General features: G+C 71.6%; 202 protein-coding genes, 2 tRNA genes and 4 pseudogenes (1 of these 208 only partly in view). 92 read left to right on the plus strand and 116 right to left on the minus strand.

Features of this window, described 5'->3' with window-relative positions:
• Nucleotides 1-201: hypothetical protein (locus tag ACIQ5Y_RS03295; protein WP_403874503.1), on the plus strand; the 201-nt coding region annotated here is incomplete at its 5' end.
• A 540-nt stretch (nt 202-741) separates the two neighbouring features.
• A complete protein-coding gene (gene trpS, locus ACIQ5Y_RS03300; protein WP_403874505.1) occupies nt 742-1,740 on the plus strand; it encodes a tryptophan--tRNA ligase in 999 nt (332 codons plus the stop codon).
• Between the two features lie 63 nt (nt 1,741-1,803).
• On the opposite strand, the gene proC is transcribed toward trpS, so the two are convergent.
• The 6 genes from proC to ACIQ5Y_RS03330 form a co-directional block, all read right to left on the minus strand.
• Nucleotides 1,804-2,613, minus strand: a complete 810-nt coding sequence (proC, locus tag ACIQ5Y_RS03305) for a pyrroline-5-carboxylate reductase (RefSeq protein ID WP_403874507.1) — start codon at nt 2,611-2,613, stop codon at nt 1,804-1,806.
• Between the two features lie 88 nt (nt 2,614-2,701).
• Nucleotides 2,702-3,439 (minus strand): ABC transporter permease, encoded by a 738-nt coding sequence (locus tag ACIQ5Y_RS03310; protein WP_403874509.1) that lies wholly within the window; start codon nt 3,437-3,439, stop codon nt 2,702-2,704.
• Nucleotides 3,436-4,281, minus strand: a complete 846-nt coding sequence (locus ACIQ5Y_RS03315; protein ID WP_403874511.1) for an ABC transporter ATP-binding protein — start codon at nt 4,279-4,281, stop codon at nt 3,436-3,438. Before ACIQ5Y_RS03315 ends, ACIQ5Y_RS03310 begins: the two co-directional genes overlap by 4 nt.
• 108 nt (nt 4,282-4,389) lie before the next feature.
• Nucleotides 4,390-4,950: a hypothetical protein gene (locus ACIQ5Y_RS03320; protein ID WP_403874513.1), complete on the minus strand. Its 561-nt coding sequence runs from the start codon at nt 4,948-4,950 to the stop codon at nt 4,390-4,392.
• 216 nt (nt 4,951-5,166) lie between these two features.
• Entirely contained in the window at nt 5,167-5,457 is a 291-nt protein-coding gene (locus ACIQ5Y_RS03325) for a peptidase (RefSeq protein ID WP_403874515.1), read from the minus strand.
• 35 nt (nt 5,458-5,492) lie between these two features.
• The gene (locus tag ACIQ5Y_RS03330) at nt 5,493-5,804 is read right to left on the minus strand and encodes a peptidase (protein ID WP_403874517.1); all 312 of its coding nucleotides are present in this window, start codon (nt 5,802-5,804) and stop codon (nt 5,493-5,495) included.
• 105 nt (nt 5,805-5,909) lie between these two features.
• Here ACIQ5Y_RS03330 and ACIQ5Y_RS03335 point away from each other — a divergent pair, with 105 nt between their 5' ends.
• The gene (locus tag ACIQ5Y_RS03335) at nt 5,910-8,075 is read left to right on the plus strand and encodes a serine/threonine-protein kinase (protein ID WP_403874519.1); all 2,166 of its coding nucleotides are present in this window, start codon (nt 5,910-5,912) and stop codon (nt 8,073-8,075) included.
• A gap of 34 nt (nt 8,076-8,109) precedes the next feature.
• Here ACIQ5Y_RS03335 and ilvD read toward each other — a convergent pair whose 3' ends face one another.
• From ilvD to ACIQ5Y_RS03350, 3 genes are all read right to left on the minus strand, one after another.
• Nucleotides 8,110-9,960: a dihydroxy-acid dehydratase gene (ilvD, locus tag ACIQ5Y_RS03340; RefSeq protein ID WP_403874521.1), complete on the minus strand. Its 1,851-nt coding sequence runs from the start codon at nt 9,958-9,960 to the stop codon at nt 8,110-8,112.
• 136 nt (nt 9,961-10,096) lie between these two features.
• Nucleotides 10,097-10,714, minus strand: coding sequence for a TetR family transcriptional regulator (locus ACIQ5Y_RS03345; RefSeq protein ID WP_384756668.1), 618 nt, complete (start codon nt 10,712-10,714; stop codon nt 10,097-10,099).
• Nucleotides 10,711-11,574: a sugar phosphate isomerase/epimerase family protein gene (locus ACIQ5Y_RS03350; protein WP_403874523.1), complete on the minus strand. Its 864-nt coding sequence runs from the start codon at nt 11,572-11,574 to the stop codon at nt 10,711-10,713. The genes ACIQ5Y_RS03345 and ACIQ5Y_RS03350 overlap by 4 nt, the downstream gene beginning before the upstream one ends.
• Nucleotides 11,575-11,763: 189 nt before the next feature.
• On the opposite strand from ACIQ5Y_RS03350, the gene ACIQ5Y_RS03355 reads away from it, so the two are divergent.
• A complete protein-coding gene (locus ACIQ5Y_RS03355) occupies nt 11,764-12,498 on the plus strand; it encodes a DUF899 domain-containing protein (RefSeq protein ID WP_403874525.1) in 735 nt (244 codons plus the stop codon).
• A 360-nt stretch (nt 12,499-12,858) separates the two neighbouring features.
• Here the strand turns inward: ACIQ5Y_RS03355 and ACIQ5Y_RS03360 are convergent, their stop codons facing one another.
• Nucleotides 12,859-13,806: a Ppx/GppA family phosphatase gene (locus ACIQ5Y_RS03360; protein WP_403874527.1), complete on the minus strand. Its 948-nt coding sequence runs from the start codon at nt 13,804-13,806 to the stop codon at nt 12,859-12,861.
• Between the two features lie 63 nt (nt 13,807-13,869).
• Between ACIQ5Y_RS03360 and ACIQ5Y_RS03365 the strand changes: the two genes are divergently transcribed.
• A complete protein-coding gene (locus tag ACIQ5Y_RS03365; protein ID WP_403874529.1) occupies nt 13,870-14,712 on the plus strand; it encodes a hypothetical protein in 843 nt (280 codons plus the stop codon).
• A gap of 22 nt (nt 14,713-14,734) precedes the next feature.
• Here the strand turns inward: ACIQ5Y_RS03365 and ACIQ5Y_RS03370 are convergent, their stop codons facing one another.
• Nucleotides 14,735-16,537: a hypothetical protein gene (locus ACIQ5Y_RS03370; RefSeq protein ID WP_403874531.1), complete on the minus strand. Its 1,803-nt coding sequence runs from the start codon at nt 16,535-16,537 to the stop codon at nt 14,735-14,737.
• A gap of 240 nt (nt 16,538-16,777) precedes the next feature.
• Here ACIQ5Y_RS03370 and radA point away from each other — a divergent pair, with 240 nt between their 5' ends.
• Nucleotides 16,778-18,190 carry a DNA repair protein RadA gene (radA, locus tag ACIQ5Y_RS03375; protein ID WP_384756101.1) on the plus strand — a complete coding sequence of 471 codons (1,413 nt, stop codon included), beginning with the start codon at nt 16,778-16,780 and terminating at the stop codon, nt 18,188-18,190.
• 181 nt (nt 18,191-18,371) lie between these two features.
• On the plus strand, nt 18,372-19,496 hold the full coding sequence (disA, locus tag ACIQ5Y_RS03380) for a DNA integrity scanning diadenylate cyclase DisA (RefSeq protein ID WP_403874533.1): 1,125 nt from the start codon (nt 18,372-18,374) through the stop codon (nt 19,494-19,496).
• A 573-nt stretch (nt 19,497-20,069) separates the two neighbouring features.
• Here disA and ACIQ5Y_RS03385 read toward each other — a convergent pair.
• The gene (locus ACIQ5Y_RS03385; RefSeq protein ID WP_403874535.1) at nt 20,070-20,867 is read right to left on the minus strand and encodes a hypothetical protein; all 798 of its coding nucleotides are present in this window, start codon (nt 20,865-20,867) and stop codon (nt 20,070-20,072) included.
• Nucleotides 20,868-21,037: 170 nt separating this feature from the next.
• On the opposite strand from ACIQ5Y_RS03385, the gene ACIQ5Y_RS03390 reads away from it, so the two are divergent.
• From ACIQ5Y_RS03390 to ACIQ5Y_RS03420, 7 genes are all read left to right on the plus strand, one after another.
• The gene (locus ACIQ5Y_RS03390) at nt 21,038-21,646 is read left to right on the plus strand and encodes a phosphatase PAP2 family protein (RefSeq protein ID WP_403874538.1); all 609 of its coding nucleotides are present in this window, start codon (nt 21,038-21,040) and stop codon (nt 21,644-21,646) included.
• A gap of 31 nt (nt 21,647-21,677) precedes the next feature.
• Nucleotides 21,678-22,601: an A/G-specific adenine glycosylase gene (locus tag ACIQ5Y_RS03395; RefSeq protein WP_403874540.1), complete on the plus strand. Its 924-nt coding sequence runs from the start codon at nt 21,678-21,680 to the stop codon at nt 22,599-22,601.
• A 261-nt stretch (nt 22,602-22,862) separates the two neighbouring features.
• The gene (locus ACIQ5Y_RS03400; RefSeq protein WP_403874541.1) at nt 22,863-23,423 is read left to right on the plus strand and encodes a SigE family RNA polymerase sigma factor; all 561 of its coding nucleotides are present in this window, start codon (nt 22,863-22,865) and stop codon (nt 23,421-23,423) included.
• 50 nt (nt 23,424-23,473) lie between these two features.
• Complete coding sequence (locus ACIQ5Y_RS03405) at nt 23,474-24,163, plus strand: hypothetical protein (protein ID WP_403874543.1); 690 nt, start codon at nt 23,474-23,476, stop codon at nt 24,161-24,163.
• Nucleotides 24,164-24,177: 14 nt separating this feature from the next.
• A complete protein-coding gene (cseB, locus tag ACIQ5Y_RS03410) occupies nt 24,178-24,891 on the plus strand; it encodes a two-component system response regulator CseB (RefSeq protein WP_403874545.1) in 714 nt (237 codons plus the stop codon).
• Complete coding sequence (gene cseC, locus ACIQ5Y_RS03415) at nt 24,888-26,198, plus strand: two-component system sensor histidine kinase CseC (RefSeq protein WP_403874546.1); 1,311 nt, start codon at nt 24,888-24,890, stop codon at nt 26,196-26,198. The genes cseB and cseC overlap by 4 nt, the downstream gene beginning before the upstream one ends.
• 417 nt (nt 26,199-26,615) lie before the next feature.
• Nucleotides 26,616-27,725, plus strand: a complete 1,110-nt coding sequence (locus ACIQ5Y_RS03420; protein WP_403874548.1) for a LamG-like jellyroll fold domain-containing protein — start codon at nt 26,616-26,618, stop codon at nt 27,723-27,725.
• A 1-nt stretch (nt 27,726) separates the two neighbouring features.
• Here ACIQ5Y_RS03420 and ACIQ5Y_RS03425 read toward each other — a convergent pair whose 3' ends face one another.
• The gene (locus ACIQ5Y_RS03425) at nt 27,727-28,272 is read right to left on the minus strand and encodes a M23 family metallopeptidase (protein WP_403874550.1); all 546 of its coding nucleotides are present in this window, start codon (nt 28,270-28,272) and stop codon (nt 27,727-27,729) included.
• A gap of 429 nt (nt 28,273-28,701) precedes the next feature.
• Nucleotides 28,702-31,227 carry an ATP-dependent Clp protease ATP-binding subunit gene (locus tag ACIQ5Y_RS03430; protein WP_384751098.1) on the minus strand — a complete coding sequence of 842 codons (2,526 nt, stop codon included), beginning with the start codon at nt 31,225-31,227 and terminating at the stop codon, nt 28,702-28,704.
• Between the two features lie 463 nt (nt 31,228-31,690).
• Here ACIQ5Y_RS03430 and ACIQ5Y_RS03435 point away from each other — a divergent pair, with 463 nt between their 5' ends.
• Nucleotides 31,691-32,338 carry an SCO3374 family protein gene (locus ACIQ5Y_RS03435; RefSeq protein ID WP_403874552.1) on the plus strand — a complete coding sequence of 216 codons (648 nt, stop codon included), beginning with the start codon at nt 31,691-31,693 and terminating at the stop codon, nt 32,336-32,338.
• Here ACIQ5Y_RS03435 and ACIQ5Y_RS03440 read toward each other — a convergent pair.
• The 7 genes from ACIQ5Y_RS03440 to ACIQ5Y_RS03470 all read right to left on the minus strand — a co-directional run bounded on the left by ACIQ5Y_RS03440 (nt 32,317) and on the right by ACIQ5Y_RS03470 (nt 36,632).
• The gene (locus ACIQ5Y_RS03440) at nt 32,317-32,658 is read right to left on the minus strand and encodes an Lsr2 family protein (RefSeq protein ID WP_403874554.1); all 342 of its coding nucleotides are present in this window, start codon (nt 32,656-32,658) and stop codon (nt 32,317-32,319) included. The two genes, ACIQ5Y_RS03435 and ACIQ5Y_RS03440, sit on opposite strands and share 22 nt — an antisense overlap.
• A gap of 165 nt (nt 32,659-32,823) precedes the next feature.
• On the minus strand, nt 32,824-33,363 hold the full coding sequence (locus ACIQ5Y_RS03445) for an amino-acid N-acetyltransferase (protein WP_403874556.1): 540 nt from the start codon (nt 33,361-33,363) through the stop codon (nt 32,824-32,826).
• An 11-nt stretch (nt 33,364-33,374) separates the two neighbouring features.
• Nucleotides 33,375-33,806 (minus strand): BlaI/MecI/CopY family transcriptional regulator, encoded by a 432-nt coding sequence (locus tag ACIQ5Y_RS03450; protein ID WP_403874557.1) that lies wholly within the window; start codon nt 33,804-33,806, stop codon nt 33,375-33,377.
• 136 nt (nt 33,807-33,942) lie between these two features.
• Entirely contained in the window at nt 33,943-34,107 is a 165-nt protein-coding gene (locus ACIQ5Y_RS03455; protein ID WP_403874558.1) for a hypothetical protein, read from the minus strand.
• Between the two features lie 13 nt (nt 34,108-34,120).
• Nucleotides 34,121-34,705 (minus strand): hypothetical protein, encoded by a 585-nt coding sequence (locus ACIQ5Y_RS03460; RefSeq protein WP_403874560.1) that lies wholly within the window; start codon nt 34,703-34,705, stop codon nt 34,121-34,123.
• A 66-nt stretch (nt 34,706-34,771) separates the two neighbouring features.
• The gene (locus ACIQ5Y_RS03465; RefSeq protein ID WP_403874562.1) at nt 34,772-34,966 is read right to left on the minus strand and encodes a DUF397 domain-containing protein; all 195 of its coding nucleotides are present in this window, start codon (nt 34,964-34,966) and stop codon (nt 34,772-34,774) included.
• Between the two features lie 535 nt (nt 34,967-35,501).
• On the minus strand, nt 35,502-36,632 hold the full coding sequence (locus ACIQ5Y_RS03470; RefSeq protein WP_403874564.1) for a threonine aldolase family protein: 1,131 nt from the start codon (nt 36,630-36,632) through the stop codon (nt 35,502-35,504).
• A 145-nt stretch (nt 36,633-36,777) separates the two neighbouring features.
• On the opposite strand from ACIQ5Y_RS03470, the gene ACIQ5Y_RS03475 reads away from it, so the two are divergent.
• The 5 genes from ACIQ5Y_RS03475 to ACIQ5Y_RS03495 are packed head-to-tail and all read left to right on the plus strand — an operon-like array spanning nt 36,778 to nt 42,225.
• Nucleotides 36,778-37,692 (plus strand): Rossmann-like and DUF2520 domain-containing protein, encoded by a 915-nt coding sequence (locus tag ACIQ5Y_RS03475; protein WP_403874566.1) that lies wholly within the window; start codon nt 36,778-36,780, stop codon nt 37,690-37,692.
• Nucleotides 37,689-38,681 carry a pantoate--beta-alanine ligase gene (panC, locus tag ACIQ5Y_RS03480; protein ID WP_403874568.1) on the plus strand — a complete coding sequence of 331 codons (993 nt, stop codon included), beginning with the start codon at nt 37,689-37,691 and terminating at the stop codon, nt 38,679-38,681. Before ACIQ5Y_RS03475 ends, panC begins: the two co-directional genes overlap by 4 nt.
• On the plus strand, nt 38,678-40,441 hold the full coding sequence (locus tag ACIQ5Y_RS03485; protein WP_403874570.1) for an L-aspartate oxidase: 1,764 nt from the start codon (nt 38,678-38,680) through the stop codon (nt 40,439-40,441). The genes panC and ACIQ5Y_RS03485 overlap by 4 nt, the downstream gene beginning before the upstream one ends.
• 2 nt (nt 40,442-40,443) lie before the next feature.
• A complete protein-coding gene (gene nadC / locus ACIQ5Y_RS03490; protein WP_403874572.1) occupies nt 40,444-41,412 on the plus strand; it encodes a carboxylating nicotinate-nucleotide diphosphorylase in 969 nt (322 codons plus the stop codon).
• Between the two features lie 3 nt (nt 41,413-41,415).
• A complete protein-coding gene (locus tag ACIQ5Y_RS03495) occupies nt 41,416-42,225 on the plus strand; it encodes a type III pantothenate kinase (RefSeq protein WP_403874574.1) in 810 nt (269 codons plus the stop codon).
• Nucleotides 42,226-42,263: 38 nt separating this feature from the next.
• Here the strand turns inward: ACIQ5Y_RS03495 and ACIQ5Y_RS03500 are convergent, their stop codons facing one another.
• The gene (locus tag ACIQ5Y_RS03500; protein ID WP_403874575.1) at nt 42,264-42,476 is read right to left on the minus strand and encodes a hypothetical protein; all 213 of its coding nucleotides are present in this window, start codon (nt 42,474-42,476) and stop codon (nt 42,264-42,266) included.
• Nucleotides 42,477-42,818: 342 nt separating this feature from the next.
• Here ACIQ5Y_RS03500 and ACIQ5Y_RS03505 point away from each other — a divergent pair, with 342 nt between their 5' ends.
• Together ACIQ5Y_RS03505 and ACIQ5Y_RS03510 are read left to right on the plus strand one after the other, a co-directional pair.
• Nucleotides 42,819-43,940: a DUF5937 family protein gene (locus ACIQ5Y_RS03505; protein ID WP_403874577.1), complete on the plus strand. Its 1,122-nt coding sequence runs from the start codon at nt 42,819-42,821 to the stop codon at nt 43,938-43,940.
• 170 nt (nt 43,941-44,110) lie between these two features.
• On the plus strand, nt 44,111-45,658 hold the full coding sequence (locus ACIQ5Y_RS03510; RefSeq protein ID WP_403874579.1) for a M28 family metallopeptidase: 1,548 nt from the start codon (nt 44,111-44,113) through the stop codon (nt 45,656-45,658).
• Nucleotides 45,659-45,719: 61 nt separating this feature from the next.
• Here ACIQ5Y_RS03510 and ACIQ5Y_RS03515 read toward each other — a convergent pair whose 3' ends face one another.
• Nucleotides 45,720-46,706, minus strand: coding sequence for an SAM-dependent methyltransferase (locus ACIQ5Y_RS03515; protein WP_403874581.1), 987 nt, complete (start codon nt 46,704-46,706; stop codon nt 45,720-45,722).
• Nucleotides 46,707-46,813: 107 nt separating this feature from the next.
• Between ACIQ5Y_RS03515 and ACIQ5Y_RS03520 the strand changes: the two genes are divergently transcribed.
• The gene (locus ACIQ5Y_RS03520; RefSeq protein WP_403874583.1) at nt 46,814-48,016 is read left to right on the plus strand and encodes a sensor histidine kinase; all 1,203 of its coding nucleotides are present in this window, start codon (nt 46,814-46,816) and stop codon (nt 48,014-48,016) included.
• A gap of 23 nt (nt 48,017-48,039) precedes the next feature.
• Nucleotides 48,040-48,717: a response regulator gene (locus tag ACIQ5Y_RS03525; RefSeq protein WP_403874585.1), complete on the plus strand. Its 678-nt coding sequence runs from the start codon at nt 48,040-48,042 to the stop codon at nt 48,715-48,717.
• Between the two features lie 28 nt (nt 48,718-48,745).
• Here ACIQ5Y_RS03525 and ACIQ5Y_RS03530 read toward each other — a convergent pair whose 3' ends face one another.
• The 3 genes from ACIQ5Y_RS03530 to ACIQ5Y_RS03540 all read right to left on the minus strand — a co-directional run bounded on the left by ACIQ5Y_RS03530 (nt 48,746) and on the right by ACIQ5Y_RS03540 (nt 51,333).
• Nucleotides 48,746-49,375 (minus strand): hypothetical protein, encoded by a 630-nt coding sequence (locus ACIQ5Y_RS03530; protein WP_403874586.1) that lies wholly within the window; start codon nt 49,373-49,375, stop codon nt 48,746-48,748.
• A gap of 135 nt (nt 49,376-49,510) precedes the next feature.
• On the minus strand, nt 49,511-50,845 hold the full coding sequence (locus ACIQ5Y_RS03535) for a PH domain-containing protein (protein ID WP_403874588.1): 1,335 nt from the start codon (nt 50,843-50,845) through the stop codon (nt 49,511-49,513).
• Entirely contained in the window at nt 50,842-51,333 is a 492-nt protein-coding gene (locus ACIQ5Y_RS03540; RefSeq protein WP_403874590.1) for a PH domain-containing protein, read from the minus strand. The genes ACIQ5Y_RS03535 and ACIQ5Y_RS03540 overlap by 4 nt, the downstream gene beginning before the upstream one ends.
• Before the next feature lie 31 nt (nt 51,334-51,364).
• Here ACIQ5Y_RS03540 and ACIQ5Y_RS03545 point away from each other — a divergent pair, with 31 nt between their 5' ends.
• The 4 genes from ACIQ5Y_RS03545 (at nt 51,365) to ACIQ5Y_RS03560 (ending at nt 55,068) form a co-directional block, all read left to right on the plus strand.
• On the plus strand, nt 51,365-52,507 hold the full coding sequence (locus tag ACIQ5Y_RS03545) for an NADH-quinone oxidoreductase subunit D (protein WP_403874592.1): 1,143 nt from the start codon (nt 51,365-51,367) through the stop codon (nt 52,505-52,507).
• A gap of 62 nt (nt 52,508-52,569) precedes the next feature.
• Nucleotides 52,570-53,418: an arylamine N-acetyltransferase gene (locus ACIQ5Y_RS03550; RefSeq protein ID WP_403874594.1), complete on the plus strand. Its 849-nt coding sequence runs from the start codon at nt 52,570-52,572 to the stop codon at nt 53,416-53,418.
• A 30-nt stretch (nt 53,419-53,448) separates the two neighbouring features.
• A complete protein-coding gene (locus ACIQ5Y_RS03555; RefSeq protein WP_403874596.1) occupies nt 53,449-53,664 on the plus strand; it encodes a hypothetical protein in 216 nt (71 codons plus the stop codon).
• Between the two features lie 165 nt (nt 53,665-53,829).
• A complete protein-coding gene (locus ACIQ5Y_RS03560) occupies nt 53,830-55,068 on the plus strand; it encodes an alpha/beta hydrolase family protein (protein ID WP_403874598.1) in 1,239 nt (412 codons plus the stop codon).
• A gap of 3 nt (nt 55,069-55,071) precedes the next feature.
• Here ACIQ5Y_RS03560 and ACIQ5Y_RS03565 read toward each other — a convergent pair whose 3' ends face one another.
• From ACIQ5Y_RS03565 to ACIQ5Y_RS03580, 4 genes are all read right to left on the minus strand, one after another.
• Nucleotides 55,072-56,070: a hypothetical protein gene (locus ACIQ5Y_RS03565; RefSeq protein WP_403874600.1), complete on the minus strand. Its 999-nt coding sequence runs from the start codon at nt 56,068-56,070 to the stop codon at nt 55,072-55,074.
• Between the two features lie 111 nt (nt 56,071-56,181).
• The gene (locus ACIQ5Y_RS03570) at nt 56,182-57,165 is read right to left on the minus strand and encodes an ABC transporter substrate-binding protein (protein WP_403874602.1); all 984 of its coding nucleotides are present in this window, start codon (nt 57,163-57,165) and stop codon (nt 56,182-56,184) included.
• Nucleotides 57,166-57,228: 63 nt separating this feature from the next.
• Nucleotides 57,229-57,894 carry an ABC transporter permease gene (locus tag ACIQ5Y_RS03575; RefSeq protein WP_403875645.1) on the minus strand — a complete coding sequence of 222 codons (666 nt, stop codon included), beginning with the start codon at nt 57,892-57,894 and terminating at the stop codon, nt 57,229-57,231.
• Between the two features lie 4 nt (nt 57,895-57,898).
• Nucleotides 57,899-58,591, minus strand: coding sequence for an ABC transporter permease (locus ACIQ5Y_RS03580; RefSeq protein WP_384582257.1), 693 nt, complete (start codon nt 58,589-58,591; stop codon nt 57,899-57,901).
• A 133-nt stretch (nt 58,592-58,724) separates the two neighbouring features.
• On the opposite strand from ACIQ5Y_RS03580, the gene ACIQ5Y_RS03585 reads away from it, so the two are divergent.
• Nucleotides 58,725-59,699, plus strand: coding sequence for an ABC transporter ATP-binding protein (locus ACIQ5Y_RS03585; protein WP_403874604.1), 975 nt, complete (start codon nt 58,725-58,727; stop codon nt 59,697-59,699).
• A gap of 106 nt (nt 59,700-59,805) precedes the next feature.
• Here ACIQ5Y_RS03585 and ACIQ5Y_RS03590 read toward each other — a convergent pair whose 3' ends face one another.
• Nucleotides 59,806-60,915, minus strand: coding sequence for an alpha/beta hydrolase (locus ACIQ5Y_RS03590; RefSeq protein WP_403874606.1), 1,110 nt, complete (start codon nt 60,913-60,915; stop codon nt 59,806-59,808).
• A 152-nt stretch (nt 60,916-61,067) separates the two neighbouring features.
• On the opposite strand from ACIQ5Y_RS03590, the gene ACIQ5Y_RS03595 reads away from it, so the two are divergent.
• From ACIQ5Y_RS03595 to ACIQ5Y_RS03620, 6 genes are all read left to right on the plus strand, one after another.
• Nucleotides 61,068-62,915 carry a phosphatidylglycerol lysyltransferase domain-containing protein gene (locus tag ACIQ5Y_RS03595; RefSeq protein WP_403874608.1) on the plus strand — a complete coding sequence of 616 codons (1,848 nt, stop codon included), beginning with the start codon at nt 61,068-61,070 and terminating at the stop codon, nt 62,913-62,915.
• Between the two features lie 509 nt (nt 62,916-63,424).
• A complete protein-coding gene (gene folP, locus ACIQ5Y_RS03600; RefSeq protein ID WP_403874610.1) occupies nt 63,425-64,294 on the plus strand; it encodes a dihydropteroate synthase in 870 nt (289 codons plus the stop codon).
• Nucleotides 64,295-64,319: 25 nt separating this feature from the next.
• Complete coding sequence (locus ACIQ5Y_RS03605) at nt 64,320-64,763, plus strand: nuclear transport factor 2 family protein (RefSeq protein WP_403874612.1); 444 nt, start codon at nt 64,320-64,322, stop codon at nt 64,761-64,763.
• A gap of 131 nt (nt 64,764-64,894) precedes the next feature.
• A complete protein-coding gene (gene folB / locus ACIQ5Y_RS03610; protein WP_030010912.1) occupies nt 64,895-65,254 on the plus strand; it encodes a dihydroneopterin aldolase in 360 nt (119 codons plus the stop codon).
• Nucleotides 65,251-65,859, plus strand: coding sequence for a 2-amino-4-hydroxy-6-hydroxymethyldihydropteridine diphosphokinase (gene folK, locus ACIQ5Y_RS03615; RefSeq protein WP_403874614.1), 609 nt, complete (start codon nt 65,251-65,253; stop codon nt 65,857-65,859). Before folB ends, folK begins: the two co-directional genes overlap by 4 nt.
• Nucleotides 65,860-65,905: 46 nt before the next feature.
• Nucleotides 65,906-66,394, plus strand: coding sequence for a DUF3180 domain-containing protein (locus ACIQ5Y_RS03620; RefSeq protein WP_403874616.1), 489 nt, complete (start codon nt 65,906-65,908; stop codon nt 66,392-66,394).
• A gap of 14 nt (nt 66,395-66,408) precedes the next feature.
• On the opposite strand, the gene ACIQ5Y_RS03625 is transcribed toward ACIQ5Y_RS03620, so the two are convergent.
• The 7 genes from ACIQ5Y_RS03625 to dacB all read right to left on the minus strand — a co-directional run bounded on the left by ACIQ5Y_RS03625 (nt 66,409) and on the right by dacB (nt 74,256).
• Nucleotides 66,409-66,801 (minus strand): hypothetical protein, encoded by a 393-nt coding sequence (locus ACIQ5Y_RS03625; protein ID WP_403874618.1) that lies wholly within the window; start codon nt 66,799-66,801, stop codon nt 66,409-66,411.
• 4 nt (nt 66,802-66,805) lie between these two features.
• Nucleotides 66,806-67,414 (minus strand): GTP cyclohydrolase I FolE, encoded by a 609-nt coding sequence (gene folE, locus ACIQ5Y_RS03630; protein ID WP_384596422.1) that lies wholly within the window; start codon nt 67,412-67,414, stop codon nt 66,806-66,808.
• Between the two features lie 98 nt (nt 67,415-67,512).
• Nucleotides 67,513-69,549, minus strand: coding sequence for an ATP-dependent zinc metalloprotease FtsH (gene ftsH / locus ACIQ5Y_RS03635; protein ID WP_403875649.1), 2,037 nt, complete (start codon nt 69,547-69,549; stop codon nt 67,513-67,515).
• 207 nt (nt 69,550-69,756) lie between these two features.
• Nucleotides 69,757-70,317, minus strand: a complete 561-nt coding sequence (gene hpt / locus ACIQ5Y_RS03640; protein ID WP_243339812.1) for a hypoxanthine phosphoribosyltransferase — start codon at nt 70,315-70,317, stop codon at nt 69,757-69,759.
• A 65-nt stretch (nt 70,318-70,382) separates the two neighbouring features.
• Nucleotides 70,383-71,408, minus strand: coding sequence for a tRNA lysidine(34) synthetase TilS (tilS, locus tag ACIQ5Y_RS03645; RefSeq protein WP_403874620.1), 1,026 nt, complete (start codon nt 71,406-71,408; stop codon nt 70,383-70,385).
• A gap of 234 nt (nt 71,409-71,642) precedes the next feature.
• Nucleotides 71,643-72,794, minus strand: coding sequence for a zinc-dependent metalloprotease (locus ACIQ5Y_RS03650; RefSeq protein ID WP_403874622.1), 1,152 nt, complete (start codon nt 72,792-72,794; stop codon nt 71,643-71,645).
• A gap of 37 nt (nt 72,795-72,831) precedes the next feature.
• Nucleotides 72,832-74,256: a D-alanyl-D-alanine carboxypeptidase/D-alanyl-D-alanine-endopeptidase gene (gene dacB / locus ACIQ5Y_RS03655; RefSeq protein ID WP_403874624.1), complete on the minus strand. Its 1,425-nt coding sequence runs from the start codon at nt 74,254-74,256 to the stop codon at nt 72,832-72,834.
• A gap of 174 nt (nt 74,257-74,430) precedes the next feature.
• Here dacB and ACIQ5Y_RS03660 point away from each other — a divergent pair, with 174 nt between their 5' ends.
• Together ACIQ5Y_RS03660 and ACIQ5Y_RS03665 are read left to right on the plus strand one after the other, a co-directional pair.
• Nucleotides 74,431-74,925 carry an inorganic diphosphatase gene (locus tag ACIQ5Y_RS03660; RefSeq protein ID WP_243629059.1) on the plus strand — a complete coding sequence of 165 codons (495 nt, stop codon included), beginning with the start codon at nt 74,431-74,433 and terminating at the stop codon, nt 74,923-74,925.
• Nucleotides 74,926-75,311: 386 nt separating this feature from the next.
• Nucleotides 75,312-76,955 (plus strand): threonine/serine exporter ThrE family protein, encoded by a 1,644-nt coding sequence (locus tag ACIQ5Y_RS03665; protein WP_403874626.1) that lies wholly within the window; start codon nt 75,312-75,314, stop codon nt 76,953-76,955.
• A 218-nt stretch (nt 76,956-77,173) separates the two neighbouring features.
• On the opposite strand, the pseudogene ACIQ5Y_RS03670 reads toward ACIQ5Y_RS03665, so the two are convergent.
• The 6 genes and pseudogenes from ACIQ5Y_RS03670 to ACIQ5Y_RS03695 all read right to left on the minus strand — a co-directional run.
• Nucleotides 77,174-77,845 (minus strand): annotated as a pseudogene (locus ACIQ5Y_RS03670) (DedA family protein); the annotation flags it as partial.
• A 121-nt stretch (nt 77,846-77,966) separates the two neighbouring features.
• Nucleotides 77,967-78,725 (minus strand): MerR family transcriptional regulator, encoded by a 759-nt coding sequence (locus ACIQ5Y_RS03675; protein WP_403874628.1) that lies wholly within the window; start codon nt 78,723-78,725, stop codon nt 77,967-77,969.
• 80 nt (nt 78,726-78,805) lie between these two features.
• Nucleotides 78,806-79,318 carry a DinB family protein gene (locus ACIQ5Y_RS03680; RefSeq protein ID WP_403874630.1) on the minus strand — a complete coding sequence of 171 codons (513 nt, stop codon included), beginning with the start codon at nt 79,316-79,318 and terminating at the stop codon, nt 78,806-78,808.
• A 125-nt stretch (nt 79,319-79,443) separates the two neighbouring features.
• A pseudogene (mrdA, locus tag ACIQ5Y_RS03685) lies at nt 79,444-81,519 on the minus strand (penicillin-binding protein 2); the annotation flags it as partial.
• A gap of 58 nt (nt 81,520-81,577) precedes the next feature.
• Nucleotides 81,578-83,035: an aldehyde dehydrogenase family protein gene (locus tag ACIQ5Y_RS03690; protein WP_403874632.1), complete on the minus strand. Its 1,458-nt coding sequence runs from the start codon at nt 83,033-83,035 to the stop codon at nt 81,578-81,580.
• A gap of 89 nt (nt 83,036-83,124) precedes the next feature.
• Nucleotides 83,125-84,003 (minus strand): helix-turn-helix domain-containing protein, encoded by an 879-nt coding sequence (locus ACIQ5Y_RS03695; protein WP_376656348.1) that lies wholly within the window; start codon nt 84,001-84,003, stop codon nt 83,125-83,127.
• Between the two features lie 351 nt (nt 84,004-84,354).
• On the opposite strand from ACIQ5Y_RS03695, the gene ACIQ5Y_RS03700 reads away from it, so the two are divergent.
• Nucleotides 84,355-84,843, plus strand: coding sequence for an ATP-binding protein (locus ACIQ5Y_RS03700; RefSeq protein WP_403874633.1), 489 nt, complete (start codon nt 84,355-84,357; stop codon nt 84,841-84,843).
• Between the two features lie 140 nt (nt 84,844-84,983).
• Here ACIQ5Y_RS03700 and ACIQ5Y_RS03705 read toward each other — a convergent pair whose 3' ends face one another.
• The 3 genes from ACIQ5Y_RS03705 to ACIQ5Y_RS03715 form a co-directional block, all read right to left on the minus strand.
• A complete protein-coding gene (locus ACIQ5Y_RS03705) occupies nt 84,984-85,229 on the minus strand; it encodes a DUF397 domain-containing protein (protein WP_403874635.1) in 246 nt (81 codons plus the stop codon).
• A gap of 120 nt (nt 85,230-85,349) precedes the next feature.
• The gene (locus ACIQ5Y_RS03710) at nt 85,350-87,395 is read right to left on the minus strand and encodes an FUSC family protein (RefSeq protein ID WP_403874637.1); all 2,046 of its coding nucleotides are present in this window, start codon (nt 87,393-87,395) and stop codon (nt 85,350-85,352) included.
• A gap of 352 nt (nt 87,396-87,747) precedes the next feature.
• Entirely contained in the window at nt 87,748-88,932 is a 1,185-nt protein-coding gene (locus ACIQ5Y_RS03715; RefSeq protein ID WP_403875652.1) for a DUF2786 domain-containing protein, read from the minus strand.
• 194 nt (nt 88,933-89,126) lie between these two features.
• Here ACIQ5Y_RS03715 and ACIQ5Y_RS03720 point away from each other — a divergent pair, with 194 nt between their 5' ends.
• On the plus strand, nt 89,127-90,794 hold the full coding sequence (locus ACIQ5Y_RS03720; protein ID WP_403874639.1) for a bifunctional 3'-5' exonuclease/DNA polymerase: 1,668 nt from the start codon (nt 89,127-89,129) through the stop codon (nt 90,792-90,794).
• Between the two features lie 12 nt (nt 90,795-90,806).
• Here the strand turns inward: ACIQ5Y_RS03720 and ACIQ5Y_RS03725 are convergent, their stop codons facing one another.
• The 4 genes from ACIQ5Y_RS03725 to ACIQ5Y_RS03740 all read right to left on the minus strand — a co-directional run bounded on the left by ACIQ5Y_RS03725 (nt 90,807) and on the right by ACIQ5Y_RS03740 (nt 94,100).
• Nucleotides 90,807-91,637: a hypothetical protein gene (locus ACIQ5Y_RS03725; RefSeq protein WP_403874640.1), complete on the minus strand. Its 831-nt coding sequence runs from the start codon at nt 91,635-91,637 to the stop codon at nt 90,807-90,809.
• Between the two features lie 53 nt (nt 91,638-91,690).
• Nucleotides 91,691-92,224 (minus strand): SigE family RNA polymerase sigma factor, encoded by a 534-nt coding sequence (locus tag ACIQ5Y_RS03730; protein WP_403874642.1) that lies wholly within the window; start codon nt 92,222-92,224, stop codon nt 91,691-91,693.
• Nucleotides 92,225-92,279: 55 nt separating this feature from the next.
• Nucleotides 92,280-92,798: a GNAT family N-acetyltransferase gene (locus ACIQ5Y_RS03735; protein ID WP_403874644.1), complete on the minus strand. Its 519-nt coding sequence runs from the start codon at nt 92,796-92,798 to the stop codon at nt 92,280-92,282.
• A gap of 84 nt (nt 92,799-92,882) precedes the next feature.
• Nucleotides 92,883-94,100: a serine hydrolase domain-containing protein gene (locus ACIQ5Y_RS03740; RefSeq protein ID WP_403874646.1), complete on the minus strand. Its 1,218-nt coding sequence runs from the start codon at nt 94,098-94,100 to the stop codon at nt 92,883-92,885.
• 265 nt (nt 94,101-94,365) lie between these two features.
• Between ACIQ5Y_RS03740 and ACIQ5Y_RS03745 the strand changes: the two are divergent.
• The 5 genes and pseudogenes from ACIQ5Y_RS03745 to ACIQ5Y_RS03765 form a co-directional block, all read left to right on the plus strand.
• Nucleotides 94,366-94,581, plus strand: a pseudogene (locus tag ACIQ5Y_RS03745) (Imm49 family immunity protein); the annotation flags it as partial.
• A gap of 366 nt (nt 94,582-94,947) precedes the next feature.
• Nucleotides 94,948-95,493 (plus strand): hypothetical protein, encoded by a 546-nt coding sequence (locus tag ACIQ5Y_RS03750; RefSeq protein ID WP_403874648.1) that lies wholly within the window; start codon nt 94,948-94,950, stop codon nt 95,491-95,493.
• 305 nt (nt 95,494-95,798) lie between these two features.
• A complete protein-coding gene (locus tag ACIQ5Y_RS03755; RefSeq protein ID WP_403874650.1) occupies nt 95,799-95,891 on the plus strand; it encodes a hypothetical protein in 93 nt (30 codons plus the stop codon).
• A 351-nt stretch (nt 95,892-96,242) separates the two neighbouring features.
• On the plus strand, nt 96,243-96,563 hold the full coding sequence (locus tag ACIQ5Y_RS03760; protein ID WP_403874652.1) for a hypothetical protein: 321 nt from the start codon (nt 96,243-96,245) through the stop codon (nt 96,561-96,563).
• Nucleotides 96,564-96,570: 7 nt separating this feature from the next.
• Nucleotides 96,571-96,801, plus strand: coding sequence for a hypothetical protein (locus tag ACIQ5Y_RS03765; RefSeq protein WP_403874654.1), 231 nt, complete (start codon nt 96,571-96,573; stop codon nt 96,799-96,801).
• Nucleotides 96,802-96,872: 71 nt separating this feature from the next.
• On the opposite strand, the gene ACIQ5Y_RS03770 is transcribed toward ACIQ5Y_RS03765, so the two are convergent.
• From ACIQ5Y_RS03770 to bldG, 11 genes are all read right to left on the minus strand, one after another.
• Nucleotides 96,873-96,949 (minus strand) — tRNA-Thr (locus ACIQ5Y_RS03770).
• Between the two features lie 112 nt (nt 96,950-97,061).
• The gene (locus tag ACIQ5Y_RS03775) at nt 97,062-98,621 is read right to left on the minus strand and encodes an alpha/beta hydrolase (protein WP_403874655.1); all 1,560 of its coding nucleotides are present in this window, start codon (nt 98,619-98,621) and stop codon (nt 97,062-97,064) included.
• Between the two features lie 174 nt (nt 98,622-98,795).
• A complete protein-coding gene (locus ACIQ5Y_RS03780; protein WP_403874657.1) occupies nt 98,796-100,007 on the minus strand; it encodes a DNA polymerase III subunit delta' in 1,212 nt (403 codons plus the stop codon).
• Nucleotides 100,008-100,084: 77 nt separating this feature from the next.
• The gene (gene tmk, locus ACIQ5Y_RS03785) at nt 100,085-103,327 is read right to left on the minus strand and encodes a dTMP kinase (protein WP_403874659.1); all 3,243 of its coding nucleotides are present in this window, start codon (nt 103,325-103,327) and stop codon (nt 100,085-100,087) included.
• A gap of 269 nt (nt 103,328-103,596) precedes the next feature.
• Nucleotides 103,597-106,416: a type I DNA topoisomerase gene (gene topA, locus ACIQ5Y_RS03790; RefSeq protein WP_403874661.1), complete on the minus strand. Its 2,820-nt coding sequence runs from the start codon at nt 106,414-106,416 to the stop codon at nt 103,597-103,599.
• Between the two features lie 302 nt (nt 106,417-106,718).
• Nucleotides 106,719-106,916 (minus strand): hypothetical protein, encoded by a 198-nt coding sequence (locus ACIQ5Y_RS03795; protein ID WP_403874663.1) that lies wholly within the window; start codon nt 106,914-106,916, stop codon nt 106,719-106,721.
• Nucleotides 106,917-107,042: 126 nt separating this feature from the next.
• Complete coding sequence (locus ACIQ5Y_RS03800; RefSeq protein WP_403874666.1) at nt 107,043-108,572, minus strand: methyltransferase; 1,530 nt, start codon at nt 108,570-108,572, stop codon at nt 107,043-107,045.
• A gap of 235 nt (nt 108,573-108,807) precedes the next feature.
• A complete protein-coding gene (locus ACIQ5Y_RS03805) occupies nt 108,808-109,368 on the minus strand; it encodes a small secreted protein (protein WP_403874668.1) in 561 nt (186 codons plus the stop codon).
• A 162-nt stretch (nt 109,369-109,530) separates the two neighbouring features.
• Nucleotides 109,531-111,933 carry a sodium-translocating pyrophosphatase gene (locus tag ACIQ5Y_RS03810; protein WP_403874670.1) on the minus strand — a complete coding sequence of 801 codons (2,403 nt, stop codon included), beginning with the start codon at nt 111,931-111,933 and terminating at the stop codon, nt 109,531-109,533.
• Nucleotides 111,934-112,195: 262 nt separating this feature from the next.
• A complete protein-coding gene (locus tag ACIQ5Y_RS03815) occupies nt 112,196-112,636 on the minus strand; it encodes an ATP-binding protein (protein WP_403874672.1) in 441 nt (146 codons plus the stop codon).
• Between the two features lie 133 nt (nt 112,637-112,769).
• Complete coding sequence (gene bldG, locus ACIQ5Y_RS03820) at nt 112,770-113,111, minus strand: anti-sigma factor antagonist BldG (protein WP_030199598.1); 342 nt, start codon at nt 113,109-113,111, stop codon at nt 112,770-112,772.
• An 81-nt stretch (nt 113,112-113,192) separates the two neighbouring features.
• Between bldG and ACIQ5Y_RS03825 the strand changes: the two genes are divergently transcribed.
• Nucleotides 113,193-115,688 (plus strand): DEAD/DEAH box helicase, encoded by a 2,496-nt coding sequence (locus ACIQ5Y_RS03825; RefSeq protein ID WP_403874674.1) that lies wholly within the window; start codon nt 113,193-113,195, stop codon nt 115,686-115,688.
• 250 nt (nt 115,689-115,938) lie between these two features.
• Here ACIQ5Y_RS03825 and ACIQ5Y_RS03830 read toward each other — a convergent pair whose 3' ends face one another.
• From ACIQ5Y_RS03830 to ssd, 7 genes are read right to left on the minus strand one after another with little or no spacing between them, the layout of a single operon-like run.
• Nucleotides 115,939-116,292 carry an Rv3654c family TadE-like protein gene (locus ACIQ5Y_RS03830; protein WP_403874676.1) on the minus strand — a complete coding sequence of 118 codons (354 nt, stop codon included), beginning with the start codon at nt 116,290-116,292 and terminating at the stop codon, nt 115,939-115,941.
• The gene (locus ACIQ5Y_RS03835; RefSeq protein ID WP_403874678.1) at nt 116,289-116,636 is read right to left on the minus strand and encodes a TadE family type IV pilus minor pilin; all 348 of its coding nucleotides are present in this window, start codon (nt 116,634-116,636) and stop codon (nt 116,289-116,291) included. The genes ACIQ5Y_RS03830 and ACIQ5Y_RS03835 overlap by 4 nt, the downstream gene beginning before the upstream one ends.
• A 25-nt stretch (nt 116,637-116,661) precedes the next feature.
• On the minus strand, nt 116,662-116,859 hold the full coding sequence (locus ACIQ5Y_RS03840; RefSeq protein ID WP_403874679.1) for a DUF4244 domain-containing protein: 198 nt from the start codon (nt 116,857-116,859) through the stop codon (nt 116,662-116,664).
• A 49-nt stretch (nt 116,860-116,908) separates the two neighbouring features.
• Nucleotides 116,909-117,682, minus strand: coding sequence for a type II secretion system F family protein (locus tag ACIQ5Y_RS03845; RefSeq protein ID WP_403874681.1), 774 nt, complete (start codon nt 117,680-117,682; stop codon nt 116,909-116,911).
• Entirely contained in the window at nt 117,682-118,578 is an 897-nt protein-coding gene (locus tag ACIQ5Y_RS03850) for a type II secretion system F family protein (protein WP_403874682.1), read from the minus strand. Before ACIQ5Y_RS03850 ends, ACIQ5Y_RS03845 begins: the two co-directional genes overlap by 1 nt.
• Nucleotides 118,575-119,723: a TadA family conjugal transfer-associated ATPase gene (locus tag ACIQ5Y_RS03855; protein ID WP_403874684.1), complete on the minus strand. Its 1,149-nt coding sequence runs from the start codon at nt 119,721-119,723 to the stop codon at nt 118,575-118,577. The genes ACIQ5Y_RS03850 and ACIQ5Y_RS03855 overlap by 4 nt, the downstream gene beginning before the upstream one ends.
• Complete coding sequence (gene ssd / locus ACIQ5Y_RS03860) at nt 119,720-120,877, minus strand: septum site-determining protein Ssd (protein WP_403874686.1); 1,158 nt, start codon at nt 120,875-120,877, stop codon at nt 119,720-119,722. Before ssd ends, ACIQ5Y_RS03855 begins: the two co-directional genes overlap by 4 nt.
• Nucleotides 120,878-121,330: 453 nt before the next feature.
• Here ssd and ACIQ5Y_RS03865 point away from each other — a divergent pair, with 453 nt between their 5' ends.
• Nucleotides 121,331-122,215: an HAD family hydrolase gene (locus ACIQ5Y_RS03865; RefSeq protein WP_403874688.1), complete on the plus strand. Its 885-nt coding sequence runs from the start codon at nt 121,331-121,333 to the stop codon at nt 122,213-122,215.
• 385 nt (nt 122,216-122,600) lie between these two features.
• On the opposite strand, the gene ACIQ5Y_RS03870 is transcribed toward ACIQ5Y_RS03865, so the two are convergent.
• A complete protein-coding gene (locus tag ACIQ5Y_RS03870; RefSeq protein WP_403874689.1) occupies nt 122,601-123,422 on the minus strand; it encodes an oxidoreductase in 822 nt (273 codons plus the stop codon).
• 109 nt (nt 123,423-123,531) lie between these two features.
• Here ACIQ5Y_RS03870 and ACIQ5Y_RS03875 point away from each other — a divergent pair, with 109 nt between their 5' ends.
• Entirely contained in the window at nt 123,532-124,563 is a 1,032-nt protein-coding gene (locus tag ACIQ5Y_RS03875; protein ID WP_403874691.1) for an ATP-binding protein, read from the plus strand.
• Here ACIQ5Y_RS03875 and ACIQ5Y_RS03880 read toward each other — a convergent pair.
• Nucleotides 124,517-125,824, minus strand: a complete 1,308-nt coding sequence (locus ACIQ5Y_RS03880; RefSeq protein WP_403875654.1) for a hypothetical protein — start codon at nt 125,822-125,824, stop codon at nt 124,517-124,519. The two genes, ACIQ5Y_RS03875 and ACIQ5Y_RS03880, sit on opposite strands and share 47 nt — an antisense overlap.
• Before the next feature lie 292 nt (nt 125,825-126,116).
• On the opposite strand from ACIQ5Y_RS03880, the gene ACIQ5Y_RS03885 reads away from it, so the two are divergent.
• The 5 genes from ACIQ5Y_RS03885 to ACIQ5Y_RS03905 all read left to right on the plus strand — a co-directional run bounded on the left by ACIQ5Y_RS03885 (nt 126,117) and on the right by ACIQ5Y_RS03905 (nt 133,835).
• A complete protein-coding gene (locus tag ACIQ5Y_RS03885; RefSeq protein WP_403874693.1) occupies nt 126,117-128,459 on the plus strand; it encodes a SulP family inorganic anion transporter in 2,343 nt (780 codons plus the stop codon).
• 245 nt (nt 128,460-128,704) lie between these two features.
• Complete coding sequence (gene acs, locus ACIQ5Y_RS03890; RefSeq protein ID WP_403874695.1) at nt 128,705-130,702, plus strand: acetate--CoA ligase; 1,998 nt, start codon at nt 128,705-128,707, stop codon at nt 130,700-130,702.
• A 215-nt stretch (nt 130,703-130,917) separates the two neighbouring features.
• Nucleotides 130,918-132,339, plus strand: coding sequence for a Na+/H+ antiporter NhaA (gene nhaA / locus ACIQ5Y_RS03895; RefSeq protein ID WP_403874697.1), 1,422 nt, complete (start codon nt 130,918-130,920; stop codon nt 132,337-132,339).
• A 72-nt stretch (nt 132,340-132,411) separates the two neighbouring features.
• The gene (locus tag ACIQ5Y_RS03900) at nt 132,412-132,870 is read left to right on the plus strand and encodes a phage holin family protein (protein WP_403874699.1); all 459 of its coding nucleotides are present in this window, start codon (nt 132,412-132,414) and stop codon (nt 132,868-132,870) included.
• Nucleotides 132,867-133,835, plus strand: coding sequence for an alpha/beta fold hydrolase (locus tag ACIQ5Y_RS03905; RefSeq protein WP_403874701.1), 969 nt, complete (start codon nt 132,867-132,869; stop codon nt 133,833-133,835). The genes ACIQ5Y_RS03900 and ACIQ5Y_RS03905 overlap by 4 nt, the downstream gene beginning before the upstream one ends.
• 325 nt (nt 133,836-134,160) lie before the next feature.
• Here ACIQ5Y_RS03905 and ACIQ5Y_RS03910 read toward each other — a convergent pair whose 3' ends face one another.
• The 3 genes from ACIQ5Y_RS03910 to nth form a co-directional block, all read right to left on the minus strand.
• On the minus strand, nt 134,161-135,363 hold the full coding sequence (locus ACIQ5Y_RS03910) for a MarP family serine protease (protein WP_403874703.1): 1,203 nt from the start codon (nt 135,361-135,363) through the stop codon (nt 134,161-134,163).
• Between the two features lie 13 nt (nt 135,364-135,376).
• Nucleotides 135,377-136,099 (minus strand): NUDIX hydrolase, encoded by a 723-nt coding sequence (locus ACIQ5Y_RS03915; RefSeq protein WP_403874705.1) that lies wholly within the window; start codon nt 136,097-136,099, stop codon nt 135,377-135,379.
• Between the two features lie 103 nt (nt 136,100-136,202).
• The gene (gene nth, locus ACIQ5Y_RS03920) at nt 136,203-137,087 is read right to left on the minus strand and encodes an endonuclease III (RefSeq protein WP_403874706.1); all 885 of its coding nucleotides are present in this window, start codon (nt 137,085-137,087) and stop codon (nt 136,203-136,205) included.
• Between the two features lie 254 nt (nt 137,088-137,341).
• Here nth and ACIQ5Y_RS03925 point away from each other — a divergent pair, with 254 nt between their 5' ends.
• Together ACIQ5Y_RS03925 and ACIQ5Y_RS03930 are read left to right on the plus strand one after the other, a co-directional pair.
• Nucleotides 137,342-138,016 carry a Crp/Fnr family transcriptional regulator gene (locus ACIQ5Y_RS03925; protein ID WP_003981529.1) on the plus strand — a complete coding sequence of 225 codons (675 nt, stop codon included), beginning with the start codon at nt 137,342-137,344 and terminating at the stop codon, nt 138,014-138,016.
• Nucleotides 138,017-138,177: 161 nt separating this feature from the next.
• Nucleotides 138,178-138,984 carry a nucleotidyltransferase gene (locus ACIQ5Y_RS03930; RefSeq protein ID WP_403874708.1) on the plus strand — a complete coding sequence of 269 codons (807 nt, stop codon included), beginning with the start codon at nt 138,178-138,180 and terminating at the stop codon, nt 138,982-138,984.
• A 10-nt stretch (nt 138,985-138,994) separates the two neighbouring features.
• Here ACIQ5Y_RS03930 and ACIQ5Y_RS03935 read toward each other — a convergent pair whose 3' ends face one another.
• From ACIQ5Y_RS03935 to ACIQ5Y_RS03950, 4 genes are all read right to left on the minus strand, one after another.
• Nucleotides 138,995-139,843, minus strand: a complete 849-nt coding sequence (locus ACIQ5Y_RS03935) for an MBL fold metallo-hydrolase (RefSeq protein ID WP_403874710.1) — start codon at nt 139,841-139,843, stop codon at nt 138,995-138,997.
• Complete coding sequence (locus ACIQ5Y_RS03940; protein WP_403874712.1) at nt 139,840-140,772, minus strand: NUDIX hydrolase; 933 nt, start codon at nt 140,770-140,772, stop codon at nt 139,840-139,842. The genes ACIQ5Y_RS03935 and ACIQ5Y_RS03940 overlap by 4 nt, the downstream gene beginning before the upstream one ends.
• A 315-nt stretch (nt 140,773-141,087) precedes the next feature.
• Nucleotides 141,088-141,564 (minus strand): RidA family protein, encoded by a 477-nt coding sequence (locus ACIQ5Y_RS03945; protein ID WP_403874714.1) that lies wholly within the window; start codon nt 141,562-141,564, stop codon nt 141,088-141,090.
• On the minus strand, nt 141,561-141,722 hold the full coding sequence (locus tag ACIQ5Y_RS03950; protein ID WP_007264966.1) for a DUF4177 domain-containing protein: 162 nt from the start codon (nt 141,720-141,722) through the stop codon (nt 141,561-141,563). Before ACIQ5Y_RS03950 ends, ACIQ5Y_RS03945 begins: the two co-directional genes overlap by 4 nt.
• 53 nt (nt 141,723-141,775) lie before the next feature.
• Between ACIQ5Y_RS03950 and ACIQ5Y_RS03955 the strand changes: the two genes are divergently transcribed.
• Both ACIQ5Y_RS03955 and ACIQ5Y_RS03960 read left to right on the plus strand, forming a co-directional pair.
• Nucleotides 141,776-142,759, plus strand: a complete 984-nt coding sequence (locus ACIQ5Y_RS03955) for an ArsA family ATPase (RefSeq protein ID WP_403874715.1) — start codon at nt 141,776-141,778, stop codon at nt 142,757-142,759.
• Nucleotides 142,756-144,036 carry an ArsA family ATPase gene (locus ACIQ5Y_RS03960; protein WP_403874717.1) on the plus strand — a complete coding sequence of 427 codons (1,281 nt, stop codon included), beginning with the start codon at nt 142,756-142,758 and terminating at the stop codon, nt 144,034-144,036. Before ACIQ5Y_RS03955 ends, ACIQ5Y_RS03960 begins: the two co-directional genes overlap by 4 nt.
• A 29-nt stretch (nt 144,037-144,065) precedes the next feature.
• Here the strand turns inward: ACIQ5Y_RS03960 and ACIQ5Y_RS03965 are convergent, their stop codons facing one another.
• On the minus strand, nt 144,066-144,416 hold the full coding sequence (locus tag ACIQ5Y_RS03965; protein ID WP_030648100.1) for a WhiB family transcriptional regulator: 351 nt from the start codon (nt 144,414-144,416) through the stop codon (nt 144,066-144,068).
• 397 nt (nt 144,417-144,813) lie between these two features.
• On the opposite strand from ACIQ5Y_RS03965, the gene ACIQ5Y_RS03970 reads away from it, so the two are divergent.
• A complete protein-coding gene (locus tag ACIQ5Y_RS03970; RefSeq protein WP_403874718.1) occupies nt 144,814-147,093 on the plus strand; it encodes a transglycosylase domain-containing protein in 2,280 nt (759 codons plus the stop codon).
• Between the two features lie 81 nt (nt 147,094-147,174).
• Here ACIQ5Y_RS03970 and ACIQ5Y_RS03975 read toward each other — a convergent pair whose 3' ends face one another.
• A complete protein-coding gene (locus tag ACIQ5Y_RS03975) occupies nt 147,175-147,636 on the minus strand; it encodes a GatB/YqeY domain-containing protein (protein ID WP_384596514.1) in 462 nt (153 codons plus the stop codon).
• Between the two features lie 67 nt (nt 147,637-147,703).
• On the opposite strand from ACIQ5Y_RS03975, the gene ACIQ5Y_RS03980 reads away from it, so the two are divergent.
• From ACIQ5Y_RS03980 to ACIQ5Y_RS03990, 3 genes are all read left to right on the plus strand, one after another.
• Nucleotides 147,704-148,642 carry a metallophosphoesterase gene (locus ACIQ5Y_RS03980; RefSeq protein WP_403874720.1) on the plus strand — a complete coding sequence of 313 codons (939 nt, stop codon included), beginning with the start codon at nt 147,704-147,706 and terminating at the stop codon, nt 148,640-148,642.
• A gap of 34 nt (nt 148,643-148,676) precedes the next feature.
• Nucleotides 148,677-149,384: a Pr6Pr family membrane protein gene (locus tag ACIQ5Y_RS03985; RefSeq protein ID WP_403874722.1), complete on the plus strand. Its 708-nt coding sequence runs from the start codon at nt 148,677-148,679 to the stop codon at nt 149,382-149,384.
• Between the two features lie 39 nt (nt 149,385-149,423).
• Nucleotides 149,424-149,497, plus strand: a tRNA-Pro gene (locus ACIQ5Y_RS03990).
• A 425-nt stretch (nt 149,498-149,922) separates the two neighbouring features.
• Here ACIQ5Y_RS03990 and ACIQ5Y_RS03995 read toward each other — a convergent pair.
• Nucleotides 149,923-152,526, minus strand: a complete 2,604-nt coding sequence (locus ACIQ5Y_RS03995; protein ID WP_403874724.1) for a hypothetical protein — start codon at nt 152,524-152,526, stop codon at nt 149,923-149,925.
• 117 nt (nt 152,527-152,643) lie between these two features.
• On the opposite strand from ACIQ5Y_RS03995, the gene ACIQ5Y_RS04000 reads away from it, so the two are divergent.
• The 10 genes and pseudogenes from ACIQ5Y_RS04000 (at nt 152,644) to ACIQ5Y_RS04045 (ending at nt 168,065) form a co-directional block, all read left to right on the plus strand.
• Nucleotides 152,644-152,844, plus strand: a complete 201-nt coding sequence (locus ACIQ5Y_RS04000) for a hypothetical protein (RefSeq protein WP_403874726.1) — start codon at nt 152,644-152,646, stop codon at nt 152,842-152,844.
• 665 nt (nt 152,845-153,509) lie between these two features.
• A complete protein-coding gene (locus tag ACIQ5Y_RS04005) occupies nt 153,510-154,154 on the plus strand; it encodes a hypothetical protein (RefSeq protein WP_403874728.1) in 645 nt (214 codons plus the stop codon).
• A 255-nt stretch (nt 154,155-154,409) separates the two neighbouring features.
• Nucleotides 154,410-155,573: pseudogene (locus ACIQ5Y_RS04010) on the plus strand (IS3 family transposase).
• 74 nt (nt 155,574-155,647) lie between these two features.
• Complete coding sequence (locus tag ACIQ5Y_RS04015) at nt 155,648-156,256, plus strand: nucleotidyltransferase domain-containing protein (RefSeq protein WP_403874730.1); 609 nt, start codon at nt 155,648-155,650, stop codon at nt 156,254-156,256.
• Nucleotides 156,257-156,433: 177 nt separating this feature from the next.
• A complete protein-coding gene (locus ACIQ5Y_RS04020) occupies nt 156,434-160,498 on the plus strand; it encodes a UvrD-helicase domain-containing protein (protein WP_403874732.1) in 4,065 nt (1,354 codons plus the stop codon).
• 445 nt (nt 160,499-160,943) lie between these two features.
• Nucleotides 160,944-162,275, plus strand: a complete 1,332-nt coding sequence (locus ACIQ5Y_RS04025; RefSeq protein ID WP_403874734.1) for a DNA cytosine methyltransferase — start codon at nt 160,944-160,946, stop codon at nt 162,273-162,275.
• A gap of 258 nt (nt 162,276-162,533) precedes the next feature.
• Nucleotides 162,534-163,097 carry a very short patch repair endonuclease gene (locus ACIQ5Y_RS04030; protein WP_403874736.1) on the plus strand — a complete coding sequence of 188 codons (564 nt, stop codon included), beginning with the start codon at nt 162,534-162,536 and terminating at the stop codon, nt 163,095-163,097.
• 342 nt (nt 163,098-163,439) lie between these two features.
• Nucleotides 163,440-165,767 carry an ATP-binding protein gene (locus ACIQ5Y_RS04035; protein ID WP_403874738.1) on the plus strand — a complete coding sequence of 776 codons (2,328 nt, stop codon included), beginning with the start codon at nt 163,440-163,442 and terminating at the stop codon, nt 165,765-165,767.
• 13 nt (nt 165,768-165,780) lie between these two features.
• The gene (locus tag ACIQ5Y_RS04040) at nt 165,781-167,442 is read left to right on the plus strand and encodes a DEAD/DEAH box helicase (RefSeq protein WP_403874740.1); all 1,662 of its coding nucleotides are present in this window, start codon (nt 165,781-165,783) and stop codon (nt 167,440-167,442) included.
• Nucleotides 167,443-167,498: 56 nt separating this feature from the next.
• Nucleotides 167,499-168,065: a hypothetical protein gene (locus tag ACIQ5Y_RS04045; protein WP_403874742.1), complete on the plus strand. Its 567-nt coding sequence runs from the start codon at nt 167,499-167,501 to the stop codon at nt 168,063-168,065.
• 16 nt (nt 168,066-168,081) lie between these two features.
• On the opposite strand, the gene ACIQ5Y_RS04050 is transcribed toward ACIQ5Y_RS04045, so the two are convergent.
• The 3 genes from ACIQ5Y_RS04050 to ACIQ5Y_RS04060 form a co-directional block, all read right to left on the minus strand.
• On the minus strand, nt 168,082-168,270 hold the full coding sequence (locus ACIQ5Y_RS04050) for a hypothetical protein (RefSeq protein ID WP_403874744.1): 189 nt from the start codon (nt 168,268-168,270) through the stop codon (nt 168,082-168,084).
• 331 nt (nt 168,271-168,601) lie between these two features.
• Nucleotides 168,602-170,173 carry a M4 family metallopeptidase gene (locus tag ACIQ5Y_RS04055; protein ID WP_403874746.1) on the minus strand — a complete coding sequence of 524 codons (1,572 nt, stop codon included), beginning with the start codon at nt 170,171-170,173 and terminating at the stop codon, nt 168,602-168,604.
• Between the two features lie 211 nt (nt 170,174-170,384).
• On the minus strand, nt 170,385-171,425 hold the full coding sequence (locus tag ACIQ5Y_RS04060) for a M4 family metallopeptidase (protein WP_403874748.1): 1,041 nt from the start codon (nt 171,423-171,425) through the stop codon (nt 170,385-170,387).
• 243 nt (nt 171,426-171,668) lie between these two features.
• Between ACIQ5Y_RS04060 and ACIQ5Y_RS04065 the strand changes: the two genes are divergently transcribed.
• Genes ACIQ5Y_RS04065 through ACIQ5Y_RS04080 form a run of 4 tightly spaced genes read left to right on the plus strand, consistent with a single transcriptional unit; the run spans nt 171,669 to nt 176,013 of the window.
• A complete protein-coding gene (locus tag ACIQ5Y_RS04065; protein WP_403875656.1) occupies nt 171,669-172,298 on the plus strand; it encodes an RNA polymerase sigma factor in 630 nt (209 codons plus the stop codon).
• Entirely contained in the window at nt 172,295-173,155 is an 861-nt protein-coding gene (locus tag ACIQ5Y_RS04070) for a hypothetical protein (protein WP_403874750.1), read from the plus strand. The genes ACIQ5Y_RS04065 and ACIQ5Y_RS04070 overlap by 4 nt, the downstream gene beginning before the upstream one ends.
• 15 nt (nt 173,156-173,170) lie before the next feature.
• Complete coding sequence (locus ACIQ5Y_RS04075; RefSeq protein WP_403874752.1) at nt 173,171-173,704, plus strand: hypothetical protein; 534 nt, start codon at nt 173,171-173,173, stop codon at nt 173,702-173,704.
• Between the two features lie 41 nt (nt 173,705-173,745).
• Entirely contained in the window at nt 173,746-176,013 is a 2,268-nt protein-coding gene (locus ACIQ5Y_RS04080; protein WP_403874754.1) for a bifunctional polysaccharide deacetylase/glycosyltransferase family 2 protein, read from the plus strand.
• On the opposite strand, the gene ACIQ5Y_RS04085 is transcribed toward ACIQ5Y_RS04080, so the two are convergent.
• From ACIQ5Y_RS04085 to ACIQ5Y_RS04100, 4 genes are read right to left on the minus strand one after another with little or no spacing between them, the layout of a single operon-like run.
• Nucleotides 176,010-176,522, minus strand: coding sequence for a DUF5956 family protein (locus tag ACIQ5Y_RS04085; RefSeq protein WP_403874756.1), 513 nt, complete (start codon nt 176,520-176,522; stop codon nt 176,010-176,012). The two genes, ACIQ5Y_RS04080 and ACIQ5Y_RS04085, sit on opposite strands and share 4 nt — an antisense overlap.
• Nucleotides 176,523-176,531: 9 nt before the next feature.
• Nucleotides 176,532-177,122, minus strand: coding sequence for an HD domain-containing protein (locus ACIQ5Y_RS04090; RefSeq protein WP_403874758.1), 591 nt, complete (start codon nt 177,120-177,122; stop codon nt 176,532-176,534).
• Between the two features lie 6 nt (nt 177,123-177,128).
• The gene (gene codA / locus ACIQ5Y_RS04095; RefSeq protein WP_403874759.1) at nt 177,129-178,430 is read right to left on the minus strand and encodes a cytosine deaminase; all 1,302 of its coding nucleotides are present in this window, start codon (nt 178,428-178,430) and stop codon (nt 177,129-177,131) included.
• Between the two features lie 17 nt (nt 178,431-178,447).
• Nucleotides 178,448-178,615 (minus strand): hypothetical protein, encoded by a 168-nt coding sequence (locus ACIQ5Y_RS04100; protein WP_403874761.1) that lies wholly within the window; start codon nt 178,613-178,615, stop codon nt 178,448-178,450.
• A gap of 87 nt (nt 178,616-178,702) precedes the next feature.
• Here ACIQ5Y_RS04100 and ACIQ5Y_RS04105 point away from each other — a divergent pair, with 87 nt between their 5' ends.
• Together ACIQ5Y_RS04105 and ACIQ5Y_RS04110 are read left to right on the plus strand one after the other, a co-directional pair.
• Nucleotides 178,703-180,508, plus strand: a complete 1,806-nt coding sequence (locus ACIQ5Y_RS04105; protein WP_403874763.1) for a prolyl oligopeptidase family serine peptidase — start codon at nt 178,703-178,705, stop codon at nt 180,506-180,508.
• Nucleotides 180,509-180,552: 44 nt separating this feature from the next.
• Nucleotides 180,553-181,368 (plus strand): SURF1 family protein, encoded by an 816-nt coding sequence (locus tag ACIQ5Y_RS04110; RefSeq protein WP_403874764.1) that lies wholly within the window; start codon nt 180,553-180,555, stop codon nt 181,366-181,368.
• A gap of 90 nt (nt 181,369-181,458) precedes the next feature.
• Here ACIQ5Y_RS04110 and ACIQ5Y_RS04115 read toward each other — a convergent pair whose 3' ends face one another.
• The 7 genes from ACIQ5Y_RS04115 to ACIQ5Y_RS04145 all read right to left on the minus strand — a co-directional run bounded on the left by ACIQ5Y_RS04115 (nt 181,459) and on the right by ACIQ5Y_RS04145 (nt 187,690).
• The gene (locus ACIQ5Y_RS04115) at nt 181,459-182,550 is read right to left on the minus strand and encodes a hypothetical protein (RefSeq protein WP_403874766.1); all 1,092 of its coding nucleotides are present in this window, start codon (nt 182,548-182,550) and stop codon (nt 181,459-181,461) included.
• Complete coding sequence (locus ACIQ5Y_RS04120) at nt 182,547-183,260, minus strand: SigE family RNA polymerase sigma factor (RefSeq protein WP_403875659.1); 714 nt, start codon at nt 183,258-183,260, stop codon at nt 182,547-182,549. The genes ACIQ5Y_RS04115 and ACIQ5Y_RS04120 overlap by 4 nt, the downstream gene beginning before the upstream one ends.
• 218 nt (nt 183,261-183,478) lie before the next feature.
• Nucleotides 183,479-184,552, minus strand: coding sequence for an aspartate-semialdehyde dehydrogenase (locus ACIQ5Y_RS04125; RefSeq protein ID WP_403874768.1), 1,074 nt, complete (start codon nt 184,550-184,552; stop codon nt 183,479-183,481).
• On the minus strand, nt 184,549-185,823 hold the full coding sequence (locus ACIQ5Y_RS04130) for an aspartate kinase (protein WP_384753205.1): 1,275 nt from the start codon (nt 185,821-185,823) through the stop codon (nt 184,549-184,551). Before ACIQ5Y_RS04130 ends, ACIQ5Y_RS04125 begins: the two co-directional genes overlap by 4 nt.
• 197 nt (nt 185,824-186,020) lie before the next feature.
• On the minus strand, nt 186,021-186,668 hold the full coding sequence (locus ACIQ5Y_RS04135) for a DUF5063 domain-containing protein (protein ID WP_403874770.1): 648 nt from the start codon (nt 186,666-186,668) through the stop codon (nt 186,021-186,023).
• A complete protein-coding gene (recR, locus tag ACIQ5Y_RS04140; RefSeq protein WP_403874772.1) occupies nt 186,661-187,260 on the minus strand; it encodes a recombination mediator RecR in 600 nt (199 codons plus the stop codon). The genes ACIQ5Y_RS04135 and recR overlap by 8 nt, the downstream gene beginning before the upstream one ends.
• A gap of 88 nt (nt 187,261-187,348) precedes the next feature.
• Entirely contained in the window at nt 187,349-187,690 is a 342-nt protein-coding gene (locus ACIQ5Y_RS04145) for a YbaB/EbfC family nucleoid-associated protein (RefSeq protein WP_376656600.1), read from the minus strand.
• 255 nt (nt 187,691-187,945) lie between these two features.
• On the opposite strand from ACIQ5Y_RS04145, the gene ACIQ5Y_RS04150 reads away from it, so the two are divergent.
• Entirely contained in the window at nt 187,946-188,692 is a 747-nt protein-coding gene (locus tag ACIQ5Y_RS04150; RefSeq protein ID WP_385126332.1) for an SLATT domain-containing protein, read from the plus strand.
• A 351-nt stretch (nt 188,693-189,043) separates the two neighbouring features.
• Here the strand turns inward: ACIQ5Y_RS04150 and ACIQ5Y_RS04155 are convergent, their stop codons facing one another.
• From ACIQ5Y_RS04155 to ACIQ5Y_RS04165, 3 genes are all read right to left on the minus strand, one after another.
• The gene (locus tag ACIQ5Y_RS04155) at nt 189,044-189,694 is read right to left on the minus strand and encodes a hypothetical protein (RefSeq protein WP_403874775.1); all 651 of its coding nucleotides are present in this window, start codon (nt 189,692-189,694) and stop codon (nt 189,044-189,046) included.
• A 141-nt stretch (nt 189,695-189,835) separates the two neighbouring features.
• Nucleotides 189,836-190,522, minus strand: a complete 687-nt coding sequence (locus ACIQ5Y_RS04160) for a GntR family transcriptional regulator (RefSeq protein ID WP_403874777.1) — start codon at nt 190,520-190,522, stop codon at nt 189,836-189,838.
• Between the two features lie 107 nt (nt 190,523-190,629).
• Nucleotides 190,630-192,000: an aspartate aminotransferase family protein gene (locus tag ACIQ5Y_RS04165; protein WP_403874778.1), complete on the minus strand. Its 1,371-nt coding sequence runs from the start codon at nt 191,998-192,000 to the stop codon at nt 190,630-190,632.
• Nucleotides 192,001-192,205: 205 nt separating this feature from the next.
• Between ACIQ5Y_RS04165 and ACIQ5Y_RS04170 the strand changes: the two genes are divergently transcribed.
• The 9 genes from ACIQ5Y_RS04170 (at nt 192,206) to ACIQ5Y_RS04210 (ending at nt 201,416) form a co-directional block, all read left to right on the plus strand.
• The gene (locus ACIQ5Y_RS04170) at nt 192,206-192,931 is read left to right on the plus strand and encodes a DJ-1/PfpI family protein (RefSeq protein WP_403874780.1); all 726 of its coding nucleotides are present in this window, start codon (nt 192,206-192,208) and stop codon (nt 192,929-192,931) included.
• A gap of 136 nt (nt 192,932-193,067) precedes the next feature.
• Nucleotides 193,068-193,547, plus strand: coding sequence for a MarR family winged helix-turn-helix transcriptional regulator (locus tag ACIQ5Y_RS04175; protein WP_403875662.1), 480 nt, complete (start codon nt 193,068-193,070; stop codon nt 193,545-193,547).
• 176 nt (nt 193,548-193,723) lie between these two features.
• Nucleotides 193,724-194,761, plus strand: coding sequence for an alpha/beta hydrolase (locus ACIQ5Y_RS04180; RefSeq protein WP_403874782.1), 1,038 nt, complete (start codon nt 193,724-193,726; stop codon nt 194,759-194,761).
• On the plus strand, nt 194,754-196,043 hold the full coding sequence (locus ACIQ5Y_RS04185) for an acyltransferase (protein ID WP_403874783.1): 1,290 nt from the start codon (nt 194,754-194,756) through the stop codon (nt 196,041-196,043). The genes ACIQ5Y_RS04180 and ACIQ5Y_RS04185 overlap by 8 nt, the downstream gene beginning before the upstream one ends.
• The gene (locus tag ACIQ5Y_RS04190; protein WP_403874785.1) at nt 196,036-197,421 is read left to right on the plus strand and encodes a sensor histidine kinase; all 1,386 of its coding nucleotides are present in this window, start codon (nt 196,036-196,038) and stop codon (nt 197,419-197,421) included. Before ACIQ5Y_RS04185 ends, ACIQ5Y_RS04190 begins: the two co-directional genes overlap by 8 nt.
• Nucleotides 197,418-198,089: a response regulator gene (locus ACIQ5Y_RS04195; protein WP_403874787.1), complete on the plus strand. Its 672-nt coding sequence runs from the start codon at nt 197,418-197,420 to the stop codon at nt 198,087-198,089. Before ACIQ5Y_RS04190 ends, ACIQ5Y_RS04195 begins: the two co-directional genes overlap by 4 nt.
• Before the next feature lie 88 nt (nt 198,090-198,177).
• A complete protein-coding gene (locus ACIQ5Y_RS04200) occupies nt 198,178-199,533 on the plus strand; it encodes a sensor histidine kinase (RefSeq protein ID WP_403874789.1) in 1,356 nt (451 codons plus the stop codon).
• Nucleotides 199,530-200,204 carry a response regulator gene (locus ACIQ5Y_RS04205; RefSeq protein ID WP_403874791.1) on the plus strand — a complete coding sequence of 225 codons (675 nt, stop codon included), beginning with the start codon at nt 199,530-199,532 and terminating at the stop codon, nt 200,202-200,204. The genes ACIQ5Y_RS04200 and ACIQ5Y_RS04205 overlap by 4 nt, the downstream gene beginning before the upstream one ends.
• Nucleotides 200,205-200,213: 9 nt before the next feature.
• The gene (locus ACIQ5Y_RS04210) at nt 200,214-201,416 is read left to right on the plus strand and encodes a cytochrome P450 (protein WP_403874793.1); all 1,203 of its coding nucleotides are present in this window, start codon (nt 200,214-200,216) and stop codon (nt 201,414-201,416) included.
• A gap of 16 nt (nt 201,417-201,432) precedes the next feature.
• Here ACIQ5Y_RS04210 and ACIQ5Y_RS04215 read toward each other — a convergent pair whose 3' ends face one another.
• Together ACIQ5Y_RS04215 and ACIQ5Y_RS04220 are read right to left on the minus strand one after the other, a co-directional pair.
• A complete protein-coding gene (locus ACIQ5Y_RS04215; protein ID WP_403874795.1) occupies nt 201,433-203,010 on the minus strand; it encodes an ABC transporter permease in 1,578 nt (525 codons plus the stop codon).
• A complete protein-coding gene (locus ACIQ5Y_RS04220) occupies nt 203,007-203,909 on the minus strand; it encodes an ATP-binding cassette domain-containing protein (protein WP_403874797.1) in 903 nt (300 codons plus the stop codon). The genes ACIQ5Y_RS04215 and ACIQ5Y_RS04220 overlap by 4 nt, the downstream gene beginning before the upstream one ends.
• Before the next feature lie 75 nt (nt 203,910-203,984).
• Between ACIQ5Y_RS04220 and ACIQ5Y_RS04225 the strand changes: the two genes are divergently transcribed.
• Nucleotides 203,985-204,488, plus strand: a complete 504-nt coding sequence (locus ACIQ5Y_RS04225; RefSeq protein WP_403875665.1) for a GbsR/MarR family transcriptional regulator — start codon at nt 203,985-203,987, stop codon at nt 204,486-204,488.
• 103 nt (nt 204,489-204,591) lie between these two features.
• Here ACIQ5Y_RS04225 and ACIQ5Y_RS04230 read toward each other — a convergent pair whose 3' ends face one another.
• A complete protein-coding gene (locus ACIQ5Y_RS04230) occupies nt 204,592-205,419 on the minus strand; it encodes a diacylglycerol kinase (protein ID WP_403875668.1) in 828 nt (275 codons plus the stop codon).
• 184 nt (nt 205,420-205,603) lie between these two features.
• On the opposite strand from ACIQ5Y_RS04230, the gene ACIQ5Y_RS04235 reads away from it, so the two are divergent.
• Nucleotides 205,604-206,887 carry an adenylosuccinate synthase gene (locus ACIQ5Y_RS04235; protein WP_403874799.1) on the plus strand — a complete coding sequence of 428 codons (1,284 nt, stop codon included), beginning with the start codon at nt 205,604-205,606 and terminating at the stop codon, nt 206,885-206,887.
• Between the two features lie 79 nt (nt 206,888-206,966).
• Here the strand turns inward: ACIQ5Y_RS04235 and ACIQ5Y_RS04240 are convergent, their stop codons facing one another.
• A complete protein-coding gene (locus ACIQ5Y_RS04240; RefSeq protein ID WP_403874801.1) occupies nt 206,967-207,659 on the minus strand; it encodes a hypothetical protein in 693 nt (230 codons plus the stop codon).
• A gap of 255 nt (nt 207,660-207,914) precedes the next feature.
• On the opposite strand from ACIQ5Y_RS04240, the gene ACIQ5Y_RS04245 reads away from it, so the two are divergent.
• Complete coding sequence (locus ACIQ5Y_RS04245) at nt 207,915-208,403, plus strand: carboxymuconolactone decarboxylase family protein (protein ID WP_403874803.1); 489 nt, start codon at nt 207,915-207,917, stop codon at nt 208,401-208,403.
• 61 nt (nt 208,404-208,464) lie between these two features.
• Here the strand turns inward: ACIQ5Y_RS04245 and ACIQ5Y_RS04250 are convergent, their stop codons facing one another.
• From ACIQ5Y_RS04250 to ACIQ5Y_RS04305, 12 genes are all read right to left on the minus strand, one after another.
• Nucleotides 208,465-209,343 (minus strand): alpha/beta hydrolase family protein, encoded by an 879-nt coding sequence (locus ACIQ5Y_RS04250; protein ID WP_403874805.1) that lies wholly within the window; start codon nt 209,341-209,343, stop codon nt 208,465-208,467.
• A 171-nt stretch (nt 209,344-209,514) separates the two neighbouring features.
• Nucleotides 209,515-210,738 carry a kynureninase gene (gene kynU / locus ACIQ5Y_RS04255; RefSeq protein ID WP_403874807.1) on the minus strand — a complete coding sequence of 408 codons (1,224 nt, stop codon included), beginning with the start codon at nt 210,736-210,738 and terminating at the stop codon, nt 209,515-209,517.
• Entirely contained in the window at nt 210,731-211,576 is an 846-nt protein-coding gene (locus tag ACIQ5Y_RS04260; RefSeq protein WP_403874809.1) for a tryptophan 2,3-dioxygenase family protein, read from the minus strand. Before ACIQ5Y_RS04260 ends, kynU begins: the two co-directional genes overlap by 8 nt.
• A gap of 162 nt (nt 211,577-211,738) precedes the next feature.
• The gene (locus ACIQ5Y_RS04265) at nt 211,739-212,152 is read right to left on the minus strand and encodes a DUF3151 domain-containing protein (RefSeq protein WP_384589816.1); all 414 of its coding nucleotides are present in this window, start codon (nt 212,150-212,152) and stop codon (nt 211,739-211,741) included.
• A gap of 59 nt (nt 212,153-212,211) precedes the next feature.
• A complete protein-coding gene (locus ACIQ5Y_RS04270) occupies nt 212,212-213,048 on the minus strand; it encodes a BTAD domain-containing putative transcriptional regulator (protein WP_403874811.1) in 837 nt (278 codons plus the stop codon).
• Nucleotides 213,049-213,186: 138 nt separating this feature from the next.
• Complete coding sequence (locus ACIQ5Y_RS04275) at nt 213,187-213,903, minus strand: ScbR family autoregulator-binding transcription factor (protein ID WP_403874813.1); 717 nt, start codon at nt 213,901-213,903, stop codon at nt 213,187-213,189.
• A gap of 175 nt (nt 213,904-214,078) precedes the next feature.
• On the minus strand, nt 214,079-215,101 hold the full coding sequence (fbaA, locus tag ACIQ5Y_RS04280; protein WP_385131031.1) for a class II fructose-bisphosphate aldolase: 1,023 nt from the start codon (nt 215,099-215,101) through the stop codon (nt 214,079-214,081).
• A 305-nt stretch (nt 215,102-215,406) separates the two neighbouring features.
• A complete protein-coding gene (gene pyrE / locus ACIQ5Y_RS04285; protein WP_385395493.1) occupies nt 215,407-215,946 on the minus strand; it encodes an orotate phosphoribosyltransferase in 540 nt (179 codons plus the stop codon).
• Nucleotides 215,947-215,967: 21 nt separating this feature from the next.
• Nucleotides 215,968-216,756, minus strand: coding sequence for an aldose 1-epimerase (locus tag ACIQ5Y_RS04290; RefSeq protein ID WP_403874816.1), 789 nt, complete (start codon nt 216,754-216,756; stop codon nt 215,968-215,970).
• Nucleotides 216,757-216,793: 37 nt separating this feature from the next.
• Entirely contained in the window at nt 216,794-217,924 is a 1,131-nt protein-coding gene (locus ACIQ5Y_RS04295; RefSeq protein ID WP_403874818.1) for an SRPBCC family protein, read from the minus strand.
• A gap of 33 nt (nt 217,925-217,957) precedes the next feature.
• Nucleotides 217,958-219,601 carry a polyamine aminopropyltransferase gene (locus ACIQ5Y_RS04300; protein WP_403874820.1) on the minus strand — a complete coding sequence of 548 codons (1,644 nt, stop codon included), beginning with the start codon at nt 219,599-219,601 and terminating at the stop codon, nt 217,958-217,960.
• Between the two features lie 119 nt (nt 219,602-219,720).
• The gene (locus tag ACIQ5Y_RS04305) at nt 219,721-220,269 is read right to left on the minus strand and encodes a DUF2617 family protein (RefSeq protein ID WP_403874822.1); all 549 of its coding nucleotides are present in this window, start codon (nt 220,267-220,269) and stop codon (nt 219,721-219,723) included.
• Nucleotides 220,270-220,540: 271 nt separating this feature from the next.
• On the opposite strand from ACIQ5Y_RS04305, the gene ACIQ5Y_RS04310 reads away from it, so the two are divergent.
• The 3 genes from ACIQ5Y_RS04310 to ACIQ5Y_RS04320 all read left to right on the plus strand — a co-directional run bounded on the left by ACIQ5Y_RS04310 (nt 220,541) and on the right by ACIQ5Y_RS04320 (nt 223,472).
• Nucleotides 220,541-220,768, plus strand: a complete 228-nt coding sequence (locus tag ACIQ5Y_RS04310) for a hypothetical protein (protein ID WP_403874824.1) — start codon at nt 220,541-220,543, stop codon at nt 220,766-220,768.
• 201 nt (nt 220,769-220,969) lie between these two features.
• Nucleotides 220,970-222,160 carry a pyridoxal phosphate-dependent aminotransferase gene (locus ACIQ5Y_RS04315; RefSeq protein WP_403874826.1) on the plus strand — a complete coding sequence of 397 codons (1,191 nt, stop codon included), beginning with the start codon at nt 220,970-220,972 and terminating at the stop codon, nt 222,158-222,160.
• A gap of 118 nt (nt 222,161-222,278) precedes the next feature.
• Complete coding sequence (locus ACIQ5Y_RS04320; RefSeq protein WP_403874827.1) at nt 222,279-223,472, plus strand: hypothetical protein; 1,194 nt, start codon at nt 222,279-222,281, stop codon at nt 223,470-223,472.
• A 4-nt stretch (nt 223,473-223,476) separates the two neighbouring features.
• Here ACIQ5Y_RS04320 and ACIQ5Y_RS04325 read toward each other — a convergent pair whose 3' ends face one another.
• Both ACIQ5Y_RS04325 and clpB read right to left on the minus strand, forming a co-directional pair.
• Nucleotides 223,477-224,016, minus strand: coding sequence for a YbjN domain-containing protein (locus ACIQ5Y_RS04325; protein WP_385131055.1), 540 nt, complete (start codon nt 224,014-224,016; stop codon nt 223,477-223,479).
• Nucleotides 224,017-224,171: 155 nt separating this feature from the next.
• On the minus strand, nt 224,172-224,424 hold the end of the coding sequence (gene clpB, locus ACIQ5Y_RS04330; protein WP_403874829.1) for an ATP-dependent chaperone ClpB. The gene runs 2,348 nt beyond the window's last position; 253 of the gene's 2,601 nt are visible here — the last part of the coding sequence; the start codon falls outside the window, past its right edge; its stop codon occupies nt 224,172-224,174.

Here is a 224,424-nt window from a genome sequence, read left to right on the forward strand (position 1 = left end):
TTGATTTTTGGCACGCTGTTGAGTTCTCAAGGAACGGACGCTTCCTTTGTACTCACCCTCTCGGGCTTTCCTCCGGGCTTTCGTTCTGCTGTCTTACGTTCCAGACTCTATCAGAGTCTTTCTCGCTCGCTTTCCAGGTTCTTCGCTTTCGCGTTTTCCCTTTCCGGCGTTTCCGACTCTATCAGATCCTTTCGGGCCTGACTCCCAGTCAGCGGGCTTTGCCTTCGAGGCTGTTGGGCCCTTCCGGCGAGTGAGACAGTAGCGGATTCCTTGCCCCCGACCTAATCGGCGGCTGCGCCCTCGGACGCGGATTCCTCATTCGCAAATACGCATGAAAACGAGACGACGAAGTGCGTCGTTTCGTTCGAATGTGTAGTGCGGGATGGCTGTCCGGGGACCGACCGGAGTCGGCGCTCACGTCGGACAACTCGAAGAACCTTACGGACCTGGGACACCTGTGTCAACCCCCGGCTGACCGGCCCGGCGGGGAGGGCCGCGCGGGGTGGCGAAACCTCACGACGTCTTCACCTCGTGCCCTCTACCCTCGGTGCATGACTACGCATGCGCTCACGCTCAGCCTTCGCTGGTGGGCCGCCTGACGGCGGCCGACCTTCCACGCGAGCACGCATGCGCTCACGGCCGCCGCTTCGGCGGCCGTTTCTGTTTCTCCCCTCCCGGGAGTGGCTCGGTCGCCCGACGCGGCGGCTTGGACACCACCACTCACACAAGGGAGAGCAGGACATGACGAGGGTCTTCAGCGGGATCACGCCGTCGGGGCATCTGACGCTGGGCAACTACCTGGGGGCCATCCGGCAGTGGGTCGCGACCGAGCAGCCGGCCGGGGACGCGCTGTTCTGCGTCGTGGATCTGCACGCGCTGACCACCGAGCACGATCCGGCGCGGGTGGGCCGGCTCAGCAGGCAGGCCGCGACGCTGTTCCTCGCCGCCGGGCTGGATCCGCGGCGGTGCACCCTCTTCGTACAGAGCCATGTCGACGAGCACACCCGACTGTCGTACCTGCTGGAGTGCACCGCCACCGACGGGGAGCTGCGGCGGATGATCCAGTACCGGGAGAAGGCGGCGAAGGCCGAGGCCTCGGGGCAGGGGGTACGGCTGTCACTGCTGACGTATCCCGTGCTGATGGCGGCCGACATCCTGGCGTACGGGGCGGACGAGGTACCGGTGGGTGAGGACCAGCGGCAGCACGTGGAGCTGACCCGGGATCTGGCGGTGCGGTTCAACCAGCGGTACGGACGTGCCTTCACCGTGCCCAAGGCCAGGGTTCCGGCGGTCGCCGCGCGGGTCATGGACCTCCAGCAGCCCACCTCGAAGATGGGGAAGTCCGCCGAGAACGGCGCCGGGATCGTCTACCTGCTCGATGAACCGGCGGTGATCACCAAGAAGGTGATGCGGGCCGTGACGGACAGCGGGGACAGCGGGGTGGTCTACGACCGGGCCGCCCGGCCGGGGGTGGCGAACCTGCTGGACATCCTGGCCGCCTGTACCGGTGGGGAACCGGAGAAGCTCGCCTCGCGGTACGGCCAGTACGGGCCGCTGAAGCGGGATGTCGCCGAGGCGGTGGTGGAGCTGCTGCGGCCCCTGCGGGAACGGCACGCGGAGCTGGCTGCCGATCCGGGCGAGGTGGAGCGGGTGCTGCGGGAGGGAGCCGGGCGGGCCCGGGCCATCGCGCGACCGGTGGTGGACCGGGCGTACCGGGCCATCGGGCTGCTGGCGCCCTGAAGGAGTGGGCGGGAATGCGGCAGGGCCCGGCGGTGCCGGGCCCTGCCGTCGGGTCGTCTCCGGTCAGCTGCTGCCGCCGGCGAGTTCGCGGCTGCGGTCCCGGGCGGCTTCGAGGGCTGCGATCAGGGCGGCGCGTACCCCGTGCTTCTCCAGCTCGACGATGGCGTTGATGGTCGTACCGGCCGGGGAGGTGACGGCCTCGCGGAGCTTGACCGGGTGCTCGCCGCTGTCGCGGAGCATGACGGCGGCGCCGATCGCGGCCTGGACGATCAGGTCGTGGGCCTGGGCGCGGGGCAGGCCGAGGAGGATGCCGGCGTCGGTCATCGCCTCGACGAGGTAGTAGAAGTACGCGGGCCCGGAGCCGGAGAGCGCGGTGGCCGCGTCCTGCTGGGACTCGGGGACGCGCAGGGTCTTGCCGACCCCGCCGAAGATCTCCTCGGTGTGGGCGAGGTGCTCGGCGGTGGCGTGGCTGCCGGCCGAGATGACGGACATCGCCTCGTCGACGAGGGCGGGGGTGTTCGTCATGACGCGGACGACGGGAGTGCCGGGGGCGAGCCGTTCCTCGAAGAAGGAGGTGGGGATGCCCGCGGCGCCGCTGATGACCAGGCGGTCGGCGGGGACGTGCGGGGCGAGCTCTTCGAGGAGCTTGCCCATGTCCTGCGGCTTGACGGTGAGGATGAGGGTGTCGGCGCGCTTGGCGGCCTCGGCGTTGGAGACCGCCTCGACGCCGTAGCGGCTGCTGAGCTCCTCGGCGCGTTCGGCGCGGCGAGCGGTGACGAGGAGCTTCGAGGCGGGCCGGCCGCCGCGGATCATTCCGCTGAGCAGGGCCTCGCCGATCTTGCCGGTACCGAGGACTGCCACTGTCTGGGTCATGCCCGATTCACCTCGCCGAACTGTTCTTGACTGTGTCACACATCCTTGCACCCGGGCCGGGGAGCGGGCGGGAGTGTCCGGAGTGCGGTCAAGGCGTGCGGCGGCGGAGGGTGGCCGCGCCGAGGGCGAGTACGAGCAGGGCGCAGGCGGCGACGATCACGGCGTCGCGGACGAAGTCGGCGGTCATGTCGGTGTGGGTGAGGACCTGGGTCATGCCGTCGACGGCGTACGACATGGGCAGGACGTCCGAGATGCCTTCGAGGACCGGGTGCATGGTGCTGCGGGCCGCGAACAGGCCGCACAGCAGCAGCTGGGGGAAGATCACCGCCGGCATGAACTGGACGGCCTGGAACTCCGAGGCGGCGAAGGCGGAGACGAAGAGGCCGAGGGCCGTGCCGAGCAGGGCGTCGAGGAGGGCGACGAGCAGGAGCAGCCAGGGCGAGCCGATGACGTCGAGGCCGAGCAGCCAGAGGGCGAGGCCGGTGGCGAGGAGGGACTGGACCACGGCGACGGCGCCGAAGGCGAGGGCGTAGCCGGCGATGAGGTCGCCCTTGCCCAGCGGCATGGCGAGGAGGCGTTCGAGGGTGCCGGAGGTGCGCTCGCGGAGGGTAGCGATGGAGGTCACCAGGAACATGGTGATGAGGGGGAAGATCCCGAGGAGTGACGCGCCGATGCCGTCGAAGGTGCGGGGGCTGCCGTCGAAGACGAAGCGCAGCAGGGTCAGCATCAGGACGGGGACCAGCAGCATCAGCGCGATGGAGCGCGGGTCGTGGCGGAGCTGGCGCAGGACGCGGCCTGCGGTGGCGAGGGTGCGGGCGCCGTTCATCGCTGGGTCTCCTTGGCGAGGGCGTTGGCTCGTGCGTTCGCTTCGTCCACGAGGCGGAGGAAGCCCTCTTCGACGGTGTCGGAGCCGGTACGGCTGCGGAGTGCGTCGGGGGTGTCCTGCGCGAGGATGCGGCCCTCGCGCATGAGGAGCAGGTCGTGGCAGCGCTCGGCTTCGTCCATGACGTGGGAGGAGACCAGGATCGTGGCGCCTCGGGTGGCGGCGATGTCGTGGAAGAGGTTCCACAGGTCGCGGCGCAGGACGGGGTCGAGGCCGACGGTGGGTTCGTCGAGGACGAGCAGCTCGGGGGTGCCGAGCAGGGCGACGGCGAGGGAGACGCGGCTGCGCTGGCCGCCGGAGAGGTTTCCGGCGAGGGCGTCGGCGCGGGTGGTGAGGTCGACGTCGGTGATGGCCCGCTGTACGGCGGCGGCGCGGCGTTCCGCCGCCGACCGGCCGGGGTCGAGGATCGCGGCGAAGTAGTCGAGGTTCTGCCGGACGGTGAGGTCGTCGTAGACGGAGGGCGCCTGGGTGACGTAGCCGATGCGGGAGCGCAGCTCGGGGTGGCCGGCGGGGCGGCCGAGGACGTCGAGGGTGCCGGTGACGTGGGCCTGGGTGCCGACGACGGCGCGCATGAGGGTGGATTTGCCGCAGCCGGAGGGGCCGAGGAGGCCGGTGATGCGGCCGCGGGGGACGTCGAAGGCGATGTCGTCGAGGACGGTGCGCGGGGCGCGGCCGGTGCCGCGGCGGACGGTGAGGGCGTGGGCGTGGACGGCGTGGAGTGCGTGGACGGCATGGACGGCTGGGTCCGGGGGCGCCCCGGCCCCGTCGCGCGGGTTATTCATCATGTGATGAATAATGCTCCTGGCTGTGCCAGGGCGTCAATCGGCCGGGGGGTGCGGGCTTGGCGGGCTTGGCGGGAGCGCGCTTCGGGTGCGCTTCGGGTGCGCTTTGCGCTACTTCTTGCGCTTGGGGCGGCGCGCGGCGGGGTTGCCCGTGCGAGAGCTGCGGCGGCGCTCGAACTCGGTCTTGGCCCGCTCGTACTCGGTGCGGCGGAGCTTCTCGCCGGGGGCTTCGGTGAGGGAGCGCAGGAAGTACGCGATGAGGGAGCCGATGAAACCGATCGCCTTGAGGCCCTTGAGGGCGGCCTCGTCGGAGGACGGGGCGGGGCGGCGGCCGAAGGATTCCCAGGTCTTGGCGAAGGCGATGGCGCTGGCGATCGCGAAGAGGACGACGACGGAGATGCTGAGGAACGGGCCGACGTCGCCGATCTCCAGGCCCTCGTAGGCGAGGCGGAGCAGGTACGCGGCGGCGGCCGCGGCGAGGAGCGAGCCGATGGCCAGGCCGGCGCGGCGCAGGGCGTAGCCGCCGTCGTGGTTCACCCAGGTGGTGCCGAAGAAGCGGATCGCCTCGGGCTCGGGGCCGGTGGGCGCGGTGGGCGCCGCGGGCGCCGGGGCCGGGGCCTGCGCGGCCGGCTCGGCGGGGGTGCTCTGGTCTCGCTGGTCGTCGTCGCTCACACCAGCGATTATCCCTCGCCGGGCCGGTCGGGCGGGGTGTGTCTCACGTGTCAGACGGGGGCCGGGTGGGGCCTGGGCCGTCTCCTTCGGAGCTTGCCGGTCGAGCCCGCGTCGCCGGTGTCGGGGCGGCGCGGGTCGGGCAGGGTCGGGAAGAGACGGCCGGGAGCCCGGTCCCTCAGCCGCAGCGGTTGGCCACGTAGCCGTCGCTGCCCGTCTTCACGTAGCGTCCGAGATGAACCGGCCGTTGCCGGTGCAGTCCCCGAGGTCGGTGGTGCCGTACGGGCCCGAGACCCACGTGCCGGGGCCCTGGCAGCGGATCGTGACGTACCCGCCCTCCGGCAGCACGTCGACGATCGAGCAGTTGGTGCCCGGGCCGCTGCGGACGTTGACCCGGTAGCCGGGCGCGAGCGGGTACGTCGTCAGCCCCGCGTCGGCGATGGCCTCGCCGGCCGAAGCCAGCGCGATGGCCGGGGCCATGGCCACGACGGCGCCGCCGAGGCCGAGCATGCGTCGTCTGGTGATCGTTACGTTCGCCCTGGAAATCAGCCGCAGTGGGCGGCGACGTAGCCTGAGCTGCCCGTCTTGACGTACGCGTCGGAGACGAACTGGCCGTTGCCGATGCAGTCCCAGAGGTTCGTGGTGCCGTACGGGCCCGAGATCGTGGTGCCCTCGCACTGGCAGCGGATCGTGACCCACGCTCCGAGCGTCAGGACCCTGACCACCGAGTAATTCGTGCCGGGTCCGCTGCGCACCTTCAGTTGGACGCCGGGTGCGACCGGATAGGAGTCGTAGCCCGAGTCTCCGGCAAGGCTCTGGACCTCGTCCAGGCCATTCAGTTCGTTCTCAACCGACATACGAAATCTCCCCCTTGAGCGTGACGCTCCGCAACTCGCGCAGGGTAGCAGGACCTTCCCGATTCATATGAGCCATCGACTAGGCTCCGGCGGGGGTGGTCGGCGGTGCACTCACTGCGTGCGGAACGGGCCGGGTTTCCGGAATACGCCGGGCAGTACCGGCTGGAATCGGTGCTGGGTTCCGGCGGCATGGGCGTGGTGCATTTGGCCACCTCCGACTCCGGGCTGCGGCTCGCGGTCAAGGTCGTACACGCCGAGCACGCGGTGGATCCGGAGTTCAGGGCCCGCTTCCGGCAGGAGGTCGCGGCCGCGCGACGGGTGAGCGGGGCCTTCACCGCGCCCGTCGTGGACGCGGACCCGGATGCCGAACGGCCCTGGATGGCCACCCTGTTCATCGACGCCCCGACCCTCGCCGACCGGGTACGGGAACGGCCACTCGACGCCGCCGAGGCGGCCCGGCTCGGTGCCGGGCTGGCGGAGGCACTGCGGGACATTCACCGGGTGGGGGTCGTGCACCGCGATCTGAAGCCCAGCAACGTCCTGATGGCACCCGACGGGGTCCGGGTCATCGACTTCGGGATCTCGCGGCCCGCCGACAGCGATCTGCGGACCGAGACCGGAAAGCTGATCGGGACACCGCCCTTCATGGCCCCCGAGCAGTTCCAGCGGCCGAAGGAGGTGGGGCCGGCCGCGGACGTGTTCGCGATGGGCTCCGTACTGGTGCACGCGCTGACCGGGCACGGGCCGTTCGACTCCGACAGCCACTACCTGGTCGCGTACCAGGTGGTCCACAACGAACCCGACCTCACCGGTGTGCCGCCCTCGCTCGCGCCGATCGTCGCCCGGTGCCTCGCGAAGGATCCGGCCGACCGGCCCACGCCCGGCGCGCTGCTCCTCGAACTGCGGGCCGCCGCGTATCCGACGGGCGAGCAAACGCGCGCGTTCATCCCCCAGCCGCGACGGCCGCTGGTCGACGAGTCGAAGCCGAGTAGTGCCGAGGAGGACACCCACCGACGGGTACGCCTTCCCTCCACCGGAACCAACCCGGCCCGCAGGACCCGGCGTCTTGCCACTGCGACGGCTGTCACGGTGCTGCTGACGGGTGGGGCCGCCGGGGCCTACGCACAATTCGGGTCGACCGGGGGCGACAAGGAACGGGCGGTCTCCCGTCACGAGGCGCCCGCGCGGGGAGCGGACCTGGCGGCGCGCACGCCGTGGTCCGCCGTGGTCGGGGGCTCCGGGCAGGGGAACGCGGTAGCGGCCTGTTCGTGGGCACCCGGCGCCCTCTACTGTTCCGCACCCGGCGTCCTTGCGGCCCGACTGAACCCTGCCGACGGGACTGCGAGCTGGACGGTACCGACGCCGGCCGCGAGTGCCCGTACCCCAGGGGCCACCTCCACCGCACCCGTCGCGAGCGGAGACCTACTGCTCTCCGTGGCCACGGGAAGTGGAGTACTCCAGGCAATGGATCCGGTGACTGGTGCGCTGCGGTGGCACAAGGATCTACCGCAGGGCACGCGGACGGTGCCGTGCGGCCAGAAAGTTCTTCTCGTCACCGATTCCGGGAACGCCACGGCAGTCGACTCGGCTACCGGAAAGACGGCCTGGTCCAAGCGTCTCGGAGGAACGGGGGCCCTGTGGGCCGTCGGTCCGGAGCAGCCGAACGGCGGTCGCCACCTGTACGTCTCGACGCGCTCCCCTGACGGTGCCTCGTCGCAGGTCTCGGCGTTCGACCCGGTGAGCGGCACCCTGCAGTGGCAAGTCCATGCATCGGGAACACTCAATCCCCTCGGTACGGCGCAAGGCGGGCTGTATCTGACGTCGATCGACGCTCACGACAAGACGGGCGAAGTCGTGCGCATCGATCTGGGTACGCACGCGGTGCGGCGTACCGCGCTCTCGGTCCCGCAATCGCAGGCCGAGGCCACCGTCGGACCGAACGGGGTGGTCTACGTCATCGCGATCTCGGGCGCTCTGACAGCCATCGGCCCCGACAAGGAGCTCTGGCGGCTGGAGACCGCCGTGAGCGCAGCCTCCCGCCCCGTCGCCGACAACGGGCGCGTGTACGCGATGGCGGCCGACGGGCGGCTGCTCGGCATCGATGCCGCGAACGGACGGCTGGTCGGGCAGACGAACCCGCGCATGGGCAACGGCAAGGGCACCTACACCGCCACGATCCCCGCCCCCGTCGTCGCCGACGGCCGGGTGTTCGGGGCCGCGCCCGACGGGACCGTGTTCGCCGTGGACGCGGCGAACCCCGCCGGGTGGTGATGCGCCCGGCGGGGTTCGGAGGCAGTGCGGCGGGTCAGCCCAGGCGGGACACGTCGCGGACCGCGCCCTTGTCGGCGCTGGTGGCCATCGCGGCGTACGCGCGCAGGGCCGCCGAGACCGTGCGGTCGCGGTCCTTCGGGGCGTAGACGCCGCCCAGGGCCTCGTGGCGGGCCGCCAGCGTGGCCTCGTCCACCAGGAGCTCGATCGTGCGGTTCGGGATGTCGATGCGGATCCGGTCGCCGTCCTCCACGACCGCGATGTTGCCGCCCGAGGCCGCCTCCGGGGAGGCGTGGCCGATGGAGAGGCCCGAGGTGCCGCCGGAGAACCGGCCGTCCGTCACCAGGGCGCAGACCTTGCCGAGGCCGCGGCCCTTGAGGAAGGAGGTCGGGTAGAGCATCTCCTGCATGCCGGGGCCGCCGCGCGGGCCCTCGTAGCGGATGACGACGACGTCGCCCGCCTTGATCTCCTTGCGGAGGATCTTGTCGACGGCCTCGTCCTGCGACTCGCAGACGACCGCCGGGCCCTCGAACGTCCAGATCGACTCGTCGACGCCGGCCGTCTTGACGACGCAGCCGTCGACGGCGAGGTTGCCCTTGAGGACGGCCAGGCCGCCGTCCTTGGAGTACGCGTGCTGGACGGAGCGGATGCAGCCGCCCTCGGCGTCGAGGTCGAGGCTCTCCCAGCGCTCGGACTGGGAGAAGGCGGTGGCGGAGCGGACGCAGCCGGGGGCCGCGTGCCACAGCTCCATGGCCACCTCGGAGGCGGTGCCGGAGCGGGCGTCCCACTTCGCCAGCCAGTCCTCCAGGTTGGTGGAGTGGACGGAGGTGACGTCCTTGTTCAGGAGGCCGCCGCGGTGCAGCTCGCCCAGGATGGCGGGGATGCCGCCGGCCCGGTGGATGTCCTCCATGTAGTAGGTGCCGCCGGGCGCCACGTTCGGCGCGACCTTCGCCAGGCACGGGACACGGCGCGAGACGGCGTCGATGTCCTTGAGGTCGTAGTCCAGACCCGCTTCCTGGGCCGCGGCCAGCAGGTGCAGGATCGTGTTGGTGGAGCCGCCCATGGCGATGTCGAGGGCCATGGCGTTCTCGAAGGCCTCACGGGAGGCGATGGAGCGCGGCAGGACGGAGTAGTCGTCCTGCTCGTAGTGGCGCTTGGTGATCTCGACGATCGTGCGGCCGGCGTCCTCGTACAGGGCGCGGCGGGCGGTGTGCGTGGCGAGGACCGAGCCGTTGCCCGGCAGGGCCAGGCCGATGGCCTCGGCGAGGCAGTTCATCGAGTTGGCGGTGAACATGCCGGAACAGCTGCCACAGGTGGGACAGGCGTTCTCCTCGATGCGCAGCACGTCCTCGTCGGAGACGTTCTCGTTCGCCGCGTCGACCATGGCGTCGATCAGGTCGAGCTTGCGGACGGTGCCGTCCACCAGCGTCGCCTGGCCGGCCTCCATCGGGCCGCCGGACACGAACACGACCGGGATGTTGAGGCGCATGGCGGCCATCAGCATGCCGGGGGTGATCTTGTCGCAGTTGGAGATGCAGATCAGGGCGTCGGCGCAGTGCGCCTCGACCATGTACTCCACGCTGTCCGCGATCAGGTCGCGGGAGGGCAGGGAGTAGAGCATGCCGGCGTGGCCCATGGCGATGCCGTCGTCGACGGCGATCGTGTTGAACTCGCGCGGGATGGCACCGGCGGCGCGGATCGCGTCGGAGACGATGCGGCCGACCGGCGCCAGGTGCGTGTGCCCGGGGACGAACTCGGTGAACGAGTTGGCGACCGCGATGATCGGCTTGCCGATGTCCTCGCTCGCTACGCCCGAGGCACGCATTAGGGCGCGTGCGCCCGCCATGTTGCGGCCGTGGGTGACGGTGCGGGACCTCAGCTCGGGCATGGTTCACTCCCCATGAGTGCGGCTGTACGGTCAGCCGCGACTGCGGATATGGCTCAGCTACGAGGCTACGCCCACCGCTCGGGATCCGGACAGCTCGTCCGGATCTCGGGACGAGAGGGTCACTCTTCGGGCAGGTTCACGCCTCGGTCAGGTACCGCTGCAGGGTGGGGGCCACGAGGGTCACGATGGCCTCCGGGTCCGCCGAGGCCAGCGGCTCGACCCGGACCACGTACCGCAGGATCGCGATGCCGACCATGTGCGAGGCGGCCAGCTCCGCCCGGAACGTCGGATCGGGCACGTCGAGCTCGACGGCCACCCGCTCCAGCACCCGGCGCAGCACCAGCCCCCGCAGCACCTTCGCCGCGGCTTCGTGGGTGAGCGCGGAACGGATGACCGCGAGCAGCGGGACCCGGGTGACCGGGTTCTCCCACACCCCCAGGAAATAGCGGGCGAGCCGCTCCCCGATGCCCTCCGGCCCCTCACCGAGGATCGCCGGAACCACCAGGGCGGGCTCCATGCTCACCTCGATGGCGGCGGCGAAGAGGTCTTCCTTGCTGCCGAAGTAGTGGTGCACCAGGGCCGGGTCCACGCCGGCCACCTTCGCGATGCCGCGCACGGACGTCTTGTCGTACCCGCGTTCCGCGAACACCTCCCGGGCTGCGAGCCGGATGCGCTCCTGGGTGCCGGGGCCGTCGTCGGCCTCGTCCTGGCGCGGCCGGCCGGGACCCCGGCGCCGCTTCACGGGTTCGCTCATGGGCGCCGGGCCTCGTGCCGGCGGGCCGTCGCGGTCGTCGCGGTCGTCGCGGTCGTCGCGGTCGTCGCCAGGTGCAGGCGTGTGAAGGCCAGCGCTTCGGCGAGATCGGCCTCCCGCTCCGCCGAGGACATGGCCCGCCGCGTGTTCACCTCGATCACCACGTGCCCGTCGAAGGAGGACCGGGCGAGGCGTTCCAGCAGCTCCGCGCACGGCTGCGTACCGCGCCCGGGGACCAGGTGCTCGTCCTTCGCCGAACCGTTTCCGTCGGCGAGGTGCACGTGGGCCAGCCGGTCGCCCATCCGGTCGATCATCGCGGTGGCGTCGGTCCGCGCCGTCGCCGTGTGGGAGAGGTCGACGGTGAAGTGCCGGTAGTCGTCCTTGGTGACGTCCCACTCGGGCGCGTAGGCGAGCATCTCGCGGTCCCGGTACCGCCACGGATACATGTTCTCGACGGCGAACCGCACATCGGTCTCGTCGGCCATCCGCCAGATCCCGGCCACGAACTCCCGCGCGTACTGCCGCTGCCATCGAAAGGGCGGATGCACGACCACGGTGCTCGCCCCCAGCCGCTCGGCGGCGGCCTGCGCCCGCTGCAGCTTCGTCCAGGGATCCGTCGACCACACCCTCTGGGTGATCAGCAGGCAGGGCGCGTGCACGGCGAGGATCGGCACCTGGTGCTGCTCCGACAGCCGCCGCAGGGCGTCCACGTCCTGGCTGACCGGGTCCGTCCACACCATGACCTCGACGCCGTCGTAGCCGAGGCGCGCGGCGATCTCGAAGGCGGTCGCCGTCGACTCCGGGTAGACGGAGGCGGTGGAAAGGGCGACTTTCGCGGTCGGGACACGGACTGGTTCTGCCACGGAGACAGCGTACGGGGCTCGGCGGGCCCGGGCGGGATGGCTTTCCTCACCCCGAGGCCCACCCGGTCCCGCGCGCGTACGGTGGAAATGCGGCCGAACGGGCAAGCCCGTACGGGCACTGCCGGCCCTGCGGGCGATCACCCTCGGCGATGCGGTCTTCTGCTCGCTCCAGCACAGGAGGGAAAGGCCATGCCCGAGCACAGCATCGGCACCCGGGAGGAATTCGAGGCAGCCCGCCGGGAACTGCTCGTGGAGGAGAAAGAACTCACCCGCCGCGGCGACGAGCTCGCGCGCAAGCGCCGGGAGCTCCCCTGGGTACCGGTCGAGAAAGAGTACGTCTTCGAGACCGCCCAGGGCACCAAGGGGCTCGCGGACCTCTTCGACGGGCGCTCTCAACTCCTCGTCTACCACTTCATGTTCGGCCCGCCGTACGAGGCCGGCTGCCCGGTCTGTTCCTCGATCGCGGACACCCTCGACCCCAACGCGGTCCACCTCGGGGCCCGCGACGTCACGCTGATCTGCTCCTCGCGTGCGCCCGTCGGCAAGCTCCTCGCCTACCGCGACCGGATGGGCTGGAGCTTCGACTGGGTGTCCTCCGGGGGCAGCGACTTCCACCGCGACCTGGGCTTCCAGTACACGGAGGAGGAACTGGAACCGTTCCTCCGGGGCGAGATCCCCCCGACCGTGACCCAGATGGCGAAGGCGACGGGCACGGACGTGCTCGGTTACGTCACCGAGGGCCCCGGCATGAGCTGCTACGCCCTGTCGGACGGCACCGTCTACCGCACGTACGTCACCACCGCCCGCGGCCTCGAACCCGCGATGGCCTACTACGGCCTCCTCGACCGCACCGCGATGGGCCGCCACGAGGACGGCGAGGACACGCACTGGCTGCGCCGCCACGACGAGTACGGGCCGGCCTGAGCGGTTGCCGCCGGGCGGGTCCGTGCCGGTCCGTGCCGGTCCGTGCCGGTCCGCGCCGGGTGCCGGTCCGGGCCGGGTGCCGGTCCGGGCCGGGGTGCGGGCCGGGCCGGGGTGCGGGCCGGGGTGCCGCTGCGCGTAGCTGGTCCCCGCCCCGCCCTTTCTCCGTTTCCCGGGGCTCCGCCCCAGACCCCGCGCCTCAAACGCCGGCGAGGCTGGAAGTGGGGCCCCGCCCCGGACCCCGGACCCCGGACCTCAAACGCCGGACGGGCTGGAAGGCAGGGCACTCCGCCCGGACTCCGGTCTTCAGTCGCCGAACGGGCTGCGAGCCGGGGCGCAGCCCCCCGGGCGGGGTCGTACCGGCTACCCCACCGGCTCTCCCGGTGTCGGCAGGTGGTCCAGGCGGCGCAGGATCACGCCCTCCCTCAGGGCCCACGGGCAGATTTCCAGCGCGTCCACGCCGAACAGGTCCATAGCGCCCTCCGCGACCAGCGCACCCGCCAGGAGCTGGTTCGCCCGGCCCTCCGAGACGCCCGGGAGGGCCGCCCGCTGGGCCGTGGTCATCGCGGCCAGGCGGGGGACCCACTCCTCCAGGGACTTGCGGGTCAGGTCGCGCTGGACGTACAGGCCCTCCGCCGAGCGCGCCGCACCCGTGATGCGCGCCAGCTGCTTGAAGGTCTTCGAGGTCGCCACGACGTGGTCCGGCGCACCGAAGCGGCTGAACTCTCCGACGGTCCGGGCGATCTCCGCCCGTACGTGCCGGCGCAGGGAGCGGATGTCCAGCGGGTCGGGCGGGTCCCCGGGGAGCCAGCCCGCCGTGAGGCGGCCGGCGCCCAGCGGGAGGGAGACGGCCGCGTCCGGGTCCTCGTCGATGCCGAACGCGATCTCCAGGGAACCGCCGCCGATGTCGAGGACCAGCAGCTTCCCCGCCGACCAGCCGAACCAGCGGCGTGCCGCCAGGAAGGTCAGCCGGGCCTCGTCGTCGCCGCTGAGCACGGGCAGCTCGATGCCGACCTCGGCCTTGACCCGCGCCAGGACCTCGTCCGCGTTGGTGGCCTCGCGCACGGCGCTGGTCGCGAACGGGAGGACGTCCTCGCAGCCCTTGTCCTCGGCGGCCTGCACGGCATCGGCGAGGACGGAGATCAGACGCTCTATGCCCTCGGGGGTGACGGCGCCGCCCTCGTCGAGCAGCTCCGCCAGCCGCATCTCCACCTTGTGCGAATGCGCGGGCAGCGGGCGCGCGCCGGGGTGCGCGTCCACCACCAGCAGGTGGACCGTATTCGAACCCACATCCAGGACACCGAGTCTCATAGGGGGAAACGCTACTGCGGCGAACGCGCAGGGGTCTCGTAAGGGGCGTTTACGCTTGGGTTTGTGCCAAATATGAAGAAGGCCGACAAGACCCGGTCGAAGAAGGACGCGGGCAAGGGCAAGGCCAAGAGCAGCCCTAATACCAACACCGAGCAGGGCGTCGCCGACGAGAAGGGCCTGGACTTCCCCCGGGCCTGGGTGGAGTTCCCCGACCCCGCCGACGCGGAACAGGTCTTCCGCTGCGACCTGACCTGGCTGACCTCCCGCTGGACCTGCATCTTCGGCAGCGGCTGCCAGGGCATCCAGGCGGGCCGGGCCGACGACGGCTGCTGCACGCTGGGCGCGCACTTCTCCGACGAGGACGACGAGAAGCGGGTCGCCGAGCACGTGGCGCGGCTGACGCCGGAGCTGTGGCAGTTCCACGACGTCGGCAGTGAGACCGGCTGGACGCAGTTCGACGACGACGGGGAGAAGCAGACCCGCCGCTGGGACGGCGCCTGCATCTTCCTGAACCGGCCCGGTTTCGCGGCCGGGGCCGGCTGCTCGCTGCACATCCTCGCCCTGCGGGAGGGCAAGGAGCCGCTGGAGACCAAGCCGGACGTGTGCTGGCAGCTGCCGATCCGCCGTACGTACGACTGGATCGACCGGCCCGACGACACCCGCGTGCTCCAGGTGTCGATCGGCGAGTACGACCGCCGCGGCTGGGGCCCCGGGGGCCACGACCTGCACTGGTGGTGCACGTCGGCCACGTCCGCGCACGGCGCCGGCAAGCCGGTGTACGAGTCGTACAAGGCGGAGCTGACCGAGCTGATGGGCAAGGAGGGCTACGCGGCCCTCGTGGAGCTGTGCGAGGCGCGGCTGTCGTCGCTCCTGCCGATGGCTCCGCACCCGGCGGACCCGGCCTAGCCGGCGCCCGCCGCGCCGGTGCTCACGGCGCGGGCGTCGCCCCCGGGGCCGGGGAAACCGTTCCGCCCGGCCCCGGCCCCGGCTCGCTCGCGGCGGGCGTCGGCGCCGGGGACCCGGGCGGGGTCTCGGACGGCGTCGGGGTGGGGGTCGGCGTCGGAGTCGGCGTGGGGGTCGGCCGCGGGCTCTCGGACTGCGCGGAAGTCGGGGTCGCGGTGGGCGTCGGGGTCGGTTGCGGTGCCGGGCGCCCCCGCCCCTGGATGGAGACCACGGTGCCGCCCGGATCGACGCCCACCCGGGCCCTCCAGGCGCCCACGGGCTGGGCCTCCGGGTCCACGGCGATGGTCAGGGTGACCGATTCTCCTGGGGCCAGGGTGCCCGCCGTACGGCTCGCGCGCAGCCAGGGCGCGTCGGACCACAGCCGCCAGTCCACCGGGGCGCCCCCGGAGGCGGTGAGGGTGAGCACGGTGGTGCTTCCGTACGAGGACGCGGCCACGGTGAGCCGGCCGGCGACCCCGGCCCGGTCCGTCACCGGGGGGCCGCTGCTGATCACCTCGACGGAGACGTCGGGGTCCGCGCTGCCCGGGGCGAATCCGGGGGCGCCGGTGGTGGTGGCGGTGTTCCCGGTGTTCTCGTACGCGGCCAGCGGGTGGCCGTCGGTACGGGCCGTCGGGAGCTCCGACTCGCTCGCGGAGATACGGGCGGAGGCGCCGCCGACGGGCTCGCTGGTGCTGGGCGCGCCCCGGTAGGCCGCCCACAGCGCCAGCACCGGGGCCGCGACGACGGTGGCGACGACGGTGGTGGTCACGGCGCGGGCGCGCAGCCGGTCGCGGCGGGCGGCGCGGTCCTTGGGGTCCATCGGGAAGCCGGTGCGGTCGAAGCGCGGGCCGGGGCCGCGGCTCCGGCCGCCGCGGCCGGAGCGGAGCATCGCGGCGTGGACGGCGGTACGGGGTGCCGGGACGAGCGGGAGGCCGACCGGGTCGATACCGCCGGAGCCGGGCCAGGGAGCCGCGGCGCCCACGCGTTCGGCGACGCGGCGGCACCGCGGGCAGTCGTCGACGTGTCGTACGAGCTCGGCGCGCAGGCTGCTGGACAGGAGCACGCCCCCGCCGGCGGCACCACCTCCGAACCCGGCCCCGCCACCGGCCCCGTCGTCGCCGGTGAGCCGGGAGACCGCCGGGCAGTTGCCGGTCTCGACGACGGCGAGGGCGGCGCGGGTGCGCTCCACCTCGCAGGCGGCGCCGGTCAGCAGCTCGCGGGCGGCGGCCGGGGGCGTACCGAGGACGGCTGCGAGTTCGCCGACGCCGAGGCGGTGGCGGACGGCGAGTTCGAGGGCCTCGCGCTGTTCGGGCGTGGTGCCGGCGGCCTCCGGCCAGGCGAGGCGGGCCAGCTCGGTACGGCGGTAGGCGCTGACGTCAAGCGGGCGGTGCGCGGGCGTCGCGGTGTCCGGGGCTCCGTCACCACCCGGCGCACGGCCGTGGCCGGTGTGCTCCGGCGCACGCCGGGCGGAATGCGCGCCCTGCCTCGCGCGCCGTTGCTCCGCGAGCCTGCGCAGGCAGCCCCAACGGGCGAGGGCGTACAGCCAGGCCCGCCGGTCCCCCTCGTGGGGGCAGCGGCCGGGGTGCCGCTCGGCCACGGCCAGGACGTCGCCGAGCACGTCGGTGGCGGTGTCGTGGTCGCACAGCACCGACAGGCAGTACGTGAACAGGCCGTCCAGGTAGGGCTCGTGCCGGAAGGCGGGCGGCTGCTCCGCGTCGAGAGGGGCGCGCCCGTGCGCCCGGTGTGCGCCGGTGCGCGGTGAGGGGTGTGCCTGGTGGCTGCTGTTCACCTGGCGACCGTAGGCGGCACGCCGGTGACGCCTCGGAAGCCTTCAGCACATTTAGCCCTTATGGGTGAACAGATCGGTACGGCACTGACACGGCAACTGACACCGGCACTTACATCGGCGCCGACAGCGGCACTTACACCGGCTCCGACACCGGCGCCGACGCCGTGTCGACGGCTCCGGGCGGCCGCCTGTGCCCCCCGCACGAAGCCCGCTGTCAGAACCGGCGGCTACCGTTGCGGCATGGCTGCCCGTACATCTCGTTCATCCGCCAAGGACCGGCCGTCCTACCGCTGCTCCGAGTGCGGCTGGACGACCGCGAAATGGCTCGGCCGGTGCCCCGAATGCCAGGCGTGGGGCACCGTCGAGGAGATGGGCGCGCCCGCCGTGCGGACCACCGCGGCCGGGCGGGTGTCGGCGGCCGCGCTGCCGATCGCGCAGGTCGACGGTCGGACGGCGACCGCGCGCAGCACCGGCGTGGACGAGTTGGACCGGGTCCTCGGCGGCGGGCTCGTGCCGGGTGCCGTCGTGCTGCTCGCCGGGGAGCCGGGCGTCGGGAAGTCGACGCTGCTGCTGGACGTCGCGGCGAAGGCGGCGAGCGACGAGCACCGCACGCTGTACGTCACGGGCGAGGAGTCCGCGAGCCAGGTCCGGCTGCGCGCCGACCGGATCAACGCGCTGAGCGACCACCTCTACCTGGCCGCCGAGACCGATCTGTCCGCCGTGCTCGGGCACCTGGACGCGGTGAAGCCGTCCCTCCTCATCCTGGACTCCGTACAGACCGTCGCCTCGCCCGAGATCGACGGCGCGCCCGGTGGGATGGCGCAGGTCCGCGAGGTGGCCGGTGCGCTGATCCGGGCCTCCAAGGAGCGCGGCATGTCCACGCTCCTCGTCGGCCACGTGACGAAGGAAGGCGCCATCGCCGGCCCCCGGCTGCTGGAGCACCTGGTCGACGTGGTGCTGAGCTTCGAGGGCGACCGGCACGCCCGGCTCCGGCTCGTGCGCGGGGTCAAGAACCGGTACGGCGCCACCGACGAGGTCGGCTGCTTCGAGCTGCACGACGAGGGGATCACCGGGCTCGCCGACCCGAGCGGGCTGTTCCTGACCCGCCGCGCCGAGGCCGTTCCCGGCACCTGCCTGACCGTGACCCTGGAGGGCAAGCGCCCTCTGGTCGCCGAGGTGCAGGCGCTCACCGTCGACTCGCAGATCCCGTCCCCCCGCCGCACCACCTCCGGTCTGGAGACCTCGCGGGTCTCGATGATGCTGGCGGTGCTGGAGCAGCGCGGCCGGATCACGGCGCTCGGCAAGCGCGACATCTACAGCGCGACCGTGGGCGGGGTGAAGCTCACCGAGCCCGCCGCCGACCTGGCGATCGCGCTCGCCCTGGCCTCCGCCGCCAGTGACGTCCCGCTCCCGAAGAACCTGGTGGCCATCGGGGAGGTCGGGCTGGCGGGCGAGGTGCGGCGCGTGACCGGCGTGCAGCGGCGGCTGGCGGAGGCGCACCGGCTCGGGTTCACGCACGCGCTGGTGCCGGCCGACCCGGGGAAGGTGCCGGCCGGGATGAAGGTCATCGAGGTCGCCGACATGGGCGACGCGCTGCGGGTCCTGCCGCGCGGCCGGTCCCGTACTCCCGCGAAGGAGCGGGCCGCCGACTGACGCCCGCGGCCCGGACCGCCGACTCCACGACCGTACGGACCCCCTGGTCAGGGCGTCCGTACGGGGCTCCGCGGGGCCCCGCCTGGCCAAGCCACGGCGGGCCCGCAGCGCGCGCCGGTAGACTTCGGGATGGTCCGCCCGGCCGGAGGCAGGCGGCGCAACCCGCGACCGGAGGAGTGCAGTGGCAGCCAAGGACGGGGCAGCAGCACCCGGGAAGTCCGGCGCGAGCTCCAAGCACGAGGCGTTGATGCGTGCCTCGCTGAGCGCGGTCGCCCCTGGTCAGCCGTTGCGTGACGGCCTCGAACGGATCGTCCGCGGCAACACCGGCGGGCTCATCGTCCTCGGCATGGACAAGACCGTCGACGCGATGTGCACCGGCGGTTTCGTACTGGACGTGGAGTTCACGGCGACCCGGCTGCGCGAGCTGTGCAAGCTCGACGGCGCGCTCATCCTCGACAAGGACATCACCAAGATCCTGCGGGCCGGTGTGCAGCTGGTGCCGGACGCGTCGATCCCGACGGAGGAGACGGGCACCCGTCACCGCACCGCGGACCGCGTCTCGAAGCAGTGCGGCTTCCCCGTGGTGTCGGTCTCCCAGTCCATGCGGCTGATCGCGCTGTACGTGGACGGCGAGCGGCGCGTGCTGGAGGAGTCCGGGGCGATCCTGTCCCGCGCGAACCAGGCGCTGGCCACGCTGGAGCGGTACAAGCTCCGCCTCGACGAGGTCGCGGGCACGCTGTCGGCGCTGGAGATCGAGGACCTGGTCACGGTGCGCGACGTGACGGCCGTCGCGCAGCGGCTGGAAATGGTCCGCCGGATCGCGACCGAGATCGCCGAGTACGTGGTCGAACTGGGCACGGACGGGCGACTGCTGTCGCTCCAGCTGGACGAGCTGACGGTGGGGATCGAGCAGGAGCGGGAGCTGGTCATCCGGGACTACGTGCCGGAGCCGACGGCGAAGCGTTCCCGCACGGTGGACGAGGCGCTGTCCGAGCTGGACGCGCTGACCCACGCGGAGCTGCTGGAACTGCCGATCGTGGCGCGGGCGCTGGGGTACACCGGTTCGCCGGAGACCCTGGACTCGGCGGTGTCCCCGCGGGGCTACCGCCTGCTGGCGAAGATCCCCCGGCTGCCGGGGGCCATCATCGAGCGGCTGGTCGAGCACTTCGGCGGGCTGCAGAAGCTGCTCGCCGCGAGCGTCGACGACCTGCAGGCGGTGGACGGCGTGGGCGAGGCCCGTGCGCGCAGTGTCCGTGAGGGCCTGTCCCGCCTGGCGGAGTCCTCGATCCTCGAACGGTACGTCTAGCCCGTAGGCTGCGCCGCGGCCCCGAGTCGTTGCCGGGTGCGGCGCCGTTCCGGGGGCGCTGCCCCCGCGCCCCCGCGCCTCAAACGCCGGCGAGGCTGGATGGTGTCCTGGAGCGGGACCGGCAGGGTTGGGGCGGGGGCCCTCCGGAGTGTCTCCTCGTCCTCGCGCCTGCGGCCACCGCGAGACGACTCGGCGTGGTTGCGCGCTCGTCCTGCGGGGACCCTCCTGCGGACCCCCACCCCAACAGCACACTCCCGCCCCGCCCGGGCAGGGCCTTGCCGGACTGTCGGAGCGGGGGCACGGCGGGGCGTCCCCGCAGGACGAGCGCGCAACCACCCTCGGCACTTTCACGACGGCCGCAGGCGCGAGGACGAGGAGACGCCCCGCCGGGACACCGCGCAGGGCCCTCACGATCGGGGCCCCGGCCCGGGAAACTCCAGCCCCTCCGGCGATTGAGGAGCGGGGTCCGGGGCGGAGCCCCGGCAACGGACCCGCACCGGACAGCGGGCACCAGCCAACCTCCAGCCCCGCCGGAGGCGAGAGGCGCGGGGTCTGGGGGCGGAGTCCCCGGGGTCAGTCCTGCCTCAGGACGAACGAGGTTCGGATCAGCGGCATGCCGGGAGCCTTGACCTCGACCACGTACGTGTCCGGCACCGCGGACCCCGCCGGAGGCGACTGGCACTGGTCGGGGGCGCTGAAGCGCCGGTCCCAGTCCAGCGGCTGCTTCGTCTCGCCGCCCGCCGGGATGCGGAAGAACGCGTTGCCCGCGCCCGGCGGGCAGTCCGCCGAGGACCAGACCGCCTTGCCGGTGGTCGCCTGAAGGATGGTCAGGACCGCCTGCTTCGGGCCGAGATCGACCTTGCAGGTGCTGCCGGAGGTGTTGCGGGCGACGAGTTCGAGTCGGGGCTTCTCGTTCGCCTGGTACTCGTTCTTCGCGCTCTTGACCTCCCACTGCAGCGCACTCGGCGCGCACGTGATGAGCGGGGAGTCCGCCGGGACGGCCGCCGAGCCGCCCGAGCCGCCGGAACCGGAGGCTCCGCCGGCGCCCTTGCCGGCGCCCGGGTCTCCGTTCTTGCCCGAACCGCCCGTGCCGCCGTCGGAGCCGGAGGCCGCGCCGCCGCCCGAGGACTCCGCGCGGCCGCCCGGGGCGGTGCCGATCGCGGGTCCCGTGCCGGAGGGTCCGGGGGTGATGGCGGTGACGGCGTCGGGGCCCTTCTGGCCCTTGCCGTTCGTACTGGTCTTCCCCCCGCCGGAACTGACGGTCCATACGGCGAGGAGCGCGAGGAGCGCGACGACGGACGCCAGCACAGCCCTCCGTCGCCAGTAGATGGAGGAGGGGAGCGGCCCGACCGGATTGCGCAGAGATCCCACGAACGGAACCTTACGAGAGTTCTCGGCCCGATCAGTGCCCCACATGCCGCGCAGCGGACTCGATTTGCCGATGATCGGCCTGCGGGCGCGATCCGGCGCGGCCGCGGTGGGCCGAAACCGGCCAGGCCTCTGACGCCCCGCTGACCTCTTCCTCCGTACCGTCGGTCACCATGCACAGTTCGGACCTCTACCGCGACATCACCGACTTCGCCCACTCCACCCCCGCCTGGACGCAGTCGGCGTTCGAGGTCTGGACCGAGTACGGACTCCTCCTCTTCGGCCTGCTCTTCACGGCCGTCTGGTGGCGCTCGCGCGGACGCGCGGACGGCCCCCGCCCGGTGGCGCTCGCCGTTCTCGCGCCGCTCGCCACCGCGGTCGCGTACGTCGCGTCCGAGGCCGTGAAGTCGGCCGTCGACGAGGAGCGGCCCTGCCGCGCCGTCGCCGGGGCCGCGGCCTCGCTCATCACCTGCCCCGCGCCCGGGGACTGGTCCTTCCCGAGCAACCACGCCGCCCTCGCGGGCGCCGCCGCCGTCGCACTGGCCCTCGCCGTGCCCCGGCTGGCGCTGCTGACGGTGCCGCTCGCGCTGCTGATGGCCTTCTCCCGCGTCTACGTCGGCGTGCACTACCCGCACGACGTGGCGGCCGGCCTGCTGCTGGGCGGTTCGCTGGCCGCCGTCCTCGTCCTCGCGCTCACCGGGCCGGCCTGCACGGTCATCGCCGCCATGCGGGCGAGCGGGTTCCGCCCCGCCGTCTGGTTCACCGGCCCGGGCCCGACGTAGGGGCCCGAAACGTGCCAGGATGCCGTCTGCCATGACTGCTTCCGCTTCTGCTTCCGCATCCCACGGTTCCTCCTCCGCCGGCTCCCACGCGCTGCACTCCCCCGTCATCGCGTGGTTCGACGAGCACGCCCGCGACCTGCCCTGGCGCCGCCCCGAGGCCGGCCCCTGGGGGGTCATGGTCAGCGAGTTCATGCTCCAGCAGACCCCCGTCAGCAGGGTCCTGCCGGTCTACGAGCAGTGGATCGCCCGCTGGCCCCGCCCCGCCGACCTGGCCGCCGAGGCGCCCGGCGAGGCCGTACGGGCCTGGGGGCGGCTCGGCTACCCGCGCCGGGCCCTGCGCCTGCACGGCGCGGCCGTCGCGATAACGGAACGGCACGGGGGCGACGTACCGAGCGAGCACGCGCAGCTCCTCGCGCTCCCCGGGATCGGCGAGTACACGGCGGCCGCCGTGGCCTCCTTCGCGTACGGGCAGCGGCACGCCGTGCTCGACACGAACGTGCGGCGGGTCTTCGCGCGCACCGCGACCGGGATCGAGTACCCGCCGAACGCCACCACGGCCGCCGAGCGGCGCCTGGCCCGGGAGCTGCTCCCCGAGGACGAGGAGACCGCCGCCCGCTGGGCGGCGGCCTCGATGGAGCTCGGCGCGCTGGTGTGCACGGCCAAGAGCCCGGACTGCGCCCGCTGCCCGGTGGCCGGGCTGTGCGCCTGGCGGCTCGCCGGGAAGCCGGCGCACGAGGGACCGCCGCGGCGCGGGCAGACGTACGCGGGCACGGACCGGCAGGTGCGCGGCAGGCTGCTGGCCGTGCTCCGGGAGGCGGTGGGACCCGTGCCGCAGTCCGTGCTCGACACGGTCTGGGACGAGCCGGTGCAGCGGGCCCGGGCGCTGGACGGACTGGTCTCGGACGGGCTGGTGGAGCCGCTCGCGGGATCCCTGTACCGGCTTCCGATGACGTGAGGACGACGTGCGGATGACCACCGGGTGACGTGGCGGCGACGGGATCCGAAGGAGCGTCAACAGCCCTCGCCACCACGGTGGTAGCCGACTCAACCATTCCGCTTCCGTCGGGAAACCCCAGCTCACAGCCGCTGTTACACAACCTATGGGTGTCCGTGCGCCCACCGAGGTCTGGACCGCACAGTGCCGTGACAACACCTCCGTACCTTCGGATCCGTAAGACAGCGGATGACCCGGGGGACGGCAGTGGAGGCGGTTGAGATGGCGCACGGCAAGGTGCTCGAATTCGAAGAGTACGTACGCACCCGGCAGGACGCCCTGCTGCGCAGTGCCCGGCGCCTCGTCCCGGACCCCACGGACGCGCAGGACCTCCTGCAGACCGCGCTGGTGCGCACCTACGGCCGCTGGGACGGCATCGCGGACAAGTCCCTGGCCGACGCCTACCTCCGCCGGGTCATGATCAACACCCGCACCGAGTGGTGGCGCGCCCGCAAGCTCGAAGAGGTCCCCACCGAGCAGCTGCCCGACGCCTCCGTCGAGGACGGCTCCGACCAGCGCGCCGACCGGGCGCTGCTCATGGACATCCTCAAGGTCCTCGCCCCCAAGCAGCGCAGCGTGGTCGTGCTGCGACACTGGGAGCAGATGAGCACCGAGGAGACCGCTGCCGCGCTCGGGATGTCTGCGGGTACGGTGAAGAGCACGCTGCATCGCGCGCTGGCCCGTCTCCGTCAGGAACTGGAGAGCCGGGACCTGGACATGCGCGCGCTGGAACGCGGCGACCACACCATCCGGTACGAGGGGCGTGAGCGGTGCGCGGCCTGAACGGCCAAGACAGAGGTTCCACGGGCTGGCCCGGCAGTTCTCTGATCCTTATGTCGGCGGGGGCGATCGTCCTCGTCGGCACTGCCGTGTTCGCGGTCGGCTGCTCCACCGGCGGCACCGGCCTGCGCGACGGCGGCCCCGCCCGCAGCGATGCCGTGGCCAAGGCCGGCACGGCGCCGCCCGCGGTGTCCACCTCGCCCACGACGCCCGGGGCGCCCTCCTCGTCCGCGGACGCGAACGACCCCTCCAAGCCGTCCGCCTCCCCGTCCGGCCCGGCCCTGAAGAAGGTGGACCCGGTCAGGCTCCTCATGGCGGACCCCAAGGTCAGCGCCGCGGTCAAGCGCGACCTGAAGCCCTGCTCGGCCAACGAGTACCCGGTGGACGTGAGCTACGGGAAGGTCACCGGGGGCACGGTCGCCGACATCGTCGTCAACGTCCTGTCCTGCGCGGACGCGCTCGGCCGCGGCTCGTACGTGTACCGCTCGGAGGGCGGGAAGTACGAGAATGTGTTCTCGGACGAGCAGCCACCCCTGTACGCGGAGATCGACCGGGGCGACCTGGTGGTCACCAAGCAGGTCTACGCGAAGAGCGACGCGCTCGCGTATCCGTCGGGGGAGGACGTGATCACGTACCACTGGAACGGGGAGAAGTTCACCGAGCAGGACCGGGTCCACTCGGAGTACAGCAACGTGGTCGACAGCGGGGCCCAGCCCGCCCCGGCCGTGACCCAGAAGAACTGAGGCGAGACTTCCGCATGGCCGAGACCCATGTCCTGTTCGTCGAGGACGACGACGTCATCCGCGAGGCCACGACCCTGGCGCTGGAGCGCGACGGGTTCGTGGTCACCGCCATGCCCGACGGGCTGTCCGGTCTGGAGTCCTTCCGGGCGAACCGTCCCGACATCGCCCTGCTCGACGTGATGGTCCCCGGCATGGACGGCGTGAGCCTGTGCCGCCGCATCCGTGACGAATCCACCGTCCCCGTGATCATGCTGTCGGCGCGCGCCGACTCCATCGACGTGGTGCTGGGCCTGGAGGCGGGCGCCGACGACTACGTCACCAAGCCCTTCGACGGGTCCGTGCTCGTCGCCCGCATCCGCGCCGTGCTGCGCCGCTTCGGCCACGCGGGCGGCCCGCAGAACGGCGGGGCGGGCTCCGACGGCGACGGCCCGGACGGGGAGCGCGGGGTGCTGTCCTTCGGCGACCTGGAGGTCGACACCGAGGGCATGGAGGTACGGAAGGCGGGCGCCCCGGTGGCCCTGACGCCGACCGAGATGCGGCTGCTGCTGGAGTTCTCCTCCGCACCCGGCACCGTACTGTCGCGCGACCGCCTGCTGGAGCGGGTCTGGGACTACGACTGGGGCGGCGACACCCGCGTCGTCGACGTCCACGTGCAGCGGCTGCGCACCAAGATCGGGCAGGACCGGATCGAAACGGTCCGGGGCTTCGGATACAAGCTCAAAGCATGAGACGGTTCACCCTCCGGACGGGGATCCGCTGGAAGATCACCCTCGCCATCGCGGCCGTCGGCGCGCTCACCGCCGTCGCACTGAGCCTCGTGGTGCACAGCGCTGCCCGGGTCTCGATGCTGGAGAGCGCCCGCGAGGTGCAGTTGGACCGCGTCCAGTTCATCTCCCGCAACACCGACTCGGGGCGCAGGCCCATGATGGGCGCCAAGGTCAACGACCCCGAGCTGCCCGCGCAGTTGCGCGAGAAGGCGCGGTCGGGGCGGCGCGGCACCTTCGTGCAGGAGAACCCGCACGGGCTGCCGGAGGTGTGGGCGGCCGTGCCGCTCGGGAACGGGCAGGTGCTTTCTCTGCACACCCAGTTCCGGGAGAGCGCCAACATGGTGCGCGACCTGGACCGTGCCCTCGTCATCGGCTCCCTCGCCGTGGTCATCGGCGGCTCCGCGCTCGGCGTGCTCATCGGCGGGCAGATCTCGCGCCGGCTGCGCAAGGCCGCGGCGGCCGCCCAGCGGGTGGCACACGGGGACCCGGAAGTGCGGGTGCGGGACGCGGTCGGGGGTGTCGTGCGTGACGAGACGGACGATCTCGCGCGGGCCGTCGACGCCATGGCCGACGCGCTCCAGCAGCGACTGGAGGCGGAGCGGCGGGTCACCGCGGACATCGCGCACGAGCTGCGCACCCCGGTGACGGGGCTGCTCACGGCGGCGGAACTGTTGCCACCGGGGCGACCGACCGAGCTGGTGCGGGACCGGGCGCAGGCGCTGCGCGCGCTGGTCGAGGACGTACTGGAGGTGGCCCGGCTGGACAGCGCGTCCGAGCGGGCCGAGCTCCAGGACGTGGCGCTGGGCGAGTTCGTGAGCCGGCGGGTGAAGGCGCTGATGCCGGAGGCCTCGGTACGGGTGGTCGCGGACGAGATCGTCAGCACCGACCCGCGCCGACTGGAGCGGATCCTGGGGAACCTGCTGGCGAACGCCTCGCGGTACGGGCAGCCGCCGATCCAGGTCGACGTGGAGGGGCGGGTCGTGCGGGTCCGCGACCACGGGCCCGGCTTCCCGGAGGCACTGCTGCGGGAAGGGCCGAGCCGCTTCCGTACGGGGTCCACGGACCGGGCCGGTGTGGGGCACGGGCTCGGGCTGACCATCGCGGAGGGTCAGGCACGGGTGCTGGGCGCGCGGCTGACGTTCCGCAACGTGGCGGGCTCGGCCGTGGCCGGCGGAGCCGGCGGGGCGGCGGGTGCGGTGGCGGTCCTGTGGCTCCCGGAACACGCCCCTACGGCCACGGGTAGCTTCCCGGTGATCCAGGTGCCGTAGGGCTGCGCCGCACTTGAGAACCGGGGCCCTGGCAAATCCAGCCTCGCCGGCGCTTGAGGCACGGGGTCCGGGGCGGAGCCCCGGGGAACGGTGGAAGGGCGGGTAGGGGACCGCTCCGCGCAGCGGCACCCCGGGGCGGCCCGCACGCGGCGGCACCCCCGGGGCGGCCCGCACGCGAAGGGCCGTCGGGGCCGGGCGCGCGCCGGGGCACCTCCTCGGGCGTCGAACGGTTCGAGCCGGTGGAGAGGGGAAACGGGGTGCGTTCGACGCCCTGCGGGGGCGCCCCACCGCACACCCGACCCCGCCGGCGCGGAGGTGGCGCTGGGCAGGCCCGCCGGGCACCCGCGTGTGACGCCCCACGGGGCCGGGCGTCCCCGGGCCTACACCGGTACCGGGCAGTGACTTAGCATCCCTGGCATGACCGACGGTACGAATCCTCCCAGCAGCCCGCAGCCCCAGCCCGCCCCGGGGAGCGGCGGTTACGGGTTCCCGCCCCCGCAGGGCAGTGGTTACGGCTACCCGCCGAACCAGCCCGCAGGCGGGGGCTTCGGCCCGCCCACGCCGTTCCTGCCGGGCCCCGACCAGGGGCTGCCGGTCATGCCCTCCGCGGATCAGCCGGACTGGGAGGCCATGGCCGACCGGTCGGCCGCCGAGCGGCGTAGGAAGCGGCTCTGGATGATCGGCGGCGCCGTGACCGTTCTGCTGCTGCTCGCCGGCGGCGGAACGTTCCTGCTGCTCAAGGGGGACAAGTCCGGCGGCGACGACCCGAAGGACGTCGCCGACAACCCGCCCGCTTCGTCCGCGCCCGCCTCGCCCGACCCCGGTGCGAGTTCGTCCAAGGCCTACTCCCCCACGGTCGCCAGCGACCCGTCACTGCTCCGGGACGGCGCCGGCAAGACCCACATTCGAATGGGCCCCGAGGCCACGGTGCCCAAGGTGGGCGAGCGCTACGAGCTCCGTCTCAAGGGCAACGCGAACTCGTACGCCCAGGCCACCGAGGCGGCCGTGGACACGACCAAGAGCTTCTCCCTCTCGGCCCGCGTCAACAACACCTCCCCGGCGCAGGGCGCACACATCGCCTTCAGCCAGGGCACCGGCGAGTCGTTCTCGTTCGAGGTGGGCGCCGACGAGGTGAACGGCAAGCAGGCGTGGGTGTTCCGCGTACGGACCACGGAGAAGGGCACGAAGCCCACCATCGTGACCATCGCCGCCGAGGGAGCCAAGACGGTCAAGACGACGACCGTGCTGACCGCCGTCCACGACGCCGAGAAGAAGGCGATCGCCCTCTATGTGGACGGGAAGAAGGCCGGAGAGGCCCAGATCCCGGGGATCTGGCAGAACGCCGGTCCGTTCCAGCTCGGCCGGGCCCGCCACGACAACACCTGGGTCGGCGCCTGGCAGGGTTCCATGAACTACATCCGGTTCTACGGAACGGCCTTCACCCCGGAGCAGGCCGAGGCCTACCGCAAGGGCGAGCTCGACGCCGCGGCGAAGGCCACCGCGACCCATTTCTGGGTCACCGGCTGAATCAGATCGTGACGCCCGCGGCGCGGAGGAAGGCGACCGGGTTGACGGCCGAGCCGTAGTTCGGCGTGGTGCGGATCTCGAAGTGCAGGTGCGGGCCGCTGGAGTTGCCGGTGTTGCCGGAGAGGGCTATCCGCTGGCCCTTGGCGACCTTCTGGCCGATCTTGACCTGGATCTTCGAGAGGTGCGCGTACTGCGAGTACGTGCCGCTGCCGTGCTTGATCACGATGGCGTTGCCGTAGGCCGGGCCGTCGCCGCCGCCGTTGGGGCCGGCCTTGACGACGGTGCCCGCCGCGGCGGCGTCGACCGGGGTGCCGGACGGGACGGCGAAGTCCTGGCCGGAGTGCTTGTGGGCCCACATGCCGCCGGCCTGGGCGAAGGTCGCGGACAGCGTGTACTTGGCGACGGGCTTCTCCCACGCGGCCTTGGAGGTCTGCGTCGTGTCGGCGAACGCGGCGGTCGTCCCGGCTCCCAGGGCCAGCACGGCGCCGAGAGCGGTGGCGGTGACGGCGGTACGGGTACGACGGGTGCTGACGCGCTTCGCGAACATGAACAGACCTCCGGGGCCGGGAACAGGGGCGGTGCCATGCCCGTCAGGGGCATGAAGTGACCCGGCACGGTGAAGCACGTACCGGGCTGACCGGAACATTGGTAACCCGAGCCCCCGAACTTCCTCAAACCTCCCCATTACTACCCGGCGTCGTAACGGGCGTGAGGGACTCGGACCTGTTGACGGCGTCCCGGCTGGGGTTGAGTAGGGACAAAACGGGCAGGAAAATCTACGAGAATTCCTAGTAGGTCCGATTTGCCCTGTGCGGCTTGTCACCGGAGGGGGACCTTCGACCGGCCGGTCCCGGACCTTCGGAGTGGAACGCGTCACCACGCTCGGACGGCGCGCGAGAAGTCGCGCACGAAAAGGGGCGACCCCGGGACCGAACGGTCCCGGGGTCGCCCCTGGGTACTGCTACCCGCGGAGCGCTTACGCGCCCTTCGACAGGTCCGGGCCGGAGCCCGTGGCCTCGATCGGGGGGAGGTCGGGCAGGGCCGACTTCTCCTCGCCGCGGAAGGTGAACTTGGCTTCCTCGCCGTCACCCTCCTTGCCGACGACCACGATGTGACCGGGGCGCAGCTCGCCGAAGAGGATCTTCTCCGACAGCACGTCCTCGATCTCGCGCTGGATGGTCCGGCGCAGCGGACGGGCACCCAGGATCGGGTCGTAGCCGCGCTTGGCGAGCAGGAGCTTGGCGTCGCCGCTCAGCTCGATGCCCATGTCGCGGTCCTTGAGGCGCTCGTCGACCTTGGCGATCATCAGGTCGACGATCTGGATGATGTCTTCCTCGGTGAGCTGGTGGAAGACGACCGTGTCGTCGACACGGTTCAGGAACTCGGGCCGGAAGTGCTGCTTGAGCTCTTCGTTGACCTTCGCCTTCATCCGCTCGTAGCCGGTCTTGGTGTCGCCCTGGGCCGCGAAGCCCAGGTTGAAGCCCTTCGAGATGTCCCGGGTACCCAGGTTGGTCGTCATGATGATGACCGTGTTCTTGAAGTCCACGACCCGGCCCTGGGAGTCGGTCAGACGACCGTCCTCCAGGATCTGGAGAAGGGAATTGAAGATATCCGGGTGGGCCTTCTCGACCTCGTCGAAGAGGACGACGGAGAACGGCTTCCGGCGCACCTTCTCGGTGAGCTGGCCGCCCTCTTCGTAGCCCACGTAACCGGGGGGCGAACCGAAGAGACGGGAAACCGTGTGCTTCTCGCTGAACTCCGACATGTCGAGGGAGATCAGCGCGTCCTCGTCGCCGAAGAGGAATTCGGCGAGCGTCTTGGAGAGCTCGGTCTTACCGACACCGGACGGACCGGCGAAGATGAACGAGCCACCCGGGCGCTTCGGGTCCTTCAGACCCGCACGGGTACGGCGGATGGCCTGGGAGAGCGCCTTGATGGCGTCCTTCTGGCCGATGACGCGGCGGTGGAGCTCGTCCTCCATGCGGAGCAGTCGCGAGGACTCCTCCTCGGTGAGCTTGAAGACGGGAATGCCGGTCGCGGTCGCGAGGACCTCGGCGATGAGCTCGCCGTCGACCTCGGCGACGACGTCCATGTCGCCGGCCTTCCACTCCTTCTCGCGCTTGGTCTTCGCCGCCAGCAGCTGCTTCTCCTTGTCGCGGAGAGAGGCCGCCTTCTCGAAGTCCTGGGAGTCGATGGCCGACTCCTTGTCGCGGCGCACGGCCGCGATCTTCTCGTCGAACTCGCGGAGGTCCGGCGGCGCGGTCATCCGGCGGATGCGCATCCGGGAGCCGGCCTCGTCGATCAGGTCGATCGCCTTGTCCGGGAGGAAGCGGTCCGAGATGTACCGGTCGGCCAGCGTCGCCGCCTGGACGAGGGCCTCGTCCGTGATGGAGACGCGGTGGTGGGCCTCGTAGCGGTCGCGCAGGCCCTTGAGGATCTCGATCGTGTGGGGGAGGGAAGGCTCCGCCACCTGGATCGGCTGGAAGCGGCGCTCGAGGGCCGCGTCCTTCTCGAGGTGCTTGCGGTACTCGTCGAGCGTCGTGGCACCGATGGTCTGGAGCTCACCACGGGCCAGCATGGGCTTGAGGATGCTGGCGGCGTCGATCGCGCCCTCGGCGGCACCCGCACCCACGAGGGTGTGGAGCTCGTCGATGAACAGGATGATGTCGCCGCGGGTGCGGATCTCCTTGAGCACCTTCTTCAGGCGCTCTTCGAAGTCACCGCGGTAGCGGGAACCGGCGACCAGGGCACCCAGGTCAAGCGTGTAGAGGTGCTTGTCCTTGAGGGTCTCGGGGACCTCGCCCTTGACGATCGCCTGGGCCAGGCCCTCGACGACGGCGGTCTTGCCGACGCCGGGCTCGCCGATGAGGACCGGGTTGTTCTTCGTCCGGCGGGACAGCACCTGCATGACCCGCTCGATCTCCTTCTCGCGCCCGATGACCGGGTCGAGCTTGGATTCGCGGGCAGCCTGGGTGAGGTTGCGGCCGAACTGGTCGAGGACCAGCGAGGTCGAGGGCGTGCCCTCGGCCGGGCCGCCGGCCGTGGCCGACTCCTTGCCGCCCCCGGTGTAACCGGAGAGCAGCTGGATGACCTGCTGCCGGACTCGGTTGAGATCGGCGCCCAGCTTCACGAGGACCTGGGCGGCGACGCCCTCGCCCTCGCGGATCAGGCCGAGCAGGATGTGCTCGGTGCCGATGTAGTTGTGGCCGAGCTGGAGGGCCTCTCGGAGCGACAGCTCCAGGACCTTCTTCGCCCGCGGGGTGAAGGGGATGTGGCCGGACGGGGCCTGCTGGCCCTGACCGATGATCTCCTCGACCTGCTGGCGAACAGCCTCGAGCGAAATCCCGAGGCTCTCCAGGGCCTTAGCGGCGACACCCTCACCCTCGTGGATCAGACCCAGAAGGATGTGCTCGGTGCCGATGTAGTTGTGGTTGAGCATCCGGGCTTCTTCCTGAGCCAGGACGACAACCCGCCGCGCGCGGTCGGTGAACCTCTCGAACATCGTTTATCGCTCCTCAGAGCGGTCGGGCAGTTCGGGGTCGGTCCCCGCCCTGTCCTTCCGCATGCTAGTCCCGCGGGGCGGGACAGCTCATTCCAACTGCCGACATCCGTCCACGGCTCACCCCCACGTCGGTGAGGAAAACCGGCTGTTAGAGCCGACTACTGCTCCAACTCGATGGTGCGAGACGATGTTCCCGCAGGCCAGGCAGATACCCGTCATGCGTGTACGCCGATGGCGAACGGAAGCCGTTCAAATCAGCGTGTCGCCCCGATCCACTAGGAATGTCTTACCCGTAAGGACTGACACTCCATGCCAGTGGCACCGGTTCCCTCAGCTAAGGGCGAACACGGTTCCGTCCCGAATGCGGGACGCCGGCCTCACGGACGTTTACGTTCCGCGTCGGCGTGAGCGCGTTGTGTCACACCGACCGTAACCCAGGGCCGTTTCGGGAGTTGCTCCGGACATGGCCGCAACCTCCCCCGAACTCCGTCCGGGGGGACCCCCTCCACCGCCCTCCGCGCCGACCGCCCCTCAGCCCCCCGCCGGGGCCGTCCCCGGGCCCCGGACACCGCCCGGGCAGGAGACGTACGGGGGCTGGTACGAGCGGGTGCTCGGCTGGACCGTCCTGGGCGCGGCGCCCGGCCGGCTCGCCACGGGGACCCGGTTCGACGTGCTGGAGCTGCCGTCCGACGCGGGTGCGGCGCTGCTGCGCAGGCCGGTGCCCACGGGTCCGGTCGCGCTGGCGGGGCGCCGGATGCAGTTCCTGGTGGCCGCCGGGGGCGCGGAGGAGCTCGACGGGCTCCTCGACTGGCTGGAGTGGGGCGGGGTCGCCCTGGACCTCGCGGCCCTGGGCGCGGGCTGCCGGATCACCGCCCCGGCTCCCCCGGGGACGTCCCTCGGGAAAAGCCCTCGGGGGGCCGCCGTGTGGCTGCGACCCCCCGAGCAGGGGTGTGAGGCACTGCTGCCGGCCCTGCCCGGTCCGGGGCGGGCCGCCGGGCCCGCTCGCGGGCCCGATCTCGTACGTCTGGTGGCTGCGGCGGCGACGGAATGCCACCGGGCGCGCCTGAGGCGACGTACTGTCCCGGCTTCTCAGCCGTTGGCCTTCTCGTAGGCCTCGCGGATCTCGGCCGGGACGCGGCCGCGGTCGTTCACGTTGTAATTGTTCTCCTTCGCCCACGCGCGGATCAGCGCGGTGTCGGGCTGGCCCGTCGTCGCGGACGCGCGGCCCTTGGCGCCACGGGCCGCGGTGGCCCGGCCACCGGTACGGCGGCCGCCCTTGGTGTACGGGTCGAGCAGGCCGCGGAGCTTTTCAGCGTTGGCGGTGGTGAGGTCGATCTCGTAGGTCTTGCCATCCAGAGCGAACGTCACAGTCTCGTCCGCCTCGCCACCGTCGAGGTCGTCGACAAGAAGGACCTGAACCTTCTGTGCCACCGGGATTTCCTTTCATCGAAAAGCAGTACGCGGAAAGGAAACCGCTTTTGCCTGAAAAACACAAACCCCCGGGGAGAGGTTCGAGACCGCAACGAGGCGGGAAACGTGCGCGATTCGGACATAGGCCACAGGCGGGCGACGCACGGGAAAAACCACGGTGATCGATCAGAGGTGCAGAAGCATCCGACTGTTGCCCAAGGTGTTCGGCTTCACTCGTTCGAGACCGAGGAACTCGGCGACACCCTCGTCATAGGAACGCAGCAGCTCCATGTAGACATCCGTCTCGACCGGTGTCTCGCCGATCTCGACGAACCCGTGCTTGCGGAAGAAGTCCACTTCGAAGGTCAGGCAGAAAACCCGGCTCACGCCGACCTCGCGGGCCGTGCGCAACAACTGCTCCAGTACGCGATGGCCGACTCCGGCGCCCTTCAACTCCCGGTCGACGGCGAGAGTGCGCACTTCGGCGAGGTCTTCCCACATCACGTGGAGAGCGCCGCAGCCGACCACCTGGCCGTCCGAGACGCGTTCCGCGACCCAGAACTCCTGGATGTCCTCGTAAAGGACGACCGGTGCTTTGTCGAGCAGGATCCGCTGCTGCACGTACTGGTCGAGCAGACGGCGCACCGCGCGGACATCACCGGTGCGGGCTCGGCGGATCGTCACTGTTTCTGCGGGCGCGGCGGATGCGGCGGAAAACTCTCCCATGCGACGGGACGCTATCGTCCCGGCTCCCCCGGCCGCTCGCCGGAGTCCCCTTCGGCTTCGGGCGCGGCGGTGGCCGTCTCGTCGTCGTGCTGGACGATGCGTACGGCATCCCGGAGGGCTTCGCGCTGTTCCGCCGACATCATGCCGAAGAAGGCCACGAGGGCGGCGGCCGGGTTGTCGCTCGTGGACCACGCTTCGTTCATCAGTGCGGCCGAGTAGGCGGCGCGGGTGGAGACCGCCGTATATCGATAGGCACGGCCTTCGGCTTCCCGGCGGACCCAGCCCTTCTGATGAAGATTGTCCATAACGGTCATGACCGTGGTGTAGGCGATGGACCGTTCCTGCTGGAGGTCTTCCAGTACTTCCCGAACGGTGACCGGGCGGTTCCACTGCCACACCCGCGTCATGACCGCGTCTTCGAGTTCTCCCAAGGGGCGAGGCACAACAGCACGATAGTGCTGGTTGTGTGGAATTGCCCGACTATTCGGGGAGCAACGCGCGAGAAATGTCGAAGGCGCCCCGACCGAAGGTCGCGGGAGTACGGCGGGTGGTGCCGTACTCCCGTCGCCCCTCGGGGGGCTACTTCTGCTGCTGGGCGGCCGCGGCCCGGGAGATCACGGCGTCGACCGCCGCGTCCTCCTTGGCCTTGTTCGCGCCGCCCTGGGTCTTCACGATCGTCCTGACGAGGGCGATGAAGAACGCGGCCATCACGACGGGGGGCAGGAGCGCGGAGACGTAGTCCATGCCGACAGCGTAGCTAGCCGACGGCACGGCCGGCCGCCGGGGGCGGGGTGGGCTTGCGGCGGGGCGGGAAGACCTCGCCGGGCGTCGGGATCGGCTTCTCGGGCCGCGGGGGCTCCTTCGGCCGGGGTTCGGGGGACGGCCGCCGGTCCTGGCCCCCGGCCAGCGCCAGCAGCCGCGTACGGGGCGCGGGGGCCGTGGACAGCCGGCGCCGTACGGAGCGCTCCGCGATGCCCTGGGCCCGCTCCAGCAGTGCGGCGGCGACCGGGTTCGCCCGCAGGGCGCGCAGGGCGGCGAGGTCGTCGGGGACGGGCTCGTAGCCGCCCGCCAGGGCGTCCTGGAGCAGTTCCAGGTACCCGGGGAGGCTGCCGGGCAGGGCGCCCCGGTAGCGGGCGAGGTCCTCCAGGAGGAACGCTCTGAGCCGGCCCGCCTCCTGGACCGCGTCGTCCACCGACTGGGCGAGGCGCAGGCAGTCCTGGACCTCCGGGGCCGTGAGGGGGGCCGTGGAGGACTGGAGGGCGTGGGCGAGCGAGCGCCTGAGCACGAGAAGTTCGGCAGCGCTGAACGCCATGCCGCCGCGGGATCCGTAGGGCGTGGGCATGGGCCGAAGATACGCGCTAATCGGACAAAATCCCCTCAGGGTGAGGGGTGCGGCGCGGCGGTTCCCCTATCCGGATTCCTTGACCGCGCGGAGGAAATCGGCCCAGGCGGCCTGGGTCGTGGCGAGCACGAGGTGGGCCGGATCGGCGCGGTCCGCGACGCGGACGAGGGAGCCGGGGGTGGCGGAGACGTAGACGCAGGTGTCCCCTTCGCCGCAGAACGAGGACTTCTGCCAGGCGCTGGCCGCGGGCTGGACGGTCATGGTGTCTCCTCCGGTCCCAGGAATTCCCATCGGTAGGGACGGTAACCCCGTGGCTGGACTTCGCCGGTCGTTTTCGCGGAATTCGGTCAAGCCGCGTCGGCTCCGCCGGGGTGGGGGGTGCGGGTGCCGCTGCGCGGAGCCGCTCCCCGCCGTGTCGGCTCCGCCGGGGTGGGGGTGCGGGTGCCGCTGCGCGGAGCCGCTCCCCGCCCCGCCGTGTCGGCTCCGCCGGGGTGGGGGTGGGTGCCGCTGCGCGGAGCCGCTCCCCGCCCCGCCCTTCCTCCGTTCCCCGGGCTCCGCCCGGACCCGCTCCTCAAGCGCCGGAGGGGCTGGGTGGGGTCGGGGGGGGCTGGGTGGGGTCGGGGGCTGGGTGAGGTCGGGGGGGCTGGGTGGGGTCGGGGAGGGCTGGGTGAGGTCGGGGGGATGGGTGGGGTCGGGGTGGGGGTGGGTGGGGCCCGGGGGCTGGATGGGGCCCGGGGCTGGATGGGGTCGGCTGGGTGGGGCCTGGGGATGGGTGGGGTTGGAGGGGGTGAGGTCGTTACAGGCGGGCCGTGAAGTCCGCGACCGCCTCGGTCACGTTCGCCTTCGTCCAGGAGAGGCCCGGGGCGGTGATCGAAAGTTCCGTCGCCGAGATGCCCGGGACGGCCGTCGGGGACCACCGGTGGAACAGGACCCGGCCCGTCTCCTCCGCCGTGCGCAGGCCCGCTTCCGTCAGGTGCGCGGCCTCGAAGGGCAGGCAGACCTGGAACTGGTGGGTGTGCGGGACCTCCGGGTGGACCTTGGACCAGGCGATGCCCGAAGCGGCGAGCGCCGCCCGCAGGGCGCCGGCGACCAGGCGGGCGTGTTCCACGTACGCCGGCAGGCGGGGCAGCTCGCGCTCCAGGCCCGTCAGGGCGGAGAGGGCGGCGGGGAACTGGCGGAAGACCCGGCCGCCGTAGCGGTGGCGCCAGACCCTGGTCTCCTCGACGAAGTCGGCCGCTCCCGCCAGGCAGGCCCCGCTCAGCCCGCCGAGGGACTTGTAGAAGGACACGTACACCGAGTCCGCCAGCGCGGCGATCTCCTGGAGCGGGCGGCCGAAGTGGACCGTGGTCTCCCACAGCCGGGCCCCGTCGAAGTGGACCGCCGCCTCCCGCTCGCGGGCGGCCTCCACCACTTCCTCCAGTTCCTCCCAGGTGGGCAGGAGGAAGCCGGCGTCGCGCAGGGGCAGCTCCAGCATCAGCGTGCCGAAGGGCTCGGGGAGGGAGGCGACCTCCGCGGCCGTGGGCTGGCGGGGTTCCGTCGTCGGGTGGACCACCCGCAGACCGGAGACGGCCGACAGCGCCTCCTCCTCCCACCGCTCCGGGTGGCTCATCGGGTGCAGGGCCACGGCCGGGTTCCCGGTGCGGCCCGCCCAGCAGCGCAGGGCGATCTGCTGGGCCATGGTGCCGGAGGGGAAGAACGCGGCGTCCTCGGTGCCGAGCAGCTCCGCCACCCGGCGTTCCAGGGCGCCGACCACCCCGTCGCCGTAGAGGTCGGCCTGTTCGTCCAGGTCGTGGGGGCCGTCCGTCAGCCGCTCCAGCAGCTCGCGCAGGGTGGCCTCGCGCGGGGTGCGGGTCAGGGTGTGCTCCGCCGCGCGCCAGGCGGCCACCAGCCGCCGCTCGTACGCCGTGTCCTCGCTCTGATCGGTCATGACCCCGATCATCGCCGACCGGGCGGCCGCCGCCCCGGGGCCGGTGCCGGGCGCCGTGAGGCGGTGAACCTTTCCGGTCAGGGCACTAGCATGGCGGCGTATCGTCCGGTACCCCCCGCGGACTGGAACGGAAGGCCCTCCCCGCGTGAATCCATCACAGCAGCCGCGCCCCGCACGGCTCGCCGTCGGCGTCGTCGGAGCCGGCCGGGTCGGCCCCGCGCTGGCCCGTGCGCTCCAGCAGGCCGGGCACCGGCCCGTGGCCGTGTCCGGAGTCTCCGACGCGTCCGTGCGCCGGGCCGCCCGGATGCTGCCCGACGTGCCGCTCGTGCCGCCCGCGCAGGTGCTGGAGCTGGCCGACCTGGTGCTGCTCACCGTGCCCGACGACGCGCTGCCGGGCCTCGTACAGGGGCTGGCGGAGACCGGCGCGGTCCGGCCCGGACAGCTCCTCGTGCACACCTCCGGCCGGTACGGGGCCTCCGTGCTCGACCCGGCCCGCCGGGCGGGGGCGCTGCCGCTGGCCCTGCACCCCGCGATGACCTTCACCGGCACCGAGGTCGACGTGCAGCGCCTGGCCGGCTGCTCCTTCGGCGTCACCGCCCCCGAGGAGCTGCGGCTCGCGGCGGAGGCCCTGGTCATCGAGATGGGCGGGGAGCCCGAGTGGATCGCGGAGGAGAACCGTCCGCTCTACCACGCGGCCCTGGCCCTGGGGGCGAACCACCTGGTCACCCTGGTCGCGCAGTCGATGGAGCTGCTGGGCAAGGCCGGGGTCGAGCACCCCGACCGGATGCTCGGCCCGCTGCTCGGCGCGGCCCTGGACAACGCCCTGCGCTCCGGGGACGCCGCCCTGACCGGGCCGGTGGCGCGCGGTGACGCCGGTACGGTCGCCGCGCACGTATCGGAGCTGCGCAGACACGCGCCCGGCACGGTCGCCGGATACCTGGCGATGGCCCGTACGACCGCGGACCGGGCCCTCGCGCACGGTCTGCTCAAGCCCGAACTCGCCGAGGACCTGCTCGGCGTACTCGCCGACGCGGAGCCGGAAGGGGACAGCACCCCATGAGCGAACTGCTGCTCGACACCGCCGAGGAGCTGAGCAAGCTCCCGCGCGACGGCCGCCGGGCCGTGGTGATGACCATGGGGGCCCTGCACGAGGGCCACGCCACCCTGATCCGCTCGGCCCGTGAGCTGGCCGGTCCGGAGGGGCAGGTCGTCGTCACCGTCTTCGTCAATCCCCTGCAGTTCGGGGCGAACGAGGACCTGGACCGCTACCCGCGCACCCTGGACGCGGACCTCGTGATCGCCGAAGGGGCGGGCGCCGACGCGGTGTTCGCGCCGGCCGTCGACGAGGTGTACCCGGGCGGCGACCCGCAGGTGCGGATCAGCGCCGGTCCGATGGGCGGGCGCCTCGAAGGGAGCACGCGTCCCGGGCACTTCGACGGGATGCTGACCGTCGTCGCCAAGCTGCTCCACCTGACCCGTCCCGATCTGGCGCTCTTCGGCCAGAAGGACGCGCAGCAACTGGCCCTGATCCGGCGGATGGTGACGGACCTGAACTTCCCCGTGGAGGTGGTCGGCGTACCGACCGTCCGCGAGGAGGACGGGCTGGCGCTGTCGTCCCGCAACCGCTACCTCTCCCCCGCCGAGCGGCACACCGCCCTGGCCCTGTCGCGCGCCCTGTTCGCCGGGCAGGACCGGCTCGCCGCGCAGGCGGCGCTGCGGGCCCGCGCCGAGGCCGCCCCGGCCAGCGACGAGCGGGCCACGGCGCTGGCCCGGCTGGGCGAGATCCGCGCCTCCGCCGACGCGCACGCCGTCTCGGCGGCGGGCGGCGGGCTGCCGGACGCGGTACGGGCCGCGGCGCGGCACGTCCTGGAGGAGGCGGGCCGGCACGAGCCTCCCCTCGTACTGGACTACCTGGCCCTGGTGGATCCGCGGGACTTCACCGACGTCGGCCCCGAGTTCACCGGGCAGGCCGTGCTGGCCGTCGCGGCGAAGGTGGGCGCGACGAGGCTGATCGACAACATTCCACTGGAATTCGGAGCACACACGTGAGCACCCCAGTCAGAGCCGTTCCGTCGGGCGGCGCAGAAGCGGGCGCGGGTGCCGGAACGGGCACCGGCATACGGCTGCACGCGCCGGCCCCCGGCTGGGCCGTCGACGCCGACGTCGTGGTCGTCGGTTCGGGCGTCGCCGGTCTGACGGCGGCGCTGCGCTGCGCCGCCGCGGGCCGCCGTACGGTCGTGGTCACCAAGGCCCGGCTCGACGACGGTTCCACCCGCTGGGCCCAGGGCGGCATCGCCGCGGCCCTCGGCGAGGGGGACACCCCCGAGCAGCACCTCGACGACACGCTGGTCGCGGGCGCCGGGCTGTGCGACGAGGAGGCCGTACGGCTGCTCGTCACCGAGGGTCCGGACGCGGTGCGCCGGCTGATCGCGGCGGGCGCCGTCTTCGACACCTCCGCGCAGACCGGGGAGATAGAGCTGACCCGGGAGGGCGGCCACCACCGGCGCCGGATCGCGCACGCGGGCGGCGACGCCACCGGCGCGGAGATCTCCCGGGCGCTCGTCGAGGCCGTGCACGCCGCGGGCATAGAGACGGTGGAGAACGCGCTCGTACTGGACCTGCTCCAGGACGCGGAGGGCCGTACGGCCGGTGTGACCCTGCACGTCATGGGCGAGGGCCAACACGACGGCGTCGGCGCCGTCCACGCGCCCGCCGTGATCCTCGCGACCGGCGGCATGGGCCAGGTGTTCTCCGCGACCACCAACCCGTCGGTGTCCACGGGTGACGGGGTGGCGCTCGCCCTGCGGGCCGGGGCCGAGGTCTCCGACCTGGAGTTCGTGCAGTTCCACCCGACGGTGCTGTTCCTCGGCCCGGACGCCGAGGGCCAGCAGCCGCTGGTCTCGGAGGCGGTCCGCGGCGAGGGCGCGTACCTCGTCGACGCGAACGGCGTGCGCTTCATGGTCGGTCAGCACGAGCTGGCCGAGCTGGCGCCCCGCGACATCGTCGCCAAGGGCATCACGCGCCGCATGCTGGAGCAGGGCGCCCAGCACATGTACCTGGACGCCCGGCACTTCGGCGCCGAGATGTGGGAGCAGCGCTTCCCCACCATCCTGGCCGCCTGCCGGTCCCACGGCATCGACCCGGTGACCGAGCCGATCCCGGTCGCGCCCGCCGCGCACTACGCGTCCGGCGGCATCCGGACGGACCTGCACGGCCGGACCACCGTCCCCGGCCTGTACGCCTGCGGTGAGGTCGCCTGCACGGGCGTGCACGGGGCGAACCGGCTGGCCTCCAACTCCCTGCTGGAGGGGCTGGTCTTCGCCGAGCGCATCGCCGAGGACATCGCCGGCAGCGCGCCGTCGGGCAGCGGCCCGGGCGTCCCGGTCCCCGCGACCGGGCCGCTGCAGCCCGCGGAGGCCCGGTACGAGATCCAGCGGATCATGACGGAGGGCGCGGGCGTGCTGCGCTCCGCCGAGTCGCTGCGCACGGCCGCCGAGTCCCTCGAAGCGCTGTACGCGACCGCCCTGGGCGAGCTCGAAGCGCACGGCAAGACCGCCGAGCCGGGTGTGGACACCTGGGAGGCGACGAACCTGCTGTGCGTGGCGCGGGTGCTGGTCGCCGCCGCCGAGCGGCGGGTGGAGACCCGCGGCTGCCACTGGCGCGAGGACCACCCGGACCGGGACGACGCCGCCTGGCGCCGCCACCTCGTGGTGCGGCTGTCCCGGGCCGAGCGGCGGGCCCTGGTCGTCACCCCCACCGACTCCGCGGACTTCCCGTCCGTAACCCACCCCCTGAGCCTGGAGCAGTGACCGTGAGCACCCCCGAACTTCCCCTGATCGACCAGAACGACGGCGGCTGCGGCGACGACTGCGCCTGCGGCGACGGCGAGGAGACCGGGCTGGACCCGGCGCTGGCCCAGCTGCTGGTGGACGCGGGCCTCGACCCGATCGAGGTCGAGGACATCGCCCACATGGCGCTCTCCGAGGACCTGGACGGCGGGGTCGACGTGACCACGGTGGCCACCGTCCCCGAGGACGCCGAGGCCGTCGCCGACTTCGTCGCGCGCGAGAACGGCGTCGTGGCGGGCCTGCGCATCGCCGAGGCCGTGTTCTCCGTGGTCTGCACGGAGGCCTTCGAGGTCGAGCGGCACGCGGAGGACGGCGACACCGTCGAGGCCGGGCAGCTGCTGCTGTCCGTGCGCTCCCGCACCCGCGACCTGCTGACGGCGGAGCGCAGCGCGCTGAACATCCTGTGCCGCCTCTCGGGCATCGCGACCGCCACGCGCCGCTGGGCGGACGTCCTCGACGGCACCTCGGCGAAGGTCCGCGACACCCGCAAGACCACCCCGGGGCTGCGCGCCCTGGAGAAGTACGCGGTGCGCTGCGGCGGCGGCGTCAACCACCGCATGTCGCTGTCGGACGCCGCGCTGGTGAAGGACAACCACGTGGTGGCGGCCGGTGGCGTCGCGCAGGCCTTCAAGGCCGTCCGGGAGGCCTTCCCGGAGGTCCCGATCGAGGTCGAGGTCGACAACCTCGAGCAGATCGGCGAGGTCCTGGAGGCGGGCGCCGACCTGATCCTGCTGGACAACTTCACCGTGGAGCAGACCGCGCGGGCCGTGGCCCTGGTCTCCGGGCGCGCGGTGCTGGAGTCCTCGGGCCGCCTCACGCTGGACACCGCCCGGGCGTACGCCGAGACCGGCGTGGACTACCTGGCCGTCGGCGGGCTGACCCACTCCTCGCCGATCCTGGACATCGGCCTCGACCTGCGCGAGGCGGTGTAACCGATGCTCCTCACCATCGACGTAGGCAACACCCACACGGTCCTGGGCCTGTTCGACGGTGACGAGATCGTCGAGCACTGGCGCATCTCGACCGACCCGCGGCGCACGGCCGACGAGATGGCCGTGCTGATGCAGGGCCTGATGGGCATGCACCCGATGCTCGGCAGCGAGCTGGGCGACGGGATCCACGGCATCGCGATCTGCTCGACGGTGCCGGCGGTCCTGCACGAGCTGCGCGAGGTGACGCGCCGCTACTACGGCGACGTGCCCGCGGTGATCGTGGAGCCCGGCACGAAGACGGGCGTGCCGATCCTGATGGACAACCCGAAGGAGGTCGGCGCGGACCGCATCGTGAACGCGGTCGCGGTGGTCGAGCTCTACGGGGGTCCGGCGATCGTGGTGGACCTCGGTACGGCGACCACGTTCGACGCGGTGTCCGCGAAGGGCGAGTACGTGGGCGGGGTGATCTCCCCGGGCATCGAGATCTCGATGGAGGCGCTCGGCATCCGGGGCGCGCAGCTGCGCAAGATCGAACTGGCCCGGCCGCGGAACGTGGTCGGCAAGTCCACGGTCGAGGCGATGCAGTCGGGCGTGGTCTACGGCTTCGCGGGGCAGGTCGACGGGATCGTGACCCGGATGGCCAGGGAACTGGCCGGGCCGTCGGGCAACCCGGACGACGTGCGGGTGATCGCGACGGGTGGTCTGGCGCCGATCGTCCTCGGGGAGTCCTCGGTGATCGACGACCACGAGCCGTGGCTGACCCTGATCGGGCTCCGCCTGGTGTACGAACGCAACGCGCCGAGCTTCGCCTGACCGGTGCCTTGGCCTCCTCCGTCGGCCCGCTGCCGGGCTCAGGCCGACGGCCGCGGCCGGGTCAGGAGTCTGCGGACCGCCGCCCGCCAGGGGTGCCCTGCCGGGCGGCCGTCCATGACCGCCCGGAACTGCTCGTACGTGCGGGCGGCGCGGAGGGTGGCGATGTCGTCGCGGCCGGGCGGGGGCGGTGGGGGGTCACCGTGCTGTGACGCCCGGTAGGTGTCGATGAGGTACTGCTCGATGGCGGTCATCCCTCCACCCTGCGCCTGTGGTGGCCGGCCCGCACGACGATTGACGGCGCGCGTCAATCGGGGCCGGCCGGGCCGCTGCGCGGGGCATCCTCCCCCGCCCCGCCCCTTCCCGAAACCGGGGCTCTGCCCCGGACCCCGCTCCTCAAACGCCGGAGGGGCTGAGTTTCGGCTGCTGCCGTCCGCGAGGCGCGCCTGGATTGCCCGGAGGGCAATTCCAGCCCCGCCGGCGTTTGAGGCGCGGGGTCCGGGGCGGAACCCCGGCAGCGGCGCCACGGGCGACACACCCGGGCGGACCCCGTCGGGCTGCGGCACGGGCGCCGGGCCGCCGGGGAGAATGGGGCGATGAGCGTCACCATCGACATCGCAGGCCTGCCCGCGGGGCGGATCTCCTTCTCGCCCTCGCCCCTCGCAGAGCTCTGCATGGCGTTGCACGCGCTCTCCCAGCCCGCCCATCACCCCGCGCTCGCCTCCTGGACCACCGCCACCACCGCCGCGCTCGATCCGGGTCTCGCGGACCGGCTGCTGGAGGGGGACTTCATGTGGCGGAGTTCCTTCTCGGACATCTTCATGCCCTTCGCCGGCGTCCCCGGAGGGACTGGGCTGCCGGCCGCGACCCTCGCCGGGGAGCTCGACGTACTCGACCGGCTCGACGACGAGGCGTTCGTGAGGGCCGCCCTGGAGCACTGCTGGCTCGCCCTGTACGACGGGGGCCTGCCCTCCCCGCTCACGGACCCCCGGGCCCGGGCCAAGGCCCTGGAGACGGCGGCCGCGCGCGGCCCCCGCCAGTTGGACTTCTCGCTGCGCCTGCTGGACGACCCGGCCGGGGTCCGGGTGTGGATGCGGCGGCTCCTGGAGGACTGTGACGAGGCCTTCTTCGCCGAGACCTGGCGGCGGGTCGAGCCCGGCCAGAGCGCGGACGCCCGGCACAAGACCGAGGTGCTGCGCCACAAGGGGCTGCCGGCCGCGCTGAAGGAGGTCTCCTCGGCGCTGAGCGTGGACGAGGGCCTCACCACCATCACCGCCGACAAGCTGGTCAACGGCTCGACCACCGCCACCGATCCGCGAATAGGCAGCGGGCTGGTGTTCGTACCGACCAACTTCGGCTGGCCGCATCTGCTCGTGCTGCACGCGCCGGGCTGGCGTCCGGTGGTCCACTATCCGCTCGGCACCCCCGAACCGGTCTCCGCGCCGGGCTCGGTGGAGCTGCTCCAGCGGCGGATGGAGGCCCTCGCCCATCCGATGCGGATGATGCTGTGCCGGAGCCTGGCGCGGGCCCCGTACACGACCAGCGAGTTGGCGGCCGTGTACGGCATCACCGCGCCGGAGGTGTCGCGGCACCTTTCCGTCCTGAAGAAGGCCGGTCTGCTGCACACGCGCCGTCAGGGCCGCTACTCCCAGCACCAGTTGGACCTGGCCGCCGTGGCGCGCATCGGTTCGGACTTCATCGAGGGGATCCTCCGCTAGGGCATGACTCGCGGAGGTGGGCGAAGTTGCCCCCAAGCTGCCGCCGAGTCGCCGATATACGGAATTCACAAACCGGAATCAGTGAAAAGTCTGGCCAGAGTGACCCGTTGCTGCTTAACGTGCGTCCACCGCTCCTCCCTGCTCGCACTTATGCCGTGGAAGGACCTTGCATGCCCTCACGCCGTATAGCCGCAGCAACCGCCGCCCTGGCGGCCGCGGCCCTCGTCTCCCCGCTGATGCTCGCCGGTCCCGCCGGTGCCACGAGTCCCGCGAGCGATGCCGCGAGGGGTGACGCACTGGCCAGGAAACTGGTGAAGGACTCGACGGGCAAGGGTGCCTACAACCACCTGAAGGTGCTCCAGTCGATCGCGGACTACAACAACGGGACCCGGGTCGCCGGTTCCAAGGGCCACGAGCAGTCCGCCAAGTACGTCGAGGCCGTGATGAAGGCGGCCGGCTACAAGGTCACGAAGAACGAGTTCGACTTCGTGTACGTCGAGTCCGTCGCCGAGAAGCTCACGGTGAACGGCGCGAACGCGCACGAGGTCCCGATCCACCTGATGACGTACACCACGAACACCCCGGCGGGCGGTGTCACCGCCCAGGTCGCCGCCGCCCCGGTCGACGCGGACGGGACGAACGGCTGCGAGCCGGGTGACTTCGCCGCGGGCGCCTTCACCGGCAAGATCGCCCTGATCAAGCGCGGCGGCTGCACCTTCGCGGCGAAGCAGGCCAACGCGGCGGCCGCGGGCGCGGTCGGCGCGGTCATATACAACAACACCGAGGGCGCCCTGAACGGCACGCTCGGCGACCCGAACGTGGGCAAGGTCCCGACCGGCGGCATCACCCTGGCCGAGGGTCAGAAGCTCGCCGCCGAGGTCGCGGCCGGGCCCGTCGAGGTCACCCTCGACATCCGGCAGCTGCGCGAGAACCGCAAGACGTACAACGTCATCGCGGAGACCCAGGGCGGCGACGCCGACAACACCGTCTTCCTCGGCGCGCACCTCGACTCGGTCGCGGCGGGCCCGGGCATCAACGACAACGGTTCCGGCTCGGCCGGCATCCTCCAGGTCGCGCAGCGGCTCGCGAGCAGCCAGAACAAGATCAAGAACAAGGTCAAGTTCGGCTGGTGGTCGGCGGAGGAGTTCGGCCTGCTCGGCTCGGAGGCGTACGTCGACGGGCTGACGGAGGAGCAGAAGAAGCAGATCAAGCTCTACCTGAACTTCGACATGATCGCCTCGCCCAACTCCGCGTACTTCGTCTACGACGGCGACGACTCGGACAAGACGGGCGCGGGCCCCGGCCCGGAGGGCTCCGCCCAGCTGGAGAAGGGGATCACCGACTTCCTCGACTCCAACAACGTCCCGCACGAGGGCACGGACTTCTCCGGGCGTTCGGACTACGGCCCGTTCATCGCGGTGGGCATCCCGTCCGGCGGTACCTTCACGGGCGCCGAGGGCATCATGACGGCCGAGCAGGCCGCGAAGTTCGGCGGCCAGGCGGGCGTCGCCTACGACGTGAACTACCACGGCAAGGGCGACACCCTCGCGAACATCGACCAGAAGGCCCTCGACATCAACGTCGACGTCATCGCGAACGCGGTCGGGCACTACGCCTTCGACCTGGCGCCCCTGTCGAAGCCGGTCGTCTCCGCGCCGAGCACCGGCACGGGCAGCGGCGGCGGCCTGCACGCGGGCCACGACGACGTCGTCGAGTAGGGCGGCGGGGCAGTGAGGAGGGGCCGGTATCCCGTGCGGGGTACCGGCCCCTCCCGCCACGTCAGGCCCCGGGCCACGGCGGGATGCCGCCCGCCGGCCGGCAGAGCCAGAGGAAGTCCCCCAGCCCTCCCCGGGCGGTCAGTTCCGCGGCCTCGCCCGCCGAGGCCAGGGCCCGGACGTAGGCGGCCGGGTCCGTGGAGGCGAGGGCCAGCGGGGGGCGGGCTCCCGAGACGCCGAGGTCGGTCAGCGCCGCGCGCTGGGTCAGCAGTACCGCCCCGGGACCCGCGCAGGAGTCCAGGGCCACGTGCGCGGTGACGTCGCAGCTGCCGTCGGGGACGGGCCGCACCTCCCGGCCCGCGCGAAAGCCCGTCAGGGTGCCGTACGGGGGCCTCGCCTCCCGGGTGTGGGCGTAGTCCACCGCCACGGCCAGGCCCCGCTCCACGGTCGCCGCGGCGGCCGCCCAGGCCTCGTCGCGGGACCGCCCGATCTCCGCCCGGCCGGCCTGCTCCGCGCCGGGCCACCAACGCTCCAGCCAGGCCCGGTCGGCGTCGTCGAGGGGGTCGCCGGGGGACTCCGTACCGTCGCCGGAGACCAGTACGTACCGGCCGTCCTCGGCGATCTCCAGCGGTACGTTGTCGAGCCACTCGTTGGCGAAGAGGAGGCCCGTCGTCCGTTCGGGCGGCCGCGCCACCCACTCGATCCGCGGGTCGAGCCCGGCCGGCCGCTCCGCGCGCTCGACCGCGTACGGCCGCACCCTGGCGGCCACCCCGGCGGGCAGTGCGGCCAGCACCCCGGCCACCAGCTCTCCCCGGCCCGCCGCCATGTCGACCAGGTCCAGCTCCGGCGGGTGCCCGAGCCGCTCGTCCACCCACAGCAGGAGCCGGGCCACCGCGCCCGCGTACAGCCCCGAGGCGTGCACGGAGGTGCGGAAGTGCCCGGCCGGCCCCGGTCCGCCCGGGCGCACGTAGAAGCCGCCGGGTCCGTACAGTGCGGTCTCCATCGCGGTCCGCCACCGGACCGGACGCTCGACTTCTGGCTGAGTGCTCATCACGCAAAGGTTAAGTTCACCGTCCACCTTGGGGAGTACGCCCCCTGTGCGAGGTTGGCACCTCTGGTTGACTCCAGCACCTGTCGCCGTTCCCTACTCTGGGTTACGTGCAGCGCCTCTACGACTTCCTCCGCAGACACCCGACGGGCGTCGACGGCTTCTGGGCCGTCCTCCTGTTCGGGGCCTCGATGCTGAACGTGGCGGTCGAGGGCTCTGTGAGCACGTCCATGAAGCTCGCGACCGTCCCCGTGGTGGTCGCCCTGAGCACCGCCGTGGCGCTGCGCCGCAAGTGGACGCAGGCGATGTTCTGGCTGACCCTCGGCGCGGGGGTCTACCAGCTGGTCCTGGGCGTCACCGCGGAGGTCTGGGACCTCGCCATGTTCGTCATCCTCTTCACGGTCGCCGCGAGCGAGGTCCCCCGGTGGGTCTCCCGCACGGCCCTGGGCTGGGGGGTGGCGGCGGCCCCGCTCTACTTCGTGCGGTTCGGGGTGGACAAGGGGACGAACGACGTCGACAACCTCCTCTTCGCCCTCTTCATGATCGTCCCCTTCGTCCTGGCGTGGGTGCTGGGCGACTCCCTGCGCACCCGCCGGGCCTATTACGCCCAGCTCATCGAGCGCAACCAGCGGCTGGAGAAGGAGCGCGAGGCCCAGTCGAAGGTGGCCGTGGCCGCCGAGCGCGCCCGGATCGCCCGCGAGCTGCACGACGTGGTCGCGCACAACGTCTCGGTGATGGTGGTCCAGGCCGACGGGGCCGCGTACGTCATGGACGTGGCCCCCGAGCAGGCCAAGGAGGCCCTCCAGACGATCTCCGGGACGGGCCGCCAGGCCCTGGCCGAGATGCGCCGGCTGCTGGGCGTGCTGCGCACGGGCGAGCCGCAGGAGTCCGAGGACTACGTGCCGCAGCCGGACGTCGAACAGATCGAGGTCCTGGTCGAGCAGGTACGGGCGGCCGGGCTCGCGGTGGACTTCGAGGTCGAGGGAGCACCGCGGCGGCTGCCGAGCGGCGTGGAGCTGACGGCGTACCGGATCGTGCAGGAGGCGCTGACGAACACGCGCAAGCACGGCGGTCCGGACGCGAAGGCGAGCGTGCGCCTCGTCTACTTCGACGACGGGCTCGGCCTGCTCGTCGAGGACGACGGGCGGGGAGCGGCGCACGAGCTGTACGAGGACGGCGGCGCGGACGGCGCCGGGCACGGGCTGATCGGGATGCGCGAGCGGATCGGTATGGTCGGCGGAACCCTGGACGCGGGGCCGCGGCCGGGCGGCGGCTTCAGGATCAGCGCACTGCTCCCACTGAAGAAGCAATGACGATGACGAGGACGAGGTAACGGATGTCCATCCGCGTGATGCTGGTAGACGACCAGGTGCTGCTGCGCACCGGTTTCCGGATGGTGCTGGCCGCACAGCCGGACATGGAGGTCGTCGCCGAGGCGGGCGACGGCCTGGAGGCCCTGGAGGTGCTGCGGGCCACGAAGGTGGACGTGGTGCTGATGGACGTCCGCATGCCGAAGCTCGACGGGGTCGAGGCGACGCGGCGGATCTGCGAGCCGGATGAGCACCCGAAGGTCATCATCCTGACCACCTTCGACCTGGACGAGTACGCCTTCTCGGGGCTGAAGGCGGGTGCGAGCGGCTTCATGCTGAAGGACGTCCCGCCGGCCGAGCTGCTCGCGGCGATCCGCTCGGTGCACAGCGGTGACGCGGTGGTCGCCCCGTCGACGACGCGGCGGCTGCTGGACCGGTTCGCGCCGATGCTGCCGACGACCACGCAGGAGCCGCAGAACAAGGAGGTCGAGCGGCTGACGGAGCGCGAGCGCGAGGTCATGCTGCTGGTGGCCCAGGGGCTGTCGAACGGTGAGATCGCGGGCCGCCTCGTCCTGTCGGAGGCCACGGTGAAGACGCACGTGGGCCGGATCCTGACGAAGCTGAACCTGCGCGACCGCGTGCAGGTGGTGGTCCTGGCGTACGAGACGGGCCTGGTCCGTGCCGGGGGCGGCGGGGCGGGCTGAGCCGCGCCGCCGCCCCCGACCGGGTGGCCTAGCTGCGCTGGACGAACTCGCAGGTGTTCGGGACGACGGTGTCCAGGCCGGCCGAATCGGCCAGCAGGACATCGAAGTCGGCGGCGCTCTCACCGCAGTCGATCCTGTCGAAGCCGCCGTTGCGGCTGATGATCGTGTCGTTGCCGCCCCGGCCCTCGAAGGTGTTGGAGCCGGGCGCGGCGTTCCAGCCGTCGGAGTCGAGGAGCCGGTCGGGGCCGCTGCCACCGAAGAGCTTGTCGTCGCCTTCCCCGCCGACGATGTCGCTCGCGATGGCCGTGTTGTTGGTGGCCGTGTCGTTCCGGTCACCCAGCGAGGCCTGGATACGGGTCACGGTGGCCAGCGCTCCGCAGCGGACGATGTGCGGATCGTTGTTGAACCGGACGCAGCCGGGACCCGGGATCAGATTGCTCGTGCTGTCCTCCACCTGGAAGAATCCGCCGGCGTTGCTGAAGGTGACGGTGTTCGTCTCCCCGGGCTGCGCGGTGTAGAGGATCGAGCTGCCGCTGCGCGTCACCAGCGCGGGGTCGGCGAAGGCCGGGCCGGCGAGGGCCACGGTCGCGGTGATCGCGGCCACGGCCGGAACGGCGAAGCGGGCAGTGCGCACGAAACGGGAAGCGGTCGGGTGCATGTGCTGTTCCTTGGGTTCGGCGGGTGCGGATCGGGTCGAGGATCCGCCGCCACCTTCGCTACCCGTAGTAGCCGATACTCTCTTCTTGTAATCGTGCGGTTACCTCGTGTGCCCCATGCGACCCCCCGTCCGGCCCTACGTCATCCAGCGGTCCGGGCGGGCCGAGGCCCGCGAGGTGCGGGCGCGGGCGGCCTGGGCCGCCAGCAGTTCGGCGGCCTCGCCGGCCGGGCGCAGCCGGGCGGTGACCGTGCCGTTCGCGCCGGTGTCCACGTGCACGTCGGCGAGGCCGTGGACCCGTTCCCAGGGGCCCTGGGTCAGCCGGACGCTCTGCACCTTGGCGTGCGGGACGATGTCCGTCCGCCGGCACAGGCGGCCGCGCCGGGCCGCGAACACGTCCGGGGAGACGGCCAGGGCGTACCCCTTCCACCACACCGGCACCACCCAGCGCGCACCCGGGCGCGGCGAGCCGTCGAAGGTCAGCTCCGCCAGGTCCACGCCCGGCAGGATGCGCGCGATCACGGCGTGGGCGGCCGCCCGCGGGGCCACCGGCAGCAGCAGCCCGTTCTTCGAGCCGGCCACGGCGAGCTCCACCCGGACCCAGCCGCGCCGGCGCCACAGCAGCGGCTCGACGATCCGTACGCTCTGGACGCGCCCCGGCGGGACCGTCTCGTGGGCCCGGTCCAGCAGTCCGTGGTCCAGGCGCAGCCCGTCCGGGGACTCGGCCACCGTCCAGTCGTAGTCGGCGAGGAAGCGGCCCGCGCTGCCCTTCCAGACCGCGCCGGCCAGCGGGAGCAGGACGACGAGGGCCGCCCACGGGCTGGGGCTGAAGGTGAACACGAGCACCAGCGCGGTGAGCCCGCCCGCGAGCGTCACCGAGAAGCCGAGGCTCAGGACGAGGGACAGCACGAGCTCGCGCGGCCGGACCCGCAGCAGTTCCCGCTCGGGGGCCTCGCCGAGGCGTACCGCCTCCTCGGGGGCGAAGCCCGCGGCCCGGGCGAGGAGCTCGGCGCGCAGGGCGACGGCCTCCTTCTCACCGAGGAAGGCCAGCTCGTCCTTGTCCTCGGTGCCGATCACGTCGAGCCGCAGGGAGGCGACCCCGCCCAGCCGGGCCAGCAGCGGCCGGGTGACGTCGACGGCCTGGATCCGGTCGAGCCGGATGTGCGCGGTGCGCCGGAAGAGCAGCCCGCTGCGGATGCGCAGCTCGGTGTCGGTGATGGCGTAGTGGGTGAACCACCAGCTCAGCAGCCCGTACACGCCGAAGACCAGGACCAGGCCGAGCACGCCCGTCACCCGGAGCGGGGCCGACAGCTCCCCGATCCACTCCTGGGCGCGCTCGCCCTGCTGGGCTATCACGCCGACGGTCGCCGCGATCGGCACCCAGGCCCGCCTGAGCGGGGTGAACGGATGCAACCGCCGGCCGGTCGGGGAGGCGGGGGACGGTGCGGGGTCGTTCGCCGGACCGGCGCTCACAAGCCCGCCGACCTTGCCTCGCCGAGCTCCGTCAGGCGGTCGCGCAGGCGTTCCGCCTCGGCCGGGGCCAGGCCGGGGATCTTGGCGTCGGTGGCCGCGGCCGCCGTGTGCAGCTGTACGGAGGCCAGACCGAAGCGCCGCTCCAGCGGACCCGAGGTGACCTCGACGAGCTGCATCCGCCCGTACGGGACCACGGTCTCCTCCCGCCACAGCACGCCCCGGCTGATCAGCAGGTCGTCCGCGCGCTCCGCGTACCGCCAGGACCGCCAGTTCCGGCCGAGCATCACCCAGCCCCAGACCGCGACCGCCGGCCACACCAGCGCGAGGCCCGCCCACGCCGGCCCCGTCAGCAGGCCCAGCAGAACCCCGGTCACCAGGGCGAGGAGCACCATCCACAGCACCAGCAGCGTCCGCCGCAGCACGAGCAGCCCACCCGGCAGCCCGACCCACCCGGGCGGCGCCGTCTCACCCACTGTCCCCGTATCCATGCCCACACCCTAGGGCTGAGACAATGCCCGCATGACGGAGACCACGGTCGGCATCGGCGGCGCGGCGGAAAGCACCGACATGGTGCTCAACATCGGCCCCCAGCACCCTTCCACGCACGGTGTGCTGCGCCTGCGCCTCGTCCTGGACGGGGAGCGGATCGTCAGCGCCGACCCCGTGGTCGGCTATATGCACCGTGGCGCCGAGAAGCTCTTCGAGGCCCGCGACTACCGGCAGATCGTGATGCTCGCGAACCGCCACGACTGGCTGTCCGCGTTCTCCAACGAGCTCGGCGTGGTCATGGCCGTCGAGCGGATGCTGGGCATGGAGGTCCCCGAGCGCGCGGTGTGGATGCGCACGCTGCTCGCCGAGCTGAACCGGGTGCTGAACCACCTGATGTTCCTCGGGTCGTACCCGCTGGAGCTGGGCGGGATCACCCCGATCTTCCACGCGTTCCGCGAGCGCGAGGAGCTCCAGGCCGTGATGGAGGAGATCTCCGGCGGCCGCATGCACTACATGTTCAACCGCGTCGGCGGCCTCAAGGAGGACCTCCCGGCCGGCTGGCTGGGCCGCGCCCGCGAGGCCATCGACGACGTCCGCACCCGTATGGACGTCTACGACAAGCTGGTCCACGGCAACGAGATCTTCCGCGGCCGCACGCGCGGCGTCGGCGTCCTGTCCCGGGAGGCGGTGCACGCGTACGGGGTCTCCGGCCCGATCGCCCGCGCCTCCGGCGTCGACTTCGACCTGCGCCGCGACGAGCCGTACCTGGCCTACGGCGAGCTCCAGGACGTCCTGAAGGTGGTCACCCGCACCGAGGGCGACTGCCTGGCCCGCTTCGAGGTGCTGCTCGACCAGACCCACAACGCGCTCGACCTGGCCGTGGCCTGCCTGGACCGGATGGCCGAGCTGCCGCCCGGCCCGATCAACCAGCGCCTGCCCAAGGTGCTGAAGGCGCCCGAGGGCGAGACGTACGCCTGGACCGAGAACCCCCTCGGGATCAACGGCTACTACCTGGTCTCGAAGGGGGAGAAGACCCCGTACCGGCTGAAGCTGCGCAGCGCCTCCTACAACAACATCCAGGCCCTGTCGGTGCTGCTGCCCGGGCAGCTCGTCGCGGACATGGTGTCGATCCTCGGTTCGCTGTTCTTCGTCGTCGGCGACATCGACAAGTGACGGTCCCCGCCCCGGAAGGGGCGGTTCGCCGCCCGTTCCGGGGCGGCCCGTAGGGTGGGCCGATGACGACCACCACCGGCATATTCGACGGATATCTGCGGCGACTTGGCATCACCGAGCCCCACGTCCCGTCCGTCGAGGGGCTGTTCGCGCTCCAGCGCGCCCACCTCGAACGCGTCCCGTACGAGAACATCGACATCCAGCTGGGCCGGCCGCCCGCCATCGACCCCGAGGTGTCGGCGGTCCGCTTCGGCGCCGGGCGGGGCGGCTACTGCTTCCACCTCAACGGCGGTTTCGCGGCCCTCCTGGAATCGCTCGGGTACGACGTCACCCGTCACGTCGGCGCGGTCTACGAGGATCCCGGCGTACGGGAGATCAACGGCAACCACCTCGCGCTGACCGTACGCGTCGGCGGCGAGGCCTACCTGGTCGACGCCGGGCTCGGCGACGGACCGTACGAGCCGCTGCCGCTGCGCGAGGGAAGCCACGAGCAGGGCGGGTTCCTCTACCGCCTGGAGCCGCTCGACGGAGCCGAACAGGGCTGGACCTACCACAACGCCGGCGCCCCGTTCCCGGTCATGAACTTCCGTTCGGCCCCGGCGACCATGGCCGACTTCGCGGACGAACACCTGCGGCTGTCGACCGCGCCGGACTCCCCCTTCATCCGCACCCTGGCCCTGCTGCGCCGCGACGCCACGGGCATCGACCTGCTGCGGGGGCGGATCCTGAGCCGCATCGACCCCGAGAAGGGGCCCGTCGAGCGGGAACTGGGCGACCCCGAGGAGTTCTTCGACGCGGTGGAGGGCCTCTTCGGGCGGGAGCTCGACGACCTCACTCAGGCCGACCGGGACGCACTGTGGGCGAGGGTGCAGGAGGCCCACCAGGCGTGGCTGGCCTCCCGGGAGGACTGATTGTCGGTGGCGCAGGGCAGACTGGGCCCCATGTCCCATTCCCCCCGCCGGGCCTGCCCCTCCTGCGGCCGCGACTGCGCCGTGACCGCCGGCCGGATCGCCCGCCACGACCCTCCGGCCGGGCGGATCCGGGGCGACATGGTGTCCTGCCCGGGATCGCGGGCCAGGGTCGTGCTGGGCGCCTCGGCCCCGGCGCTGGACGGCTTCGTGCTGCCCGATCTCCCGGGGCAACTGCCGCTGTTCTGAGTACGCGTGCCCGCGCCGGCCGTGCCGCCGCTCCTCCTGGCGCCGGCCGCGGACCGGGGCGGCCGTACTGACGTTTCCCCGAGCCGCCGACCGGGGGTATACCCCCTCAACCAGCGGGTGGCGACCGGATGTTGTGAGGCCGGCGCCCTCCGTAGCGTTCCGGGCATGACGAACACACGGATGTCCAAGCGGTGGCTGCGGCGCGGGGCCGCGGCCGTGGCCCTCGCGGCCGTACTCGGCGGGATCGCCGCCCCCGCGGCGTCGGCCGTGCCCACGGCCGCGTCCCAGGGGTCGGCGCAGCGCGGCGCCCTGCTCTCCGTCACCCCGGTCGGCGCCCTGGACCGCGCGGGCGTCGCCGCGTACGTCTCGGGCTTCGGGATGGACGCGGGCACCGTCCGCCACGGGATCTCCGCCTACCGGCTGACCTACGCCACGGTCGACGCGCAGGGCCGCCCCACCACGGCCACCGGGCTCTTCGTACTGCCCGAGGGTGGTCCGCACCGGCTCGACCTGGTCTCGGACACCCACGGGACCATCGCCCACCACGACGACGCGCCTTCGGGCGGGGCCGGCTACAACCGGCTCACCCCGTACCTGCACGCCGCTTCCGGCCGGGCCGTCGCGGCTCCCGACTACCTGGGCCTCGGCGGTGGTACCGGACCGCACCCGTACGGGGACACCGCGTCCTCCGTCACGGCCTCCCTGGACATGCTGCGGGCCGCCCGCACCGCCGGGGACCGGCTGGGCCGCCCCGTCACCCGGGACGTGTACGCCACCGGCTTCTCGCAGGGCGGCCAGGTGACGATGGCCCTGGGCCGCGAGCTCTCCCGCCCCGGCGGGGGTTTCCGGCTGCGGGCACTGGCCCCGATGGCCGGGCCCTTCGACCTGAGCGGCTCCGAGATACCGGGCATCACGGACGGCCGGATCGCGCCACGCACCGCCGTCTTCTACCTGACGTACTTCCTCACCGCCCAGAACCGGCTGCACCCGCTCTACAAGGACCCGGCCGAGGTCTTCCGCGCTCCTTATGCACAGGCTGTGGAAAGTCTGTTCGACGGGAACCACCACGAGGAGGAGATCGTCGCCGCACTGCCCGCGACACCGCAGGAGCTGCTCACCCCGGAGTGGTACGAGAACGTCCGCGCCCCGCGCGGGGAACTGCGTACGGTCATCAAGGCGAACGACGGCGCCTGCGACTGGAAGCCGGCCGTGCCGGTGCGCCTCTACACGGGCAGCGCCGACACGGACGTGCCGATCGCGAACACCCGCGCCTGCGCCGCGGACCTGGCCCGCCACGGGGTCCGGGCGCGGATCGTCGACCAGGGTCCGGACGCCGACCACTTCACGACGGGGATGCGCTCGGCCCCCCAGGTGGCCCGCTGGTTCGACTCGGTGGGCCGGTAGGTCCTAGGAGATGGCGGTGCGCAGGCGGGCCACGTCGATCGGCTCCGTCTCGTCGTGCGCCGTCAGGTCGATGACCTGGCCCGCAGTGGGGGTCAGGTCGGGGGCCGGCTCGGCGGAGGGCTGCGCGGTTTCCGCCTCGTGGACCGCAAGGGCCTCGGCGCCGACCACGTCCGCCAGGTCCTCGTTCTGGACCGCCTCGATGGCCGCGCGGGCCTGCGCCGCGTTCTTCGTACCGAAGAAGTCGAAGCCGCCCTCGACCCGGGAGGCCGGGCGCTGCCTGGAGGCGTACGGGGCCACCGGCGCCGCGGGGCGGCGGGCGGGCAGGGCGGCCGGGCGGGCGTGGGTCTCGGCCGCGGGCAGCTCCGGGCGCGCCGGCCTCTTCGGCTCGGGGTCCGGCTCCGGCTCCGGTGCGGAGGGCTTCTTGCGGGCCAGTGCGAGCATCGCCGCGTGGGCGCGGGCGTAGCCGACCGCGGTGGGCGCGCCCGCCGAGGTGCGCTCCTCGGTGACCGGCGGCAGTTCCTTCGGCGCTGCCGCCGGGGCCGACTCGGCGGCCTCGATCGCGAGCAGTCGGCGGCCCTCCAGGGCGCTGGCGCGCTCGGTCTCGGCGGTCGCGTACCGGCGCAGCAGGGAGGCGTGCTCCCCGCGCAGCCCCGCCAGTTCGACCCGCTTGGCGCGCAGCTTGGCTTCGAGCCTGGCGCGCAGCACCCGAGCCTCTTCGAGGTCGGACTCGAGCTCGGCTATCCGCTCTTCCGTCTTCCACTCGTCCTTGACCCGTTCGCGGGCGAGCTCCGCGACGCGGCGGCCGGCCGCGCGGTCCCAGGCCCGCATGACAACGGCTCCGGCGACTCCGGCGCCCGCCGTCAGGGCCACGAGGAGTCGTAGCGCCAGTGGTTCCGCGAGCAGCCAGGCGACGCCGGCGCTGGTGACGGACACACCGGCGACGGACGTCGGCGTGAGCAGCCGGTGCAGGGGTTCGGGATTGCGGTGACGTCCACGGGGCATGGCCTGAAATTTACAGGGCGTGGCCCTCGATTGGAGTACCCGCCCGGGAAACTGTTCCCAGGCGGTTACCCGTCATTTCCACCGCAAACCGTGTGACTGTTGCCGCGTCGCTTACTTCACGAGCCCCTTGGACTGCAGATAGGCCTTCGCCACGTCCGCCGGTTTGGCGCGCTCCGCGTCGACCTTGCGGTTCAGGTCGACGAGGTCGGCCGTCGTGAGGGCCTTGGTCAACTTGTCGAGCGCGGCGGCGATCTCCGGGGCTCCGGCGTCCTTGGCGTTGACGACGGGCAGCACGTTGTCGGCGTTCTGGAGCTTCTTGTCGTCCTCCAGCAGGACCAGTCCGAAGCCGTCGAGCGTGGCGTCGGTGGTCGTGGTGAGGACCAGTTGGTCCGCGCCGTCCTTGACGGCCTGCTTGGCCTGCGGGGTGCCGACGCCCTTCGGGTCGATACCGGAAACCTGAATTCCGTATGTCTTCGTCAACCCGGGTGCGCAGAAGGGCCGGACGGCGCATTCGTCGCCCGCCGCGATCTTCACCTTGAGGCCCGACTTGCCGAGATCGGAAAGGGTCTTGAGGTTGTTCTTCTGGGCGAATTCCTTGGTCACCGCGAAGGCGTTCTGGTCGACCGCCGAGCCCGCCGGCAGCGCCTTCAGGCCGAGGGGGCCGGCGAGCTTCTCCAGGCCCGCCACGGTCGCCGCCACGTCGCTGGAGGCGACGGGCTTCTCCTCCGGCGCCTTCGGGCCGTTCACCTTGGCGTTCAGGAATTCCGCGAGCGTGGCCGCGTACTCCGGGACGATGTCGATCTCGCCCTTCTCCAGCGACGGCTCGTACAGCTCTCGGTTGTTGACCGTCTTGATCGAGGTGCCGTAGCCGGCGTCCCCCAGGACCTGCGCGTACAGCTCGGCCAGGACGTTGGACTCGGTGAACCCGGCGGCGCCGATCACCAACTCACCCTTGCCGCCGCCCCCGGCCGGGGCGCCGGCGGAGGAGCCGCCGTCCTTGCTCTTCTCCAGGCTGTCGCCGCCGCACGCGGCCAGCGACACCGCCAGCGCGAGGGCGCCCAGGGACGCGCCGGCGACGCGTGTGGTCTTGCTCATGGGGAACTCCGTTCGAGGCGTGGGAAAGAGGAGTCGTTCTGTACGGGGCTCCGTACGGGGGGATCAGCGCGGGCCCGTCCGCGGCAGCAGCCGCTCCGCGGCCACCAGGACCCCCTCCACCAGCAGGGCGAGCGCCGCCACCAGCAGGGCGCCCGCGACGACCTGCGCGGTGTTGTAGGTGTTGAAGCCGGCCGTGATGATCCGGCCGAGGCCGCCCTGGCCGACCATCGCCGCGATCGTGGCCGTGGCGACGACCTGCACCGCTCCCGAGCGCAGCCCGGTCATCACCAGCCGCCGGGCGAGCGGGAGTTCCACCCGGAAGAAGAGCTGGGCGCCGGACATGCCCATGCCCCGGGCGGCCTCCACCACCGAGCGGTCCACCTCGCGCATGCCGACGTACGCGTTCGTCAGCAGCGGCGGCACGGCGAAGAGCACGAGCGCGGCGATGGTGGGCAGGTAGCCCGCGTTGCGCAGCGGCGAGACCATGAACAGGGCCAGCACCGCGAAGACGGGCACGGCCCGACCGACGTTCGACAGGTTCACCGCGAGGGCGCCACCCTTGCCGAGGTGGCCGAGCCACAGCCCGACGGGCAGCGCCAGGGCGCAGGCGATCCCGAGGGCGACGCCGCTGACGTAGACGTGTTCGGCGAGCCGGTTCCAGACACCGCTCTCCCCGGACCAGTTGGCGCCGTCCGCCAGCCAGCTCCAGGCGTCCCCCGCCACACCCAGCACCTCAGGCCTCCTTGCCGGCGGGCCGGCGGCCGGCCCGGGTCCACGGCGTGAGCAGCCGCTGTACGCCGAGCAGCAGCAGGTCGGCCACGAGGGCGAGCAGCACGCACAGCAGGGAGGCGGTGAGCACCTGGGCCTTGAAGGAGCTGTTCACCGCCGGGGCGATGAGGTTGCCGAGGCCGCCCTTGCCGACGATGGAGCCGACGGTGGTCAGCGCGACCGTGGACACCGTCGCGATCCGCAGCCCGGCGAACAACGCGGGCAGCGCGAGCGGCAGTTCCACCTGCCACAGCAGCCTTCCCGGGCCGTACCCCATGCCGCGCGCGGCCTCCCGCACCTCCTCGGGGACGGCCTCCAGGCCGGCCAGCGCGCCCCGGACCAGGATGGTCAGCGAGTACAGCACCAGCCCGGTCACCACGAGGGCCGCCGACAGCCCGAAGAGCGGCAGCAGCAGGGAGAACATGGCGAGCGAGGGGACCGTGTAGAGCAGGGTGGTCAGGCCCAGTACGGGCGCCGCCCAGCGGCGGCCGCGGCGGGCCAGCAGGGCGAGCGGGAGGGACACGGCGAGGCCGATGAGGACCGACACGCCCGTGATCCAGACGTGTTCGAGGGTGGCGTCGGTGAGCTCCTGGGAGCGGGAGGAGACGTACTCCCAGCAGAACCAGTCGTTCGCCACCAGGCAGCCCCGGCCCGCCATTCCCCTCACCCCCCGGTCATCGAACGTACGTGGGACCGACCCTAACCCGCACCGGTGTCGATGGCCGGAATCCTTCGCACATGGGCAACACGCCCTTCACAAACCGGTGGTCCCGGTAGGGAAGGATGACGATGTGATCCGATTCGAGCACGTCACCAAGCGCTACCCCGACGGGACGACAGCCGTCGAGGACCTGTCCTTCGAGGTGGCGGAGGGCGAGCTGGTCACGCTCGTCGGCCCGTCCGGCTGCGGCAAGACGACCACGATGAAGATGGTCAACCGGCTGATCGAGCCCACCTCGGGGCGGATCCTGCTCGGCGGTGAGGACATCGCGGCCGCCGATCCGGTCGAACTGCGCCGCCGCATCGGCTACGTCATCCAGCAGGTCGGGTTGTTCCCCCACAAGACGGTGCTGGAGAACACGGCGACCGTGCCCCGGCTCCTCGGCACCCCGAAGGCCGCCGCCCGAGCGCGGGCCGCCGAACTGCTCGAACTGGTGGGACTGGATCCGGCCGTGTACGGGGGCCGCTACCCGGACCAGCTGTCGGGAGGGCAGCGCCAGCGCGTGGGAGTGGCCCGCGCCCTGGCCGCCGATCCGCCGGTGCTGCTGATGGACGAGCCGTTCGGGGCGGTGGACCCGGTGGTGCGCGAGCGCCTGCAGAACGAGTTCCTGACCCTCCAGCGCACGGTGCGCAAGACGATCCTGCTCGTCACGCACGACCTGGAGGAGGCGATCCGGCTCGGCGACCGCATCGCCGTCTACGGACAGGGAACCATCGAGCAGTTCGCCCGCCCGGCGGCGGTGCTCGGAGCGCCGGCCACCGACTCCGTGGCCTCCTTCGTCGGCGCCGACCGGGGCCTGAGGCGGCTCGCGGTCACGGTGGTGGAGAAGGCCGACCTCGCGCCGGCGGAGGGCGGGTCCCCGCTGCCCGGGGCGGTGGAGCTGGGCGCGTCGCTGCGCGAGGCCCTCGCGGCCCTGCTCCAGGAGGACTCGGGCCGGATCGGGGTCACGGACCCGGACTCCGGCGCGCTGGTCGGCGTACTGACCCCGGAGGGCGTCCACCGGGCGCTGCGGCGGGCCGAACCGCAGCACGCGCAGGGCGCGTAGGGCGCGTACCGCACGTACCGCACACAAAAGAGTGACCGGCCCTTACGGGCCGGTCACGGGTGCTTCGTTCGGCTGAAATCGCCGGGGCTCGTCCCCGGGCCGATCGTCAGGCCTGGATGCGGCCGCTCATCCACACCAGCATCGGCGGGATCTCGCGGCGCCACGTGTTGAAGTTGTGGCCACCGCTGTCGAGGATGATCGAGGAGACCCGGTCCGGGCTCTGCACCTTCTTGATGAACTTCTTGGTGTCCCCGAGGTTCGGCTCGCCCTTCTCGCTGCTGGTGACGAGGAAGGACGTACCGCTCGGCTTCTTGTTCTCCATGGCGTGCAGGACGTCCGCACGCTTCTTCAGCTTGGCGTCCCCGTGGAAGAGGTCACCGGTCGTCGGGTCGTCCGGGGCGTCGTAGTACGCGGACAGCCCGGCGGCCGCGCCGAAGGTCTGCGGGTAGTGCGCGGCGATCTTCAGCGCGCAGTAACCGCCGGTGGAATTGCCGATGAAGCCCATGTTCTGCGGCTTCTTGCCGACCCGGAAGGTGTCCGTGATGGCCTGCGGCAGGTCCACGCCGAAGAAGGTCTCGGTCTGCGGGCCATCGGGTATGTCCACGCACTCGGTGTCGCGCGGCGGCGCGACGGTCGGACGCAGCATGACCAGGATCATCGGCTTCATCTTCCCGGCCTTGGACAGGCTGAAGGCCTTCATCGGGTAGTCGAGCCCTTTGATCAGGTTCTCGGCGGTGCCCGGGTAGCCGGTCAGGATGATGGACGCGGGGAAGTTCTCGTCCTTGTGCTGCGGCTGGAAGTACTCCGGCGGGAGCCAGACGTAGCCGGGGCTCGTTATCTTCGACTTCTGCCCGGTTATGGCAACCTTCAGGATCTGTCCGCCGACCTGGGGCTTGGCGCCGCCCGGCACGTCCAGCTTCTGCTTGTCGACGACCTTGATGTCCTTGCTGCTCATCGAGTGGTCGACGACCTTGCCCATGGACGTCTCCTGGCCGAACAGATCGGCCCAGGAACCGTAGAAGAGGAACGACTTGTTGGCCGCGAGCCCCACAGCCGAGAACAGCGCCAGCTGGGTCGCCAGCAGGAGCCCGATCCGGCCGGCGACCGGGCGCCAGCCCCGGCCCGAGAGCTTCGGCCAGAACCAGACCGTGGCCGCGAAGAGCAGCACCCCGGCGAGGACGGCCAGCACAAGAACCGTGTTACTGGTGAGACCCATGAGCAGTCAGTCGACTTTCTGATGGCAGGACTGGAAATTTCCGACGGAAGAGTGAACCCGCTCCACGTCGCCGTCGTCCTAATGGACGCACCACACTCCGGAGGCTGTCGCGGCCCCCGGCCACATGATCTCTCGCGGAGCAACGGGAAGCGATGTCTAGCAGGATAGATGGCGATAAGTCCGGACAGGTTCCGGCCCTGGCGGGGCGAATCCTTCGGGGTCCCCGACCGGAGGCCGTTCCCGGTCTCGTAGGTACGGCCGTCACGCTCGTCGGCCTGCTCGACATCGCGGCGGGTGTGTTCCCGCGCTTCCGGCACAGCCGGATCCACGCGGTCACCGAACTGCTGCCCGGCACCTTCGGCCCCTTCGCGGCCGCGGCGTCCCTGGCCGTGGGCGTGCTGCTCCTGCTGCTCGCGCACGGCCTCAAGCGGCACAAGCGGCGCGCCTGGCGCGCGGCCGTCGTGCTGATCCCGGCGGGCGCGTTCGCGCAGTTCTGGTACCGGCACTCGGTGATCGGCGTGGTCATCTCGGCCGTGCTCCTCGCCCTGCTGGTGCGCCACCAGGGTGAGTTCAAGGCGCTGCCCGACCCGCGCAGCCGCTGGAAGGCGCTCGCCAACTTCGTACTGATGAGCGCCGGGTCCATCGGCCTCGGCCTGCTCATCGTCAACGTCCACCCGAACCGGGTGGTCGGCGACCCGGGCCTGTACGAGCAGCTCAAGCACGTGGTCTTCGGGCTCTTCGGCTTCGAGGGCCCCGTCGCCTACTCCGGACAGGTGTCCTGGACCGTCGGCTACTCCCTCGGTGCCCTCGGCATGCTGACCGCGCTCACCACCGCCTACCTGGCCTTCCGCCCCGAGCACCCGGCCGCCCGGCTCACCGTCGACGACGAGGCGAAGCTGCGCGAGCTCCTCACCCGGCACGGCGGCCGCGACTCCCTCGGGCACTTCGCGCTCCGCCGCGACAAGGCCGTCGTCTTCTCCCCCAGCGGCAAGGCCGCCGTCACCTACCGCGTCGTCTCCGGCGTGATGCTCGCCTCCGGCGACCCCATCGGCGACGTCGAGGCCTGGCCCGGCGCCATAGAGCGGTTCATGGCGGAGGCCAAGGCCCACTCCTGGACCCCGGCCGTCGTCGGCTGCAGCGAGACCGGCGGCGAGGTCTGGACCCGCGAGACCGGACTGGACGCCCTGGAGCTGGGCGACGAGGCGATCGTCGACGTCAAAGACTTCTCCCTGGCCGGACGTCCCATGCGCAACGTCCGCCAGATGGTCAAGCGCATCGAGCGCAATGGCTACACCACCAAGGTCCGCCGGGTCGGCGAGCTGACCGAGGAGGAACTGACGGCGGTCCGCGGCGCGGCCGAGGCCTGGCGCGGCACCGACACCGAGCGCGGGTTCTCCATGGCACTGGGCCGCGTCGGCGACCCCGGCGACGGCGACTGCATCATCGCCACCGCGCACCGCGTCGAGGAGGGCGACACCAGCCCCTTCGGCGACCTCAAGGCCATCCAGCACTTCGTGCCGTGGGGCAAGGACGGCATGTCGCTGGAGATGATGCGCCGCGACCGCGCCGCGGACCCGGGCATGAACGAGCTGCTGATCGTCGCCTCCCTGCAGCAGGCCCCCGAGCTGGGCATCGAGAAGGTCTCCCTGAACTTCGCGATGTTCCGCGCGGCGCTGGCCCGCGGCGAGAAGATCGGCGCCGGCCCCGTGCTGCGCGCCTGGCGCAGCCTGCTGGTCTTCCTCTCGCGCTGGTTCCAGATCGAGTCCCTGTACAAGTTCAACGAGAAGTTCCGGCCCCGCTGGGAGCCGCGCTTCATGGTCTACCGCACCAGCCGCGACCTGCCGCGCATCGGCTTCGCCGTGATGCAGGCGGAGGGCTTCGTGACGCTGGCGCTGCCGCGCCTGTTCGCGAGCCGCCGCCGCCCCAAGCCGGTCCGCGAGTGCACGCACAACGACATGACGGCGGTCCGCCAGTCCGACCACGAGGTCCAGGCGGCGTAGCCCTCGCCGGGCGTGCGGGGCCCTCGCCGGGCGTGCGTGCGGGGCGTGCGTGCCGCGCCGTTGCCGGTGGCGCTGCCCCCGGACCCCCGGTCCTCAAACGCCGGACGGGCTGGATTTCCCAGCCCGTCCGGCGTTTGGCATTTCCAGCCCCGCCGCCGTTTGAGGCCCGGGGTCCGGGGCGGAGCCCCGAGTCCTTTCAGCCCGTCCGGCGTTTGAGGACCCGGGTCCGGGGCAGAGCCCCGAGTCCTTCCAGCCCGTCCGGCGTTTGAGGACCCGGGTCCGGGGCAGAGCCCCGAGTCCTTTCAGCCCGTCCGGCGTTTGAGGACCCGGGTCCGGGGCGGAGCCCCGAGTCCTTTCAGCCCGTCCGGCGTTTGAGGACCGGGGTCCGGGGCGGAGCCCCGGGGAACGGTGGAAGGGCGGGGCGGGGAGCGGCTCCGCGCAGCGGTACCCCCCGGCCCACCTCACACCCCGGACCGCCCGGCAAGGGCACCGGCCCTACGCTGGACCCCATGAACACCAACCGCGGGCCCGCCCCCAGGGGCCGGGTCGCAGGACTGCCCGACCTGGACCGCTGCGCGGTCATGGGCGTCGTCAACGTCACCCCCGACTCCTTCTCCGACGGCGGCCGCTGGTTCGACACCACCGCCGCCGTCAAGCGCGGCCTCGACCTCGTCGCCCAGGGGGCCGACCTCATCGACGTCGGCGGCGAATCCACCCGCCCCGGCGCCACCCGCGTCGACGAGGAGGAAGAGCTGCGCCGGGTCGTCCCCGTGGTCCGCGGCCTCGCCTCCGAGGGCGTCGCCGTCTCCGTCGACACCATGCGCGCGGCCGTCGCCGCCCAGGCCGTCGCGGCGGGCGCCCGGCTCGTCAACGACGTCAGCGGCGGACTCGCCGACCCCGGCATGATCCCGGCCGTCGCCGCCGCCGAAGTGCCCTTCGTCGTCATGCACTGGCGCGGCTTCAGCGCCGACATGAACAGCCTCGCCGTCTACGCGGACGTCCTCGGCGAGGTCACCGCCGAACTCCGCGCCCGCATCGACGCGGTCGTCGCCGGCGGCATCGCCCCCGAACGGCTCGTCGTCGACCCCGGACTCGGCTTCGCGAAGAACGCCGAACACGACCTGGCCCTGGTCGCCCACCTCCCCGAGCTGCGCGCCCTCGGCTTCCCCCTCCTCGTCGCCGCCTCGCGGAAGCGTTTCCTCGGCAGGGTCCTGGCCGGCGACGGCGCCGCCCCGCCGCCCGCCCGCGAACGGGACGCGGCCACGGCCGCCGTGTCCGCCATCGCCGCCCACCAGGGCGCCTGGGCCGTACGGGTCCACGAGGTACGGGCGACCGCGGACGCGGTTCGGGTGGCCCGCGCCGTGGAAGGGGCTCTGTGAGCCGCACGCACTCGGAAGGGGCCCAGTGAGCAGAACCGACATCGAAGCGGTCGAAGAGGTCAACACGGCCTTCTACGAGGCCATGGAGCGGGGGGACTTCGACGCACTGTCGGCGCTCTGGCTGGAGGACGAGATCTCCTGCGTGCACCCGGGCTGGCCCGTCCTGTCGGGCCGCGGCGAGGTGCTGCGCTCGTACGCGCTGATCATGTCCCACACGGAGTACATCCAGTTCTTCCTCACCGACACCAAGGTGGCCGTCATAGCCGACACCGCCCTGGTGACGTGTACGGAGAACATCCTCAGCGGCGGGCCCGCCGAGGACGGCGGGGAGCTCGGCCCGCTCGTGGGCCAGCTGGTCGTCGCCACGAATGTGTTCCGACGCACACCGGAGGGCTGGCGGCTCTGGTCCCACCACGGTTCTCCCGTCCTGACCGACTCCGACGAAGAGGACGAACAGGACACCGACTGACCCCCTCGGGCGGGATCCCCGGTATTTCGCAGGTAAATTCGAAGACGGACGACGCCGACCGCACTCGGCACAGGCCCATGGTTTCGGGGAGTCCCGGACCGGAAGTACCTACGAAAGCAGGAGTGATTCGCGTGGATCGTGTCGCACTGCGCGGCCTCAAGGCTCGCGGGCACCACGGCGTCTTCCCCAGGGAGCGCGAGGAAGGCCAGACCTTCATCGTCGACCTCGTTCTGCACCTCGACACCCGCCCCGCGGCGGCCGGCGACGACCTGGCGAAGACCGTGCACTACGGGGTCGTCGCCGAGGAGGTCGTCGACGTGGTCCAGGGCGAGCCCGTGGACCTGATCGAGACGCTCGCCGAGCGGATCGCCCAGCAGTGCCTCAAGCACGAAGCGGTGGCACAGGTGGAGGTCGTCGTCCACAAGCCGGACGCGCCCATCACCGTCCCCTTCGACGACGTGACCATCACGATCACCCGGAGCCGCGCATGAATCACGGACTGAGCGCCCAGAGCGACCCCACCGTCCAGCCCGTACCCGCGTCCGTCACCGAAGCCGTGGACGCGGCGGACGTCACCCTGTCCAACCCCAAATGGGCCGTGATCGCGCTCGGCGCGAACCTCGGCAACCGGCTGGAGACCCTCCAGGGCGCCATCGACGCCCTCGGTGACACCCCGGGCCTGCGGGTCAAGGCCGTCTCCCCCGTCTACGAGACCGAGCCGTGGGGCGTCGAACCCGGCTCGCAGCCCTCGTACCTCAACGCGGTCGTCCGGATCCGCACCACGCTGCCGCCCTCCTCCCTCCTCGAACGCGGCCACGCCATCGAAGAGGCCTTCGACCGCGTCCGCGAGGAGCGCTGGGGCCCGCGCACGATCGACGTCGACATCGTGTCGTACGCCGAGGTGGTCTCCGACGACCCCGTCCTCACCCTCCCGCACCCGCGGGCCCACCAGCGCGCCTTCGTGCTGGCCCCCTGGCACGACATCGACCCGGAAGCCCAGATCCCGGGCCACGGCCCGGTGGCGGACCTCCTGGCCGGAATCGGCCTGACCGGCGTCACGCCGCGCCCCGACCTGGAACTCCGGCTCCCGGAGTAGTCGTTAGCCTGTTCACGGCTACTCGCTGAAAGTGGGGAACGGGCAAGTGAAGCAACTGAGGCCGGCGGTCCTGGCGGGCATCTTCCTGATCGCCGGGATCCTGTCCTGGGCGGGCGCCCGGCTGTGGAACGCCTACGGCACGCTTCCGGGCGTCCCGCTGGCCGCCCCCATCGTGCTGGCCGTGATCGCGGTGATCCTCCTCGCCACGGCCCTGTCGATGCGCGCCCGCCTCAAGGCCCAGCGCGAGCGCCGCCCCGGCGCCAAGGGCGTGGAGCCGCTGATGGCGGCCCGCGCCGTGGTCTTCGGCCAGGCGAGCGCCCTGGTGGCGGCCCTGGTGGCGGGGATGTACGGCGGTGTGGGCGTCTTCCTGCTGACCGACTCCCTCGACGTGCCCGCCCGCCGCGACCAGGCCTGGTACGCAGGCTTCTCGGTCCTGGCGGGCGCGGCGGTCATCGCGGCCGCCCTCTTCCTGGAGCACGTCCTGAAGCTCCCGGAGGACGACGACCAGTCCCCGCAGGGCGCGGCCCGGGCGTAGTCCCCTCCGGGGGCTCAGTTGACGGGCGGGCCCATCACGTGGCGGGGGCCCAGCCACTCCCAGAGCCGCAGCGGCCCCGGCCCCCGGTCCTCCCAGTCGCAGAACTGCAGGTCCACCAGGAAACCGCTGTTCGCGAGCAGGGTCGCCTCGCCGTCGTAGCCGCCCTCGGCGTTGAAGAGGGAGGCGCCGGCGACCGAGTCCACGAGCCGCTCCATGGGCGCCGCCGGCACGGCGTCCTCGTCCACGCTCAGGTACACGCACGGGCACGGGCACTCGCCCGGGTGCATGAGCGCGTGCGGGATCTGGGCCCGGAAGCCCCGGTCCGCGTCCGAGTCGCCGTCCAGCAGGAGCTCCAGGGTGCGCCGTACGTCCTCGCTCAGCGGCACCCAGTCGTCCTCGTCGTCCACCGGATCAGCGGGCCATGATCAGGGACATGGCCTCGTTGCGGGTGGCGGGGTCGCGGAGCTGGCCGCGGACGGCCGAGGTGATGGTCTTCGCGCCCGGCTTGCGGACGCCGCGCATGGTCATGCACATGTGCTCGCACTCGATGACCACGATGACCCCGCGCGGATCCAGGATCTCCATCAGGGAGTCCGCGATCTGCGTGGTCAGGCGCTCCTGCACCTGCGGACGGCGGGCGAACACGTCCACGAGGCGGGCCAGCTTCGACAGGCCGGTGATCTTGCCGTCTGTGGAGGGGATGTAACCCACGTGGGCTACGCCGTGAAACGGGACCAAATGATGTTCACACGAACTCATGACCTCGATGTCCTTCACCAGGACCATCTCGTCGTGGCCCAGGTCGAACGTGGTCGTCAGGACCTCCTCGGGCTTCTGGTAGAGCCCGGCGAATATCTCCTTGTACGCCCGCGCCACGCGCGCCGGCGTCTCCAGGAGGCCCTCGCGGTCCGGGTCCTCGCCGACCGCGATCAGGAGTTCACGGATGGCCGCCTCGGCGCGCTTCTCGTCGAACTCGCCGATCGTGCCCTCGTCACCGGTCAGGGTCACTGGGTCGGTCATGTCGTCTTCCTCGTTCCTGTGCGCACGGCGCGGGCATGTGAAAAGCGCCGCGCCCCCCAGGCTAGAACCTGGGGGGCGCGGCTTCCATTCCGGGTGGATCAGGCCTCGGGGCGGTCTTCCGGGACCACCTCGATGCCCTTCTCCGTGGAGACCGGCGTGACGGCGGTGGCCGTCGAGCTGCCGTTCGCCGCGTTCGTCAGCTGGAGCTCCTTGGGAGAGAGCACCGGCGGACGGGTGGACGGCGTGCGCCGGGCGGAGCCGGTCCACGCCGGGCGGGCCGGGCGCTTGACGATGGTGGAGAAGATCTCGGCGATCTCCTCCTTGCCCAGCGTCTCCTTCTCCAGCAGCGCGAGGACCAGGTTGTCGAGGACGTCACGGTTCTCGACGAGGATCTCCCAGGCCTCGTTGTGCGCGGTCTCGATGAGCTTCTTGACCTCTTCGTCGACCAGCGCCGCGACCTCTTCCGAGTAGTCCCGCGGGTGCGACATCTCGCGGCCCAGGAACGGCTCGGTGTTGTCGCCGCCGAACTTGATCGCGCCCAGACGCTCGGTCATGCCGTACTGGGTGACCATCGCGCGGGCGGTGGCCGTGGCCTTCTCGATGTCGTTCGCCGCGCCGGTGGTCGGGTCGTGGAAGACCAGTTCCTCGGCCGCGCGCCCGCCCAGCATGTACGCGAGCTGGTCGAGCATCTCGTTGCGCGTGGTCGAGTACTTGTCCTCGTCGGGCAGGACCATGGTGTAGCCCAGGGCCCGGCCGCGGGACAGGATCGTGATCTTGTGGACCGGGTCGGAGTTCGGGGAGGCCGCCGCGACCAGGGCGTGGCCGCCCTCGTGGTACGCGGTGATCTTCTTCTCCCGGTCCGACATGATCCGGGTCCGCTTCTGCGGGCCCGCCACGACGCGGTCGATCGCCTCGTCCAGCATGTGGTTGTCGATCAGCTTGCGGTCCGAGCGAGCCGTGAGCAGCGCGGCCTCGTTCAGGACGTTGGAGAGATCGGCACCCGTGAAGCCGGGGGTGCGGCGGGCGACGGCCGAGAGGTCGACGTCCGGAGCGACCGGCTTGCCCTTCTGGTGGACCTTGAGGATCTCCAGGCGGCCCTGCATGTCCGGGCGGTCGACGGCGATCTGCCGGTCGAAGCGGCCGGGGCGCAGGAGGGCCGGGTCGAGGATGTCCGGGCGGTTCGTGGCGGCGATCAGGATGACGCCGCCCTTCACGTCGAAGCCGTCCATCTCGACGAGCAGCTGGTTCAGGGTCTGCTCGCGCTCGTCGTGGCCGCCGCCGAGGCCCGCACCGCGGTGCCGGCCGACGGCGTCGATCTCGTCGACGAAGACGATCGCCGGGGCGTTGGCCTTGGCCTGCTCGAACAGGTCACGGACACGCGAGGCACCGACACCGACGAACATCTCGACGAAGTCGGAACCGGAGATCGAGTAGAACGGGACGCCCGCCTCGCCCGCGACGGCACGCGCGAGCAGGGTCTTGCCGGTTCCGGGCGGGCCGTAGAGCAGCACGCCCTTGGGGATCTTGGCGCCGACGGCCTGGAACTTCGCCGGCTCCTGGAGGAACTCCTTGATCTCGTGGAGTTCCTCGACGGCCTCGTCCGAACCCGCGACGTCGGCGAACGTCGTCTTCGGGGTGTCCTTGGTGATGAGCTTGGCCTTGGACTTCCCGAAGTTCATGACCCGGGAGCCGCCGCCCTGCATCTGGTTCATCAGGAACAGGAAGACGACGACGATGAGGACGAAGGGCAGGAGCGAGAGCAGCACGCTCAGGAACGGGCTGGTCTTGTCCGGGGTCACCGAGTAACCCTTGGGGATCTGACCGGCGTCGTACTTGGTCTGGAGGTTCTGGGCGAGCTGGACGCCCTGATCCCCGATGTAGTTGGCCTGGAACTTGGTGCCGTCGTGCTTGCCGAGCTTCTGGCCTTCGCTCAGCTCGATCTTGATCATCTGGCTGTCGCCGGTGGTCAGCTTCGCCGACTCCACCTGGCCACTGTTGATCGCCTTGATGACCTCGCTGGTGTCCACCGACTTGTAGCCGCCGCCGGAGCCGACGACATTCATCAACACGACCACGGCGAGGACGGCCAGCACGATCCACATGACCGGCCCACGGAAGTATCGCTTCACGTCCATCCATACGGGGCGCAAGGCACCCCGTCCCTCCTGCCCGTAGGTAAATGCTGCTTTGAGTAAAGACTGTTCTTCGGAATGTACCCCTGAATTGTCACCCGCGGCCTCGTGGGACGGCTGACAGACCCGCTTTCCCTGCTCCAACGGCGGGAACCGCCCCCAGGTTCCCGTTCACCGGGCCCCGGGGGCGTCGAACTCCGGGTGCGGCGGTCAGCCGCCGTAGACGTGCGGGGCGAGCGTGCCGACGAACGGCAGGTTGCGGTACTTCTCCGCGTAGTCGAGGCCGTAGCCCACGACGAACTCGTTCGGGATGTCGAAGCCGACCCACTTCACGTCGATCGCGACCTTCGCGGCGTCGGGCTTGCGCAGCAGCGTGACGACCTCCAGCGAGGCCGGCTGGCGGGAGCCGAGGTTCGACAGCAGCCAGGACAGCGTCAGACCGGAGTCGATGATGTCCTCGACGATCAGGACGTGCTTGTCCTTGATGTCGGTGTCCAGGTCCTTGAGGATCCGGACGACGCCCGAGGACTGGGTCCCGGCGCCGTAGGAGGACACCGCCATCCAGTCCATGGTGAGCGGGGTGGACAAGGCGCGTGCCAGGTCCGCCATCACCATCACGGCGCCCTTGAGCACACCGACGATGAGCAGGTCCTTGCCCGCGTACTCCGCGTCGATCTTCGCGGCCAGCTCGGCCAGCTTCGCGTCGATCTCTTCCTTGGTGATGAGCACCGACTGGAGGTCGTTGCCCATGTCCTTCTCGTCCACCCGCATCACTTTCGTTGTCGGCCGGGGCCCCGGGGGTGCCCCCGGAGGACTCAGCCGTGCTTCAGCACCAATCAGCCCTGCCGGATGACAAGTCTGCCACCCTGGCGCTGGGCCTCGACCCGTCCGGGCAGGTTGATGGCGCCCTGACCGCGCCATCCGGTGATGAGGCGGTCCACTTCCTCGATGTGCCGGGCGAAGAGGGAGCCCGCGGGGGAACCGGCGGCGACGACCGCCCTGCGCAGCACCCGGCGGCGGACGGCCGGCGGCAGGGCGTAGAGCTTGGCGCACTCCAGCCGGCCGTCCTCGTCCCGTACGCCGGTCTCGGCCTCGGCGGCCCAGGCGTCCAGGGCGTCGGCGTCGTCGCGGGAGAGCTGGGCGGTGCGGGCCAGCGCCTCGACGACGCCCTTGCCGAGCGCCTTCTCCAGCGCGGGCAGGCCCTCGTGGCGCAGCCGGGAGCGGGTGTAGGCGGGGTCGATGTTGTGCGGGTCGTCCCAGACGGGCAGGGACTGGACCATGCAGGCCTTGCGGGCGGTCTGCCGGTCGACCTGGAGGAAGGGGCGGCGGTAGCGGTGGCTGCGGCCGGGGCCGCCGGACACTTCCGCCATGCCGGACAGGGAGCGGATGCCCGAGCCGCGGGCGAGGCCGAGCAGGACGGTTTCGGCTTGATCGTCCCGGGTGTGGCCGAGCAGCACGGCGGAGGCTCCCAGCCGGTCGGCGGCCTCGTCCAGGGCGGCGTAGCGGGCGTCGCGGGCGGCGGCCTCGGGTCCGCCCTCGCGGCCGACGCGCACGGCGACGGACTCCACCGGGTCGAGGCGGAGTGCGGTCATGCGGGTGACGACCTCGGCGGCGCGCAGGTCGGAGCCGGGCTGGAGTCCGTGGTCGACGGTGATGCCGCCGGCCCGGATGCCGAGCTTGGGGGCCTCGAAGGCGAGTGCCGAGGCGAGTGCCATCGAGTCGGCGCCGCCGGAGCAGGCGACGAGGACGAGCGGCGGGGTGGTGCGGGGGTCGGCGGAGCGGTGGGAGAGGTCGGTGAGGACGTCGTGGAGTACGCGGCGGACCGCCAGGCGTATCGCCGCGACCGCAGGATGGGGACCCATGTCCGGTGCCCTTCGATGGTGTTCGGATGCCTCGGAGGCTTCGGGGTGTGTGGTGCGTTGGGGTGCTTGCCCGGCTGCCCCCGCAGGGCGGGGATGTCACTCAGAGTGCGTCGATGGTGACAGAGCCGAGCCGTTCCCCGAGCATCGCACGCCCTTCCACGCCCCACGGTCCCTCGGACGGGTGATGCTGCTTCCCCCAGTGAGACATGTTTACGCCCCCTGAGTCAGCCTGATTCAGCTTTCCGCGCCCCCTTCGCTCCCCTCGCTCCCCCGGCGGTGCACTCGGGCGACCCAGTCGGCGGGCCGGGCGATCTCGGCCTTGGTCGGGAGCGTGTTCGGGGAGGTCCACACGCGGTTGAAGCCGTCCATGCCGACCTGGTCGACGACGGCGCGCACGAACCGCTCGCCGTCGCGGTACTGGCGCAGCTTGGCGTCGAGGCCGAGCAGCTTGCGCAGGGCGGCGTCGAGCCGGCCCGCTCCGCTGGCGCGGCGCTGCTGGAACTTCTCGCGGATCTCGGCGACGGAGGGCACGACCTCGGGGCCGACACCGTCCATGACGAAGTCGGCGTGGCCCTCCAGCAGGGACATGACGGCGGTGAGCCGGCCGAGGATCTCGCGCTGTTCGGGCGTCTGTACGAGCTCGACCAGGGAGCGGCCCTCGTCGCCGTGCTCGGCGTCGGGGCGGGCGCCGGCGAAGGACTGGGCGGCCTCGCGGACGCGTTCGAGGACGGTCGCCGGGTCGACCTCGGTGGCGCCGAGGAACGACTGGATCTCGCCTTCGAGGTGGTCGCGCAGCCAGGGGACGGCCGTGAACTGCGTACGGTGCGTCTCCTCGTGGAGGCAGACCCAGAGCCGGAAGTCGTGCGGGTGGACCTCCAACTCGCGTTCGACGTGGACGATGTTCGGGGCGACGAGCAGCAGCCGTCCGCCGCCCGCGGAGCCGGGCAGGTCGCGGGAGACCGGCGCGAAGGTCTCGTACTGGCCGAGGACCCGGGAGGCCAGGAAGCTCAGCAGCATGCCGAGCTCGACGCCGGTGACCTTGCCGCCGACGGCCCCGAGCACGGCCCCGCCCGGGGTTCCGGCGCGGCGGTCCTGCATCTTGCCGAGCAGCGGCTGGAGCAGCTCGCGGAAACCGGCCACGTTGGCCTTGACCCAGCCGGCCCGGTCGACGACGAGTACGGGGGTGTCGGGGACGGTGGCACCGTCGGGGATCATGCGGGTGAACTCGCGTACGTGTCGTTCCGAGGTCCTGGCGTGCGCGCGCAGCTCCGCGACCACCGCTCGTGCCTCGTCCCGCCCGACCTCCGGGCCGGGCCTCACCAATCGGGTCGCGGTCGCCACCGCGAGGTTCCAGTCGACCATCTCGGCACCACTGATGCTCGTCATGCGTCAACGGTACGTGGACGAGCCCTTCCGCGGACCCCTACGGTGTGGCCGCGACTGCGGCGGCCAGCTTGTCGAGGGCCTTCTCGGCGCCCTCCTGTCCGGGGGTGTTCGCGGTGAGGAACGCGAAGGCGAGGAGCCGGCCGGAGCGGTCGACGACGGTCCCGGAGAGGGAGTTCACGCCGGTCAGGGTGCCCGTCTTGGCGCGGAGCAGGCCGGCGGCCGGGGAGCTGCCGGAGTTGCGGGCGCGCAGGGTCCCGGTGAATCCGGCGACGGGCAGCCCGGTGAGGACGGGCCGCAGCTCGGGGTGGTCGGGGCCCGCGGCCTTGGCGAGGATCCCGGTCAGCAGGCCGGCGCTGACCTTGTCGGCACGGTTGAGGCCGCTGCCGTCGGCGAAACGGGTGCCGGAGACGTCCACGCCGAGGGAGGCCAGTCTGGCCGCGACGGCCTTCTCGGCGCCTTCGAAGCTGGCGGGCTGTCCGGAGGCGAGGGCGGTCTGGCGGGCGAGGGCCTCGGCGATGTCGTTGTCGCTGTTGGTCAGCATCCGCTCGACGAGACCGGAGAGCGGAGTGGACAGGGTGACGGCCAGCGGCTGCGCGCCGGCCACGGGCTTGGCCTTGACGGGGGCGCCGGTGACCTTGATGCCCTTGTCGGTCAGGAGCGCGGCGAAGGCGCGGGCGGCCTCCTTCGCCGGGTCCTCGACCCGCTCCACGGGCCCGGAGGTGGAGTCGTCGGGGCGGCCCTCGTCGGCGGCCAGGGAGGTCACGAGGGCGATGTTGGGGTTGTCGCCGATCGGGTGGCGGGCGGGGCCGGTGTAGAGGCTGTCGTCGTAGCCCAGGGTCACGGTGCCCGTACCCGCGGCCTTGAGGGCCACCGCGGTGTCGTAGGCGAGCGCGGCGAGGCTGCCGCCGACGGGGGTCTTCTTCTTGGCGGTGAGCGAGGGGTCGCCGCCGCCGACGAGGACGATCTGGCCCGCGGCGGCGCCGGGGGCGACGGTGGTCCGGATCCGGTGCTCGGGGCCGAGCGCGGCCAGGGCCGCGGCCGCGGTGGCGATCTTGACGGTGGAGGCGGGGGTCATCGCGTCGCCCGCCCCGGACTCGTAGAGCACCTGCCCGGTCGCGGTGTCGACGACGGAGGCGGTACGGACGGTGCCGAGGGCGGGGTCGGCGAGCAGCGGCCTCAGCGCGGCGGGGAGCCCGCTCGGGGAGGCCGCCTGCCGCGGGCGCGCCGGGCCGACGCCCTGGAGCACCCCGGGGGCACTGGGAGCGGCCTGCGGCAGGCCCCCGGGGCCTGAGCCGGAGCCGTGATCTGTGCCACCCGTACGGCTCCAGGAGGCGGCCCTGTCCCGCTCGGCCTTACGCTGGCCGGAGTCCCAGGGACCGGCGGAGGCCACGACGGCCGCCGAGAGGGCGAGGCCGGCGACGGCGGACCCCGCGATGAGCTGCCACGTCTTGACCAATGGCACCTCGGACCAGCCCCTTTCGCGATCACACATATGCGTGAGGGACACTTAACCACTGCGTCTTGCCGCGAGCATGGCACCCCACCCGGCAGGGCAGGGCCGGACGCGCACGTAGTTCAATCAAATGCCGTCTCGAAGCAATTCAGTCTTCTGAAGCTGATCATGGAGGAGCAGGACGTGGAGTTCGACGTCACCATCGAGATCCCCAAGGGTTCGCGGAACAAGTACGAGGTGGACCACGAGACCGGCCGGATCCGTCTGGACCGTCGCCTCTTCACCTCGACCAGCTACCCGGCCGACTACGGCTTCGTCGAGAACACCCTCGGCGAGGACGGCGACCCGCTGGACGCGCTGGTCATCCTCGACGAGCCGACCTTCCCGGGCTGCCTGATCAAGTGCCGCGCCATCGGCATGTTCCGCATGACGGACGAGGCGGGCGGCGACGACAAGCTGCTGTGCGTGCCGGCCTCGGACCCGCGCGTCGAGCACCTGCGTGACATCCACCACGTGTCGGAGTTCGACCGCCTCGAGATCCAGCACTTCTTCGAGGTCTACAAGGACCTGGAGCCGGGCAAGTCGGTCGAGGGCGCGAACTGGGTCGGCCGCGCCGAGGCGGAGGCCGAGATCGAGGCCTCGTACAAGCGCCTCGAGGCCTCCGGCGGCCACCACTGAGGTCCGCTCGGTAGCCAGGCACCACAGCGGGCGGTACCCCCTCGGGGGTGCCGCCCGCTGTCGCGTCCCGGACCGAGCCGGGCTCCGCCCGGACCCGGGGCTCCGCCCCGGACCCCGCGCCTCAAACGCCGCGGGGCTGGATTTCGCCGCTGCGGGGCAATTCCAGCCCGCGCGGCGTTTGAGCGCACGGGCGCGCAGCGCCCGGAACGGGTCCGGGCAGCGCCCGGGGAACGGAGGAAGGGCGGGTAGGGGACCCAGCTCCGCAGGGACCGGCCCTCCGCGCCGCACCTCGGCAGGCCCCCCCGCCCGGGAGGGAAGCGGCCTCGCCGGGGATGAAACGGTTCCGCATACTGATACGGGCAGGTGATCAAGGGGCTGGAGGGCGCGTGGCGGAAGCCGACGGGGCGGAGGACCGCAAGCCCCAGTCCGACGAGGCGAGGAGCGCGTTCACGCCACCGCCCGGGATGGAGCCGGACGTCCCCGAGGAGGACCAGCCCACCTCGGAGTTCGCCCTCCCGCCCGGCACCGGGTCGGTGCCGCCCGAGCCCGAGGGGTCGGCCTTCCGGCCCCCGGCCACCTACAGCGCCGCGCACTCCCCGCCCGCCTACACCCCGGGCCAGGGGTTCCCCGTCGCGCGGATGACGGAGTCGCCCTGGCAGGACCGCATGCGCACGATGCTGCGCATGCCGGTGGACGTGCGCCCCGTCCCCGAGCTCGTGCAGAAGCCGAGCGAGGCCGGCCCGGCGGTGGGTCGCGTGCTCGACCTGACCCTGCGCATCGGGGAGCTGCTGCTGTCGGGCGGCGAGGGCTCCGAGGACGTGGAGGCCGCCATGTTCGCGGTGTCCCGTTCCTACGGGCTGGACCGCTGCGAGCCCACCGTCACCTTCACCATGCTGTCGATCACCCACCAGCCCTCCCTGGTGGGCGACCCGGTGTCGGCGAACCGGACCGTACGCCGCCGCGGCACCGACTACACGCGCCTGGCGGCCGTGTACCGGCTCGTGGACGACATCAGCGCCCACGAGTACGACATCTCCCTGGAGGAGGCCTACCGCCGCCTCGCGGAGATCCGCCGCAACCGGCACCCGTACCCCACCTGGGTGCTCACGGCCGCCGCCGGAGTGCTCGCCGGGGCCGCCTCCGTCCTCGTCGGCGGCGGGGTGGTCGTCTTCTTCGCAGCCGCACTCGGCGCGGTCCTCGGCGACCGGCTCGCGTGGGTGTTCGCCGGGCGCGGGCTGCCGGAGTTCTACCAGTTCGTCGTCGCCGCCATGCCGCCCGCCGCCTTCGGGGTGGCGCTCAAGATCGCCGAGATCGAGGACATCAAGGCCTCCGCCGTGATCACCGGCGGGCTGTTCGCGCTGCTGCCGGGGAGGGCCCTGGTCGCGGCCGTGCAGGACGGGCTGACCGGCTACTACATCACCGCGTCCGCCCGGCTGCTGGAGGTCATGTACCTCTTCATCGGCATCATCATGGGCGTGCTGGTCGTGCTCTACCTGGGCCTGCAACTCGGCGCCTCCCCCAAGCCGGAGGAGGTCCTGCTGATCACCCAGCGGCCGCTGATCCAGATCGCCGCGTCGATGGTGCTGGTGTTCACCTTCGCGATCCTGCTCCAGCAGGAACGCTCCTCCGTGTGGATCGTGACGCTGAACGGCGGGGTGGCGTGGGTGACCTTCGGGGCCCTGCACTACGCCGGCGGGATCCCTCCCGTGCCGTCCACGGCCGTGGCGGCCGGTCTGGTCGGCCTCTTCGGGCAGCTCTTCTCCCGGTACCGCTTCGCGTCGGCCCTGCCGTACGTGACGGCCGCGATCGGCCCGCTGCTGCCCGGCTCGGCGACGTACTACGGGCTGCTGCTGATCGCCGAGGACCGGCTGAACGAGGGCCTGGGCTCGCTGGTGAACGCCGCCGCCATCGCGCTGGCCATCGCGATCGGGGTCAACCTGGGCTCGGAGACCTCGCGGCTCTTCATGCGCATCCCCGGCGCGGCGAGCGCGGCCAAGCGCCGTGCGGCGAAGCGGACGCGGGGCTACTAGGCCCCGCCCCGGGTACACGTACGCCCCCACGGGCACTGGCGGCCTGCGGGGGCGTACGTGGTGGCTGGTGGGGCGCTTCCGGCGCGGCTCAGGGATTCGGGGCTCCGCCCCGGACCCCGCGCCTCAAACTCCCCCAGCTACCGCTGGGAGGTGCCCCCTGGCGGGGCTGGATTCCGCCGACGGGGCCGGGTCGGCTACCGCTTGGCGTGGCGGCCGCGCTGGGGGCCCGCCTCGTCGGCCGCGTGGGGCCCCGCGGGGGCCGCCTCGGCGGCCGCCTTCCTCTCCTTGCGGGACTTGAGCACCTCGATGATCACCGGGATGACGGAGATCAGGACGATGCCGATGAAGATCGGCTCGACGTTCTTCTTGATGATCTCGAACTGGCCGAGCTGGTAGCCCAGGATCGTGACGCCCGCGCCCCACAGCACGCCGCCGATGACGTTGAACGTCAGGAAGGTGCGGTACTTCATCGCGGTCGCGCCCGCGACCATCGGCGCGAAGGTGCGGATGATCGGCACGAAGCGCGCGAGCACGATGGCCTTGGGCCCGTGCTTCTCCATGAACCCGTGCGCCGAGTCGAGGTTCTCGGGCTTGAAGAGCTTGGAGTTCGGCCGGTTGAAGATCTTCGGGCCGAAGAACTTGCCGATCAGGTAGCCGACCTGGTCGCCGACGATCGCCGCGGCCGAGATCAGGGTGCACACCAGCCACAGGGGCTGCGTGATGGCGCCGCTCGCGGTGAACAGGCCTGCCGTGAACAGCAGCGAGTCCCCCGGCAGGAACGCGAAGAGACCCGACTCCGCGAAGACGATGACCAGGGTGCCGATCAGACCGAACTGCCCGATCAGGTACTCCGGGGAGATCCACTCAGGGCCGAGCGCAAGCGTGTACACGGTTTCCGGACTCTCCTGGATGAGGGGGCAGGCCGCGGGGGGCGGGCGGTCTCAATTATCAACGCACACGACCCCCGCCCGGTTCCAGAGCCCGGAGGGGGTCGCGTGCGTGACGATCCGGCTATGCCTTGCGCACCGCGTTCGCCAGGATCGCGTCCCGCAGGTGCTCGGCCAGACCGGGCTTCATGGAGTCGTAGAACTCCTTGAACCGCTCGTCCGACACGTACATCTCGCCGAGGCCCGTGTGGATCTCGTACGTGCAGTCGTAGTACCAGGTCACGATGTGCTGCCGGTGCTCCTCGGCCATGTCCATGGCCGCCTCGCCGTCGGCCGGCTCACCGGCCTCCATCAGGGCCGCGTAGCGGGCGCCCCAGTCGGCGACCTGGTCCTGGACCCGCTGCCAGTCCTCCTTGGTGTACGTGGCGACCCGCCGCTGCGACTCCGCGTAGGCCTCGGTGCCGCCCCAGCGCCGTTCCGCCTCCTCCGCGTACTGCTCCGGGTCCTTGTCCCCGAACACCTCGAACCGCTCCTCGGGGGTGAGGTTGATGCCCATCTTCTTCGCCTCCATGGCGTGCTCAACGGCCTTGGCCATCTGCTGGAGCCGGGCGATCCGGTCGGTCAGCAGGGCGTGCTGCCGGCGCAGGTGCTCCCGCGGATCCGATTCCGGGTCGTCCAGCAGGACCGCGACCTCGTCGAGGGGGAAGCCGAGCTCCCGGTAGAACAGGATCCGCTGCAACCGGTCCAGGTCGGCGTCGTCGTAACGCCGGTGACCCGCGTGGCTGCGGCCGCTCGGGGAGAGCAGACCGATCTCGTCGTAGTGGTGCAGGGTGCGCACCGTGACTCCGGCGAATCCGGCGACCTGGCCCACGGAGTAGCCCATCTTCCGCTCCTCTTGGTTGGGTACGCCCTTCACTGTGGGCCCTCACGCGGCGTGAGGTGCAAGCCCGGAGGAGAGGATCCTCAGCCCATCGCCTTCGTGCCGTCCAGGGTCTCGCGGATGATGTCCGCGTGGCCGGCGTGGCGGGCGAACTCCCGGACCAGGTGCAGGAGCATCCAGCGCATCGACACCTTGGCGTCCTGCGGGAACCAGGGCGCCGGGGGCAGCGGGAAGGTGTCGTCCAGGCTGGGGACGGAGGCGATGAAGGCCTCGGTCTGCTCCTTCACCCCGTCCCAGAAGGCGAGGGCGGAGGCGAGGGTCTCGTCCCCGGACAGCCGGAAGCCCTCGTGCCAGGCCTCCGGGGCGCGGCGGTGCTCGTTCGGCTTCTGCTGCGCCATGCGCAGCCAGTTGAGCTCGACCTCGGCCGAGTGCTTGACGAGGCCGGAGAGGGACAGCTCGCTGGCGGTGGGGCGGCTCGCGGCCTGCTCCTCGGTCACGCCCTCGGCCGCCCTGCGGAGCGCCGCGCGCTGGTCCTCGACGAACAGGAGCAGCGTCCCGCGCTCGTCTCCGGCAATCTCCTCGGTGGGGTGCGCCATGCTGACCGCCTCTTCCGTGATCGTGGGTCCTGTGTCCCCGTGCCCTGTCCTGCTGACAAGAACCACGCTACGGACCGATGCGGTCAGCCCGTGTCCTAAATCGCCTCCGGTGCTCAGTTGCCCGCGATCTGCCCGTCCGGGCGGATCACCGGCAGGGTGGTGGCGGGCTGCGGGAGCAGCGCCTTCGCCAGGTCCTGCTTGCCGGTCGGGTCGAGCCCGTACATCGCCTCGTAGATCTTGCGGACGGCCGGTCCCGAGGCGCCCGAGCCGGTGCCGCCCTGGGAGATCGTCATGACGATCGCGTAGTCCGAGGTGTACGAGGCGAACCAGGAGGTGGTCTGCTTGCCCTGGACCTCGGCGGTGCCGGTCTTGGCGTGCATGGGGATCTGCTTCTGCGGCCAGCCGCCGAAGCGCCAGGCGGCGCTGCCGTTGGTGGCCACGCCGGCCAGGGCCTCGTCTATGTCGTCGCGGGTCTCGGCGTCCATGGGCAGCTTGCCCTGCACCTTGGGTGCGATCTCCTGGACGGACTTCCCGTCGGCGCTGACGATCGCCTTGCCGATGCTGGGCTGGTGGAGCGTGCCGCCGTTGGCGATGGCCGCGTAGACGGAGGCCATCTGGATGGGCGTGACCAGGGTGTCGCCCTGGCCGATGGAGTAGTTGATGGCGTCGCCCTCGCGCATCTGGTTGCCCTGGCGGCAGTTCTCGTAGGCGATCTTCTCCGCGAAGGTGCCGTTCTTCTTGCCGTCCCGGCACCAGGCGTTCTTGTTCGCGTCGAAGAAGTCCTGCTTCCACTTGCGGTCGGGGATCCGGCCGGGGACCTCGTTCGGCAGGTCGATGCCGGTGCGCTGCCCCAGACCGAACTCGTGGGCCGTCTTGAAGAACCAGTCGTTGGGGTTCTTCTTCGGGTTGATGCCGCCGTCCTTCTTCCACTCCTGGTCGGCGAGCAGGTAGTACACGGTGTCGCAGGAGACCTCCAGGGCCCGGCCGATGGTGATGTCGCCGTGTCCCTGGGACTCGAAGTTGGTGAAGGTCTGGCTGCCGACCGAGTACGAGCTCGGGCAGGGGTAGCGGCCGTTGAACGGGTATCCGGCGTTGACCACGGCCGTCGAGGAGACCACCTTGAAGATGGAGCCGGGCGCCGCCTGGGCCTGGATGGCCCGGTTCAGCAGCGGGTGGTTCGAGTCCTTGTCGGTGAGCTCTGCATAGTCCTTCGCGGAGATGCCGCCCACCCAGGCGTTCGGGTCGTAGGTGGGGTTGGAGGCCATCGCGACGACGCGGCCGGTCTTGGTCTCCATGACGACGACGGCGCCCGAGTCGGCCTCGTAGTCGCGGCCGGTGTTCTTGTCGAACGTCTTGCGGGCCTCGATCATCGCGTTGTTCAGCTCGCGCTCGGCGACCGCCTGCACGCGCGAGTCGATCGAGGTGACGACGTTCGAGCCGGGCTGCGCCGGGTCCGTCTGGCCCTGCCCGATCACGCGGCCGAGGTTGTCCACCTCGTAGCGGGTGATGCCCGCCTTGCCGCGCAGCTCCTTGTCGTACGTGCGCTCCAGACCGGAGCGGCCGACCTGGTCGGCGCGCAGGTAGGGGGAGTCCGTGTTCTTCGCCTTGGCGATCTCCTCGTCGGTGACCGGGGAGAGGTAACCGAGCACCTGGGAGGTGTTGGCCTCGTCCGGTGCCGCGTAGCGGCGCAGGGCGGTGGGCTCGGCGGTGATGCCGGGGAAGTCCTCGGGGTGCTCGCGGATCTGCAGGGCCTGCTCGGTGGTGGCCTCGTCGGTGACGGGGATCGGCTGGTACGGCGAGCCGTTCCAGCAGGGCTGCTTGGTCTTGGCGTCGCAGAGCCGGACCTTGTCGATCGTCTCCTGCGGGTCCGTGCCGAGGACCCCAGCGAGGCGGGTCAGGACTTCCCTGCCCTTGTCCTTCATGGTGAGCAGCTCGGTGCGGCTGGCGGAGACCACGAGGTGCGTCGCGTTGTCGGCGAGCGGGACCCCGCGTGAGTCGAGGATGGATCCGCGCACGGCGGGCTGGACCACGCGCTGGACGTGGTTGTTCTTCGCCTCGTCCGTGTACTCCTGGCCATTGCGTATCTGCAGGTACCAGAGGCGGCCGCCCAGGGTGAGGAGCAGCGAGAAGACGACGATCTGGATGACGACGAGCCGGTTCTGGACCCGAGGGGTCCGGCCGGTCTCCGGTATGTTGCTCAACTCGATCTCCCCCGGGCGGCACCGCGTACGCCCGGCCGAGTCTAAGACCAGTCGGGGGTCAGAACGGGAACCGGCTGCGGCCGTGCTGTACCGAGATCCACTTCTGGGTGGTGAAGGCCTCGACGGTCGCCTCACCGTTCAGCCGGCCCAGCCCGGAGGCCTTCTCGCCGCCGAAGGCCGCGAGGGGTTCGTCGCCGATGGTGGAGTCGTTGACGTGCATCATCCCGGTCTCGATCCGCTGGGCGAAGCGCACGCCGCGTTCCACGTCCCGGGTGTGCACGGCGCCGCTCAACCCGTACGGGGTCGCGTTGGTCATGCGTACGGCCTCGTCCTCGCCGTCGAAGACCACGAGGAGGGCGACCGGGCCGAAGATCTCCTGGCCCAGCAGCGGGGAGTCCTCGGGGAGACCGGCGAGCACGGTGGGTTCGACCAGGTTGCCGCGCGTAGCGCCGCGCACGAGGGCCTGTGCGCCCGCCTCGATGGCCCGGTCCACCAGGGCTGTGAGGGCGTCGGCCTGGAAGGAGTTGATCAGCGGGCCGATCTGGGTGTCGGACTCGTGGGGGTCGCCGGTCTTCAGGGAGCGGACGCGGGCGGTGAACTTCTCGGTGAACTCCTCCGCGACGGCCGCGTCGACGAGGATCCGGTTGGCGGCCATACAGACCTGGCCCTGGTAGACGAAGCGGCTGAAGACGGCCGCGTCCACCGCGTAGTCGAGGTCGGCGTCGTCGAGGACGACGAGCGCGCTGTTGCCGCTGAGCTCCAGGACCGTCCGCTTGAAGTGGCGGGCGGCGACCGCGCCGACGTGCCGGCCGACCCGGTCGGATCCCGCGAAGGAGATCACCTTGGGGACGGGGTGCGTCAGGAGCGCGTCGCCTATCTCGGCTATGTCGGTGACCAGGACGTTCAGCAGGCCGGCGGGGAGCCCCGCCTCCTCGAAGATCTTGGCGATGACCCCGCCGCCGACGACGGGCGCGTTCTGGTTGGGCTTGATGACGACCGCGTTGCCCAGCGCCAGGGCCGGGGCGACCGACTTCAGGGTGACCAGGAACGGGAAGTTGAAGGGGCTGATCACGGTGACGACGCCGACGGGGAGGCGCTGGACCCGGTTCTCCTTGCCCTCGACGGGCGAGGCCAGGATCCGGCCCTCGGGGCGGACGGCGAGCTGCATCGCCTCGCGGATGAACTCCTTGGCGAGGTACACCTCGTACTCGGCCTTGGGACGGGTCCCGCCGAGCTCGTCGATCATCGCCTCGACGATCTCCTTCTCGCGCTCCTCGGTGATCCGCAGGGCGCGTTCCAGGACCTCGCGTCTGGTGTAGGGGCTGGTGGCGGCCCATTCGCGCTGGGCGCGTTCGGCGCCGCGGTAGGCCTGGTCCACCTGCTCGACGGTGGCCACGGTGATGGCCGCGAGCTTCTCGCCGTTGTAAGGGTTGACGTCGATGATGTCCCAGGAACCGTTGCCGGCCAGCCATTCGCCGTCGATGTACTGGTGAGCGAGTTCGCTGAATATGGACATGCCATCCCTTACTGCGAGCGCGCACCCGTGCGCTGCACCGGAGACCGATCGGTCATCATGCACTGATCAGACGTCATACTACGTGCGAATCAAGACAGTTGAAGCAGGCCGCGGAGAAGATCCCGGGTCTGGTCGGGGTCGGGGCAGTCCTCCTGGAGCCGTGCCATCGCCCGCTCGTACTGCCCCACTTCCTCCTCTTTGTCGAGGTAGAGGGCGCTGGTGAGCTGTTCCAGATAGACGATGTCCTGGAGGTCGGACTCGGGGAAGCGCAGCAGGGTGAAGGCCCCGCTCTCGCCCGCGTGGCCGCCGAAGGAGAAGGGCATCACCTGGAGCTGGACGTTGGGCCGCTGGGAGACCTCGATGAGGTGTTCGAGCTGCCCGCGCATGACGTTGCGGTCGCCGTACGGGCGGCGCAGCGCGGCCTCGTCGAGGACGGCGTGGAAGACCGGTGCGCTTTCGGACACCAGGACCTTCTGCCGCTCCAGGCGCAGGGCGACGCGGCGGTCGATCTCGGCGGCGGTGGCGCCGGGCATCCCGCGGCTGACGACGGCGTGCGCGTAGGCCTCGGTCTGCAAGAGGCCGTGCACGAACTGGACTTCGTAGATCCTGATGAGCGACGCCGCGCCCTCCAGGCCGATGTACGTCTGGAACCACCCGGGCAGCACGTCGCCGTAACTGTGCCACCAGCCGGTCGCGTTGGCCTCGCGGACCAGTCCCAGCAGGGACTCGCGTTCGGTCGTGTCCATGACTCCGTAGAGCGTGAGGAGGTCCTCCACGTCTCTGGCCTTGAAGCTCACCCTTCCCAACTCCAAGCGGCTGATCTTCGATTCGGATGCGCGGATCGAGTAGCCGGCCGCCTCGCGGGTGATGCCGCGGGATTCACGGAGTCGCCTGAGCTGGGAGCCCAGGAGGATGCGGCGCACCACGGAACCGCTGGCTTCTGCGGTCACTAGTACTGCCCTCCCCATCGCAATTGGCATGCGTGCGCGTCGAGGGGCCCCCGCACCCCAGAGGCCGCAGTCTGCCACCAAAACGCATCGGCCCGTACTCGTTCTGTAACGGAATCCCGCTGCCCGGAAAAGAAGTCCGTAAGTATGCGTAGGAAGAAATGAGCAAGAACCGTCACGGGAGCGGACAGGTCCGGCGCGTGCACGTGCATCTGCCCTTGCATCCGGCTCTCCCATTCGGAACGATGGTCCCCGCGCACCTGCGTGCTCTTCGCGCCGGCGCCGGACCCACCCCGCAGTTCTCTTTGGACGAAGCCGCCGCTTCGCCCGCGAATCCCGGGAGTGCCTCGCATGGGGACGAATGGATCGACCATGCTCGAGCCGTTACGGCAGGGGCTTCCCCCGGTCGACCCCACGGCTGTCTCCGGGTCCGCGTCATGTGCCCTGCCCGCCCGCTTCGACGCGGTACGCGGGGCACGTTCGTTCACCCGCTCGACCCTGGCCCAGTGGGGCCTCGACGAGCGCTTCGACGACGTGGCCCTGGTCGTCTCCGAACTCGTCACCAACGCGCTGCGCCATGCGCTGCCGGAGGAATCGCGAGGGCCGGAGGCCGAGCCGGAGCCGTCGGTGCGGCTGCACCTGATGCGGTGGAGCACCCGCCTGGTCTGCGCCGTGCGCGACCCCAGCGAGGACCGGCCCGGCGGGGCCTTCTCGCCGGAGCGGGCCGAGGAGAACTGCGACCTGGAGTCCGGGCGGGGGCTGTTCCTCGTGGACGCCTACAGCGACAGCTGGGGCTGGCACCCGCTCGCGGGGCGGCTGACCGGCAAGGTCGTCTGGGCGCTGTTCCTGCTCCACGACTGAGTCGGGCGCGCTCCACGACTGAGTCGGGCGCGCGGACCCGGGGTTTCACATACGCCGGCCGGCCGGGACCGATCATTGCGATCGGTCCCGGCCGGTGCACGTGCATGGCTTGATGGGTGCGCCGTTCCTCGCCTGCCCGGTCAGCCGACCAGGTGGTCGAACTCGCCGTCCTTGACGCCCAGGAGCAGGGCCTCTATCTCGGCCGGTGTGTATATGAGCGCCGGGCCGTCCGGAAAGCGCGAATTGCGTACGGCGACATCGCCGCCCGGCAGCTTCGCGAACTCCACGCAGGATCCCTGCGAGTTGCTGTGTCTGCTCTTCTGCCAGGTCAGCCCGAACGCGGTAGCGAGTTCTGCAGCTGCCATCCCGTTGTACGCGTGGTCCACAGGAAGCCCCCGATAGTGCAGATGTCAACTGCACCGGATCATAGCTGTGTTCATAAGCGCATGCATGGGCAGATGCACGTGCACGCGGAGGGTGGTCCCTTGATCACAGACACGACATGTCTACGGGCGCAGCGCCTCGGAGACCTCGTCCAGTGACTCCAGCAGCTGTTCGGCGGCTCCCCGCAGCACCCCCGGCCGCGGAGCGTCCCACTCCGCCAGCACCGTCCTGACCCCGTCCCAGCACGGGACCCGCCACTCGCGCACCTCCTTCGCGCCCGCCTCGGTGGCGGTGCGCAGCGCATGCGCCAGGGCGGCCGCGCCCGGCACCGGATCGTGCGCGCGGTCCGGGAAGTGCGCCTCCAGGAGCATGGCGTGGCGGCCCAGCGCCGCCAGGGCGTCGCCCGCGTCGTCGGCGGCCGCCCGGGACAGGCCCCGGTGGCGCACCGGCTCCCCGGCGGCCCGGTCCAGCGCGTCCTGCCAGGCGACGCGGGCGTCGCGGGCCGCCAGCAGGGCCTCGCGCACGTCGGAGCGGCGGGCGCCGGCCGGATCGGCGTACTGGCTCAGCACGGCCGCCGCGTAGCGCCCGTCGGCGGCGATCCAGTCGGCGAGGCGGGTGCGCAGCCTCGGGGTCTCCCAGGCCGGGTAGACCGCGTAGCCGATCATCGCGAGCAGCCCGCCGACGAGGGTGAGCGCGACCCGGTCGGGCACCGTCTGGTCCCAGCCGACCCCGCCCATGCCGAGCAGGAAGACCACGTACGCGGAGACGAACAGCTGCGCGACGGCGTACCCGGTGCGCATCAGCACGTACATCAGGCCCGCGCTGACCACGGCGAGGAAGCCGGAGAGGTACGTGCCGGGGTGCACGAGCTGCACGATCCCGGTCGCGACGGCCACCCCGGCGAGGGTGCCGCAGAAACGAGCGACGGCCCGCGAGTACGTCTGGCTGAAGTCGGGCCGCATGACCATGACGGAGGCCATCGGGGCCCAGTAGGCGTGCCCGAGGGGCAGCGCCCGGCCGATCGCCAGGCCCGCGCAGGCCACGGCGGTGAGCCGCAGCGCGTGCCGCAGCACGGGCGACCCGGGGCGCAGCTCGGCCCGTACGGCCTTCAGCACCAGCGGCGCGAGCCGCGGCAGGGTGGGCCGCAGCATCGACTCGCCGGGGTCGGCCGTGCGCCCCGATCCCGGCTGGGCGGTTTCCAGTACGTCGTCCAGCAGGGCGGCGAGCCGGCGGGCGGCCCGCAGCGGCGCCCCGGTGAGGAGGTCCGCCGTGTCCGGGGACTTGAGGATCGCGAGGGAGGGCGCGGGCAGGACCACCGCTTCCCCGTGCCGGATCGCGTGCGCCGCGGAGTCCAGGACGGCGCCCGCGGCCGCGAGCAGCTCCCGCACCCGCTCCCGGCCGGGCCCCTCGGCGTCGGCCCCGACGGCCGGGTCCGCGAGCGAGGCCAGCACGGGCCGGATCCGCTCCGCGAGCCCCCGCGCCCCGTGCAGCTCGACGGGGCGCCGCCGGGCCTGGCGCGGGGTCACGGTGGCGGCGGCCCGCGCCCGCATCAGGGGCTCGGGGTCGAACGGGGCGACGGGGTCCTCGCGCAGGCGCCGGGCGTAGTCGGCCTCGGCGGCGAGCGCGTCGGCCAGGGCGTCGCGCTGGGCGCCCCAGCGGCGGACCGGGAAGACCACGATGAGCAGGGCCTGGACCACCCCGCCGACGGCGATCATCGCGGCGTGGCCGGCGGCCTGCGGCACGGACGTCGGCAGGGTGACGGTGACCAGCACGATCGCGACGTTGCCGGAGGCGATGATCCCGGCGGTGGGGCCGGCGGCCCACGTCATCCCCGCGGCGAAGGTCCAGACGGCGAGCAGGGCGAGGAAGAGCACGGTGTGGGAGGAGCCGACGAGGTAGCCGACGAAGGTGGACACCGCCAGGGTCAGCCCGGAGGCCAGGGCCAGGACGGGCCGGGGGCGCCAGCTCTGCTGGAAGGTGGCGATGGCGGCCATGAAGGCGCCGAAGGCGGAACTGGCCGCGGCGCCGGGCCCGAGGAGGGCGAGGCTCCCGCCGATGACGATCGCCAGCCCGAGGGTGGCGCGCAGCGCGACGAGCGGCTCCAGCCGGGTCCGCTCGACGGTCATGCCGGTGCGGGCGGTGACCTTCAGCGCCCGGAGCCAGCCCATGACTCCCGAGCGTACCTTTTTACCCGGTCCGCCCGGCTTTGACTCGGTGGCCTGCGCGCGCCGCCACCGAGGCTCCGCCCCCGGCACCCCGCGCCTCAAACGCCGGCGGGGCTGGAAGTACCGCTCCGCGGCAACCCGGGGCTCCGCGGCAACCCGAGGCTCCGCCCCGGACCCGCTCCTCAAACGCCGGCGGGGCTGGATTTCGGCTCCTGTCGTCCGCCGGGTGCGGCTGGGCAAATCCAGCCCCGCCGGCGTTTGAGGCGCGGGGGCTCGGGGGCGGAGCCCCCTCAACGGCGCCGCACCTGCCCGGGACCGCCTGTGCAGCGGCACCGCGACACGGCTCGGGGCAGGGCTACCGCGGGAGCGGTTTGCCCCGGCCGCCCACGTGCGCGGCGTCCGCGGCGGCCGTGCCGTCCTCCCAGCCCGCGTGGTCCGTGGCCCCCCGCAGCCGGGTCGTCGTCGTCTTCGGGAACATCTCGTCCGCCCGGGAGGTGACCGCCACGTCGCGCGCCACCAGCGCCGGCAGGTTGTCCGGCGCCTCGCTCACCGCGTGCTCGGCGGTCTCCGCCAGCCGCCGCCCGAGCCGGCTGGCGTAGGCGAGCAGGAAGGACTGCCGGAAGGTCTTCGTCCGCTTGCGCCCCCCGGCTCGCTGCGCGGCCTCCGCGCGGGTCATCGCCGCCATGCCCTGCACGAGCAGCGAGGTGTACAGCAGCTCCACCGCCTCCAGGTCGCTCTCGAAGCCGACCACCGTGGAGAACTCGAAGGCGCTGTTCCACACCGCCCGGCAGCGGTTGGCCGTGGCCACCGCGTCGAGCAGCACCGCCTTGGCCTCCTCGTACGGCGGCTCGACCCCGATCCGGCAGGCCCCCGGCACCTGCGTCGGGCGGCCGCCGCGCGCGGCCAGCAGCGCCTCGTCCACGGTGTGCCGGGCCATCAGCTCCTGGGCCTTGGCGCTGAGTGCCTCCGCCTCCTCGGGGAAGGTAGTCGCCTCGGCCTTCGCGAGCAGGGCGCGGATGCGGCCCAGCATGCGGGGCTCGATGTGCGCGTGTTCGTGCTCGTCCAGGGGGTCGCCCGGAAGCGGGCCCACCGGTTCGATGGAGGGCAGCCGGATCAGCAGCCGGAACACCTCCAGCAGCGCGGTCGCCAGGGTGAACCGGTCCGTCCGTTCGCGCTGCGCGAGCTGCTGCGCGTACTCCTGGTCACCCGCCCACCACACCTCGGCCTCGGTCCACCGCTCGGGGAGCCGGGCGTAGCGGCGCGCCTCGCCGGCGATCAGGTCGCCGGTGATGCGTATGTGCCGCTCGTCGAGGTCCCGCCGCACCAGCCGCAGCAGGTCGGCCGGCTGCCACCCGCGCTCCCAGGCCTGCCGTACGTACGACTCCCCGCGCGCGAGCAGCTCCTGCCCGACCCCGGCCCAGGCGGCCGGGTCCGCCGCCAGGACGGAGGCACCGGTGTCCAGCCCGGCGTCGTCCTGGGCGTACAGGGCGGCGGCGAAGGCCCGATCGACGGTCTTGGCGAGGTCAGTCACACCCCCCAGCTTGGCATGCCCCCTTTGCTCCGCCGGACCCCGTCGGGCGGCGGCCGCTGCGCGGGGCCGGGTCCCCTACCCGCCCTTCCACCGTTCCCGCCTCGATCGCCGGCGGGGTCCGGGGCAGCGCCCCGGCAGCGGCGCCGCACCCGGCCCGCCCCGGCTCCGCCGCACTGTCAGACCCCGGTGGCAGACTCGCACCCGTGAGCGAGAACGCCGGGCGCTGGGCCCTCGCCGAGGACGGTGACGGGTCGTGGCTCGCCGCGCCCATCGACCCGGCGGCCAGACGTATCCGCGTCACCGACCCCGCCGAGGCCATCCGCGCCGCCGGGCCCGGCACCCGCTGGATCTGGCAGTCCACCGCCGCCGTCTACCCCCGCCTGCTCGCCGCCGGCGTCCGCGTGGAGCGCTGCTACGACGTCGAGGACGCCGAGCTGCTCCTCCTCGGCCACGAGGGCCGCTCCGGCGAGCCCCGCTCGGCCGCCGCCGCCTGGGCCCGGCTCACCAACAGCCCCGTACCCCCGGATCCGCCGCAGCGCGCCGCCGAGCCCGGCACCCAGGACTCCCTCTTCGACGCCCGCCCGGCCCCCGTCTCCCTGGACGCGCTGCTCGCCGTCCACGCCGACCAGGCGAAACGCATCGACGCCACCGCCCACCCCGACCGTATGCGGCTGCTCACCGCCTCCGAGTCCGCGGCCTTCCTCGTGGCCGCGGAAATGCACCGCGCGGGCCTGCCCTGGCGGGCCGACGTGCACCGGGCGCTGCTGACCGAGCTGCTCGGCGAGCGCTACGCCGGCGGCGGCGAGCCCCGCCGCCTCGCCGAGCTGGCCGACCGGATCTCCGCCGCGTTCGGCCGACGGGTGCGCCCCGAGCTGCCGGCCGACGTCATCAAGGCCTTCGCCGAGGCCGGCATCAAGCTGAAGTCGACCCGGCGCTGGGAGATCCAGGAGCTCGACCACCCCGCCGTCGAGCCCCTCCTCGCGTACAAGAAGCTGTACCGGATCTACACCGCCCACGGCTGGAGCTGGCTCGCGGACTGGGTCCACGACGGCCGTTTCCGCCCGGAGTTCATCCCCGGCGGCACCCTCACCGGCCGCTGGGTCACCAACGGCGGCGGGGCCCTGCAGATCCCCAAGGTGATCCGCCGGGCCGTCGTCGCCGACCCCGGCTGGCGGCTCGTCGTCGCCGACGCCGACCAGATGGAGCCGCGCGTACTGGCCGCGATCTCCCGCGACCCCGCCTTCATGGAGGTGGCCGGGCGGCCGGAGGACCTCTACACCGCCGTCTCCCGCCAGGGCTTCTCCGGCGACCGCGACAAGGCCAAGATCGCCGTGCTGGGCGCGGTGTACGGCCAGACCTCCGGCGACGGCCTCAAGAACCTCGCCGCCCTGCGCCGCCGCTTCCCGCGCGCCGTGGCGTACGTGGACGAGGCGGCGAAGGCCGGTGAGGAGGGCCGGCTCGTACGGACCTGGCTGGGCCGTACCTGCCCGCCGCCGGCCCAGGTCCCCGAGGAGGGCGAGGCGGGGATCCCGCAGGACCGGGAGGAGGGGGGCTGGACCCCGAGCTACGCCTCGACCAACACCCGGGCCCGCGGCCGTTTCACCCGTAACTTCGTGGTGCAGGGCAGCGCCGCGGACTGGGCCCTGCTGCTGCTCGCGGCCCTGCGGCAGGCCCTCGCCGGGATGCGGGCCGAGCTGGTGTTCTTCCAGCACGACGAGGTGATCGTGCACTGCCCGGCCGAGGAGGCGGAGGCCGTCGCCGAGGCCATCCGGGCCGCCGGTGACCGGGCCGGGCGGATCACCTTCGGCGACACCCCGGTCCGGTTTCCGTTCACGACGGCGGTCGTGGAGTGCTACGCCGACGCGAAGTAGTCCGGTTCGCTCCTAGTTCGAAATCCCGGCCTCCCGGCGGGTCCGTTCGTAGTAAGACTCAGGCAGGTCTTTGAGTGCCGGGTGCCACTTGTCCGAGGTGACCAGTGCCTTCAACTGGGCTTGGTTCAGAGGGGGGGTGGGACGGGTGATCGCCGCGTCCGACTCGGACTGTTTATTCCATTCGGTTATCGAAACCGTGAACCTCTGCGGGGTCCTGAGCGTGGCCCGCCATTGCTTGGTCTCCACGCCGAGGTCAGAGACCGTGTGGCTCCGCAAGATCTCCAATGAGGAACCGTCGGCCAGTCGCTCCGTCGTGCAGCCGGCGTTCTCCTCCACCTGGGGCTCGTTCGGGCAGCCGTAAGTCAGCACGGGGGCATCCCGGCCCAGGTAGAGCTCGACCCCCGCTTTGCCCTTTCCGTCGTCGTATACCCCGGTCACCCGCGTGCCCATGCTGTCGGGACCGGACATATGGTCGACCGACAGCGTCCCACCCGGCAGCAGGCCCCTGAACACCTCGGCCAGTTGTGCGGAGGAGTACGTCCCGGCACCGGCGGGCGGCGGCGGCGGGAACGGAGAGCTGCTCACGCCGGACGGCCCGTCCGACGGCGTCGCCGGCGCCGCGACCTCGCCCCGGCCCTTTCCGTCCAACACACCTCCGGCATAGGCACCGACCCCGCCGATCAGGGCCAGGGACAGCACCGATCCGCCGATCACCGCGGCCCGACGACGGGCCACGAGTCGACGTCCGCGCCGCTCACCGGCTTCCACGAGGGCGTGCCGGTCGGTCGTGAAACCGTCCCCCGCACGCCGGAGGGCCTCGCCGAGTTGGTCTTCAAAGGACATGGGGAACCAAACCTTCCGCTCTCAGGGGGGTGTTCAGACGGTGCGAAGAGCACTCAAAGGCCCGCGAACTCGCCGATGCTGCCGCCCAGTTGCTCCCTGAGCCGGCCCAGTGCCCGCGAGGTCCGAGTACGGACCGCCGCCGAGGTGGTGTTCATCACGTCGGCGGTCTCCTCGATGCTGCGGTCCTCCCAGTACCGCAGCACGAGCACCGCCCGGTCCTTGGGCGCGAGCCGCCCCAGCGCCTCCAGCAGCGTCAGCCGCAACGCCGGATCGCCGCCGCCGGCCCCGCCCCCGGAGCCGGCGGCGGCCGCGCCCGATTCGGGGAACTCCCCGACCGGGCGCTCTCCCGCCGACCGCCGGCGCCGGTGCGTCAGGAAGGCACGTACGAGCACGGTCTGCGCGTACGCCGCCGGATTGTCGATACGGGAAACGCGCCCCCAGAGCAGGTACATCCTGCCCAGGGTCTCCTGTACGAGGTCCTCCGCGAGATGGCTGTCCCCGCTGGCCAGCAGGCAGGCGGACCGGTACAGGTGCCCCGATCTGCCTTCCGCGAACTCACGGAACCCGTCTCTGCGACCCTGTCGCATCTGCTCCCCCTCGCGTCGTCTCACCCCATCGACGCGACGGCGACTGCGGAATGTTTCACCCGAGTTCGTGGAAGTAGACGTGGAACTCCTCGCGTACGAAGCCCTCCGCCTCGTACAGGCCCTGCGCGACCGTGTTGTCGTACGCGGTCTCCAGCTGCACCCCGGCCACCCCGGCCTCCCGCGCCCGGCGCAGCACCTCGCGCAGCAGGGCCCGGCCGGCGCCGGTGCGGCGGCCTTCCGGGGCCACGTACAGGTCGTTGAGGATCCAGGCGGTGTCCATGGTGAGGGACGAGAACGCCCGGTAGACCTGGGCGAATCCGACCGTGCCGACGCCCGGCGCGTCGGCGAGCAGGATCAGCGACTCGTCCTTCGCGATCCGCTCGGCGAGGAAGGCGCGGGGCCGGTCCGGATCGGTCACCTCCACCTCGTAGAAGTCGAGGTATCCGCGGAACAGCCCGGCCGCCACGTCGACGTCGGCCTCACCCGCCACGCGCAGTTCGATCCCCGGAACCCGAACCGGGACCTCAACCTGCTGCTCGCCATGCTGCTCGCCCTGCTGCTCGTGAACGCCCACACCCGTCTCCTTCGTCCGTCCCTGCGCGCCGGACCCATTGTGCGCGCGGGGACGGACATCCCCCGATGGCGGCCCGCGACCGCCCTACTTGGTGGTGGACTGCGCCGGCAGCGAGTAGACGTGGTCCGGCGTCACGATCTTGGTGATGGCCTCGGCGAACAGCGTGCTCGGCTCCTCGCCCTCGGCGGTGATGTCGGTGTTCAACAGGATGACCATCGTGGCCTGCGCCGGCGGCATGTAGGTGACGACGGCCTCGTACCCCGGCAGCGAGCCGTTGTGCCCGATCCAGCCCTGGAGGTTGAAGATCCCCAGGCCGTAGCCCGTGCCCGGCAGGGCGCCGATGACCTTGAGCCGCTGGGCCTGCGTGGCGGGCTTCAGCAGGGTCCCGGTGGCCAGGGTCTTCGCCCAGGACGTCATGTCGTCGAGGTTGGAGATCATCGCTCCGGCGGCCCAGCCCCAGGAGGGGTTCCAGTCGGTCGAGTCCTCGACCTTCCCGGTCAGCGTCTGGTTCGTGTAGCCGTGGGCGTGCGGCTTGGGGAACTCCGCGCCCACGGGGAAGAGGGTGTTCGGCAGCTTCGCCGGCGCGACGACCTTGTCGTTGATGTAGTCGTCGAGGTGCTGCCCGGTCTCCTTCTCCACGACCAGCCCGAGCAGGATCAGGTTGGTGTTGGAGTAGTAGAACTTCGCCCCGGGCTCGAACATCACCGGGTGCTTGAAGGAGTACGCCAGCAGCTCCTGCGGGGTGAACGGCCGGTCCGGGTCGGTGAAGAACGCCTTGTCGAACCCCGGGTCCTCGGAGTAGTTGAACAGCCCGCTGCGCATCTCGGCGAGCTGGCGCAGAGTGATGCGGTCCCCGTTGGGCACCCCCGCGATGTACTTGCCGATGGGGTCGTCCAGACCGACCTTGCCCTGGTCGACGAGTTGGAGCAGGGCCGTCACCGTGAAGGTCTTGGTCACGCTGCCGATCCGCATGTGCATGTCGGTCCGCATGGGGGCGCGGGTCGCCTTGTCGGCGATCCCGAAGGCCTTCACGTACGAGCCCTTGCCGGGCGCCGACAGGTGCACCATCACCCCGGGTACGTGTGCCTCGGCCATCACCTTGCGCACGGCCTGGTCCAGCTGCCGTTGCACGGCGGGCGTGAGTTGCACGAAGTCCCCGTCGTCCCGGACCGGCGCCGCGACCGGCGTGAACGCCCCTGCCGTCGGGGCGCTCCAGGCGGTACCGGCCGTCGCCCCGAGGGGCACCACCGCCATTCCGAGAGCGGCCAGCCCGACCGCCGCCCTGCGCACGCGTGTCACCATGGCGGGCCCTCCTACAGCGCAGACGACCCCCGCTCCTCCAAGCTATCCCCGCCCCCCGGCCCCGGCGACCGCAGCGGTACCCGACCACGAGTTCCGCCCCGGGCCTGGACGTGCCCGCAGGATGAGGGACGCGCTGCTGTGGGCTCGCGGCCGACCTGGTGATTACCCCACCTGATCGCCGGAAACGGTCGCCTGAGGGATCCGCCGGCAGGAGCGCCACCTCGCCACCGACGGGCCGCGGAACCACCTCACCGCCAACATCCGGATCGACGCCTTCCACCTCGCGATCATCTGCCACGACGCCGCCCGCCTCGACATGCTCGCCCGGATCCCCGTCTCCCCGCTGCGTGACTTCGGCGGCATGCCGGCCGAGTACGCCTACGCCTGGGTGGAGACCCTCCAGAGCTTCCGGCTCCGCTGTGACAACCCGCGCACGCACATCGTGAACGCCGTGGACCTGAGCGCTCCCGAGCACGCCCGCGTCATCGACGCGGAGGAGATGACCCAGCTCAAGTACCCGCCGATCATGATGTTTTACCGCTCCCTGCGCACGACCGCGCCAGGTTCAACGACGCCCTGGCCGACGCCATCCGCCGGCACAAGGAGTACTGGACCGCCGACGAGGACCGCACCGAGAACCTCCCCCAAGCCCTCCTCGACTTCTGCCGGCACGGCGAGTTCGACGCGTGACAGCCCGCCGCAGCCGACCCGGCCACTGCTCCGCCCCCGAAGAGGGAGAACAGGCGGTTCCTCAGTACCTTTTGCTCTTCAGCGAGCAGAAAAGCGCGGGCAACTCCTCGTCCGCCACACCCCTACCTGCCCCGATCAACCCCTGGGAGACCTCCCCATGACCACTCCAGCCGCACCGCAGCCCAACCCGTACGGCACGGCAAACCCGTACGGCACGACGAACCCCTACGGCCCGACGAACCCGCCGCACGGTGCCCCGGCCGGGATGCAGGCACCCGCCCACCCCGGGGCCCCCGCATGGGAGCACGGCGCCCCGTTCTGCCGTAGTTGCGGCGCGCAGCCCGCCGCCAAGGTGACCTTCCGCGCCCATCAGGGGCTGCTGATCATGATGCGCTTCCAAAAGGTCGAAGGGCCGTTCTGCAAGTCCTGCGGCACCTCCGTCGCCCGTCAAATGACGACCGCCACCATGGGACTGGGCTGGTGGTCCCCGTTCTCCCTGGTCTTCTTCAGCCCGTTCACGCTGATCTGGAACCTCGTCGCCGGCCGCAAGCTCGCCGCTCTGACACCGCCGGGCCCGGCCCTGCCGGGCGGCACCCGCCTCCCGGAGGGAAAGCCGGTCCACCAGCGCCCGATGGCTTACCTCGCGATCGCACCGCTGATATGGGCGGGTTGGGTCATCACCAACATCATCACCCACGCGTAGGCCAGGCGCGAAGGTAGTCCGCTGCCCCGCGCCGGAGCAGGTTCACCCAGACGCGGGTGCCCCCGCCCGGCGCGCGGGACTCCCCGAAACCCCAAGCCCCGCCGCCCTCCCGCACCACCGCGCCCATGACCCGCGGCGGCGGCCCGGCGACGGGCCTCGCAGTGCGCGGGGATGCGCATGAGGTGCGTGGCCGTCGTAAACGGTGAGGCGGAGCGCGCCGTCCCGGAAGCGGACGGACAGGTACGGGCTCCGACCCGGGCGTCGTGCACGAAGCGGCCCCGCGGATGCGGTTCGGTGGAGCACAGGTGGCAAAGGCGCAGCTGGAGCACCTGCTGCGCCAATCCGAGCGGGACAACATCACCATCCTGCCGTCCCGTTCGGCGCGGGCGCCTGCTTAGGCTCGGGACAGACACTGACCTACGCCGAGGGCCTCGTTCCCCAGCTGGACACCGTTCAGGTCGGCCCCGCTCCACCAAAGACGGTTGCGGTCAGTCAGCACATCAATCCGGTGATCACTCTTCGTGATGGACTGCCTCACGCGGGCGGCACCCGGCGCCTATTGGAGCAGTTCCAGTCCGCAGACACACCATCAGAAAGGGACACCAATAAGCAGGCTCTTCACGACCCGAATCATCACGGCTCTCGGCACAACGGCCCTGCTGACCCTCTTACCTCCCACCGAGGCACACGCCGGTGCCATCGGCTCGACTCCCGTCGCCGGCTTCGACTACCAGGTCGGCGGTGTCACCATGACGGTCCCGACGGGCTGCATGTTCACCCACATCATCCGCGGGGACGGCAAGAAGATCACCTATCAGAACGCGGGAGTCGACTGCGGCTTCGTCGGAGCCCTCAACTCGGGCTTCTGCAACTGGCGCATCGACTTCAGCCACGCGGACACCGACAACAAGACCTACCGCACCCCCCGCGGCAAGACCCACGCCGAGTGCGAGATCCACCCGATGCGCGACAACGCACCCCAGACACTGCCGCGCTACGGCAAGGCATGCGCACACCTCAGCATCAACGGCGTGCGTCGGGTCAGCCAGTGCCACCACATCACGAAGTGAGCCGCACGTGACCGACGAGCCCACCCCCGAAGGCCCGGCGCGGGAAGCCGAACGCCGCCGCGTCGGCATCACCGCGTTCCTCATCGGCACCGCCGCGTCCTTCGCGTTCTTCGCCTTCTTCCCCGGCCTCCCCCACGTCATCGACTGGGGCGCGATCATCGTCTCGCTCACCGTCGGCGCCCTCGCCCGCTGGGCTCGTCTGGCCCGGATCACCCGCAGGCGGACCCCCTCCGGGTGATCCCCGGCCTGGCAGCGCACCCGGAAAAGGCAGAAGCCCCAGGTCACCTTGAGTGATTCCTGGGGCTTCGCTGGAGCCGCCTTCGGGATTCGAACCCGAGACCTACGCATTACGAGTGCGTTGCTCTGGCCAACTGAGCTAAGGCGGCACCGCTGGTTAGACAAGTATTCCCTCGGAGAGGGGCTCTCATCAGCAGCGGCGCCAAGTCTACAGGGTCTGGAAGGGTGCCCCGTACCGGGTTGTGCGGGGGCGGGGGCGGGTCAGCACTTTTTGCCGTTCGTGGGGGGCTTGCCCTCGAGCAGGTACGTGTTGATCGAGGTGTCGATGCAGTCGCTGCCCCGGCCGTACGCCGTGTGGCCGTCGCCGTCGTACGTGAGGAGGGTGCCCGAGTCGAGCTGGTCCGCCAGGGCCTGCGCCCACTTGTACGGGGTCGCCGGGTCGCGGATGGTGCCCACAACCACGATCGGCGGGGCACCCTTCGCCGCCAGCCGCTTCGCCGTGCCCGTCGCCTTCACCGGCCAGTACGCGCAGTTCAGGGAGGCCCAGGCCAGGCCGGCGCCGAAGACCGGGGAGGCCTTCTCGAAGGAGGGCAGGGCCGTGTCCACGGCTTCCGGGCCGCTGAAGGCCGGCGGCTGGTCGAGACAGTTGACGGCGGCGTTCGCGAACATCAGGTTGGCGTACTTGCCGTTCGGCTCGCGCTCGTAGTAGCTGTCGGCGAGGGCCAGCAGGCCCGCCCCGTCGCCGTTCATGGCGGCGGTCAGCGACTCCCGCAGCTGCGGCCAGGCGCTCTCGTCGTACAGCGCGGCGATCACCCCGGTCGTCGCGAGGGACTCGCCCAGCGGGCGGGACGCGTCACCGGTGGGCGCCGGCTGGGCGTCGACCTTGCGGAAGAACTCCTTCAGGCGCTCCGCCATCGCCGACACGTCCCCCTTGCCGAGCGGACAGTCCGGCTGCTTCGCGCAGTCCTTCGCGAAGGAGGCGAAGGCCGTCTCGAAGCCCGCCGTCTGATCCCGGTTGAGGTCCAGCGCGTTCCGGGAGGGATCCATGGCGCCGTCCAGGACCAGTCGGCCCACCCGGTCCGGGAAGAGGTCCGCGTACGTCGCCCCCAGGAAGGTCCCGTACGAGGCCCCCACGTAGTTGAGCTTCTCGTCACCGAGCACCGCACGCAGCAGGTCCATGTCCCGGGCGGCCTCCACCGTGGAGACGTGCGGCAGGACCCGCTGCGAGCGCTTCTCGCAGCCCGCCGCGAACTCCTTGAAGGCCGTCACCAGGGCGGCACGCTCCGCCGGGGTGTCGGGCGTCTGGTCCACCTGGGTGTACTTGTCCATCTCGGGACCGGTCAGGCACTCGACGGGGCTGCTGCGGTCCACCCCTCGCGGGTCGAAGGAGACCATGTCGTACCGCGCGCGGACCGGCGCGGGGTAGCCGATGCCCGCGTACGCCTGGAGGTAGCCGATGCCGGAGCCTCCCGGGCCGCCCGGGTTGACCACCAGCGAGCCGAGCCGCTTGCCCGGGCCGGTGGCCTTGCGCCGGGCCACGGCGATGTCGACGTCCTGCCCCGAGCCGGGGTCCGCGTAGTCGAGCGGGGCCTTCATGGTGGCGCACTCGAATCCGGGGACACCGCAGTCCCGCCAGCTCAGCTTCTGCTCGTAGTACGGGCGCAGCGCGGCCTCGTCGACGGACGGCCGGGCGGCGGAGGGCCCGGTGGACGACGCGGCGGCCCGCGGTCCCCCCGACCCGCCCGAGGTGCACCCGGAGAGGAGCAGCCCGGCGGCTGCGATCACGGTTCCGGTCGTACGCAGCAGGCGACTGGTGTCCATTCCAGGAGCCTACGGCCTGTCGGCCCCGGCCATCGGGCGTCCCTGCCCCGTACGGCCGCGCGCCTTCCGTGGCCTGGAGCGGTCAGGACACGGACCGGGCCGCCCCGGCCCCCGGCGGCCGGTCCGCCCGTACGGGTGAGCCGGTCAACCTCCTCCGACCGGTCGCGTCCCCGGTCAGCCCGCGCGCAGTGCCATCGTCATCGCCTCGACCGCGAGGAGCGGGGCCACGTTCCGGTCGAGGGCCTCCCCGCAGGCGATGATCGCCTCGATCCGGCGCAGGGTCCGCTCCGGGCCGGACGCGCGGGCGACGCGCTCCAGGTCCTGTCGTATGTCCTCGTTGGCGATGGCGAGGTTGGAGCCCAGTTGGAGGGCCAGGACGTCGCGGTAGAAGCCGGTCAGGTCGGAGAGGGCCACATCGAGGCTGTTGCGCTGGGTGCGGGTCCGGCGGCGCTTCTGGTTGTCCTCCAGCTCCTTCATGACGCCCGCCGTGCCGCGCGGCATGCGCCCGCCCGTGCCAGCTGCGGCGCCGAGGGCGGCCCGGAGCTCCTCGGTCTCCTTGGTGTCGACCTCCTCGGCCACCTGCTTGGCGTCCTCGGCGGCCGCGTCCACCAGCTCCTGGGCGGCCTTGAGGCAGGCGCCGACGTCGGCCACCCGGAGCGGGAGCTTCAGGACCGTCGCCCTGCGCTCCCGGGCCCCCTCGTCGGTGGCGAGTCGGCGGGCGCGGTCGACGTGCCCCTGGGTGGCCCTGGCCGCGGCCAGGGCCACCGGCGGCTCGATGCCGTCCCGCCGCACCAGCACGTCGGCGACGGCCGCGACCGAGGGGGTGCTGAGGTTGAGGTGGCGGCAGCGGGAGCGGATGGTGGGCAGCACGTCCTCCACGGAGGGCGAGCACAGCAGCCAGACCGTGCGGGGCGCGGGCTCCTCGACGGCCTTGAGGACCGCGTTGGCGGACTTCTCGTTCAGCCGCTCGGCGTCCTCGACCAGGATGACCTGCCAGCGGCCCGTGGCCGGGGACGTGTAGGACTTGCGGACGGTGTCCCGCATCGCGTCGACGAGGATCTGGCTGCCGACCGCGACGACCGTGGAGACGTCCGCGTGCGTGCCGACCATCGTGGTGTGGCAGCCGTCGCAGAACCCGCAGCCCGGCTCGCCGCCGAGGGCACGGTCCGGACTGGTGCACTGCAGTGCCGCCGCGAAGGCGCGGGCCACGGTGGCCCGCCCCGAGCCGGGCGGCCCGGTGAACAGCCAGGCGTGGGTCATCTTGGAGGCCGCGGGCGGCTCGGTCCCCTCGGCGGCGGCCGTGACCAGGGCGTCGGCATCACGGGCGGCGGCGGTGAGCTGCGCCCGGACCCGCTCCTGTCCCACCAGGTCGTCCCATACGGGCATCCCGCCCACCACCTTTCACTTCACTCTCCGTGCACCCATTGTGGCGCGCGGCACTGACAATCCGGCTCCCGCCGAGGTCAGCGGCGACGGCCCGGGCCGCGGCCGTCCTCGTCGTCGTCCCGGTGCGGGCCGAGCAGTTCGTCCGCGAGCGTCGGCAGATCGTCCAGCGGGGTCTCCTCGGCCCAGTCCGGGCGCGGCCTGCGAGGCCGGCCGGAGTCGTCGAGGACGGGGATCTCCCGCGTCCGGTCGTTCGCCGAATCCCGGAAGATGCCCGGCGGCACCCGGTCGGCCGGGTTCTCCTCGGGGCGCCGCGCCGTCGGCCGCGTGGCGGAGTGGGCCGACGAGCCGCCCTTGGCCTGCTTGGCCTGTGGCGGGGTGGCCGCGCCGGAGGGGGATACGGGCGGCAGTACGGCCGTCTCGTCGGTCGCCCTGACCGGGGGCAGCACCGCGGTCTCCGCCGCGTCCGCGTGGGCGGCGTCGTCGGCGGGGGCGGCGTCGGGGGCGGCGTCGGGGGCCGAGATCTTCGGCACCGGCACGGTCTGCGTCACGTCGTCCGGCCGCACGACCCGCTTGTCCCGCTGGACCATCGGGGTCTCGACCGTCACGGCGTCGTCCGGGTACGGCTCCTTCGTCATGCCGACCTTGGGCGAGGGGGCCGTGGGAGCCGCGGGGGCCGCCGGAGCAACCGGAGCAGAGGCAGCGGAAGCCGCCGCGGCAGCTGCCGCCGCCTCAGCCGCAGCCGCCGCCTTCGCGGCCTCGGCCAGCCTGCGCGCCTCCTCGGCCTTCAGCAGGGCCTCCTCCGCCCGCCGCTGCTTCTCCAGCCGCCGTTCCTCGGCCTCGGCCCGCAGCCGGGCCTCCTCCTCGGCCTGCCTCCGCAGCCGCTCCGCCTCCGCGGCACGGGCCTTCTCCTCGGCCTCGATGCGCAGTCGCTCGGCCTCGGCCCGGGCGCGGGCCTCCTCCTCGGCGCGCAGCCGCTCCTCCTCGGCCTTGCGCGCGGCCTCCGCCTCGGCCTTGATCCGGGCTTCCTCCGCCTCGCGGGCGAGCCTGGCCTCCTCTTCGGCCTTCAGCCGGGCTTCCTCCGCCTTGCGCGCGGCCTCTTCCTCGGCCTTGCGGCGGGCCTCCTCCTCGGCGAGGCGCCGGGCCTCGGCCTGGGCGGCCACCTCGGCCTCGGAGAGCGGAAGCATCCGGTCCAGGCGGTGGCGTACGACGGTGGTCACCGAGGCGGGGTCCTGGCCCGCGTCCACCACCAGGTAGCGCCCGGGGTCGGCCGCGGCGAGCGTCAGGAACCCGGCGCGCACCCGCTGGTGGAACTCCGCCGGCTCCGATTCCAGCCGGTCCGGCGCCTCCGTGAACCGTTCCCGCGCCGTCTCCGGCGACACGTCCAGCAGCACGGTCAGGTTCGGCACCAGCCCGCCGGTGGCCCAGCGCGAGATCCGCGCGATCTCGGTCGGCGACAGGTCGCGCCCGGCGCCCTGGTAGGCCACCGAGGAGTCGATGTAGCGGTCCGAGATGACGACGGCGCCGCGCTCCAGGGCGGGGCGCACGACGGTGTCCACGTGTTCGGCACGGTCGGCGGCGTACAGCAGCGCCTCGGCGCGGTTCGACAGCCCGGCCGAGGAGACGTCCAGCAGGATCGAACGGAGCCGCTTGCCGACGGGGGTGGCCCCCGGCTCGCGGGTCACCACGACCTCGTGGCCCTTGCCCCGTATCCAGTCGGCCAGCGCCTCCACCTGGGTGGACTTGCCGGCCCCGTCGCCGCCCTCCAGGGCGATGAAGAAGCCGGTGGCGGACGCCGCCTGTACGGGCTCCCCGCCGCGCAGTGCCTCGCGCAGGTCGCGGCGCAGCGGCACTCCGCCGCGGTCGTCGGCCTTGGTGAGCACCACCACGGCGACGGGCAGCAGCAGGGCACCGACCAGCATCAGGGTGAAGGCGGCCCCGCCGTGCGCGAAGACGATCTCGCCGGCGGTGAGCCGGTGCGGGCCGATCACCGCGGCCAGCACCGGGGCCAGGACGGCGCCGAGGGCCACGGCCACCCGTACGACCGCCTGGAGGTGCTCGGTGACCCGGGCCCGGCGGAACTCCTCGGTCTCCTGGTCCAGCAGCGTGTGGCCGGTGTTGGCGGCGACGCCCGCGGCGAGACCGGCGAGCAGCGACAGGAAGACGACGGTCGCGGTGTCCGGGACGAGCCCGGTCAGCAGCAGCGCGAGCCCGGTCACCGCTATGGCGAGGGCCAGCAGGCGACGGCGGGACAGGGCGGGCAGCACCTTGCCGGCCTGCGTGGCACGGATCCCTGCGGCGGTGCCGCCGAGCAGCGCGAGCACGAGCAGCGCGAAGGTGGCCGGGCCGCCGCCCAGGTCGAAGGCGTGCAGTACGGCGACCGCGGCGGCGCAGGACACCGCTCCGGCGACGGCGGCCGAGGCCAGGACGAGCAGCGGGACGGCTCCCGTACGCCCCTTCTCCGGGCGGTCACCCGCCTTGGGCGTACGCAGCCCCTCCAGGGGGGACCGCGGCCGCGGGGTCTTCGTGCCGGGCAGCACCAGCGGAAGCAGCAGCGAGACCGACGCCGCGAAGAGGCCGGAGGCCACGTACGAGCCGAGCGCGGCCTGGTTCTCGGCGAACCAGTCCACGCCGAGACCGAGGGCCTCGCCGACCAGGGTCGCGGCGAGCAGCACGGCCGCGGCGGCGGGGAGCGCCGCGAAGGCCGTACGCAGGTTCAGGCGCCGCAGTGCGTCGAGGTGGTCCGGGAGCGGCCGTACGGTCGCCCCCTCCGGCGGCGGCGCGGGCAGCAGGGCGGGGGCGGCGCTGTCCTTGGCCAGGCCCCACAGCCGCTCGGCCGCACCCGAGACGAAGACGGTGGCCAGCAGCGCGGTGAGCGCCTGCGCCGGGACCCAGTCGAGCCAGAGCGGGGCGACGACGAAGAGCGCGAGCCGCACGCCGTCCGCGCCGATCATCGTCCAGCGGCGGTCCAGCTTGCCGCCGGGGGCGACGAGCGCGGAGAGGGGGCCGAGCAGGACCGCGCCGAAGAGCAGGGTGGCGAGGATCCGTACGCCGAAGACGGCGGCGACGGCGAGGGCCGCGCCGCGGTATCCGTCGCCGAAGGCACCTTCCTGCACGGCGGCCTGGAGGGCCAGCAGCACCAGCACCAGCAGGGCGAGGGCATCACCGATGCCGCTCACCAGCTGGGCGCTCCACAGCCGGCGCAGCCTCGGAGTGCGCAGGAGTGCGCGCACCGCTCGCTCGCGGGAATCCGCGGCTAGGGCTTCGTCGTAGGTGGGGTTCGCGTCGGCGGTCACGACCGTTGGCTGCTCGGCTCGCGTCATCCGCCCAGCCTATCCGCTGCGCTTGGCCGCTGCGGAGGCCTGTGGACAAGGTCCGGTGTGACCCCGCACCCACCTCCCGGGGCCCCCGCGATGCCGCTGCGCGGAGCCGTCCCGGGGCTCCGCCCCAGACCCCGCGCCTCAAACGCCGGCGGGGCTGGATCCGGCCGTGCCTCAAACGCCGGCGGGGCTGGAGCGGCGGGAACGGGCAGGGCCCCGTGCGGGTCGCACGGGGCCCTGCCCTGAGTCGGTCGGCGGTCGGTGGTCGGTGGCTACTCGTCCGCCGGGGCGGCCGTCGCCTTCTTCGCCACCGTCTTCTTCGCCGTGGCCGTCGTCTTCTTGGCCGCCGTCTTCTTCGCCGCGGCAGTCGTCTTCTTGGCGGCGGTCTTGGTCGCCGTCGCCTTCTTCGCCGGGGCCTTCTTGGCGGGGGCCTTCTTCGCCACCTTCTTGGCCGGGCCCTTCGCCCGCTTCTCCGCGAGCAGCTCGTAACCCCGCTCCGGCGTGATCGTCTCGACGTCGTCGTCCCGCCGCAGCGTCGCGTTCGTCTCGCCGTCCGTCACGTACGGACCGAAGCGGCCGTCCTTGACGACCACCGGCTTCTCGCTGACCGGGTCCGTGCCCAGCTCCTTCAGCGGGGGCTTGGCCGCGGCCCGGCCCCGCTGCTTCGGCTGCGCGTAGATCGCGAGGGCCTCGTCCAGGGTGATCGAGAACAGCTGGTCCTCGGTCTCCAGGGACCGCGAGTCCGTGCCCTTCTTCAGGTACGGGCCGTAGCGGCCGTTCTGGGCCGTGATCTCCACGCCCTCGGCGTCCGCGCCGACGACGCGCGGCAGGGACATCAGCCGGAGCGCGTCCTCCAGGGTGACCGTGTCGAGGGACATCGACTTGAAGAGGGAGGCCGTCCGCGGCTTCACCGCGTTCTTGCCCGTCTTCGGCGTGCCCTCGGGGAGGATCTCCGTCACGTACGGCCCGTAGCGGCCGTCCTTCGCGACGATCTGGTTCCCGCTCACCGGGTCGGCGCCCAGCGCGAACTCGCCGCTCGGCTTCGCGAAGAGCTCCTCCGCGTATTCGACCGTGAGCTCGTCCGGAGCCATGTCGTCCGGTACGTCGGCCCGCTGGTGGCCCTCGGCGTCCTTCTCGCCGCGCTCCACGTACGGCCCGTAGCGGCCGACCCGCAGCACGATGCCCTCGCCGACCTGGAAGGAGGAGATCTCCCGGGCGTCGATCGCACCCAGGTCCGTGACCAGTTCCTTCAGGCCGCCGAGCGCGTCGCCGTCGGCCGGCACGACCTCGTTCGCGTCCTCCGAGCCGAAGTAGAAGCGCTTCAGCCACGGCACGGACTGGGCCTCGCCCCGCGCGATGCGGTCGAGGTCGTCCTCCATCTTGGCGGTGAAGTCGTAGTCGACGAGCCGGCCGAAGTGCTTCTCCAGCAGGTTGACGACGGCGAAGGACAGGAAGGACGGGACGAGCGCCGTGCCCTTCTTGAAGACGTACCCGCGGTCGAGGATCGTGCCGATGATCGACGCGTACGTCGACGGGCGGCCGATCTCCCGCTCTTCCAGCTCCTTGACCAGCGAGGCCTCGGTGTAGCGGGCCGGCGGCTTGGTGGAGTGGCCGTCCGCCGTGATCTCCTCGGCGGCGAGCGCGTCGCCCTCCGCGACCTGCGGCAGCCGCTTCTCGCGGTCGTCGAGCTCGGCGTTCGGGTCGTCCGCGCCCTCGACGTACGCCTTCATGAAGCCGTGGAAGGTGATCGTCTTGCCGGAGGCGCTGAACTCGGCGTCGCGGCCGTCCGAAGCGGTGCCGCCGATCTTCACGGTCACCGAGTTGCCGACCGCGTCCTTCATCTGCGAGGCGACGGTCCGCTTCCAGATCAGCTCGTACAGGCGGAACTGGTCACCGGTCAGACCCGTCTCGGCCGGGGTGCGGAAACGATCACCCGAAGGCCGGATCGCCTCGTGCGCCTCCTGCGCGTTCTTGACCTTGCCCGCGTAGACGCGCGGCTTCTCCGGCAGGTAGTCGGCGCCGTAGAGCTGCGTGACCTGGGCGCGCGCCGCCGACACCGCGGTGTCGGAGAGCGTCGTGGAGTCCGTACGCATGTAGGTGATGAAGCCGTTCTCGTACAGCTTCTGCGCCACCTGCATCGTCGCCTTGGCACCGAAGCCCAGCTTGCGCGAGGCCTCCTGCTGGAGCGTCGTCGTACGGAACGGGGCGTACGGCGAGCGACGGTACGGCTTGGACTCGACCGAGCGGACGGTGAAGGAGGCGTTCTCCAGCGCGGCGGCGAGCGCCCGCGCGTTCGTCTCGTCGAGGTGCAGCACCTCGCCCTTGAGCTGCCCGTTCGAGCCGAAGTCGCGGCCCTGCGCGATGCGCTTGCCGTCGACCGTGTTCAGGCGGGCGACCAGCGTCGACGGGTCGGAGGCGTCACCGGCGCGGCCGGTGGAGAAGGTGCCGGTCAGGTCCCAGTACTCGGCGGAGCGGAAGGCGATGCGCTCGCGCTCCCGCTCGACGACGAGGCGCGTGGCGACCGACTGGACGCGGCCGGCCGACAGGCGCGGCATGACCTTCTTCCACAGGACCGGCGAGACCTCGTAGCCGTAGAGGCGGTCGAGGATGCGGCGGGTCTCCTGGGCGTCGACCATGCGCTGGTTCAGCTCGCGCGGGTTGGCGACGGCGTCGCGGATCGCGTCCTTGGTGATCTCGTGGAAGACCATCCGGTGGACGGGGACCTTGGGCTTGAGGACTTCCTGGAGGTGCCACGCGATGGCTTCGCCCTCGCGGTCCTCATCGGTGGCGAGGAAGAGTTCGTCGGACTCGGCGAGCAGGTCCTTGAGCTTCCTGACCTGCGCCTTCTTGTCCGCGTTGACCACGTAGATCGGCTGGAAGTCGTGCTCGACGTCCACGCCGAGGCGGCGGACCTCGCCGGTGTACTTGTCGGGGACCTCCGCCGCGCCGTTCGGGAGGTCGCGGATGTGCCCGACGCTCGCCTCGACGACGTATCCCGGGCCGAGGTAGCCCTTGATGGTCTTCGCCTTGGCAGGGGACTCGACGATGACGAGTCGGCGGCCGCCCTTTGCGGTCTCGCTAGTCGGGGACAACTTGGCTCTTCTCTCCGGTCGGCACTCGGTCGCGGTACGGCGACGCTGCGGAGTGTGACGGTACAACCCGCCCCCGTGTCAAACGGCGGAAGCCCGCAACGGCCACTCGAACGGTAACCCGACAAGTGCCGGTTCTGCCGCCCGGATGCCACGGCGGACCCTTCGCGATCACCGGGCCGAGTGGCCGGGAGGCCGTCTGGCCCCTCCCCTGCGACGGCTTCCGGATACCGTCCCGCATCCGGTTCCGCGTGCGGCGCGGCGTGTGCTCTGACCGGCGGACCCTTGCCGCCGTCCGCCCCGCGTCAGACCCGCGCGAGGCACCACGCTCCGAGGGCGAGCGAGACCCCGCCGCCGAGCAGTGACAGTGGTACTGCCAGGACGGGGCGCACGCCCTCGGCCACCGGCGCGCCCTTCAGCACGCGCGCCCCCGTCCAGGTCAGCAGAGCGGCTCCGAACAGCAGGAACACGGTCGCCGCGAAGATCGCAGGACCGGTGTCCATGCTGTTTCCCCCATCCCCCGGACCGCTCTCGGGACCCCCCCGGATCCCGCTGAGCAGAACCCTTTCAGCCCTCGGAGTACACCAGGCGAACCCAGGGTGACATTCAGGTTCCGCTCCCGGCCGCGGCTACTGCCCGGCGCCCGCCACGGGCTCCAGGAAGCCCTGCTCGACCAGCATCCGGATCGCCTCCGGCGTACGGTCCCGGAGCACGACCGGGTCCTCCTGCATCAGCTGCGCGATCGCGTCGAGGATCCGGCCCGCGCTCAGTGAGCCGTCACACACTCCGGCGAAGCCCGCGCCGACCGTGTCGACCTTGGTCGCGCGCCGCATCCCGCGGTTCTGCCGGAGCACCACGTGTTCCGGATCCTCCGCTCCCGGCGCCCCCACCTGCTCCTGGACCACCTCGGCGGCCAGCACGAAACGGCCCTCCAGCAGGGCCGCGTCGTCGTGTTCGCGCAGGTAGTCCTGGCGGGCGAAGTGGGCCAGGACGGCCTCGCCGAGCGGCTGCTCCACCGAATGCGGCCATTCTTCGACCACGATCGAGGGCTCGGCCGCGTCCGTCCGGCGCAGGGTGATCCAGCCGAAGCCGACGGCCTTGGTCTTGCGGGCCTCGAACTCGTCGAGCCAGTCCTCGTAGCGCCGCGCGTACTCGGCGGGGTCCGTGCGGTGGTCTCCCGCGTCGCGCAGCCACAGCTCCGCGTACTGCGTCACGTCCTGTACGTCACGCTGCACGATCCAGGCATCGCAGCCGCGCGGCACCCAGGCGCGGACCCGGTCGTGCCACTCCTCGCCCTCCACGTGCTGCCAGTTGCCGAGGAACTGCGCGTACCCGCCGGGGTTGAGGTGCGCGCCGGCTTCCTGGACCAGGGTCCGGCACAGGTCGTCGCCGCCCATGCCGCCGTCCCGGTACGTGAGCCGGGCCCCGGGGGAGATCACGAAGGGCGGGTTCGACACGATCAGGTCGTAGGTGGCCGCGCCGACCGGCTCGAAGAGGGAGCCGGTGAGCAGTTCGGCCTCCGGCGCCCCGGACAGCGCCAGCGTCAACCGGGTGAATTCCAGGGCCCGGGGGTTGACGTCGGTGGCGGTGACCCGGGTGGCGTGCTGGGCCGCGTGCAGTGCCTGGATGCCCGAACCGGTGCCGAGGTCGAGCGCCGAGCCGACCGGGATGCGGACGGTGATCCCGGCGAGGGTCGTGGAGGCACCGCCCACCCCGAGGACGACGCCCTCCTCGCGGCTGCCGATCCCGCCGGCCCCGCCGACGGCGCAGCCGAGGTCGGAGACGATGAACCAGTCCTCGCCGTCAGGGCCGCCGTACGGGCGCACGTCCACGGTCGCCCGTACCGTGTCCTCGCCTTCGGCGGCCTCCTCACGCCGAAGCCAGCCGTCGGCCAGGGCCGCCTCCACGGGCAGGGCCGCCGCGGCGTGCGCGTACGCCACGGGCTCCTGGAGCAGGAACAGCCGCACCAGGCTCGGCAGCGGGCCCACGCCGCCGCTCCGCGTGGCGCGCAGGGCGGGGACCGTCTCGCTGCGGGCGAGCGCGGCGTAGGCGGGCGCGCCGAGCAGGTCGAGCAGCCCGTCGGCGGTGAAGCCGGCGGCGAGCAGGGCGGTGCGCAGCTCGGCGGCGCGTTCGGGCGTGGGGAGGCTGGTGGTACTCACCCGTCCATTGTGGCCGCCGGCGGCGACAATCCGTGCGCCGCGCGGGCGAACGTCCCGGGCGGCGCGCCGGACCGCGCGCGTCCGGGCGTACGAACGGCAGGGCGGCCGGACCCCTTCCGGGACCCGACCGCCCTGGCCGACCACCGGCCGCTCGCCGACGTACCGGCCACTTCCGACCGCCGGCAGCCGGGCGCCGCGTACCGACCGCGTACCGACGGCCGGCCGGCCTACAGCGCTACTTGGGCGACGGCGCCGTGACCTGGCAGCCCTTCTGGCCGTTCATCGACTTGTCCAGGCCACCCGCCTTCAGCTGGTCGAGGGCGTCCTTGCCGCCCTTGGTGGCCTCCTCCAGACCGCCCGCGAGTTCCTTCAGGCCCTCGGCGAACTTGGTCTGGTCCTTGGGGTCGAGGGCGTCCATCTTGGTCTTCAGATCGGCGTAGCCCGTGGCGGTCGACTGGAAGCCCTTGACCGCCGCGTCCAGGGTCTTCTGGCCGTCCTTGACCGGCGGAACCCCTGCGCTCTGCAGTGCGTTGCCCATCGTCTTGTACGACTCGGACATCGTCGCGAAGGCGGCCGAGTCCGTCTTCTGGACGTCCTCGGGCTTGCTGCTCTCCGTCGCCACCCGCTTGATGTCGGCGTTGGCGGTCTCGATCTTCTTGAGCTCGGGCGACCACTGGTCACAGACCTTCTTGGCCCAGGCGTTGCCCTTCGCGTCGCTGTCGTCCCCGCCGCAGCCGGACAGGACGAGCATCAGCACAGCACCGCCCGACAACGCGGCCGCAAGCTTCTTGTTCACCGGATTGGTCCCTTCGAAGGCTCTCGGCCCGGAAGATACACGGCTCCCATCCGGGGACACACAAAGGCGGACGGACGGCGCGTCAGTCCGCGCCGCCCGTCCGCCGTTCGGACGTACCGCCGGCCCTGCCCGGCTCCGCCCGTACCGCTCGTGGCGAGAAGGTCAGGAGACCGTCGCCGGGTCGGCCGACTGGGCCACCCGCTCGGCGGCTCCGCCTTCGCCGTCCTCGCCCACCGCGATGCCGCGGCGCTTGGACACGTACACGGCGGCGACGATGACGCCGATCGCGAGGACCGCGACGATCGCCCGGACGACGGCGCTGGTGTCCTCGCCGAAGCTGAACTGGACGACGGCGGGGGCGATCAGCAGCGCCACCAGGTTCATGACCTTGAGCAGCGGGTTGATCGCGGGGCCCGCGGTGTCCTTGAACGGGTCGCCGACGGTGTCGCCGATGACGACGGCCTCGTGGGCCTCGCTGCCCTTGCCGCCGTGGTGGCCGTCCTCGACGAGCTTCTTCGCGTTGTCCCACGCACCGCCGGAGTTGGCGAGGAAGACCGCCATCAGGGTGCCCGTGCCGATGGCCCCGGCGAGGAAGGAGCCGAGCGCGCCGACGCCGAGGGTGAAGCCCACCGCGATCGGGGTGAGGACGGCGAGGAGGCCGGGCGTGGCGAGCTCGCGCAGCGCGTCCTTGGTGCAGATGTCGACGACGCGCCCGTACTCGGGCTTCTCGCTGTAGTCCATGATCCCGGGGTGCTCGCGGAACTGGCGGCGCACCTCGTAGACCACCGAACCCGCGGAGCGGGAGACCGCGTTGATGGCGAGGCCGGAGAACAGGAACACGACGGCCGCGCCCAGGATCAGCCCGACGAGGTTGTTGGGCTGGGCGATGTCCAGGCTGAGGTTCATCTCCCCGGCCTTCGCGCCGACTTCCTTGACCGCGGTGGCGATGGCGTCGTTGTACGAGCCGAAGAGCGCGGCCGCGGCGAGCACGGCGGTGGCGATGGCGATGCCCTTGGTGATGGCCTTGGTGGTGTTGCCGACGGCGTCCAGGTCGGTCAGGACCTGCGCGCCGGCACCCTCGACGTCCCCGGACATCTCGGCGATGCCCTGGGCGTTGTCGGAGACGGGCCCGAAGGTGTCCATGGCGACGATGACGCCGACGGTGGTGAGCAGGCCGGTGCCGGCCAGGGCCACCGCGAACAGCGCGAGCATGATCGAGGTGCCGCCGAGCAGGAACGCCCCGTAGACGCCGAGGCCGATGAGCAGCGCCGTGTAGACGGCGGACTCCAGACCGACGGAGATGCCGGCGAGGACGACGGTGGCCGCGCCGGTGAGGGAGGACTTGCCGATGTCCCGGACGGGACGGCGGTTGGTCTCGGTGAAGTAGCCGGTGAGCTGCTGGATGAGCGCGGCGAGCACGATGCCGATCGCGACGGCGACGAGGGCCAGGACGCGCGGGTCACCGGAGTGGTTGGTGATCGCGGCGTTGTCGACGCCGACGAGGTCCTTGTAGCTGCCCGGCAGGTACGCGAAGACGGCGATCCCGACGAGCACCAGGGAGATCACCGCGGAGATGAAGAACCCGCGGTTGATGGCGGTCATGCCGCTGCGGTCGCTGCGGCGCGGGGAGACGGCGAAGATGCCGATCATGGCCGTGATCACGCCGATGGCGGGGACGATCAGCGGAAAGGCCAGGCCCAGGTCGCCGAAGGCCGCCTTGCCGAGGATGAGTGCGGCCACGAGGGTGACGGCGTACGACTCGAAGAGGTCGGCGGCCATTCCGGCGCAGTCGCCGACGTTGTCGCCCACGTTGTCGGCGATGGTCGCGGCATTGCGCGGGTCGTCCTCCGGAATGCCCTGTTCGACCTTGCCGACAAGGTCGGCGCCGACGTCGGCGGCCTTGGTGAAGATGCCGCCGCCCACGCGCATGAACATCGCGATCAGGGCGGCTCCGAGGCCGAAGCCCTCCAGCACCTTGGGTGCGTCGGCGGCGTAGACCAGGACGACGCAGGAGGCGCCGAGGAGGCCGAGGCCGACGGTGAACATGCCGACGACGCCGCCCGTGCGGAAGGCGATCTTCATCGCCTTGTGGGAGACCTCGGTCAGGTCTCTGGCGGGCTCTCCCTCGGCGGGGGTGGCCTCGCGGGCGGCCGCGGCGACGCGGACGTTGGCGCGGACCGCGAGCCGCATGCCGATGTAGCCGGTGGCGGCCGAGAAGAGTGCGCCCACGAGGAAGAAGGCGGATCGTCCCGCGCGCTGCGACCAGGTGTCGGCGGGCAGCAGGAAGAGCAGGAAGAACACGACGACGGCGAAGATGCCGAGGGTGCGCAGCTGACGGCCGAGGTAGGCGTTGGCGCCTTCCTGGACGGCGGCGGCGATCTTCTTCATGCTGTCGGTTCCCTCGTCGGCGGCGAGCACCTGGCGGACCAGGATCTGCGCGACGACGAGTGCGGCGAGTGCCACGACCGCAATGACGATCACGATGAGCCGATTGTCATCGGTGAGTACCGCGGATGCCAGATCGATCGTGTGATCCGGCGCAATGGGGGTGAAGAGCCCCGTCATTCGTCCTCCTTGACGTGATGAGCTCAAGATGTGGACGGATTGTAGGGAGCGCGCCCCGATCAAAACAGTACGCAGCAAACGGAATTGGCGTTCTCTTGCTCCTCACCAATAGATCGCGTCACTCCAATACCCTCGAAAGCGGTAATGGGGCAAAGCCATTGACGCCTGGTCATTGATCCAGGGAAACGAAAAAGGCCCTGCTCAGCAGGGCCTTGATAAAGATCGGAAGATAGGACCGAATGTGTCCCGGTCTTCCGTGGATCTAGGGAAGATCAGGTGAACCGGACACGGGCCAGCTCATCCGGATCGTGCCGCCCGACTCCCCGGTGGTCACCTCGACGTCGTCGACGAGCCCGCTGATCACGGCGAGACCCATCTCGTCCTCGCCGTCGCCGTCGGAGTCCAGGGCGGCCTCAAGACCGGGCACGGCGGAGTCCGGGCCGCCGCCCGGTCCGGGGACCTCGTCGCCGACCTCGATGGAGAACACCTTCTCCTCCTCGGTCAGCACGACCCGGACGGGCGCGGTCAGCCCGTTGCTGCGGTGGAGTCCGACGGCGCGCGAGCAGGCCTCGCCCACGGCGAGGCGGACCTCGTCGAGGACGGCTTCCTCCACGCCGGCCCGGCGTGCCACGGCGGCCGCGACCAGGCGGGCCGTCCGGACGTGTTCGGGCTGGGCGCTGAAGCGCAGTTCAACGGTGGCCATGCGCGTCCCCCTCGGACTACGGGCGTGCCTTGACAGGGGCCGGGCCGACCGTGGCCCGGTACCCCCGTTCTCCTCGTCGGCTCCTCGCTGCCCGTGGGGCGCCCCAGGGCGTCCCACGGGCGGCCCGGAGCCGTCAGTCGGTGGCGTTGACGGCGTCTTCCACAGTGGTGTGGATCGGGAACACCTTGGTCAGACCGGTGATGCGGAAGATCTTCAGGATGCGCTCCTGGTTGCACACCAGACGGAGCGAACCCTCGTGCGCGCGGACGCGCTTGAGGCCTCCCACGAGCACACCGAGTCCGGTGGAGTCGAGGAAGTCCACTCCCTCCATGTCGACAACCAGGTGATAGCTGCCGTCGTTCACCAACTCGACCAACTGCTCGCGCAGCTTGGGCGCGGTATACACATCAATCTCGCCACCGACCGCCACGACCGTACGGTCGCCGACAGTGCGAGTCGACAGGGACAGGTCCACGGATCCTCCAGCACCTTGCTATCGAGCGGCGCCCCCCGGGGGCCTCCCCACCCGAAGGTAGGTGAGGGATCGGCTGCCGCGATGGCATTCAATCACTTACCGGCAGGCGCGCACGACGCCTTCGGACCATTGTCCCGCACGCCGGTGACACACTCGGTTCCAATGGCCAATACTCACCGTCCCAGGCGGCCCACGCCACCCGCGGACCCCCGACCCACCCCCGGCGCGGTCCTCGACCGCTTGTCCCGGGGGCCTTCCCGGGCTGCGCGCATCACCCATACGGAGCACTTGCCCCCTCGGGAGGGCCGTCATGCCGTCTGGCCCGACCGCATCCGAACGGATGTAGTAGCCGCGATCCAGGCCGCCGGGATCGACCACCCGTATGAACACCAGGCCGCGGCCGCCGAGCACGCCCTCGACGGCCGATCGGTGGTCGTCGCCACCGGCACCGCCTCGGGCAAGTCCCTCGCGTACCTCGCGCCCCTGCTCTCGGCGCTGGCGGACGGCGCCGAGGCCCCGAACGGGCGGGGCGCGACGGCCCTGTACCTGGCCCCCACCAAAGCCTTGGCGGCCGACCAGCGGCGGGCCGTACGGGAACTGGCGGCCCCGCTCGGCAATGCCGTCCGACCCGCCGTCTACGACGGGGACACGCCCGTCGAGGAACGCGAATGGGTGCGTCAGTACGCCAACTACGTGCTGACCAACCCCGACATGCTCCATCGGGGGATCCTCCCGGCCCACCCCCGCTGGTCCTCCTTCCTGCGGGCCCTGCGCTACGTGGTGATCGACGAGTGCCACACCTACCGCGGGGTCTTCGGCTCCCACGTGGCGCAGGTGCTGCGCCGGCTGCGGCGGCTGTGCGCCCGCTACGGCTCCGAACCGGTCTTCCTGCTGGCCTCCGCCACCTCCAGCGACCCGGCGACCGCCGCGACCCGACTGACCGGCGTGCCGATGATCGAGATCACCGACGACGCCTCTCCCCGCGGCGAGGTGGTCTTCGCCCTGTGGGAGCCGCCGCTCCTCACCGAGCTGCGGGGCGAGAAGGGCGCTCCCGTACGCCGTACGGCCACGGCCGAGACCGCCGACCTGCTGACCGACCTGGTCGTCCAGGGGGTCCGTACGGTCGCCTTCGTGCGCTCCCGGCGCGGCGCCGAGCTGATCTCAGTGATCACCAAGGAGCGCCTCACGTCGATGACATCAGCGGCTGACGCCGCGGGGGACCGCTCCCTGCCGCGGCGGGTTGCCGCCTACCGCGGCGGATACCTGCCGGAGGAGCGCCGGGCCCTGGAGCGCGCCCTGCACTCCGGCGAGCTGCTGGGCCTCGCCGCCACGACCGCCCTGGAGCTCGGCGTGGACGTCTCCGGCCTGGACGCCGTCCTGATCACGGGCTACCCGGGCACCCGGGCCTCCCTGTGGCAGCAGGCCGGCCGGGCCGGGCGCTCGGGGCACGGCGCCCTGGCCGTCCTGATCGCCCGAGACGACCCGCTGGACACCTACCTCGTCCACCATCCCGAGGCCCTGTTCCGCCAACCGGTGGAAGCCACCGTCCTGGACCCGGACAACCCGTACGTCCTCGCCCCGCACCTGTGCGCGGCGGCGGCGGAGCTCCCGCTGACCGAGCCCGACCTGGAGCTCTTCGGCCCGGCGACCGGGGAACTCCTGCCCCAGCTCGAAGCGGCGAAGCTGCTGCGCCGGCGGGCCACGGCCTGGCACTGGACCCGGCGGGAGCGGGCCTCGGACCTGACCGACATCCGGGGCGGCGGCGGCCGCCCGGTGCAGATCGTCGAGGCCTCGACCGGGCGGCTGCTGGGCACGGTCGACGAGTCGGCCGCGCACACCGCCGTCCACGACGGGGCCGTTCACCTCCACCAGGGCCGCACGTACCTCGTGAAACACCTGGACCTGGAGGATTCGGCGGCCCTCGTCGAAGAGGCGGACCCGCCCTTCTCCACCACCGCCCGCGACACCACCTCCATCTCGGTCCTGGAGACCGAGACCGAGGTCCCCTGGGGATCGGGGCGGCTCTGCTACGGCTCGGTCGAGGTCACCAACCAGGTCGTCTCCTATCTGCGGCGCAAACTGATCACCGGCGAGGTGCTGGGCGAGTCCAAGCTCGACCTTCCGCCCCGCACCCTGCGCACCAGGGCCGTGTGGTGGACGGTCACCGAGGACCAGCTCGACGAGGCCCGGATCAATCCGGAGATCCTCGGCGGCGCCCTGCACGCCGCCGAGCACGCCTCCATCGGCCTGCTCCCGCTGTTCGCCACCTGCGACCGCTGGGACATCGGCGGCGTCTCCGTGCCGCTGCATCCCGACACCCTCCTCCCGACGGTCTTCGTGTACGACGGCCACCCCGGCGGCGCCGGCTTCGCGGAGCGGGCCTTCCACACGGCCCGCGCCTGGCTGACGGCGACCCGCGACGCCATCGCCGCCTGCGAGTGCGAGGCCGGCTGCCCGTCCTGCATCCAGTCCCCCAAGTGCGGCAACGGCAACGACCCCCTCCACAAGCGCGGCGCCATCCGCCTCCTGACCCGCCTCCTGTCCGGGGCCCCCACCACCCCACCCGCCGCCCCCTGACCGATCCCACCGGGGCCGTCCCGAGGCGCGGGCCAGGGCGTATGCCGGGCCGTATCAGGGCCGCAGACCCGTGCCCCGGTACCAGGACCCGTACAGGGCCCGGCGCGCATACCGACCCGGGGCACGCGGGCGGCTGGGGCGGCGCGCTGACCGGCCCGAGGCACGCGGGCGGCTGGGGCGGGTTTGTACCGGCCCGGGGCACAAGGGGCGGCTGGGGCGGCGCCTACGGCCCCGCCGGCTGGGGCTGGGCCTACGGCCCCGGGTTCCGCGGTGGCTCCGGGGCGGGGCCGGCGCGGGCCCGGATCGCGGGGTCGAAGGGGCCTGCCGCCACGCGGGCGGTGACCTCCGCGACCTCACCCTCCAGGACGCACCCGGACAGCCGTGCCCCCTGCGCCCCGGCCACCCTCGCCGCCGCCGCGCAGGCGGTCGCCGGACCGTGGGCCCAGCCGGCCGCCGCCGCGAGGGCCGCCAGGTCCGCGGCCGCAGCCGCCCGGTGGCGCGCCACGACGGCCTGGCCCAGCAGCAGCACCCCGCCGAACACCGCACCCAGCACCGTCACCACCAGCACCGCCCACACCGTGGCCGAACCCCGGTCCCGGCTCACGGCGGCGGCCCCACGCTGTCCTCCGCCAGGGCCACCGCCTGCGCGCCCAGCCGCACCGGCAGGGAGCCCGGCCCCGGCGCCCGCGCTTCGACCCGGACCCTCCAGAGGTCGCCCACCCGCTCCAGACCCACCTCGGCCCCCGCAGGGGCGGCCGCCCGGGCAGCCGCCACCGCGACGTCGGCGGGCTCGGACCGGGCCGCCGCCCGAGCGCCGGCCCTGGCGGCGTCCACGCAGCGGATCTGTGCTGCGGCCGCCATCAGCGCCCACACCAGCAGCGCCGCGAACAGCACCAGGGCCGGGATCACCAGGGCGGCCTCCGCGGTCACATATCCGCGGTCCCCCATTTCGCGACGTGCCCCGGATTCCCGCTCAGAACGGCACATCGAGCGCCTTCCCGATCGTCGACTGAAGGGCCGTGGAGACGACTTCACTCGTCACGACCTTGTACAGCACCGCGGCGAACGCACAGGCCGCGATGGTGCCCATGGCGTATTCGGAAGTGGACATCCCCGCATCGCTCCGGCGACCGCTCAGCGCCGTCCGCACACGAAACCAGATGATCTTCATGGCAACCTCCTGTTGTTTTCCCTTGTTGATGTGCGTGATTAACGTGACGTCAGTTGTTCGAGAGAAGACCCGAGGCCATTCCGATCACCACCGGTGCGACCCCGACCGCGAGAAATGCGGGGAGGAAACACAGCCCCACCGGCGCGGTGACGAGAACCGCCGCCCGCTGCACACGGGCTCCCGCCCGCCGGGCCCGGTCCGCCCTCAGGTGCGAGGCGAGGCGGGAGACCGGCTCCGCCGCGGGCGCACCCGTACGGGCGGCCCGCTCCAGGCAGTCCGCGAGCGGCCGGGCTCCCGGTATCTCCGCCAACCTCCCCCACCCCGCGCCCGGTTCGCCGCCCAGCCTCAGCTCGGCACCAGCCCTCGCCAGCCGCTCGCCCAACGGGCCGCCCAGTGACTCCCCCACCACTTCCGCCGCCTCCACCGGGCCGGCGCCGGCCGCCAGACACGCGGCCAACAGGTCTGCGGCGAACGGGAGCTGACGCTCCGCCTCCCGTGGATCGACCCCGCCCGGCGGCCGCGCCCGGGCCGACCAGCGCCGCACCCCGAAGGCGGCCAAGGCACCCACGGCCACCCCCGCCACCCCGCCGACGAGCACCCAGCCCGCCAGCAGCGCCCCGGCGGGCCCGGCCCAGCCCGCCGCGCGCCGTATCCGCAAGGGCGCCGCCCGCCCGCGGGGACCGGGCGCGGCCCCCAGCAGGACCGCGATCCTGCGCCGGGCGGCCCGTGCCTTCATGCCCGCCACCACCGCGGACAGCACGCACAGGGCCACCAGCCCCAGGCACAGCGTCGTCCCCAGCCTGTGGACCACGAAGCCGCCCATCACCGCTCCCCCGTCCGTACGATCCGCCGGCACCACAGCAGCCCCAGCGCCTCCAGCACCCCGCCCGCCAGCAGACAGCCCCACCCCACCGGGGTGTGCAGCAGCACGCGCAGCGGATCCGCACCCAGCCCGGTGCCGATGAGCAGCCCCACGAGCGGCAGCAGGGCCAGCACGACCGCCGTCGACCGCGCCCCCGCCAGCTGGGCCCGCAGGGACTCCTCGCGGTCCCGCTCGGCGCGCAGGGCCCCCTCCAGCCGGTCCAGCCCCGCGGCCAGTCCCGCACCGCCGTCCACCGAGACCCGCCAGCAGGCCGCCATCCCGGCCAGCCCCTCCGCCCCGGACTCACGTGCCGCCTGGCGCAGCGCCCCGGGCACGTCCCCGCCGAAGGCCGCGGCGGCCAGCACTCCCGCCTCCGCCGCACCCGGCCCGCCGGGGCCCGCCACCGTCCGTCGTATCGCCGCCGTCAGCGCCTGCCCGGGCTGGGAGCCGGCCCGCAGCTCCCCCACCACCGCCCCGCACAGCTCCGCCACCTCGGCGGCCCGGGCCGCCCGGGCCCGCTCCCTGGCGCGAGTGCGCAGCCACCGCCGCACCAGCGGCACCGCAGCCGCTCCCGCCAGCAGCGGGACCACCGATCCGCCGAGCAGCGCGACCAGCAGCCCGGCCCCGAGGCAGGCCCACTCCGGCCGGCGCACCGCCCGGACCCGTACTGCCGGCAGCCACCGCTCCGGGCGCACCGGCCCGCCCGCGACCACCGGCCCGTCTCCCGCGAGCACCAGCCGGGCCCGCCGGGAGACCCGGTCACCCCCGGCCAGCACCCAGGCGGCCGCACCCGCGCACAGCACCCCGGCGAACACCGGTACCGGCAGCCCGGGCACCGCCCCGACCCAGGCGCTCATCGCGCACCCCGCAGCAGGGGACCGAGCCGCTCCCAGCCCCGCTCCCGTACGAAGCCGCGCGCGGCCCAGCGCAGCGCCGGTACGGTCACCACCAGCCCGGCGGCATCCCGCTCCAGCACGTGCACCTCGGCGACCCGGCGCCGCCCCGCCCGGTCCCGGGCCAGGTGGACCACCAGGGTCAGCGCGGCCGCCAACTGGCTGTGCAGGGCGGCCCGGTCGAGTCCGGCAGCCGTACCGAGGGCCTCCAGGCGGGCCGGGACGTGCGCGGCGGCGTTCGCATGGACCGTGCCGCACCCTCCTTCGTGGCCGGTGTTCAACGCGGCCAGGAGGTCGGCGACTTCGGCGCCCCGGACCTCACCGACCACGAGCCGGTCGGGGCGCATCCGCAGCGCCTGCCGGACCAGATCCGCCAGGGTGACCAGGCCGGCGCCCTCCTGGTTGGCCGGGCGGGTCTCCAGCCTCACCACATGCGGATGGTCGGGGCGCAGCTCGGCCGAATCCTCGGCCAGCACGATCCGCTCACCCGGGCCGACCAGTCCCAACAGGGCGCTGAGCAAGGTGGTCTTGCCGGTCCCCGTGCCGCCGGAGACGAGGAACGACAGCCTGGCCTCGATGATCGCCCGGAGCAGCCGGTGCCCTCCGGGCGGCAGCGTCCCCGCCGCCACGAGTTCCTCCAGCGTGAAGGCGCGGGGCCGCACCACCCGCAGCGAGAGGCAGGCCGACCCGACCGCGACCGGGGGCAGGACGGCATGCAGCCGGGTCCCGTCCGGCATCCGGGCGTCCACCCAGGGCCGGGCGTCGTCCAGGCGCCGCCCGGCGACGGCGGCGAGCCGCTGGGCGAGCCTGCGCACGGCCTGTGCGTCGGCGAAGGTCACCCCGGTCAGTTCCAGCCCGCCACCGCGGTCCACCCACACCCGGTCGGGCGCCGCCACCAGCACGTCGGTGACCCCGGGATCGGCGAGCAGTGCCTCCAGCGGGCCGGCTCCGACCAGCTCGGACCGCAACTCGGCGGCCGCCCCCAGCACTTCCGCATCACCGAGCAGCCTCCCCTGGGCCCGCAGGGCGGCCGCCACCCGGGCCGGGGTCGGCTCCGCCCCGCTCTCGGCGAGCCGCCTGCGCACCGCCTCCAGCAGGACCGCGCTCATGCCGCCACCCCCTGGGCGGGGCCGAGCACGCGCTGCCAGAACCCGTCGCAGAAGCGGGCCAGCGCGCCCCGCCCCTGCCCTCCCGGCGGTTCCCCCTCGGCGACCCGCCCGGGAAGCCCCACCTCGACCGGCACCTCACCGGCCAGCGGCGCCCCCAGCAGCCCGGCCACGGCTTCCGCGTCGAGTCCGCCCGGGCAGCGGCCCCGTACGACCACGCGCACGTCCCGGGCCACCATCCGCACCCCGGCCGCCACCCGGCCCGCCGCGGCCACCGCCCGCAGCTCGCCCGGCACCACCATCAGCACCAGATCGAGCTGGGCCAGCACCTCGGCCACGGCTTCGTCCACCCGGCGCGGGAGGTCGACCACCACGACCCCGCCCCGGCGCCGGGCGGCGGCCACCACCGACCGCATCGCGGCGGGCGGCACCACCACCCGGTCCCCGCGGTCCCAGCTGAGCACCCGCATGGCGTGCAGTTCGGGCAGGGACTCCTCCAGGGCTCCGGCGCCGACCCGCCCCCGCGAGCCCGCGAAGTCCGGCCAGCGCAGTCCTTCCGCCGCCTCGCCCCCGAGGAGGACGTCCATGCCCCCGCCCAGCGGGTCCCCGTCGATCAGGATGGTCCGCTCCCCGGCGCGGGCGGCGCGCAGGGCGAGCGCGCAGGCGAGGGTGGAGGCACCGGCACCGCCGCTGCCTCCGATCACCCCGACGGCGAGGGCGGGCCGTCCGGCGCCTTCCACCACATCGGCGATGCGGTCGACGAGCCGGCTCTCGGCATCGGGGAGCCGCAGCACCTCCTCCGCTCCGATCTCGACGGCCCGCTGCCACACCAGCGGGTCGTCCAGCTCCCGGCCGACGAGGAGCACCCCTCCCCTGCGTGGCGCCCCGCGCACCCGGCGGGCCGCGTCGTCGCCGACGAGCACGAGCGGCGCGGATTCCCAACCGACGGCGACACCGCTCCCGTTGCCCCCACCGCTCCCGGCTCCGTGCCCGGGTACCGCGTGGTACACGTGCGGCTCGGCGCCCGCGGCGGCGCACAGCCGCAGCAGGTCGTCGAGCAGCAGCGGATCCTCGGTGATGATCAGCGGTCGCCCGCCGGCCGCCTCCGCCCCGGCAGACTCCCCCGACCGCGATTCACACGACTTCGATCGAGCCACGATCTCCGCCCCCTTCTCCCTGCAAATCCGTACGCCGCGGACTTCGCGGCTGGAATCACCGTGCAGCGATCGGGAAAAAGAAGTGGATCTTGCTCGAAAACTGTGGACAGCGGACCGATTGTGAATAACCCGGTCACCCTCACAGGTGAGTTCCGGAACGCGGCGGAACCACTACGCACCGTCACGAGTCTGACGTGGTGAGGGCCTTCAACACGCAGGGCCCCGCACAAGAGGAAGGGCCTGGAGATGGTCACTTGGGGCCGAAGGCAGGGACGCGAACCGCTTCCGGACATGCGACGACCCCCGCCGGGGGGGAGAGCGGGGGTCGTCCCCACGGTCCGACTCGGGGGGGGAGGAGCCAGACCGGGTTAGCACGGTCGCGAACGATCCGTGACTTCCATGGTGTACCCGAGAGCCTTCTCAGGCAAACCCACGCGCCACACCTTACGCCGAATGGTGGGCGCATATGCTCGGGGCGTGGAAAATCAGCCCTTGCCGCACTCCTCGCCTCGTACCGCAGCCTTCTTCGACCTGGACAAGACGGTCATTGCGAAGTCGAGCACCTTGACGTTCAGCAAGTCCTTCTACCAGGGCGGACTGATCAACCGCCGCGCAGTGCTGCGCACCGCATACACGCAGTTCATCTTCCTGGCCGGCGGCGCCGACCACGACCAGATGGAGCGGATGCGGGAATACCTGTCCGCCCTCTGCAAGGGGTGGAACGTGCAGCAGGTGCGGGAGATCGTCGCGGAAGCCCTGCACGACCTCATCGACCCGATCATCTACGACGAGGCGGCGTCCCTCATCGAGGCCCATCACACCGCCGGCCGCGATGTGGTGATCGTGTCCACCTCCGGCGCGGAAGTGGTCGAGCCGATCGGGGAGATGCTCGGCGCGGACCGGGTCGTCGCCACGCGCATGGTCGTGGGCGAGGACGGCTGTTTCACGGGTGAGATCGAGTACTACGCGTACGGACCCACCAAGGCGGAAGCCGTGCGCGAGCTGGCGGAGTCCGAGGGCTACGACCTCGCCCGCTGCTACGCGTACAGCGACTCGGTCACCGACATCCCGATGCTGGAGGCCGTGGGGCATCCGCACGCCGTCAACCCCGACCGGGCCCTGCGCAAGGAGGCCCTGGCGCGCGAATGGCCCGTCCTGGTCTTCGACCGGCCCGTGCGGCTCAAGCAGCGGCTGCCCGGACTGTCCATGCCCGCGCGGCCCGCGCTCGTCGCAGCGGTCGCCGTGGGGGCGGCGGCCGCCACGGCCGGGCTGGTCTGGTACGCGAGCCGGCGCCGCGCCAACGCCTTGGCCGCCATCGCGTCCAAGGGAATGTCCTGACCTGCACCGATACCGGCTGTCCGGTTCGCCCGAACTCGCCCCGGAAAGTAAAAAGTGGAGCCAGGGGTTTCGCATGGAACCGAACCGGAGTACAAATAAAGCAACGGCCCGCGAGACCAAAGAACATCCGAGAGGATCATCTTTAAAACGCAGTAAGGCCCACGGACCGAAGCATGAACGCCGAGCACCCACGCGACGTCGACCCGTCGATTACGGGCCAGCCGCACCAGGGAACGGGCAAAGCTCCCGACCTGATGGGCAACCATCGAGGACGCTTGGTAACTGGGCGTAAATGCCAGCGGCGACACCAGAGCAGTACGGGTGTCGCCGCAACCCGTGTCCGGGCGGAAAACCGCGGGCCGGACGGCTGGGAATCCCCGAACCCTCAGGCCGCGCCCCGCTGAAGGGCCTCGCAGACCGCCGTCGACTCGCGCACACCGAGTTCGATCGCCCGCCCGCAGTGGGCGATCCAGGCGGCCATCCCCTCGGCGGTGCCGGACACGTACCCCGCGAAGGCCTCCAGGTACGCCTCGCGCCCCTGCTCCGCGTGACCGACCTCGGCCGGGCAGATCGCCTTCGGGTCCAGGCCGCTGTTGATCAGGACGATCCGCTCCGCCGCCCGCGCGACCAGGCCGTTGTACGTGGCGAAGGGACGCAGCGCCAGCAGCTCGCCGTGCACCACCGCGGCCGTGATCAGCGCCGGGGCGGAACCGCCCGCGATGACCAGGCGGGACAGTCCGTCGAGCCGGCCCGCGACCTCGTCGGCGCCGGGCAGCGGCAGGTCCACCAGGGGCTCGTCCACCGGCTCGCCCGCCAGCCGCGGACGCCCCACGACGTCCCCGTCCACCGTCGACCCCGACGCCACCAGGTGCAGCCGCGCCAGGACCCGAAGCGGCGACTGGCGCCAGATGCTCAGCAGCTGACCCGCCTCGGCGGTGAGCCGGAGCGCGGCGCCGACCATGTGGGCCTCCGGCTCCGAACCGAAGTCCGTGCGGCGGCGCACCTCCTCCAGCGCCCAGTCGGCACCGGACAGCGCCGCACTGGCGCGCGCGCCGCGCAGCGCGGCCTCCGAGGTGATCTCTCCGCTCCGGCGGCGCATCACGCGGTGCCCGTAGACCCGGTCCACGGCCTTGCGTACGGAATCCACGGAATCGGCGACACCCGGCAGCCCGGCCAGTGCGGCCAGCGGGTCAGCAGCGCTACTCATAAGTAAGGAGCCTACGCACTGCGCCCCCGTAGCACCGACCCCTCCTTGGAGTGGTCTTCTTCACTCACCTCGACGACTCACCGCTGTCAACCCACTACGCTTGGTGAACATGAAGATCGCTTTCGTGGGAAAGGGCGGCAGCGGCAAGACGACGCTGTCCTCCCTCTTCATCCGCCACCTCGCCGCCAATGAAGCCCCCGTCGTCGCGGTGGACGCCGACATCAACCAGCACCTGGGCACCGCGCTCGGCCTCAGCGACGAGGAGGCCGCCGAACTGCCCGCCATGGGCGCGCACCTGCCCCTGATCAAGGAGTACCTGCGGGGCTCCAACCCGCGCATCGCGTCCGCCGAGACGATGATCAAGACCACGCCGCCCGGCCGGGGCTCGCGCCTGCTGCGCATCACCGAGGACAACCCGGTGTACGAGGCCTGCGCGCGGACGCTGCTGCTGGACGGGGAGCCCGTACGGCTCATGGCGACGGGGCCGTTCACCGAGGCCGACCTCGGGGTCGCCTGCTACCACTCCAAGGTCGGAGCGGTCGAGCTCTGCCTCAACCACCTCGTCGACGGACCCGACGAGTACGTGGTCGTCGACATGACGGCCGGCTCGGACTCCTTCGCGTCGGGCATGTTCACCCGCTTCGACGTGACCTTCCTGGTCGCCGAGCCGACCCGCAAGGGCGTCTCCGTGTATCGCCAGTACAAGGAGTACGCCCGGGACTTCGGGATCACGCTCAAGGTCATCGGCAACAAGATCCAGGGGCCGGAGGACATCGAGTTCCTCCAGGACGAGGCCGGCGAGGACCTGCTGGTCACCGTGGGGCACTCGGACTGGGTGCGGGCGATGGAGAAGGGCCGTCCGGCCTCCTTCGAGCTGCTGGAGGCGAGCAACCGGCTGGCACTCCAGGCCCTCCAGGACGCCGCCGACGACTCGTACGCGCACCGCGACTGGGGCCGGTACACCGAGCAGATGGTGCGCTTCCACCTCAGGAACGCGGAGAGCTGGGGCAACGCCAAGACCGGGGTCGACCTGGCGGACCAGATCGACCCCGATTTCGTGCTCCGCGAGGACGCGGCGGCGATGGACGTGATCCTCAGCCCTCGTCCGCAGCCCCATCGGCCGGCTCCGCAGCCGGCTTGACGCCCGCGGGGGCGGCCGGCTTGGCCGGCGGCCCCGCGGTCAGGAACTTCGTCCAGCCCTCCTTCGGCGCCTCGCCGACGTCGAGCGTCCGCATCCACTCCAGGGTCTTCGGGTCCTGGGCGTCCAGCCAGTCCGCGAGCTCGCGGAACGGCACGCAGCGGACCTCGGGCTTGGTGCACATGGCCTTGATGGACTCCTCGACGGCACGCATGTAGGTGCCGCCGTTCCAGGACTCGAAGTGGTTGCCGATGATCAGCGGCGCCCGGTTGCCCTGGTAGACGCGGTCGAAGGCCTGGTGCAGGCCGTCGCGCATCTGGTCACCCCAGTACGTGTGCTGCGAGGGATCGCCCTGCGAGGTCGTCCCGGACTGGTTGACCATGTAGTTGTAGTCCATGCTCAGCGTGTCGAAGGCGCGGCCCGGCATGGGGACGAGCTGGAGCGGGATGTCCCAGAGTCCGTCCGTCTTCTTGGGCCAGATCTGCTTGCTGATGCCGCTGGAGTCGTAGCGGAAGCCCATGTCCTTGGCCGCCAGCATGAAGTTCTTCTGGCCTTCGAGGCAGGGGGTGCGGGCGCCGATGAGCTCCTTGTCGTAGTCGAACGGCAGCGCCTCCATGGCCTTCAGGTCCGCGTTCGTCTTCCAGTTCTTGACGAAGGACTTGGCCTGGTTGATCTCGCTCTTCCACTCGTCCACGGACCAGGTGCCGACGCCGCCGTCGGGGCCGCAGAAGTGGCCGTTGAAGTGGGTGCCGATCTCGTTGCCCTCCAGCCAGGCCGCGCGGACCTGGGTGGCGGTGTCCTTGATGCCCTGGAGGTCGCCGAAGCCGATGTCGGAGCGGCCGGGCGAGTGCTGCGGGGCCGTGTAGAGGGAGCGCTTCTCCTCCGGGAGCATGTACACGCCGCTGAGGAAGTACGTCATGCGGGCGTTGTACTTCTTGCCGACCTCACGGAAGTGCGAGAAGAGCTTCTGGCTGTCCTCGCCGGCCCCGTCCCAGGAGAACACCACGAACTGCGGCGGCTTTTCGCCCGGCTTCAGCTTCTGCGGCTTCTGTACGTTCGGCTGCGGGCCGGTGTAGGCGGTCGAGCCGTCGCCGATGGGCCGGTTGACGCTGCCCGGGGCCTCGGGGGCGGCCGCCCCCTTCCTGGCGTTCTGGGGGCCGGGGGCCGGGGACTTGGCGGGTTCCGAGGCGGTGCACCCGGCGACCCCCAGGGCCAGAGCCGTGGCGACCAGGCCGCCGGCGATCTTCTTCGTGGCGGCGATCATCCGCCCCACCTCTCCCTCGCAGATCCATGGCAGAGCCATCGCGGTTCATCGCGGTTCCCTCACGGGACTTCCGCGCCGCAACGTCCCATGCGGTCTGCTTTGAAGAAGGTGTGACAAGCCGGATAAAAAGCTCAATCACTCCTTGGAGGTATTTCCTGCGCCATTTGCCCGTATTACCTTTCACCCACCTTTACTCACCATTACCATTCATTTACTGAGTGTTGAGACTCCCGCCGCTTCACCCCTCCCCAGACCAGACCGGGCCAGACCAGGCCAGAGGAGACGGGACCTTATGACTGCCCCTGCCAAAAACCTCCCCGCCAAGCGCCCGGCCGATCTCCCGGCCGACCTCTCGGCCTCCCTCGCGGTGTTCCTGATCGCGCTCCCGTTCTCACTCGGCATCGCCCTGGCCACCGGAGCCCCGCTCCAGGCAGGTCTGGTCGCCGCGGCGGTCGGGGGGATCGTCGCCGGGCGGCTCGGCGGCGCCCCGCTCCAGGTGAGCGGGCCGGCCGCCGGACTCACCGTGGTCAGCGCCGAGTTGATCCAGCGCTACGGGTGGCGGACCACGTGCGCCATCACCGTGCTCGCGGGCTGCTGCCAGCTCGGGCTCGCCGCGCTGCGGACCGCCCGGTCGGCGCTCATGGTCAGCCCGGCCATCGTGCACGGCATGCTCGCGGGCGTCGGCGTGACCATCGCCCTGGCCAACCTGCACATCGTGCTCGGCGGGACCCCGCAGAGCTCTGCCGTGGCCAATGTCCGGGCCCTGCCGGACCAGTTGGCCGACCTGCACCCGGGCGCACTCGGTGTCAGCGTGCTCACGCTGGCCGTCCTCATCGGCTGGCCCCGGGTGCCCGGCCGGGCGGGGCAGGCGCTGCGCAAGGTACCGGCGGCGCTCGCCGCCGTCGCCACCGCCACCGTCTGCGCCGCCCTCGCCGGGCTCACGGTGCCCCGCGTGGACCTGCCGTCCTGGCGCAGCCACGCGCTCCCCGAGCTGCCGGACGGCCCGGTCCTCGGGATCATCGCCGCCGTACTCACCATCACCCTGGTCGGCAGCGTGGAATCCCTGCTCTCGGCGGTCGCCACCGACAAGCTGATCGCCACCGCGCGGCAGACGGGCAACCGCCCGCCGCGCGCCGACCTCGACAAGGAGCTCTGCGGCCAGGGCGTGGCGAACATCGTCTCCGGGGCACTGGGCGGGCTTCCCGTCGCGGGCGGGGCCGTCCGCAGCGTCGCCAACGTCAAGTACGGGGCCGTCAGCCGGCGGTCGGTCATGCTGCACGGGCTCTGGGTACTGCTGGCGGCCGGACTGCTCGTCCCCGTCCTCGACCTCATCCCGCTCGCCGCACTGGCCGCCCTGGTCATGGCGCTGGGCGTCCAGATGGTCAATGCCACGCACCTGCGTACCGTCACCCGGCACCGCGAGATCCTGGTCTACGTCACGACGATCGTCGCCGTGGTGTTCGGTGGTGTCCTGGAGGGCGTGGCCATCGGGATCGCGGTCGCCGTGGCGCTGGCCCTGCACCGCCTCGCCCGGACCAGGATCACGGTGGAACAGCTGGACGGCGGGGTGCACCGGGTGCGGGCACGCGGGCAGCTGACCTTCCTCGCGGTGCCGCGCCTGAGCCGGGCCCTGAACCAGATCCCGCATGACGGGCAGGCGCTGATCGAGCTGGACGGCTCGTTCATGGACCACGCGGCCTACGAGACCCTGCAGGACTGGCAGGACTCCCATGTGGCGCACGGTGGTTCGCTGAAGGTGACCGGCCGCGCCCACGCGGCCGAGCGGCCCCGCGGCGGGCCGCAGCGCGGGGGGCACCAGTGCTGTCGGCCCTGGACGCCCTGGCAGAACCACTGCGACCACCGGCCGGCGCAGACCCGTACGGCCGAGCCCGGCAGCCCGGAGGCCGCGACCGAGGCCGAGGCCCTGGAGTCGGCGGCCGCCCCGGAGGTCCGGCCACGAAGGCGTGGAGCCGGTCAACTGGCCAACGGGATCGGCGCCTTCCAGCGGGACACCGCGCCCCACGTACGGGACGAGCTGGCCCGGCTGGCCCGTGAGGGGCAGCGGCCCTCGCAGCTCTTCCTCACCTGCGCGGACTCCCGCCTGGTGACCAGCATGATCACGGCCAGCGGCCCCGGCGACCTGTTCACCGTCCGCAACGTCGGCAACCTGGTCCCGCTCCCCGGCGCGGAGTCCACGGACGACTCGGTCGCCGCGGCCATCGAGTACGCCGTGGACGTGCTCAAGGTGGACAGCATCACGGTGTGCGGCCACTCCGGCTGCGGGGCCATGCAGGCGCTGCTCAACTCCGCTCCCGGGCAGCCGATGACCCCGCTGCGCCGCTGGCTGCGGCACGGGCTGCCCAGCCTGGAGCGGATGGCCAGCCGCCACCACGCCTGGGCCCGGATCTCCGGGCGGCTCCCGGCCGACGCGGTGGAGCAGCTGTGCCTGACCAATGTGGTCCAGCAGCTGGAGCACCTGAGGGCGCACGAGTCGGTGGCCAGGCGGCTCGCCGAAGGGACGTTGGAGCTGCACGGGATGTACTTCCACGTGGGTGAGGCGCAGGCGTACCTGTTGTCCGAGGGCGAGGACTTCTTCGACTGCCGGGTCTTCGACAGCGTCGGCCAGAACGCCTGACCGCACCCCCGGGAGGCCGACCCCGGCGACGCCCCTGGCGACGCCCCCGGCGATGGCACCCGAGCGCGGGGGGTGAACCGATACCCTCCCGTATCCGTGCAATCGTGTGGCCCCTTCTCGCACCCTGCGGCGGGAAGGGGCCTTCGCGCGCCGCTCCCGCGCGGCACCGAGGCGGGACGGGCGGGACATAGGTCTAAACCAATTGTCGGCTACCCCTTGTCACCCGGGCCACCGACTGATGAGCTATGCCCGGGGACACAACGGACACCCTGGGAAAGGGAGATCTCGTGAGCAATGAAAGCCTGGCCAATCTGCTCAAGGAGGAGCGGCGGTTCGCACCGCCCGCCGATCTGGCCGCCGCCGCCAACGTGAAAGAGGCTGCGTACGCACAGGCCGACGCGGACCGGCTGGGCTTCTGGGCCGAGCAGGCCCGGCGGCTGACCTGGGCCACGGAGCCGACCGAGACGCTCGACTGGACGAACCCGCCCTTCGCGAAGTGGTTCGCGGACGGCAAGCTGAACGTGGCCTACAACTGCGTGGACCGCCATGTCGAGGCGGGCAACGGGGACCGCGTCGCCATCCACTTCGAGGGCGAGCCCGGCGACAGCCGCGCGATCACCTACGCCGAGCTCAAGGACGAGGTCTCCAGGGCCGCCAACGCCCTGACGGAGCTGGGCGTTCAGGCCGGCGACCGGGTCGCCGTCTACCTCCCGATGATCCCCGAGGCGGTCGTGGCGATGCTCGCGTGCGCCCGTATCGGCGCCGCGCACTCCGTGGTCTTCGGCGGCTTCTCCGCCGACGCCGTCGCCTCCCGCATCCAGGACGCCGACGCCAAGCTGGTCATCACCGCCGACGGCGGCTACCGGCGCGGCAAGGCGACCGCCCTGAAGCCCGCGATCGACGAGGCCGTCGGCAAGTGCCCGCAGGTCGAGCACGTGCTCGTCGTGCGGCGCACCAGCCAGGACACCGCCTTCACCGAGGGCCGCGACCTCTGGTGGCACGACCTGGTCGGCCGTCAGTCCGCCGAGCACACCCCGCAGGCCTTCGACGCCGAGCACCCGCTCTTCATCCTGTACACCTCGGGGACCACGGGTAAGCCGAAGGGCATCCTGCACACCTCGGGCGGCTACCTCACGCAGGCGGCGTACACCCACCACGCCGTCTTCGACCTGAAGCCGGAGAGCGACGTCTACTGGTGCACCGCCGACATCGGCTGGGTGACCGGGCACTCGTACATCGTCTACGGGCCGCTCGCGAACGGCGCCACCCAGGTGATGTACGAGGGCACGCCGGACACCCCGCACCAGGGCAGGTTCTGGGAGGTCGTGCAGAAGTACGGCGTCACCATCCTCTACACCGCCCCCACGGCCATCCGTACGTTCATGAAGTGGGGCGACGACATCCCCGCGAAGTTCGACCTGTCGAGCCTGCGCGTGCTGGGCTCGGTCGGCGAGCCGATCAACCCCGAGGCCTGGATCTGGTACCGCAAGCACATCGGCGGCGACCGCTGCCCGATCGTGGACACCTGGTGGCAGACCGAGACCGGCGCGATGATGATCTCGCCGCTGCCCGGCGTCACGGAGACCAAGCCCGGCTCGGCGCAGCGCGCGCTGCCCGGGATCTCGGCCACCGTCGTGGACGACGAGGCCCACGAGGTCCCGAACGGCGGAGGCGGCTACCTGGTCCTCACCGAGCCGTGGCCGTCGATGCTGCGCACCATCTGGGGCGACGACCAGCGGTTCATCGACACCTACTGGTCGCGCTTCGAGGGCAAGTACTTCGCCGGCGACGGCGCCAAGAAGGACGAGGACGGCGACATCTGGCTGCTCGGCCGGGTGGACGACGTGATGCTCGTGTCCGGTCACAACATCTCGACCACCGAGGTCGAGTCCGCGCTCGTCTCGCACCCCTCGGTCGCCGAGGCGGCCGTCGTCGGGGCGGCCGACGAGACCACCGGCCAGGCCATCGTGGCCTTCGTCATCCTGCGCGGCAGCGCCTCGGAGACCGACGGCCTGGTCGCCGAGCTGCGCAACCACGTGGGCGCCACCCTCGGCCCGATCGCCAAGCCGAAGCGGATCCTGCCGGTCCAGGAGCTGCCGAAGACCCGCTCCGGCAAGATCATGCGACGTCTGCTGCGCGACGTGGCCGAGAACCGCGCCGTCGGCGACGTCACCACGCTCGCCGACTCCTCGGTGATGAGCCTGATCCAGAGCAAGCTGCCGAGCGCCTCCAGCGAGGACTGAGGCAGCGCCTTCAACGAGGCCTGAGACACGACGAAAGGGGCATCCGGCGCGGCGCGCCGGGTGCCCCTTTCGCGCATAAAGTGATGATCACCGGATATGCCCTCGCGTACACCCTGTAAAATATTGAAAGCGTAAAAACACAGGGTGCGCCGGGAAGTCTGGTCGGCAACGAGCTTCGCCATGCCGTCCAACCGACACCCCGGAGGTGCCCCACTGTGGCCACGCCCGACCGCACCGACCACCAGAGCCGCAAGTTTCTCGGCCTGCTCTCGCTGCCCGAGCGGCGCTACATCGCCGACGCCCTGCGCGCCGAGACCGTCGGCGGCGTGCTGCTCCTCGTGGCCGCGATCGCCGCCCTGATCTGGGCGAACACCCCGGGCCTGGCGGAGAGCTACAAGACCGTCAAGAACTTCCACATCGGCCCCGCCGCCCTCGGCCTGGACCTCTCGATCCAGCACTGGGCGGCCGACGGCCTGCTCGCCGTCTTCTTCTTCGTGGCCGGCATCGAGCTCAAGCGCGAGCTGGTCGCGGGCGACCTGCGCGATCCCAAGGCCGCCGCCCTCCCCGTCATCGCCGCCATCTGCGGCATGGCCGTCCCGGCCGTGGTCTACGCACTCGTCAACACCGTCGGCAGCGGCTCGATGGACGGCTGGGCCGTCCCGACCGCCACCGACATCGCCTTCGCGCTCGCCGTCCTCGCGGTCATCGGCACCTCGCTGCCCTCCGCGCTGCGCGCGTTCCTGCTGACCCTCGCCGTCGTCGACGACCTCTTCGCGATCATCATCATCGCCGTGTTCTTCACGGAGAAGATCGACTTCCTGGCGCTCGGCGGCGCGTTCGCCGGTCTGGTCCTCTTCTGGTTCCTGCTGCGCCTCGGCGTCCGCGGCTGGTACGTCTACGTCCCGCTCGCCCTGGTCGTCTGGGGCCTGATGTACAACAGCGGGGTCCACGCCACCATCGCCGGTGTCGCGATGGGCCTGATGCTCCGCTGCCACACCAGGGAGGGCGAACAGCACTCCCCCGGCGAGCACATCGAGCACCTGGTCCGGCCGATCTCGGCCGGTCTCGCCGTACCGCTCTTCGCGCTCTTCTCCGCCGGTGTGTCCCTCTCCGACAAGGCCATCGCCGAGGTCTTCACCCGGCCCGAGACCCTCGGCGTGGTCCTCGGCCTGGTCGTCGGCAAGACCGTCGGCATCTTCGGCGGCACCTGGCTGGCCGCCCGCTTCACCAAGGCGGAGCTGAACGAGGACCTCGCCTGGCCCGACGTACTGGCCGTGGCCTCCCTCGCCGGAATCGGCTTCACCGTCTCCCTGCTGATCGGTGAACTCGCCTTCGCCGACGACCCCGTACTCACCGACGAGATCAAGGCCGCGGTCCTGATCGGCTCCCTGATCGCCGCGGTCATCGCCTGTGTCCTGCTCAAGCTCCGCAACCGCAAGTACCGGGCGCTCACCGAGGCCGAGGAGCGCGACGAGGACCAGGACGGCATCCCGGACATCTACGAACAGCACAACCCGGCGTACCACCTGCGGATGGCGAAGATCTACGAGGAGAGGGCCGCGGAGCACCGCCGCAAGGCCGATGCGGCGGCCGAAGCGGCGACCGAGGCCAGCAACGGGGCCGACCGTCCGGCATGATCTGACTGACGACGGAGGACAGCCGCCGGCGACATACGCAGCACACCGGCAGACGACAAGAGGGAGAGAGCGATGAGCGCAGTGGACCAAGGGGCGCAGGGAGCCGAGCGCACGCTGGGCCAGCTGGTCGCCTCGGCCACCGCCGAGATGTCCGCCCTGGTGCACGACGAGATCGCCCTCGCCAAGGTGGAGCTCAAGCAGGACGTCAAGCGCGCGGGCATCGGCAGCGGCGCCGCGATCGTCGCCGGGGTGCTGCTGCTCTTCTCCCTGCCGGTGCTGAGCTTCGCCGCGGCCTACGGGATCCACAACCTCGGTCTCGGCCTCGCGTGGTCCTTCCTCATCGTCGGCGTGGCGTTCTGGGTACTCGCGGCCGTGATCGGACTGATCGCCATGTCCAAGTTCAAGAAGGTCAAGCCGCCGGTGAAGACCATCGAGTCCGTCAAGCAGACCTCCGCGCTCCTCGGGACCGTCAAGCCGCACGCGCGGCCGGTGAGTGACCAGGCCGTGGGTGTGGCACGCTCGTCCTCATGACAGCGCCCACGCCGGACCCCAGCACTCCCCCCACTGCTGCCACGGCGGTACGGCTCGACCTCCCCGGCGGGAGAGCGGTGACGCACCGGGACGTCGCGGCCAACGGCGCCCGCTTCCACGTCGCCGAGGTCGGCGACGGGCCGCTGGTGCTGCTGCTGCACGGCTTCCCGCAGTTCTGGTGGACCTGGCGGCACCAGCTGACCGCGCTCGCCGACGCCGGGTACCGGGCGGTCGCGATGGACCTGCGCGGGGTGGGCGGCAGCGACCGCACCCCGCGCGGCTACGACCCCGCGAACCTGGCGCTCGACGTCACCGGGGTCATCCGGTCCCTGGGCGAGCCGGACGCCGCCCTCGTCGGGCACGACCTGGGCGGGTACCTCGCGTGGACGGCCGCCGTGATGCGGCCGAAGCTGGTGCGCCGGCTCGTGGTCTCCTCGATGCCGCACCCGCGCCGCTGGCGTTCGGCGATGCTGTCGGACTTCGGTCAGACCAGGGCCAGTTCGCACATCTGGGGCTTCCAGCGGCCGTTCATCCCCGAGCGCCGGCTCGTCGCCGACGACGGTGCTCTCGTGGGGGAGTTGATCCGGGAGTGGTCCGGTCCCCGGCTCCAGGAGTCCATCACCGACGAGGACATCGCCGTGTACCGGCGGGCCATGTGCATCCCGTCCACCGCGCACTGCTCGGTGGAGCCGTACCGCTGGATGATGCGGTCGATGGCGCGGCCCGACGGGCTCCAGTTCAACCGGCGGATGAAGCGGCCGGTGCGGGTCCCGACGCTGCACCTGCACGGCTCGCTCGACCCGGTGATGCGGACACGGAGCGCGGCCGGTTCCGGGGAGTACGTCGAAGCCCCTTACCGGTGGCGGCTGTTCGACGGGCTCGGGCACTTCCCGCACGAGGAGGACCCGGTGGCCTTCTCCACCGAGTTGGTGAACTGGCTCAAGGACCCCGAGCCGGACCGCTGACCGAGCCTCACATAACCGGCATAACCGGTATGACAAGCATTCAATTGCCTCGCGCATAGGCCAATTGGCCCCCGCAGACGGGGTTACCGACCTTGGGGCACGGGCACAGCTCGGAGTATGGGCTGGACGCACGACTACGGTGACACCGCACACGAAGACCGCTCGGCCGGCGCGCCGGGCACTCACGAGAGGGGCGGCCGGCACGGCCACGACCCTCGACTCGGGATTCCGCGCATCCTGCGCCGCCGGGCCCTGTGGGTCTCGGCGCGCCTGCGTCACCCACGGACGTAGAGGACGCGGAAGGCGTGGGTGACGCGGCAACGGGTCAGAGGGCGCAGCCCTGGCTGTCGATCCGCCGGTCGGCGGTCTTGCCGATCCGGATGTCGTCGCGGATCTCGTCCACCGTCAGGGCGTAACCGGTGTTCGGGTCGTCGAGGGACTTCGCGAAGACGACCCCGTACACCTTGCCGTCGGGCGTCAGCAGCGGGCCGCCCGAGTTGCCCTGGCGGACGGTCGCGAACAGCGAGTAGACGTCCCGTCGGACGGTGCCCCGGTGATAGATGTCCGGGCCCTTGGCGTTGATCCGGCCGCGGACGCGGGCCGCGCGCACGTCGTACGCGCCGTTCTCCGGGAAGCCGGCGACGATCGCGTCGTTGCCGCTCACCGCGTCCTTGTCGGTGAACTCCAATGCCGGCGCCTTCAGCTTGGGCACGTCCAGGACGGCGATGTCGCGCGCCCAGTCGTAGAGCACGACCTTGCCGTCGTACAGCTTGCCCTCGCCGCCGATCTGCACGGTCGGCTCGCCGACCCCGCCGACGACGTGCGCGTTGGTCATCACCTTGCCGGGCGCGAAGACGAAGCCCGTGCCCTCCAGCACCTTGCTGCAGCTGGGCGCGGTGCCGACGACCTTCACGATCGAGCGCTTTGCCTGCCCGGTGACGGGGCTGGAGACGAGGTCCGGGTCCGGCGCCTGGACCTCGGGGATCGGCTCGTTCGCGAACGGGGTGAACACCTGCGGGAAGCCGTTGCGCTCCAGGGTGGAGCTGAAGTTCAGGAACCAGGTGTTGGCCTGGTCGGGCAGCACCCGCGAGACGCCGAGGAGCACCTTGGAGTTGCGCACCTCCTTGCCCAGTGTGGGCAGCGAGGTCCCGGCGAGCAGGGCGCCGATCAGCCAGGCCACCAGCAGCATCGCGACCACGTTGACCAGGGCTCCGCCGGTCGCGTCGATCACGCGCGCCGGTGACCAGGTGATGTGGCGGCGGAGCCTGCTGCCGAGGTGGGTGGTCAGGGCCTGGCCGACGGAGGCGAAGACGATGATCACGACGACGGCGATGACCACGACCGTGGTGGACACCTGGCTGCCGTTGTCCGTGACCCGGTCCCAGACAAGCGGCAGCAGGGACACGGCGATGAGGCCACCGCCCAGGAAGCCGATCACCGACAGGACGCCGACGACGAACCCCTGCCGGTAGCCGACGATCGCGAACCACACGGCGGCGACCAACAACAAGATGTCCAGCACGTTCACGTGGGCCACCGTCTCACGAGCGCCAGTCGAGCGGGACCTGTCGTGATCGGTCCCACGGACGCTCCCAGCCCGCGAAATGCAGGATCCGGTCGATCACCCCGGCGGTGAAACCCCAGACCAGAGCCGATTCGACGGTGAAACCCGGCCCCAGGTGGCCGGCCGGGTGGACGGTGGTGACCCGGTGTTCCGGGTCCGTGAGATCGGCCACGGGGACCGTGAAGACCCGGGCCGTCTCGGCCGGGTCGACGGCGCCGACGGGGCTCGGAGTACGCCACCAGCCGAGGACCGGGGTCACGACGAACTCGCTCACCGGGATGTAGAGCCGGGGCAGCACACCGAAGAGCTGGACCCCGGAGGGGTCGAGCCCCGTCTCCTCCTCGGCCTCCCGCAGGGCGGCGCGCAGCGGGCCCGTGGTGGCCGGATCGCCGTCCTCCGGATCGAGGGCGCCGCCCGGGAAGGACGGCTGGCCGGCGTGCGAGCGCAGCGTGCCCGCGCGCTCCATCAGCAGCAGCTCGGGGCCGCGGGGGCCCTCGCCGAAGAGGACGAGCACGGCCGACTGCCGCCCGCGGCCGTCCTCGGGCGGCAGGAAGCGGCTCAGCTGGCGCGGCTGGACGGAGCGGGCCGCCTCGGCGACGGGGAGGAGCCAGGCGGGCAGGCCGTGGGCGCTGAGGGCGATGCCGCCGTCCTCCCGCCCTGCCGTGGCCGTCTCGTCCTGCGTACCGCTACCGCGCGTCATAGGCATCCCCGTCCGTGATCTCCCGCACTGGCAAACGCCGTGCGGGTACCGATTCGTTCCTCAGGTGCGGCGCCGCTCCCGGGGCTCCGCCCGGACCCGGTCCTCAGATGTCGGAGGGCCCGGATTTCGCCGGGGCCGGGAGGCCCGGGTAGTCCGGGGGCGGGGTCAGACGCTGGCCGGGCTGACCGCCCTTCTCGTACTTGAGCAGCTTCTCGGCCTTCTCCGGGTCGGTCTCCCCCTCCCCGTACGCCGGGCAGAGCGGGGCGATCGGGCAGGCGCCGCAGGCGGGCTTGCGCGCATGGCAGATCCGGCGGCCGTGGAAGACGACCCGGTGCGAGAGCATCGTCCACTCGCTCTTCGGGAAGATCGCGCAGATCTCCGCCTCGACCTTCTCCGGGTCCTCCTGCTCGGTCCACTTCCAGCGGCGCACCAGCCGGCCGAAGTGGGTGTCGACGGTGATCCCCGGGACGCCGAACGCATTGCCGAGCACCACGTTCGCCGTCTTGCGGCCGACTCCGGGCAGGGTCACCAGGTCCTCGATCCGGCCCGGGACCTCACCGCCGAAGTTGTCCCGCAGGGCCTGCGACAGGCCGAGCAGGGACTTGGCCTTGGCCCGGAAGAACCCGGTCGGCCGGATGATCTCCTCCAGATCCTCGGGAACGGCCGCGGCCATGTCCTCGGGGGTCGGGTAGGCGGCGAAGAGGGCCGGGGTCGTCTGGTTCACCCGCAGGTCGGTGGTCTGAGCGGACAGCACCGTCGCGACGAGCAGCTCGAAGGGATTGCGGAAGTCGAGCTCCGGATGGGCGTACGGATAGACCTCGGCCAGCTCGCGGTTGATGCGGCGGGCCCGGCGCACCATGGCGAGGTGCGACTCGGGCTTGGAGGCGGCTCTCGGCTTCGGCGGCTTCGGCGCTTTCTTGGCCGAACCTTTGCCCTCGGGGGCGGGTCGGGCCTCCGCGGACACCTTCCCGGGGGCTTGTTCGCCCACGGCTGAATTTTGGGGCGCCGTCACTCCTGCGGACCCCTTGGCCTGTGCTCTCACCGGCTTATTGGACACCCGGCCAGCCTAAGGCCGGCCGCTGACACCCGCCCGGACCTCAGGTAACACCACCCCGATTGGTCTCCCACCGCACAGCACGCGCCTCCGTCCGGCATCCTTGGTAGTGATTGATCGCACTGTTTGAGCCGTCCGGCAAAATGGGGGAACGGTCCCCTGAGCTGGTCGACATAGGAGAGAGACTCGTGGACGACGTTCTGCGGCGCGCCCCGCTCTTCGCGGCGCTCGATGACGAGCAGGCCGCGGAGCTCCGCGCCTCGATGGGCGAGGTGACCCTCGCACGCGGCGACGCCCTGTTCCACGAGGGCGACCCCGGCGACCGGCTGTATGTCGTGACCGAGGGCAAGGTGAAGCTGCACCGCACCTCCCCCGACGGCCGCGAGAACATGCTGGCCGTCCTCGGCCCCGGCGAGCTGATCGGCGAGCTGTCGCTCTTCGACCCGGGCCCGCGCACCGCCACCGCGACCGCGCTGACCGAGGTCAAGCTGCTCGGCCTCGGCCACGGCGACCTCCAGCCCTGGCTCAACGCCCGGCCCGAGGTCGCGACCGCGCTGCTGCGCGCCGTCGCCCGCCGCCTGCGCAAGACCAACGACCAGATGTCCGACCTGGTCTTTTCCGACGTACCCGGCCGTGTGGCGCGGGCGCTCCTGGACCTGTCGCGCCGCTTCGGCGTGCAGTCCGAAGAGGGCATCCACGTCGTGCACGACCTCACGCAGGAAGAGCTGGCCCAGCTCGTCGGCGCGTCGCGCGAGACCGTGAACAAGGCCCTGGCCGACTTCGCGGGCCGCGGCTGGCTGCGGCTGGAGGCGCGTGCGGTGATCCTGCTGGACGTCGAGCGCCTCGCGAAGCGGTCGCGCTGACGCTGGTAGTCGGTGTTCGAGGGGTCCGGCCAGGTTGGGCGGGGCCCCTTTGACATATGGGTGCGGCGCCGTTGCGGGGGCTCCGCCCCCGGGCCCCCGCTCCCCAAACGCCGGCGGGGCTGGATTTCCCCGGCCCCGGAGTTCGAAGGCAGAGTGGCCGTATGGAGCACCGGGGCGTGGATGCCCGCGGGTACTTCGAGCGCGAGGGGTCGCTCGGGCAGGTGCGGGCCGAGTTCAGGGCCGTCGTCGCGGCCGCGCGCGAGCGGATCGCCGAGGCGTACGGTCGGCGGCTGCACAGCGCCTACCTGTACGGTTCCGTGCCGCGCGGGACGGCCCGCCCGGGGCGCTCGGACCTCGGCCTGCTGCTCGTCCTGCACCACGAGCCCACGCACGAGGACCGCGACACCACCGAGGTGCTGGCGCGCGGACTCGACGAGGACTTCGCGGAGATCGACGGGGTAGGCGTCCTGCTCCGCGGCATGGACCGGGTGCTCGGCGAGGCGGAACGATTCGACCTCGGCTGGTTCCTCGCCTGCCTGTGCACCCCGCTGCTCGGCGCGGACCTGGCCGAGCACCTGCCGCGCTACCGGCCCGACAGCGTGCTCGCCCGAGAGACCAACGGCGACCTGGCCGAGCTGCTACCAGACTGGCGCGCCAGGACCCGGGCCGCGACCACCCCACAGGAGTACCGGAAGCTGAGCCGGTCCTTCGCACGGCGCCTCGTACGCACCGGATTCACCCTGGTCATGCCCCGGTGGGCCGGCTGGACCAGCGATCTCACCGAGTCCGCGGAGATCTTCGGCCTGTACTACCCCGAGCGGGCGCGGCAGATGCGGGCCGCGGCCGCCGTGGCGCTGGACCCGGTCACCGACCCGGCGGTGCTGCGCTCGTACGTCGAGGACCTCGGACCGTGGCTCGCCGACGAGTACACGGCCCGGCACGGCACCAAGAGCCCCCGACCGGCCTGAGCGACGAGGCCTACAGTTCGGGGCCGCCGGGGATCAGGCCGTGCTCCTGGAGGTACTCCAGCTGCGCCCGGACCGACCATTCCGCCGCCGGCCACAGGGAGCGGTCCACGTCCGCGTACACCTGCCGGACCACGGCCTCGGGAGTGACGAAGCCGTTCTCCACGGCGGTCTCGACCTGCGCGAGGCGGTGCGCCCGGTGGGCCAGGTAGAACTCGACGGCGCCCTGCGCGTCCTCCAGTACCGGCCCGTGGCCCGGCAGGACGGTGTGCACGCCGTCGTCGACGGTGAGCGAGCGCAGGCGGCGCAGGGAGTCCAGGTAGTCGCCGAGACGGCCGTCGGGGTGGGCGACGACGGTCGTGCCGCGGCCGAGGACCGTGTCGCCGGTCAGCACCGCCCGGTCGGCCGGCAGGTGGAAGCAGAGCGAGTCGCTCGTGTGCCCCGGGGTCGGGACCACGCGCAGCTCCAGCCCGCCGGTCCGGATCACGTCCCCGGCCGCGAGGCCCTCGTCGCCGAGGCGCAGCGCCGGGTCCAGGGCGCGGACCTTGGTGCCGGTGAGCTCGGCGAAGCGACCTGCGCCCTCGGCGTGGTCGGGGTGGCCATGGGTGAGCAGGGTGAGGGCGATCCGCTTGCCCGCCTGTTCGGCGACCGCGATGACCGCGCGCAGGTGCCCGTCGTCCAGCGGACCGGGGTCGATCACGACGGCCAGGTCGGAGTCGGGCTCGGACAGCAGCCAGGTGTTCGTGCCGTCCAGGGTCATCGCGGAGGCGTTGGGGGCCAGGACGTTCACGGCACGGGCGGTCGCGGGTCCGGAGGAGACCACTCCGCGGGGCTGCCCGGGCAGCGCGCCGGCGGCGGTCACCGAGTGCTCCCGGGGCGGTCGGCGGGGCGGTCGGCCGGCCCGAGACCGACGCGCTTGGTGAACTCGTCGTGGCCCGGCCAGCTCAGGACCAGCTCGCCGCCCTCCATCGAGGCCCGGGCCAGCACCGGGGCGAGGTCCTTGCCGCCGGCCGCCGCGAGGGCGTCAGCGGCGCTCTCGTACGGCTCCAGGGAGCGCAGGGTGGAAATGGTGGGCGGCATCATCAGGAGCTCGCCCTTGTCGTACCCGGCGGCCGCGTCGGCCGGGCGGATCCAGACGGTCCGGTCGGCCTCGGTGGAGGCGTTGCGGGTGCGCTGGCCCTCCGGGAGGGCGGCGACGAAGAACCAGGTGTCGTAGCGGCGCTGCTCGAACTCCGGGGTGATCCAGCGCGCCCACGCCCCGAGCAGGTCGGAGCGGAGCCTGAGGCCCCTGCGGTCGAGGAACTCCGCGAAGGACAGCTCCCGGGCCACCAGGGCCTCGCGGTCGGCCTCCCAGTCGTCGCCGGTGGTGTCCCCGACGACGGTGTCCTCGCTCAGCCCGGCGAGCAGGACCCCGGCCTCTTCGAAGGTCTCCCGTACGGCTCCGCAGACGATGGCCTGGGCGGTACGGGTGTCCGTGCCCAGCCGTTCGGCCCATTCGGCCCGGCTGGGCCCGGCCCAGCCGACCTGGTGCTCCTCGTCGCGGGGGTCGACCCCGCCACCGGGATAGGCGTACGCGCCTCCGGCGAAGGCCATGGAGGCCCGTCTGCGCAGCATGTGCACGGTGGGGCCGGCGGGGGTGTCGCGCAGCAGCATGACGGTGGCGGCGCGCTTCGGTTCCACCGGGACGAGGGAACCGTCCGCGAGCGCGCGGATGCGGTCGGGCCATTCCGGGGGGTACCACTGGCCTCCGGCGGGGGGCGGGGCGGGCTGCGCCTGCTGCTGATTCGGCATGGCGGGATGCTACGACCATCCGGCCCGATGTTCGAGGGCCTCCCGCTGCGCGGGGCCGCTGGGCCCGCCTGCCTGGTGCGGCCCGAAGATCCGGGGCTCGGCCCCGTACCCCGCGCCTCGAACGCCGGCGGGGCTTGTTTTCGCTGCCGTCATCCGGCCCTGTGCGGGCCACCGCACGGCGCTCCGCGCCCGCGCCTCGAACGCCGGCGAGGCTGGGTTGTCGCCCGGCGGGGCCGAGCCCCCGGAACGGCGGCGAGCCCGGTCGTGAACCGCGGGGCGGCGCACGACCGGGCTCGGGGACCTCCCCGGAGGGGGTCAGGCTCCGGCGACCAGCTCGACCTGGATCTCGACCTCGACCGGCGCGTCCAGCGGCAGGACCGCGACGCCGACCGCGCTGCGGGCGTGCACGCCCCTCTCGCCGAGGACCTCGCCCAGCAGCTCGCTCGCACCGTTCAGCACACCCGGCTGGGCGGTGAAGTCGGGGGCCGAGGCGACGAAGCCGACGACCTTCACGACGCGCGCGATCTTGTCGAGGTCACCGATGACCGACTTCACGGCGGCCAGGGCGTTCAGCGCGCACACGGCGGCGAGCTCCTTGGCCTGCTCCGCCGAGACCTCCGCGCCGACCTTGCCGGTGACCGGCATGCTGCCCTTGACCATCGGGAGCTGGCCCGCGGTGAAGACGTACGCGCCCGACCGGACGGCCGGCTGGTAGGCGGCCAGCGGCGGGACGACATCGGGGAGGGTCAGGCCGAGCTCGGCCAGCTTCGCTTCGACGGCGGAGGTGCTCATGCCTTCTCCCTCTTGAGGTAGGCCACGAGCTGCTCGGGGTTGTTCGGCCCGGGCACGACCTGGACGAGCTCCCAGCCGTCCTCGCCCCAGGTGTCCAGGATCTGCTTGGTGGCGTGGACCAGCAGCGGGACCGTCGCGTATTCGAACTTCTTGGTCATGGGAGCGAGGGTAGTGCCTGCGGTCCGGGGCGAAGGAATTAGGCTCGGACGCTGTGAGCAGGCTCCAGGTGGTCAGCGGCAAGGGCGGCACCGGCAAGACCACGGTCGCCGCGGCACTCGCGCTCGCCCTCGCACGCGAGGGCAAGCGGACTCTTCTCGTGGAGGTCGAGGGCAGGCAGGGCATCGCACAGCTCTTCGGGACGGAGGCGCTCCCCTACGAGGAGCGCAAGATCGCGGTGGCGCCCGGTGGCAGCGGCGAGGTCTTCGCCCTCGCCATCGACGCCGAGCGGGCGCTGCTGGACTACCTCCAGATGTTCTACAAGCTCGGCTCGGCCGGCCGGGCGCTCAAGAAGCTCGGCGCCATCGACTTCGCCACGACCATCGCCCCCGGGCTGCGCGACGTACTGCTGACGGGCAAGGCCTGCGAGGCGGTGCGGCGCAAGGACCGGGCGGGCCGGTTCGTCTACGACCACGTGGTCATGGACGCGCCGCCGACCGGGCGGATCACCCGCTTCCTGAACGTCAACGACGAGGTGGCGGGCCTGGCCCGGTTCGGGCCGATCCACAACCAGGCGCAGGCCGTCATGAAGGTGCTCAAGTCCCCCGAGACGGCCGTGCACCTGGTCACCCTGCTGGAGGAGATGCCCGTCCAGGAGACCGCGGACGGGATCGAGGAACTGCGCGGGGCCGGGCTGCCCGTCGGGCGGGTCGTCGTCAACATGGTGCGCCCGCACCATCTCGACGAGGACACCCTGCGCGCCGCCGCCGAGGACCACCGCGCCGGGGTCGCCCGGGCGCTGTCCCGCGCCGGGCTCGGCGGCGCGCGCCGCGGCGGGCTCGCCGAGCGGCTGGTGGAGCCGCTGCTCACGCAGGCCGCCGAGCACGCGAGCCGGGTGGAGCTGGAGCGTGAGCAGCGCGCCGTACTGGCGGGCCTGGGCATGCCGACGTACGAACTGCCGCTGCTCGGCGCGGGGATGGACCTGGCGGGGCTGTACGAGCTGGCCAAGGAACTGCGCAAGCAGTCGGTGGGCGAATGAGCGAGGGGGTGGACACCGTGGGGCTGGACTCTCCGCCGCGGCTGGTGGTCGACGGACTGCTCGACGACCCGGGGACGCGGATCATCGTGTGCTGCGGCGCAGGCGGGGTCGGCAAGACCACGACGGCTGCGGCGCTCGGCGTACGGGCGGCCGAGCGCGGGCGCAAGGCGGTCGTGCTGACCATCGACCCGGCGCGGCGGCTCGCGCAGTCGATGGGGATCGACTCGCTGGACAACACCCCGCGCGAGGTCGGCGGCGTGGGCTCCGACGGCGGTGGACTGCACGCCATGATGCTGGACATGAAGCGGACCTTCGACGAGATCGTCGAGGCGCACGCGGACGCCGAGCGGGCCCGGGCCATCCTCGCCAACCCCTTCTACCAGTCCCTGTCGGCCGGCTTCGCGGGCACGCAGGAGTACATGGCGATGGAGAAGCTGGGGCAGTTGCGGGCCCGGGACGACTGGGACCTGATCATCGTGGACACCCCGCCGAGCCGGTCGGCGCTGGACTTCCTCGACGCGCCGAAGCGCCTCGGGTCCTTCCTGGACGGGAAGTTCATCCGGGTGCTGATGGCACCGGCGAAGGTGGGCGGCCGGGCGGGGATGAAGTTCCTCAACGTCGGCATGTCGATCATGACGGGCACCCTGAGCAAGCTGATGGGCGCCTCGCTGCTGAAGGACGTACAGACCTTCGTGGCCGCGATGGACACGATGTTCGGCGGCTTCCGGACCCGTGCGGACGCGACCTTCCGGCTGCTGCAGGCTCCGGGTACGGCCTTCCTCGTGGTCGCCGCGCCCGAACCGGACGCCCTGCGCGAGGCGGCGTACTTCGTGGAGCGGCTGGCCGCGGAGAAGATGCCGCTGGCCGGTCTCGTACTGAACCGGGTGCACGGCAGTGGCGCCGACCAGCTGTCCGCCGAACGGGCGTTGGCCGCCGCGGAGAATCTTGAAGACGGCGGCATTGTCGATCAGGAGTCCGGGAAAGCTGGACTTCGTGACCCGGCCGACGACGGCTCCCCCGAAACCGACAACGGCAATCCGTCCGACCCGTCCGACAGCTCCACCGTCGTGGACGGCATCACCGCGGGACTGCTGCGCCTGCACGCGGAGAGGATGCAGGTGATCGCGCGTGAGCAGCGCACACGCGATCGCTTCACCTCACTGCACCCCGAAGTGGCGGTGGCCGAAGTGGCCGCCCTGCCCGGCGATGTGCACGACCTCGCCGGGCTGCGGGCCATCGGAGAGCGACTCGCGGCCGGGGTTCCGGCCGGAGCGTAGGCGTTCGTACGACGTGGTGGCCGCGTGGTCTACCCGGCCGCCGCATACGTCTCGTACGGAACGTCGATCTCCGCATCTGCATCCATGGTGAGGATGCCCGTGCTGCGCTCGTACTCCGTGCGGGCGGTTTCGAGCAGCCGTCGCCACGAGGTGACGGTGGGACGCCGGCGCAGCAGCGCACGTCGTTCCCGCTCGGTCATTCCGCCCCACACGCCGAATTCGACGCGATTGTCGAGCGCATCGGCCAGGCACTCGGTCCGCACCGGACATCCGGTGCACACCGCCTTGGCCCTGTTCTGTGCCGCTCCTTGAACGAACAGTTCATCCGGATCGGTAGTGCGGCAGGCTGCCTGCGCACTCCAGTCGGTAACCCAGCCCATCCCGGCGCCGTCCTCTCCCGAATCGAGGCTCCCCCACGGCGGTAGCGGCATATTCACCGCTGCCAGTTGAGGACGTTACGGAAGGCGAGCACAGTGCAACACCCCCGACGGGCCCAATCTTGAATGGTCCGAACGGACTATGGGTAAGCGGCAGATCACCCGACGGAGTGATCCGGCGACATGCCCGACCATTCCGGCGATTCGGATGAAATCGGCGGGGCATCACGAAGGCACGGTAACCGCGGGGAGCGGGATTCGGACATGAGTCCACCCCATTCGGGAAGGGTGAAAATCAAGCCGAGGGGTTGATGTCGCACCTGACTGCTGTGACAGTTGGGGTCAGCTTAGGCCAAGGCATTCGCGTGTGTCCGGCGAATCAGAACGTAGGCTGCCCTCCATGGGAAAGAAGCGCTCGGGCGGCGGGCTCACGGGGAGCCAGCAGGCCGCCAAGTTCCTCGGTGTGTCCGTCCTCTCCGGAGTTGTGCTGGCCGGCATGGCGATTCCGGCAGCGGGTGCCCTGGGGCTCGCGGCCAAGGGCACGGTCGAGGGATTCGATGAGATCCCGGCCAATCTCAAGACGCCGCCGCTGAGCCAGCGGACCACGATCCTGGACGCCGAAGGTGGCCTGATCGCCACGGTCTACTCACGTGACCGGCAGGTCGTCCCGCTCACGGCGATCTCCCCGTACATGCAGAAGGCGATCGTCGCCATCGAGGACTCGCGTTTCTACGAGCACGGTGCGGTCGACCTCAAGGGCATCCTGCGCGCGGTCAACCGCAACGCGCAGGAGGGCGGCGCGGCGCAGGGCGCCTCGACCCTCACCCAGCAGTACGTGAAGAACGTCTTCGTCGAAGAGGCCGGTGACGACGAGACCAAGGTGCGCGAGGCCCAGGAGAAGAGCCTCGGGCGCAAGATCCGCGAGCTGAAGTACGCGATCCAGGTCGAGGAGGAGCTCGGGAAGAAGAAGATCCTCGAGAACTACCTCAACATCACCTTCTTCGGCCAACAGGCCTACGGCATCGAGTCCGCGGCCCAGCGCTACTTCAGCAAGCCGGCCAAGGACCTGACCCTGGAGGAGTCCGCGCTGCTGGCGGGCGTCGTCCAGTCGCCCAGCCGGTTCGACCCGGTGAACGACGTGACCGAGGCGACCAAGCGCCGCAACCTCGTCCTCCAGCGGATGGCCGACATCAAGGACATCTCCCAGGCGGAGGCGGACGCGGCGAAGGCGAAGCCGGTCGTACTGAAGGTCACCAAGCCGAAGAACGGCTGCATCACCGCGGTCAAGGGCGCCGGGTTCTTCTGCGACTACGTGAGGAACTCCTTCCTCAACGACGCCGTCTTCGGGAAGACCCGCGAGGAGCGCGCGAAGGTCTGGAACCAGGGCGGCCTGACGGTCCGTACGACCCTGGACCCGCAGTCGCAGGACTCGGTCAACGAGTCCATCAAGGACCACGTGGACCAGGACGACAAGGTCGCGACGGCCGTCACCCTCGTCCAGCCCGGCACCGGACGGGTCCTCGCCATGGGGCAGTCCAAGCCGTACGGCTTCGCCAAGAACGAGACCCAGATCAACTTCTCGGTGGACAAGAAGATGGGCGGCTCGAACTTCGGCTTCCCGACCGGTTCCACCTTCAAGGCCTTCGTCGCCGCGTCCGCCATAGAGCGTGGGCTGCCGGCGACGAAGACGTACCAGTCCCCGTACGACATGTACTACCCGAGCCCCGTGCAGACCTGCGGTGACAAGCCCTGGGTCAACACCAACAAGGAGCGCGTGGAGAACGAGAGCGAGTCCGAGGTCGGCCCGTACGGGATGAAGGAGGCGATGGCCAAGTCGGTCAACACCTACTTCGTGGAGATGATCTCCGAGATCGGCGTGTGCCCGGTCACCGAGATGGCCACCAAGCTGGGCGTGGTCCCGGCCGACGGCGCCAAGCTCCCCGAGGTCCCCGGCATCGCGCTCGGCACCGAGGGCATGTCCCCGCTGACCATGGCCAACGCGTACGCCACCTTCGCCAACCGGGGCGTGTACTGCACGCCGGTCGCCATCGAGTCGATCACGGACGCGCACGGCAAGGCGCTGGCGGTACCGAAGTCCAAGTGCGACCGCGCGATGAGCGAGAGGACCGCGGACACCATCAACTCGCTGCTGCTCGGCGTGGTCGACTCGGGTACGGGTCAGCAGGCGGGTCTGACCGACCGGCAGAGCGCGGGCAAGACCGGTACCACCGAGAACCGCTACAACGCCTGGTTCGTCGGCTACACCCCGAACATGGCCGGCGCGACCTGGGTCGGCTCCGGCGGCACCAAGCAGGTGTCGATGGAGAACATCACCATCGGCGGCCAGTACTACGACAAGGTCTTCGGCGGTGGCCTGCCCGGCCCGATCTGGAAGCAGGCGGTCTCGGGCGCGCTCTCCGGCCGCGAGGCCCCGAGCTTCGTCTCGGTCAACATCCCCGACGGCCCGAGCCCCGTCGCCGGCGGCAGCAAGCCCGGCACGAGCAAGCCGAACAAGCCCGGCAAGCCCGGCCGCGACGGCAAGCCCGGCGACGGACAGCCCGGCGGGACGACGGCCGCCGGGGCCACCGGCGGGAACCCGGGCGGCACGGACGGCGCGGGCGGCAGCGACCCGCTCGGCGGGATCACGCTCCCGCCGGGCGTCATCGGTGGCCGCGACTAGGCGGCGCGGCAGTACGCAAAGGGGGAGGGCCCCCGCCGGATCCGGAGTCGGATGCGGCGGGGGCCCTCCCCCTTCGTACGACTAGGACAGGTGCTTCTTCACGGCGGCGGCGACACGCCCGCCCTCCGCGAGGCCCGCGACCTTCGGGTTCACGATCTTCATGACGGCGCCCATGGCACGCGGCCCCTCGGCGCCCGCGGCCTTGGCCTCCTCGACGGCCTGCGCCACGATCGCGTCGAGCTCGTCGTCACCGAGCTGCTTGGGCAGGTAGGTGTCGAGGAACTCGCCCTCCGCGGTCTCGCGCGCGGCCTGCTCGGCGCGGCCGCCCTGCGCGAAGGCCTCGGCGGCCTCGCGGCGCTTCTTCGCCTCCTTGGCGATCACCTTGAGGACTTCCTCGTCGGAGAGCACACGGGCTTCCTTGCCCGCGACCTCCTGGTTGGTGATGGCGGAGAGGGTCAGTCGCAGGGTGGAAGAGTGCAGCTCGTTCCGCTCCCTGATGGCGGTCGTGAGGTCTTCCTGGAGCTTGGCCTTGAGCGTGGTCATGCAATGAGTCTGCCAGGTGCGGGGGCGGTGGCGCCCACCCGTTTTCCGGGTCTGCGACGATGGGGCCATGCGTGCGCGTTACGGAGTACCCCTGAAGGCGGCTGCCGGAATCGCTGCGGTCGGAGCCGCGGGTGTGGCCTATGCCGCCGGTTTCGAGGCGCGGTCCTTTCGCCTGCGCCGGGTGACGGTCCCGGTCCTCCCCCAGGGGATGCGCCCGCTGCGCATACTGCAGGTCTCGGACATCCACATGGTCCGCGGGCAGCGCAAGAAGCGTGCCTGGCTGCAGTCGCTGGCCGGGCTGCGCCCGGACTTCGTCGTGAACACCGGCGACAACCTCTCCGACACCGAGGGCATCCCCGAGGTGCTCGACGCCCTGGGTCCGCTGATGTCCTTCCCCGGCGTGTACGTCTTCGGGTCGAACGACTACTACGGGCCCCGGCTGCGCAACCCCGGGCGCTACCTGATCGAGAAGGCCCAGGGCCGGCACGGGCTGAACGGCAACAAGCCGGTCGTCGGCGCCGTCCACAACCCGTGGGAGGAGATGCGGGACGCCTTCGACGCGGCCGGCTGGATGAACCTCACCAACACCCGGGCGCGGCTGAAGCTGGACGGCATGGAGCTGGCCTTCACCGGGCTGGACGACCCGCACATCAAGCGCGACCGGTACGAGCGGGTCGCGGGCGGCCCGGAAGCCGACGCCGACTTCTCGGTCGCCGTGGTGCACGCGCCCTACCTGCGCACCCTCGAAGCCTTCACGGCCGACCGCTACCCGCTGATCCTCGCCGGTCACACGCACGGCGGGCAGCTGTGCATCCCCTTCCACGGGGCGCTGGTCACCAACTGCGATCTGGACACCAAGCGGGTCAAGGGCCTGTCCACCTACGAGGCGGCCGGCCAGTCCTCGTACCTGCACGTCTCGGCGGGCTGCGGCACCAACCGGTTCACCCCGGTGCGCTTCGCGTGCCCGCCGGAGGCGACACTCCTGACGCTCACCCCCAAGGCGTAAGGGTTCCTCGACCCTCCCCCGGTACGTTGATGCGATGACCTCACCGACGTACGCCGTCCAGGCGGTCTTCCGCGCCCTGATCGCCGCCGCGGCCGTGGTGGGGGTCGCCATCGAGCTCACCCACGGCAGCGTCGCGGTCGTCCTGAGCTTCTTCACCATCTGGACGAACATCGCGGTCGCGGTCGTCTTCTCGCTCTCGGCCGCCCGCGCCTGGCAGCGCCGCCCGGACGTCGCCCCCCTCTACCGGGGCGGCGTCCTGCTCTTCATCCTGATCACGGGGCTGGTCTTCCACCTGGTCCTCGCGAACGCGTCGAGCCCCTTCAACGTGCTGGAGGAGCTGAACAAGCTGACCGGCGCGAAGGCCGTCGCCAACCAGCTCCTGCACACGGTCACCCCCATCGGCGCGGTCCTGGACTTCCTCCTCCTCACCGCCCCGGGCACGCTGCGCCCGCGCCACGCCTTCCAGTGGCTCGCCTACCCGCTCGCGTACGTGACCTTCGCGCTGATCCGCGGGGCCCTGCTGTCCCCCGGCGCGAAGGCCCGGTACACGTACCCCTTCATCGACGTGGCCCAGTACGGCTACGCCCGCGTGGGCCTGAACGCGCTGGTCCTGGGCGTCCTCTTCTACGCGCTCGGCCTCGCCCTGGTCGCGGCGGACCGCTACCGCCCGGCCTCCCCGCTCGCCCCGCGCCGGGCCGGTGAAAACCGGATTTCGTCTCAGGCCGCGGGTCCGCTAAAGTAATCGATGTCGCCAGGACAGCACACGCTGCAAGGCGGCGATCGGGGTGTAGCGCAGCTTGGCAGCGCGCTTCGTTCGGGACGAAGAGGTCGTGGGTTCAAATCCCGCCACCCCGACAGAGTAAGACCAGGTCAGGGGCCTGATCCGCATCGCGGGTCAGGCCCCTGAGTGGTTTACGGGCCTGTCTTGGGAGCCATCTGGGAGCCGACCTCTGAATCCGGCTCCCACGGGGAGCCGGGCCGAGCGCCCGCCCGGAAAGCTCACCGCATGGCTTGTGTCGGCACGAGCGCTGACGGTACGACGATCACATGCACCGCTGGTCACCCCTCAACGATCATCAGCTCGCCCTACTGAGCCGGAACGCCCCGGAACAGATCTCCGAGCAGGGGAACGGGGCGCGGTTCCTACGGGGCCTTCTTTAGGTACCAGCCAGTGGTGGCCGGGTGGAACAGCCAGGTGGCGAAGCCGTTGCGGCGCCAGTGTGCCCGGAGCCGCGGTACTCACCGAGTTGTGGGCTGCGCTCTCGCGTGGCGTCCTGAACTTACGACCAAGGGGGCGTAGGGGAGCCGTCCGGGTCAAGTCCGTACGGCCACCTCATCTTGGCCTCGTCGTCGGGAAGCTCGCCGGTATCGGCGGCTCGCTGGTAGAAGATCTCAGCGCCCTCCTGGTACCCGGCCTCGTCTCGTATCCGCGCTAGGTGGATCAAGGTGTCGGGGTCGCCGGTGGCGGCGGCCTGCTGGTAGAAGGTCTCAGCGCCCTTCTGGTCCCCTGCCCACTCCCGCAGCTCTGCCAGGCGAACCAGAGCACCAGCGTGGCCTGCGTCTGCGGCTCGCTGGTAGAAGGCTTCGGCGCCCTCCCAATCCCCAGCCTGTTCCCGCATTCGTGCCAGGTCTGTCAGTGCCCTGGGATTGGTAACAGCCTGCTGGTAGTGGGACTTGGCGCCGTCGAGGTCTGCGGCTTCCTCCTTCAGCTCGACCAGGTGGCCAGTGGTGTAGGTGTCGCCGGTGTCGGCGACCTCCTGGTAGAGGGCTTCGGCGCCTTCGAGGTCTCCGGCTTCCTCCTTCAGCTCGGCCAGGTATATGAGGGAGTCGGTGTCGCCAGCGTCGGCGGCCCGCCGATAGTGGGCTTCGGCGCCTTCGAGGTCTCCCGCTTCCTCCTTCAGCTCGGCCAGGTAGATCAGGGAGTCGGTGTCGCCAGCAGCGGCGACCTGTTGGTAAAGGGCTTCGGCACCTTCCCTGTCCCCGGCTTCCTCCCGTATGTCTGCCAACCGGGCCATGGCGTAGGTGTCACCGGTGGTAGCGGCCCGTTCGTAGAGAGCCTTGACCCCCTCCCAGTCCCCGGCCTCTTCTTTCAGCTCCACTAGGTCGACAAGGGCATCAGCGCGGCCGGCGTCTGCGGCCCGCTGGTAGAAGGCTTCGGCGCCCTCACGGTCTCCGGCTGCCTTCCGGCGGCTGGCCACGAGGAACAAGGCGTCTGCGTCGCCGGCGGCGGCGGCACGCCGATAGAGGGCTTCGGCGCCCTCCGGATCCCCGGCCTCTCTCCTTTGCTCCGCCAGGTCAGTCAGAGTGCTGCTGCCGCCAGCGTCTGAGGCTCGCTGATAGAGGGCTTCGGCGCCTTCCACGTCCCCAGATACCTCCCGGATCCGTGCCAGGTAGTTGAGGGAGTAGGGGTGGCCTGCGTCAGCGGCCCGGAGCCGGAGGTGGTGTGCCCACTGCAGGCGGTGCCTTCGCTCAGCGGCGAGCGCGAGGTTGCCGAGGTCGTCGGGGTGGGTGGTGAGGTGGGCGTGGGCGGCCGCCCAGAACGATGCGGGTGGACACAGTCTCAACCGGGTGGTGCGACCGTGCTGTTCGAGGTAGTCGGCGAGCCGGAACGCTGGTCCTGTCACCGAGAGGGGCGTGGGTGCCGATGTCGGGCCGCTGGGCGGGCGGCGCCTGGGCCGGGCTCCGGTTCGGCGCAGGGGTGCCTGCTTGCCGTGGACGGGGTGGGCGAGGTCGGCGAAGGCCGCCTCTGCCCAGTCGTTGGTGAGTTCGTCGTAGTCCTGGTCGCTGAGGTAGTCGATCGCCGCATCCGTGAGGAAGGTTTGTGGGAGGTGGAGGCCCACGCCAAGACGGCGTGCGTCCATAGCCGCATGCAGTACAGCCTTGACTGTGGGTGTGCCGTGCTCGTAGCGGCGTAGCAGTTCGGGGGCGCCAGCGAGATCCTGGGGGACCCGTCCGTGGTCATGGGCGCGGGTGAGAGCGTCGGCGAGCAGTTGGTCGCCGTCTTGCGCCAGGACAGCTGCGGTCCGCAGTGCGTCCTGGTCGAAGGTGTCGGGGATGGCGAGAGTGCGTCCGGCGAGTATCTCCCGAACCCTGCTGTGTGGATCCGGGGAGCCAGCGGGGGGCAGGGCTATGAACTGGTCGGCGTACTCGGGCCAGAGGGTGCCCAGAACTAGGACGGGTCGGCGCTTGGGATGGGTGAGGAGGGCATGGACGGCGGCTGCGATCCGCTCGCCGAGGTGGGGGTTGCCGAGGTAGTGCTGGGCTTCGTTGAGCCAGACCACTGTGCGAGATGTGACGCGTTCGAGGTCGCCGAGGGCGGCTTCGGCTCGGGTCGGGTCGAACGGGTGCCACAGCCGCCACCCGCGGGTCGCGAGCGGCTGTATGGCCTCCCAGCAGGCTCTTGTCTTGCCCGTGGAGGACGTGCCGACCAGGACCAGCATCTGGCTGTTGCCCTCTGCGGCCTCGAGCACCACGTCGGTGAGGATCCGGTCATGGCCACGTGGGACGTAGCCGGACAGCGCCCGCTGCGGCACGGCCCCATAGCCGACCCCGGCGGGATGGACCTCCAAGTCGTGAGGGTCCCACTCCGTAATCGGCTTACCCGGGCCGCAGTCCTTTCCAAGGGCAGGGTCGATCTCTCCTGCGGCGACGCGCCGCAGATCCAGCAGTTGCTGGTCTGGTAGGCGTAGCACGCGAGCCAGCGCGACAACCGTCTCGGCCGATGGAGCGGGCTTGCCCGCCTGGAGCGCCTCCTGGACGGTGGTGCGACCCAGCTCTGCTCGGGTGGCGAGCTGAGTCTTGTTCAGCCCGGCACGAGCCAGGCCGTCGGCGAGCCTCTTGCGCAGCTCGATGAGCGCCGCCAACTCGCTAGGTTCGTCGTGCATTCGTCCCGCCCGGCTCGATGTGTACGCCGGTGTTCATCATTGTCCAGCCGGGCCCCGGCGAACATCGTTTCCTGGACCTTCATCACGTCAACGCCTCACCTTTGCAGGGAGCCTGCCGTGACCCGTTTCGTCGTTGTCCTCGTCATCGCTGCGCTGGTCGTCATGTTCGCCCTTCTGGCCTCCGCCGCTGCGGGCCTGCTCGCCCGGCTGGATGGCGCCACTTATCCCGCTGCTCTCATGCGGGCCGCCACCACGTTCGCCGCCGCGCTCACCCTTGCGGCCGCCCTGACCGGTGCTCTCGCCCAAATCGTCTCCTGAGCCCTTCAAATCTGGCCGACGTGGCGGACCTTCCAACATGGACGGTGCCGCCATCCGAAAGGGGGGACTGCAGAAGACCATCCTGATCGAGGAGATGCAGAAGCTGCTCAGGCCCGGGTCCTGAAGGCAGGAACAGCCGGATTGCGTGAGCGGACGGGGAAGCACCCATTGTGCGCAACGTCATGCACGGCCGGGCATCCAGTCCCTGACCAGGGAGAATAAGACCGAGCCTGATCACGAAGTACCACCGTCATGCATCTTGTGGAGCCTCCACCTCCGCTTGGCGCAGCGCGCCACCCAGTTCCTTCGGCCTGGCGCGATAGGCCCAGCGCTCCCCGATCTCCATGCCTCCATTGAGCCGGGCCACCCAAGATCTCCACCAGGTTTCCCACGAAATCCGGCCGATCAGGCACTCCGGGGTAGGAGGTGTCGTGCGCGGGTGCTGGCCCGTGGAGCGTTGACGAGGGGAACTCCCATCCCGTCCGCCAGCGGCCCAGGACAGGTCGAGCAGCCACGGCACCGGGCGGCACCGCGCCCGCTCCATAAGTGTGTGGGCCGACGGCAGACGAGATGGGAGTTGGAAGGTCTGTGGTTGCGGTGAATGGGGCAGGAACGTCGTGATCAACCGCTCGCCAAGCAGTCAGGAGCTGACCTTGATTCCCGCCATGAGGCTCGACGTGGATCCATCATTCCCAGCGGATTTGGCGATGGGACTGCCCGATGAAGACCAAGTGAGCGAGGAAGGGTACGGCTACTTCAGAGACGTGTGGGCGATGGGAGAAGTGACTCATGAGGAAGCCGTTCACATGATCAAAGAGGAGAGGAGGCTGGTCGGGCTCGTAGATCAGGGGAGCCAGAATCATGCCGAGTTCGAAGCCTTGGCTAAGGCCTTGGAACGAGGGGAGCCCGAGTACCTGCCTCCTGGCTATGCCTCCGAACACCCCAGCAGTGGGCTCGTGCAGTTCCTGTCGGAACTTGATGAGGAGACGCCAACCCTCGACGCCCTCGAACTCGGTGTAGCGGGACTGTCGTATGCCCTCACCTCCATCGGATGCTTCACTGCGGCAAGCTGCCGAAGCCACCGCAGTGACACTTCATGGACAGATCGGCCAGTGGTCTTCTTTGCGGCTGAGCGGCCAACGGTTCACTGGCTGACACCGATGGTCCGCGAGAGTGGGTGTGGGTTCGCGGACGGCAGCGAGCGAGCAGACAAGCTCTTGATCGTGGAAGCGCCGTCAATCACGAACCTCATGGACCTGGCTGAGCGCATCGTGCAACAAGCGCAGCGGCAGAAGGCCATTGGCGTCTGATCGTGGCCAGGGGAGTGCTGCCATATCCCTTGGCGACTCCCGGCAGACCTGGGTCGACGAGGCGGTGTAGCAGCGGTGGACTGGCAACCACAGCAACCGAAGCCAAACGGCGGTGGCGCCTGGGTTGGGTAGCCGCTTGTATGGCCGCTGCCGACGACTGCATGCGAGGGGCACTCGGCAGGTTCGGGGTCTGATGCACGATCGGGTGACATCTGAACTGGCTTTCCCTGTGAGGCAGGTGGGAAGGATGTCGCTGTGCCCAAGTCCTATCCGGAAGAGTTCCGCCAGGACGTCGTGCGGGTCGCGAGGAACCGCGGCCCAGGTGTGACAGTCGAGCAGGTGGCCACAGATTTCGGAGTCCACCCGATGACGTTGTGGAAGTGGATGCGCCGGGCGGACATCGACGACGGCTCCAAGCCGGAACCGCCAGCCAGGAGGGCGTGGAGCTGCGGGAGGCACGTCGGCGGATCAAGCTGCTGGAGCGGGAGAACGAGGTTCCGCGCCGGGCCGCGGCCTATCTGTCGCAGGCGCATCTGCCGGGAAAAGGATCTACCCGCTCGTGAAGGAGCCGGCCGGGGACGGGGTGCCCGTCGCGGTGACGTGCCGGGTGCTCGAGCTCGCCAGACAGCCCTACTACCGCTGGCTCGACAAGCCGGTGGCCGACGCCGTTCTCGAGGAGGCGTATCGCGCGAACGCGTTGTTCGGCGCCCACCGTGAGGACCCGGAGTTCGGCTACCGCTTCCTGGCCGACGAAGCCCGCAGCACCGGGGCCGTCATGGCGGACCGGACCGCGTGGCGGATCTGCCGGGACAACCGCTGGTGGCGCGTGTTCGGGAAGAAGCGCGGCCGGGGCAAGAAGGCCGGCCCGCCGGTGCACGACGATCTCGTCCGCCGTGACTTCACCGCGGCCGGCCCAAACCGGCTCTGGCTCGCCGACATCACCGAACACGCCACCGGTGACGGCAAGCTGTATCTCTGCGCGATCAAGGATGTCTTCGGCAACAGGATCGTGGGCTACTCCATCGACACGCGGATGAAGTCCCGCCTGGCCGTGACCGCCCTGGACAACGCCGTGGCCCGGCGCGAAAACGTCGACGGATGCATCCTGCACACCGATCGCGGCTCGCAATTTCCGGTCCCGGAAGTTCGTCCGGGCACTCGACCGCCACCGGATGGCCGGATCGATGGGGCGAGTCGGTGCCGCCGGCGACAACGCGGCCATGGAGTCCTTCTTCAGCCTGCTGCAGAAGAAGGTCCTCGACCGCCGGAAGTGGGCCACCCGCCAGGAACTACGGATCGCCATCGTGACCTGGATCGAGCGGACCTACCACCGCCGTCGCCGGCAAGTCGCACTCGGCCGACTGACCCCCCATCGAATTCGAGACCGTCATGACCACACCGGCCCTCCAGGCCGCGTGACTCAACCTGTCACCCGAACCTGCATCAGACCCATGAGGCGTTGGCGCATGCCGGCTTGTCGCTCCGCTGACACGATGACTAGCAACGACCTTGGGGAGTGGAGCCCCGCTCCAACCACCGAGATGACAGAAATCTTCAAGCAGGCCAACTTCCCTTGGTGGATCGCTGGCGGTCGCGCGATCGAACTCGCCGTCGGCCACGAGCTGCGGACCCATGGAGACCTCGACTTTCTCGTGCTGCGGCGCGATCAAACACGGGCCCAGGAATGCCTCTCCGACTGGGATCTTCACGTCGCAGACCCACCAGGCACCGGCAAACTCCGTGCATGGGGCTTCGGCGAGATCCTCGAAGAGCCCCTTCACGAAATCTGGTGTCGCCGAACGCCGGACGCACCATGGTCGGTGCAGCTCATGCTTGACAACGCCATCGGAGAGGAATGGGTATCGAGGCGCGACCAGCGCGTACGGATGCCCATCACGCATCTCAGCCGCGTCTCCGCGGATGGCACCCCTTACGTCGCCCCTGAAGTACAGCTCTTCTATAAGGCGAAGCACACCAGGTATAAGGACGAGGTGGACTTCGATGCGGTTCTCCCGCTTCTGGACCGGGGCCAGCGGACTTGGCTGCTGGCCGGTCTAGAGGCGACCGCACCAAGGCACCCCTGGCGGCAGAGACTGCAATAGGCCATCACCGACGCTAGTTACTCCGCGAGCGTATGGGGCGGTACGGGCTGGCTCGCGCTCGGGTCTCCCTTCAGGAAGACGTGATCACAGGCAGGGGCCTGTCTGCTATTTCTTGGCTAGAGGCGCGGACGTACGGTCCGCAGCAGCGCTGGGGAGCGCCGCCGGGAGGGGAAGAGCGTGAGCACGTCACCGCGGGCAGCTGTTATTGCCACGGAACAAAAGGCAGTCGACCACGCGTACGCGTGCTATGAAGCTCGCCTTGTCGAGATGACGAACGGGTCTTCCGCCCAGGCGTCGGCCAGCGGGAAGGACAGCATTGCCAACCGGGCCGAGGCGGAGTCCAGCGCCATGGAGTACCGGCTGGACGGGGAAGCGCTCGTTGTCTTGCGGATCGACACGCAAGAGACGGACGAGAGTCAGCCCGAGACGTGGTACGTAGGTCGACGCAGCGTCTTCGACGTGGCAACTCGGGACCAGGTCGTCGTGCGCTGGACGAACCCACTGGCCGTAGCCTGGCGGCAGGCCCATCCCTCGGCGCCTGGGGAGGTGATGCTCCGTCGACAGCTGAATTGCGACGGGCGCACGGTCAAGAACTACCGGGACGAGATCTCCCGAGTCCGCCGAACCCCTGGTAAGGCAGCGGGGAAGACCGCTGCTCGCCCGATTCCCTCTCCAGGTGAGCTGTTCCGGCCTGCCGAGGAGCAGGAGGGAGCGGTTGACGAGTTCCTGCTACTCGAACTCGACCGCGCCCGAACCGACCGGATGCGCGACATCGTCGAGACCATCCAGCCCGACCAAATGGCTCTGGTTGCGGACTCCCCCGAGGGTGTCCTGGTGATCCAGGGTGGCCCCGGCACCGGAAAGTCCGCTGTGGGTCTCCATCGGGTGACGTGGCTGATCGACAACAAGCACTTCCGCGCTGAGGAGATCCTTGTCGTCGGCCCGCACAGCGGGTTCCTGGAATACGTGGGCAAGGTGCTACCAACCCTGGGAACCCGTGATGTGACCGCCGTCGAGCTGGCTCGCCTCTGGGAAGGACCGATCCGTGGGACGGATGCGCCCCAGACACGCCTCGTCAAGTCCGATGACCGGATGGCAGTCGTACTGCGACGGCGCGTGGAAGGGAACTACCGCCCGGATGCTGTGGATGCTTTGGCCTCTGTTCCGAGCGCCAAGGACGAGGAACCGGTAATCACCGTCATCCTTGGTAGTGCCCCCCTTCGGCTGCCGCGTTCGGAAGTGATGGCCCTTCTCGACCAGGCCCGCAACAGCCCCGGCGGCTATCGGGTACGCCGCGCCCGATTCCGTGACCTGGTGGTCGACCAGCTGCTCGCGGCCCTTGTAGCCGACTTCCCACAGCGCAGCCGGGAACGCACGGTCCGCCGCGATCTCGAGCGGCATCGGGTCGTCACAACACTCGTCGAAAGAACCTGGCCCCAGCTCAGTCCGGAAGAGGCACTGCGCAGCCTGCTCAACTCGCCGGATAAGTTGCGCGAGAGCGCCTCCCAGGTGCTGACCGAGGACGAGCAGTCCCTTCTCCTGCGCCCCACTGCCGACAGCGCGGCCGAGGAGCCGTGGACCATCGACGACCTCGTATGTCTGGAGGAACTCCGCCTCCTCATCGCCGACGAGTCTCCCCGGCGGTATCCGCACATTGTGGTCGACGAAGCCCAGGACCTGACGCCGATGCAGGCCAGGTCGCTGCGTCGACGCTGCCCCAATGGGTCGATGACCGTGCTGGGCGATCTTGCCCAGGCGACCGGGCCACACCAGTACGCCAACTGGGAGCGGATGGGGAAGCTGCTGGCCGGTAAGAATGGATGGCACTTGAAGGAGCTGCGTATCAGCTACCGAGTGCCAGCACAGATCATGGAGTTCGTCGCACCCTTGGCCCGTACGATCGCCCCTTCCGTACCCTTCCCCGGATCAGTCAAGCACGCAGACGGCGACGCGGTCCGACTCATACAGACGACACCATGGCAGCTGCTCGACGAGGCAGTGGCTCAGATGGCGGGCCTCGCCGGCTCGGACGGCCAGTCCCAGCGTTCCATCGCGGTGATCGTTCCTGACGACTCAGACTGGCTGGAGCAGGTCCAGCATCGCGTTGCGCAGGCGGAGGCCATCCCACCTGACGCACGTCGAGCCATCTCCGTGATAGCTGCCGCCCAGGCCAAGGGCATGGAGTTCGACCACGTCCTCGTACTGGACCCGACGACCATCGCCGATCGTGGCCCTGCGGGTTTGCGCCAGCTCTACGTGGCCCTGACCCGCAGCACTCAGTCCGTGTCCGTTCTACACACATCACCCCTGCCAGCCGCGCTTCTTCCAGTTGCTGATGCCCCGGACAGCGCGGATGCGGCACCGGTCATGGCACCCGGTGAGCAGACGTGCACGCGATTCCACAACGACGGCGAGCGGTGCGGACACACGACATCACATGCAGACGGATGGTGCAGGAAAGAACCCTGCGGGGGGTACCGGACGCAGGATCCGTTGCCGACCAACGGCTACCGGAGATACCCGGCGGTCTCGGCTGACGCGGATCGCGACACCCGCCTGGAACTGACGGCGACCCAGATCCGTCGCTTGCGAGTCACAGCGTCCGTCATCAAGTCGTTCGTCGCGTCTCACGGAGGAACCAACCAGGAAGCCGAAGTCGAGATCCGCGCAGACATCGAGGAGTTCTTGCAGCGAGCCCAGCACGCCCATCAGACAGATGGCTACTGGCTGCTCGACCTCGACGGATACCGGTTCGTCCTCAGCTCTGACGCATCGGCCGTCACCGCCTACCAAACCGTGCACGCGGAACGCAGCTACGCGCAGTTCAAGGCCGGCATCCCCTCCAGGTACGCAGGTCAGCAGCGTAGGGAACGGGAACTGGCCGAGGAGTCCGGAAGACTGACCGACACGGACGTGATCAGAGCACTCAACGTGGCAAGCATCCACGTGAACGGGCAGAACGTGACGTTCTTCGCCGAGTGCGTTCCAGAAGTCCAAGGGCTCCCTCAGAGCGAGTTGCGGGCCGCGCTCCTGACGTCGCTCCGGGCCGACCTGGACAGTGGTGCCATCGTGACGGGGCCAAAGCGGCTTCTGATCATCGGCACCTCGTTGACCTGGGCGCTTTCCTTGGACGGGCGTGCGCTCAAGTTCATGCGTCAACACACCATGCTGGACGCCGAGATCCGAGCCGTCCCCAAACCCCAGGGCGCTCCCGAAGCGGACCTGCCGACTATCGGCGACGAGCTACGAGTCCGGGTCGGAGAGCACGGCGACGGGCGTCACTGGCGAGTCATGTCCGCCTCCGGATACAGGAATCACCGGTTTCTGCTCTCCCTGCGCGCGGGTGAGTCGGAGCCGAAGGCCGGCGAGAGACTCGACGTCTGGGTCTTCGGGGAGGAATCCGGCGTGTGGCTGGTCTCGGCCAGCTCTTTCGGCCGTGCACCCATCACGCCTCAGATGGCGCTGCGATACCAAGCCGCACTGAACGTTCTGCCCGACCTCGTGGCCGGCACAATCGCTGCGGACGCACCCGATCACCTGGCGGACCTGAAGGGCATGGTGAATCGCTGTCTGCGCAGGGACCAAGCCGACTGGCTCCAGGTATGGATGGTGCTGGGCAAGCCCGAGGCCGATCAGCTGCATGCGTTGAGCAGCCTGGCGCGCCGGGCCCGTGACGCTGTCACCGCAGCTGATCAGCTGGCGCTCGAGCAACTGTCATTGGCAGTGCGGGACAGCGGCTGGGCGGACGCGTTGGTCAGGGCCGACCAGGCGCTTCTGCCGCCCCCTCCGGCCGCTCCGGAGGCCGCAGCGGAAGGTTCAGGCGGCTCACTCCACGACGAGCTGGTGACTGCAGCGGAAGAGGACCGTGCCTGCGACACCCACGAGGCTGTGCGCTACGAGCTCAAGGCCACGCTCCTCAGGGCTGGCCGTAGATCGCAAGAGTCGTCACTCGTCGACCTTACGTACACAGGCGACGACGGCCCCGTGCTCTACGAGGTACTCAGCGCCGGATGCACGACACACCCCGACGTGCGCGCCGGGGCTGCCAGGCTCCTGGAGGTCAACCACACCTCGCAGCTGCACGCCAGGCATCTGTTTCTCGTCCTGTGCGCCCCGCCCGCCCAGGCATGGGCTTCGGATGCTGTCCGCCAGGTGCTCGGCGTCTCTCTCATCTGGCGCACATCCGATGGGTGGGACGGACGTGACGTCAGTCTTGCCCTGGGGAGCGCGGTGTCCCCATAGCTGAAGGCGGCACTGAGCCCGGCTGAGTGCCTCGTTCCTTGGCCACCAGGCGATGTTCGCCGTGGTGGCCACCAGGGGGCGCCGGGCAAGCCGTCCCCCGACAAGGTCGGCGAGGATGTCGCACGAGTGCAAGAGGTACTCGTCCAGCGGGGACCATGAGGGTTCCTGGGCAACGAAGGGTTTGGCCTCCTCCTTCCTCATCGAGGTCCACGGATCACCTTGAGTGATCAAACCTACTCGGAGCGTCCGTCGCAGCGTGAGCCCCCACGGGGGAGTCCGCGCCCCGCCCGAGACGCGCCGCCCACCAGTGCCTCTTCGGAGTCCTTGGTGAGTCGATCGTCGGGGGGGCCGCGAGGGTGGCATGCCGCCCTATCTCTCGAGGTGCATGACGAAAATGCATCGAATCAACTCGCGCGAAGAGCCAACTCCGCGGTACGCTTTTCTAATGTCTGAGCAGCAAGAAGACCTGCCCCCCAGCCGTACTGCGGTGGAACTGTTCGCCGGTGGGGGTGGCCTGGCCATGGCCGTCGGACGGGCTGGATTCAGACCCCTCCTCTTCAACGAGTTCGCGAAGCGGGCCTGCGAGACGCTCGAGGCGAACGGCGCCAAGGAGCGGGGCGAGGAGGAGTGGGTTCCCGAGATTGGCGGCCCGTGGCCTCTCGTGCCAGGGGACGTTCGTCACCTCGACATGCGCTACCTCGCCGGCAAGGTGGATGTCCTTGCCGGAGGGCCGCCTTGCCAACCGTTCAGCCTCGGCGGCGTCGCCAAGGGCGATGAGGACAAGCGCAACATGTTCCCGCAGATGTTTCGCGCCGTGCGGGAGATCCAGCCCAAGGCCGTGATCTGCGAGAACGTGGTCGGCCTGCGCCGGAAGTCCTTCGAGCCCTACTTCCAGTACATCCTCAACGAGCTCTCGTTCCCCTACCTGGAGCGGCGCCCGGACACGACGTGGCAGGAGCACGACCACGTCCTGCGAGAGTACGACGCGGCGCTGCGGGAGGGCTGCGCTGTGGACCCGTCGGGCGGCCACGAGCTGTACGACGTTGTGGCGACGGACGTGAATGCTGCCGACTACGGCGTACCGCAGGTCCGGAATCGCGTGATCATCGTGGCCTTCCGTCGTGACCTCGGCGTCGACATGGAGGAGTTCAAGCGGAGCGTGCGGCCGACACACTCACAGTCGGCCTTGATTCGCTCAATGCGCGATGGCAGCTACTGGGAACGCCACCCGGGTGTTCCTGGCCACGTCCGCGATCGGGTGATGGCTGGGCTACCCAAGCAGGACCGGCTTGATTCCGAGGATGACAGGCTTCCATGGCTCACCTTTCGTGACGCGCTCGCCGGCCTGGATGGGGAGCCGGCGCTGCCCTCGGTGCCCTGGGAGCACCTGGACCGCAGGGAGCGTTACCTGGGGGGGGTGACCAACCACATCGGTTGGCCTGGCGCACGGATCTATAAGGGTCACACGCCAAACGAGCTGGATCGACCGGCGAAGACGGTCAAGGCCGGCGTGCACGGCGTCCCGGGTGGGGAGTCCGTCATGTTGACGGACGAGCTTGTCCACGAATCCGCCGCGCCGGGGGGGCGGACCTACCGCCATCGATACATGACGGTACGCGAGACGGCGCGCGTCATGACGTTCCCGGACAACTGGGCACTGGAGGGCCCGCGGGGCGAGCAGATGCGACAGCTTGGGAACGCGGTACCTGTCCGCCTGGGCGAGGTGTTCGCGAAGGCGGTGGCCACCGCTCTGGACAAGGCCAACGGCGGACGGTGAGTCGTGCGAAGCGAGAGCCCTCAGAGTCGCTGGAAAGACAAGCCACCACCGGATCGAGCCTGGAAGGGACGCGCTGGCCGGACCAGGGCCCAGGCCTCGGCGGAACAGGACAAGGCGGCTGGCGGATCCGGCAACCGCTGGGTGGATCTCGGTGAGGGCCACCGAGCCCGTGCCTCAGTTGAGTTGAAAGTCCTGACGCGGACTCGACGGATTCGAGCCTATCTACGCTGGTCGGACAAGGGCCGGACTCGTCGGCCCGTGTACCTCGGCGAGGTCGAGTACGACTCCCGACGCCTAAACCTCGCCGAGGCGTGGAAGCGAGCCATCGCACGCGAGCTAGTGATCAGGGGGGACGCGCTGCCGGAGTCGTCCTGGGCTGAGACGCCGGCTGTACGTGCGTCAATGCGCGGGAACCGGTCACGTGACACCAAGCCGGAGAAGGTTCTGCGTACGCTGCTGTACGAACGGGGAGCCCGGTACCGGGTCTCGTACCGGCCCCTGCCACGGCTGCGGCGTACCGCTGATATCGCGTTTCCCGGCACAAAGGTCGCGGTCTTCGTGGACGGCTGTTTCTGGCACGGCTGCGCGGAACACTGTCGGTGGCCGGCGATCAACGAGGAGTTCTGGCGCAGGAAGATCGAGGGGAATCGGGCTCGGGACGCTGATACGGACCAGGCACTGGCGGTGGCAGGGTGGACCTCCCTGCGGGTCTGGGAGCACGAGGATCCCCGGGAGGCCGCGGACAGAGTTATCGCACTCGTGCGGGAGAAGCGCGGGCACGTCGGCGCTCACGAAGGCGCAGGAACGTCTCCGGCCCAGTGATGAGCGCTCGGCTCCTCGACGTGGAACCCGCTCGGGCCGAGCGCTCCCATAAGTGAACTGGATCCGACTGCCATCGCCAGCGCTCACCTCTGCGGGCCTTCGAAGTTCGTGGCCGCTCTGGCCCGTCCACGGCTCCGATCGAGTGGCTGGGAATCGCCTGCCCGGTGAGGATCCACTGGTGATCACCGGGTTCATTGTCTGTGGCGATCAGTAGGGTGGGACTCATGCTGACGCAAGGTCTTTTGGGGGGCGAGCCGGGCGCGACGCGCGGCTCCGGTCTGGTGCGTTTGTCGCGTCGCTCCGAGCGCGATTGCGCTACACAACTGCAGAGGGCGGCCGCGAATGTCTGATGGGCAGTACATCAACGTCATGCCTCATCCCCGCATCCTCGGTGTCCTGGGCGACATCGAGTTCGCGGCCTGGCAGTGTCTTGCGGAACTCGTCGACAACGCCTTCGACGAGTTCCAGTCCACGTCCCGGGCGGGCGACGAACGGCCAACGGTGAGTATCTCCCTGCCGAGCGCCCAAGATTCCCGTGCGACAGCCGAGGTAGTCGTCCGTGACAACGGCCGCGGCATGAGCCTGGAAGCCCTGAGCAAGGCCATCAGCGCCGGGTGGAGCGGCAATGGCCGTCACGGAGCGCTCGGCCTGTTCGGCATGGGGTTCAACATCGCGACGGCGCGTCTCGGGCGCAAGACCACGGTGCGTACCGGGCAGGCAGGAGATCCCTTCTGGACCGAGGTCACCCTCGATCTACCGGAGATCGAGGCGTCCGCCGAGTACCAGGCTCCGTACCGTCAAGTGCCGAAGACGAATCCGTCTGAGCACGGGACCACCATCGCCATCAGTGACCTCAAGGGCGAGCAGTTCGACGCGCTGCGCCGCTCGAACGCTCTCAAGGTGATCCGCGAGAAGCTGAGTGACGTCTACAGCTATCTACTCTCCGAGCGCGGCTTCTTGCTCACCATCAACGGCAAGAAGCTTCCCCCTCGGATGCCGTGCACGTGGGACGCGAAGCGCAGCGTCACGCGCCGGGGGGTGGAGATCAATGCCGTCCAGCACATAGACGTCGCCCTCACCGACAAAAAGGCGTGCATGGCGTGCGGTTACTGGAACCCGTTGGACGTCAGCCGCTGCCGTGAGTGCGCTCAGGAACGCCTGGAGGTGCGTCCGCGTCGCATCTGGGGTTGGATCGGCGTGCAGCGCTACGTGCACCGTACTGACTACGGAATCGACTTCCTCCGCAACGGCCGCAAGATCCTCCTCAAGGACAAGAAGGTCTTCTACTGGACCGATGAGGACGGCCTGGGGGAGCCCGAGCTGGAGTACCCGATCGACTCTAAGGCGGCCACGGGTCGCCTCGTGGGTGAGATCCATTGTGACCACGTCACCCCGAACTACCAGAAGACGGCTTTCGAGTTCGAGACCGCCGAGTGGCACCAGGTATTGCGCGCCGTACGGGGAGAGAGCCCTCTGCGCCCGGAGATCGCCAAGAGGCGTCAGCTACCCGAGAACGACAGCCCCCTGGCTCTCCTCTACGCAGGCTTCCGTCGCCAGGACCCCGGCCTGAACTACTTGGTGCCCGGCAACGGCAAGGACCCGATCCACGAGAAGACCGTCACTTGGGCAAAGCTGTTCCGGGAGGGGCACGAGGACTACCAGAACGACGAGATCTGGTACGAGGCCGCGTACAGCCACGACCACCCCGCGCAGGAGGAGCCGGAACCCGACCCGCAGGGCGGAATCGACCAGCTTCTCCCCGGGCTCGATCCGCTGCCCGAGGACGAGAAGCCAATCGAGGTGTCTGGGACGACAATCGTCCCTGCCGTCGAGGACCCCGAGCCTGTAGAGACATTCGAACAGCGACTGCAGCACTACCGCGACCATGCCGACCAGCTGCCGGACCTCGCTGGCGAGTACATGATTCCCGCGCTGGGACGGGTTGAGCTGAAGGTCTGGGCGGTACGAGATCGACGCATCTCCAACGCGAAGGACCAAGAGACTCCAGCCTTCGCTGTCATGGTGCGTTCTCCCCGGCTGGAGGTATTCGTCGACGCCGACCACCAGCTGTACCGCGAACACGGGGCGGACATGCGCGATGTAGCGCTGTTGGAGGCGGCCGAGTACATGCGGGTCAGGACCAACGACAGCTCCACTCCACTCGCCCAGCTGCTTCTGCTGTTCAAGGAGCGTTCGTCCAGCCCGAGACTCACTCCCACCGCGATGGCCGACGAGGCTGAGCAGCTGCTTGAGCGGATTCGTGCCCTGATGGCCCCCGTGATTGCCGAGACGCCAGCCGTGCACTGGCTGCAGCTGCGTGCCCACGAGCGTGAAGCCGCCGAGGAACGGTTCGCCCTGGAGTCGGAGCCCGGCCTGGACTGGAATGAGGCGATAAACAGCGGCGACTTCATCCGCTTCAGTCCGGCCAGCGCAGTCCTGCACGTGATCAGCGAATCGCCGGCTCTGTTCATGGATGGAAGGGTCTTCCGGCGCGCCTACGCCGCCCTGTCCGCGTCGGACGCGCGCGACCTCATGGTCGAACGTCTGATGAACCCCCTCAGCGACCTGGCGCTCCTGGCGCAGCACCGTCCGAAGATCACGCCGGAGGAGCTCGCCCGTATTCGCATCAGTTGCCGCTTGGTGGCCCGCGACCTCGCGGACGACAGCTGAGGAACGGAGTGTGATGAACAGTTTCCTGGCCCCAGGACCCCTCCTCGACGCCGGACCGCTGCAGTTCCCTCGATGTATCGAGCGACTCCTGTGGCATCTCGGCTTCACTGATGTCGCCGTCATCGACGGTTCCGGCGACGAGGGCGGTGATGTTCTCGCACGTCGGCAAGGACAGCTATGGGTCTTCCAGTGCAAGTGGAAGCGGCGCGGGATCGTCGGCGCCGACGCGGTCAACGAGGTGAACAACGCACGCGACCACTACCGCGCTCACCAGGCCGTCGTCGTCACCAATAGCCGATTCAGTTCTGACGCGCGGCGTCGGGTAGACGTCCTGGCGCGCATCAGCCCGACCATCCACCTCTGGGAGGGGGGACACCTCACCCGCAGCTTCGAGGGGATTCAGCCGCGCTTCGGCCGAGTGACCCCCCGCCCATACCAAGCGGAGGCGCTGTGGGCACTGGGCAAGGATCTTGACTCCACTGGCCGCGCCTTGCTCATCCTCGCTACCGGGCTCGGGAAGACGGTCGTGGGCGGTGAGGTCATCGCGACGCACCTCCGCCAGCACCCGAAGGATCAGGTGTTGGTGGTCGCACACGCCAAGGACCTGGTTCAGCAACTGGAGCGGGCACTCTGGCGGCACCTGCCCAAGGAGGTGCCCACTCGACTCCTGACTGGGGACACCCGCCCTGACGATCTGTCCGGGGTGACTTGCGCGACTGTGGGATCTGCCCTGCCCGCAGCCCGGTTCGGCTACCGTCCGGCACTCGTGATGGTCGATGAGGCGCATCATGTCGGCGCTGACGGCCAATACGAGGAACTCCTCGAAGTGCTCCGTGAATCCCGGCAGTTCGGTGTCACAGCCACACCCTGGCGGGGCGACGCGCACGACATCAGTCACCAGTTCGGCCCCGCGAGCTTCACACTTGGCATCGAAGAGGGCATGCGCCGGGGATACCTCGCCCAGGTCGATTACCGGCTGTTCGTCGACAATGTTGATTGGGACGTCGTCAAGGCTGCCAGTGACCATGACTACAGCCTCGCGGACCTCAACGCCCGACTCTTCCTACCCCAGAGGGACGAGTCCATCCGGGACGAACTGGCGTCAGCTTGGGCCTCCACGGCGAATCCAAGAGCAATCGTGTTCTGCCGCACCGTTGAACACGCGGAACAGCTCGCCGAACTGCTACGTCGCACTCCTCTGTGGTCCGGAGCGCTCGCCTTGCACGCCGGCCTTGCCAAGCGGGAGCGGCAGAGGCGCCTACTCGCGTTCCGCAGTGGGGAGGTCCCCCTCCTCACATCGGTGGACATCCTTAACGAGGGGGTCGACGTACCCGACGTCAACATCCTCTGCTTTGCCAGAGTGACCCACTCCCGCCGCATCTTCGTTCAACAGCTCGGCCGGGGGCTCCGACTTCGCGAGGGCAAGGAACGCGTGACGGTGCTCGACTTCGTCAGCGACCTTCGCCGTATCGCGGCCGCTCTCAAGATCAAACGGAGCCTTGAAAGCGAGGGCGCAGTAGAGATCCTCGACCAGGTCACGCCCTCACGAATCGAGTTCAACGACCAGCGGGTCGCGACCCTGATGGATGAGTGGATCAAGGACGCGGCTAGCCTCGAAACCCAGTACGACGAACACCGTCTGCAGTTCCCGTCCGCCCTCGCTGCCCCGGAGTAGCCACCTTGCCCCAGCTCAACCTTCCCGAGGATCTCCGCCACCGCATTGTCCTGAGCATGTACCGCACCGCCGACGAACTGGATTGGGAGTTCCTGGCCAACCCGGGAAAGACCGCTCAGTACCGTCGGTGGTTCGATGATCCCACCATCGGCGGAGAGCTCCGAGGCTTCGCCAGCGACAAAGACGTTCGCGTGTGGTTCAAGGACGTGCCGATGAAGGAGTACGCGCGGGCACAGGAGGGGATCGGGAACTTCGTCCCATACGTGCAGCGCCGCTTTCGGGGTGCCGAAGAGATCGTCCAGTCGTTCTGCGGTCCCGGCTGGGTCGCCATCCCCGACTCGGTGGAGGGCAAGCCCAACCACTGCCTCGCCACCGATGGAAGTACCACTCGCTACATCTGCTGGGGTAGGAGCGGGCGACTGAGCGACCTGGTCTGGGCCTCGCTGAACGAGGCCATCGACGGCCCTTCCCGTCCGGGCATCGTCGTCACGACTCGGGATGGAGAGGCGATCACACAACGTGAGCGGGAGCGCCACGCTCAGCTCGCCTATCACTGCGGCGTCGACCTGACACACCTCCACCGCAGCATGATCGACAACCCCGATCTCATGACCATGCCGTGACGCGCTGAGCCGAGACCTAGAGCAGACGGCCGTTGAGTAGGTCCTCGACGGCGTCAGCCTCCCTGCGGAGCACGATCCTTCCGTCCCCATCGCTGTAGACGAGGATCCTGGCTCCGACGGTGAGTCCCGCCTCGGCGAGAACACCCATGGGCAATTCGACGGTGCCATCTTCGCGGATCTGCGCCTCGGCGGGTTCCCTGATCATCGGACCAGACGAGTCGGAGCGTCGTTACTTTGGGAGCCGATGGGGAGCCGACCAACTCCCCGGGACCCCTCCAGACCACGCCGCACCAACTGAAGGCAAGGCGCTGAACAGGGGAAATGGCGTCCGCGCAGGTGGGGATCTTGGGTGGACCTCGTTCGGGACGAAGAGGTCGTGGGTTCAAATCCCGCCACCCCGACAGAGTAAGACCAGGTCAGGGGCCTGATCCGCGAAAGTGGATCAGGCCCCTGACTGGCGTTTCCGGTGTTGGTCGGCGGCCCGGGCCCGGGGGCGGGAGTCGCCCCCGGGTGCGGGCTCGTTGGGGATCAGGGCGTCACTTGACGTTGACGGCCTTCCACGCCGCCGCCACCTGCTGGTATTCGGCGCCGGTCGTGCCGTAGAGGTCGGCCGTCGCCTGGAGGGTCGCCGTGCGGGCGCCCGCGTAGTTGGTGGTCGACGTCATGTAGGTCGACAGGGCCTTGTACCAGATCTTGTAGGCCTTGGTCCGCCCGATGCCGGTGACGGTGGAGCCGTCGTAGGTCGGGGAGTTGTAGGACACGCCGTTGATCGTCTTCGCGCCGCTGCCCTCGGAGAGCAGGTAGAAGAAGTGGTTGGCGACGCCCGAGGAGTTGTGGACGTCGAGCCGGCCGACGGTCTTCGACCAGTAGTCGGCGGAGGCGCCGTCCTTGCTCGGCTTGTCCATGTAGCGCAGCGGGGTGCCGTTGCCACGGATGTCGATCTTCTCGCCGATGAGGTAGTCACCGATGTCGGAGGGGTTGTTCGCGAAGAACTCCACCGAGGTGCCGAAGATGTCGCTGGTGGCCTCGTTGAGGCCGCCGGACTCGCGGCTGTAGTTCAGCTTGGCGGTGGCGGCGGTCAGGCCGTGGCTCATCTCGTGGCCGGCGACGTCCAGCGAGGTCAGCGGCTTGGCGTTGCCCGCGCCGTCGCCGTAGGTCATGCAGAAGCAGCTGTCGTTCCAGAAGGCGTTGACGTAGGCGTTGCCGTAGTGGACCCGGGAGTACGCGGCCTTGCCGTCGCCCGCGATGCCGTTGCGGCCGAGCTCCGCCTTGTAGAAGTCCCAGGTCACGGCCGCGCCGTACTGGGCGTCGACGGCGGCGGTCTGGCGGTTGGAGGGCGTGCCGTCGCCCCACTGGTCGTCGGCGTCCGTGAAGAGGCTGCCGGTGCCGTTGGTGCCGCCGTTCAGGTCGTACGTCTTGTGGCCGCCGCGACCCGCGTCGGTCAGGTCGTACGCCGAGCCGTTCGGGGTGGTGCCGATGGTCACGGTGCCGGAGTAGCCGCTGGTGCCCGTGCCGGTGTCGATGGCCTCGTACGCCCAGAGCTCGGCGCCCGTGGCGGCGTCGGTGATGACGTGGCGCTCGCTCGGGGTTCCGTCGGGCTGGGTGCCGGTGATCACGGCCTCGTAGGCGAAGACGGGGGTGCCGGTCGCGGCCCAGACCACCTCGCGGGCGCCGGCGGGCGCGGCCTTCAGGGAGCGGGCGGCGGTGGGCGCTATTCGGGCCTCGGTGCCCTTGGTGGTCTTGCGACTGCCGTCCTTCTTCTGGTGGACGACCAGGTCGCCGCCGAGGACGGGCAGGCCGGCGTAGGTGCGCTCGTAGCGGGTGTGGACCGTGCCGTCGGCGTCCTTGACCACGTCGCGGGCGACGAGGCGCTCCTCGTCGGAGAGGCCGATGGCACGCGCGGTGCCGGCCGCCTCGCTCTGCGCGGCGGAGATCGCCTGGGCGCGGGCGGAGGCCGACTGCGTGACGGCGGTGGCGCCGGCCTCGCGCTCGGCGGCGGCGTTGGCGGAGCCACTCTGGACGGCGAGCGCGACCATCGCCGCGGACCCGACGAGGGCGGCGGTGCGCAGCACGCGGGTCCGGCTGCGGGAGGTGGGGGTAGAGGACATGTGGTGGGTCACTCGTTCTCCTTCGTTGCCGTGGGGGCGCTGCGAGATTGCCAGGAAGGAGAGGGCGATTGACAGGTATGCAACAAGAATTTGACCTGTTGTTGTCCGGAGAGAGGATCCTCATGTCCGCTGAGCGGTCGAAAACGGAACATTCCGCTTGGCCCCGGGGGTAGTTGGACCCCGGGGCCGAGCGGGTGTCGGGGATCGGTCGTCAGACGCCGGGGATCTGGCGGGACTTGAACGCCGCGCGGACCGAATCCGCCGCGCTCTTGCCGTACATGCGCTCGGCGGTCGCGACCGTCTTCAGCGCCGCGTCCGTGAAGCTCGTGTCGGGCGCGAAGCCGAACTGCGCGTTCACGATGATCCGGTCGGCGGTCCGGGCCCCCAGGGCGCCCCGGATGTCGAAGAGCGCCCGTGACCAGATCTCGCCGTCCGCGTGGACCTCGCCCACCCGGTCCGCGTAGACCTTGGAGCCGTCGACGCGGCGCAGGCAGTGCGGGGCATCGCTGTAGGGGACCGAGTCCCAGTCGGCGACGCACGCCAGGTCCGCCTTGCGGGGCCAGCCGTAGCGGGAGTCCGCGTTGGCGCCGACCTCGACGGCCAGGTAGTCGCCGAAGGCCTCGCCGATCGCGCCGGCCTCCGGGGAGGTGCCGAAGCCGGGGACCTGGGCCTCGTGGACCGCGTGGCCGTACTCGTGGACGATCACCTCGGCGTCCTCGGCGTCGTCGACCCCGCCCTTGCCGAAGCGGATCTCGTCCTTCTTGTCCGTGAAGAAGGAATTGTCGGCGCCGTACTGGTTGATACGGACCGGCTGCGCGCGGTCGTTGGCCCCGGGGAGCTCCGAGCCGAAGCCCAGCCCCTGGAGGTACTCCTGCGCCTCGTTGACCCAGAAGTAGGCCATGACCTGCTCGAACTGGTCGTCGCGGCGGTTGTACGAAGCCGCGTCCGCGACCTTCGCGGAGGCGCCGGTGTCGGACCGGACGGAAGCCCATTTGCCCGAGAGCCCGCCGCTCGCGTCGAGGTTCCGCAGGGCGGTGGTGACGTAAGCGGAAGCGGGCACCGCCGTGGCGGAGTCCTTGGCGTCGGCGAGCGTCTGGTCGCCGGAGGACTGGACGGGGTTGACCATGAAGACGCGGCCCTGGGGGAGGGATGCGCCCGGGGCGGAGGCTGACGCCGAGGCGGGTGCGGCCAGGGTGAGCGCCACGGTGGCGGTGGCCGCGGCGATCAGGCCGCTGGGTATACGGCGAGGCATGAACATCCTCCTGTGAAGGGCGTGATGTGCCGGAAGAACGTGCGTGGCGTGGTGCGGACGTGATCCTTGCTCAACCCGGCGGGATTTGGCCAGGGCTTGGCGCCGTACTTCCTCGCGAGAACATCAGGTGATATCCGGCCCATCGGATGAACTGGCTGATTCATCTGACGCATCATGTCCCGGGTGCACAGTGCGGAGGAGTTCGGCGGAGCCGACAACGAGGCAGGACGACGCCCGGGAGACATGTCCGGTGAGGTCAGAGCGGCGCAACAGGGGGACGAGGCGGCCTTCCGGGCGCTCTTCCGGCAGGTGCAGCCGGGGTTGCTGCGCTATCTGACCGCGCTGGTCGGGGAGGAGGCCGAGGACGCCGCCTCCGAGACCTGGCTGCAGGTCGCCCGCGACCTGGGGACGTTCCACGGGGACTTCGACGGGTTCCGGGGCTGGGTGACGGCGATAGCCCGCAACCGGGCGCTCGACCTGCTGCGCCGGCGCCGGCGCCGTCCGACGGCCGACCTGCCGGTCGAGTACCTGCTGGACCGGCGGGCCCCCGAGGACACCGAGTCGAGCGCGCTGGCCACGGTCGCCACCGACGACGCGCTCGCCCTGATAGCCCGGTTGCCCCGGGACCAGGGCGAGGCCGTGCTCCTGCGCGTGGTCATGGACCTGGACGCCGCGAGCGCGGCGCGCGTGCTGGGCAAGCGGGCCGGTGCGGTACGGACGGCCGCGCACCGGGGCCTGCGCAAGCTGGCCGGCCTCCTCGAACAGCAGAAACAGCGGGAAGCGGAATCGGACGGCGCTCAGCAGCCGCTCGAAGGCAGTTTCGCCCCAGGAGTGACACCGACGACGTCTCCGACGCTGAAGGATGCGAGATGAGCACCAACCGATCCCGCCGGATCGACCGCGCCACGGCCGAGCATCTGCTCGCCGGCGCCGGAGCCGGCGCCGCACCCGGTCACGACGCCCTCGCCGAACTGCTCGCCGCCGTATCCGCTCCCGCCGCGTCCGTCCCCGCGGACGGTGGTGAACTGCCCGGCGAGCAGGCGGCCATGGCGGCCTTTCGGTCTGCCCGCCTCGCTCCGGTTCCTCCCCGTATGTCGACTTCCGTCGCCCCCCGCAAGCGGAAGATGCGCACCCCCGCGATGCTCCTGGGCGCCGTGGCGGCCGCCACCCTCGGCGGTGTCGCCGTCGCCGCCGGGACGGGCCATCTGCCCGCCGCCCTCGGTGGCAAGCCCGTGAGCAGCGCCCCGGCTCCCACCGCCTCCAAGCCCTCCCAGATGCGCGGGGAGCCGACCGCGGGGACGCTCTCCGGCTCGGCGCGGCCCCTGCCCCCCGATCTCGCCGAACTCTGCCGTGCCTACGCCGCGGAGGGCGCGCCGAGCATCCGGAAGCCCGCCGAGCTGCTGGCCGAGCGCCGGTTCGCCCCGCTGGTCGCCGCCGCCGGAGGGCCCGCCGCCGTCGCGGGCTACTGCGCGCCGGTCCTGGGCGGCGGCCATGACGAGACGCCTGCCGCGTCTCCGGTCCCGCAGTCCACGGACGGCAAGCGTGGCGCCCCCCCGAAGCCCGAGAAGAGCGACAAGGGCGGCAGAACCGCCAAACCGGACGCGACCAAGCGGCCCGAGGACCCGGTTCCCGCCCACACCCCCGGCCCCCGCCCGAGCGGCAAGCCGGACTCCGACCCGCCGCAGACCCAGCCCCGCAACGACGCCCCGACCACCAGCCGCACCCCGTAGAGGCAGACCCCACCGATGCGACCACAGCCGGGCTACACGGACACGGACTACGACACGCTGGAACTCCCGCGGATCACCGCGGGCTCCCCGAGCGCGGCGGAAACGGACGAACCGAGCCCGGTGTTCGTGGACTCCTCGGGCCGGCGCCAGCGCCGGGTCCGCCGCCTGGGGTGGCTGCTCGTCGTGCCCGCGGTCGCCTACGTGGTCCTCGTACTCAGCTCCCTGTTCGGCGGGCCGACGCTCCGCTCGCCGTTCCTGCCCGCCCCCCGCGGTGTGGACGCCGCGCCGAGCAAGGCGCCCGCCGCCGAGCCCAGCGCGTCCGCCTCCGCCGCTCCGCGCCGCACCACCACCCCCGGCGGCCCTGCCTCCCCCGCCGCCGCGTCCACGGCCCCCGACAAGCCCCCGGCCGGGACCGGCCCCGGGCAGGCACCCACCGCCAGGCCCACCACGGCCGCGACCGGAGCCGCCCCGAGCCCCGGCTCGAACGGCCATGGCAGACCGACTTCCCCGCCCGGCCAGGGCGGCGGCAAACCCACCGCCAAGCCGTAACCCCACCAGCTCCCCCCACCAGCCAGGAAGCACTCCCTCCCGTGTCGAACAACCGGCGCCGCCGCCTCCCCCGCGGGCGGCACAGCACGGTGCGCAACGTCCCCCTGCGCACCCACTGGCTGCTGCTGACCGCCCTCGTCATCACCCTCTCGGCCGCGCTGCTGCTGCAGGGCTACTCCCAGCACATGTTCGACAGCACTCCCGACGGAGCCGCGCGCGAGGCCGGTTCGTCGGCCTCCGTACCGGAGCAGATCCGCTCGGGCGGCCCGGTCGTGGAGGGCGCCGCAGGGCGGGTGGCCGGTCCCGGGCCCCGCACGATCGCCCTGACCTTCGACGACGGCCCCGACCCGGTCTGGACCCCGAAGGTCCTCGACGTCCTGCGCCGCAACCAGGTGCGGGCGACCTTCTTCACCGTCGGCACCCAGGTGTCCGCCCATCCTGAGCTGGCCCGGCGGATCGTCGATGAGGGCCACCAGATCGGCGTCCACACCTTCACCCACACCGACCTCGCCGCGGCCTCCGCGTGGCGGCGCTCCCTGGAGCTGCGCGAGAGCCAGCTCGCCATCGCCGGAGCCGCCGGCGTCACCACCCCCCTGCTGCGACCGCCCTACTCCTCGACCAACGAGGCTCTGAGCGACGCGGACTGGGACACCGTGGTGCAGGCCGGGCAGAAGGGCTACCTCACCGTCCTCACCACGCAGGACAGCGAGGACTGGCGCCGCCCCGGCATCGAGCGGATCATCGCCAACTCCACTCCCAAGGGCACGGACGGCCAGGTCCTCCTGATGCACGACGCGGGCGGCGACCGCTCGCAGACCGTCGCGGCGCTGGAGCAGCTGCTGCCCAACCTCAAGAAGGACGGCTTCCGCTTCACCACCGTCAGCGACGCGGTCGGCCTTCCCAGCCCCGTCAAGCCCGCCTCCGCCACCGACGAGTGGCAGGGCCTGGCGCTGATCAACGCCCTGCGCGCCAGCGGCTGGGTGCTCGATCTGCTCGGCTGGCTGCTGTGGGCGGCCGGCGCCGTCAGCGTGCTGCGCGCGATCGCGGTGTTCGTCGCCGCGCGCCGTCACGTCCGGATGCGCCGCAGGCCGTGGGGCAGGCCGGTCACCGAGCCGGTGAGCGTCATCGTCCCCGCCTACAACGAGAGCGCCGGGATCGAGGCGGCCGTCCGCTCCCTGCTCGCGTCGGACCACCAGGTGGAGGTCATCGTCGTCGACGACGGCTCCACCGACGGCACCGCCGACATCGTCGAGGCCCTGAACCTGCGGGGCGTACGGGTCATCCGCCAGCAGAACGCGGGGAAGCCCGCGGCGCTCAACACCGGCATAGCCGCCGCCTCGTGCAACCTGGTCGTCATGGTGGACGGCGACACCGTCTTCGAGCCGGACGCGGTCCGCATGATCGTCCAGCCCTTCGCCAACCGGCGGGTCGGGGCCGTTTCCGGCAACGCGAAGGTGGTCAACCGCGGCGGTCTGCTCGGGCGCTGGCAGCACATCGAGTACGTCGTCGGCTTCAACCTCGACCGGCGCCTCTTCGACCTCGCCGAATGCATGCCCACCGTGCCCGGCGCGGTCGGCGCGTTCCGCCGCGACGCCCTGCTGCGGGTCGGCGGCCTCAGCGACATCACCCTCGCCGAGGACACCGACCTCACGATGGCGCTGTGCCGGGACGGCTGGCGGGTGGTGTACGAGGAGCGGGCCATCGCCTGGACCGAGGCTCCCGCCACGCTCCGCGCGCTGTGGAAGCAGCGCTACCGCTGGTGCTACGGCACCCTGCAGGCGATGTGGAAGCACCGGGACGCCCTCAGCCGGCGCGGGCAGGCCGGGAAGCTGGGCCGGCGCGGTCTGCTCTACCTGCTGATGTTCCAGGTGCTGCTGCCGCTGCTCGCGCCCGTCGTGGACGTCTTCGCCGTCTTCGGCCTGGTCTTCCTCGACCCGGTCCGCATCATCGGCCTGTGGTGCGCGTTCCTGCTCCTCCAGACCCTGATGGCCCTGTACGCCTTCCGCCTCGACGGGGAGCGGCCCGGGCCGCTGTGGAGCCTGCCGCTCCAGCAGTTCGTCTACCGCCAGCTGATGTACCTGGTCGTCATCCAGTCGGTGTTCACCGCGATCGCCGGCTCACGCCTGCACTGGCAGCGGATGGAACGCTACGGAAGCCTCCAGGTCCCGACCCCGGGCTCGCCGCCGCAGCCCCCGCTCCCGTCGTACGACCGGCCGCAGGCCGATCCCGTACCCGCACCCGCAGCCGCACCCGGCCGGCCGTATCCGCAGGAGACGCACGACGTGACGCCCTGGCCGCCGCGCGGCTAGGACGGCTCCTGCAAGGCGTCGAGTTCGCCTCGGACCAGTGCGAGGAACTCCGTGGAGGCGGTCCGGGCGTCCACCCCGCGTTCGGCGGCCAGCGCGTCGAAGTGGGCGAGGAGTTCGCCGAGACCCGCGAAGGGGCCGACCGGGCGCAGCAGCCATAGCCGGCCGCCGGGCCGGGGCGGCAGGCCGAGGGCGGCCACGGCCGCGTCGGTCTCGGCGTCGAGGCCGTGCAGGTCGGCCTCGGGGAGGGGGGCGGCCTCGACGCCGGTGATGTGGCCGTGGCCGTCCAGCGAGGTCTCCACGGCCCAGTGGGTGGACCGGTCCGGGATCCAGGTCCGGGCGGCCGGCGGCCACACGTACGGGAGGAACACCCAGCGCAGTTCCTCCGGCGCGGGCTCCCAGCCGAGCACCTCCAGTTCCCGCATCTCGGGGAGCCGGTCCGGGTCCAGTTCGCTGCGGCCGGTGCGGCGCAGTGCGAGCGGGTGCGGTGTTCCGTCCTCGTCCCACGACATGCGGGCACGCTATCCGACGCGGTCCATCGGGTTGGACATGATGCGCCCCGCCGCGCCGCCCGCGACGTACGCGGCCGCCGCGCAGGTGGGCTTGCGGGCGGCCTGGTCCTCGACGAGGGCGAGGAAGGAGGCGCCGAACCCGAGGCGGGGGCGGTCCTTCAGGAGGGCCTCGGTGAAGGCCGGGTCGAACTCGGCGAGGCGCAGGCCCGAGACGTCGGCGCTGGTGCCGACCTGGAGGAGGTGGCTCTCGACGTCCTCGGCGGCGCTCACGTCGTCCCGCATGTGCAGGACGATCACCTCTTCGGCGCGGGCTCGGCGGGCGGGCGGCCAGCCGAGCCCTGCCGTGAGGACGCGGGCGACGTGACCGCCGGCCTCCTCGAAGGGCAGGGTATGGCTGTCGAAGGGCGCGGTCAGACCCATGTCGTGGAGCAGGGCGCTGACGTAGAGGAGTTCGGCGTCGTAGGCGAGGCCGTGGCGCTGCGCGTACTCGGCGCCGAAGGCGTAGGAGCGGACCGAGTGGTTCAGGAGGGCCGCCTCGGTGTACTCCGCGGCGATCTCGTAGGCGGCGCGGGCCGCTTCGGTGTCAAGGGTCCAGGTCATGGGGCGTCAGCGTAGGCGGCGGCTGAAGTCGACCTCCGACGGGGGCTCCCCCGGCCAGTTGAGCCGGGTGGGCGCCGGCGGGGTCTCGGCGAGGACGCTGCCCCGCGAGACCACGTACCGGGGGCGGACCTGGCGGCGTACCGCCTCCTCGGGCGAGGGGGCCGGCAGCAGGACGAAGGAGGCGGGGGCGCCGGCGGTGATGCCGTACTCGGCCTCGGACAGGCCGAGCACCCGGGCCGCACGGTCCGTCACCATCGAGAAGGCGAGGGGGATTTCACCGGCGCCGGTGAGCTGGGCGGCGTACAGGCCGACGAGGGCGGTCTGGAGGGGGTTCGCGGTACCGAGCGTGTTCCAGGGGTCCATGACGTCGTCGTGTCCGAACGCCACGTTGACCCCGGCGGCCAGCATCTCCTTGACCTGGGTGAGGCCGCGGCGCTTGGGGTAGGCGTCGAAGCGGCCTTGGAGGCCCAGGTTGGCGAAGGGGTTGGAGACCAGGTTGATGCCGGAACGGGCCAGCAGGTGCTGGAGTTTGAAGCTGTACGCGCCGTTGTAGGAGCCCATGGCCGTGGTGTGGGAGGCCGTGGCCCGTTCGCGCAGGCCCGAGCGCAGGGCGAGGGTGGCCAGCACCTCCACGAACCGGGACTGCTCGTCGTCGATCTCGTCGCAGTGCGCGTCCACGCGCAGCCCGTGCTCCTCGGCGAGCGCGAAGGCCGTCTTCAGGGAGGCCACCCCGTCCTCGCGGGTGTCCTCGAAGTGCGGGATCGCGCCGACCACGTCCGCGCCGCGGGCGACCGCCTCGCGCAGCAGGGCCTCGCCGCCCGGGAAGGAGACGATGCCCTCCTGCGGGAACGCCACGATCTGCAGGGTCATGAAGTCCCGGACTCGGTCGCGCACTTCGAGCAGGGCGTCGAGCGCCGTGAGCGAGGGGTCGGTGATGTCGCAGTGGGTGCGTACGTGCAGCACCCCGTGCGCCGCCTGCCAGCGCAGCACCTCGGTGGCCCGCGCGATCACGTCCTCGCGGGTCAGGGTCTGCTTGCGTTCGCTCCAGCGGGCGATGCCCTCCCAGAGGGTGCCGGAGGCGTTGGGGCGGGGTTCGCCCGCCGTCAGGGCGGTGTCGAGGTGGATGTGCGGTTCGACGAAGGGGGTGGAGAGGAGGCAGCCGTGGGCCTCGACGAGGATGCCCGTGGCGGGCGGTTCCTTCTGGTCGTCGTACGGAACCACCCGCGCGATACGGCCGTCCTCCCCGACCTCGACGTCGGACAGGCCATCTGTGTGCAGCAGCCGGGCGCCCCGGACGATCATCCGCATGGCGCCAGCCTAGAGACTCAGCCCCGCTTGGCCTGGGCCTTCTGCTGCATGCCGCGCGTCTTCGCGGCGGACGACTGGATGTCCCTGTTCGCGGCCTTGGCTCGGGCCTCCACCGCCGTGTTCTTCGCGATGGCCCGCTCGGAATCCTGGTGGCTGTGGTGGCCGGTGTGGGCCTTCTTCGCCATGATCGTTCCTCCTTGGGGTGCGAGTTCCACTGTGCGCCCGTATGGAGCAGTCGGCATCCCGGGGCCCGCGGCGGCCACAATGGGCGCATGACCAGCGACAGCGAGATCACCCCCGAGATGCCCGACTGGGAGAAGCGTTTCCGGGCGCCGCGCGTCGGCCTGCCCGACTGGGCGGAGGACGCCCCGGACCGGTCGCTCTTCGTCTCCAACGCGACCGGAACCTTCGAGCTCTACGCCTGGGACCGCGCCACGGGCGCGCAGCGGCAGGCCACCGACCGCCCCAACGGCACGACCGACGGCACCCTCTCCCCCGACGGCGAGTGGATCTGGTGGTTCTCCGACACGGACGGCGACGAGTTCGGCACCTGGGTCCGCCAGCCCTTCGCGGGCGGCGCCGACAAGCCCGCCGCCCCCGGGCTGGAGCCCTCGTACCCGGCCGGGCTGGCCATCGGCCGCGACGGGACGGCGGTCGTGGGCCGCTCCACCGACGAGGACGGCTCGACCGTCCACGTGGTCCGCCCGGACGGCTCCGCGCCCGCCGTGATCTACCGCCACCGCGAGTCGGCCGGCGTCGGTGACCTCTCCTACGACGGGACGCTCGTCGCCGTCGAGCACACCGAGCACGGGGACGCCATGCACTCCGCGCTGCGCGTGCTCACCCTCGACGGGAGCACCGTCGCCGAGCTGGACGACTCGCGGGGCGGGACCGAGGAGCTGGGCCTGGAGGTGCTCGGCTTCGCGCCGGTCGCGGGCGACACCCGGCTGCTCGTGGGCCACCAGCGGCGCGGCCGCTGGGAGCCGATGGTGTGGGACGTGGCCACCGGCGCCGAGGAGGAGCTGGCGATCGACCTGCCGGGCGACGTGAGCGCCGAGTGGTACCCGGACGGCTCCGCGCTGCTGGTCGAGCACGGCTTCGAGGCGCGCAGCGAGCTGTGGCGCTACGACCTGGCGGCGCGGGAGCTCGTACGCGTGGACACGCCCTCGGGGACGGTCTCGGGTGCGACGGCGCGGCCCGACGGGACGGTGGAGTACCTGTGGTCCTCGGCCGCGGAGCCCTCGTCGGTGCGGTCCACGTCCGGCGGGGTCGTCCTGGACCCGCCCGGCTTCCGTCCGCCCGGCTCGGTGCCGGTGGAGGACGTGTGGGTCCAGGGCCCGGGCGGGCGGATCCACTCGCTGGTGCAGCGGCCGGCCGGCCACGGGGAGGGCCCCTTCCCGACGGTCTTCGAGATCCACGGCGGGCCCGCCTGGCACGACAGCGACGCCTTCGCGGCGACCCCGGCGGCCTGGCTGGACCACGGCTTCGCGGTGGTCCGGGTCAACTACCGGGGCTCGACGGGCTACGGCCGCGAGTGGACCGACGCCCTCAAGCACCGGGTCGGCCTGATCGAGCTGGAGGACATCGCGGCGGTCCGGGAGTGGGCCGTGTCCTCGGGCCTGGCGGACCCGGCGCGGCTGGTGCTGTCGGGTGGCTCCTGGGGCGGGTACCTGACGCTGCTGGGGCTGGGCACGCAGCCGGACGCCTGGGCCGTGGGGCTGTCCGCGGTGCCGGTCGCCGACTACGTGACGGCGTACCACGACGAGATGGAGGCGCTGAAGGCGCTGGACCGCACCCTCTTCGGGGGCACGCCGGAGGAGGTCCCGGACCGCTTCGAGGCCTCCTCGCCGCTGACGTACGTGGACGCGGTGAAGGCCCCGGTGCACATCGCGGCGGGCGTCAACGACCCGCGCTGCCCGATCCGGCAGATCGACAACTACGTCGACCGGCTGGCGGCGCGCGGGGCGGTGCACGAGGTGTACCGCTACGACGCGGGGCACGGCTCGCTGGTGGTGGAGGAGCGGATCAAGCAGGTCCGGATGGACCTGGAATTCGCGCTGAAGCACCTGCCGCGTTAGGGGCCGCCCGGTGGTTGCCGGTGCGCCCCCCGTACCGTGGTGGGGTGCACCGGTTTCTCCTGACCCCGCGCTGGTGGGGGATCAACGTCTTCGTCGCGCTCGCCGTCCCCTTCTGCCTGTTCATGGGGTCCTGGCAGCTCGGCCGCTTCGAGGACCGCGTCGACAGCCACCGGGAGGCGAGCGCCGAACGGCCCGCGGACCGGGTGGCCGCGCCGCTGGACTCGCTGCTCCCGGTGGACACGAAGACCTCCGGACGCCTCGCGTCCACCTCCGGGGAGTACGGGGAGCAGTTGCTGGTCCCCGAACGGCTGCTCGGCGGCGAATCCGGTTTCTATGTGCTGACCCTGCTGAAGACCGACTCCGGCAAGGCCGTCCCGGTGGTCCGGGGCTGGCTGCCGGGGGCGGCGGACCCGGGGAAGGCGCCGGCCGCGCCGACGGGCCGGGTCGAGGTGACCGGGGCGCTGCAGGCCTCCGAGAGCTCAAGCAGCAAGGGCGTGCACGCGGCGGGCGGGCTGCCGGCCGGACAGCTGGGCGTGATCGGTGCGGCCTCGCTGGTCAACATCGTCCCGTACGACCTGTACGACGCGTGGCTGACGGTGCAGACGCCCGTGGACGGCATGCTTCCGGTGCCGGCTCAGGCGCCGGTCAACACCGGGCTCGACCTGAAGGCCTTCCAGAACCTCGGGTACACGGGCGAGTGGTTCGTCTTCGTCGCCTTCGTGCTGTTCATGTGGGTACGGCTGTACCGGCGCGAGGTGGAGACCCTGCGGGACACCGAGGCGGGCCTGTTGCCCGCGGAGCCCGCGGCCTCGCCGGCCGGTGCGGCGGCCGAGCAGAAAGCCGGCCCCTCCGGCGTCTGAGGACCGGGGTCCGGGGCGGAGCCCCGGCGGCGGCGCCGCGGCCGGGTTCCGGTCCCGGTGGCGCCCGCACCACCGGGCGCCCCGCAGGGGTTACGGCTTGGTGGTCCCCACCGGGATCGGGGCCGTGCGGTAGACCGTGCCGCCGCACGCCTGGGGGATGGTCGTCTGCGTCGTCGGGGAGCCCGGCTGCGGGGTGTGGGAGACCTCGACCCCGGTCGGGGCCACGGCGGGTGTGACGCCCTGCTGCTCCTGTCCGGTCACATTCGAGGCACCGGGCGCCGTCACGGAGTCGGCCGGGGGCTTCGGGTTGGCGCCCGAGGTCGCCTCCGTGCAGGGCTCACCGGACGGCACCCACGCGAAGCGGACCTCGTACGCCGTGTTCGGGGGCAGCGCCAGCACCGTCGTCTGGTCCGCCGGGTCCGGCAGCAACCCGCTCGCCGGGTCCCCCGCCGTGTGGCCGACGACGGGAACCGCCGCGCCCGTGCCCGTGGCGGAGCCGGCCGCGGTGACGGTGTCCGGGCCGGTGACGGCACAGCCCTGCGCCGACACGTTGGTGACCTTGAAGCTGCCGTACACCTTGCCGTCGGCCTCCGGCGCGCGGGCCGAGCCCACCACACCCAGCTGCGCTGACCCGCATCCCGGCAGAGCCGGTGCCGCCACCGGGGGCAGTGGGCCCGGCCTGACGAGCACGCCGCCCACACCGCCCGAGCCGACGGGTCCGGCCGAACCGGCACTGCCGGACGGGCCCACCGTCACCCCGTCCGCCGAGGCGCCCGCGGTGGCGCTGGGCTGCCCGGTGGTGCCGCCCGCGACGGGGCCGGCTCCGGTGGGGCGGGTGGACTTCGGGGTGGCTCCCGAGCCGTTCTGGTGCGGATCGGAGGGCTTGATGCCCGGCTTGCCGCCGGAGGAGGAGTCGTGCCCCGCCATCGTCGAGTGGTCGGGGATGGTGCCCTCGCCGGACGTCAGGTGCAGGGCCACCGGGATCGCGGCCCCGGCGAGCAGGGCCACCGACGCCGCGCCGATGAAGACCTGGCGCTTCAGGACCCGGCGCGCGGGGACCGCGTACCGCAGTCGATCCAGCGCGCCCTCGGAGGGTTCGAGGCCCTCGACGGCCCCACGCAGCAGGCCCCGCAGCGCCTGCTCCTCGCCCGCGCCGCCCGGCGCTGTGTGGTCGTCCATCATGACTGCGCAGCCTCCATCGCCACCCGCAGCGCGGCCATGCCCCGCGATCCGTACGCCTTCACCGAGCCGAGGGATATCCCCAGCGTCTCGGCGACCTGGGCTTCCGTCATGTCCGCGAAGTAGCGCAGCACCAGCACCTCGCGCTGGCGGCGCTGGAGTCCGCGCATCGCCTTGATCAGGTCGTCCCGTTCCAGCTGGTCGTACGCGCCCTCTTCGGCGCTCGCCATGTCCGGCATCGGCTTCGACAGCAGCTTGAGGCCGAGGATGCGCCGGCGCAGGGCGGACCTCGACAGGTTCACGACGGTCTGGCGCAGGTACGCCAGGGTCTTGTCCCGGTCGCGGACGCGGTTGCGGGCCGAGTGCACGCGGATGAACGCCTCTTGGACGACGTCCTCGCAGGAGGCGGTGTCGTCGAGGAGCAGCGCGGCGAGGCCGAGCAGCGAGCGGTAGTGCGCCTGGTAGGTCTCGGTGAGGTGGTCGACGGTGGTACCGGCCACCACCGCCTTCGCCTCGCCCGCCTCGCCCGTGCCGCTCCCGCTCGCGTCAGCGCTTTCGCGTGGCGCGGGCACGAGGCCGCTCCGGGTCGGGACGGCGGGCCGCAGGGGCGTCTCCGGGGCCCCGGCCGGCGGGACGGGCACGATCACGGGGACCCCACCGAGGGTCTTGCCGGATATGCCGGACGTGCGAAGGCCCCGGCGCGACGGGATGATCCCGGTGCGTGCCGGAAGGACTGCAAGTTCGAGGAGTGCCTCTGCCACGCCTGTAGGACACCCGTCCCCCCGTCAGGGTTGTACGCGCGAGGCTGCCGGCCCGGCGAAATCCCAATTGCCCTCATGCGCACCCGCTCTTCCCGATTGCCCCGTCCTATCGAGACGGCAGTCGGGCCATCACCTTGATCAAGGGATCAGATCCGATCCTACAAAGCGAATTACGCAAATTCACCTGTGATCAGTTCCGCGATCTGAGTGGCATTCAGAGCGGCGCCCTTGCGGAGGTTGTCCGCGCACACGAAGAACTCCAGCGAGTGCGGGTCGTCGAGCGAGGCCCGTACCCGTCCCACCCAGGCCGGATCCGTCCCGGCGGCGTCCGCCGGAGTCGGGAACTCCCCCGCCGCCGGATCGTCGACGAGCACCACGCCGGGTGCGGTGTCCAGGATCTCCCGGGCGTGTACGGCGTCGACCACGTTCTCGAACCGGGCCCGTACCGTCAGCGAATTCCCGGTCAGCACGGGCACCTGTACGCAGGTCACCGCCACCGGGAGCCGGTCCAACTGGAGGATCCGGCGGGTCTGGGCCCGTACGGCCAGCTCGTGCGAGGACCAGCCGTCCTCGCGCAGCTCACCGGACCACGGCACGACGTTGAGGGCGAGCGGCGCCGCGAAGGGGCCGGTGTCCTCGCCGACGGCGGCGCGTACGTCTCCGGGCTGCTCACCCAGGGAGGTGCCCGCGACCAGCGACAGCTGGCGGCGCAGCGTCTCGGTGCCGGCCCGGCCCGCGGCGCTGGCGGCCTGGTACGTGGAGACGGCCAGCTCGGCGAGGCCGTACTCGGCGTGCAGCGCGCCGAGGGAGGCGATCATCGCGGCGGTCACGGTGTCCGGGGCGGCGACGATCCCGCGCGGTCGCATCCGTGCGGCGTGGGCGTTGATCTCGGGCACCACCAAGGGCACCTCGGGATCCTCCCGGAAGGCGTCGGACTGGTCCACGACGACGGTGCCGCGCGCGGCGACCACGGGGGCCCACCGGGCCGAGACGTCGGCCGGGGTCAGGAAGAGGGCGACGTCGCCCACGCCGAAGCCGTCGAAGGCGTCCTCGGTGAGGGCGAACACCTCTGTTTCCTCGGCGCGGACGGCCAGCATGCGGCCGGCCGAACGCGCGGAGGCGATCAGGCGGATCTCGCCCCAGACGTCCGCCCGCAGGGACAGCATCTGGAGCAGGACGGTGCCGACCGCTCCGGTCGCCCCGACCACGGCGAGCGCCGGGCCGGAGGACCGGGCGGAGGTCATCGTCCGGTGCCTCCGTAGACGACGGCTTCGTCGCTGTCGGAGTCCAGGCCGAAGGCCGTGTGCACGGCGCGGACGGCCTCGTTGACGTCGTCCTGGCGGGTCACGACCGAGATGCGGATCTCGGAGGTCGAGATCAGCTCGATGTTGACGCCCGCGTCGGACAGCGCCTGGAAGAAGGAGGCGGTGACGCCCGGGTTCGTCTTCATGCCCGCGCCGACCAGGGAGATCTTGCCGATCTGGTCGTCGTAGCGCAGGGAGTCGAAGCCGATCTGCCCCTTCGCCTTCTCCAGGGCGTCGATGGCCTTGTGGCCCTCGGCCTTGGGGAGCGTGAAGGAGATGTCGGTGAGGCCCGTCGAGGCCGCCGACACGTTCTGCACGATCATGTCGATGTTGATCTCGGCGTCCGCGATGGCGCGGAAGATCGCCGCGGCCTCGCCCGGCTTGTCCGGGACGCCGACGACCGTGATCTTGGCTTCGGAGACGTCGTGAGCGACTCCGGAGATGATGGCGTGCTCCACCTGCTCGTCCCCTTGAGGCTGTTCGTTGCTGACCCAGGTGCCGCGCAGTCCGGAGAAGGACGAGCGGACGTGGATCGGGATGTTGTATCGGCGTGCGTACTCGACACAGCGGTGGAGCAGCACCTTGGAACCGGAGGCGGCGAGCTCCAGCATGTCCTCGGAGGAGATCCAGTCGATCTTCTTGGCCTTCTTCACGACGCGGGGGTCCGCGGTGAAGACGCCGTCGACGTCGGTGTAGATCTCGCAGACCTCGGCGTCCAGCGCCGCGGCGAGCGCCACGGCGGTGGTGTCCGAGCCGCCGCGGCCCAGGGTGGTGATGTCCTTGGAGTCCGCGGACACGCCCTGGAAACCGGCGACGATGGCGATGTTGCCCTCGTCGAGCGCGGTGCGGATACGGCCCGGCGTGACATCGATGATGCGCGCTTTGTTGTGGACCGAGTCGGTGATGACGCCTGCCTGGCTACCGGTGAACGACTGGGCTTCGTGGCCCAGGTTTTTGATCGCCATGGCCAGCAGGGCCATGGAGATCCGCTCTCCGGCGGTCAGCAGCATGTCGAATTCACGCCCGGCCGGCATCGGGGATACCTGCTCGGCGAGATCGATCAGCTCGTCCGTCGTGTCGCCCATCGCGGATACCACGACGACCACTTGGTGGCCGTCCTTCTTGGCATCCACGATCCGCTTGGCGACGCGCTTGATGCCCTCGGCATCGGCTACGGAGGAGCCTCCGTACTTCTGCACGACAAGGCCCACGTGCGCTCCTCGCTCAGTCCGTCTCATTGCTGGTGCAGTCTAACGAGCGACCGGGATCCGACCGCCTCGTACCACATCATGAGACGAGAGGACCAAAGGATGGGTTCCCTCGTCTGCAGCACGATTCGCGGCCGGCGGTTCGCGGCCGACGGTTCGCGGCCGGCGACTTGCGGCCAGTCGCGGTCGGCGGCTCGCGGCTACTTGCGGCCGAGACCGCCCAGCTCCTCGGCCATGACCTGTCCGGCCTGCTCCGCCAGGTCGTCCTCGGCCAGGTCCTCGTCCGTGTCCAGGCCGTCCAGGGCGGCGAGGGGCTGGTCGAGCCGTACGTGCGCGATCAGCGACTGGAGGGCGCGCAGGGTGGCCGAGGCCGTCGGACCCCAGTTGGTGAAGTACGAGAACTGCCACCACCACAGCGCCTCGGTGATCCGGCCCGACTGGTGGTGGATGAGCCCGTGCCGCAGGTCGGCGACCACGTCGGCCAGGTCGTCGGAGATCCGGTGCGCCACCGGGGCCTTGCGCGGCTCGTACGGGTCGAAGACCTCGGAGTAGACGTCCACCGGCTCCAGCATGATCGCGAACCGCTCGCGCAGCTCGTCCACGTCCGGCTCCGGGCCGAGGTCGGGCTCGTAGCGTTCCTCGGGCAGCACGTCCTGGTACGCGCCCAGCCGGCCGCCCGCCAGCAGCAGCTGGGAGACCTCCAGGAGGAGGAAGGGCACGGCGCTGTCCGGGTCCTCGCCCTTGGCCACCTCGGTGACCGCGACGATGAAGGACTCGATCTGGTCCGCGATCGAGGCCGCGAAGTCGTCCGGATCCTGTCCCAGGGCGTGCAGCGTTGCGTCAGACATCGAGAAGTCGCCTTCCTTCAAAGGCCCGCCCGAGCGTGACCTCGTCCGCGTACTCCAGATCTCCCCCGACGGGGAGCCCGCTGGCCAGGCGGGTGACCTTCAGGCCCATGGGCTTGATCATGCGGGCGAGGTAGGTGGCGGTCGCCTCGCCCTCCAGGTTCGGGTCGGTGGCCAGGATCAGCTCGGTCACCTCGCCGTCCGCCAGTCGCGCCAGCAGCTCACGGATCCGCAGGTCGTCGGGGCCGACGCCCTCGATCGGGCTGATCGCGCCGCCGAGGACGTGGTACTTGCCCCGGAACTCGCGGGTCCGCTCGATCGCGACGACGTCCTTCGGCTCCTCCACGACACAGATGACCGTGGTGTCGCGGCGCGGATCGCGGCAGATGTTGCACCGCTCCTCCTGCGCCACGTTCCCGCACACCACGCAGAACCGGACCTTCTCCTTGACCTCCAGCAGCGCGTGCGCGAGGCGGCGGACGTCGGTGGGCTCGGCCTGAAGGATGTGGAAGGCGATCCGCTGCGCGCTCTTGGGCCCGACGCCGGGCAGCCTGCCCAGTTCGTCGATCAGGTCCTGGACCACGCCTTCGTACAACGGACTGCCTTCTTTCCTCTGTGATGGTCTGTGCTGCTCGGTTCGGTACTGCTCGGTTCGGTACTGCTCGGTTCGGTACTGCTCGGTGCTAGAACGGGAGGCCGGGGATGCCGCCGCCGCCCAGACCCTGGGCGAGGGGGCCCAGCTTCTGCTGCTGCAGCGCCTGCGCATTCTCGTTGGCCGCCTGGACCGCCGCCACCACCAGGTCGGCGAGGGTTTCGGTGTCGTCCGGGTCGACGGCCTTCGGGTCGATCACCAGGGCGCGCAGCTCGCCGGAGCCGGTCACGGTCGCCTTGACGAGACCGCCTCCGGCCTGGCCCTCGACCTCGGCCTGCGCCAGCTCCTCCTGGGCCGCGGCGAGGTCCTGCTGCATCTTCTGGGCCTGCTGGAGCAGCTGCTGCATGTTGGGCTGGCCACCACCGGGAATCACAGGTAACTCACTCCATACCGTCGGGACGCTTGGTCAATCCGAGCCTACGTGCTCCCCGGGCGCCGCGCCCTACGCCGTGAGGACCAACTCTTTCGAGTGAGAGACGGGGCGCACGCGTACCTGATGGAGCCCTCCTTGTGGGCGGAAATCGCGGGATTCGGCGCCCACCGCGCGTCAATCGAAGGTAGGAAGAGCATGCGCACCATTGCGCACACGCGCACCACCACACGTCAGCGCAGGCAGAGGGAGTGCCGGGTGAGCCAGCCGGAGATGCAGCCCGAGGGGCCACCCCGGGATCCCCGGGAGGAAGGCGGCGGACCGATGGCGGCGGGCGATCTCACCGGTCGGCCCTTCCCCCTGGGGGACTGGGGCGAGCCCGCGGAGCGGCTGGACGAGCTCTACCGGCGGGTCGAGGCCGACGCGCTGCGCACCGCCGAGTGGTACCTGTCCGACCGGGCGTGGAAGCGCCGCGGTGCGCGGGTGATGCGCGTCGGCGCGGCCGCCGGCGCGATCACGGGCGCCGCGATGCCGCTGCTGGAGCTGACCGGCTCGGCGCCGGGCGCGTCCTCGTACGGCTTCCTGGCGCTGCTGCTGGGCGCGGCCTGCCTGGCCTGCGACCGGTTCTTCGGGCTGACCTCGGGCTGGATGCGGGACGTCGCCACCGCGCAGGCCGTGCAGCGGCGTCTGCAGACCCTCCAGTTCGACTGGGCCTCGGAGAACGTGCGCGAGGTGCTCGGCCCGACGGAGGGCACGGCGAGCGAGGCGGCGGAGCGTTGCCTCACCGTCCTGCGGCGGTTCTCGGAGGACGTGACGGAGCTGGTGCGGTCGGAGACCGCGGAGTGGATGGTGGAGTTCAGCTCGGGCCCGGCGCCGCTGGTGATGCAGTCACTGGGCGCGGGCGGCTCCCGCCCGGACGCGTACATCCCCCCGGCCCGCTTCCCCCTCCCCCCGGGCACCCGCCCGAACATGCCCCGCCAGCGCCCCCCGGAACAACCCCGCTGAACCCCTGCCCCGGTCCTTCCCGGCCCGTCGGACGTTCGAGGACCGGGCTCCGCCCCTTCGGCCCGTCCGGCGCTTGAGGACCGGGGTCCGGGGCGGAGTCCCGGCCCCTTCGGCCCGCCCGGCAGTCGAGGACCGGGGTCCGGGGCGGAGTCCCGGCCCCTTCAGCCCGTCCGGCGCTTGAGGACCGGGGTCCGGGGCGGAGTCCCGGCCCCTTCAGCCCGTCCGGCGCTTGAGGACCGGGGTCCGGGGCGGAGTCCCGGGAAACGGAGAAAGGGCGGGGCGGGGACCAGCTCCGCGCAGCGGAACCCGCACCCACCCCACCCCGCCCCCACCCACGGGGATCGGCCGGCCTCAGCTGAAGATGATCATCGACCCCTGCCCAAGGCTCCGCGTGGCCGCCGCGTGCAACCCCAGCCACACATGCCGCTCCCGCGCGAACGGACTGTCGTCGTGAGGAATCGGCCCCGCCGGCTCCTCCAACGACGTCGGCCGCCCCGGCGGCGCCGGCGCCGCCGGCGGGTTCCCCGGATCTATCCCGATGGCCGGGGCCACGAAGACCAGCTCCCGCAGCAGCCCCTGCGCGGACCCCAGCGGCCCGCCCCCCGCCAACAGCTCCTCGTTGGCCAGCGGCGCCGCGAAGTCCACCGGGACGTACGCCCCCGCGTGGTCGTAGTGCCAGACCAGGTGCGACTGCTGCGCCGTGGGCTCGAACATCTCCAGGAGCTGCTCGTAGTCCCCGCCCAGCTCGTCCACCGGGGTCACCGGCAGCCCGCAGAGCTGGAGCAGGTACGCCCGCCTCAGGAAATGCAGGGCGTCGTAGTCGAAGCCCGCGACCGGGGCCACGTCCCCGCTCAGGCCGGGCATGTACGCGAACACCGGCACGGACGGCAGTCCGGCCTCTCCCAGCGCCTTGTCGTAGGAGGCGATCTCTTCCGCGAAGGGGTTGTCGGGGCTGTGGCACAGCACGTCGACAAGGGGGACCAGCCACAGGTCACAGGCCACGCGGGCTCCGATCAGTCGTTGCCGCCGATCGGGCCAGAGTAATGCGCCGAACACACTCCGCGAAGGGGTGCGGAGAACCTCGGCGAACCAAGGCCCCCTCAGACCCGCCAAGACCCGGCTCAGGCCCGGCTCAGACCCCGCTCAGACCCCGCTCGGACTCCGCTGGAGCCCCGCGGCCCAGTCCAGCCCGTGCTGGTTGTAGGCGTGCACGATGCGGCGCACCTCGTCGGCGTCCGCCAGCGTCACCGCGTCCACGAGGTCGGTGTGCCCGCCCCACAGGGCGTCCCGCAGCTTCGGATCGCGCTGGAGGTGCGGCACGGCGAAGACCCAGCACTGGACCCGGAGCCGGTGCAGGAAATCGGAGATGTAGGCGTTGCCGACCAATGCGCTCAGTTCCCGCCAGAAGCGCAGGTCATAGCCGATCAGCACTTCGAGTGAACCGCTGCGCGCCGCCTTCTGCGCCTCCTCGGCCCGGCGACGCACCGACACCAGCTTCTCGCCGCAGCCGGGCGCGGCACCCCGCTCGGCGAGCCGGCGGAATATCCCGTCCACGACCAGCGAGCGGGCCTCGATCATTCCCCGGAAGTCGTCCACGGAGAAGACCCGTACGCGGAAACCGCGGTGCTGGACCAGTTCGAGCAGCCCCTGCGCCGAGAGGTCCACCAGCGCCTCGCGGACCGGGGTCGCGGAGACCTCGTACTGCTCGGCGATCTGCTTGACGGTGAACTCGGTCCCCGGCGGCAGGCGTCCCGCGAGCACCTCGTCACGCAGCGCGTCCGCGATCTGCTGGCGAAGTGTGTTGCGGGTGACAGCTCCGCTGCCTGGCATAAGGGTCCGTCTCCTGTAGTAGAACTCCGGACACCTTAGGCCAGACAGCCCGGCCGAAACCGATCGGTGGGCGGTCGATATGCGGATCCACCACCCACCGCCGCCCGCTACGCGGACGTCGCCGACGTGGTGTGCCGGTCCGCGACCGTCAGCGCCTCGTCGAGGATGGCCAGGCCTTCCTTCGCCTCCGCCTCCGAGATGTTGCACGGGGGAACGACGTGGGTGCGGTTCATGTTGACGAACGGCCACAGGCCGGAGGCCTTGCAGGCCGCGGCGAATTCGGCCATGGGCGCGTTGTCCGCCCCGGCCGCGTTGTACGGGACGAGCGGCTCGCGCGTCTCCTTGTCCCGTACGAGCTCCAGCGCCCAGAAGGTGCCGAGCCCGCGGACCTCGCCGACGGACGGGTGCCGCTCGGCGATCTCGGCGAGCGCGGGGCCGATCACGTTCTCGCCGAGGTGGGCGGCGTGCTCGACGACGCCCTCCTCCTCCATCGTGTTGATGGTGGCCACGGCGGCGGCGCAGGCCAGCGGGTGACCGGAGTACGTCAGTCCGCCCGGGTAGGGGCGTGTGGCGAAGGTCTCGGCGATGGCGGCGGAGATCGCGACGCCGCCGAGCGGCACGTAGCCGCTGTTGACGCCCTTGGCGAAGGTGAGCAGGTCGGGGGTGACGTCCCAGTGCTCGGCGGCGAACCACTTGCCGGTGCGGCCGAAGCCGGCCATGACCTCGTCCAGGATGAAGACGATGCCGTGGCGGTCGCACAGCTCGCGCACGCCCGCGAGGTAGCCGGGAGGCGGGGTCATGATGCCGGCGGTGCCGGGCACGCTCTCCAGGATGATCGCGGCGATGGTCCCGGGGCCCTCGAAGGCGATGGTGTCGGCGAGGTGGGCGAGGGCGCGCTCGCACTCCTCCGCCTCGGTGGTGGCGTGGAAGGGCGAGCGGTAGAGGAAGGGGCCCCAGAAGTGCACGACGCCGGCGGCGGCCGTGTCGGAGGGCCAGCGGCGCGGGTCGCCGGTGAGGTTGATCGCGGCGGCGGTGGCGCCGTGGTACGAGCGGTAGGTGGAGAGCACCTTGGCGCGCCCGGTGTGCAGGCGGGCCATGCGGACGGCGTTCTCGACGGCCTCGGCACCGCCGTTGGTGAAGAAGATCTTGTCGAGGTCGCCGGGGGTCCGCTCGGCGATGAGGCGTGCGGCCTCGGAACGGACGTCCACGGCGAAGCCGGGGGCCAGGGTGCAGAGGCGGGCGGCCTGCTCCTGGATCGCGGCGACGACCTTGGGGTGCTGGTGGCCGATGTTGGTGTTGACCAGCTGGGAGGAGAAGTCGAGGAAGCGGTTGCCGTCGTAGTCCCAGAAGTACGACCCCTCGGCCCCGGCGACGGCGAGCGGGTCGATCAGGGCCTGGGCAGACCAGGAGTGGAAGACGTGCTTCCGGTCGGCGTCCTTGACTTCGGCAAGGGTGTGCGGAGCGGGATGAGGGGTCATGTCGTCACGCTAGAAGTGTGCAGGTGGGGAGGGATATCGGCGGACTGTATGGGGGTGGGGGGCGGGTCTCGGCAGTCTGTCTGCGCCGGGCTGCCGGATCGCTTCATTGACAGCATCCTGTCGATACGACAGAATGCTGTCGTATCGACGCTCGGCCGCTTCTCACATCTCTCGCACCTCTCCCACCTCACCGGAGGCGAAGAACATGAACGAGACGACGCACGACTCCCGACACGAATCCGCGCACGAAGCCGGGCACGGGGCCGGGCATGAGGCCGGGCACGAAGCCGGGCGTGGACGCGAGCACGAAGCCGGGCGGAAGCCGGTCCACCTCGCGGTCTACGACACGTACGCGGACTGGGAGACCGGTCACACCACCGCTCACCTCACCCAGCGCGGCCACCGGATCCGCACGGTCGGCCCGGCCGCCGGGCAGCCGGTGACCACCATGGGGGGCATGCGGATCCTTCCGGACCTGTCGCTGTCCGAGCTGCGGCCGCAGGACTCCTCGCTGCTGATCCTCACCGGAGCCTCCCTGTGGGACACGGGCGACGAGCTGGCGCCGTTCGCGGCGAAGGCGGCGGAGTTCCTGGCCGCCGGGGTCCCGGTCGCGGCGATCTGCGGGGCCACCGCCGGGCTCGCGCGGGCGGGGGTACTGGACGGTCGGGCCCACACGAGCGCGGCCTCCTTCTACCTGGTCCCGCAGCCGGGGTACGGCGGCGCCGAGCGCTACGTCGAGGCCGACGCGGTCACGGACGGGGACCTGATCACGGCGGGCCCGACGGAACCGGTGGCGTTCGCACGGGAGGTGTTCGCGCGCCTGGACGTGTACAAGCCGGACGTGCTGGACGCGTGGTACCGGCTCTTCCACGACTCGGACGAGAGCGCGTTCCCCGTACTGATGGCGGCCGCGGAGTCGGGCGATGCCTGAGCCCGAGCCTGAGCCCGAGCCTGAGTCCGCGTCCGTGTCCGCGTCCGAGCCTGAGTCCGTGTCCGAGCCCGCAGCGACGCCCGGGCCCGCATCCACACCCGAGCCCGGGCCCGGATCCCCGCGGGCCCGCCAGGACCTGCTGAGCCGCACCGCACTCGGGGTGTTCCGGCTGAACGGCCAGTTCCTCTCCGTCTCGGAGGAACTGGCCCGACCGGCCGGGCTGACCGCGGCCTGGTGGCAGGTGCTGGGCGCGGTGCTGCGCGAACCCCTCCCGGTGGCGGGCATCGCCCGCGAGATGGGCATCACCCGGCAGAGCGTCCAGCGCATCGCGGACCTGTTGGCCGCGAAGGGCCTGGCGGAGTACGTCCCGAACCCGGCCCACCGCCGGGCGAAACTGCTCCGCCCGACGGAAGCCGGCCACGCGGCGATCGCCCGCATCGACCCGGGCCACGCCTCCCTGGCCGGCCGCCTGCAAGCCGAACTGGGCGAAGCCGCCTTCGCGGAAACGGCCCGGGTGCTGGAACGCCTCTCGGCGGCCCTGGACGCCGTGGCCCAGTCGCCCGATCCCGCCGACCCGGCCGACCCGGCCGACCCGGCCGACCCGGACGGCGTTTGAGTCAGCGCGAACATCCTTCCCACGCAGTGGTGTTGGAGCTCTCAGGTATCCCTCGTCATACCTGAGAGCTACGTGCGAACACGGCTCCCCAGCGTGACGCCGACGACGGATCCTGATTTCTAACTTCGGATCAAGAGAAGAGCGCAGAGGGCTCTTCCGGACCGAAGGAAGACACCATGGCGGCGGCGCGGACGACGGGAACGACGCGAAGGACCGGCACGACGGGCGGCAATGGCGGCCGCGCGCGTCGCACCCTGATGGCCGCCCTCGTCGCCGCGGCCGTCATATTCCCGGTCTCCGCCGCGGCCTCCGTGGAGGTTCCCGCTCCCCCGCCCGCGACATTCGCCGAGGACGCCACACCGCACAGCCGGTACGCGGCCAACAGCGCCGGCCTCGCCGAGGCGGCCCGGATGGCCGAGGAGGCCGGCCGGACGGGCCGGGCCGCCAAGCTCCGCGCCATGGAGGCGGCCGGCACGGCCCGGTTCCTCGCCTTCGACGGCCGTGGCAGGGGGCGGGCCGTCGAGGTGCTCGGGGAGTTGGAGACCGCCGACCGGATCGCCGTTCTGGTGCCCGGCTCCGATACGACCCTGGACACCTACCAAAGGTTCCGTGCCGGGGCCGTCGCCCTCCAGCAGCGCCTCCAGGCCGAGCATCCGCGCTCCGCCGTGGTGGCCTGGCTCGGGTACGACACCCCCGGCACGGTCAGCACGACCGTCCTGACCGCCGACCGCGCGGACGAGGCAGCATCCGAACTGGGCCCCTTCCTGGACCGGTTGACCGGCATGACCGCGCCCGGCTCACGGCTCTCGCTGCTCTGCCATTCGTACGGATCCGTGGTCTGCGCCCGTACGCCGACCGGGCCCGCGGTCACCGACATGGCACTGTTCGGCAGCCCGGGCACGGGAGCCGCGTCCGCCGACGAGCTGCCGACGGGCGCCCGCGTGTGGGCCGGGCGCGGCGCCGGGGACTGGATCGCCGACGTCCCGCACGTGCGGCTCGGCGGGATCGGCTTCGGTGCCGATCCCGTCGACCCCGCCTTCGGAGCCAGGGCGTTCGCCGCCGGTACCGGCGGGCACAGCGACTACCTGAGGCCCGGCACCCGGTCCCTCGACAGCCTGGCCACGATCGTCCTCGGCGCCGCCGACTCCGTTGCCGGCGCCCCCGGCACCGGCACCCCCGCGCCCACCACCGTCTCGGAGGACCGCCATGCGTGAGCTCCGCGCCCGATGGGCCGTTCTGGCCGCCGGGATCGATGCGGGCACCCCCGCCGAGCGGGACCGGAGCGTGGACGCGCTGCGGGCCGTCGCGATCCTGGGCGTGGTCTTCGGACACTGGCTCGTCACCGCGCTGACCACCGCCGACGGCGGGTTGAGCACCACCAGTCCGCTGGCGCACATGCCCCGGCTGGCGCCGCTGTCCTGGGTGTTCCAGACCCTGGCCGTCTTCTTCCTGGTCGGCGGTCATGTCGCGGCCAAGGGTTACGTATCGGCGCGGGCCCACGGGTCCTCGTACCGCACGTGGGTGGGGCAGCGGCTGGGGAGGCTCTTCCGTCCGGTCGCGGCCGTGCTCGTGCTGTGGGCCCTGGTCGCGGCGGGCATGCTGATCGGCGGTGTGGAGCTGGGCACCGTGCGGACGCTGCTCAGGCTGGTCCTGTCGCCGCTGTGGTTCCTGCTGGTGTTCGCCGCGCTCACGGCGGCGACGCCGCTGGTGGCGCGACTCAGCCCGGTGTGGCCGTCGGCCGTGGTGGCGGGGGTGGACGTGTGGCGGTTCGGGTTCGGCGGGCCCGAGTGGGTCGGCTGGGTGAACGTGGGCGCCGGCTGGCTCGTCCCGTACACCCTGGGCGCCGCCTGGGCCTCCGGCTCGTTGGCCGGCCGACGCACGCCGGCCCTGCTCCTGGGTGGGGGAACCGTGGCCACTGCCGCGCTGGTCCTCTGGGGCGGGTATCCGGCGTCCATGGTCGGTGTCCCCGGGGCCGCCGTCTCGAATCTGAACCCGCCGACGCTCGCCGCGGTCTCCTTCGGCCTGGCCCAGTGCGGGCTGGCGCTGCTCGTGCGCGAGCCGCTGGCACGGGCCATGCGGCGGCCCGCCGCGTGGGCGAAGGTGGCCCTGGTGAACCTCTCCGCGATGACGGTCTTCCTGTGGCACCAGACGGCCATGATGGCGGTCACCTCCCTCGGGCTGCTCGTGTCCGCCGATCTGCCCGGGTTGCACACGGTGCCCGGGTCGCCGGGCTGGATAGCGGTCCGCCTGCTGTGGCTGCCGGTGTTCGCCGCGGCGCTGACGCTCTGCTGGGCCGCGTTCCGCAGCTACGAACAGGGCGCACGCCTCCGGCGGGGCTCGGACCGTACGGTCCCGGCCTCCGGCCCCCCGGCCTCCGGCCCTTTCCGGCCCTCCCGGCCCGCCGGGCCCTCGCGGGCGGGGCGGGGCGTCGGCGCCGCCCGTGGGCACCGGGCCCCGCGTGCTCATTCCCCCGGGAAGGGAGTCGCTCATGTCTAGGCTGGCCGGTGTGATCCGACAGCCCGCGCCTCCGACCGACCGTCCGCAGCCCGGCAACGCCCGGGGAGACATCAACGGCGGTGCCCAGGGGGATGGTTCGTCGGGGTTGCTGACGGTGGCGACCGAACTGTCCACCCTGCGCCGGGATCCGCTTCCCCCGCTGTCCCGGCCTCGCTGGCTGGCCCGGCTGCCCCATGTGCTGGTCGTCTACCTGGCGTTGTTCTTCGGCTTCCTCACCACGGAGCAGCTTCAGGACCACTACCACGTCACGGGCGGTCCACCGCAGGTGCTCGCGATCACGACGGGCGTCTCCATAGCCCTCGCGATGTTCCGCCCGATGGCGGCGTGGTGGCTCGGGCTGCTCTCCGCAGGCCTCATCGCCTGGTTGATCCACGACCAGGTCGGGCAGGGGCAGACCTGGCCCTGGATGCCGGGTGGGATGTTCGCTTTCGCCCCGCTGGTGCTGCTGGTCGCCCTCAGGGTGCCGGCCCGGGTGACCGTCTGGGTCACCGGCATCTCGCTGGCCCTCACCGGGCTCGCCGAGCTGGCCTTCAAGCCGGAGCACAGCGCGACCACGATCCCGAGTACCGCTCTCCTCTTCGGGTTCGTCGGCCTCCTCGGCTACGCGCTGCGCGCCCTGCGCCTGGCCCGCGGCGAGCTGGTCCAGCAGGAGACCCTCACCGAGGAGGAGCGGGCCCGGCGCACCCTCCTGGAGGAGCGCAGCCGGATCGCGCGCGAACTGCACGACGTGGTCGCGCACCACATGTCCGTCATCTCCATCCAGGCGCAGGTAGCCCCGCACCTCGTGGAGAACCCGTCCGAGGAGCTCAAGGAGAACCTGGCGGGCATACGGGAGAACGCGCTGGAGGCCCTGACGGAGCTGCGCCGGGTGCTGGGCGTGCTGCGCTCCGAGCAGCCGGACGATCTGGCGAACCCGCATCATCCGCAGCCCACCCTCGCCGAGTTGGACGGCCTCGTGGACAACGTGCGGGGGGCCGGGCTCGACGTAACCGTCGAAGTGGCCGGTGTCCGCAGGGCGTTGACTCCGGGCGTGGAACTGACCGCGTACCGCATCGTGCAGGAGGCACTGAGCAACTGCCTGCGTCACGCGCCCGGTTCGCGAGTGGAGGTCGGTATCGCGTACGGGCCTCGCGAGCTGCACTTGTGCGTCGCCAACTCCGTGCCGACCCGGCCGGTCCCGCCCTCGCACGGTGCGGGGCACGGGCTGCTGGGGATGCGGGAGCGGGCGGGCATGCTGGGGGGCGAACTGGCCGCCGGCCCGCGCCCGGAAGGCGGGTACGAGGTGACCGCCGTACTGCCGATGGACGCACCGGCCCCGCCCGGTGGCTCCTCCCCCGAGCCGAAGAGGAACTCATGACCACCCCGATCAAGGTGATGATCGCCGACGACCAGATGATGGTCCGGCAGGGCTTCACCGTGCTCCTCAACGCCCAGCCCGACATAGAGGTGGTCGGCCAGGCCGTGGACGGGGCCGATGCCGTGGCGAAGGTCGCCGAAATGGCGCCGGACGTGGTCCTGATGGACATCCGCATGCCGGGGATGGGTGGCATCGAGGCCACCTCCCTCATCACCGGCGCCCCGGGCTCCGAGGTGAAGGTGCTCGTGCTGACCACCTTCGATCTCGACGAGTACGTGTACGAGGCACTGCGGGCCGGGGCCTCCGGCTTCCTGCTCAAGGACGCGTCGGCGGACCAGCTCGCGGAGGCGGTGCGGGTGGTCGCGGCCGGTGAGGCGCTGCTGTCGCCGAACATCACGAAGCGGCTGATCACCGAGTTCTCCCGGTTGGGGGCGCCGCGCGCGCCGTCGCGGGCCCGTATCGACGAGCTGACCGGCCGGGAAACGGAGGTGCTCTCGCTCGTCGCCCAGGGCCTGTCCAATGCGGAGATCGCGGAGCACCTGACCGTGGCGGAGCAGACGGTGAAGACCCATGTGGGCCGGATCCTGGTGAAGCTGGGCCTGCGGGACCGCACGCAGGCGGCGGTCTTCGCGTACGAGACGGGTCTGATCCGTCCAACGGGCTACTGATCTGCCCCGGGTAGTACTTGAGAGGGACGCCGGGAAATCCCCATCTGCGGCGACGCGGGCTACGGGGCCGCGGACCTACGGTTCTGTTATGACCGAGACGACCACCGGGGGGACAGCCCGGACACCCGAGTTCCGACTGGCATCGGGGGTGATCGAGACCCTGCGCCAGGACCTCGTCACCAACGCCTTCGCCTACCGGCCGCTGCCGCTCCAGGAGACGCCCGGGCGGTTCGTGCGGCGCCTTCCCAAGGCGATACGCGCGCACTACCCGTGGACGCGGTACGCGATGGTGGGGGCACTGGCCCTCTTCGTCGTCGTGTTCACAGCGGGCTCGCAGTCGAGCTACCTCGGGGATGCCGGCGAGCTGCTCATGGGGATGATGGCCGCGGCCCCGGTCCTCATGACGCTGATCCGGCCGGTGGCCGCTTGGTGGGCGGCCGTCGCGCTGACGTTGGTGTTCGCCGCCCTCGGCAGTGACCAGAGCTGGCCGTGGACCCCCGGCAGCTTCCTCGCGTACATCGCGGTGATGGTCCTCGTCACCCTGCGGACGGGGCCCCGGGTGGCGGCCTGGATGTGGACGCTGACCCTCGCGCTCGGCTTCGCCCTCTCGGTGGTGTTCAGGAACGGCTACGGGTACGGGTACGGGACGAACCTGCCCGAGATGGCGGTGACCTCGGCCTTCGCCCTGGTGATCGCGAGCAGCATCCAGATACGCCGGCACGCCAGGGCGGAAGTGAGCGCGCAGCAGGAGGTCACGGCGGTCGAGCGGGACAAGCGGACGCTGCTGGAGGAGCGGACGACGATCGCGCGAGAACTGCACGACGTGGTGGCCCACCACATGTCGGTGGTGGCGATCCAGGCGGAGGCCGCACCGTACCGGGTGAAGAACCCGCCGCCGGAGCTGGAGGCGGCGTTCGTCACCATCAGGGAGAACGCGGTGGCAGCCCTGACGGAGCTGCGGCGGGTGCTGGGTGTGGTGCGCTCCGCGGACTACGAGGCGCCGGACGCCCCGCAGCCGACGCTGGCCTCGCTGGACGGGCTGCTGGCCAATGTTCGGGAGGCCGGGCTGAGCGTGGAGAAGACGGTGACGGGTGCGGTGCGGGAGCTGCCGCAGGGGGTGGAGCTGTCGGCGTACCGGATCATCCAGGAGGCCCTGAGCAACACGCTGCGGCACGCACCGGGCGCGGTGGCCTCGGTGGAGGTCAGCTACGTATTGGGCGGGCTGGGGATACGGATCGTCAACGAGGCGCCGACCGGGGATGTGCGGCCTTCACCCGGGGCGGGCCACGGGATCACCGGGATGCGGGAACGGGTGGCCATGCTGGAGGGGGAGATGACGGTCGGTCCGACGGCCGCAGGGGGGTTCGAGGTGGCGGTGTTCATACCCGTGCCTAGCCGTCCGGCTCCGGCCCCGGCGACGGCGCCCGAAGAGGGGCCGGCATGACGATCAGGGTGCTGATCGTCGACGACCAGATGATGGTGCGCGAGGGGTTCTCCGTCCTGCTCAACGCCATGGAGGGCATCGAGGTCGTCGGCGAGGCCGTCGACGGCCGGCAGGCCGTCGCGCAGGTGGCGGCGCTCCGGCCGGACGTGGTCCTGATGGACATCCGGATGCCGGAGATGAACGGGCTGGAGGCGACACGGGAGATCGTGGCCGCCTCCGCGACACCGGGAGCGGCCGACGCGAAGGTGTTGGTCCTGACGACCTTCGACCTCGACGAGTACGTGTACCAGGCGCTCAGGGCCGGGGCCTCCGGGTTCCTGCTCAAGGACGCGTCGGCCCGTCAGCTGGCTGACGGGGTACGGGTCGTGGCGGCCGGGGAGGCCTTGTTGGCGCCGTCGGTGACCAAGCGGCTGATAGCGGAGTTCTCGAAGCTCTCGGAGGTGCGCAGGTTCACCGATCCGGCGGGGGTCGGGGAGTTGACGGATCGGGAGACGGAGGTGCTGGTGCTGATCGCTCAGGGGCTGTCCAACGCGGAGATAGCCGACCGACTCGTGGTCGCCGAGTCGACGATCAAGACCCATGTGAGCCGGATCCTGGTGAAGCTGGGACTGCGTGACCGCACCCAGGCGGCGGTGTTCGCCTACGAGACCCGACTGGTCACCCCGTCGTAGGGTGCGGGGATGGGCTTTGATCCGTGGGACGCGGGGTTCGTCGCCGATCCTTATCCGGCGTACCGGGAGTTGCGGGAGCAGGGGCGGGCCCTGTGGTGGGAGGCCACGGGGCAGTGGCTGGTGCCGCACTACGAGGACGTGAGTGCGCTGCTGCGGGACCGGCGGCTGGGGCGGACCTATCTGCACCGGTTCTCGCACGAGGAGTTCGGCCGCCAGGCCCCGCCGGCTGAGCACGAGCCCTTCCACGTGCTCAACGGCAACGGTCTGCTGGACCTGGAGGATCCCGCGCACGCGCGGGTGCGCAGGCTCGTGGCGAAGGCCTTCACCCCGCGCACGGTGGAGCGGCTCGTGCCCGCCGTGCGGGGCCTCGCCGAGGGGCTGGTGGGGCGGCTGCTCGCGGACGGGGGCGGGGATCTGCTCACCGCCGTCGCCGAGCCGCTGCCGGTGGCCGTGATCGCGGAGCTGCTGGGGATTCCGGAGGCGGACCGGGGGCTGCTGCGGCCCTGGTCGGCGGAGATCTGCGGGATGTTCGAGCTCCGGCCCGACGAGGAGACGGCTCGGCGGGCGGTGCGGGCGAGCGTGGAGTTCAGCTCCTACCTGCGGGGCCTGATCGCCGAACGGCGGGCGCACCCCGGGGAGGATTTGATCTCCGGACTGATCGCCGCCCACGATGACGAGGGCCGGCTCAGCGAGCAGGAGATGATCTCCACCTGCGTGCTCCTGCTGAACGCCGGCCACGAGGCGACGGTCAACACGACCGTCAACGGGTGGTGGGCGCTGTTCCGCAATCCGGCCCAGTTGGCGGACCTCAGGCGGAATCCCGAAAAGTTGTCCACAGCTGTGGATGAACTCATGCGCTACGACACTCCCCTGCAGATGTTCGAACGCTGGGTGCTCGACGAGATCCGGATCGGGGACACCGTCATCCCCCGCGGGGCCGAGGTCGCGCTGCTCTTCGGCTCCGCGAACCGGGATCCCGCACGGTTCGCCGACCCCGACGTGCTGGACCTCGTACGGGCCGACAATCCGCACCTGAGTTTCGGGGCCGGGATCCACTACTGCCTGGGGGCGCCGCTCGCGCGCCGGGAGCTGGAGGCCTCGTTCGGGGCGCTGCTGGCGGACGGTGTCCCGCCACTGCGGCTCGTCGAGGAGCCGCGGTGGCGGGACGGGTACGTCATCCGGGGGCTGGAGCGGTTGCTGGTCGAGTTCTGACCGTCCGGCGATGCCCCTAGGCCAGGAGGTCCCGGCGGCGCAGGGCCGTGAGGCCGGCGGCCGTCAGGGCGACGGCCAGGGCCGTCAGGGTCAGCAGCGGGACCCAGGCCAGGGATGAGGCGCCCGGGAGTTTCGGCAGGTGGGCGAAGGGCGAGAGGTCCAGGACCGACTGGGGGAGGTTCAGCGCGGGACCGATCCAGCCCAGCGCGAGCGCGGTCCCGGCTGCCGCCCAGGCGGCGACGGCGTACTGGGGGGCCGCGCCGTACAACAGCGCCGCGAGTGCTCCGATCACCCAGACCGCCGGGAGCTGCGCGAGGGTGGCGCCGATCGTCCCGGGCAGGTCCTGACCGTGCCCGATGCCCAGGCCGAGCCCCGCCAGCAGCAGGATCAGCGCCGATCCGCCGAAGGCCACGACCAGGTGGCCGCCGGCCCAGCGCAGTCGGCCGACCGCGTTCGCCAGCAGCGGTTCGGCGCGCTGCCCCGACTCCTCGCCGCTCAGGCGCAGCACCGAGGCGACGATGTACAGGGCGGCGATCAGCCCGAACATGCCCGCCATCGTGGCGAGGAAGGCGTCGGTGAGCCCGCTCTGCCCGCCCATCCGCTCGATGATCTCCCGGGTCTTCTCGTTGCCGCCGACCAGGTCGGCCGCGCCGTCCGCCATCCCGCCGAAGACGACCCCGGCAATCAGGAAGCCCGAGCTCCAGCCGATGACGCTGCCGCGCTGGAGCCGCCAGGCCAGCGCGCCCGCCGTGCCCAACCGCCCCTCGGCCGGCCCGGGCCGGGCCGGGAGGAAGCCCATGCCCAGGTCGCGCCGGCCCGCCAGGGCGTAGGCCGCGCCCGCCTGCGCCATGCCGGCCGCGGCGAGCAGCGCGAGCACCCACCAGCGGGTCGGGGCGAAGGCCCGTACGTTCTCCACCCAGCCGAGCGGCGAGAGCCAGGTCAGCGGCGAGGTACCGCCCGCCGTACCCGCGTCGCCCGCCGCCTTCAGCACGAAGGCGGCGCCCAGCACGGCGGCCGCGAGCCCCTTCGCGGCGCGGGCGCTCCCGGTCAGCTGGGCGGCGACGGCGGCCGTGCCCGCGAAGAGCATCCCGGTGCCGGCGAGGGCCGCCCCGAGGGCGAGCGCGCCACCCGCGCCCTGCCCGGCGAGCGCGAGCGTGACGAGCAGGGCCACGCAGGTGTTGGCGACGAGCGCGGTGAGCAGGGCCGCGGTCAGCGGGGCCCGCCGCCCCACCATCGCCGCGGAGAGCAGCTCCTGACGGCCCGTCTCCTCCTCCTCGCGGGTGTGCCGGACCACGATCACCAGGCTCATGGCGGCCGCGAGGACCGCACCGTAGACGCCGGTGCGCCAGGCGGTCAGGCCGCCGAGGGAGTCGCTGAAGACGGGCCCGTACAGGGCGCGCATCGAGCTGTTGGCGTTCATCGAGGCGGCGGCCGCGGCGCGTTCGGCGGCGGTGGAGTACACGCTCCCCAGCGCGCCGGGCATGCTCGCCACCAGCAGCGTGGTGCCCAGCACCCAGACCGGCACCATCACGCGGTCGCGGCGCAGGGCGAGCCTCAGCAGGGTTCCGGTCCCGGCCAGCCGGTCGTTCCTCATCGCGCCGCTTCTTCCGTGCTCTGGGTGTAGTGCCGCAGGAAGAGTTCTTCGAGGGTGGGCGGCGTCGAGATGAGCGACCGCACCCCGGAGGCGGTGAGGGACCGCAGTACGGCGTCCAGCTTGTCGGTGTCGGCCTGGAGGCGGACCTTCAGCCCCCGTACCTCGACGTCGTGGACGCCCGGCAGGTGCGCGAGGCCGTTCGGCGGGCCGGCCAGCTCGGCGCTGATCGACGTACGGGTGAGGTGGCGCAGTTCGGCGAGGGTGCCGGTTTCCACCGTGCGGCCCGCGCGGATGATGCTGACCCGGTCGCAGAGGGCCTCGACCTCGCTGAGGAGGTGCGAGCTGAGCAGGATCGTGCGCCCGGCGGCGCGCGCCTCGGCGACGCAACCCTGGAAGACCTCCTCCATGAGCGGGTCGAGGCCGGAGGTGGGCTCGTCGAGGATGAGCAGTTCGGCGTCGGAGGCGAAGGCGGCGACCAGGGCGACCTTCTGCCGGTTGCCCTTGGAGTACGTGCGCCCCTTCTTCGTGGGGTCGAGCTCGAACCGCTCCGTGAGCTCGGCGCGGCGGGCCCGGTCGAGGCCGCCGCGGAGGCGCCCGTACAGGTCGATGACCTCGCCGCCCGAGAGGTTGCGCCACAGCGTGACGTCCCCGGGGACGTAGGCGACGCGGCGGTGGAGGGCGACGGCGTCGGCCCAGGGGTCCCCGCCGAGGAGTTCGGCGGTGCCGGAGTCGGCGCGCAGCAGGCCCAGCAGGACCCGGATGGTGGTGGACTTGCCGGCGCCGTTGGGGCCGAGGAAGCCGTGGACCTCCCCGGTGGTGACCGCGAGGTCGAGTCCGTCCAGTGCGTGGGTGCGGCCGAACGCTTTGTGGAGTCCGGCGACCCTGATGGCCTTCGTCATACTTCCGAACGTACGCGACTTTCACAAAATTGTGAACTTAACGAATCGTATAAAGTTTGGAGGGTGGCGGAAGAGATGACGGAAGAGACGGCGGTACCGGCGGCACGGGACGAGGAAGCGGTCTCCCGCTTCGTGGAGCGGTTCGCGGCGCAGCTGACCGACGCGGGCATGCAGCGGATGGCCGCGCGCGTCTTCGCGCAACTGCTGGCGAGCGACGGCGGCGCGATGACCTCGGCCGAGCTGGGCGAAGCGCTGCGGATCAGCCCAGCGGCGGTGTCGGGGGCCGTCTCCTACCTGACCCAGGTCAACATGGTCAGCCGCGAGCGCGAGCCCGGCTCCCGCCGGGACCGGTACGTGCTGCACAACGAGCTCTGGTACGAGACCTTCACCCGGCGCGACCAGGTCCTGACCCTGTGGGAGAAGACCCTGCGCGAGGGCGCGGCGAGCCTGGGCGCCGACTCCGCGGCGGGGGCGAGGGTCGCGGAGACGGCGGAGTTCTTCGAGTTCATGCAGAAGGAACTCCTCGGCCTGCTGGACCGCTGGCGCACCCACCGCGCCACGCTGAACCCGAGCCCCTGACCCAGAGCACCTGACCCCGGCGCATCTGACCCCGGGCACCTGACCCCGGGCAGCCCCGGCCCCCCGACCCCACCCGGGGCCGGGAGCGGCCCCCGCGGGCCGGTCACCGCCGGCGCGGCACCGTCAGCCCCCACGCGTCCGGCCGCAGCGTCCACGTGCGGCGCCTGACCGGGCCGGTCACGGCCTGGTCCGCCCGATAGCGGAAGTCCGGCCCCGACACCGTCACCGACCGCACCCGGGCCACCCGCGGCCCGCCCGTGCCACCGCCCCCGACACCGGATCCCGATCCGGCCCGGACCACCACCTCCGCCAAGCCCTCCCGCGCCACCACCGACACGTCGAGCACCGGCTCGTCCAGGTCCGCCAGCAGCACCCCGTCCGCCTCCACGCGCAGCCCGCCGCCCACGGGCGGGCGCACCAGGGTCCGTACGAGCGAGCGGTACGCGTTCCACACCGACGGGGCCGCCGGACGGGCCCCCGACCGCTCGGGCGAGGCGATCCTCAGGTCGCCCAGCACCACCCCGTCGCTGTCGTCGACCAGCAGGTCGCAGAGCCGGACCACGCCGTCCAGGACCGCCCGCGCCGCGGAAACGGCCGAAAGCGGCACGCCGAGCGATCTCGCCAGCACCAGGGACCCCACGGGCCCCACGGGAATCAGGGAGACCACCCCGCCCGACAGCGCCCGCTCCCGGTGCAGCAGCCCGACGGCCCGCACCAGAGCCCGGTCGTCGCCCACGATCACCGGCCGCCTTTGACCCCGGCGGGCAAGAGCCCGCGCGAACTCCTCCCGAGAGTCGGGGAGGCAGATCTTCGCCGCCGCGCCCGCTGACAACACATCTTTCGCGATCCGCACGGACTCGCCGTCAAGACGGCGGGCGACCGGGTCGACGAGCACGAGCAGGCCGCCTACCGGCGCGCCCGCGTGGCTCATGGTGGGCTCTGGAGCCGACACCTCGGTCCTTCCTCGGGTAGCATCTTTGTGCAAGAGGCCCTTGCGCTATTGCGCCAGGGCCTTCGTCTATTCCGGGGTACCGGTCCGACGGCTCAGCCTGCGGTGTACATCGTCGTACGCCCCCTGACCTTGGACATGCCCCATCCGGAAGAGGTGTACGCCTGTGCCCGCTCTTGTGCTGCTCGGAGCTCAGTGGGGTGACGAGGGCAAGGGAAAGGCCACCGACCTGCTCGGTGGATCCGTTGACTATGTAGTGCGCTACCAGGGTGGCAACAACGCCGGCCACACGGTCGTCGTGGGTGACCAGAAGTACGCGCTGCACCTTCTCCCTTCCGGCATCCTCTCCCCCGGATGCACCCCGGTCATCGGTAACGGTGTCGTCGTCGACCCGGCCGTCCTGCTCTCCGAGCTGCGCGGCCTGAACGAGCGCGGCATCGACACCTCCAAGCTGCTCATCAGCGGCAACGCGCACCTGATCACGCCGTACAACGTCACCCTCGACAAGGTCGGCGAGCGCTTCCTCGGCAAGCGCAAGATCGGTACGACCGGCCGCGGCATCGGTCCGACCTACGCGGACAAGATCAACCGCGTCGGCATCCGCGTCCAGGACCTCTACGACGAGTCGATCCTCACCCAGAAGGTCGAAGCGGCTCTGGAGGGCAAGAACCAGCTCCTCGCGAAGCTGTACAACCGCCGCGCCATCGAGTCCGCCGCGATCGTCGAGGAGATGCTCCAGTACGCGGACCAGATCAAGGGCTACGTCGCCGACACCACCCTGATCCTCAACAACGCGCTGGACGAGGACAAGGTCGTGCTCTTCGAGGGCGGCCAGGGCACCCTGCTCGACGTCGACCACGGCACGTACCCCTTCGTCACCTCCTCGAACCCGACCGCGGGCGGCGCCTGCACCGGTACCGGTGTCGGCCCGACGAAGATCAGCCGCGTCATCGGCATCCTGAAGGCCTACACGACCCGCGTCGGCGCCGGCCCGTTCCCGACCGAGCTGTTCGACCAGGACGGCGAGGACCTGCGCCGCATCGGTGGCGAGCGCGGTGTGACCACCGGCCGTGACCGCCGCTGCGGCTGGTTCGACGCCCCGATCGCGCGCTACGCGACCCGCGTCAACGGCCTGACGGACTTCTTCCTCACCAAGCTGGACGTGCTGACCGGCTGGGAGGAGATCCCGGTCTGCGTCGCGTACGAGATCGACGGCAAGCGCGTCGAGGAGCTCCCGTACTCGCAGACGGACTTCCACCACGCTAAGCCGATCTACGAAAACCTGCCCGGCTGGTCCGAGGACATCACCAAGGCCAAGACCTTCTCCGACCTGCCGAAGAACGCGCAGGCGTACGTGAAGGCGCTGGAGGAGATGTCGGGCGCCCCGATCTCCGCGATCGGCGTCGGCCCGGGCCGCACCGAGACGATCGAGATCAACTCGTTCCTCTAGACGGCACCCCCGACGGGGGCGGGCCGCGCACACCGCGCGCCCGCCCCCGTCGGCGCATCCGCGGGCGCGGGACCCGGCCCTACCCCCGCAGCCTGATGCCGTGGCGGGTGGCCAGGCGGTGGATCTCGAAGACGGCGACGGCCGTGGTGGCGAGCGCGCCGCCGACGGGCAGCCACGGGTGGTCGGAGGGGCCGCTCGCCGAGAACAAGGAGCCCTGGATCACCAGCTCCCAGGCCAGGACGACCGTCAGCAGGGCCGGGAGCGCCTGGTGGACCTCCACCGTGCGGAACATGTGCCGGGATATCGCGGGCACGGCGAACCAGACGAAGGCGGCGCCCCGGCCCGCGACGACGACGCACCCCAGGAGGGCCAGGACCGACCACGCGGAGCCCACTCCGTAGGTGGAGACGACCAGGAGCATGCCGACCACCCCGCCGGCGGCCGGCACGATGTGCCCGAGGAAGGCGGCCACCGCGATCAGCGGCCCGCGCAGTTTCGCCCTCATCCGCGTCCGCCGCACGGGCCTGGCGCAGGCGATGAAGACGCCGACCACGAGCGGCACGCCGGCCAGCAGCAGCACCGGCGTGATCAGCAGCTTGACCAGGCCGTCCAGTGCCCAACGTGCGATCCAGTCGCCCTCGTGCCGCATCAGGGCGGGCGCCCTCAGGAAGAGCGCGATCCCCAGACCGCCCCAGAACCGGAACCCTTGCAGGACCCGGACGTACCGGTCGTTCAACACGGCGTCCCGCGGCGGCTCCATGAACCGCCGCACGAGTAACCGGTCCCTGCTCTCCCGTACCGGCGCCTGCCGGGCCCCCGCTCCCATGCCGTGATGCCGGCAAAGCCGCCCGGTGGAAGACACCGTTCCAAAGGTATCCAGAGGTATCCGGAGGCATCCGGAGGCATCCGGAGATCGCCGGAAGGAAGATCCCCGGAAGATCTTCCCGGATTCCTGTCACACTCCCGCGATCCGAAACGTCAGTGCTGTGTGGCCGCCAGACCGGTGGCCAGAAGGAGAGCAGCAGCCATGACGAAGACCCACATCTCCCGGATGCCCAACCCCGGTGAATTCGTCCCCGAGCTCGCCGACATCAGCGCCGCCCTCTTCCGGGCCACGGGCAACCGCTCCGTGCCGCGCGCCACGATGAGCCTCGTGCACCTGCGCGCCGGGCAGATCGTCGGGAACACCTACCTGACCATCCTGAACACCGCGTTCCTGCGCAAGGCCGGGGAGTCCGAGGAGCGCATCACCGCCGTCTCCTCGTGGCAGGACGCGCCCTACTTCAACCACGCCGAGCGGGCAGCGCTCGCCCTGGTGGAAGCCACCCTCCAGCCCGCCCCGCACGGCAGGGAGCGGGTTTCGGACGAGCTGTACGCCGAGGTGGCGAAGCACTACGACGAGAAGGCGCTGGCCACCCTCACCATCGCGATCGGTCAGATCAACTTCTTCATCGCCCTCGCGGTCATCGGCAAGCCGCAGCCGGTCGCCTCGCTCGCCGACGAGCAGTGGGACTGACCCCGATCGGGCCCGGGACGCCGCAGGGGCGGTGCGCGGGAGGCCGGTGCGGCCCGTGGTCCTACCAGGCCAGCTGGGAGATCTCCTCCGCCACCACCGCGCACGCGTCCGCGGCCGGGTCGATCAGCGGGAAGTGACCGATCCCGTCCAGCAGGGTCAGCCCGACCGTCTCCCCCGCCTTCGCGGCCGCCGCCACGTACGACTCCGCCACCGCCGCCGGGACGACGATGTCCTCCCGCCCCTGCACCACCGCCGTGGCGATGCCCGTCGGCAGCAGCGCCGCCGGGTCCGCGTACGGCAGGCGGGCCGTGAAGTGCGGGTCCCCGCCGAGCAGCTGGGCCGAGGCTCCGCCGCACACGCCCAGTTCCTCCGCCACCACGAAGTCCGCGATCGGGGCCAACGCCACCACGCCGCGCAGTTCCGGCGGGGAGGGCAGCCGCCACGGGGAGTCGGACGGGAGCACGTGGCGGGCGGCGGCCCACAGGGCGAGGTGGCCGCCCGCGGAGTGGCCGGTGACGACCACTCGGCGGACATCGGCCTGCGGGAGGGCCGTCGCCGTGAGGCCCGGGAGGGCGTCCATCGCGGCGGCCACGTCGTCGAAGGTCTCCGGCCAGCGGCCGGCGACCGGCCCCCCGGCGCCCTGGTGCGGCAGGGAACTCCCGCGCCGGTACTCGACATTGGCTACGGCGAAACCCTGCCTGGCCAGGAAGTCCGCGAGCGGGGTGACGTGTCGGCGGTCGTACGGGGCCCGCCACGCCCCGCCGTGCAGGAGCACCACCAGTGGGGCCGGCCCCCGTCCCGCATCACGCGGGGCGTAGAACTCGACGACATGGTCGGGGTGTTCACCGTACGAAGCCGTCGAGTCCGGCGCGACGGCCGGATGGGAGAAGGCCGAGGCGGCCTCGGCGGCGTCCCGTTCCACGGCGGCGGGGTCCGTCATCGGCTCAACCTCTCGGTAACGCGTGGGACAGCGGGGACAGATGTTCCGGTGGTCCGGCAGAGCGGGACCGTATCAGTCTGGAACACGGCGTTCCGTGCGAGGCCCGGAATGTGGAAGGGCGGGCGGAGCCGTAGCCCCGCCCGCCCCGCGCCGTGACGTTTCGCTACCGGGTCACCCGAAAATGTGACCCAGCGTGCGCGCGGCGCGCTCGGCGTCGGCGAAACCGACGTAGAGCGGAGTGAAACCGAAGCGCAGGACGTCGGGCGCCCGGAAGTCGCCGATCACTCCCCGGGAGATGAGCTCGCCCATGACCTCGCGGGCGTTCTCGGTGCGCAGCGACACCTGGCTGCCGCGCTCGGCGTGGCCGGTCGGGGTGACCGTTTCCACCTTGCCCCGCGGAACGTACGCCGCCACGCATTCGAGGAAGAAGTCGGTCAGCGCCAGGGACTTGGCCCGTACGGACTCCACGGAGACCCCGTCCCAGGCGTCGAGCGCCGCCTCCAGGGCCAGCATCGACAGGATGTCCGGGGTGCCGACGCGGCCGCGGCGGGCGCCGTCCGCCGGCCGGTAGTCCGGGGTCATCGCGAAGGGGTCCGCGTGCCCGTTCCAGCCGGGGAGGGGGGAGTCGAAGCCGGCCTGGTGGCGGGCGGCGATGTACAGGTACGCGGGGGCGCCGGGGCCGCCGTTGAGGTACTTGTACGTGCAGCCCACGGCCAGGTCGACGCCGTGGGCGTCGAGGCCCACGGGGAGCGCGCCGGCCGAGTGGCACAGGTCCCAGACCGTGATCGCCCCGGCCGCGCGGGCGGCGGCGGTGAGGGCGGGCAGGTCGTGGAGGCGGCCGGAGCGGTAGTCGACGTGGTTGAGGAGGACGACGGCGGTGTCGCCGTCGATCGCCCCGGCCGCGCGGCCCGGTTCCACGGGGACGACCGTGAGCCCGGTCATCCGGGCCGCGGACTCGGCGATGTAGCCGTCCGTGGGGAAGGTGGTGGCGTCCACCAGCAGCTTCGTCCGCCCCGGGAGGGCGAGGCGGGCGGCTCCGACGAGGGCCTTGAAGAGGTTGACGCTGGTCGAGTCGCCGACGACGACCTGGCCGGGGGCCGCGCCGACGAGGGGGGCGATCCTGTCGCCGATCCGCTCGGGGGCGGTCCACCACTCGCTCTCGTCCCAAGATCGGATGAGGAGTTCGCCCCACTCGCGGGAGGCGACGTCGGCGAGCCGGCCGGTGACCCCTGCGGGGAGCGCGCCGAGGCTGTTGCCGTCGAGGTAGACGACGCCGTCGGGCAGGACGAAGCGCTCCTTGAGCTTGCCGAGCTCGTCGGCGGCGTCCAGAGCGGCGGCCCGGGCCACAAGGTCCTGTGCGGCGGGGGCGGCGGGTATCAGGGTCTCGTCAGACATGGCTGCGGGCCGTCCAGAGCTCGGGGAAGACGTTCTTCGTCGCCCGCTTCTCCAGCCAGGTGACGCCGGCGGAGCCACCCGTGCCCGTCTTCGCGCCCATCGCGCGGCGGGTCGCCACCAGGTGGTCGTTGCGCCAGCGCCAGACCAGTTCGGCCACGTCGGTGAGGACCTCGCCGAGGCGGTGCAGGTCCGGGTGCTCCTCCGGGGCGGCGTACAGGCCCGTCCAGACGGCTTCGACCTCGGGAGAGGCCTCGTAGCGCAGGGAGAGGTCGCGGTTCAGGACCTCCGCCGGGACCGGGAACCCGCGGCGGGCCAGCAGGCGCAGCACCTCGTCGTACAGGCTCGGTTCCTGGAGGGCCTTCTCCAGCTCCGCGTGGACGCGCGGGGCGCCGCGGTGCGGGACGAGCATCGAGGAGGACTTCTCGCCGAGCAGGAACTCCATGCGCCGGTACATCGCCGACTGGAAACCGGAACCCTCGCCGAGGGCGGCCCGGTAGGCGTTGAACTGGCCCGGGGTGAGCTGGGCGAGCGGCCGCCAGGAGCTGTTGAGGGCCTCCAGCTCGCGGAGGGATCGTTTCAGCGCGTCCATCGCGACGGGGATCCGGTCCTCGCCGAGCGCGCGGGCGGCCGTCTCCCATTCGTGGACGATGACCGTGAACCACAGCTCCATGACCTGGGTCGTGACCAGGAAGACCATCTCGCCCGGATCGTCCGAACGGGGGTGCTGGAGGTGGGTGAGGACGTCCGCCTGGACGTAGTCCTCGTACGGGGTCGTGCCGGCGAAGTCGAGGTTCGGGGTGTCCGAACCGGCTCCGGAGGCATCAAGGGTGTTCGACATCGCTGTCTCCTCGACACGTGCTTCCGGGTAGCGGTCCGCTCCTTCCGTGAGGCAAGTGGAGCCCCGGTCCCCTGCCCGCATCGTAGGACACGGTCGGGGCGGGGCTCCAGCGGAGAGTGACACAGGTCACATCGGGCCCTGTGTCACACCCTTCGTGCGGACTCAGGCGGTCAGGACGTCGGCCGCCGTCGCGGAGGAGTCCCGCAGGAAGGTCGAGCAGCGCTCGTACTCCTCCTTCTCGCCGATCGCCTCGGCCGCGCGGGACAGCGCGTACAGGGCGCGCAGGAAGCCCCGGTTCGGCTCGTGCTCCCACGGCACCGGGCCGTGGCCCTTCCAGCCGGCCCGGCGCAGGGCGTCGAGGCCTCGGTGGTAGCCCGTACGGGCGTACGCGTACGACTCGACGGTGCGGCCGGCCTCGAAGGCCTCGTCGGCGAGGACCGCCCAGGCGAGGGAGGAGGTGGGGTGCGCGGCGGCCACCTCGACGGCGGGGGTGCCGGCGGCGATGGCCTCACGGCCCGGCTCGTCGGGGAGGTGGGTGGGGGCGGGGCCCCCGAGCAGGTTCTGGTGAATCGACATGCCCCCAGTCTGCCGGGCCCACCGCCCCGACGGCATCCGCCCCACCCGCTCGCGCGGGGTCAGCGCGTGTGCGTCCGCCGCATCCGGCAGGCGGCGAGGCGGATGCCGCCGTGGTCGGAGGCGGTGGCCGGTGCGACCGTACGGATGGACGCGCGGGCGGTCCGCATCCGGTTCCACCCGAGGTCGCCCGCGACGACGGGCGCGAACTGCCGGGACAGCGGCCGAAGTCCGGGCACGGACGCAGGCACGGGCGCGGACACGGGCGCGGGCGCGGACACGGGCGCGGGCCTGGACTCGCGCACGCCGTCGAACACCGGGGCCGGTGCTTCCGCCCCATCGAAGGACCGCCGCAGCCTGTCGAGCTCCAACTCGGCCTCCACCCAACCCTCCACGGCGCTCTTCCGGGTCAACTCCAGCTCCGTGATCCGCTCGGTGAGACGGGGACCGGGGGTCACCCCGTCGAAGGCCGGGCCCTTCCAGAGGCGCAGCGCGCCCCGCAGCCGGACGGCCGCCGTCGCGTACTCCCCGCGGGCCAGCGCGAGGTGTCCCGCGTCCGCCTCACGGGCGAACTCCCGTAGGTCGAGGCGGCCGCCACCGGTGTCGAGGCGGTAGCCGTCGGCCGTCCGTATGAGCGCGGTTTCCGCCGTACGGTCACCGCACGGGGCTACGGCCGCGGCCAGCCGTTCGCGCAGCCTGCGCACGACGGTCCGCAGCACCGGATGCGCCCGTTCCCGTGGCACTAACGCCCGCAGCTCCTCCGCGAGTACGTCGATCGGAACCACCTGGTCGGCGTGCGCGGCCAGGACGGCGAGGACCTGCCGCTCGGACGGTTCGGCAGGCGCGATGGGCACACCGTTCTCGAGAACGTTCAGCCTTCCGAGCACGTCAATGTCCACAATCTTCTCCCAGGCAGGCGGAGTCCGCGTCGGCACGGACTCGACTCGACTTGAAAAAACAGTATCGAGATTTTTGTTTCCGGCCATCACCGGCCCCCGGGGCGGGAGTTCCCCCGGAGGCGGGCGTGCGTACGGACGTCAGCCCGCGGAGAGCGCCTCCACGGGCGGCTCCGCGACGGACCGCGCCGCGCAGTCGCACGACAACTCCCCGTCCGGACCGTGCAGGGCCCTGGCACCGCGGCCCGGCGCGGTGTCGAGCCGGGCGGCCACGGCAGGGAACACCAGACTCTGCATCACCCCCGTGTAGAGCACCGAAACCTCGCGGTCCAGGTCCAGCGCGAGGGTCTGCGACATCACGTTGAGCCCCGCGAAGGCGCCGACCACCAGCCGTGCGGGCTGCGCCGGATCCACGTGCGGGAGCAACTCACCGCAGGCCTTGGCCTCCGCCATCAAGGCGGTGTGCAGGTCGATCCACTTCTGGTAGGGCGCCGCCCGGTTCAGTCTTCGGCAGCTCTCCTCCAGGGTGAGCCGTACGCTTCCGCGCGTCAGCACGTCGTGCCGCAGCCGGTGCGCGAAGACCATGCCGACGTCGACGAACTCCTGCGCCTTGAACTCCTGCGGGGTGAAGGGCGGGTGGATGCTCCCCTGGGCCTCGATCACCGCCTGCGCGATGTCTTCCTTCGAGGCGAAGTGGAAGTAGAGCGCGCCCTTGGTGACCTTGGCCAGCCGGGCTATGTCCGACAGCGTGGCGCCGTCGTAGCCCCGGTCCTCGAACACCACTGCGGCGGCATCCACGATCGCCCGGCGCGTACGCAGCGCACGGTCCTGCTTCACCTGCGGTCGATCAGTCCTCATCACGAACATACCCCCGTACGTTTTTGCGGACAGTCCACCCCATCCCGACGCCGCAGTCCACATGCGTCTCACCTCTGCACGGACCCCGTCTCCCTCCTCACGGGAAACACGAAGGGCCCGGCCGCCGTCGTGGGACGGGGGCCGGGCCCTTCGGAGTACTCGTACCCGAGCAGTACTACTTCAGCCGGGTTCCGGTGGAGCGCAGGTTCGCGCAGGCCTCGGCGACGCGCGCGGCCATGCCCGCCTCGGCGGCCTTGCCCCAGGTGCGCGGGTCGTACTTGGACTTCGTGCCGACCTCGCCGTCGACCTTCAGGACGCCGGCGTAGTTGCTGAACATGTGGTCCACGACCGGGCGGGTGAAGGCGTACTGGGTGTCGGTGTCCAGGTTCATCTTCACGACGCCGTTCTCCAGCGCGGTGGCGATCTCCTCGGCCGTGGAGCCCGAACCGCCGTGGAAGACGAAGTCGAACGGCGAGGCCTTGCCGAACTTCTCCGCGACACCGGCCTGGAGGTCCTTCAGGAGCTCGGGGCGCAGGACGACGTTGCCCGGCTTGTAGACGCCGTGCACGTTGCCGAAGGAGGCGGCCAGCAGGTAGCGGCCCTTCTCGCCCAGGCCGAGGGCCTCGGCGGTGCGGATCGCGTCCTCGACGGTGGTGTACAGCTCGTCGTTGATCTCGTGGCTGACGCCGTCCTCCTCGCCGCCGGTCGGGGTGATCTCGACCTCAAGGATGATCTTCGCGGCCGCGGCCTTGGCGAGCAGCTCCTGGCCGATGGCCAGGTTGTCGGCCAGGGTCTCGGCGGAGCCGTCCCACATGTGCGACTGGAAGAGCGGGTTCTGGCCCTTGGCGACGCGCTCGGCGGAGATGTCGAGCAGCGGGCGGACGTAGCCGTCCAGCTTGTCCTTGGGGCAGTGGTCCGTGTGCAGGGCGACCGTGATGTCGTACTTGGCGGCCACGATGTGGGCGAACTCGGCCAGGGCCACGGCGCCGGTGACCATGTCCTTGTTGTGCTGGCCACCCAGGAACTCCGCACCACCGGTGGAGATCTGGATGATGCCGTCGCTCTCGGCCTCCGCGAAGCCGCGCAGGGCAGCGTGCAGGGTCTGGGAGGAGGTCACGTTGATGGCCGGGTAGGCGAACTTGCCTGCCTTCGCCCGGTCGAGCATCTCGTTGTAGACCTCGGGGGTTGCGATGGGCATCTGTCCGCTCCTTGGATGTGCGGGGAGTGTGCTTATTACGGCCCTGACCTGGGGGCGACGTCATCGTCGCGCCTATCTTTCCAGACTCGGCGCGACCGTCCAGCCCACCTGCGTTCCGGTACGGGCACGGCCGGCCGGGACGTTTCACGTGAAACATCTCGGCCGGCCGGGAAAGACCAGGTCAGGACCTTGATCAGGACATCTCGGGACCTTGGTCGCAAGTAGTCCCGGAGCACCGGACGCCCGGTACCTGCACGCTGACGATCACCGCACGGGGAGAGGCCCGGGAGGGACCCGGGAGAGACCTAGGAAAGACCGAGGTCCTCGAGGCGGTAGCCGGTGAGGTACTGCAGGCCCGCTTCGGCGATGGCGTCGGCCGCGCCCCGGTCGACGATCGTGGCGACCGCGACGACCTCGCCGCCGGCCTCGCGGACGGCCTCGACGGCGGTCAGCGGGGAGCCGCCCGTGGTCGAGGTGTCCTCGACGACCAGGCAGCGCTTGCCCTTGACGTCGGTGCCCTCGATACGGCGCTGCATGCCGTGGGCCTTCTGCGCCTTGCGCACGACGAAGGCGTCCAGGCGCTGACCGCGCGCGGCGGAGGCGTGCAGCATCGAGGTCGCGACCGGGTCGGCACCCAGGGTCAGACCGCCGACGCAGTCGAAGTCGAGCTCCGCGGTCAGGTCGAGCATGACCTGACCGACCATCGGGGCCGCCTCGCCGTCGAGGGTGACCCGGCGGAGGTCGATGTAGTAGTCGGCCTCGCGGCCGGAGGAGAGGATCACCTTGCCGTGCACGACGGCCTTGTCCTTGATCTGCTGCAGAAGCGCATCGCGTACGTCAGTCATGGTCCCGAGCTTAATTGCGAGCTAGGAGAGCCGCCGCCAGGTCCACGTCGTGGAGATCTCCAGGGGATCCACCGGGGTGACCAGGCGCGGCAGCGTGTTCAGGCCGTTCGGCGGGCCGGACTGGGGCTCCACGCAGACGGCCTCGGGCTGCTCGTCGTAGACGACCACCCATTCGGCCCGGCTGGTGACCCGCAGTTCCAGTGCCCCGGGCCAGGTGAGGGTGACGTCGACCCCGTCCGGCATGCCGAAGCAGTCGTCCCAGGGGCCGGGCCGGGGCTCGATGCGGTGTCCGTTGGGGAGGTGGTCGGCGCCGCGCTCCTCCTGCCAGGCGGCCTCGAAGTAGACCTCCACGTCCCCGCCGCCGGGCGTGAGCTCGCGGAGGAACCAGGGGTGCCAGCCGGCCTGGGCCGGGAAGGAGTCCTCGTAGGTCTCGACGCCCATGGTGAGGGTCAGCGAGTCCTCGGCGAGCTCGACGATCTGGGTGACCTTGCCCGGGTAGGGCCACGGGTCGGCGAGGTCGTAGGTGAACACCGCGTCGGTGGCGGTGGCCCGGGCCCGGCGCCAGGGCGCGTCACGACCGAAGCCGTGGAGGGCGTGCGGGGGGTGGTTGACCGGCATCTGGTGGAGGGTGGCACCGTCGCGGAACCGACCGTTCTCGATCCGGCCGCACCACGGGACCATCGGGAAGGCCCCGTAGTGCGAGCCCTGGCGCAGCAGCTCGGTCCCGTCGATGCGCAGGCTGCTGATCCGGCAGCCGTTCTCCTGGTCGACGGTCAGCTCGGCGCCGCCGGCCTTCAGTTGCGTAGTCATGCGACCGAGATTAGGGGGTGTCCGGGGATGTCCCCCCTCAGCGACGGCGGCGCAGCGCCCGCCCGATGACCACGGCCGAGGCCAGGGCGAGGGCGGCGGCCGGTGCGATCCAGCGCAGGCCCGCCCCGGCGGTGGTGGCGGCCGGTGCGGGGACCGGGGCGTACCGGCCGCGCGGCGGCGCGTGGTCGACCTCCTCGGCGCTGCGGCCGATCATCGTCCGACGGGCGTGCGCGGCTTCGGCCGGGGGGCGGGGCGCGCCGTCGAGCTCGTCGAACTCCCCGGCGAGGAAGGGGTCGAGCGAGGACGGCACCACCGGTTCGACCGCGTCGGCCGAACCGGCTGCGCCGGGCTCGGCGGGTTCGGCGGGTTCGGCGGGTTCGGCGGGTTCGGCTGCCGCATCGGCTGCCGCATCGGCTGCGCCGGGCTCGGGGCGGTCGGCCGCGCGGGGTGCGGCCCGGTCGGCGGCGTCGGCTGCGCCGGGTGCGGCCCGGTCCGCCGCGCCGGGCAGGTCGTCCTCGTCGGGTGTGCCGGGCTCGGCCGTGCGGGCGGCGCCGGGCGCCGTGGGCTCGGCGAAGTCCGCTTCGGCTTCCTCGGCTTCGGCAACGGGGTCCGAGACGCCGGCGTCGTCCAGGTCCGCCGTGACGCCGCCGAGCGGCCCGGCACCGGGGCCGTCCGAGGCACCGGTGGTGGAGCGGCCGGGTTCCGCGGGTTCCGGGGCCGGGGAAGCCGGGCCCGGCGCAGCCGCAGTGGCGGCCAGGCGGGTGGTCGACCGGTCCAGGAGACGGCGTACGGCCGCGGCCGCGGATTCCGGGGTGAAGGCCGCGGCGCGGCCGTCGGCGGCGGCTTCGGCGGTGAAGTCCAGCCGGGTCCCGTCGCCCTGCGGGGTCAGCGTCACGTCGAGGGTGAGCTTGACCGTGCCGCTGCCGCGGACCTCGGTGCCCTCGCCTTCGAGGACGAAGTGGTCCGGGTCCCGCTCGGTCAGGGACAGCGCCCCCCGGTAGGTCACGGTGTGCCCGTCGACCCGGATCTTGAGGCGGCCCGCCAGCGGCCCGGTCGCGGTGTCGGCGTCCTGCTGGAGCCCCGGTACGCACCGGGCCACCCGGGCCGGGTCGCGCAGCACGGCGCGGAGATCGTCTGCGGGTACCGGAACGAACGCCTGATGCTCCATGCGGTCGAGCCTACCGACGACACCCGCTCACGGTCACGAATACCGCGGATGCGGCAGGGTCGACGGCGGCAGTCCCGGCACCCTGGTCCGTTCCGCGTCCCGCGCGGAGTCCTGCAGGGACCCCGTCGACAGCGAGCGCAGCCCCGGCGTGTCGCGGTCCACTCGCAGGGCCGGAGTCGCATCGCGGGCGGCGAGTACGAACCCCCAGTCCTGCGGCGGTGTGCCGGTCACGCCGAGCGGGGTGCGGTCGGGCCCCGCGGCGAAGCCCGAGAGGCGGCCGCCGGCGCTGTACGGCGCGGTGTGCAGCCCGGCCGCGCGCAGCGTGGACTCGACGGTCCAGTACGCCCGCGGCCTGGTGGCCACCGGTCCGGCGTGCACGGCGATCCGGCCGCCGGGGCGCAGGGCCCGCGCGGCCAGCCCGTAGAACTCCTGCGAGTACAGCTTCGTGCTGGGGGTGATCCCCGGGTCGGGGAGGTCGGAGACGATGACGTCGAAGCGGTCCTCGGCGGCCGGCCCCCGCAGCCAGCGGAAGGCGTCCTGGGTGACGACGCCCAGGCGCGGGTCCTCGTAGACCCCCGCGTTGAGCGCGGAGAGCATGGGGTCGGTACGGGCCAGCCGGACCACGCCCGGGTCGAGCTCCACGACGGTGACGGAGTCGACGTCCCGGTAGCGCAGCACCTCGCGGGCGGCCAGCCCGTCGCCGCCGCCCAGGACCAGGACCCGGCGGTGCGGGCCCGCCATCGCGGGGTGCACGAGGGCCTCGTGGTAGCGGTACTCGTCGTAGCCGCTGACCCGCAGCCGCCCGTCGAGGTAGAGGTCGAGGGAGCGCGGGGAGCCGGTCGCGGGCCCGGTGAGGACCAGTTCCTGCACGCCGGTCTGGACGGCGACGCGGACCTCCGCGCCGTAGACGGCGCGCCGGGCGATCCGCTCGAAGTCGCCGGCGAGGACGGTCGCGGAGGCGAGGACGGCGAGGACGGCGAGGTTCGCGGTGATCAGCAGCCAGCGGCTGCGCCGGCTCAGGTCGCGGCGGAACAGCCACAGCACCAGGACGCCCCCGACCGCCGCGTTGACGGTGCCGGTGAGCATGGCGCCGGTGAGCTGCCCGAGGAGCGGGAGCAGCAGGAAGGGGAAGGCCAGCCCGCCGACGAGGGCGCCCACGTAGTCGGCGGCGAACAGGTCGGCGACGGCCCCGCCCGCGTCCTGTCTGCGGATGCGCTGGATGAGGACCATCAGCAGCGGGATCTCCGCGCCGATGAGCACCCCGATGGCGAAGGAGAAGGCCACGAGCGCCGGGCGGGACTCCCCCAGCCAGGCGAAACTCGCGTACAGCGCCATGGCCGAGAGCCCGCCGAGGAGCGCCAGCGCGGCTTCGATGACGCCGAAGCCGAGGGCCGGGCGGCGGCGGAGCCGTTTGGCCAGCAGGGAGCCGACGCCCATGGCGAAGACCATGACGGACAGCACGACCGACGCCTGGGTGACGGAGTCGCCGATGAGGTAGGAGCCGAGGGCGAGCAGCTCCAGTTCGTACACGAGCCCGCAGGCGGCGCAGACGAACACCGTGGCCAGGACGAGGAGTCGGCCGGTCCGGGGCCGTACGGGCAGGGCGGACGGGACGGCCGACGCACCCCTCGGCTCCGGGGCCGGGAGCACCCGGCGCGGGACGGAACGGTCGATCATGAAGCGAACCGTACGTCACCACCCACTCGCACCCGGTCACCCACATGGGTGCAACTGGCGCACTGATCCACCCAGTTGGCGTAGCCGCGGCGCAGGCGCCCGCTCCCCGAACAGCAGAGCTAGAGCAGCGCGGGGGATTCCGCGGGCACGGGCGCCGGGGCGCCCATGCGCACGCCGACGCGCGTACGGGTGGCCACCAGTTGGCCCTCCTGGGGGTACGCGTGCCAGGTACGCCACCGCACCTGGCCCTCCCAGCGCTGCGCGAGCATGGCGGTGAACGCGTGCGGGCTGCCCGGGAAGGTTCCCGCTAGCCCGTTCGGGTGGTCCGCCACCAGTGCGAGCAGTTCCTGCGCCCGCCCCGCGAAGGACCCGCGGGAGAGGGTCTCGACCCTCGCGGCGAACTCGTACTCCCAGTCGCCCACCCGCTTCGCCACACCGAGCGGCAGCGGCGTGCTGCTGCCGGGCATGCAGGCGACCGTCTCCGAGCAGAGCACCTCACCCTCCTCCAGGAGCACCTGATGGGAGGCCCCGAGCAGACGCAACTCCACTTTGGCATGAGCCAGTTCGAGGTTCAGTACGGCCAGGGCGGGCAGCCGGTCCCGTCCCAGGGCCCAGGCGAGATCGGCGGCACGCGTGTCGGTGTAGGAGGTCTGGAGGGTCGTGAGCATGAGTCGGCTCCGCAAACGCGCGAGGGAGATGGGCCGGAGTCCGCCAGCGGTAGGCAACGGGTGGAGGGACACCGGCACGGGTCCACAGGAAGTCCAGGTAGGTCCGAGGACTGGTCTACTCAACCGAGGGAATCATGAAAGGCACGGCACTCACAGCGTTTTTACCCAACTTGACGGGGTTTACATCCCCCCGGGGGCTCCACAGTTCAGGTGTTCAACCGACCCCCGCCGGCGCGTCGTGGTGCGGTGGCGAACGAGAGGGCGCCCGGCGGTGTCCCGACCGCCGCGCGCCCTCCTCTCCGCGGTGCCCGCTGCCCCGTGTCAGCTGGAACCGCCGCACCCCCCGCCACCGCCGCCGCACGAGGACGACGAGCCGCAGGAGGAGGACGAGCCGCAGGAGGACGAGCCGCCGCAGCCGGAGGATCCCGAGTGGTTCCCCGCCCACCAGCTGCTGTTGCTGCCACTGCTGCCGCCCGAGCCGGAGCCCGAGTACCCCTGACGGAACGAACGGACTGCGATGGTCACGACGAAAGCGACGAGCAGGAGTCCGATCACAATGAAGACGAACGTCATGTCCGCCCCCTCTCTCACGCCCCGGTCCTCCCGGGGAGCGGGATCCCCTCGTCCCGCGTGCAAGGGGGATGCCCGCAGGCCACGCGGCCCAAAGCACACTTGAGCAAGTCCAGAGGTTGCCCCCAGGATGGCGCCCATGAGCGCACCCGTGGGCAGCGACCGCCCCTTCCTGAACCGCCGCCTCGCGGCCTTCGGCACGACGATCTTCGCGGAGATGTCGGCACTGGCCGCCCGCACCGGGTCGATCAACCTGGGCCAGGGCTTCCCCGACACCGACGGCCCGGCGGCCATCGCCGAGGCGGCCTCCCGCGCGGTCCTCACGGGTCTCGGCAACCAGTACCCGCCCGGCCCCGGCGTCCCGGAGCTGCGCACCGCGATCGCCGCCCACCAGCAGCGCTTCTACGGCCTGTCCTACGACCCCGACACCGAGGTGCTGGTCACCGCGGGGGCCACCGAGGCCATCGCCGCCGCCCTCCTGGCCCTCCTGGAGCCGGGTGACGAGGTCATCGCCCTGGAGCCGTACTACGACTCGTACGCGGCCTGCATCGCCCTGGCCGGCGCGGTCCGCGTCCCCGTCACCCTGCGCCCGCACGCCGGGGCCTTCGCCCTCGACCTGGACGAACTGCGCGCCGCCGTCACCCCGCGCACCCGCCTGCTGCTGCTCAACACCCCGCACAACCCGACGGGCACCGTCCTGACCGGCGAGGAACTGGCCGCGATCGCCGCCCTCGCCGTGGAGCGCGACCTCCTCGTCGTCACGGACGAGGTGTACGAGCACCTGGTCTTCGACGGCGCCCACACCCCACTGGCCGGCCTGCCGGGCATGCGCGAGCGCACGGTCACCATCTCCTCGGCCGGGAAGACCTTCTCCTTCACCGGCTGGAAGGTCGGCTGGGTCACCGCGCCCCCGGAGCTGATCACGGCGGTCCGCTCGGCGAAGCAGTTCCTCACCTACGTCTCCTCGGGCCCCTTCCAGTACGCGATCGCCGAGGCCCTCGCCCTCCCCGACGCCTATTACGACGGCTTCCGCGCCGACCTGGCCGCCAAGCGCGACCTGCTCTCCGAGGGACTCAGGGCGGCCGGCTTCGAGGTCTTCCGCCCCCAGGGCACCTACTTCATCACCACCGACATCACCCCGCTGGGCGAGAAGGACGGCCTCGCCTTCTGCCGCGCCCTGCCCGAGCGCTGCGGGGTCGTCGCCATCCCGAACCAGGTCTTCTACGACGACACCGCCGCCGGCGCCACCCAGGTCCGCTGGGCCTTCTGCAAGCGGACCGACGTGCTCCAGGAGGCCGTTGCGCGACTGCGCGGCCTCTAGGCGCATTCGTGCGTGCTTGCGAGGTGACTGAGGCCGATGTGAAGCTGACGGTGCGAACGTGCCCGAAGCCACTCACGACGCCGTGAGCGGAACCATCACGAGCCGAAAGTCGGGACACATGGCAACGGGCAGAGCGACGGTGACCTCGTCGCCCCTGGAGATCCGCGCGCTCAAAGTCGTCCGGTCGGCCGCGCCGACGAGCCTCATCGCACTCGCACTGTTCGCCGCCGTGCGCGGGGCCGGGGTGCTGGTGCTCGCCATCGGGTCCTGGTGGGCCGGGAGGTCTCCGCTGAAGGTGCTCGGGGCCTCCTGGGACTCCGTCTGGTACCTGAAGATCGCCGCCAACGGCTACGGGCGGACCCAGATGTGGCCCAGCACCCACGGCACCGGCAGCGGGCTGATCCAGAGCGACTTCGCCTTCTTCCCGCTCTACCCGACGCTGATACGGCTCCTCGGCTCCGTGCTGCCCGGCGGGCTCGTCCCCGCCGGGATCCTCATCGCCTGGGTGTCGGCCGCCGTGGCCGCCGTCGGCGTGTACAAGATCGGCGAGCGGGTCATCGGCCCGCGCGCCGGGCTGCTGCTCGTGGGGCTCTGGGCGGCCCTCCCGCACGCCGTGGTGCTGTCCCTGGCCTATACCGAGGCCCTGCTGGCCGCGCTCGCCGCCTGGGCCCTGTACGCCCTGCTGCGGGGCCACTGGCTGTGGGCCGCCGGCCTCGCCGTGCTCGCCGGGCTGACCCGGCCCACGGGGCTGGCCGTCGCGACCGCCGTGTCCGCCATGGCGCTGCACGCGATCGTCGTACGGAGATCCCGCGCGCCCGAGGTGTGGGCGGCCGGGCTGCTGGCACCGGCGGGCTGGGCCGCGTACGTCCTGGCCGTCGGGGTGCACGTGGGCGATCCCCTCGGCGGCTACTTCGCCGTGCAGCGGCACTGGGGGTCGAGGTTCGACTTCGGCGTCGGGGCGCTGCGCTCTGCGGAGCAGGTGCTGACCGGCGGGCACGTGCCGCTCGCCACCACCGTGACGGTGGTGCTGCTGGCCGCCGCGGGGCTGCTCGCGATGCTCCTCGTACTGGACCGGACCCCGCTGCCGCTGCTCGCCTACACCGGGATACTGCTGCTCATCACCTTCGGCGGGGCCGGCTACTTCGAGTCGAAGCCGCGCTTCCTGCTGCCGGCGTTCCCGCTGCTCCTGCCGATGGCCGCCGTGATGGCGAGAGCCCGGCCGCGCACCGCGATCGTGGTGACCGCGGTGCTGGCCGGGCTCGGTTACGGCTACGGGCTGTACCTGTTGCTGGTCGCCCGCGTACCGCTGTAGCCGACTAGTTGGTGTCGTCGCCTTCGCCGTCGTCCTCGGAGGAGTCGATCTCCTTCTCGAGGCCGAGCTGCTCGACGAGCCACTTGTCGAACTCGATGGAGGCGCGGACCCAGCTGACCGTGGAGGACACGAAGTGCTCCAGGTTGACGCCGGTGCCGATCAGCATCTGCGCCTCACCGATCAGACGGACCGAGCCGTCGTCGTGCGTGTGGCTGTAGACCTTGGGCCACAGGGTGCGGCGGTTCCAGTCGTCGATCGACTCGAGAAGCTGGGGCTTCTCGTCGATCTTGTGCGGACGGTCGTAGAAGGTCCGCACCGAGAAGACCTGCTGCTCGTCCTCGCCACGGAACATGAAGTACGTGCGGAAGTCCTCCCACGGCGCCGCGAGGTCGCCCTCGTCGTCGACGACGTACTTGAGCTCCATCTGCTCCAGCAGCTGCTTGACCAGATCCTGGTCGGGGACGACGGGGCCCGCCGGTCCTGAGGCCTGCGGTTCGGGCTGCTGCCCTCCGAAATTCGGAATCGAGGCCGGGTCGATGCTCACCGTGTTCTTCCCTTCGTGCGGATACATGCATCCTCCCCCATCCGTCCCACCCCGTGTCCAGCCCCGCAGGCTCGATCCGCGCAGGGCGGACAGGACCGGGCCGCCGTAAGGGTGAAGTTGTCCGGATCACCCTGGTCACGGCGGCCCGGAGGGCGTCACAGGGCCTTGCCGACCAGCAGGTCCTCGCCCGCCACGTCCACGCGCACGGTGTCGCCGTCGCGGACCTCGCCGGCGAGGATCTCCTTCGCCAGCCGGTCCCCGATGGCCGTCTGGATCAGGCGGCGGAGCGGCCGGGCTCCGTACGCCGGGTCGTTGCCCTTCTCCGCCAGCCAGGCCAGGGCCTCGGGGGTGACGTCCAGGGTCAGGCGGCGGTCGGCCAGCCGCTTGGCGAGGCGGCCGATCTGGAGC

Source organism: Streptomyces sp. NPDC096339, from assembly GCF_044762985.1.
GTDB lineage: Bacteria > Actinomycetota > Actinomycetes > Streptomycetales > Streptomycetaceae > Streptomyces.

What these genes read in the sequence shown, in the direction of transcription:
- trpS (WP_403874505.1), top strand. Translation starts at nt 742, where the DNA reads ATGACGAGGGTCTTCAGCGGGATCACGCCGTCGGGGCATCTGACGCTG.
- proC (WP_403874507.1), bottom strand. Translation starts at nt 2,613, where the DNA reads ATGACCCAGACAGTGGCAGTCCTCGGTACCGGCAAGATCGGCGAGGCC.
- ACIQ5Y_RS03310 (WP_403874509.1), bottom strand. Translation starts at nt 3,439, where the DNA reads ATGAACGGCGCCCGCACCCTCGCCACCGCAGGCCGCGTCCTGCGCCAG.
- ACIQ5Y_RS03315 (WP_403874511.1), bottom strand. Translation starts at nt 4,281, where the DNA reads ATGATGAATAACCCGCGCGACGGGGCCGGGGCGCCCCCGGACCCAGCC.
- ACIQ5Y_RS03325 (WP_403874515.1), bottom strand. Translation starts at nt 5,457, where the DNA reads ATGCTCGGCCTCGGCGGCGCCGTCGTGGCCATGGCCCCGGCCATCGCG.
- ACIQ5Y_RS03330 (WP_403874517.1), bottom strand. Translation starts at nt 5,804, where the DNA reads ATGTCGGTTGAGAACGAACTGAATGGCCTGGACGAGGTCCAGAGCCTT.
- ilvD (WP_403874521.1), bottom strand. Translation starts at nt 9,960, where the DNA reads ATGCCCGAGCTGAGGTCCCGCACCGTCACCCACGGCCGCAACATGGCG.
- ACIQ5Y_RS03345 (WP_384756668.1), bottom strand. Translation starts at nt 10,714, where the DNA reads ATGAGCGAACCCGTGAAGCGGCGCCGGGGTCCCGGCCGGCCGCGCCAG.
- ACIQ5Y_RS03355 (WP_403874525.1), top strand. Translation starts at nt 11,764, where the DNA reads ATGCCCGAGCACAGCATCGGCACCCGGGAGGAATTCGAGGCAGCCCGC.
- ACIQ5Y_RS03360 (WP_403874527.1), bottom strand. Translation starts at nt 13,806, where the DNA reads ATGAGACTCGGTGTCCTGGATGTGGGTTCGAATACGGTCCACCTGCTG.
- radA (WP_384756101.1), top strand. Translation starts at nt 16,778, where the DNA reads ATGGCTGCCCGTACATCTCGTTCATCCGCCAAGGACCGGCCGTCCTAC.
- ACIQ5Y_RS03390 (WP_403874538.1), top strand. Translation starts at nt 21,038, where the DNA reads ATGCACAGTTCGGACCTCTACCGCGACATCACCGACTTCGCCCACTCC.
- ACIQ5Y_RS03395 (WP_403874540.1), top strand. Translation starts at nt 21,678, where the DNA reads ATGACTGCTTCCGCTTCTGCTTCCGCATCCCACGGTTCCTCCTCCGCC.
- ACIQ5Y_RS03400 (WP_403874541.1), top strand. Translation starts at nt 22,863, where the DNA reads ATGGCGCACGGCAAGGTGCTCGAATTCGAAGAGTACGTACGCACCCGG.
- ACIQ5Y_RS03405 (WP_403874543.1), top strand. Translation starts at nt 23,474, where the DNA reads ATGTCGGCGGGGGCGATCGTCCTCGTCGGCACTGCCGTGTTCGCGGTC.
- cseB (WP_403874545.1), top strand. Translation starts at nt 24,178, where the DNA reads ATGGCCGAGACCCATGTCCTGTTCGTCGAGGACGACGACGTCATCCGC.
- cseC (WP_403874546.1), top strand. Translation starts at nt 24,888, where the DNA reads ATGAGACGGTTCACCCTCCGGACGGGGATCCGCTGGAAGATCACCCTC.
- ACIQ5Y_RS03420 (WP_403874548.1), top strand. Translation starts at nt 26,616, where the DNA reads ATGACCGACGGTACGAATCCTCCCAGCAGCCCGCAGCCCCAGCCCGCC.
- ACIQ5Y_RS03425 (WP_403874550.1), bottom strand. Translation starts at nt 28,272, where the DNA reads ATGTTCGCGAAGCGCGTCAGCACCCGTCGTACCCGTACCGCCGTCACC.
- ACIQ5Y_RS03430 (WP_384751098.1), bottom strand. Translation starts at nt 31,227, where the DNA reads ATGTTCGAGAGGTTCACCGACCGCGCGCGGCGGGTTGTCGTCCTGGCT.
- ACIQ5Y_RS03435 (WP_403874552.1), top strand. Translation starts at nt 31,691, where the DNA reads ATGGCCGCAACCTCCCCCGAACTCCGTCCGGGGGGACCCCCTCCACCG.
- ACIQ5Y_RS03445 (WP_403874556.1), bottom strand. Translation starts at nt 33,363, where the DNA reads ATGGGAGAGTTTTCCGCCGCATCCGCCGCGCCCGCAGAAACAGTGACG.
- ACIQ5Y_RS03455 (WP_403874558.1), bottom strand. Translation starts at nt 34,107, where the DNA reads ATGGACTACGTCTCCGCGCTCCTGCCCCCCGTCGTGATGGCCGCGTTC.
- ACIQ5Y_RS03460 (WP_403874560.1), bottom strand. Translation starts at nt 34,705, where the DNA reads ATGCCCACGCCCTACGGATCCCGCGGCGGCATGGCGTTCAGCGCTGCC.
- ACIQ5Y_RS03465 (WP_403874562.1), bottom strand. Translation starts at nt 34,966, where the DNA reads ATGACCGTCCAGCCCGCGGCCAGCGCCTGGCAGAAGTCCTCGTTCTGC.
- ACIQ5Y_RS03470 (WP_403874564.1), bottom strand. Translation starts at nt 36,632, where the DNA reads ATGACCGATCAGAGCGAGGACACGGCGTACGAGCGGCGGCTGGTGGCC.
- panC (WP_403874568.1), top strand. Translation starts at nt 37,689, where the DNA reads ATGAGCGAACTGCTGCTCGACACCGCCGAGGAGCTGAGCAAGCTCCCG.
- ACIQ5Y_RS03495 (WP_403874574.1), top strand. Translation starts at nt 41,416, where the DNA reads ATGCTCCTCACCATCGACGTAGGCAACACCCACACGGTCCTGGGCCTG.
- ACIQ5Y_RS03500 (WP_403874575.1), bottom strand. Translation starts at nt 42,476, where the DNA reads ATGACCGCCATCGAGCAGTACCTCATCGACACCTACCGGGCGTCACAG.
- ACIQ5Y_RS03505 (WP_403874577.1), top strand. Translation starts at nt 42,819, where the DNA reads ATGAGCGTCACCATCGACATCGCAGGCCTGCCCGCGGGGCGGATCTCC.
- ACIQ5Y_RS03510 (WP_403874579.1), top strand. Translation starts at nt 44,111, where the DNA reads ATGCCCTCACGCCGTATAGCCGCAGCAACCGCCGCCCTGGCGGCCGCG.
- ACIQ5Y_RS03515 (WP_403874581.1), bottom strand. Translation starts at nt 46,706, where the DNA reads ATGAGCACTCAGCCAGAAGTCGAGCGTCCGGTCCGGTGGCGGACCGCG.
- ACIQ5Y_RS03525 (WP_403874585.1), top strand. Translation starts at nt 48,040, where the DNA reads ATGTCCATCCGCGTGATGCTGGTAGACGACCAGGTGCTGCTGCGCACC.
- ACIQ5Y_RS03530 (WP_403874586.1), bottom strand. Translation starts at nt 49,375, where the DNA reads ATGCACCCGACCGCTTCCCGTTTCGTGCGCACTGCCCGCTTCGCCGTT.
- ACIQ5Y_RS03540 (WP_403874590.1), bottom strand. Translation starts at nt 51,333, where the DNA reads ATGGATACGGGGACAGTGGGTGAGACGGCGCCGCCCGGGTGGGTCGGG.
- ACIQ5Y_RS03545 (WP_403874592.1), top strand. Translation starts at nt 51,365, where the DNA reads ATGACGGAGACCACGGTCGGCATCGGCGGCGCGGCGGAAAGCACCGAC.
- ACIQ5Y_RS03550 (WP_403874594.1), top strand. Translation starts at nt 52,570, where the DNA reads ATGACGACCACCACCGGCATATTCGACGGATATCTGCGGCGACTTGGC.
- ACIQ5Y_RS03555 (WP_403874596.1), top strand. Translation starts at nt 53,449, where the DNA reads ATGTCCCATTCCCCCCGCCGGGCCTGCCCCTCCTGCGGCCGCGACTGC.
- ACIQ5Y_RS03560 (WP_403874598.1), top strand. Translation starts at nt 53,830, where the DNA reads ATGACGAACACACGGATGTCCAAGCGGTGGCTGCGGCGCGGGGCCGCG.
- ACIQ5Y_RS03565 (WP_403874600.1), bottom strand. Translation starts at nt 56,070, where the DNA reads ATGCCCCGTGGACGTCACCGCAATCCCGAACCCCTGCACCGGCTGCTC.
- ACIQ5Y_RS03570 (WP_403874602.1), bottom strand. Translation starts at nt 57,165, where the DNA reads ATGAGCAAGACCACACGCGTCGCCGGCGCGTCCCTGGGCGCCCTCGCG.
- ACIQ5Y_RS03580 (WP_384582257.1), bottom strand. Translation starts at nt 58,591, where the DNA reads ATGGCGGGCCGGGGCTGCCTGGTGGCGAACGACTGGTTCTGCTGGGAG.
- ACIQ5Y_RS03590 (WP_403874606.1), bottom strand. Translation starts at nt 60,915, where the DNA reads ATGGGTCTCACCAGTAACACGGTTCTTGTGCTGGCCGTCCTCGCCGGG.
- ACIQ5Y_RS03595 (WP_403874608.1), top strand. Translation starts at nt 61,068, where the DNA reads ATGTCTAGCAGGATAGATGGCGATAAGTCCGGACAGGTTCCGGCCCTG.
- folP (WP_403874610.1), top strand. Translation starts at nt 63,425, where the DNA reads ATGAACACCAACCGCGGGCCCGCCCCCAGGGGCCGGGTCGCAGGACTG.
- folK (WP_403874614.1), top strand. Translation starts at nt 65,251, where the DNA reads ATGAATCACGGACTGAGCGCCCAGAGCGACCCCACCGTCCAGCCCGTA.
- folE (WP_384596422.1), bottom strand. Translation starts at nt 67,414, where the DNA reads ATGACCGACCCAGTGACCCTGACCGGTGACGAGGGCACGATCGGCGAG.
- ftsH (WP_403875649.1), bottom strand. Translation starts at nt 69,549, where the DNA reads ATGGACGTGAAGCGATACTTCCGTGGGCCGGTCATGTGGATCGTGCTG.
- hpt (WP_243339812.1), bottom strand. Translation starts at nt 70,317, where the DNA reads ATGCGGGTGGACGAGAAGGACATGGGCAACGACCTCCAGTCGGTGCTC.
- tilS (WP_403874620.1), bottom strand. Translation starts at nt 71,408, where the DNA reads ATGGGTCCCCATCCTGCGGTCGCGGCGATACGCCTGGCGGTCCGCCGC.
- ACIQ5Y_RS03650 (WP_403874622.1), bottom strand. Translation starts at nt 72,794, where the DNA reads ATGACGAGCATCAGTGGTGCCGAGATGGTCGACTGGAACCTCGCGGTG.
- ACIQ5Y_RS03675 (WP_403874628.1), bottom strand. Translation starts at nt 78,725, where the DNA reads ATGGGCTACTCCGTGGGCCAGGTCGCCGGATTCGCCGGAGTCACGGTG.
- ACIQ5Y_RS03680 (WP_403874630.1), bottom strand. Translation starts at nt 79,318, where the DNA reads ATGGCGCACCCCACCGAGGAGATTGCCGGAGACGAGCGCGGGACGCTG.
- ACIQ5Y_RS03690 (WP_403874632.1), bottom strand. Translation starts at nt 83,035, where the DNA reads ATGTCCATATTCAGCGAACTCGCTCACCAGTACATCGACGGCGAATGG.
- ACIQ5Y_RS03695 (WP_376656348.1), bottom strand. Translation starts at nt 84,003, where the DNA reads ATGGGGAGGGCAGTACTAGTGACCGCAGAAGCCAGCGGTTCCGTGGTG.
- ACIQ5Y_RS03700 (WP_403874633.1), top strand. Translation starts at nt 84,355, where the DNA reads ATGCTCGAGCCGTTACGGCAGGGGCTTCCCCCGGTCGACCCCACGGCT.
- ACIQ5Y_RS03710 (WP_403874637.1), bottom strand. Translation starts at nt 87,395, where the DNA reads ATGGGCTGGCTCCGGGCGCTGAAGGTCACCGCCCGCACCGGCATGACC.
- ACIQ5Y_RS03725 (WP_403874640.1), bottom strand. Translation starts at nt 91,637, where the DNA reads ATGTCCTTTGAAGACCAACTCGGCGAGGCCCTCCGGCGTGCGGGGGAC.
- ACIQ5Y_RS03730 (WP_403874642.1), bottom strand. Translation starts at nt 92,224, where the DNA reads ATGCGACAGGGTCGCAGAGACGGGTTCCGTGAGTTCGCGGAAGGCAGA.
- ACIQ5Y_RS03740 (WP_403874646.1), bottom strand. Translation starts at nt 94,100, where the DNA reads ATGGTGACACGCGTGCGCAGGGCGGCGGTCGGGCTGGCCGCTCTCGGA.
- ACIQ5Y_RS03750 (WP_403874648.1), top strand. Translation starts at nt 94,948, where the DNA reads ATGACCACTCCAGCCGCACCGCAGCCCAACCCGTACGGCACGGCAAAC.
- ACIQ5Y_RS03760 (WP_403874652.1), top strand. Translation starts at nt 96,243, where the DNA reads ATGACGGTCCCGACGGGCTGCATGTTCACCCACATCATCCGCGGGGAC.
- ACIQ5Y_RS03775 (WP_403874655.1), bottom strand. Translation starts at nt 98,621, where the DNA reads ATGGACACCAGTCGCCTGCTGCGTACGACCGGAACCGTGATCGCAGCC.
- ACIQ5Y_RS03780 (WP_403874657.1), bottom strand. Translation starts at nt 100,007, where the DNA reads ATGCCCGTATGGGACGACCTGGTGGGACAGGAGCGGGTCCGGGCGCAG.
- tmk (WP_403874659.1), bottom strand. Translation starts at nt 103,327, where the DNA reads ATGACGCGAGCCGAGCAGCCAACGGTCGTGACCGCCGACGCGAACCCC.
- ACIQ5Y_RS03795 (WP_403874663.1), bottom strand. Translation starts at nt 106,916, where the DNA reads ATGGACACCGGTCCTGCGATCTTCGCGGCGACCGTGTTCCTGCTGTTC.
- ACIQ5Y_RS03810 (WP_403874670.1), bottom strand. Translation starts at nt 111,933, where the DNA reads ATGACGGGGCTCTTCACCCCCATTGCGCCGGATCACACGATCGATCTG.
- ACIQ5Y_RS03815 (WP_403874672.1), bottom strand. Translation starts at nt 112,636, where the DNA reads ATGGCCACCGTTGAACTGCGCTTCAGCGCCCAGCCCGAACACGTCCGG.
- ACIQ5Y_RS03825 (WP_403874674.1), top strand. Translation starts at nt 113,193, where the DNA reads ATGGCATTCAATCACTTACCGGCAGGCGCGCACGACGCCTTCGGACCA.
- ACIQ5Y_RS03835 (WP_403874678.1), bottom strand. Translation starts at nt 116,636, where the DNA reads ATGGGGGACCGCGGATATGTGACCGCGGAGGCCGCCCTGGTGATCCCG.
- ACIQ5Y_RS03840 (WP_403874679.1), bottom strand. Translation starts at nt 116,859, where the DNA reads ATGAAGATCATCTGGTTTCGTGTGCGGACGGCGCTGAGCGGTCGCCGG.
- ACIQ5Y_RS03845 (WP_403874681.1), bottom strand. Translation starts at nt 117,682, where the DNA reads ATGGGCGGCTTCGTGGTCCACAGGCTGGGGACGACGCTGTGCCTGGGG.
- ACIQ5Y_RS03850 (WP_403874682.1), bottom strand. Translation starts at nt 118,578, where the DNA reads ATGAGCGCCTGGGTCGGGGCGGTGCCCGGGCTGCCGGTACCGGTGTTC.
- ACIQ5Y_RS03855 (WP_403874684.1), bottom strand. Translation starts at nt 119,723, where the DNA reads ATGAGCGCGGTCCTGCTGGAGGCGGTGCGCAGGCGGCTCGCCGAGAGC.
- ACIQ5Y_RS03865 (WP_403874688.1), top strand. Translation starts at nt 121,331, where the DNA reads ATGGTGGGCGCATATGCTCGGGGCGTGGAAAATCAGCCCTTGCCGCAC.
- ACIQ5Y_RS03870 (WP_403874689.1), bottom strand. Translation starts at nt 123,422, where the DNA reads ATGAGTAGCGCTGCTGACCCGCTGGCCGCACTGGCCGGGCTGCCGGGT.
- ACIQ5Y_RS03875 (WP_403874691.1), top strand. Translation starts at nt 123,532, where the DNA reads ATGAAGATCGCTTTCGTGGGAAAGGGCGGCAGCGGCAAGACGACGCTG.
- ACIQ5Y_RS03880 (WP_403875654.1), bottom strand. Translation starts at nt 125,824, where the DNA reads ATGATCGCCGCCACGAAGAAGATCGCCGGCGGCCTGGTCGCCACGGCT.
- ACIQ5Y_RS03885 (WP_403874693.1), top strand. Translation starts at nt 126,117, where the DNA reads ATGACTGCCCCTGCCAAAAACCTCCCCGCCAAGCGCCCGGCCGATCTC.
- acs (WP_403874695.1), top strand. Translation starts at nt 128,705, where the DNA reads ATGCCCGGGGACACAACGGACACCCTGGGAAAGGGAGATCTCGTGAGC.
- ACIQ5Y_RS03900 (WP_403874699.1), top strand. Translation starts at nt 132,412, where the DNA reads ATGAGCGCAGTGGACCAAGGGGCGCAGGGAGCCGAGCGCACGCTGGGC.
- ACIQ5Y_RS03905 (WP_403874701.1), top strand. Translation starts at nt 132,867, where the DNA reads ATGACAGCGCCCACGCCGGACCCCAGCACTCCCCCCACTGCTGCCACG.
- ACIQ5Y_RS03915 (WP_403874705.1), bottom strand. Translation starts at nt 136,099, where the DNA reads ATGACGCGCGGTAGCGGTACGCAGGACGAGACGGCCACGGCAGGGCGG.
- ACIQ5Y_RS03930 (WP_403874708.1), top strand. Translation starts at nt 138,178, where the DNA reads ATGGAGCACCGGGGCGTGGATGCCCGCGGGTACTTCGAGCGCGAGGGG.
- ACIQ5Y_RS03940 (WP_403874712.1), bottom strand. Translation starts at nt 140,772, where the DNA reads ATGCCGAATCAGCAGCAGGCGCAGCCCGCCCCGCCCCCCGCCGGAGGC.
- ACIQ5Y_RS03945 (WP_403874714.1), bottom strand. Translation starts at nt 141,564, where the DNA reads ATGAGCACCTCCGCCGTCGAAGCGAAGCTGGCCGAGCTCGGCCTGACC.
- ACIQ5Y_RS03950 (WP_007264966.1), bottom strand. Translation starts at nt 141,722, where the DNA reads ATGACCAAGAAGTTCGAATACGCGACGGTCCCGCTGCTGGTCCACGCC.
- ACIQ5Y_RS03960 (WP_403874717.1), top strand. Translation starts at nt 142,756, where the DNA reads ATGAGCGAGGGGGTGGACACCGTGGGGCTGGACTCTCCGCCGCGGCTG.
- ACIQ5Y_RS03965 (WP_030648100.1), bottom strand. Translation starts at nt 144,416, where the DNA reads ATGGGCTGGGTTACCGACTGGAGTGCGCAGGCAGCCTGCCGCACTACC.
- ACIQ5Y_RS03970 (WP_403874718.1), top strand. Translation starts at nt 144,814, where the DNA reads ATGGGAAAGAAGCGCTCGGGCGGCGGGCTCACGGGGAGCCAGCAGGCC.
- ACIQ5Y_RS03975 (WP_384596514.1), bottom strand. Translation starts at nt 147,636, where the DNA reads ATGACCACGCTCAAGGCCAAGCTCCAGGAAGACCTCACGACCGCCATC.
- ACIQ5Y_RS03980 (WP_403874720.1), top strand. Translation starts at nt 147,704, where the DNA reads ATGCGTGCGCGTTACGGAGTACCCCTGAAGGCGGCTGCCGGAATCGCT.
- ACIQ5Y_RS03985 (WP_403874722.1), top strand. Translation starts at nt 148,677, where the DNA reads ATGACCTCACCGACGTACGCCGTCCAGGCGGTCTTCCGCGCCCTGATC.
- ACIQ5Y_RS03995 (WP_403874724.1), bottom strand. Translation starts at nt 152,526, where the DNA reads ATGCACGACGAACCTAGCGAGTTGGCGGCGCTCATCGAGCTGCGCAAG.
- ACIQ5Y_RS04005 (WP_403874728.1), top strand. Translation starts at nt 153,510, where the DNA reads ATGAGGCTCGACGTGGATCCATCATTCCCAGCGGATTTGGCGATGGGA.
- ACIQ5Y_RS04015 (WP_403874730.1), top strand. Translation starts at nt 155,648, where the DNA reads ATGACTAGCAACGACCTTGGGGAGTGGAGCCCCGCTCCAACCACCGAG.
- ACIQ5Y_RS04025 (WP_403874734.1), top strand. Translation starts at nt 160,944, where the DNA reads ATGTCTGAGCAGCAAGAAGACCTGCCCCCCAGCCGTACTGCGGTGGAA.
- ACIQ5Y_RS04035 (WP_403874738.1), top strand. Translation starts at nt 163,440, where the DNA reads ATGTCTGATGGGCAGTACATCAACGTCATGCCTCATCCCCGCATCCTC.
- ACIQ5Y_RS04040 (WP_403874740.1), top strand. Translation starts at nt 165,781, where the DNA reads ATGAACAGTTTCCTGGCCCCAGGACCCCTCCTCGACGCCGGACCGCTG.
- ACIQ5Y_RS04045 (WP_403874742.1), top strand. Translation starts at nt 167,499, where the DNA reads ATGTACCGCACCGCCGACGAACTGGATTGGGAGTTCCTGGCCAACCCG.
- ACIQ5Y_RS04050 (WP_403874744.1), bottom strand. Translation starts at nt 168,270, where the DNA reads ATGATCAGGGAACCCGCCGAGGCGCAGATCCGCGAAGATGGCACCGTC.
- ACIQ5Y_RS04055 (WP_403874746.1), bottom strand. Translation starts at nt 170,173, where the DNA reads ATGTCCTCTACCCCCACCTCCCGCAGCCGGACCCGCGTGCTGCGCACC.
- ACIQ5Y_RS04060 (WP_403874748.1), bottom strand. Translation starts at nt 171,425, where the DNA reads ATGCCTCGCCGTATACCCAGCGGCCTGATCGCCGCGGCCACCGCCACC.
- ACIQ5Y_RS04065 (WP_403875656.1), top strand. Translation starts at nt 171,669, where the DNA reads ATGTCCGGTGAGGTCAGAGCGGCGCAACAGGGGGACGAGGCGGCCTTC.
- ACIQ5Y_RS04070 (WP_403874750.1), top strand. Translation starts at nt 172,295, where the DNA reads ATGAGCACCAACCGATCCCGCCGGATCGACCGCGCCACGGCCGAGCAT.
- ACIQ5Y_RS04075 (WP_403874752.1), top strand. Translation starts at nt 173,171, where the DNA reads ATGCGACCACAGCCGGGCTACACGGACACGGACTACGACACGCTGGAA.
- ACIQ5Y_RS04085 (WP_403874756.1), bottom strand. Translation starts at nt 176,522, where the DNA reads ATGTCGTGGGACGAGGACGGAACACCGCACCCGCTCGCACTGCGCCGC.
- ACIQ5Y_RS04090 (WP_403874758.1), bottom strand. Translation starts at nt 177,122, where the DNA reads ATGACCTGGACCCTTGACACCGAAGCGGCCCGCGCCGCCTACGAGATC.
- codA (WP_403874759.1), bottom strand. Translation starts at nt 178,430, where the DNA reads ATGCGGATGATCGTCCGGGGCGCCCGGCTGCTGCACACAGATGGCCTG.
- ACIQ5Y_RS04100 (WP_403874761.1), bottom strand. Translation starts at nt 178,615, where the DNA reads ATGGCGAAGAAGGCCCACACCGGCCACCACAGCCACCAGGATTCCGAG.
- ACIQ5Y_RS04105 (WP_403874763.1), top strand. Translation starts at nt 178,703, where the DNA reads ATGACCAGCGACAGCGAGATCACCCCCGAGATGCCCGACTGGGAGAAG.
- ACIQ5Y_RS04115 (WP_403874766.1), bottom strand. Translation starts at nt 182,550, where the DNA reads ATGATGGACGACCACACAGCGCCGGGCGGCGCGGGCGAGGAGCAGGCG.
- ACIQ5Y_RS04125 (WP_403874768.1), bottom strand. Translation starts at nt 184,552, where the DNA reads ATGACCTCCGCCCGGTCCTCCGGCCCGGCGCTCGCCGTGGTCGGGGCG.
- ACIQ5Y_RS04135 (WP_403874770.1), bottom strand. Translation starts at nt 186,668, where the DNA reads ATGTCTGACGCAACGCTGCACGCCCTGGGACAGGATCCGGACGACTTC.
- ACIQ5Y_RS04160 (WP_403874777.1), bottom strand. Translation starts at nt 190,522, where the DNA reads ATGCCAGGCAGCGGAGCTGTCACCCGCAACACACTTCGCCAGCAGATC.
- ACIQ5Y_RS04165 (WP_403874778.1), bottom strand. Translation starts at nt 192,000, where the DNA reads ATGACCCCTCATCCCGCTCCGCACACCCTTGCCGAAGTCAAGGACGCC.
- ACIQ5Y_RS04170 (WP_403874780.1), top strand. Translation starts at nt 192,206, where the DNA reads ATGAACGAGACGACGCACGACTCCCGACACGAATCCGCGCACGAAGCC.
- ACIQ5Y_RS04180 (WP_403874782.1), top strand. Translation starts at nt 193,724, where the DNA reads ATGGCGGCGGCGCGGACGACGGGAACGACGCGAAGGACCGGCACGACG.
- ACIQ5Y_RS04185 (WP_403874783.1), top strand. Translation starts at nt 194,754, where the DNA reads ATGCGTGAGCTCCGCGCCCGATGGGCCGTTCTGGCCGCCGGGATCGAT.
- ACIQ5Y_RS04190 (WP_403874785.1), top strand. Translation starts at nt 196,036, where the DNA reads ATGTCTAGGCTGGCCGGTGTGATCCGACAGCCCGCGCCTCCGACCGAC.
- ACIQ5Y_RS04195 (WP_403874787.1), top strand. Translation starts at nt 197,418, where the DNA reads ATGACCACCCCGATCAAGGTGATGATCGCCGACGACCAGATGATGGTC.
- ACIQ5Y_RS04200 (WP_403874789.1), top strand. Translation starts at nt 198,178, where the DNA reads ATGACCGAGACGACCACCGGGGGGACAGCCCGGACACCCGAGTTCCGA.
- ACIQ5Y_RS04205 (WP_403874791.1), top strand. Translation starts at nt 199,530, where the DNA reads ATGACGATCAGGGTGCTGATCGTCGACGACCAGATGATGGTGCGCGAG.
- ACIQ5Y_RS04210 (WP_403874793.1), top strand. Translation starts at nt 200,214, where the DNA reads ATGGGCTTTGATCCGTGGGACGCGGGGTTCGTCGCCGATCCTTATCCG.
- ACIQ5Y_RS04215 (WP_403874795.1), bottom strand. Translation starts at nt 203,010, where the DNA reads ATGAGGAACGACCGGCTGGCCGGGACCGGAACCCTGCTGAGGCTCGCC.
- ACIQ5Y_RS04220 (WP_403874797.1), bottom strand. Translation starts at nt 203,909, where the DNA reads ATGACGAAGGCCATCAGGGTCGCCGGACTCCACAAAGCGTTCGGCCGC.
- ACIQ5Y_RS04225 (WP_403875665.1), top strand. Translation starts at nt 203,985, where the DNA reads ATGACGGAAGAGACGGCGGTACCGGCGGCACGGGACGAGGAAGCGGTC.
- ACIQ5Y_RS04230 (WP_403875668.1), bottom strand. Translation starts at nt 205,419, where the DNA reads ATGAGCCACGCGGGCGCGCCGGTAGGCGGCCTGCTCGTGCTCGTCGAC.
- ACIQ5Y_RS04245 (WP_403874803.1), top strand. Translation starts at nt 207,915, where the DNA reads ATGACGAAGACCCACATCTCCCGGATGCCCAACCCCGGTGAATTCGTC.
- ACIQ5Y_RS04250 (WP_403874805.1), bottom strand. Translation starts at nt 209,343, where the DNA reads ATGACGGACCCCGCCGCCGTGGAACGGGACGCCGCCGAGGCCGCCTCG.
- kynU (WP_403874807.1), bottom strand. Translation starts at nt 210,738, where the DNA reads ATGTCTGACGAGACCCTGATACCCGCCGCCCCCGCCGCACAGGACCTT.
- ACIQ5Y_RS04260 (WP_403874809.1), bottom strand. Translation starts at nt 211,576, where the DNA reads ATGTCGAACACCCTTGATGCCTCCGGAGCCGGTTCGGACACCCCGAAC.
- ACIQ5Y_RS04265 (WP_384589816.1), bottom strand. Translation starts at nt 212,152, where the DNA reads ATGTCGATTCACCAGAACCTGCTCGGGGGCCCCGCCCCCACCCACCTC.
- ACIQ5Y_RS04275 (WP_403874813.1), bottom strand. Translation starts at nt 213,903, where the DNA reads ATGAGGACTGATCGACCGCAGGTGAAGCAGGACCGTGCGCTGCGTACG.
- fbaA (WP_385131031.1), bottom strand. Translation starts at nt 215,101, where the DNA reads ATGCCCATCGCAACCCCCGAGGTCTACAACGAGATGCTCGACCGGGCG.
- pyrE (WP_385395493.1), bottom strand. Translation starts at nt 215,946, where the DNA reads ATGACTGACGTACGCGATGCGCTTCTGCAGCAGATCAAGGACAAGGCC.
- ACIQ5Y_RS04290 (WP_403874816.1), bottom strand. Translation starts at nt 216,756, where the DNA reads ATGACTACGCAACTGAAGGCCGGCGGCGCCGAGCTGACCGTCGACCAG.
- ACIQ5Y_RS04295 (WP_403874818.1), bottom strand. Translation starts at nt 217,924, where the DNA reads ATGGAGCATCAGGCGTTCGTTCCGGTACCCGCAGACGATCTCCGCGCC.
- ACIQ5Y_RS04300 (WP_403874820.1), bottom strand. Translation starts at nt 219,601, where the DNA reads ATGATCGACCGTTCCGTCCCGCGCCGGGTGCTCCCGGCCCCGGAGCCG.
- ACIQ5Y_RS04305 (WP_403874822.1), bottom strand. Translation starts at nt 220,269, where the DNA reads ATGCTCACGACCCTCCAGACCTCCTACACCGACACGCGTGCCGCCGAT.
- ACIQ5Y_RS04315 (WP_403874826.1), top strand. Translation starts at nt 220,970, where the DNA reads ATGGCGCCCATGAGCGCACCCGTGGGCAGCGACCGCCCCTTCCTGAAC.
- ACIQ5Y_RS04320 (WP_403874827.1), top strand. Translation starts at nt 222,279, where the DNA reads ATGGCAACGGGCAGAGCGACGGTGACCTCGTCGCCCCTGGAGATCCGC.